199 protein-coding genes and 3 tRNA genes are annotated in these 212853 nt (G+C 65.0%); 92 read left to right on the forward strand and 110 right to left on the reverse strand.

The window, feature by feature from the left end:
- Window positions 1-449: 449 nt before the first annotated feature.
- Window positions 450-539, reverse strand: a tRNA-Ser gene (locus tag EN874_RS14120).
- A 418-nt stretch (window positions 540-957) separates the two neighbouring features.
- On the opposite strand from EN874_RS14120, the gene EN874_RS14125 reads away from it, so the two are divergent.
- The 4 genes from EN874_RS14125 to EN874_RS14140 all read left to right on the forward strand — a co-directional run bounded on the left by EN874_RS14125 (window position 958) and on the right by EN874_RS14140 (window position 3792).
- Window positions 958-1659, forward strand: coding sequence for a hypothetical protein (locus tag EN874_RS14125; RefSeq protein ID WP_127425279.1), 702 nt, complete (start codon window positions 958-960; stop codon window positions 1657-1659).
- Between the two features lie 92 nt (window positions 1660-1751).
- On the forward strand, window positions 1752-2072 hold the full coding sequence (locus EN874_RS14130) for a hypothetical protein (RefSeq protein ID WP_127425280.1): 321 nt from the start codon (window positions 1752-1754) through the stop codon (window positions 2070-2072).
- Window positions 2073-2277: 205 nt separating this feature from the next.
- Entirely contained in the window at window positions 2278-3267 is a 990-nt protein-coding gene (locus EN874_RS14135; RefSeq protein ID WP_127425281.1) for a BMP family ABC transporter substrate-binding protein, read from the forward strand.
- Between the two features lie 69 nt (window positions 3268-3336).
- Window positions 3337-3792: a GNAT family N-acetyltransferase gene (locus EN874_RS14140; RefSeq protein WP_127425282.1), complete on the forward strand. Its 456-nt coding sequence runs from the start codon at window positions 3337-3339 to the stop codon at window positions 3790-3792.
- Here the strand turns inward: EN874_RS14140 and EN874_RS14145 are convergent.
- Both EN874_RS14145 and EN874_RS14150 read right to left on the reverse strand, forming a co-directional pair.
- Window positions 3787-4197: a hypothetical protein gene (locus tag EN874_RS14145; RefSeq protein WP_127425283.1), complete on the reverse strand. Its 411-nt coding sequence runs from the start codon at window positions 4195-4197 to the stop codon at window positions 3787-3789. The two genes, EN874_RS14140 and EN874_RS14145, sit on opposite strands and share 6 nt — an antisense overlap.
- Before the next feature lie 39 nt (window positions 4198-4236).
- A complete protein-coding gene (locus tag EN874_RS14150) occupies window positions 4237-4446 on the reverse strand; it encodes a SlyX family protein (protein ID WP_127425284.1) in 210 nt (69 codons plus the stop codon).
- A 166-nt stretch (window positions 4447-4612) separates the two neighbouring features.
- Between EN874_RS14150 and EN874_RS14155 the strand changes: the two genes are divergently transcribed.
- The 6 genes from EN874_RS14155 to deoA all read left to right on the forward strand — a co-directional run bounded on the left by EN874_RS14155 (window position 4613) and on the right by deoA (window position 10839).
- Complete coding sequence (locus EN874_RS14155) at window positions 4613-6145, forward strand: ABC transporter ATP-binding protein (protein WP_127425285.1); 1533 nt, start codon at window positions 4613-4615, stop codon at window positions 6143-6145.
- Entirely contained in the window at window positions 6142-7281 is a 1140-nt protein-coding gene (locus EN874_RS14160) for an ABC transporter permease (RefSeq protein ID WP_126087719.1), read from the forward strand. Before EN874_RS14155 ends, EN874_RS14160 begins: the two co-directional genes overlap by 4 nt.
- Before the next feature lies 1 nt (window position 7282).
- Window positions 7283-8254, forward strand: a complete 972-nt coding sequence (locus EN874_RS14165) for an ABC transporter permease (RefSeq protein ID WP_127425286.1) — start codon at window positions 7283-7285, stop codon at window positions 8252-8254.
- 73 nt (window positions 8255-8327) lie between these two features.
- Window positions 8328-8720, forward strand: a complete 393-nt coding sequence (gene cdd, locus EN874_RS14170; RefSeq protein WP_127425287.1) for a cytidine deaminase — start codon at window positions 8328-8330, stop codon at window positions 8718-8720.
- The gene (locus EN874_RS14175; protein ID WP_127425288.1) at window positions 8717-9523 is read left to right on the forward strand and encodes a purine-nucleoside phosphorylase; all 807 of its coding nucleotides are present in this window, start codon (window positions 8717-8719) and stop codon (window positions 9521-9523) included. Before cdd ends, EN874_RS14175 begins: the two co-directional genes overlap by 4 nt.
- Window positions 9523-10839 (forward strand): thymidine phosphorylase, encoded by a 1317-nt coding sequence (deoA, locus tag EN874_RS14180; protein ID WP_127425289.1) that lies wholly within the window; start codon window positions 9523-9525, stop codon window positions 10837-10839. The genes EN874_RS14175 and deoA overlap by 1 nt, the downstream gene beginning before the upstream one ends.
- Before the next feature lie 8 nt (window positions 10840-10847).
- Here the strand turns inward: deoA and EN874_RS14185 are convergent, their stop codons facing one another.
- The 3 genes from EN874_RS14185 to EN874_RS14195 all read right to left on the reverse strand — a co-directional run bounded on the left by EN874_RS14185 (window position 10848) and on the right by EN874_RS14195 (window position 13279).
- Window positions 10848-11414, reverse strand: a complete 567-nt coding sequence (locus EN874_RS14185; RefSeq protein ID WP_127425290.1) for a TIGR02281 family clan AA aspartic protease — start codon at window positions 11412-11414, stop codon at window positions 10848-10850.
- A 105-nt stretch (window positions 11415-11519) separates the two neighbouring features.
- Window positions 11520-12149, reverse strand: a complete 630-nt coding sequence (gene upp / locus EN874_RS14190; protein ID WP_067002624.1) for a uracil phosphoribosyltransferase — start codon at window positions 12147-12149, stop codon at window positions 11520-11522.
- A gap of 155 nt (window positions 12150-12304) precedes the next feature.
- On the reverse strand, window positions 12305-13279 hold the full coding sequence (locus EN874_RS14195; RefSeq protein WP_127425291.1) for an adenosine deaminase: 975 nt from the start codon (window positions 13277-13279) through the stop codon (window positions 12305-12307).
- Between the two features lie 169 nt (window positions 13280-13448).
- Here EN874_RS14195 and ubiE point away from each other — a divergent pair, with 169 nt between their 5' ends.
- From ubiE to coaBC, 3 genes are all read left to right on the forward strand, one after another.
- Window positions 13449-14225, forward strand: coding sequence for a bifunctional demethylmenaquinone methyltransferase/2-methoxy-6-polyprenyl-1,4-benzoquinol methylase UbiE (gene ubiE / locus EN874_RS14200; protein WP_127425292.1), 777 nt, complete (start codon window positions 13449-13451; stop codon window positions 14223-14225).
- Window positions 14226-14268: 43 nt separating this feature from the next.
- Entirely contained in the window at window positions 14269-15843 is a 1575-nt protein-coding gene (gene ubiB, locus EN874_RS14205; RefSeq protein ID WP_127425293.1) for a 2-polyprenylphenol 6-hydroxylase, read from the forward strand.
- 73 nt (window positions 15844-15916) lie between these two features.
- Window positions 15917-17389, forward strand: coding sequence for a bifunctional phosphopantothenoylcysteine decarboxylase/phosphopantothenate--cysteine ligase CoaBC (gene coaBC, locus EN874_RS14210; protein ID WP_210235992.1), 1473 nt, complete (start codon window positions 15917-15919; stop codon window positions 17387-17389).
- Here coaBC and EN874_RS14215 read toward each other — a convergent pair.
- The 6 genes from EN874_RS14215 to EN874_RS14240 all read right to left on the reverse strand — a co-directional run bounded on the left by EN874_RS14215 (window position 17386) and on the right by EN874_RS14240 (window position 22488).
- On the reverse strand, window positions 17386-18837 hold the full coding sequence (locus tag EN874_RS14215) for an MFS transporter (protein ID WP_127425294.1): 1452 nt from the start codon (window positions 18835-18837) through the stop codon (window positions 17386-17388). The genes coaBC and EN874_RS14215 overlap by 4 nt on opposite strands.
- 233 nt (window positions 18838-19070) lie before the next feature.
- A complete protein-coding gene (locus EN874_RS14220; protein ID WP_127425295.1) occupies window positions 19071-19544 on the reverse strand; it encodes a DUF992 domain-containing protein in 474 nt (157 codons plus the stop codon).
- Window positions 19545-19804: 260 nt separating this feature from the next.
- Entirely contained in the window at window positions 19805-20656 is an 852-nt protein-coding gene (locus EN874_RS14225) for a tetratricopeptide repeat protein (RefSeq protein WP_127425296.1), read from the reverse strand.
- Window positions 20657-20788: 132 nt separating this feature from the next.
- A complete protein-coding gene (gene rpsU, locus EN874_RS14230) occupies window positions 20789-21055 on the reverse strand; it encodes a 30S ribosomal protein S21 (protein WP_027165252.1) in 267 nt (88 codons plus the stop codon).
- Window positions 21056-21232: 177 nt separating this feature from the next.
- Entirely contained in the window at window positions 21233-21619 is a 387-nt protein-coding gene (locus EN874_RS14235) for an SET domain-containing protein-lysine N-methyltransferase (protein WP_126087731.1), read from the reverse strand.
- Window positions 21620-21729: 110 nt separating this feature from the next.
- Window positions 21730-22488, reverse strand: a complete 759-nt coding sequence (locus EN874_RS14240; protein WP_127425297.1) for an SDR family oxidoreductase — start codon at window positions 22486-22488, stop codon at window positions 21730-21732.
- 265 nt (window positions 22489-22753) lie between these two features.
- Here EN874_RS14240 and EN874_RS14245 point away from each other — a divergent pair, with 265 nt between their 5' ends.
- The 6 genes from EN874_RS14245 to EN874_RS14270 all read left to right on the forward strand — a co-directional run bounded on the left by EN874_RS14245 (window position 22754) and on the right by EN874_RS14270 (window position 28726).
- The gene (locus EN874_RS14245; RefSeq protein WP_126087733.1) at window positions 22754-24007 is read left to right on the forward strand and encodes a sarcosine oxidase subunit beta; all 1254 of its coding nucleotides are present in this window, start codon (window positions 22754-22756) and stop codon (window positions 24005-24007) included.
- Window positions 24007-24429, forward strand: a complete 423-nt coding sequence (locus EN874_RS14250; RefSeq protein WP_127425298.1) for a hypothetical protein — start codon at window positions 24007-24009, stop codon at window positions 24427-24429. Before EN874_RS14245 ends, EN874_RS14250 begins: the two co-directional genes overlap by 1 nt.
- Window positions 24430-24439: 10 nt before the next feature.
- On the forward strand, window positions 24440-24736 hold the full coding sequence (locus EN874_RS14255; protein ID WP_127425299.1) for a sarcosine oxidase subunit delta: 297 nt from the start codon (window positions 24440-24442) through the stop codon (window positions 24734-24736).
- The gene (locus tag EN874_RS14260) at window positions 24733-27741 is read left to right on the forward strand and encodes a sarcosine oxidase subunit alpha (protein WP_127425300.1); all 3009 of its coding nucleotides are present in this window, start codon (window positions 24733-24735) and stop codon (window positions 27739-27741) included. The genes EN874_RS14255 and EN874_RS14260 overlap by 4 nt, the downstream gene beginning before the upstream one ends.
- The gene (locus tag EN874_RS14265) at window positions 27734-28312 is read left to right on the forward strand and encodes a sarcosine oxidase subunit gamma (RefSeq protein WP_127425301.1); all 579 of its coding nucleotides are present in this window, start codon (window positions 27734-27736) and stop codon (window positions 28310-28312) included. Before EN874_RS14260 ends, EN874_RS14265 begins: the two co-directional genes overlap by 8 nt.
- A gap of 189 nt (window positions 28313-28501) precedes the next feature.
- Entirely contained in the window at window positions 28502-28726 is a 225-nt protein-coding gene (locus EN874_RS14270; RefSeq protein ID WP_127425302.1) for a hypothetical protein, read from the forward strand.
- Between the two features lie 191 nt (window positions 28727-28917).
- Here the strand turns inward: EN874_RS14270 and EN874_RS14275 are convergent, their stop codons facing one another.
- The 6 genes from EN874_RS14275 to EN874_RS14300 all read right to left on the reverse strand — a co-directional run bounded on the left by EN874_RS14275 (window position 28918) and on the right by EN874_RS14300 (window position 33264).
- On the reverse strand, window positions 28918-29154 hold the full coding sequence (locus tag EN874_RS14275) for a DUF680 domain-containing protein (RefSeq protein ID WP_127425303.1): 237 nt from the start codon (window positions 29152-29154) through the stop codon (window positions 28918-28920).
- Between the two features lie 168 nt (window positions 29155-29322).
- Window positions 29323-29967, reverse strand: coding sequence for a TetR/AcrR family transcriptional regulator (locus EN874_RS14280; RefSeq protein ID WP_126087740.1), 645 nt, complete (start codon window positions 29965-29967; stop codon window positions 29323-29325).
- Between the two features lie 135 nt (window positions 29968-30102).
- Window positions 30103-30879, reverse strand: a complete 777-nt coding sequence (locus EN874_RS14285) for an SDR family oxidoreductase (RefSeq protein ID WP_127425304.1) — start codon at window positions 30877-30879, stop codon at window positions 30103-30105.
- A gap of 16 nt (window positions 30880-30895) precedes the next feature.
- Entirely contained in the window at window positions 30896-31933 is a 1038-nt protein-coding gene (locus EN874_RS14290) for a phosphotransferase family protein (RefSeq protein WP_127425305.1), read from the reverse strand.
- Entirely contained in the window at window positions 31930-32409 is a 480-nt protein-coding gene (locus EN874_RS14295) for a MaoC family dehydratase (protein ID WP_127425306.1), read from the reverse strand. The genes EN874_RS14290 and EN874_RS14295 overlap by 4 nt, the downstream gene beginning before the upstream one ends.
- Before the next feature lie 39 nt (window positions 32410-32448).
- Entirely contained in the window at window positions 32449-33264 is an 816-nt protein-coding gene (locus EN874_RS14300) for an SDR family oxidoreductase (protein WP_127425307.1), read from the reverse strand.
- A 113-nt stretch (window positions 33265-33377) separates the two neighbouring features.
- Here EN874_RS14300 and EN874_RS14305 point away from each other — a divergent pair, with 113 nt between their 5' ends.
- Together EN874_RS14305 and EN874_RS14310 are read left to right on the forward strand one after the other, a co-directional pair.
- Window positions 33378-34619: an acyl-CoA dehydrogenase family protein gene (locus EN874_RS14305; protein WP_127425308.1), complete on the forward strand. Its 1242-nt coding sequence runs from the start codon at window positions 33378-33380 to the stop codon at window positions 34617-34619.
- A 5-nt stretch (window positions 34620-34624) separates the two neighbouring features.
- Window positions 34625-35662, forward strand: a complete 1038-nt coding sequence (locus tag EN874_RS14310; RefSeq protein WP_127425309.1) for a zinc-binding dehydrogenase — start codon at window positions 34625-34627, stop codon at window positions 35660-35662.
- Between the two features lie 23 nt (window positions 35663-35685).
- Here EN874_RS14310 and EN874_RS14315 read toward each other — a convergent pair whose 3' ends face one another.
- Window positions 35686-36516, reverse strand: a complete 831-nt coding sequence (locus tag EN874_RS14315; protein WP_127425310.1) for a MurR/RpiR family transcriptional regulator — start codon at window positions 36514-36516, stop codon at window positions 35686-35688.
- A 145-nt stretch (window positions 36517-36661) separates the two neighbouring features.
- On the opposite strand from EN874_RS14315, the gene EN874_RS14320 reads away from it, so the two are divergent.
- The 12 genes from EN874_RS14320 (at window position 36662) to EN874_RS14375 (ending at window position 51282) form a co-directional block, all read left to right on the forward strand.
- Window positions 36662-37480, forward strand: a complete 819-nt coding sequence (locus EN874_RS14320) for an N-formylglutamate amidohydrolase (protein ID WP_127425311.1) — start codon at window positions 36662-36664, stop codon at window positions 37478-37480.
- A 19-nt stretch (window positions 37481-37499) separates the two neighbouring features.
- Entirely contained in the window at window positions 37500-39062 is a 1563-nt protein-coding gene (locus EN874_RS14325; RefSeq protein WP_127425312.1) for an amino acid permease, read from the forward strand.
- 79 nt (window positions 39063-39141) lie between these two features.
- Window positions 39142-40512, forward strand: coding sequence for a glutamine synthetase family protein (locus EN874_RS14330; RefSeq protein WP_126087749.1), 1371 nt, complete (start codon window positions 39142-39144; stop codon window positions 40510-40512).
- A 187-nt stretch (window positions 40513-40699) separates the two neighbouring features.
- Window positions 40700-42088: an aldehyde dehydrogenase family protein gene (locus tag EN874_RS14335; RefSeq protein WP_127425313.1), complete on the forward strand. Its 1389-nt coding sequence runs from the start codon at window positions 40700-40702 to the stop codon at window positions 42086-42088.
- 17 nt (window positions 42089-42105) lie between these two features.
- Entirely contained in the window at window positions 42106-43278 is a 1173-nt protein-coding gene (locus EN874_RS14340; protein ID WP_127425314.1) for an iron-containing alcohol dehydrogenase, read from the forward strand.
- 246 nt (window positions 43279-43524) lie between these two features.
- Window positions 43525-44631 (forward strand): ABC transporter substrate-binding protein, encoded by a 1107-nt coding sequence (locus tag EN874_RS14345; RefSeq protein ID WP_127425315.1) that lies wholly within the window; start codon window positions 43525-43527, stop codon window positions 44629-44631.
- 61 nt (window positions 44632-44692) lie between these two features.
- The gene (locus EN874_RS14350; RefSeq protein WP_126087753.1) at window positions 44693-45607 is read left to right on the forward strand and encodes an ABC transporter permease subunit; all 915 of its coding nucleotides are present in this window, start codon (window positions 44693-44695) and stop codon (window positions 45605-45607) included.
- Window positions 45604-46395, forward strand: coding sequence for an ABC transporter permease (locus EN874_RS14355; protein WP_127425316.1), 792 nt, complete (start codon window positions 45604-45606; stop codon window positions 46393-46395). The genes EN874_RS14350 and EN874_RS14355 overlap by 4 nt, the downstream gene beginning before the upstream one ends.
- 11 nt (window positions 46396-46406) lie before the next feature.
- Window positions 46407-47471 (forward strand): ABC transporter ATP-binding protein, encoded by a 1065-nt coding sequence (locus tag EN874_RS14360; RefSeq protein ID WP_127425317.1) that lies wholly within the window; start codon window positions 46407-46409, stop codon window positions 47469-47471.
- Between the two features lie 273 nt (window positions 47472-47744).
- The gene (locus EN874_RS14365) at window positions 47745-49298 is read left to right on the forward strand and encodes a sodium:proton antiporter (protein ID WP_127425318.1); all 1554 of its coding nucleotides are present in this window, start codon (window positions 47745-47747) and stop codon (window positions 49296-49298) included.
- Between the two features lie 213 nt (window positions 49299-49511).
- Window positions 49512-50429, forward strand: coding sequence for an endonuclease/exonuclease/phosphatase family protein (locus tag EN874_RS14370; protein WP_127425319.1), 918 nt, complete (start codon window positions 49512-49514; stop codon window positions 50427-50429).
- A 7-nt stretch (window positions 50430-50436) separates the two neighbouring features.
- Window positions 50437-51282 (forward strand): EamA family transporter, encoded by an 846-nt coding sequence (locus EN874_RS14375; RefSeq protein ID WP_127425320.1) that lies wholly within the window; start codon window positions 50437-50439, stop codon window positions 51280-51282.
- 9 nt (window positions 51283-51291) lie between these two features.
- Here EN874_RS14375 and EN874_RS14380 read toward each other — a convergent pair whose 3' ends face one another.
- The 13 genes from EN874_RS14380 to EN874_RS14440 all read right to left on the reverse strand — a co-directional run bounded on the left by EN874_RS14380 (window position 51292) and on the right by EN874_RS14440 (window position 66036).
- Window positions 51292-51606 carry a Dabb family protein gene (locus EN874_RS14380; protein WP_127425321.1) on the reverse strand — a complete coding sequence of 105 codons (315 nt, stop codon included), beginning with the start codon at window positions 51604-51606 and terminating at the stop codon, window positions 51292-51294.
- Window positions 51607-51616: 10 nt separating this feature from the next.
- Window positions 51617-53245 (reverse strand): GMC family oxidoreductase N-terminal domain-containing protein, encoded by a 1629-nt coding sequence (locus EN874_RS14385; protein ID WP_127425322.1) that lies wholly within the window; start codon window positions 53243-53245, stop codon window positions 51617-51619.
- Between the two features lie 12 nt (window positions 53246-53257).
- The gene (locus EN874_RS14390) at window positions 53258-54019 is read right to left on the reverse strand and encodes a 3-ketoacyl-ACP reductase (RefSeq protein WP_127425323.1); all 762 of its coding nucleotides are present in this window, start codon (window positions 54017-54019) and stop codon (window positions 53258-53260) included.
- Window positions 54016-55533 carry a GMC family oxidoreductase gene (locus EN874_RS14395; protein WP_127425324.1) on the reverse strand — a complete coding sequence of 506 codons (1518 nt, stop codon included), beginning with the start codon at window positions 55531-55533 and terminating at the stop codon, window positions 54016-54018. The genes EN874_RS14390 and EN874_RS14395 overlap by 4 nt, the downstream gene beginning before the upstream one ends.
- Before the next feature lie 68 nt (window positions 55534-55601).
- Window positions 55602-56717, reverse strand: a complete 1116-nt coding sequence (locus EN874_RS14400) for an ABC transporter ATP-binding protein (RefSeq protein ID WP_126087763.1) — start codon at window positions 56715-56717, stop codon at window positions 55602-55604.
- 23 nt (window positions 56718-56740) lie between these two features.
- Window positions 56741-57685, reverse strand: coding sequence for a carbohydrate ABC transporter permease (locus EN874_RS14405; RefSeq protein ID WP_127425325.1), 945 nt, complete (start codon window positions 57683-57685; stop codon window positions 56741-56743).
- Complete coding sequence (locus EN874_RS14410; protein ID WP_126087765.1) at window positions 57682-58641, reverse strand: sugar ABC transporter permease; 960 nt, start codon at window positions 58639-58641, stop codon at window positions 57682-57684. Before EN874_RS14410 ends, EN874_RS14405 begins: the two co-directional genes overlap by 4 nt.
- 129 nt (window positions 58642-58770) lie before the next feature.
- Window positions 58771-60024, reverse strand: a complete 1254-nt coding sequence (locus EN874_RS14415; RefSeq protein ID WP_127425326.1) for an ABC transporter substrate-binding protein — start codon at window positions 60022-60024, stop codon at window positions 58771-58773.
- A 58-nt stretch (window positions 60025-60082) separates the two neighbouring features.
- Window positions 60083-61594: an aldehyde dehydrogenase family protein gene (locus EN874_RS14420; RefSeq protein ID WP_127425327.1), complete on the reverse strand. Its 1512-nt coding sequence runs from the start codon at window positions 61592-61594 to the stop codon at window positions 60083-60085.
- A 9-nt stretch (window positions 61595-61603) separates the two neighbouring features.
- Window positions 61604-62380, reverse strand: a complete 777-nt coding sequence (locus EN874_RS14425; RefSeq protein ID WP_127425328.1) for an enoyl-CoA hydratase/isomerase family protein — start codon at window positions 62378-62380, stop codon at window positions 61604-61606.
- Window positions 62373-63974, reverse strand: coding sequence for an acyl CoA:acetate/3-ketoacid CoA transferase (locus tag EN874_RS14430; protein WP_127425329.1), 1602 nt, complete (start codon window positions 63972-63974; stop codon window positions 62373-62375). The genes EN874_RS14425 and EN874_RS14430 overlap by 8 nt, the downstream gene beginning before the upstream one ends.
- The gene (locus tag EN874_RS14435; RefSeq protein ID WP_127425330.1) at window positions 63971-64987 is read right to left on the reverse strand and encodes a Gfo/Idh/MocA family oxidoreductase; all 1017 of its coding nucleotides are present in this window, start codon (window positions 64985-64987) and stop codon (window positions 63971-63973) included. Before EN874_RS14435 ends, EN874_RS14430 begins: the two co-directional genes overlap by 4 nt.
- The gene (locus EN874_RS14440; protein ID WP_127425331.1) at window positions 64984-66036 is read right to left on the reverse strand and encodes a LacI family DNA-binding transcriptional regulator; all 1053 of its coding nucleotides are present in this window, start codon (window positions 66034-66036) and stop codon (window positions 64984-64986) included. The genes EN874_RS14435 and EN874_RS14440 overlap by 4 nt, the downstream gene beginning before the upstream one ends.
- A 230-nt stretch (window positions 66037-66266) precedes the next feature.
- Here EN874_RS14440 and EN874_RS14445 point away from each other — a divergent pair, with 230 nt between their 5' ends.
- The 4 genes from EN874_RS14445 (at window position 66267) to EN874_RS14460 (ending at window position 71021) form a co-directional block, all read left to right on the forward strand.
- Complete coding sequence (locus EN874_RS14445) at window positions 66267-67421, forward strand: dihydrodipicolinate synthase family protein (RefSeq protein ID WP_127425332.1); 1155 nt, start codon at window positions 66267-66269, stop codon at window positions 67419-67421.
- A 102-nt stretch (window positions 67422-67523) separates the two neighbouring features.
- Complete coding sequence (gmd, locus tag EN874_RS14450) at window positions 67524-68612, forward strand: GDP-mannose 4,6-dehydratase (RefSeq protein WP_127425333.1); 1089 nt, start codon at window positions 67524-67526, stop codon at window positions 68610-68612.
- A gap of 11 nt (window positions 68613-68623) precedes the next feature.
- Window positions 68624-69589, forward strand: a complete 966-nt coding sequence (locus tag EN874_RS14455) for a GDP-L-fucose synthase (protein ID WP_127425334.1) — start codon at window positions 68624-68626, stop codon at window positions 69587-69589.
- Window positions 69570-71021: a hypothetical protein gene (locus EN874_RS14460; RefSeq protein WP_245513561.1), complete on the forward strand. Its 1452-nt coding sequence runs from the start codon at window positions 69570-69572 to the stop codon at window positions 71019-71021. Before EN874_RS14455 ends, EN874_RS14460 begins: the two co-directional genes overlap by 20 nt.
- 31 nt (window positions 71022-71052) lie before the next feature.
- Here EN874_RS14460 and EN874_RS14465 read toward each other — a convergent pair whose 3' ends face one another.
- Entirely contained in the window at window positions 71053-73329 is a 2277-nt protein-coding gene (locus tag EN874_RS14465; protein WP_127425335.1) for an alginate lyase family protein, read from the reverse strand.
- A gap of 366 nt (window positions 73330-73695) precedes the next feature.
- On the opposite strand from EN874_RS14465, the gene EN874_RS14470 reads away from it, so the two are divergent.
- A complete protein-coding gene (locus EN874_RS14470; RefSeq protein WP_127425336.1) occupies window positions 73696-73902 on the forward strand; it encodes a hypothetical protein in 207 nt (68 codons plus the stop codon).
- Between the two features lie 121 nt (window positions 73903-74023).
- Here EN874_RS14470 and EN874_RS14475 read toward each other — a convergent pair.
- Both EN874_RS14475 and EN874_RS14480 read right to left on the reverse strand, forming a co-directional pair.
- Window positions 74024-74098 (reverse strand) — tRNA-Val (locus tag EN874_RS14475).
- A 113-nt stretch (window positions 74099-74211) separates the two neighbouring features.
- Window positions 74212-74574, reverse strand: coding sequence for a response regulator (locus EN874_RS14480; protein ID WP_006199474.1), 363 nt, complete (start codon window positions 74572-74574; stop codon window positions 74212-74214).
- 166 nt (window positions 74575-74740) lie between these two features.
- Here EN874_RS14480 and EN874_RS14485 point away from each other — a divergent pair, with 166 nt between their 5' ends.
- Window positions 74741-75682: an N-formylglutamate amidohydrolase gene (locus tag EN874_RS14485; protein WP_127425337.1), complete on the forward strand. Its 942-nt coding sequence runs from the start codon at window positions 74741-74743 to the stop codon at window positions 75680-75682.
- A gap of 139 nt (window positions 75683-75821) precedes the next feature.
- Here EN874_RS14485 and EN874_RS14490 read toward each other — a convergent pair whose 3' ends face one another.
- The gene (locus tag EN874_RS14490) at window positions 75822-76010 is read right to left on the reverse strand and encodes a hypothetical protein (protein ID WP_127425338.1); all 189 of its coding nucleotides are present in this window, start codon (window positions 76008-76010) and stop codon (window positions 75822-75824) included.
- Between EN874_RS14490 and hisN the strand changes: the two genes are divergently transcribed.
- Window positions 75988-76761: a histidinol-phosphatase gene (gene hisN / locus EN874_RS14495; protein ID WP_127425339.1), complete on the forward strand. Its 774-nt coding sequence runs from the start codon at window positions 75988-75990 to the stop codon at window positions 76759-76761. The two genes, EN874_RS14490 and hisN, sit on opposite strands and share 23 nt — an antisense overlap.
- A 21-nt stretch (window positions 76762-76782) precedes the next feature.
- Here hisN and EN874_RS14500 read toward each other — a convergent pair whose 3' ends face one another.
- Window positions 76783-77739: an alpha/beta hydrolase gene (locus tag EN874_RS14500; protein ID WP_127425340.1), complete on the reverse strand. Its 957-nt coding sequence runs from the start codon at window positions 77737-77739 to the stop codon at window positions 76783-76785.
- 479 nt (window positions 77740-78218) lie between these two features.
- On the opposite strand from EN874_RS14500, the gene EN874_RS14505 reads away from it, so the two are divergent.
- Window positions 78219-78686: an Hsp20 family protein gene (locus tag EN874_RS14505; protein ID WP_127425341.1), complete on the forward strand. Its 468-nt coding sequence runs from the start codon at window positions 78219-78221 to the stop codon at window positions 78684-78686.
- Window positions 78687-78761: 75 nt separating this feature from the next.
- On the opposite strand, the gene EN874_RS14510 is transcribed toward EN874_RS14505, so the two are convergent.
- A complete protein-coding gene (locus EN874_RS14510; RefSeq protein ID WP_127425457.1) occupies window positions 78762-79814 on the reverse strand; it encodes a low specificity L-threonine aldolase in 1053 nt (350 codons plus the stop codon).
- Window positions 79815-80307: 493 nt separating this feature from the next.
- On the opposite strand from EN874_RS14510, the gene gltB reads away from it, so the two are divergent.
- Complete coding sequence (gltB, locus tag EN874_RS14515; RefSeq protein WP_127425342.1) at window positions 80308-85029, forward strand: glutamate synthase large subunit; 4722 nt, start codon at window positions 80308-80310, stop codon at window positions 85027-85029.
- A gap of 155 nt (window positions 85030-85184) precedes the next feature.
- Complete coding sequence (locus EN874_RS14520) at window positions 85185-86639, forward strand: glutamate synthase subunit beta (RefSeq protein ID WP_127425343.1); 1455 nt, start codon at window positions 85185-85187, stop codon at window positions 86637-86639.
- Window positions 86640-86700: 61 nt separating this feature from the next.
- Here EN874_RS14520 and EN874_RS14525 read toward each other — a convergent pair whose 3' ends face one another.
- Complete coding sequence (locus EN874_RS14525; protein WP_127425344.1) at window positions 86701-87924, reverse strand: DUF459 domain-containing protein; 1224 nt, start codon at window positions 87922-87924, stop codon at window positions 86701-86703.
- A 115-nt stretch (window positions 87925-88039) separates the two neighbouring features.
- Window positions 88040-89260 carry a lytic murein transglycosylase gene (locus tag EN874_RS14530; protein WP_127425345.1) on the reverse strand — a complete coding sequence of 407 codons (1221 nt, stop codon included), beginning with the start codon at window positions 89258-89260 and terminating at the stop codon, window positions 88040-88042.
- Window positions 89261-89479: 219 nt separating this feature from the next.
- Here EN874_RS14530 and galU point away from each other — a divergent pair, with 219 nt between their 5' ends.
- A complete protein-coding gene (galU, locus tag EN874_RS14535) occupies window positions 89480-90385 on the forward strand; it encodes a UTP--glucose-1-phosphate uridylyltransferase GalU (protein ID WP_127425346.1) in 906 nt (301 codons plus the stop codon).
- Window positions 90386-90532: 147 nt separating this feature from the next.
- Here galU and EN874_RS14540 read toward each other — a convergent pair whose 3' ends face one another.
- Window positions 90533-92332 (reverse strand): outer membrane beta-barrel protein, encoded by a 1800-nt coding sequence (locus EN874_RS14540; protein ID WP_127425347.1) that lies wholly within the window; start codon window positions 92330-92332, stop codon window positions 90533-90535.
- A gap of 159 nt (window positions 92333-92491) precedes the next feature.
- Here EN874_RS14540 and EN874_RS14545 point away from each other — a divergent pair, with 159 nt between their 5' ends.
- Window positions 92492-93493 carry a KpsF/GutQ family sugar-phosphate isomerase gene (locus EN874_RS14545; RefSeq protein WP_127425458.1) on the forward strand — a complete coding sequence of 334 codons (1002 nt, stop codon included), beginning with the start codon at window positions 92492-92494 and terminating at the stop codon, window positions 93491-93493.
- Window positions 93494-93502: 9 nt separating this feature from the next.
- On the opposite strand, the gene EN874_RS14550 is transcribed toward EN874_RS14545, so the two are convergent.
- From EN874_RS14550 to EN874_RS14600, 11 genes are all read right to left on the reverse strand, one after another.
- On the reverse strand, window positions 93503-93967 hold the full coding sequence (locus EN874_RS14550; protein WP_127425348.1) for an NfeD family protein: 465 nt from the start codon (window positions 93965-93967) through the stop codon (window positions 93503-93505).
- Window positions 93968-93990: 23 nt separating this feature from the next.
- On the reverse strand, window positions 93991-94941 hold the full coding sequence (locus EN874_RS14555) for an SPFH domain-containing protein (protein WP_127425349.1): 951 nt from the start codon (window positions 94939-94941) through the stop codon (window positions 93991-93993).
- Window positions 94942-95077: 136 nt separating this feature from the next.
- Complete coding sequence (hemH, locus tag EN874_RS14560) at window positions 95078-96142, reverse strand: ferrochelatase (RefSeq protein WP_127425350.1); 1065 nt, start codon at window positions 96140-96142, stop codon at window positions 95078-95080.
- A gap of 143 nt (window positions 96143-96285) precedes the next feature.
- Complete coding sequence (locus EN874_RS14565; RefSeq protein WP_127425351.1) at window positions 96286-98364, reverse strand: bifunctional UDP-sugar hydrolase/5'-nucleotidase; 2079 nt, start codon at window positions 98362-98364, stop codon at window positions 96286-96288.
- Window positions 98365-98554: 190 nt separating this feature from the next.
- Window positions 98555-98926 carry a hypothetical protein gene (locus EN874_RS14570; RefSeq protein ID WP_127425352.1) on the reverse strand — a complete coding sequence of 124 codons (372 nt, stop codon included), beginning with the start codon at window positions 98924-98926 and terminating at the stop codon, window positions 98555-98557.
- A gap of 186 nt (window positions 98927-99112) precedes the next feature.
- On the reverse strand, window positions 99113-100558 hold the full coding sequence (locus tag EN874_RS14575; protein ID WP_127425353.1) for a homospermidine synthase: 1446 nt from the start codon (window positions 100556-100558) through the stop codon (window positions 99113-99115).
- Between the two features lie 131 nt (window positions 100559-100689).
- The gene (locus EN874_RS14580; RefSeq protein WP_127425354.1) at window positions 100690-101625 is read right to left on the reverse strand and encodes a DUF3445 domain-containing protein; all 936 of its coding nucleotides are present in this window, start codon (window positions 101623-101625) and stop codon (window positions 100690-100692) included.
- Window positions 101626-101666: 41 nt separating this feature from the next.
- Window positions 101667-102329, reverse strand: coding sequence for an aminotransferase class IV family protein (locus tag EN874_RS14585; RefSeq protein ID WP_127425355.1), 663 nt, complete (start codon window positions 102327-102329; stop codon window positions 101667-101669).
- Complete coding sequence (locus tag EN874_RS14590) at window positions 102278-103423, reverse strand: aminodeoxychorismate synthase component I (RefSeq protein WP_127425356.1); 1146 nt, start codon at window positions 103421-103423, stop codon at window positions 102278-102280. Before EN874_RS14590 ends, EN874_RS14585 begins: the two co-directional genes overlap by 52 nt.
- Window positions 103424-103581: 158 nt before the next feature.
- Window positions 103582-104259 carry a proton-conducting membrane transporter gene (locus EN874_RS14595; protein WP_127425357.1) on the reverse strand — a complete coding sequence of 226 codons (678 nt, stop codon included), beginning with the start codon at window positions 104257-104259 and terminating at the stop codon, window positions 103582-103584.
- A 361-nt stretch (window positions 104260-104620) separates the two neighbouring features.
- Window positions 104621-106459, reverse strand: coding sequence for a M3 family oligoendopeptidase (locus EN874_RS14600; RefSeq protein WP_168247485.1), 1839 nt, complete (start codon window positions 106457-106459; stop codon window positions 104621-104623).
- A gap of 144 nt (window positions 106460-106603) precedes the next feature.
- Here EN874_RS14600 and EN874_RS14605 point away from each other — a divergent pair, with 144 nt between their 5' ends.
- The 3 genes from EN874_RS14605 (at window position 106604) to EN874_RS14615 (ending at window position 110565) form a co-directional block, all read left to right on the forward strand.
- On the forward strand, window positions 106604-108163 hold the full coding sequence (locus EN874_RS14605; RefSeq protein ID WP_127425358.1) for a sigma-54 dependent transcriptional regulator: 1560 nt from the start codon (window positions 106604-106606) through the stop codon (window positions 108161-108163).
- A 378-nt stretch (window positions 108164-108541) separates the two neighbouring features.
- Window positions 108542-110389 carry a DUF882 domain-containing protein gene (locus EN874_RS14610; protein ID WP_127425359.1) on the forward strand — a complete coding sequence of 616 codons (1848 nt, stop codon included), beginning with the start codon at window positions 108542-108544 and terminating at the stop codon, window positions 110387-110389.
- A gap of 102 nt (window positions 110390-110491) precedes the next feature.
- A tRNA-Gln gene (locus tag EN874_RS14615) sits at window positions 110492-110565 on the forward strand.
- Between the two features lie 74 nt (window positions 110566-110639).
- Here EN874_RS14615 and EN874_RS14620 read toward each other — a convergent pair.
- The gene (locus EN874_RS14620) at window positions 110640-111533 is read right to left on the reverse strand and encodes an AraC family transcriptional regulator (RefSeq protein WP_127425360.1); all 894 of its coding nucleotides are present in this window, start codon (window positions 111531-111533) and stop codon (window positions 110640-110642) included.
- A 185-nt stretch (window positions 111534-111718) separates the two neighbouring features.
- Here EN874_RS14620 and EN874_RS14625 point away from each other — a divergent pair, with 185 nt between their 5' ends.
- Window positions 111719-112468, forward strand: coding sequence for an SDR family NAD(P)-dependent oxidoreductase (locus EN874_RS14625; RefSeq protein ID WP_127425361.1), 750 nt, complete (start codon window positions 111719-111721; stop codon window positions 112466-112468).
- Between the two features lie 12 nt (window positions 112469-112480).
- On the opposite strand, the gene EN874_RS14630 is transcribed toward EN874_RS14625, so the two are convergent.
- Window positions 112481-113119: a 2-dehydro-3-deoxy-phosphogluconate aldolase gene (locus tag EN874_RS14630; RefSeq protein WP_127425362.1), complete on the reverse strand. Its 639-nt coding sequence runs from the start codon at window positions 113117-113119 to the stop codon at window positions 112481-112483.
- Between the two features lie 159 nt (window positions 113120-113278).
- Here EN874_RS14630 and EN874_RS14635 point away from each other — a divergent pair, with 159 nt between their 5' ends.
- The gene (locus tag EN874_RS14635) at window positions 113279-114208 is read left to right on the forward strand and encodes a rhodanese-related sulfurtransferase (protein WP_127425363.1); all 930 of its coding nucleotides are present in this window, start codon (window positions 113279-113281) and stop codon (window positions 114206-114208) included.
- Window positions 114209-114225: 17 nt separating this feature from the next.
- On the opposite strand, the gene EN874_RS14640 is transcribed toward EN874_RS14635, so the two are convergent.
- On the reverse strand, window positions 114226-114585 hold the full coding sequence (locus tag EN874_RS14640; RefSeq protein WP_127425364.1) for a nuclear transport factor 2 family protein: 360 nt from the start codon (window positions 114583-114585) through the stop codon (window positions 114226-114228).
- Between the two features lie 186 nt (window positions 114586-114771).
- On the opposite strand from EN874_RS14640, the gene EN874_RS14645 reads away from it, so the two are divergent.
- Together EN874_RS14645 and EN874_RS14650 are read left to right on the forward strand one after the other, a co-directional pair.
- The gene (locus tag EN874_RS14645; RefSeq protein WP_127425365.1) at window positions 114772-115479 is read left to right on the forward strand and encodes a tellurite resistance TerB family protein; all 708 of its coding nucleotides are present in this window, start codon (window positions 114772-114774) and stop codon (window positions 115477-115479) included.
- Between the two features lie 268 nt (window positions 115480-115747).
- Complete coding sequence (locus EN874_RS14650) at window positions 115748-116509, forward strand: SDR family oxidoreductase (RefSeq protein ID WP_126087807.1); 762 nt, start codon at window positions 115748-115750, stop codon at window positions 116507-116509.
- A gap of 11 nt (window positions 116510-116520) precedes the next feature.
- On the opposite strand, the gene EN874_RS14655 is transcribed toward EN874_RS14650, so the two are convergent.
- Window positions 116521-117705 carry a pyridoxal phosphate-dependent aminotransferase gene (locus EN874_RS14655; protein ID WP_127425366.1) on the reverse strand — a complete coding sequence of 395 codons (1185 nt, stop codon included), beginning with the start codon at window positions 117703-117705 and terminating at the stop codon, window positions 116521-116523.
- A gap of 101 nt (window positions 117706-117806) precedes the next feature.
- On the opposite strand from EN874_RS14655, the gene EN874_RS14660 reads away from it, so the two are divergent.
- The 4 genes from EN874_RS14660 to denD all read left to right on the forward strand — a co-directional run bounded on the left by EN874_RS14660 (window position 117807) and on the right by denD (window position 120796).
- Window positions 117807-118493 (forward strand): GNAT family protein, encoded by a 687-nt coding sequence (locus EN874_RS14660; RefSeq protein WP_127425460.1) that lies wholly within the window; start codon window positions 117807-117809, stop codon window positions 118491-118493.
- Window positions 118494-118560: 67 nt separating this feature from the next.
- Entirely contained in the window at window positions 118561-119562 is a 1002-nt protein-coding gene (locus EN874_RS14665; protein ID WP_127425367.1) for a cation diffusion facilitator family transporter, read from the forward strand.
- 51 nt (window positions 119563-119613) lie between these two features.
- A complete protein-coding gene (locus EN874_RS14670) occupies window positions 119614-119820 on the forward strand; it encodes a hypothetical protein (RefSeq protein WP_126087810.1) in 207 nt (68 codons plus the stop codon).
- A 1-nt stretch (window position 119821) separates the two neighbouring features.
- Window positions 119822-120796, forward strand: a complete 975-nt coding sequence (gene denD, locus EN874_RS14675; protein ID WP_127425368.1) for a D-erythronate dehydrogenase — start codon at window positions 119822-119824, stop codon at window positions 120794-120796.
- A 140-nt stretch (window positions 120797-120936) separates the two neighbouring features.
- Here denD and EN874_RS14680 read toward each other — a convergent pair whose 3' ends face one another.
- From EN874_RS14680 to EN874_RS14695, 4 genes are all read right to left on the reverse strand, one after another.
- The gene (locus EN874_RS14680; protein ID WP_127425369.1) at window positions 120937-122133 is read right to left on the reverse strand and encodes a nickel/cobalt transporter; all 1197 of its coding nucleotides are present in this window, start codon (window positions 122131-122133) and stop codon (window positions 120937-120939) included.
- Between the two features lie 6 nt (window positions 122134-122139).
- Window positions 122140-122808, reverse strand: coding sequence for a DUF1007 family protein (locus EN874_RS14685; protein ID WP_127425370.1), 669 nt, complete (start codon window positions 122806-122808; stop codon window positions 122140-122142).
- Window positions 122809-122897: 89 nt separating this feature from the next.
- Window positions 122898-123797 (reverse strand): LysR family transcriptional regulator, encoded by a 900-nt coding sequence (locus EN874_RS14690; RefSeq protein ID WP_126087814.1) that lies wholly within the window; start codon window positions 123795-123797, stop codon window positions 122898-122900.
- Between the two features lie 2 nt (window positions 123798-123799).
- The gene (locus tag EN874_RS14695) at window positions 123800-124999 is read right to left on the reverse strand and encodes an amidase (protein WP_127425371.1); all 1200 of its coding nucleotides are present in this window, start codon (window positions 124997-124999) and stop codon (window positions 123800-123802) included.
- 540 nt (window positions 125000-125539) lie between these two features.
- Between EN874_RS14695 and odc2 the strand changes: the two genes are divergently transcribed.
- Both odc2 and EN874_RS14705 read left to right on the forward strand, forming a co-directional pair.
- Entirely contained in the window at window positions 125540-126673 is a 1134-nt protein-coding gene (odc2, locus tag EN874_RS14700; protein ID WP_127425372.1) for an ornithine/lysine decarboxylase, read from the forward strand.
- 152 nt (window positions 126674-126825) lie between these two features.
- The gene (locus EN874_RS14705; protein WP_348631727.1) at window positions 126826-127533 is read left to right on the forward strand and encodes an N-acetyltransferase; all 708 of its coding nucleotides are present in this window, start codon (window positions 126826-126828) and stop codon (window positions 127531-127533) included.
- Window positions 127534-127596: 63 nt separating this feature from the next.
- Here EN874_RS14705 and EN874_RS14710 read toward each other — a convergent pair whose 3' ends face one another.
- The 7 genes from EN874_RS14710 to flhA form a co-directional block, all read right to left on the reverse strand.
- Complete coding sequence (locus tag EN874_RS14710) at window positions 127597-127881, reverse strand: SCP2 sterol-binding domain-containing protein (RefSeq protein WP_127425373.1); 285 nt, start codon at window positions 127879-127881, stop codon at window positions 127597-127599.
- 227 nt (window positions 127882-128108) lie between these two features.
- The gene (locus EN874_RS14715) at window positions 128109-128630 is read right to left on the reverse strand and encodes a hypothetical protein (protein WP_127425374.1); all 522 of its coding nucleotides are present in this window, start codon (window positions 128628-128630) and stop codon (window positions 128109-128111) included.
- Between the two features lie 80 nt (window positions 128631-128710).
- Entirely contained in the window at window positions 128711-129133 is a 423-nt protein-coding gene (locus tag EN874_RS14720; RefSeq protein ID WP_127425375.1) for a hypothetical protein, read from the reverse strand.
- Between the two features lie 8 nt (window positions 129134-129141).
- Window positions 129142-129711: a rod-binding protein gene (locus EN874_RS14725; protein WP_245513562.1), complete on the reverse strand. Its 570-nt coding sequence runs from the start codon at window positions 129709-129711 to the stop codon at window positions 129142-129144.
- Window positions 129712-130010: 299 nt separating this feature from the next.
- The gene (locus tag EN874_RS14730; protein WP_127425376.1) at window positions 130011-130394 is read right to left on the reverse strand and encodes a hypothetical protein; all 384 of its coding nucleotides are present in this window, start codon (window positions 130392-130394) and stop codon (window positions 130011-130013) included.
- Window positions 130395-130398: 4 nt separating this feature from the next.
- Window positions 130399-131151, reverse strand: coding sequence for a flagellar biosynthetic protein FliR (gene fliR, locus EN874_RS14735; protein ID WP_126087822.1), 753 nt, complete (start codon window positions 131149-131151; stop codon window positions 130399-130401).
- Window positions 131148-133235, reverse strand: coding sequence for a flagellar biosynthesis protein FlhA (gene flhA, locus EN874_RS14740; protein ID WP_127425377.1), 2088 nt, complete (start codon window positions 133233-133235; stop codon window positions 131148-131150). The genes fliR and flhA overlap by 4 nt, the downstream gene beginning before the upstream one ends.
- Before the next feature lie 125 nt (window positions 133236-133360).
- Here flhA and EN874_RS14745 point away from each other — a divergent pair, with 125 nt between their 5' ends.
- From EN874_RS14745 to EN874_RS14785, 9 genes are all read left to right on the forward strand, one after another.
- Window positions 133361-133660 (forward strand): putative quinol monooxygenase, encoded by a 300-nt coding sequence (locus EN874_RS14745; protein ID WP_127425378.1) that lies wholly within the window; start codon window positions 133361-133363, stop codon window positions 133658-133660.
- A 177-nt stretch (window positions 133661-133837) separates the two neighbouring features.
- The gene (locus EN874_RS14750; protein ID WP_127425379.1) at window positions 133838-135619 is read left to right on the forward strand and encodes a chloride channel protein; all 1782 of its coding nucleotides are present in this window, start codon (window positions 133838-133840) and stop codon (window positions 135617-135619) included.
- Between the two features lie 168 nt (window positions 135620-135787).
- A complete protein-coding gene (locus tag EN874_RS14755) occupies window positions 135788-136456 on the forward strand; it encodes an XRE family transcriptional regulator (protein ID WP_127425380.1) in 669 nt (222 codons plus the stop codon).
- 39 nt (window positions 136457-136495) lie between these two features.
- Window positions 136496-137572 carry an extracellular solute-binding protein gene (locus tag EN874_RS14760; RefSeq protein WP_127425381.1) on the forward strand — a complete coding sequence of 359 codons (1077 nt, stop codon included), beginning with the start codon at window positions 136496-136498 and terminating at the stop codon, window positions 137570-137572.
- Window positions 137573-137594: 22 nt separating this feature from the next.
- Window positions 137595-138470 carry an ABC transporter permease gene (locus EN874_RS14765; RefSeq protein ID WP_127425382.1) on the forward strand — a complete coding sequence of 292 codons (876 nt, stop codon included), beginning with the start codon at window positions 137595-137597 and terminating at the stop codon, window positions 138468-138470.
- Window positions 138470-139267, forward strand: a complete 798-nt coding sequence (locus EN874_RS14770) for an ABC transporter permease (protein WP_127425383.1) — start codon at window positions 138470-138472, stop codon at window positions 139265-139267. The genes EN874_RS14765 and EN874_RS14770 overlap by 1 nt, the downstream gene beginning before the upstream one ends.
- Window positions 139264-140373 carry an ABC transporter ATP-binding protein gene (locus tag EN874_RS14775; RefSeq protein WP_127425384.1) on the forward strand — a complete coding sequence of 370 codons (1110 nt, stop codon included), beginning with the start codon at window positions 139264-139266 and terminating at the stop codon, window positions 140371-140373. The genes EN874_RS14770 and EN874_RS14775 overlap by 4 nt, the downstream gene beginning before the upstream one ends.
- A 33-nt stretch (window positions 140374-140406) precedes the next feature.
- The gene (locus tag EN874_RS14780; protein WP_127425385.1) at window positions 140407-141792 is read left to right on the forward strand and encodes an FAD-binding oxidoreductase; all 1386 of its coding nucleotides are present in this window, start codon (window positions 140407-140409) and stop codon (window positions 141790-141792) included.
- Between the two features lie 2 nt (window positions 141793-141794).
- Window positions 141795-142163: a cupin domain-containing protein gene (locus tag EN874_RS14785; protein WP_127425386.1), complete on the forward strand. Its 369-nt coding sequence runs from the start codon at window positions 141795-141797 to the stop codon at window positions 142161-142163.
- A 23-nt stretch (window positions 142164-142186) separates the two neighbouring features.
- Here EN874_RS14785 and EN874_RS14790 read toward each other — a convergent pair whose 3' ends face one another.
- The 32 genes from EN874_RS14790 to EN874_RS14940 form a co-directional block, all read right to left on the reverse strand.
- Window positions 142187-143830 (reverse strand): MFS transporter, encoded by a 1644-nt coding sequence (locus tag EN874_RS14790; protein WP_127425387.1) that lies wholly within the window; start codon window positions 143828-143830, stop codon window positions 142187-142189.
- 159 nt (window positions 143831-143989) lie between these two features.
- Window positions 143990-144121 carry a hypothetical protein gene (locus tag EN874_RS34835; RefSeq protein WP_281061444.1) on the reverse strand — a complete coding sequence of 44 codons (132 nt, stop codon included), beginning with the start codon at window positions 144119-144121 and terminating at the stop codon, window positions 143990-143992.
- 70 nt (window positions 144122-144191) lie between these two features.
- Complete coding sequence (fliQ, locus tag EN874_RS14795) at window positions 144192-144458, reverse strand: flagellar biosynthesis protein FliQ (RefSeq protein WP_027165133.1); 267 nt, start codon at window positions 144456-144458, stop codon at window positions 144192-144194.
- Window positions 144459-144481: 23 nt separating this feature from the next.
- On the reverse strand, window positions 144482-144889 hold the full coding sequence (gene flgD, locus EN874_RS14800) for a flagellar hook assembly protein FlgD (RefSeq protein ID WP_127425388.1): 408 nt from the start codon (window positions 144887-144889) through the stop codon (window positions 144482-144484).
- Window positions 144890-144891: 2 nt separating this feature from the next.
- Window positions 144892-145329 carry a flagellar biosynthesis repressor FlbT gene (gene flbT, locus EN874_RS14805; protein WP_127425389.1) on the reverse strand — a complete coding sequence of 146 codons (438 nt, stop codon included), beginning with the start codon at window positions 145327-145329 and terminating at the stop codon, window positions 144892-144894.
- Window positions 145326-145673 carry a flagellar biosynthesis regulator FlaF gene (gene flaF, locus EN874_RS14810; RefSeq protein ID WP_126087837.1) on the reverse strand — a complete coding sequence of 116 codons (348 nt, stop codon included), beginning with the start codon at window positions 145671-145673 and terminating at the stop codon, window positions 145326-145328. Before flaF ends, flbT begins: the two co-directional genes overlap by 4 nt.
- Window positions 145674-145704: 31 nt before the next feature.
- Window positions 145705-146754, reverse strand: a complete 1050-nt coding sequence (locus EN874_RS14815; RefSeq protein ID WP_127425390.1) for a flagellar hook-associated family protein — start codon at window positions 146752-146754, stop codon at window positions 145705-145707.
- A 3-nt stretch (window positions 146755-146757) separates the two neighbouring features.
- Window positions 146758-148212: a flagellar hook-associated protein FlgK gene (gene flgK / locus EN874_RS14820; RefSeq protein WP_127425391.1), complete on the reverse strand. Its 1455-nt coding sequence runs from the start codon at window positions 148210-148212 to the stop codon at window positions 146758-146760.
- A gap of 32 nt (window positions 148213-148244) precedes the next feature.
- Window positions 148245-149501 (reverse strand): flagellar hook protein FlgE, encoded by a 1257-nt coding sequence (locus EN874_RS14825; RefSeq protein ID WP_127425392.1) that lies wholly within the window; start codon window positions 149499-149501, stop codon window positions 148245-148247.
- A gap of 91 nt (window positions 149502-149592) precedes the next feature.
- Window positions 149593-150261, reverse strand: a complete 669-nt coding sequence (locus tag EN874_RS14830) for a response regulator transcription factor (protein ID WP_127425393.1) — start codon at window positions 150259-150261, stop codon at window positions 149593-149595.
- Between the two features lie 222 nt (window positions 150262-150483).
- A complete protein-coding gene (locus EN874_RS14835) occupies window positions 150484-151077 on the reverse strand; it encodes a transglycosylase SLT domain-containing protein (protein WP_127425394.1) in 594 nt (197 codons plus the stop codon).
- Window positions 151007-152401, reverse strand: coding sequence for a flagellar hook-length control protein FliK (locus EN874_RS14840; RefSeq protein ID WP_127425395.1), 1395 nt, complete (start codon window positions 152399-152401; stop codon window positions 151007-151009). Before EN874_RS14840 ends, EN874_RS14835 begins: the two co-directional genes overlap by 71 nt.
- Entirely contained in the window at window positions 152398-153840 is a 1443-nt protein-coding gene (locus EN874_RS14845) for a chemotaxis protein MotC (RefSeq protein WP_127425396.1), read from the reverse strand. The genes EN874_RS14840 and EN874_RS14845 overlap by 4 nt, the downstream gene beginning before the upstream one ends.
- Complete coding sequence (locus EN874_RS14850) at window positions 153837-155279, reverse strand: MotB family protein (protein ID WP_127425397.1); 1443 nt, start codon at window positions 155277-155279, stop codon at window positions 153837-153839. The genes EN874_RS14845 and EN874_RS14850 overlap by 4 nt, the downstream gene beginning before the upstream one ends.
- Entirely contained in the window at window positions 155276-155896 is a 621-nt protein-coding gene (locus tag EN874_RS14855; protein WP_127425398.1) for a hypothetical protein, read from the reverse strand. The genes EN874_RS14850 and EN874_RS14855 overlap by 4 nt, the downstream gene beginning before the upstream one ends.
- Window positions 155897-155899: 3 nt before the next feature.
- Window positions 155900-157558, reverse strand: coding sequence for a flagellar basal-body MS-ring/collar protein FliF (gene fliF / locus EN874_RS14860; RefSeq protein WP_127425399.1), 1659 nt, complete (start codon window positions 157556-157558; stop codon window positions 155900-155902).
- Between the two features lie 184 nt (window positions 157559-157742).
- Window positions 157743-158627 (reverse strand): flagellin, encoded by an 885-nt coding sequence (locus EN874_RS14865; RefSeq protein ID WP_127425400.1) that lies wholly within the window; start codon window positions 158625-158627, stop codon window positions 157743-157745.
- A 280-nt stretch (window positions 158628-158907) separates the two neighbouring features.
- On the reverse strand, window positions 158908-159792 hold the full coding sequence (locus EN874_RS14870; protein ID WP_135882215.1) for a flagellin: 885 nt from the start codon (window positions 159790-159792) through the stop codon (window positions 158908-158910).
- A gap of 231 nt (window positions 159793-160023) precedes the next feature.
- Window positions 160024-160755 (reverse strand): flagellar type III secretion system pore protein FliP, encoded by a 732-nt coding sequence (fliP, locus tag EN874_RS14875; RefSeq protein ID WP_127425401.1) that lies wholly within the window; start codon window positions 160753-160755, stop codon window positions 160024-160026.
- Window positions 160752-161246 carry a flagellar basal body-associated FliL family protein gene (locus tag EN874_RS14880; RefSeq protein WP_127425402.1) on the reverse strand — a complete coding sequence of 165 codons (495 nt, stop codon included), beginning with the start codon at window positions 161244-161246 and terminating at the stop codon, window positions 160752-160754. The genes fliP and EN874_RS14880 overlap by 4 nt, the downstream gene beginning before the upstream one ends.
- A gap of 18 nt (window positions 161247-161264) precedes the next feature.
- Window positions 161265-161969 carry a flagellar basal body L-ring protein FlgH gene (gene flgH / locus EN874_RS14885; RefSeq protein ID WP_127425403.1) on the reverse strand — a complete coding sequence of 235 codons (705 nt, stop codon included), beginning with the start codon at window positions 161967-161969 and terminating at the stop codon, window positions 161265-161267.
- On the reverse strand, window positions 161966-162535 hold the full coding sequence (locus EN874_RS14890; RefSeq protein WP_127425404.1) for a MotE family protein: 570 nt from the start codon (window positions 162533-162535) through the stop codon (window positions 161966-161968). The genes flgH and EN874_RS14890 overlap by 4 nt, the downstream gene beginning before the upstream one ends.
- Before the next feature lie 8 nt (window positions 162536-162543).
- Window positions 162544-163632, reverse strand: coding sequence for a flagellar basal body P-ring protein FlgI (locus EN874_RS14895; RefSeq protein WP_245513572.1), 1089 nt, complete (start codon window positions 163630-163632; stop codon window positions 162544-162546).
- Between the two features lie 149 nt (window positions 163633-163781).
- Window positions 163782-164312: a flagellar basal body P-ring formation chaperone FlgA gene (gene flgA, locus EN874_RS14900; protein WP_127425406.1), complete on the reverse strand. Its 531-nt coding sequence runs from the start codon at window positions 164310-164312 to the stop codon at window positions 163782-163784.
- Window positions 164313-164318: 6 nt separating this feature from the next.
- The gene (gene flgG, locus EN874_RS14905) at window positions 164319-165107 is read right to left on the reverse strand and encodes a flagellar basal-body rod protein FlgG (protein WP_126087856.1); all 789 of its coding nucleotides are present in this window, start codon (window positions 165105-165107) and stop codon (window positions 164319-164321) included.
- A 9-nt stretch (window positions 165108-165116) separates the two neighbouring features.
- Window positions 165117-165446, reverse strand: coding sequence for a flagellar hook-basal body complex protein FliE (locus EN874_RS14910; protein ID WP_127425407.1), 330 nt, complete (start codon window positions 165444-165446; stop codon window positions 165117-165119).
- Window positions 165447-165863: a flagellar basal body rod protein FlgC gene (gene flgC / locus EN874_RS14915; RefSeq protein ID WP_126087858.1), complete on the reverse strand. Its 417-nt coding sequence runs from the start codon at window positions 165861-165863 to the stop codon at window positions 165447-165449. It lies immediately after the preceding gene.
- A gap of 2 nt (window positions 165864-165865) precedes the next feature.
- The gene (flgB, locus tag EN874_RS14920; RefSeq protein WP_126087859.1) at window positions 165866-166246 is read right to left on the reverse strand and encodes a flagellar basal body rod protein FlgB; all 381 of its coding nucleotides are present in this window, start codon (window positions 166244-166246) and stop codon (window positions 165866-165868) included.
- A 78-nt stretch (window positions 166247-166324) separates the two neighbouring features.
- Window positions 166325-166987 (reverse strand): hypothetical protein, encoded by a 663-nt coding sequence (locus tag EN874_RS14925; protein WP_168247486.1) that lies wholly within the window; start codon window positions 166985-166987, stop codon window positions 166325-166327.
- Window positions 166968-168386 carry a flagellar protein export ATPase FliI gene (gene fliI / locus EN874_RS14930; protein ID WP_127425408.1) on the reverse strand — a complete coding sequence of 473 codons (1419 nt, stop codon included), beginning with the start codon at window positions 168384-168386 and terminating at the stop codon, window positions 166968-166970. Before fliI ends, EN874_RS14925 begins: the two co-directional genes overlap by 20 nt.
- A 4-nt stretch (window positions 168387-168390) precedes the next feature.
- Window positions 168391-169113 (reverse strand): flagellar basal-body rod protein FlgF, encoded by a 723-nt coding sequence (flgF, locus tag EN874_RS14935; RefSeq protein ID WP_127425409.1) that lies wholly within the window; start codon window positions 169111-169113, stop codon window positions 168391-168393.
- A gap of 7 nt (window positions 169114-169120) precedes the next feature.
- A complete protein-coding gene (locus tag EN874_RS14940) occupies window positions 169121-169897 on the reverse strand; it encodes a DUF1217 domain-containing protein (RefSeq protein WP_127425410.1) in 777 nt (258 codons plus the stop codon).
- A 144-nt stretch (window positions 169898-170041) separates the two neighbouring features.
- On the opposite strand from EN874_RS14940, the gene motA reads away from it, so the two are divergent.
- The 6 genes from motA to EN874_RS14970 are packed head-to-tail and all read left to right on the forward strand — an operon-like array spanning window position 170042 to window position 174929.
- Window positions 170042-170917: a flagellar motor stator protein MotA gene (motA, locus tag EN874_RS14945; protein ID WP_126087864.1), complete on the forward strand. Its 876-nt coding sequence runs from the start codon at window positions 170042-170044 to the stop codon at window positions 170915-170917.
- 34 nt (window positions 170918-170951) lie between these two features.
- Window positions 170952-171887, forward strand: a complete 936-nt coding sequence (locus EN874_RS14950; protein WP_127425411.1) for a FliM/FliN family flagellar motor switch protein — start codon at window positions 170952-170954, stop codon at window positions 171885-171887.
- 30 nt (window positions 171888-171917) lie between these two features.
- The gene (gene fliN / locus EN874_RS14955; RefSeq protein ID WP_127425412.1) at window positions 171918-172304 is read left to right on the forward strand and encodes a flagellar motor switch protein FliN; all 387 of its coding nucleotides are present in this window, start codon (window positions 171918-171920) and stop codon (window positions 172302-172304) included.
- A 43-nt stretch (window positions 172305-172347) separates the two neighbouring features.
- Complete coding sequence (locus tag EN874_RS14960) at window positions 172348-173364, forward strand: flagellar motor switch protein FliG (RefSeq protein ID WP_127425413.1); 1017 nt, start codon at window positions 172348-172350, stop codon at window positions 173362-173364.
- A 24-nt stretch (window positions 173365-173388) separates the two neighbouring features.
- Entirely contained in the window at window positions 173389-174471 is a 1083-nt protein-coding gene (flhB, locus tag EN874_RS14965) for a flagellar biosynthesis protein FlhB (protein WP_127425414.1), read from the forward strand.
- 20 nt (window positions 174472-174491) lie between these two features.
- Window positions 174492-174929 carry a hypothetical protein gene (locus EN874_RS14970; RefSeq protein ID WP_127425415.1) on the forward strand — a complete coding sequence of 146 codons (438 nt, stop codon included), beginning with the start codon at window positions 174492-174494 and terminating at the stop codon, window positions 174927-174929.
- 34 nt (window positions 174930-174963) lie between these two features.
- Here EN874_RS14970 and EN874_RS14975 read toward each other — a convergent pair whose 3' ends face one another.
- The 4 genes from EN874_RS14975 to EN874_RS14990 form a co-directional block, all read right to left on the reverse strand.
- On the reverse strand, window positions 174964-175734 hold the full coding sequence (locus tag EN874_RS14975; RefSeq protein ID WP_127425416.1) for a LuxR C-terminal-related transcriptional regulator: 771 nt from the start codon (window positions 175732-175734) through the stop codon (window positions 174964-174966).
- The gene (locus tag EN874_RS14980) at window positions 175731-176441 is read right to left on the reverse strand and encodes a LuxR family transcriptional regulator (RefSeq protein ID WP_127425417.1); all 711 of its coding nucleotides are present in this window, start codon (window positions 176439-176441) and stop codon (window positions 175731-175733) included. Before EN874_RS14980 ends, EN874_RS14975 begins: the two co-directional genes overlap by 4 nt.
- A gap of 437 nt (window positions 176442-176878) precedes the next feature.
- Window positions 176879-177910 carry a histone deacetylase family protein gene (locus tag EN874_RS14985; RefSeq protein WP_127425418.1) on the reverse strand — a complete coding sequence of 344 codons (1032 nt, stop codon included), beginning with the start codon at window positions 177908-177910 and terminating at the stop codon, window positions 176879-176881.
- 41 nt (window positions 177911-177951) lie between these two features.
- Window positions 177952-178605: a TetR/AcrR family transcriptional regulator gene (locus EN874_RS14990; protein WP_127425419.1), complete on the reverse strand. Its 654-nt coding sequence runs from the start codon at window positions 178603-178605 to the stop codon at window positions 177952-177954.
- A 251-nt stretch (window positions 178606-178856) separates the two neighbouring features.
- Here EN874_RS14990 and EN874_RS14995 point away from each other — a divergent pair, with 251 nt between their 5' ends.
- From EN874_RS14995 to EN874_RS15030, 8 genes are all read left to right on the forward strand, one after another.
- Window positions 178857-180518 (forward strand): amidohydrolase, encoded by a 1662-nt coding sequence (locus EN874_RS14995; protein WP_127425420.1) that lies wholly within the window; start codon window positions 178857-178859, stop codon window positions 180516-180518.
- A gap of 143 nt (window positions 180519-180661) precedes the next feature.
- Window positions 180662-181762: an ABC transporter ATP-binding protein gene (locus tag EN874_RS15000; RefSeq protein WP_127425421.1), complete on the forward strand. Its 1101-nt coding sequence runs from the start codon at window positions 180662-180664 to the stop codon at window positions 181760-181762.
- Window positions 181763-181774: 12 nt separating this feature from the next.
- Window positions 181775-182698: an ABC transporter permease gene (locus tag EN874_RS15005; RefSeq protein WP_127425422.1), complete on the forward strand. Its 924-nt coding sequence runs from the start codon at window positions 181775-181777 to the stop codon at window positions 182696-182698.
- Entirely contained in the window at window positions 182691-183494 is an 804-nt protein-coding gene (locus EN874_RS15010) for an ABC transporter permease (protein ID WP_127425423.1), read from the forward strand. Before EN874_RS15005 ends, EN874_RS15010 begins: the two co-directional genes overlap by 8 nt.
- Before the next feature lie 25 nt (window positions 183495-183519).
- Entirely contained in the window at window positions 183520-184554 is a 1035-nt protein-coding gene (locus EN874_RS15015; RefSeq protein WP_127425424.1) for an extracellular solute-binding protein, read from the forward strand.
- Window positions 184555-184791: 237 nt separating this feature from the next.
- Entirely contained in the window at window positions 184792-185988 is a 1197-nt protein-coding gene (locus tag EN874_RS15020) for a serine hydrolase (RefSeq protein WP_127425425.1), read from the forward strand.
- A gap of 29 nt (window positions 185989-186017) precedes the next feature.
- Window positions 186018-187196: a serine hydrolase gene (locus tag EN874_RS15025; RefSeq protein ID WP_127425426.1), complete on the forward strand. Its 1179-nt coding sequence runs from the start codon at window positions 186018-186020 to the stop codon at window positions 187194-187196.
- A 122-nt stretch (window positions 187197-187318) separates the two neighbouring features.
- Window positions 187319-189634 (forward strand): Tex family protein, encoded by a 2316-nt coding sequence (locus tag EN874_RS15030; protein WP_127425427.1) that lies wholly within the window; start codon window positions 187319-187321, stop codon window positions 189632-189634.
- Here the strand turns inward: EN874_RS15030 and EN874_RS15035 are convergent, their stop codons facing one another.
- Entirely contained in the window at window positions 189635-190546 is a 912-nt protein-coding gene (locus tag EN874_RS15035; protein WP_127425428.1) for a LysR family transcriptional regulator, read from the reverse strand.
- A gap of 103 nt (window positions 190547-190649) precedes the next feature.
- Here EN874_RS15035 and EN874_RS15040 point away from each other — a divergent pair, with 103 nt between their 5' ends.
- The 9 genes from EN874_RS15040 (at window position 190650) to EN874_RS15080 (ending at window position 202993) form a co-directional block, all read left to right on the forward strand.
- The gene (locus EN874_RS15040; protein WP_127425429.1) at window positions 190650-191855 is read left to right on the forward strand and encodes an acyl-CoA dehydrogenase; all 1206 of its coding nucleotides are present in this window, start codon (window positions 190650-190652) and stop codon (window positions 191853-191855) included.
- Between the two features lie 101 nt (window positions 191856-191956).
- Window positions 191957-195316: a transglutaminase family protein gene (locus EN874_RS15045; RefSeq protein WP_127425430.1), complete on the forward strand. Its 3360-nt coding sequence runs from the start codon at window positions 191957-191959 to the stop codon at window positions 195314-195316.
- A gap of 6 nt (window positions 195317-195322) precedes the next feature.
- Complete coding sequence (locus EN874_RS15050) at window positions 195323-197734, forward strand: circularly permuted type 2 ATP-grasp protein (protein ID WP_127425431.1); 2412 nt, start codon at window positions 195323-195325, stop codon at window positions 197732-197734.
- Window positions 197735-198610 (forward strand): transglutaminase family protein, encoded by an 876-nt coding sequence (locus EN874_RS15055; protein ID WP_127425432.1) that lies wholly within the window; start codon window positions 197735-197737, stop codon window positions 198608-198610.
- A 97-nt stretch (window positions 198611-198707) separates the two neighbouring features.
- Window positions 198708-199643 carry a glycosyltransferase family A protein gene (locus EN874_RS15060; RefSeq protein WP_127425433.1) on the forward strand — a complete coding sequence of 312 codons (936 nt, stop codon included), beginning with the start codon at window positions 198708-198710 and terminating at the stop codon, window positions 199641-199643.
- 88 nt (window positions 199644-199731) lie between these two features.
- Complete coding sequence (locus tag EN874_RS15065; RefSeq protein ID WP_127425434.1) at window positions 199732-200070, forward strand: hypothetical protein; 339 nt, start codon at window positions 199732-199734, stop codon at window positions 200068-200070.
- A 75-nt stretch (window positions 200071-200145) separates the two neighbouring features.
- The gene (locus tag EN874_RS15070) at window positions 200146-201267 is read left to right on the forward strand and encodes a DNA topoisomerase IB (protein ID WP_127425435.1); all 1122 of its coding nucleotides are present in this window, start codon (window positions 200146-200148) and stop codon (window positions 201265-201267) included.
- Window positions 201268-201347: 80 nt separating this feature from the next.
- Window positions 201348-201722 (forward strand): YciI family protein, encoded by a 375-nt coding sequence (locus tag EN874_RS15075; RefSeq protein ID WP_127425436.1) that lies wholly within the window; start codon window positions 201348-201350, stop codon window positions 201720-201722.
- Window positions 201719-202993, forward strand: coding sequence for an RNA polymerase sigma factor (locus EN874_RS15080; RefSeq protein WP_127425437.1), 1275 nt, complete (start codon window positions 201719-201721; stop codon window positions 202991-202993). The genes EN874_RS15075 and EN874_RS15080 overlap by 4 nt, the downstream gene beginning before the upstream one ends.
- A 60-nt stretch (window positions 202994-203053) precedes the next feature.
- Here EN874_RS15080 and EN874_RS15085 read toward each other — a convergent pair whose 3' ends face one another.
- Window positions 203054-203491, reverse strand: coding sequence for a VOC family protein (locus tag EN874_RS15085; RefSeq protein ID WP_127425438.1), 438 nt, complete (start codon window positions 203489-203491; stop codon window positions 203054-203056).
- 383 nt (window positions 203492-203874) lie between these two features.
- On the opposite strand from EN874_RS15085, the gene EN874_RS15090 reads away from it, so the two are divergent.
- Window positions 203875-205389 carry an aldehyde dehydrogenase family protein gene (locus EN874_RS15090; protein ID WP_127425439.1) on the forward strand — a complete coding sequence of 505 codons (1515 nt, stop codon included), beginning with the start codon at window positions 203875-203877 and terminating at the stop codon, window positions 205387-205389.
- A 14-nt stretch (window positions 205390-205403) separates the two neighbouring features.
- Here the strand turns inward: EN874_RS15090 and EN874_RS15095 are convergent, their stop codons facing one another.
- The gene (locus EN874_RS15095; RefSeq protein ID WP_348631728.1) at window positions 205404-206204 is read right to left on the reverse strand and encodes a hypothetical protein; all 801 of its coding nucleotides are present in this window, start codon (window positions 206202-206204) and stop codon (window positions 205404-205406) included.
- A gap of 187 nt (window positions 206205-206391) precedes the next feature.
- Window positions 206392-207258 (reverse strand): hypothetical protein, encoded by an 867-nt coding sequence (locus EN874_RS15100; protein WP_127425441.1) that lies wholly within the window; start codon window positions 207256-207258, stop codon window positions 206392-206394.
- Window positions 207259-207582: 324 nt separating this feature from the next.
- On the opposite strand from EN874_RS15100, the gene EN874_RS15105 reads away from it, so the two are divergent.
- A complete protein-coding gene (locus EN874_RS15105; protein ID WP_127425442.1) occupies window positions 207583-208416 on the forward strand; it encodes a GNAT family N-acetyltransferase in 834 nt (277 codons plus the stop codon).
- A gap of 34 nt (window positions 208417-208450) precedes the next feature.
- On the opposite strand, the gene EN874_RS15110 is transcribed toward EN874_RS15105, so the two are convergent.
- Genes EN874_RS15110 through EN874_RS15120 form a run of 3 tightly spaced genes read right to left on the reverse strand, consistent with a single transcriptional unit; the run spans window position 208451 to window position 212479 of the window.
- Window positions 208451-209554 carry an alcohol dehydrogenase family protein gene (locus tag EN874_RS15110; protein WP_127425443.1) on the reverse strand — a complete coding sequence of 368 codons (1104 nt, stop codon included), beginning with the start codon at window positions 209552-209554 and terminating at the stop codon, window positions 208451-208453.
- A gap of 22 nt (window positions 209555-209576) precedes the next feature.
- Complete coding sequence (locus tag EN874_RS15115) at window positions 209577-210956, reverse strand: aspartate aminotransferase family protein (protein WP_127425444.1); 1380 nt, start codon at window positions 210954-210956, stop codon at window positions 209577-209579.
- A 29-nt stretch (window positions 210957-210985) separates the two neighbouring features.
- Window positions 210986-212479: an NAD-dependent succinate-semialdehyde dehydrogenase gene (locus tag EN874_RS15120; protein ID WP_127425445.1), complete on the reverse strand. Its 1494-nt coding sequence runs from the start codon at window positions 212477-212479 to the stop codon at window positions 210986-210988.
- Between the last annotated feature and the right edge of the window lie 374 nt (window positions 212480-212853).

Below are 212853 nucleotides of genomic sequence, written 5' to 3' on the forward strand. Positions count from 1 at the left end.
GACACGCAAGCCGCAGGCCCGAGGCAGATAGGGACCGGCGCTTCCAGCGTGCCCTCACCGGCCTATCATACCACAGGTCACGCTTCTTGATGCTATGACTCGCGCGACGCCTCGGCGATCCTGCCGCAGCGCCACTGACGAGCGAGTCCCACCTTCCTACCGCTTGTTCGCGGCAGTTGCCTCGCAATCGGACTGTGACGGCTTCGGGTCCAATCCAGGACCTTAGCTCCATCGGTGTTTAATGTCCGCTATTGGCTTCGCGTACGCCAGAGGCGGTCGGGTCCGCGCTCGGCCCCAAACAGGACGCTGACCTGCTCGATGTTGAGCGACGCCATGGCGGACTATGCGGATTCCTGACCGTTTGTTACGCAGGCTAACGACGCTTCGACCTTGAATCCCTTCTATGAGTTAATTAACTATTTGAAATAATTGACTTATTAGAAAAATTCTGGCGGAGAGAGCGGGATTCGAACCCGCGTTACGGTTTCCCGTAAACACACTTTCCAGGCGTGCGCCTTCAACCACTCGGCCACCTCTCCGTCCTTGCATCTCGCGCTTGGCCGGTTTCGCCGCGCGGGTTGGGGAGATGCGCCTCCCTCGGGAAGTCCTCAACGGAGGATTTGGGGTGCCTTCAACCGGCGGGCGACCCTTTCCCAGCACCTCTAGCCGTCTAGGCAAAACAGGCGCGGGGCTCATCTAGTCGATCCTAACGCGAAAGCCAAGCCATAATGACTGCACAAAAGCTTTTGCCGCGCATGGCCGGAAGGTGCTTTCACCAGGGGGGTGGCTTCCGAATGATGTGCACGGGCCAGGTCGCGCCGCTTGCCGCGCTTGACTTCGGTCGCGGCCGCCTGTCGACTGCCTGAAATGTTCGTTTTCTGCGCAATTCCGGACGGAAAACCGCTGACGCACTTTTCCTGGAATTGCTTTGGGCTTTGCGAGGGGCACTGTCCTGACATGGCATCGATCGACCAGGAACCCGCGGGCCGGCCGGACAGCGGGCTTTCCTTCATCCCGGTGGCGTGGCTGATCATCGTCATGGGCCTGTCGGCCTATGGCCTGATCTCGAACTGGCGGCTGATCGGCGACTTCAACCTGCCGCAAAGCGTTTTCTTCCTGATTTATGGCGGGCTGGCCGGCAGTGTCGTCACGATCCTGTGGGGGCTTTACCTGCTCGGCCTTGCCTTCAACCGGTCGACGCGCTTTCCGCGTCACTACACCATCTGGCAGGTCGTCATCATCCTGTGGCTCATCGTGCGCCAGGCCTACACCCTTCTGGTGCCGGACTTCGTCTTCTCGGCCGAAGCGCTGGGCTTCACCGTGGCCGAGATCGCCATCGGCCTGCTCTGCATCTATCTCCTGCGGCATTGCGCCGGCTCCGAGGCCGTCTATGCCAATCCCGAGACCGAGCGCCCGCCGCTCCTGGTCTCGCTCGTTGCCGCGCTGCTCGGCATCATCCTTGGCGGAACCATCGGCGCTTGCGCGGGATTTTTCGCCGGATCGCTGATCGCCGACGCCACCCATATGAGCTGCTTCGAAGGCGCCTGCGGGTTTTTCGCCGCCTTTATCGGCCTCGCGGGCCTGATCGTCGGAGCAATCGCCGGCGGAATCTTCGCCGTCTGGCGGGTCAACCGGCGCAAACCGGCAAAAGCAGCCTAACCTCAAAATCGCGTATCGCGATTGCGTGGCGGTTGCGCACGCTCTATGTCGGTTGCGGGGCAAACGGGAGCTTTTCCCGGGGAGTGCGTTGGATGCTGCGTTTCATCTTTCGGCTGGCGGCCATGATTGCATTGTCGATTTCGGTCATCATGGCGGTGATCGACACCACGCGCTCGGTGGCGGCGTCCGCGCTCGTCATGACGCCGCTCAACGCGAGCTGGCTGGCGGTATCGCCCGACACCCGCGCGGCCTTCGAAACCTATGTGCGCGCCAAGGCCAATCCGCTGGTCTGGGACGGCGCCGTTGTCTGGGTACTCGGACAGCCGGGGTTCGCCGTGTTCGCGGTATTGGCGTTCCTGCTCTACGCCATCGGCTACCGTCGGCGCCGCCACGAATTCGCCCCGACCAACTGACGCACACGTTTCGCTCCGCTCGAAACAGTCCGCCTGGACGCTTTTTCCAACAGGTCAAAATTCCACGTGAATTTTGTTTCGGGCCGTGCCAGATTGGCCGCCAGCGGGGAGGGGCAAACACTTCCTGCCTGACGTCGCGTGCCTGCCGGAGAACCGGGCGGGAATGCGGTGCAAACGGAAAAATAACCGACAGGGTGTGGATCACATGAAACGTATCGTTCTCGGCCTCCTGGCCGCTACCGCAGTGGTTCTTCCGGCTTTCGCCGCGGATGTCCAGCCGGCCATCCTCTACGATCTCGGCGGCAAGTTCGACAAATCCTTCAACGAGGCCGCCTATCACGGCGCCGAGAAGTTCAAGGCCGAAACCGGCGTCGCTTACGTCGAATTCGAAGTCTCCAACGCCTCGCAGCGCGAGCAGGCGCTGCGCCGTTTCGCCGAGGACGGCCGCAACCCGATCGTGATGGCCGGCTTTGCCTGGGAGGATGCGCTCAAGAAGGTGGCGGCCGAATATACCGACCTCAACTTCGCCATCATCGACGATGCCGTCGACCTGCCCAATGTCCGCTCGCTGGTATTCAAGGAGAACGAAGGTTCCTACCTCGTCGGCATCCTGGCGGCGATGGCTTCGAAGTCGAAGAAGGTCGGCTTCGTCGGCGGCATGGACATCCCGCTGATCCGCAAGTTCGAATGCGGCTATGTCGGCGGCGCCAAGTCGGCCGGTGCGACAGACGTCATCCAGAACATGACCGGCGACACGCCGGCCGCCTGGAACGACCCGGCCAAGGGCGGCGAGATCGCCAAGACGCAGATCGATCAGGGCGCCGACGTGGTCTATGCCGCCGCCGGCGGCACCGGCGTCGGCGTGCTGCAGGCGGCGGCGGATGCCGGCAAGCTCGGCATCGGCGTCGATTCCAACCAGAACGGCCTGCAGCCCGGCAAGGTGCTGACCTCGATGTTGAAGCGCGTCGACGTTGCCGTCTACAACGCCTTCATGGACGGCAAGAACGGCACGTTCAAGGGCGGTGTCGAGAATCTCGGCCTCAAGGAAGGCGGCGTCGACTACGCCATGGACGACAACAACAAGGCGCTGGTGACCGACGAGATGAAGGCGGCGGTCGAAAAGGCCAAGGCCGACATCATCGCCGGCAAGGTCCAGGTGCACGACTACACCGCGGACAACAATTGCCCGTATTGATCGGCAGTTGAATCAAGGTTCATCGACCGCCGGGCCTTCGCCCGGCGGTTTCTTTTTTGGATGAACATCATGCAGCCGACAATCGAAGTCATGGCTGAAGGCGACGTCGAGGCCGTTGCAAGGCTGCGCCTCGCCGCCTTCTTCGAGGGCTCCGGCCGGACGCTCCAAGAGGATATCACCGCGCTGCGCGGATTGATCGCCGGCGACGGCTTCGAGGCGGCCTTCGTCGCCCGCTTCGGCGGCTCGCCCATCGGCAGTTGCCTGTTCGTCCGCAACGAGATCGACCCGGCGCATGATCTGACGCCTTGGCTCGCGGGACTGGTCGTTGACGAACATTACCGGGGTCGCGGTGTTGGCGCGGCGCTTTTGATGGCTGTTGAGGCCCATGCGGCGTCCGTCGGCGTGAGCAAGCTCTATCTCTACACCTGGCAGGCGCGACGCTTCTATGAAGCGCTCGGCTGGACCGCGCTCGAAGCGTTCGAGCAGGAGGGCGAGCCGATGGTGCTGATGGCGCGATCTTTATAGTGTGCCGGCGAGATAGCCCAGCGCGAACGCCGCAAGCAGCGCCATCGCGATGACAAATCCAAGCCGGCCGCCCAGGGAATGCAGGCCGACGCCATAGGGTTTGCGCTCGATCTTATTGATCACGACGGGCGGCGGCTTCGCCTCGCTCTCGCTTAATCCGGCAAGCCGCATCTGCGGCAGTTCGCCGAGGCGTTGCGCGACCAGCTTCCAGCGATTGTCCGCCGCTCCACCGGCGGACGCTCCGGTCGGATCCAGCGCACGCATGCGTTCGGCAAGCCGCAGCACCGCGTCGCGAAAGGCGGGATCGATCTGAAGGTCGCGCTCGGCACGCGCCCGCTCCCTTGCGTCCATCAGGCCGAAGACATAGTCGCCGGCCCTGGCGATCCGGTCTCCTTCACTGGCCATGACCGTTTTCCCCCATGGCTTGCTCACCCCAATGCCCGCTCACCAGTGCGGCGGCTTGGTCACCGGCACATCGGGAGCGGCCTGCTCCTCCAGCGCCAGGAACCGGTCGGTGAGGGCGGCAAGCTTGCGTTCCATGCGCTCGATCACCTTCCACTGCTCGGCGATCTGGCCGGACAGTTCCTCGATGGTCTTCTCCTGCTCGGCGGCACGGATTTCCAGCGTCGTCAGCCGATCGTCAGGCATGGTCATTCAAAACCCGATCTCTGTGAATGTGAAGCTCCCGGCCACCTTCGAAATTGACAAGCGCGCGGGGATTTGTCGAGAGTGAATGGCGTTCCGGCCAATTGGCACGGGCGGGGCATCATGCTAGGCATTTTGACCAAGCGATAAAAAAATAACGAGTGGGACAGGCTGCATGGCGCAAGCCGCAATCGAGCTCATAGGCATCAACAAGAGTTTTGGCGCCGTGCGTGCCAACCGCGACATCAACCTGGAAGTCGCGCGCGGCACCATCCACGGCATTGTCGGCGAGAACGGCGCCGGCAAGTCGACGCTGATGTCGATCCTCTACGGCTTCTACCAGGCCGACAGCGGCGAGATCCGCGTCGGCGGCAAGCCAGTGTCGATCAACACCTCCAACGACGCGATCGCGCTCGGCATCGGCATGGTGCACCAGCATTTCATGCTGGTCGACAATTTCACGGTGCTGGAAAACGTCATCCTCGGCGCCGAGAACGACGCGCTCCTGAAGAGCAGCATCGCCAAGGCGCGCTCCGAGCTCGAACGGCTGGAGCGCGAATACGGCCTCGAGGTCGATCCCGACGCCGTCATCGAGGAGTTGCCGGTCGGCCTGCAGCAGCGCGTCGAGATACTCAAGGCGCTCTATCGCGGCGCCGAGATCCTGATCCTCGACGAGCCGACCGGCGTCTTGACCCCGGCCGAGGCCGACCACCTGTTCCGCATCCTCAAGCAATTGAAGGAGCAGGGAAAAACGGTAGTGCTGATCACCCACAAGCTGCGCGAGATCATGGCCATCACCGACACCGTCTCGGTCATGCGCCAGGGCACCATGGTGGCCACCAGGGTGACGAAGGAGACCACCGTCGGCGAACTGGCCGAGCTGATGGTCGGCCGGCGCGTGCTCTTGCGGGTCGAGAAGGGCCAGTCGGAAGCCGGCGCGATAAAGCTCTCGGTCAAGAACCTGACGGTGAAGGACCAGCGCGGCGTCACCATGGTCGACAATGTCTCCTTCGACGTGCGCGGCGGCGAGATCGTCGGCATCGCCGGCGTGGCCGGCAACGGCCAGTCGGAGCTGCTCGAGGCGATCTCCGGCATAAGGCACGCCGTCTCGGGCGAGGTCATGCTGGAAGGCAAGCCGGTCGACCTGACCGGCAAGGCCGACCCGGGCGAATTGCGCGATCGCGGTCTCGCCCATGTGCCGGAGGACCGCCACCATGTCGGGCTGGTGCTCGCCTTCGAGGAGCACGAGAATTCGATTCTCGGCTATCACGACGACGAGCGCTATCTGAAGGGACCGCTCCTCAACGTCGATGCCATCATGGCCGACGCAAAGGACAAGATCGAGAAATACGACATCCGTCCCGGCAATCCGCGGCTGAAGACCGCCAATTTCTCCGGCGGCAACCAGCAGAAGATCGTGCTGGCCAGGGAGATGGAGCAGGATCCCGGCGTGCTGATCGTCGGCCAGCCGACGCGCGGCGTCGATGTCGGCGCCATCGAATTCATCCACAAACGGCTGATCGCCATGCGCGACCAGGGCAAGGCGGTGCTGGTGGTGTCGGTCGAGCTCGACGAGATCCGTTCGCTGTCGGACCGCATCCTGGTGATGTTCGCCGGCCGCATCGTCGGCGAGCGCGGGCCGGACGCGACGGAAGGCGAGCTCGGCCTGCTGATGGCCGGGGTCGAGCACCAGGAGGCCGCCGAATGAGCACGCCTTACGCCAAGCTGCCGGCCTGGGCCGACTATGGGCTGATCCCGCTGATCAATCTGTCGGTCGCCTTCATCGTCGCCGGCTTCGTCGTCATGCTGGTCGGCGAAAATCCATTCCGCGCCGCCGTCATCCTGGTCGAAGGCGCTTTCGGCAAGGGCACCGGCATCGCCTTCACCTTGTTCTACGCCACGACCTTCATCTTCACCGGGCTGTCGGTGGCGGTGGCGGCGCATTGCAGCCTGTTCAACATCGGCACCGAGGGCCAGGCTTATATCGGTGGCCTCGGCATCGCGCTCGTCTGCCTCAGCTTCGACAGCGTGCTGCCCTGGTGGGCGATCTTTCCGATGGCGATCGTCGCGGCGGCGGCGTTCGGCGCGCTCTGGGGCTTCATTCCCGCCTATCTGCAGGCCAAGCGCGGCTCGCACATCGTCATCACCACCATCATGTTCAACTTCATCGCCGCCTCGGTGATGGTCTATCTGCTGGTCGGTCCGTTGAAGCCGGCAGGATCGCAGGCGCCGCAAACGCGCAATTTCCTTGCCGGCGCGGAATTGCCGAAGCTCAACTGGATGCTCGAATTGTTCGGCGCCAAGATCCGCTCGGCGCCGCTCAACATCTGCTTCCTGCTGGCGCTGGTCATGGCGTTCCTGGTCTGGCTGCTGATCTGGCGCACCAGGCTCGGCTACGAGATGCGCACTTACGGCCACAGCCCGAAAGCCGCGCGCTATGCCGGCATTTCGGAAACCCGCATCATCCTCACTGCGATGATGATCTCGGGCGCGCTGGCCGGCATGATGGCGCTCAACCCGGTGATGGGCGACCAGCACAATGTCGCGATCGATTTCGTCTCGGGCGCCGGCTATGTCGGCATCGCGGTGGCGCTGATGGGCAGGCTGCATCCGGTCGGCATCGTTCTGGCGGCGATCCTGTTCGGCATGCTCTACCAGGGCGGCGCCGAGCTTGCCTTCGAGATGCCGGCGATCAGCCGCGACATGATCGTCATCATTCAAGGGCTGGTCATCCTCTTCGCCGGCGCGCTGGAGCACATGTTCAGGCCCTATATCCAGGCGCTGTTCGCCTCGATCAGCCCGAAATCGGTCGGCATGCAGGCGGTCAACGGGAAGGGGGCCTGAGATGGACGTCTTCAACGCGACCGTCCAGGTTCTGGATTCCACCGTCCGCCTGTCGGTGCCGCTGCTGCTTGCCTGCCTCGCCGGCCTCTATTCCGAGCGGGCCGGCATCTTCGACATCGGTCTCGAAGGCAAGATGCTGGTCGGCGCCTTCGCCGGCGCCGCGGCAGCTTCCGTCTTCCATTCCGCCTTGATCGGCCTCGGCATGGCCATCCTGATCTCGGTCGCCTTCGCCATGGTGCATGGCTTCGCTTCGATCACGCATCGCGGCAACCAGATCGTCTCCGGCGTCGCCATCAACTTCGTCGCCGCCGGCTCGACCATCATCCTCGGCCAGGCCTGGTTCCAGCAGGGTGGCCGTACGCCGGCGCTGCAGCCGGGCGAACGCTTCGAGGCGATCATCTGGCCCGGCGCCGAAGCCGTGCGCGACGTGCCGATCCTCGGGCCGATCTATGCCGAGCTGATCTCCGGCCACTCGATCCTGGTCTATTTCGCCTTCGCCATGGTGCCGTTCACCTGGTGGGCGCTGTTCCGCACCCGCTTCGGCCTCAGGATGCGCGCCGTGGGCGAGAACCCGGCCGCCGTCGACACCGCCGGCATCTCGGTCGCCTGGCTGCGCTACCGGGCGCTGATCTGCACCGGCATCCTCACCGGCGTCGCCGGCGCGTATCTCTCCATGGTGCAGAATGGCGGCTTCGTGAAGGACATGACCGCGGGCAAGGGCTATATCGCACTTGCCGCGCTGATCTTCGCCAAATGGAAGCCGGTCAACGCCATGTTCGCCTGCCTGCTGTTCGGCTTCCTCGACGCGGCGGCGATCCGGCTGCAAGGCTCGCCGCTGCCCATCATAGGCAAGGTGCCGGTGCAGTTCATGCAGGCGCTGCCCTATGTGCTCACCGTCATCCTGCTCGCCGGCTTCATCGGCAAGGCGATCCCGCCGCGCGCCGGCGGCGTGCCTTACGTGAAGGAACGCTGAGGCCTGGACTGCATAAGGGTTCGGCAGCTTCGGCAACCGGCTTCTGAACAAGATCGTGGGAGAGAAGAAGCAAATGTCGCATGATCTGTTCGAAGCGGCGAAGACGGCGATGGCCAAGGCCTATGCGCCCTATTCCAAGTTTCCTGTAGGCGCGGCGCTGCGCACCGAGGACGGGCGCGTCTTTGCCGGCGCCAATATCGAGGTGGCGTCCTATCCCGAAGGCTGGTGCGCCGAGACCACCGCGCTCGGCCACTACATCATGGGCGGCGGCGGCCAGATCACCGAGATCGCGGTGATCGCCGAGCGCATGGCGAAATGCTCGCCCTGCGGCGGCTGCCGCCAGCGGCTGGCGGAGTTCTGCCGGCCCGAGACGAAGCTTTATCTCTGCGACGATGGCGGCGTGGTCGAGACCGTCACCATGGGCGACATGCTGCCTTACGGCTTCAGGGGCGATATCTTGAAATGAAGGAAGCGCTGGATCATCTGGTCGAGAAACTGGACGGGCTGGCCCCGACCGCGGCGCTTGTTCTGGGCTCCGGCCTCGGCGGGCTGGTCGACCAGGTCGAGGATAAGAGGCGCATCTCCTATGCCGAGTTGCCGGGCTTCCCGCGCAGCGGCGTCTCCGGCCATGCCGGCGAGGTCGTTGCCGGGCATTTCGCCGGCACGCCGGTTCTGATGCTGTCCGGCCGCGCCCATTACTACGAGCACGGCAACGCCGCCGCGATGCGCCCGGCGCTGGAGGTGCTTGCCGGCATCGGCATCTCGCATCTGATCCTCACCAACGCCGCCGGCTCGGTCGACCCCGGGATGGGGCCGGGCTCGGTGATGATGATCACCGACCACATCAATTTCTCCGGCTCCAATCCGCTGATCGGCGAGCCGAGCGACCGCCGCTTCGTCGGCCTCACGGAGGCCTATGACGCCGGCCTGCGCAAGGCGATCGAGGCGGCGGCGAAGGCAACCGGCACCGCGCTTCACAAGGGCGTTTACATGTGGTTCTCGGGACCATGTTTCGAGACGCCGGCCGAGATCCGCATGGCGCGCGTCATGGGCGCCAACGCGGTCGGCATGTCGACCGTGCCGGAAGTCATCCTTGCCCGCTTCCTCGGCCTCAAGGTCGCCGCCTGCTCAGTCATCACCAACCTGGCGGCGGGCATGACCGGGGCGGAACTCTCGCACCAGGAAACCAAGGACATGGCGCCGGTCGGCGGCGCGCGGCTGGCGACGATCCTGCGGCGCGTCTTCGAGCAAGGCTTGCCGGAAAGCTGATGCTCCCCCAGGAAATCATCCGCCGCAAGCGCGACGGCCACAAGCTCTCGACGCCCGAGATTTCGGCCTTCATCGAGGGAATAACGGCCGGCACGCTCTCGGAGGGACAGATCGGCGCCTTCGCCATGGCCGTGTTCCTCAAAGGCATGAGCCGCGAGGAAGCGGTGGCGCTGACGATCGCCATGCGCGATTCCGGCGATGTGCTCGACTGGTCCGATCTGCCGGGCCCGGTCACCGACAAGCATTCGACGGGCGGCGTCGGCGACAATGTCTCGCTGATGCTGGCGCCGATCGTCGCCGCCTGCGGCGCCTATGTGCCGATGATATCCGGACGCGGCCTTGGCCATACCGGCGGCACGCTGGACAAGATGGACGCCATTCCCGGCTACACCAGCCAGCCGGATGTGGCGCGCCTGCGCAAGACGGTGCTCGAGACCGGCTTCGCCATCATCGGCCAGACCGCCGATCTGGCGCCGGCCGACCGCCGGCTCTACGCGATCCGCGACGTGACCGGCACGGTCGAGTCGGTGCCGCTGATCACGGCCTCGATCCTGTCGAAGAAGCTTGCGGCGGGCCTGGGCTCGCTGGTGCTCGACGTCAAGGTCGGCAACGGCGCCTTCATGGAGAAGTCGCGCGACGCGGTCGCGCTGGCGAACAGCCTGGTCGAGGTCGCCAACGGCGCGGGTCTCAAGGCCTCGGCGCTGGTGACCGGCATGAACGAGCCGCTCGCCTCGGCCGCCGGCAATGCGGTCGAGGTGAAGAACGCGGTCGACTTCCTGACCGGCCGGTTCCGCGACCGGCGGCTGGAGGACGTCACGCTGGCGCTCGCCGCAGAGATGCTGCAATCGGCCGGAATCGTCTCGTCCAACCAGGACGGGATCAGGCGCGCCGCCGAGACGCTGGCCGGCGGCCGCGCGGCGGCGGTCTTCGCGCGCATGGTGACGGCGCTCGGCGGCCCCGCCGACTTCGTCGAGAATGCGGAAAAATATCTTCCCAAAGCGGCGGTGGAGTTGGCGGTTCAAGCGGCCGACGACGGCTTCGTCACCGGGATCGCGACGCGCGACATCGGGCTTGCCGTCGTTGGCCTCGGCGGCGGGCGCACCCGTCCGGACGACAGGATCGATCACGCCGTCGGGCTCACCAGGCTGTTGCCGGTCGGCGCCGAGGTGCGGGCGGGCGAGGCGCTGGCGCTGGTCCACGCGCGGACCGGAGCGGACGCCGAGGCTGCCGCCGCGACGGTGCGTTCCGCTTATACGGTCGGAGCCTCGAAGCCATCCGCCGAAAAGACCGTGCTCAGGCGGATCCTGCCTCTGTAATATCGCGCCTATTGGACGAGCAGCAGGGCGCCGTTCTCGACTTCGTATTTCTGCAGCCGCTGCAGGAAGCTCATGCCGATCAGATTGGTTTGCAGCGCCCGGTCGTCGAGCACCACCGCCTGGACGTTGTCGACGGAGATCTTGCCGATCTGCAGATGGTCGACCGTGACCACCGCGGCCTTGATGGCGCCGTTAGCCGTGTTCACCTGGTGGCTGAAGTCCGACTGGTTGAGCGAGATGCCGATCCGCCGCGCCGTCGAGGTGTTGATCGCAACCAGCGTCGCGCCGGTGTCGATCATGCCGTCGATCTGGCGGCCGTTGAACTTGAAGGCCGAGGTGAAATGGCCGCGCTGGTCGGCATTGACCAGCACCTGGCGGCCGAGCGGCAGCGGCGTCGCCGGCTTGGCTGGAACCGAAGCGAGATCGACGTCCGGCTGCGCCTGCGGGATCGCCGGCTTGGCGGCAACCGCCGGTCTCAGCAGGGTTTCGACCATCTGCGGGTTCGACTGATAGACGATCGGTATCGATGCCGAGCTTCCGACAAAGACGCCAAGGAGGAGAAGCTTGCGCAGCATGGATCGGCCTTCGTGAAGGCTCGATCCTTAAGCCGACATGGTGTTTTCAGCTTTAACGCGCGCCGGAACCACGGCGTTTCGTAAACGAGCGGTTAAGAAAAGCGCTCACTTGGTCCCGTACATGCGGTCGCCGGCGTCGCCGAGACCGGGCATGATGTAGCCCTTGTCGTTCAATTGGCGGTCGATCGAGGCGGTGAAGATCGGGACATCGGGATGCGCCTTGGTGAAGCGCTCGATGCCTTCGGGCGCCGCGAGCAGGCAGAGGAAGCGGATGTTGGTGGCGCCGCGGCCTTTCAGCTTGTCGATCGCCGCGATCGCCGAATTGGCGGTCGCAAGCATCGGGTCGACGACGATCACCAGACGGTCGGCGAGGTCGCTCGGCGCCTTGAAGAAATACTCGATCGCCTCCAGCGTCTCATGGTCGCGGTAAAGGCCGATATGGGCGACGCGCGCCGCCGGCACCAGATCGAGCAGGCCTTCGAGCAGGCCGTTGCCGGCACGCAGCACCGAGGCGAAGACCAGTTTCTTACCCTCCAGCGTCGGCGCTTCCATCTCCTCGATCGGGGTCTCGATGGTGGTGGTGGTCAGCTCGAGGTTGCGGGTGACCTCATAGCCGAGAAGGAGCGAGATCTCGCGCAGCAACCGCCGGAAGCCGGCGGTCGAGGTCTCCTTCTTGCGCATGATGGTCAGCTTGTGCTGGACGAGGGGGTGGTCGACGACGGTGACGCCCTGCATGATGTGCTCCGACTGGTTCGCAGTGGGTAGTGAATAGTGACTAGTGAATAGTGAGCCGATTTGCGAGTCCCTGACTGAGGGAAAGCGTCAGCCTTCAACCGCGCGATGCGCACACGGCCAAAATCGATCACTACTGACTACTCACTATTCCCTACTCACCGCGCCTTCACGTCCAACCGGCTCAGCAGCATCGCCTTGGTCTTCCGATCGACGAAGGCCGCCTCGATGGCCGTCCTGGTGACGGCGGCAAGCGCCTTGTCGTCCATCGCGAAATGCTCGGCGGCGATGTCGTATTCGCGCTTCAGCGAAGTCCAGAAATAGGGCGGGTCGTCGGAATTGAGCGTTACCTTGCAGCCGGCCGCGCGCAACGCCGGGAAAGGGTGGTCGGCGAAACTGCCGAACACTTTGAGCGCGATGTTGGAGCCGGGACAGCATTCCAGCACCACGCCCTCGGCGGCGATGCGGCGAACGAGGTCGGGATTCTCGATGGCGCGCACGCCATGGCCGATGCGCGACGGGCGGATGTGGTCGAGCGCTGCCTTGACGCTTTCCCAGCCAATCAGCTCGCCGGCATGGATGGTGATGCCGAGGCCCGCCTCGCGCGCGATCTCGAAAGCCCGCACATAGTCCTCGAAATCGCCGATGCGCTCGTCGCCGGCGACGCCGAAGCCGGTCACCAGCGGATGGCCGCAGCGCGCCGCGAAGCGCGCGGCCTGCTCGATCGCCTCGACGCCGACATGCCGCACACCGGTGACGATCATGCGCCCCTCGATGCCGGTCCTGGCCTTGGCGCGGGCCATGCCTTCGCCGAGAGCATCCGTATAGGCCTTGGGCGAGAGACCGGCCTTCCTGGCGTGATCCGGCGAGGTGAAGATCTCGGAATAGATGGCGCCGTCGCGGGCGAGGCTGGTGAGATAGTGGTCGGTCAGGCGGGCGTAGTCCTCCTCGCTGCGAAACAGGTCTGAGGCGAAGTCGTAGGCAGCGAGGAAGGAGGTGAAATCGTGCCAGACGAAGGAGCCGTCCTGGATATAGGGCGAAGGGTCCTTGCCGTATTTGCGGGCCTGGCTGACGACAAGGTCGGGCGCCGCTGCCCCTTCGATGTGGCAGTGCAATTCTGCTTTCAAAATCATGCGGCCATCCCGTGCGGTATCTTGTTCTCGCGCCGATTCCGGGCGGAAAAATCATGCGAGACTCTTCCCGAACCCGTCTCCAAGGCGCGGCCGAAAACCGCGCTTTGGACAATAGCGCCGGCCCCATCGATCGGCTATGGTCCCGCCGGTTTTATGGCGGATCAAAATAATGTCAGTTGAGAGAACCACGGCCGCGGGCGGCATGGAAACCTCCTATGGTTTCAGGAAGGTGGGCGCGGGCGACAAGCAGTCCCTCGTCAACGACGTCTTCCACAAGGTGGCCAATCGATACGACCTCATGAACGATCTGATGTCGGGCGGGTTGCACCGGCTGTGGAAGGACGCGATGATCGCGTGGCTCAATCCTCCCAAAAAGGCGGGCTGGAAGGTGCTCGACGTCGCCGGCGGCACGGGCGACATCGCCTTCCGCATGATTGAGGCAAGCCACCGCCACGCGCATGCCACGGTGCTCGACATCAACGGCTCGATGCTCGAAGTCGGCCGTGACAGGGCCGAGAAGAAAAACCTCTCGGAAAACACCGATTTCGTCGAGGCCAATGCCGAGGCGCTGCCGTTCGAGGACGGCATTTTCGACGCCTATACGATCGCGTTCGGCATCCGCAACGTGCCGCGCATCGATGTCGCGCTGAGCGAGGCCTTTCGCGTGCTGAAGCGCGGCGGGCGCTTGCTGTGCCTCGAATTCTCCGAGGTCGACATGCCGTTGCTCGACAAGGCCTATGAGGCCTGGTCGTTCAACGCCATCCCCAAAATCGGCAAGGCGGTGACAGGCGACGGCGAACCCTATTCCTACCTGGTGGAATCGATCCGCAAATTCCCCAACCAGCAGAATTTCGCTTCCATGATCACCCGCGCGGGCTTCGATCGCGTCACTTTCCGCAACTATTCCGGCGGCATCGCGGCACTTCATTCGGGCTGGAAGCTTTGAGGCCGCAAACCTTGAAGCAGGACGCCTTGAAGCAGGGCGGGCGATGACCAGCGTCGGCGCCGCCTTCCGGCTCGCCAGGGCGGGCTGGGTGCTGGTCCGCGAGGGCGTCGTCGCGGCGCTGCCCGGCGAAGAGCTCTCCGGCATGCCGAAGCTCGGCTGGCGGCTGGCGCGCGTGCTCACCCGCCGCCGCGCCAGGCGCCACCAGCGCGGCGACCGGCTGGCGCAGGCGGTGGTGCGGCTGGGGCCATCCTACGTCAAGCTCGGTCAGTTCCTGGCGACAAGGCCCGATGTCGTCGGCAACGACATGGCGCTCGATCTCGCCCTGCTGCAGGACAAGATGCACACCTTCCCGAAAGCGGAGGCGATCGCGGCGATCGAGGCCTCGCTCGGGCGCAGGATCGGCGACCTTTATGCGAGCTTCGGCGAGCCCGTGGCCGCCGCCTCGATCGCGCAGGTGCACAGCGCCGAAGTCGTTCGTGAAGGGATAGTGTCGCGGGTGGCGGTGAAGGTGATCCGCCCCGGCGTGCGCCGCCACTTCTTCCACGACCTCGAGAGCTATTTCCTCGCCGCCCGCCTGCAGGAGAAATACATTCCCTCCTCGCGCCGCCTGCGGCCGATCGAGGTGACCCAGACGCTGGCGCAGACCACCAAGGTCGAGATGGACATGCGGCTCGAGGCGGCTGCGTTTTCCGAGCTCGCCGAAAACACCAAGGACGATCCGGGGTTCCGCGTGCCGGCGGTCGACTGGGAGCGGACCGGCCGCGACGTGATTACCATGGAGTGGATCGACGGCGTCAAGATGAACGATCTGGCCGGCCTTGCCGCCGCCGGCTACGATCTCAAGGCGATCGCCGCCAACCTCATCCAATCGTTCCTCAGGCATACGCTGCGCGACGGCTTCTTCCATGCCGACATGCATCCGGGCAATCTGTTCGTCGAGGCGAACGGCACTATCGTCGCGGTCGATCTCGGCATCGCCGGCAGGCTTGCCAGGAAAGAGCGGCGTTTCCTGGCCGAGATCCTCTATGGCTTCATCGTGCGCGACTATCACCGCGTCGCCGAGGTGCATTTCGAGGCCGGCTACGTGCCGCGCCAGCACAATGTCTCGGCCTTCGCGCAGGCAATCCGCGCCATCGGCGAGCCGATCCACGGCCAGTCGGCCGAGACCATCTCGATGGCGAAGCTGTTGACGCTGCTGTTCGAGGTCACCGAGCTTTTCGACATGGCGACGCGGCCGGAACTGATCCTGCTGCAGAAGACCATGGTGGTGGTCGAGGGCGTCGCCCGCACGCTCGATCCGGCCTTCAACATGTGGAAGACGTCGGAGCCGGTGGTCAGCGACTGGATCGCCAGCAATCTCGGCCCGCGCGGCATGCTCACCGATGCGCGCGACGCCGGCAAGGCACTGTTGGCGCTGGCCAGGCAGGCGCCGGACATTGCGGCCCGCACCGAGCGGCTGTCGCGCGAAATCGACCTGATGGCCGAACATGGCCTGCGCTTCGACGAGGCGACGGCGCGCGCCATCGGCAAGGCCGAGGCGCGCCACACCCGCTCCGGCCGCCTGGCGCTCTGGCTCATCGCGCTGACGCTGGCTTATATCGCCTGGCGGATTTTCTGACCGCCATCCGCCTTGCCGCAGCCTGATTGCATTGCTATCATTGCTAGCGACGGTTTGAGGTGGGCGCAATCAGATGGCCAGCATCACGATCCGCAACCTCGACGATGAGGTCAAGGACCTGCTGCGACAACTGGCGGCCGAAAATGGCTGCTCGATGGAGGAGCAGGCGCGGGCGATGATCCGGGCGGCGGTTGAAGGCCGGGCAGGACAGGCCGACCGCATCGACCAGATCGAGAAGACGCTGCGTGCGCTGACCGAGCCCGGCCAGCAAACAACGCCCGCCTCTGCCGAATCCAGCAGGCTGGGAACTCGCGGAACGCTTTCTGCTAAGCGCATCCTGCTCATCATCGGCGGCGGTATCGCCGCCTACAAGGCGCTCGACCTGATCCGGCGCCTGCGTGAACGCGGCGCGTCCGTTCGAGTGGTGATGACGGCCGCGGCGCAGGAATTCGTCACCGCGCTCTCGGTCGGGGCGCTTTCGGCCGACCACGTGTTCACCGAGCTGTTCGACCGCCATGACGAGCACGATGTCGGCCATATAAGGCTATCGCGCGAGGCCGACCTTCTGGTCGTGGCGCCGGCCACCGCCGACCTGATGGCGAAGCTTGCCAACGGCCATGCCAACGACCTTGCCTCGACGGTGCTTCTGGCGACCGACAAGAGGGTGCTGATGGCGCCGGCGATGAATCCGAAAATGTGGTCGCACCCGGCGACGCGCCGCAACCGGGCCACCCTGCAGAAGGACGGCGTCGCCTTCGTCGGTCCGGCAAGGGGCGAGATGGCGGAGAGCAACGAGGCCGGCGAGGGTCGCATGGCCGAGCCGCTGGAAATCGTGGCCGCGATCGAGGCGATGCTCGACGAGAACCCGAAGCCGCTCGCCGGCCGCAGGATCATCGTCACCTCGGGGCCGACGCATGAGCCGATCGACCCGGTGCGCTACATAGCCAACCGCTCGTCCGGCAAGCAGGGCCATGCGATCGCGGCCGCGCTGGCGAAGCTCGGCGCCGATGTCCGGCTGGTGTCCGGTCCGGTCAGTATCGCCGATCCGGCCGGGGTCACGACGACGCATGTCGAAACCGCGGCCGAGATGAAGGAGGCGGTCGAGCGCCTTTTGCCGGCGGATGCGGCGGTGTTCGTCGCCGCGGTCGCCGACTGGCGCGCGGCCAGTGCCGCCGGCGAGAAGATCAAGAAGGTGGCGGGCGAGGGACCGCCTTCACTCAAGATGGTCGAGAATCCCGACATTCTCGCGGGAGTCGGCCATCACATCAAGCCGCCGGGCCTCGTCGTCGGCTTCGCCGCCGAGACGCAGGACCTCATCGGCAATGCCGAGGCCAAGCTGAAGAAAAAGGGCGCCGATCTCATCGTCGCCAACGACGTCTCGCATGAGAGCGGCATCGGCCCGTCCGGCGTGATGGGCGGCGATCGCAACAGGGTGCGCATCGTTTCCAAGTCCGGCGTCGAGGAATGGCCGGAGATGGGCAAGGACGAGGTGGCGGCGCGGCTCGCCGCTTTGATCGCCGAGCGGCTGAAAACGATCGTGGTTTAGCTGGTTGCCTCCCGAGGCCGCATGGCCGGAACGGCAATCCTGAGAGCAGCGACACAGCCCAGGATGCCAAGCGGCACGAAGGCGAGGAACAGCCAGCCGGCGACGCCCGCGGCCGCCTCACGATTGAGGCCTTCCGAAAAGCCACTGGCGTTGGCGACAATGCCGGCAAGCGCTGCGCCCACCGCGTAGCCGATGCGCTGCATGGTCGGCACGGCGGCCGACGCGATCGTCTGCTCGCCTTCCCGGGCCGAGGCGACAATGACGCGCGTCAGGAACGGCCAGCAAACCCCGAAGCCGCCCCCTTGCAGCAGGGCGCAGAACAGGATCAGCGGGATCGAGCCTGCCGGTATGGTGTAGGCGAAGCCGGCAAGACCCGAGGCGATCATCAGCGCGCCGACGACGATGATCAGCCGCTCGCGTTCGAGCGGCGCGTTGGCGATCAGGATCGACAGGATCGACCAGGCGATGGATTCGGCGGCGATGATGTAGCCGGTGGTCAGGATCGGAATGCCGTGCAGCGTGGTCAGAAGCAGCGGCCCGTAGATGGTGAAGGTGCAGGTGGCGACCGAGAAGGCCGCGACCATGGTCATGCCCGAGCCAAGCGGCGAGCGCCATGAGAACAAGGGAGACGGGAAGAGGCGCGAGCGCGGCCAGAGGGCATCGATGCGGAAGAACAGGGCCAGGCCGGCCAGGCCGAGGAGGAGCAGCAGCGACGAGCGCAACAGGGCGATGTCGATGCCGGCGGCTGCGATCAGCATCACGCTGATGGCGAGACAGGCGAGCGCCGGATAGGGGAAGGGCGGCGCCGTGCGGCTGCCCGCCCGCGGCTTCGTCGCCTCGGGGGTGTTCAGCACGATGAAGCTTGCCAGCGCCATCGCCGCGCCGCCGAAGGTGAAGAACCCGAAAGCCCAGCGCCACGACAGGAACTCGGTCATGAGCGCGCCGAGCATCGGTCCGCTGAAGGCGGCGACGCCCCAGATCGCCGACATGATGCCGAAGAGCTGCGGCCAGATGGTGCTGGGAAACAGCCGCTCGACCGAGACGAAGGCCAGCGACACAAGTGCGCCGCCGCCGAGGCCCTTGACCAGACGCCCGGCGAGGAACAGCGGCATCGAGGGGGCCGTGGCGCAGATCAGCGCGCCAGTCGCGTAGAGCAGGGCGGCGACCATCGTGTTGGAGCGCAGCGCGACATAGCTGACCAGCCTGCCGGCCGCGGCGCCGGCGACAATGGCGCCAAGCTCGTAGATCGCCAGCGACCAGCCGACCAGCTGCACGCCGGCCAGCTCGCCGACCATGGCCGGCATGATGGTCGCCACCATCGTCTCGTTGGTGGCATGCAGCAGGATGCCCAGGCTGACGAAGCAGAAGCGCGCCAGGTCGCCGCTCGCCCACAGCGCCTGCCAATCCACCTTGTTTACGCCCGCCTTATTGCCGCCTGCTGCCGTCACGCCGATCTCCTGCCTTTTTCCGCAGCCTCACCCGCTTTTCGAATGAAGCGCCAGATCCAGTTCGGCTGGGCTTGTAGAACCTCAAGGGCGGTTGAGCTCAAGAGACTTTTTCAGCGCTATCGCGATTGGGCAGAGCCACGAATTCACACAGGCGGTCAGCGCCAAAAGGATGCGGCCCGGAACGAGTGTCCCGGGCCGCATCCGTTCCAATCAAAACGACTGATTGAAAGGCTTCACTTGTAGGAGTGGACGAGATCCAGCGAGGCCACCGCGACGGCCAGATTGACGCCGGTCTGCGCCTGGACGCTCAGCGGCTCCAGCATGAAGGCGCCGTTCAGGCCGCCAACCAGGAGGTTGGCGCCGCCGCCGGTCACGACGCTGGCCTCGGCGTTGACGCCGTAATAGCTGCCGGCGAGGTCGCCCGCGTCATGGCTGCGCGTGCCGGCAAGCACCGCCCAGACGAGCTGGCCCTGATGCGTCTGGCCGACATCGACGCCGAGCTTGGAGATCATGCCCGTGTAGAGCTCGGACGGACCGTGATGGTAGGGGCGGAAAACGCAGGACACGCCCTTGTTGGAGGTGATGACGTAACCGACGCCACCGTCGATGGTGCAGTCGAGCGTGCCGAGCCGGAGCGTGCCGGCGCTGACGGGGGAGGCGAGGACCGTGGTGGCCAGCGCCGCGGCACAAACAAGCTTCTTGATCATCGGGAAGGTCCCTTTCGCAAAATTCGAAAACTAGCCCCGATTTAACGGTCGAGGTGCGTGGAGCGTTCCGCCGAAAACTTGGCGCGAGAATGGCAAGCCTTGGCGCATTGCCGTTGGCGGTTAACGGATCGCTATCGGTGTCTCAATACCGCAACACTGCCACCATCGCCGGCGACGAGCAGGCGTGCGGCACCCGGAGCGCTCACATTAAACGGCTTCAGGCGTTCGGGCGACCTGCGCTGGCTGGCGCCGGCATCCCGTCAGCCGGCGTTGCCGCCGGTGCGCGACAGGCCGTCCTTGGCCGGCTGGTAGTTCGGGTCGAGGTGGATCGCTTCGCGGTAGGACTTGGCGGCCCTTGCCTTGTCGCCGCGCCGCTCGTAGATCAGCGCCTGGTTGGCCCAGGCCTCGGCATTCTTGCCGTCGAGCTTGATGGCCATGTTGAAATCGCTGAAGGCGTTGTCCTCGTCGCCCGTCGCCAGGTAGGAGAGGCCGCGGCCGTTGTAGGGCTCTGCGGCGTCCGGCGCGAGCGAGATCGCGGTCGAGAAATCCTCGATGGCGAACTTATGCTGCCCCTGGCTCTGATAGATCAGGCCGCGGTTGTGGTAGGCGCGGGCGTCGGTGGTGTCGAGCTGGATCGCCTTCTGGAAATCGTTGAAGGCATCCTGGGTGCGGCCCGCCTTGCGATAGAGATTGCCGCGGCCGATATAGGCGGCATCGTAATTGGCGTTGATCTGGATCGACTTGTTGTAGTCGGCGAGGGCTGCTTCCTGGTTGCCGAGGAAGCGCTGGATGAGCGCGCGGTTCGAATAGGCCTGGTAGAAGCTCGGGTTGAGCTGGATGGCGGTATCGAAGTCCTTCAGCGCGGCCTGGTACTGGCCGCCGCGGCCATAGGCCGAACCGCGCACATTGTAGCCCTCGGGATCCTGCGGGTTGCGCTGGATCACCGCCGACAGAGAGGAGATGTTCTCGCTTGAGCCCTGCGCCTTGTCGATGTTGTTGAACTCACCCGTCGGGGTCGTCTGGCATGCTGCAAGAGCCAGGCCCGAAAGCAGGGCCGCCGTCAGGGCGAAGCCGCGAAAAGCGGTTCTGCGCTCCACGGAAATTGCGTTCATCTTTGTCCTCACTGCCGGGGCGCCGTCAGTCCGTTCCCTCTCCGAACCGGCTCGAATGCATAAACAAAAGGGTGGCGGCGATTCCGCATCGCGCCACCCTCGGTATCCTTCGAAAAGGACGAAAAATTGGCGTTATGAGCGCGGCGAGCGCGATGCGCCGGCAGCACCAGCCGGAGCCGGGCGCGGGGTCATCGGCAGCAGGCCTTCGCGCTGAGCGCGCTTGCGGGCCAGCTTGCGGGCGCGGCGCACGGCTTCCGCCTTCTCGCGGGCGCGCTTCTCGGACGGCTTCTCGTAGTGACCGCGCATCTTCATTTCGCGGAAGATACCTTCGCGCTGCATCTTCTTCTTCAGCGCGCGAAGCGCCTGATCAACGTTGTTGTCGCGGACGAGTACCTGCACGTGCAATCCTGTCTTCGGGTTTGAAATCAACAGGCTAACGACCATAGCCGTTATGCCTCCGCGGCGGGTTGCACCGCGAATTGTGGCGGCTGATAGCAGAATCAAGCCGTCCTGTCCACCGTTGATTGCAGGAAACCGCGATCGGAAGCCGGATCGCTGGGTCTCGCCTGCTCGGGCTTAAGCCGTCGCCAGATGCAGGCGGGCGAAATCCTCAAAGAATTCGCCATAGTCGCAGGTGATTTCCTCGCCGGCGGCGATATCACGGATGGCCGTGGCGCCGCCATACTGCGAAAAATCCGTGTTCGGCCGCTCGGAATGGTTCATGAAGCGGCCATTGTCGACCTCATAGACCATGAAACCGGGCTTGTCCGGGCTCGGATAGGCGTAGCGGTCGAGCAGTTCGCGCAGATGGGGCGGCGCCGCCTCGTATTTCTCCGTCGGGATCAGCCGGTCGAAATCGGGGTCGAGCCGCCAGATCGAGGCGCCCTTCCTGATCGGCTCGGCGGCGAAAACGCCGACGCCTTCGATGGCGCTCTGGGCGACATAGGTTCTGATCAGCAGCATGGTTCCCGTCCGTGTTCGACGGGAAAACCAAAATCGTCAAATCGAACCCGAAAGCAAGGTCGTGGCGAAAGATTTCACCGGATTAGCGTGTTTCCCGTTTGCGAGACGGATCACGTCCGGTTGATCGAGACGCCACCATCGGCAAACAGCGCCGTGCCGGTCGTGAAGCTCGAGGCGTCGGAGGCAAGATAGAGCGCCGAGCGGGCGATTTCTTCCGGCCGGGCCATGCGCTTCAGCGCGTGGATGCCCTCGACGAAGGCGCGGGCCTCTGGCGTGGTGGTCGTGGCGCCAGGCGTGTCGGTGCCACCGGGCAGCAGCGCGTTGACGCGCAGTCCCTTCGGACCGTACTCGGCCGCCAGCACCTGCGTCAGCCCGATCAGGCCCGCCTTGGCCGCGGCATAGGCCGCCATGCCCGGCATGCCGGCGGTGTAGCCGACGAAGCTCGAGGTGAAGATCAGCGAGCCGCCGCCGCGCTTAAGCATTGCCGGTATCTGGTGACGGGCGGCGAGGTAGGCGCTGGTCAGGTTGGTGTCCATCGTCTCCTTCCAGCTCGCCGGCGCCATCTCGGGAATCGGCGCCATCAGGCCGACGGCGCCGGCATTGTTGAAGGCGATGTCGAGGCCGCCGAACCTCTCGACGGCGAGCTCGACCAGGACCTTCGCATGGGCTTCGTCCCTGACGTCGCCGGCAAGCGCTGCCGCCGTGCCGCCGGCCTCTTGGATTTCGCCGACGAGCGCGTCGAGCTCAGCCTGGCGACGCGCCGCGACGACGAGGCTGGCGCCCTGCTCGGCGAAAAGCCTGGCGGTGGCGTGGCCAATGCCGGAGCTGGCGCCGGTGACGATGGCGACCTTGTCGGTGAGTGCGAACATAACTCTATTATCCTTCCTCTGTGCCGGGCTTGCCGGCGGTCGGATGCTTGGTCGCAAATCGGCATTTCGGCAGCCACCCGAAAGCTGCCTTGCCGATCGGCTTGCGCGATGTCAGGCAGGCGCGCCATGCCGCCACGGCGCAAAACGGCAAGCGCCGTCGCAAACAGCGCAAGGATGGCGGCGCAGTTTCGCTAGTGATACTCCTCGCGCGCCGAGGCGGGGATGCCCGGCCGCAAATCCGCGATTTTTGGCGCGAGGCTACAACGTGAAGAAATACTCGGTATTCGCCATTGCCCGCGAGGCGATGCGCGGCCACAAGGGCTGGGAAGAGCAGTGGACCTCGCCCGAGCCGAAGAAGGAATACGACGTCATCATCGTCGGCGCCGGCGGCCATGGCCTGGCCACCGCCTACTATCTGGCGACCGAGCACGGCATCACCAATGTCGCGGTGCTGGAGAAAGGCTGGCTCGGCGGCGGCAACACCGGCCGCAACACCACCATCATCCGCTCCAACTATCTCTATGACGAGAGCGCCGGCATCTACGACCATGCGCTGAAGCTGTGGGACGGGCTCAGCCAGGAGCTCAACTACAACGTCATGTATTCGGCGCGCGGCGTCATGATGCTCGCGCACAATGTTCACGACGTCCAGGTGTTCAAGCGCCACATCCACGCCAACCGGCTCAACGGCATCGACAATGAATGGCTGACGCCGGAACAGGCGAAGGAATTCTGTCCGCCGCTCAACATCGCCAGGGAGGCGCGCTATCCGGTGATGGGCGCGGCCTTGCAGCGGCGCGGAGGCACGGCGCGCCACGACGCGGTCGCCTGGGGCTATGCGCGCGGCGCCTCGGCGCGCGGCGTGCACATCATCCAGAATTGCGAGGTCACCGGCATCAAGCGCGCGGCCAACGGCGCGATCGCCGGCGTCGAGACGACGCGCGGCTTCATCGGCGCCAAAAAGGTCGGCGTGGTTGCAGCCGGTCATTCGTCGGTGATCATGGACATGGCCGGGGTGCGCATGCCGCTCGAAAGCTATCCGCTGCAGGCGCTGGTGTCGGAGCCGGTCAAGCCGGTGGTGCCTTGCGTGATCATGTCGAACACGGTGCACGCCTATATCTCGCAGTCTGACAAGGGCGAGCTGGTCATCGGCGCCGGCACCGACCAGTATATCTCCTATTCACAGACCGGCGGCCTGCACATATTGCAGCACACGCTCGATGCCATCTGCGAGATGTTCCCGATCTTCACGCGCATGAAGATGCTGCGCTCCTGGGGCGGCATCGTCGACGTGACGCCCGACCGCTCGCCGATCCTGGCGAAGACGCCAGTCAAGGGCCTCTATGTCAATTGCGGCTGGGGCACGGGCGGCTTCAAGGCGACGCCCGGCTCGGGCAACGTCTTTGCCCACACCATCGCCAGGGACGATCCGCACCCGATCAACGCGCCCTTCACGCTCGAGCGCTTCCGCACCGGACGTCTCATCGACGAGGCGGCGGCGGCGGCGGTGGCGCACTGATGATGGCCGAGATGGCTGTCGCCATGCCGCTGGTGCTTGCCGGCGAGCAGGGGCTTTTTCACATACCCTCGCCCCGCGAGGTGCGGCTCCAGGCGATCAGCCGGGCCGATCACGAGGCGGATTGGCCGTTCTCGGTCGATGACGGCACGCTCACCTGCGTCTGGAGCGGCGGCCGCAAGGTGGTGATGTTCTTCGAGAGCCGGCCGAAGAGCCTGCCAGAGGGCGAGCCCTTTCATCCGCGCGGCGTCATCGTCACCACCGACCCGATGCAGCTCACGCTCGGCAACATGGCGAACCGCGCATTGTTCAAACCCTCGGCCAATGTCGAGGAACGCATGCGGCTCGTGACGCCCTTCGCGGCGCTCGGCCAAAGGCTTTGCGATCAACCGGCCGGCGCCCGTGTCGGCCATGGCGAATTGTAGGATCAACCAGATGCTTCTCATCCGCTGCCCCTATTGCGAGGAAGAGCGCCCGGAACTCGAGTTCCGCAATGCCGGCGAGGCGCATATCGCGCGCTCGACCAACATCGCCGGCGAGAGCGACGACGATTTCGAGAAATTCTTCTTCATCCGCTCGAACCCGAAGGGCGTCATCTATGAGCGCTGGCGGCACATCCATGGTTGCGCGCGCTTTTTCAACGCCGTGCGCGACACCGTCACCGACAGGTTCGTCATGACCTACAAGGCCGGCGAGCCGAAGCCCGCGAAGCTGCCTGGAGCCTCGAAATGAACGCCGCCTTCCGCATTCCCGGCGCCGGGCGCCTCAGCCAGGCGAAGACCGCGTCGTTCAGCTTCGACGACAAGTCCTATGCCGGCATCGAGGGCGACACGCTCGCCTCGGCGTTGCTCGCCAACGGCGTGCATCTGGTCGGCCGGTCCTTCAAGTATCACCGGCCGCGCGGTTTCCTGTCGGCCGGCGCGGAAGAGCCCAACGCGCTGGTGCAGATCGTGCGCGACGACGCGCGCAAGACGCCGAATGTGCGGGCGACCGTGCAGGAGCTCTACGACGGGCTGACGGCGCATTCGCAAAACCGCTGGCCCTCGCTCGCCTTCGACGTCGGCGCGGTCAACGACATCGCCTCGCCGCTATTTTCGGCCGGCTTCTACTACAAGACCTTCATGTGGCCGAAGTCGGCCTGGAAGAATCTCTACGAGCCGAAGATCCGCGCGGCGGCCGGCCTTGGCGTTTCGCCGGACCGGCCGGACCCCGACCACTATGCCGCGCGTTACGCGCATTGCGAGGTGCTGGTGCTGGGCGGCGGTGTCGCCGGCATTGCCTCAGCGCTTGCCGCCGCCGAAACCGGTGTCAGGGTGATCCTCGCCGACGAGCAGGCGGAGTTCGGCGGCAGCCTGCGCTTCGAAAGCGGCGCCAGAATCGACGGCGAGAACGGTTTTGCCTGGGCCCAGGCTGCGGTCGCGAGGCTCAAGGCGATGGACAATGTCCGGGTGCTGCCGCGCACCACTGCTTTCGGGTACTACGCGCAGAACTTCGTCGGGCTGGTCGAGCGGGTCAGCGATCATCTCAGATCCCCTGGCCGCGAGCTGGCGCGCGAGCGCCTGTGGCAGGTCCGCGCCGGGCGCGTCGTGCTGGCGACCGGCGCCATCGAGCGCCACATGGTGTTCGCCGACAACGACCGGCCGGGCATCATGCTCGCCTCGGCGGCGCGCACCTATCTCAACCACTATGGCGTCGCGGTCGGCAGGAATGTCGGCGTCTATACGGCGAACGACTCGGCTTACGCGGCCGCGATCGACCTGAAGAAGGCGGGCGTCAATGTCGCGGCCATCGTCGACCTGCGCGACAACCCGTCGGGGCCGGTGATCGACGAGGCGAGAGCGCTCGGCATCGAGATCAATTTCGGCCGCGCGGTGGTTCGCGCCGGCGGCAAGCTGCGCGTCTCCTCGATGACCGTGCAGCCGAAGATCGGTGGCGGCGAGCGCACCATTCCCGTCGACGCAATCCTGATGTCGGCCGGCTGGACGCCGTCGGTGCATCTTTTCTCGCAGTCGCGCGGCAAGGTCGCCTTCAACGAGGAAACGCGGCGCTTCGTGCCGGGAACCTATGCGCAGGACTGCGTCTCGGTCGGCGCCTGCAACGGAACCGACGGGCTCGACGCGACGGTCGACGAGGCCTATGCGGCGGGCGCCAAGGCGGCGAAGGAGGCCGGCGGCAAGGATTCCAGCGTCAAGGCCGGCAAGGGCGCCAAGCCGAAGGTCGATGCCGGCGAGAGCTGGTCGCGCGGCATGCTGGGCGCGGCGCCCGGCGCCGGTCCGGACACGACGGTCAAGGCCTTCGTCGATTTCCAGAACGACGTCACCGCCAAGGACATCCGCCAGGCGGTGCATGAGGGCATGCATTCGATCGAGCACGTCAAGCGCTTCACCACCAACGGCATGGCGACCGACCAGGGTAAGACCTCGAACATGCACGGCCTGGCGATCGCGGCCGAGACGCTCGGCAAGCCGATCCCGCAGGTCGGTCTCACCACGTTCCGCGCGCCCTATACGCCGGTCACCTTCGGCTCGATCGTCGGGCACGCGCGCGGCGCCTTGTTCGATCCGACCCGGCGGACGTCCACCCATGGCTGGGCCGCGGCGCACGGTGCCGTGTTCGAGGATGTCGGCCAGTGGAAGCGCGCCTGGTATTTCCCCAAGGCCGGCGAGGACATGCACGCCGCCGTCAACCGCGAATGCGTGACGGTTCGCAAGTCGGCCGGCCTGTTCGACGCTTCGACGCTCGGCAAGATCGAGGTGGTCGGGCCGGACGCGGCGAAGTTCATGGAGCTGCTCTACACCAACCCGTGGGAGAAGCTGGAGCCCGGCCGCTGCCGCTACGGCATCATGCTGCGCGAGGACGGCTTCATCTATGACGACGGCGTCGTCGGCCGGCTGGCGCCGGACCGCTTCCATGTGACGACGACCACCGGCGGCGCGCCGCGCGTCATGCACCATATGGAGGACTACCTCCAGACCGAATTCCCGCATCTCAACGTCTGGCTGACCTCGATCACCGAGCAATGGGCGGTGATCGCGGTGCAGGGGCCGAGCGCGCGGAAAATTATCGAACCCTTGGTCGAAGGCATCGACATGTCGGACGAAGCGCTGCCGCATATGTCGGTGCGCGAGGGCAAGATCTGCGGCGTGCCGACCAGGCTCTTCCGCATGTCCTTCACCGGCGAGCGCGGCTTCGAGGTCAACGTGCCGGCCGACTACGGCGAGGCCGTCTGGGAGGCGCTGTGGGCCGAAGGCCAGAAGCATGGCGCGACCGCCTACGGCACCGAAACGATGCACGTGCTGCGCGCCGAGAAGGGCTACATCATCGTCAGCCAGGACACCGACGGCACGGTGACGCCGAACGATGCCGGGCTCGACTGGGCGGTCGGCAAGAAGAAGACCGACTTCGTCGGCATCCGCGGCATGGCGCGTGCGGACCTCGTCGCCAAGGGCCGCAAGCAGCTCGTCGGCTTGAAGACGAAGGACCCGAAGGCGGTGCTGGAAGAGGGCGCGCAGATCGTCGAGGATCCGAAACAGGCGATCCCGATGAAGATGATCGGCCACGTCACCTCAAGCTACTGGTCGGAGAACTGCGGGCGCTCGATCGCGCTGGCGCTGGTCGCCGGCGGCCGCGACAAGATGGGCAAGACGCTCTACGTGCCGATGCCGAACGGCACGATCGAGGTGGAGGTCACCGGCATGGTGTTCGTCGACGAGAAGGGAGAACGCCTCAATGGCTAAGGCTGCCGCTACGACAAAAGCCGCCGAAACCTCGGCCGAGCGGCGTCCTGCGCTTGCCGGCCGCGCGCTGTCGGCACCGGACGTCAAGGTCGAGATCCTGCCGCCGGCCGAACGCATCTCGCTGCGCGCGCCGGAGGCTTCGCTCGCCGCGCTCTCCAAGGCGCTCGGCGTGACGCTGCCGGCGAAGCCGAAGAGCTCGGCCGCGAAGGGCGGACGCACCGCCTTGTGGCTCGGACCGGACGAGTGGCTGGTCATCGACGAGGCCGGCAACGACCCGCTGGCCGATTGCGCGAAGGTCTCGGCGCTGCATTCGGCGGTCGGCATCTCGCATCGCAACGTCGCCATCTCGGTCACCGGGCCGGCGGCCGCCGTGACGGTCAATTCCGGCTGCCCGCAAGACCTGTCGCTCGAAGCATTCCCGGTCGGGGCGGCGTCGCGCACCATTCTCGGCAAGTCCGAGATCGTGCTGCTGCGCACCGCGGCGGATGCGTTCCGGGTGGAGTGCTGGCGTTCCTTCTCGGACTATGTCTTTACTTTGCTGTCGGAAGCGGCAGGCGACGCGGCGAACTGATTTTCCCGCCCGCCGTTAACCGGAGGCGGCGTCGCAGGAACCATCGCCGATCCATCGCCGTTGTTTGCGACTAGAACGGTTAACTGTTTCATGGAAACGCCGGACCGCTCTATCTCTTTGTTTTCACGCAATTCCGGACGAAAACCGTTTCACACTTTTCCCGGAATTGCTCTAGCGAGGGAGAAGCCGATGCTGTCCAAATCCGCGCCGAAGTCGCCCAAGAAGACCGCGGCCGTCCGTTCGCTGGAGCGGGAGCGGCATCACGACATCGAGGATGAGGAACTCGAGGAAGGCCTCGAGGACACATTCCCGGCCAGCGATCCGGTTTCGGTTACCAGCACTTCGATTACGGGCGCGCCTGCGAAGCCGGCCAAAGCCAACAGGGCGCCGCAAAAGAAACAGCGCAAGAAATAGTACCGTTCGCTTCCGGCGTTCGGGAGCGCCGGTACAAACGAAAACGGGCGGCCAATGCCGCCCGTTTTCGTTTCCGTTTTTAGCGTCGCCTAGGCCAATTCCACAAAAAAGTGTGAGCGGTTTTCCGTCCGGAATTGCGTAAAAACAAGAAGATAGGGCGTTTCGCCGTTTCCGTGAAACGGTGAATCGCACTAGAGGCCGGGCACGAACCACGGGTTCACGTCCATGCCCAGCCGCGGGGCCTTGGTCGTCTGGGTCCTGACGGCGTCGGCCTTGTCGACCGAGCCGGTCGCGGTGCAGTCGAGTGTCACGTTGGTGTGCGTCTGGGCGCAGGCCGCAGGGATTTGCTTGGCCGGCTGGTTCGCGCCAGCGAAAGCGGCGCCCGAGAAGGCCAGCACGGCAGCGAGAGCGAGGATTGTCCGTTTCATCTTCCGTCTCCAGTCGGTTTTCGTACATGTACGATACGCCGTACATATACGGTTAACAGAAGATGAATTCAAGGGGGAATTTGTACGCGTACGACAAATTTTCTTGAACGTAGGAATTCGCCGCCGCGGATCAAGCGATCGGATGGCAAAACGGTCAAAGATGGCCGATCAGCAGTTGACGGGCGTTTCGGTGAGCGGGGGTATGTCCTGTGCCGACAACGAGGCCAGCATGAAGTCGCACATCCGCTTCACATAGGCCTGGGGATCGCCGAACGGATAGAAGGGAAAGGTGATCAGCAGCGAGATCGTACCGTGGCCGACGGTCCACAGCATGGTGGCGATGGCGCGGGGGTCGCCCTTGAGCTTGCCGGCGGCGACGCAGGCCTCGACCCTTGTGATCAGCACCTTCATCGCCGGGTTGCCCTCTTCCATGTCCTCGTAGCTGCGGCCTTCCGGCAGCTTGGTCTTCTCGGTCATGAAGACGGTGCGGTACTCATTGGGATTGCCGAGCCCGAAGGCTGCGTATTCGGTCATCACCGCCCGCAGCGCCTCGATCGGGTCATCGGAGGAATGCTCCTCGATGCGACGGGCAAGCGTCTCGAAGGCGTCCTCGGCCAGCGCGAACAGGATGTCCTGCTTGTCGGCGAAATAGGAATAGACCGACATCGGCGCGTAGCCGACCCGCTTGGCCAGCTTGCGGATGGTGAGGCCCTCGTAGCCTTCTTCCTGGACGAGCTTGTGGGCCGCGTCGACCAGTTCGGAGCGAAGCTCGGCTTTCTGCTTCTCGCGGCGTTTCTGAACGCTCAGCGGCAATGTCCGCCTGCCTTTTTGATTGGTTGCCTGACGAAGTTATATACGCTGTACGGGAACGGACAAGGGAGCGGCCTGGTTCCCCAAGGTACGCCCCAACGCATTGTTCCGACGCAATTCCGGACCGCTTTTCCGAAATCAGATCGCGCCGATGCCGCCGTCAAGCGCCAGCGCGTGGCCGGTCATGAAGGAATTGGCGGGGTCGGCGAGATAGAGGATGCCGGTCACGATCTCGTCCACTTCGCCGACGCGCTTCATCGGCACGCCGCGGGTGATATCGGCAAGCGCTTCCGCCTCCGGCGCGCCGGTGGAACGCACGAAGCCGTCGACCATTGCCGTCCTGGTGTGCGCCGGGCAGACCGCGTTAATGCGTATCCCCTTGCGGGCGTATTCGACCGCAGCCGACCGTGTCAGTCCCATCACGCCATGCTTGGCGGCGGCGTAGACCGACAGCTTCGGCGCGCCGGAGAGACCGGCGACCGAGGCGATGTTGACGATGGCGCCGCCCTTGCCGCTTTCCTTGAACTGGCGCTCCATCTGCGGGATCTGGTGCTTCATGGCGTAGAAGACGCCGAGCAGGTCGACCTCGAGCACCCGGCGCGCTTCCTGCGAGGTCACCTGCGGCAGGCGCACGAAAGCGTGCACGATGCCGGCATTGTTGACGGCAATGTCCAGTCGGCCGAATTCCTGCACCGCCAGCTTCACCAGATCCTCGGATAGCTTCTCGTCGGCGATGTTGCCGGCAAGCAGCGCGGTCTTGGCGCCAAGCGTAGCCGCGAAATCGCCGAGCGCCGCTTCGTCGAGATCGGAAAGGACCAGCCGCGCGCCCTCGGCGGCGAAGGCTTTGGCCGCGGCGCTGCCGAGGCCGCCGGTCGCACCGGTAATCAGCACCGTTGCTCCATCGAAACGACCCATGGGCAGCCCTCCTTGCTCAACCCTTACTGTCGATCAACTCCACCGCAAGCGCGGCGAGCAGCTTCACCGCCTCGCCATAGGTCTTGGCCTTCTCCGGATTGGAGGCATTGCCGTCCAGCGCGCGGCGGTAGACGCCCTGGCAGATTGCCGCCAGCCGGAAGAAGGAGAAGGCAAGGAAGAAGGTCCAGTTGCCGATGCCGTCGATGCAGCGCCGGCGGCAGTAGGCGGCGACATAGGCGGCCTCGGAAGGTAGGCCGAGAGTGGCGCGGTCGACGCCGTCAAGGCCGCGAAAGCCGGACGCGTTAGGCAGGCGCCACTGCATGCATTGATAGGCGAGGTCGGCGAAGGGATGGCCGAGCGTCGACAGCTCCCAGTCGAGCACGGCGATGACCTTCGGCTCGTCCTTGGCCAAGATCATGTTGTCCAGCCGGTAGTCGCCATGCACCAGGGAGACGCGGCCGTCATCGGCCGGCATGTGGGTCTCCAGCCAGGCGATCAGCCGGTCCATGTCGGCGATCTCTTCGGTCTCGGAAGCGCGATACTGGCTGGTCCAGCGGGCGAACTGGCGCTCGAAATAGCTGCCGGGCTTGCCGAAATCGCTTAGGCCCACGGCCTCGACATCGACGTCGTGCAGGGCGGCAAGCGTCGCATTCATGGCGTCGTAGATAGCGGCACGCTCATCATTGCCGGATGCGTCCGGCAATGAGGGATCCCAGAAGATGCGGCCGTCGAGGAACTCCATGACATAGAACATGCGGCCGATCGGGGAGCCCTCACCGGACAGATGCAGCATGCGCGGCACCGGCACGGCGGTCGGGCCAAGCGCCTGCATGACCCGGAATTCACGGTCGACCTGGTGCGCCGATTTCAGCAGCTGCCCCGGCGGCTTGGCGCGCAGCACGTAGCGGCCGCTCGCGGCGGTGAGCAGATAGGTCGGGTTCGACTGTCCGGACTTGAACTTTTCGATCGCGGAAAGCCCGGCAAAGCCCGGGATATGCGCCTCGAGGTAGGGCGCAAGCGCTCCCTGGTTTAGCGCGTTGGCGTCGCCGCTCATGCGGTCTCAGGCTGACGCTCGATCAGCGTCAGCGTCAGCCAGCGCGCCGTCAGCGCCGGCTTCTTCGATCCTTCGATCTCGATGGTGACGTCATGCGCCGTCTGCACCCATCCGGACGGCCGCACCTTGACGTCGGCCAGCACGAAGTGGGTGCGGATGCGCGAACCGGTCTTGACCGGCGCCAGGAAGCGCAGTGTGTCGAAACCATGGTTGACGCCCATCTTGGCGTTTTCGATCGGCGGCATGGTCTCGAAGGTCATGGCCGACAGCAGCGACAGCGACAGGAAGCCATGCGCGATGGTGCCGCCGAACGGCGTCTCGCGCGCGGCGCGCTCCGGATCGCAATGGATGAACTGGTGGTCGTCGGTGGCGTCGGCGAACTGGTCGATCATGCGCTGGGTGACCGTGCGCCAGGGCGACACGCCGACTTCCTTGCCGACGCTGGCCAGAAGCGTATCGAGACTGATCGGTTCCACGCTGACGTCCTCCGCACCCCCGCCCGGATAGCGAGCGCTTCATTCCTTGAACAATGTCATCCCGTGCTGCACCGACTGGCCGCCGTCGATCGGCAGGATGGCGCCGGTGACATAGCTTCCGGCACGGCTGCACAAATAGAGCGTTGCGCCGGCAATGTCATCCGCCACGCCGATACGGCCGAGCGGAACATGGTTACCGACATGTTTCGCCTGCTCCTCCGTGGCGGTGGCAAAGGCCGTCATCCGGCTCTGGAAGGGGCCGGGGGCAAAGGCGTTGACGGTAATGCGGCGGGCGGCGAATTCGATCGCCAGCGTGCGCGTCAGGTGATGCACCGCAGCCTTGGAGGCGGTGTAGGAATAGGCATCGTCGGCCAGCGGCTGGGTGCCCATCACCGAGCCAAGATTGATCACGCGGGCCGGGTCCTCGTCGCTTGCGGCGGCGTCGAGAAGCGGCAGCAGGTCGCGGGTCAGGTGGAAGACGGCGGTGACGTTGACGCCGAACACCTTGGCCCAGGCGTGATAGGGAAACTCCTCCAGCGGCGCGCCCCAGGAAATGCCGGCATTATTGACCAGGATGTGCAGCCGGTCGGTGCGCACCTTGACCTCGGCGACCAAGGCGGCGATGCCCGCCTCGCTGGACACGTCGCCGGCAAACCCTTCGGCCCGCCCGGCGCCGCCCAGCGCGTTGAGCTCGCTGGCGACGCGCAGGCAGTCTTCGCCCTTGCGCGAGGCGATCATCACGGTGGCGCCCGCCCGCACCAATCCGGTCGCGACCATGCGGCCGATGCCGGTCGCGGCGCCGGTCACCAGCGCGGTCTTGTCGGCGACCGAGAACAGCCTGTCGAGATAGCTCATCCAAATTCCTCCCACGTGGCGCGTCCCGGCCGAACCGAAGGACTCGCGTTGACAAGGCTAGCCGAAGTACGGTCATCCTTGCCACGGGTAAAGAAGCGAAAGGGCCGGAACCGATGGCGGACATGAATCTCGGCATGACCGAGCGGCTGAAGCCGATCCACCAGCGCGTGGCGGCGATGGTGCGCGACGAGATCGCGCCGCTTGGCGAGGAATTTCTGGCCGAGGTCGGCAGGAACGGCGACCGCTGGGCCTACACGGCCAGACAGACCGAAATCCTCGAAGGGCTGAAGAAGACGGCCCGGGAGCGCGGCCTGTGGAATTTCTGGCTCACCGATTCCAAGCGCGGCTACGGCCTGTCGACGGTCGAATACGCCTATCTGGCGGAGGAGATGGGCAAGGCGCATCTCGGCGCCGAGACCTTCAACTGCTCGGCGCCCGACACCGGCAACATGGAGGTGCTGGAGCGCCACGGCTCGGAGGAGCACAAGCGGGAATGGCTGGAGCCGCTGCTCGAGGGGAAGATCCGCTCTGCCTATCTGATGACCGAGCCGGACGTCGCCTCCTCGGACGCCACAAACATTTCGATGCGCTGCGAGCGGCGCGGCGACGATTACGTGCTCAACGGCGAGAAATGGTGGGCTTCGGGCGCCGGCGACCCGCGCTGCGCCATCTACATCGTCATGGTCCGGACCGGATCTGAAGAGGAGCCGCAGCATCGCCGGCATTCGATGATCCTGGTGCCTTCCGACAGCAAGGGCATCACCAAGCTGCGACCCATGCAGGTCTATGGCGATGACGACGCGCCGCATGGCCATATGCATCTGAGGTTCGAGGATGTTCGGGTGCCGGCGGCGAACCTGATCCTCGGCGAGGGCAGGGGATTCGAGATTTCGCAAGGGCGGCTGGGGCCGGGCCGCATCCATCACTGCATGCGCGCCATCGGCCAGGCCGAGATGGCGCTGGAGATGCTGTGCCAGCGTTCGGTGCGGCGCGAGGCCTTCGGCCAGCCGCTGGCCAGGCTCGGCGCCAATTTCGACATCATCGCCGAGTGCCGCATGGAGATCGAGATGGCACGGCTCCTGTGCCTCAAGGCGGCGTGGATGATCGACCAGGGCGATGCGCGCGCCGCAGCCCCGTGGATCAGCCAGATCAAGGTCGTCGCGCCGCGCGTCGCGCTCAAGGTCACCGACGAGGCGGTGCAGATGTTCGGCGCGCAGGGCATAAGCCAGGACACGCCGCTCGCCCGTTCGTGGACGCATCTGAGAACCCTGCGGCTCGCCGATGGACCGGACGCGGTGCACCGGCGGCAGGTGGCGCGCGCCGAGCTCAGGAAATACACCCAGGAAAAGGTTTGACCATCATGGCGCTTCCATCGGAAATGAAGGCCTTGCTGCTCGTCGGCGACGGCTACACCAGGACACCTTCGGCCGGCGCGCTGGAGGCGACGGAACCTTATCTCCAGCCCGGAAGCATCGCCTTGCCGACACCCGGCCCGACCCAGGCCCTGATCAAGGTCAACCTCGCCTCGATCAACCCGTCCGATATCGCTTTCATCAAAGGCCAATACGGCCAGCCGCGGGTGAAAGGCCAGCCGGCCGGCTTCGAAGGCGTCGGCATCGTCGTCGCCACCGGCAATGACCCGTATGCCAAGAGCCTGGAGGGAAAGCGCGTCGCCTTCGCCACCGGTGTGTCGAACTGGGGCGCATGGGCAGAATATGCGGTCGCCGAGGCTGCGTCCTGCATTCCGCTGCTCGACACGGTGGGCGACGAGGACGCCGCGGCGATGATCGTCAATCCGCTGACCGCGCTCGCCATGTTCGACATCGTCAAGCAGGAAGGCGATAAGGCCTTCATCATGACCGCCGGCGCCAGCCAACTCTGCAAGCTGATCATCGGCCTGGCGAAGGAGGAAGGTTTCCGGCCGATCGTCACCGTGCGCCGCGACGAGCAGATTCCTTTGCTGAAGGAACTTGGCGCCGCCCATGTGCTCAACGAGAAGGCGGCGGATTTCGAGACGGCGCTGCGCGAGGCGATAAAGGCCGAGCAGCCGCGCGTCTTCCTCGACGCTGTCACCGGCCCGCTGGCTTCCGCCATCTTCAATGCCATGCCGAAGCGTTCGCGCTGGATCGTCTATGGCCGGCTCGATGCCGAGCCGACCGTCATCCGCGAGCCAGGCCAGCTGATCTTCCAGCACAAGCGCGTCGAAGGCTTCTGGCTGGCCGAATGGATGCGGCAGTTCCGCGACCGTCTCGGTCCGGCGGTGCTGGAAGCGCAGAAGCGCTTTTCCGACGGGCGCTGGTCGACCGACGTGACGGCGGTGGTGCCGCTGGACGAGGCGATGGCCCGGCTGCCGGCCGAGTTGGCCAAGCCGAACGGGAAAGTGTTCATCAAGCCGTAGCGGCTACTCGGATTGGCGACCGCTCAGCGCAGGCTCTCCAGGTCGCGGATGCGTTTGGCGCCGGCGGCTTCGAGCTGCCTGGTGACCGCGCCGATCAGCGTTTCGGCGACGACGAAGAGGGCGGCGGACGAATCCCAGGCCGAAGGCACGGCGGTGCGCCCGGCGATCACATGGCGGGCGAAGCGGGCGATCGGCGACAGCCATTGGTCGGTGAAGAGCACGATCTGCACGCCGCGCTCATGCGCCTTCTCGGCAAAGCGGATCAGGCTCTCCTGGTAGCGCCTGATGTCGAAGATCACCAGGACGTCGCGCTTGCCCATGTCGATCAGCCGGTCGCGCCAGATGCTCTCCTGGCCGGCGAGGTGGTAGACATCAGGCTGGATGATGGCGAGGTGGGCGGCCATGTAGCGCGCCAGCGGATCGGTGAAGCGTCCGCCGATCAGGAAGGTCTTGCCGCGCCGCTCGGCAAGCCTTCCGGCGATGTCGGCCAGCTGCTTGTCGGAGAGGTGCCGGAACGTCTCGCGCATGTTGTCGAGCGTCGCCTCCAGCATCGGCGATACGGCGCCGCCGCCGGCAGGCGACGCCGGGTTGAGCGTGCGTGACGCCGGCGACTGCAGTTGCGCTGCCAGTTCATCCTGTAGCGCCGACTGGAATTCGGGATAGTTCTGGAAGCCCAATCTCGCGACGAAACGCAGGATCGTCGGCGATGAGACTCCCGCCGCAGTCGAGAACTCGGCCACCGTCTTCAACCCGGTCAGCGGATAGTTGGCAATCAGCGTCTGCGCGGCGCGGCGCTCGCCCGCGGGCATGGCGCCGATGCGGTCCGAGATCAGTTCGGCAATACTGGAAATCATGTTTTCCCCCGCCTGTTGACCCGCCGCCGCCGTTTTCCGGAATTCGCGTTTGACAAAGCCGGATAAAGTGTATGAAATCATTCACCGGGACGCAATGAGGCAAAATACGTAACATAAGATACAGCGCTCCCCAGGGGACGGCAGTATGGAGAAGGCACGGCTCGCCAGCCTTGCACCGTCGGAGACCGTGAGGGTGAGCAACCCCGGCGGCTCGAGTCCATTCGTCCTCACTTGCGACCATGCCTCGAATTTCCTGCCCGCCGAGTTCGGAACGCTCGGCCTGCCCGTCGAGGACCTTTCCCGCCACATCGCCTGGGATCCGGGCGCGCTGCCTGTCGCCAGCCGCATGGCCGATGCGCTCGACGCCACGCTGGTCGAGACCCGCATCTCGCGGCTGGTGATCGACTGCAACCGGCCGCTCGATGCGCCCGACCTCGTGCCGCCGGTCAGCGAAACGACGGCCATCCCGGGCAACACCGGTCTTTCGGAAAAGCAGCGCGCCGCGCGGATCGACCTGGCCTGGCGGCCGTTCCACGACACCATTGCCCGCCTCATCGACGAGCGGATGGCGCGCGGCCAGGAGACGCGGCTGGTGTCGGTGCATTCCTTCACGCCGGTCTACAAGGGCAAGAGCCGGCCCTGGCATATCGGCATCATCCACGACGACGACCGCAGGCTGGCGGCACCGCTGGTATCGGCGCTGCAGCGCCTTGCCGGCGTCACCGTCGGCGTCAACGAACCCTATTCGCCGGCCGACCGTGTTTATTTCACGCTGGAACGGCATGCGCGCTCGCGCGGCCTTGCCTGCGCGATGATCGAGATCCGCAACGACGAAATCTCCGGCGAAACCGGGCAGCGGAAATGGGCGGATCTGCTCACCGGCATATTTTCGAATCTGGAGCCCGAGGAGGCCAGGGGCTCCCGACAACGCGCAATGGGAAAGTCAGTTCAATCGGCCAGCTAAGAACTAAAGGGGACCAATAATGTCAGCGCAAGACTACACAGAAGTCGACAAGCACGAGGACCTGAAGGTTCTCCACGGAATGGGCTATGCCCAGGAACTGTCGCGAAGCATGAGCCGCTTCTCGAACTTCGCGATCTCATTCTCGATCATCTGCATCCTGTCGGGCGGCATCAATTCCTTCGCCCAGGCCATCTCGTCGATCGGCGGCGCCGGCGCCGGCATCGGCTGGATCGTCGGCTGCGCCGTATCCGGATTTTTCGCTCTCGCCATGGCGCAGATCGCTTCGGCGTTTCCGACAGCGGGCGGCCTCTACCACTGGTCGTCGATCCTCGGAAACCGCTTCACCGGCTGGCTGACCGCCTGGCTCAACCTGCTTGGCCTGATCACCGTGTTGGGCGCCATCAACATCGGCACCGCCTTCTTCTTCGTCGGTACGTTCGGAAGCTGGTTCGGCATGTCCGGCACCCCAGGCGAGATAGTTGGATTTGTCGCCCTCATCACTGTGATCCAGGCGATCTGCAATCACTTCGGCATCAAGCTGACCGCCATGCTGACCGACGCTTCCGGCTTCCTGATCCTTGGCGCAACGGCGGTGCTTATCGTCGCCTGCCTGGTGTTTGCCCCGGCAATCGACGTCACCAGGCTTTGGACGTTCACCAATTATTCCGGTGACGCTGGCGGCGGGGTTTTCCCGCAGTCGGATTCCTTGACCTATCTGTTCCTGCTCTGCCTGCTGCTGCCGGTCTACACCATCACCGGATATGACGCGTCGGCGCATACCTCGGAGGAAACGCTGAAGGCCGCGCATTCCGTTCCGAGAGCAATCATTTCGTCGGTGCTGTGGTCGTCGCTGATCGGCTGGGCGATGGTCTGCGCTATCACGCTGGCGATCCCTGATCTGGCGGCCGGCGCCAAGCAGGGCTGGAGCGTCTTCTTCTCGACGATGGACACGATCCTGCCGGTCTGGCTCAAGGAACTGCTCTATTTTGCCATCCTGATCTCGCAGTTCCTCTGCGGCCTTGCCACCGTGACCTCGGCGTCGCGCATGCTTTTCGCCTTCTCGCGCGACGGCGGCATGCCCGTCGGATCGGCATCGCTGGCCAAGGTCAGCCCGGCCTGGCGCACGCCGGTCCATGCGATCTGGACGGCCTCGATCCTCGAGATCATCTATGTGTTCCTTGCCCAGTTCATCTCGATCGGCGGCACCAACATCTACACCATCGTCGTCAACTCGACGCTGGTGTTCCTGTTCCTGTCTTTCACGATCCCGATTGTGCTCGGCATGCTGACTTTCGGAACCGCCAAATGGCCGAATCCTGGTCCTTGGAATCTCGGCGCCGGGCTGTTCAAGCTGTTTTGCGTGCTGTCGGTCGTCGGCATGGCAATCATCTTCTACATCGCCGTCCAGCCGCCGAACGACAAGGTGCTCTACATCACCGTCGGCTTCCTCGTGCTGACCGCTGTGCTCTGGTACGGCTTCGAGAACCGTCGCTTCCAGGGTCCGCCGATCGGCGACGAGATCGCCAAGCGCCAGGCGGCGATCAAGGCAGCCGAAGTTGCGGTTGGCGAGACCGGCAACTGACACCTCGTTCATGGCCATGGCCGGCCCCCGCGCCGGCCATGGTTCCTCTCGTTCAATCGACCACTGGAGCGCCAAAGGAATGGCCGGGAATTTCTCGTTCGATCAGTTGAAGGAAGCGGTCTCGAAGGGCGAGATCGACACCGTGCTGGCCTGCATCGTCGACATGCAGGGCCGGCTCGCCGGAAAGCGCTTCCTGGCCCAGTATTTCGTCGATTCCGCGCATGGTGAGACGCATGGCTGCAACTATCTGCTGGCCTGCGACATCGATATGGAGCCGGTGCCCGGCTACAAGGCGGCGAGCTGGTCGAAGGGCTATGGCGACTTCGTCATGAAGCCCGACCTTTCGACGCTGCGACGGATTCCCTGGCTCGAGAAGACGGCGCTGGTCATTTGCGACGTGCTCGATCATCACGATCATGAGGACCTGGCGCATTCGCCGCGCGCGATCCTGAAGAAGCAGGTCAAGCGGCTGAGTGAGCGCGGCTATATCGGCTACTTCGCCTCCGAGCTCGAATTCTACCTGTTCAACGAGACTTACGATTCCGCCCGCAAGAAGCACTGGCTGGGCCTCGACTCGGCCTCGCCCTATATCGGCGACTACCAGATCGGCATCACCACCAAGGAAGAAGGCGTCATGCGCCGACTTCGCAACGAGATGGAGGCAGCGGGCATCCCGATCGAGAATTCCAAGGGCGAGTGGGGACCCGGCCAGGAAGAAATCAATGTGCGCTATGCCGAGGCGCTCGAGATGGCCGACCGCCACGTCATCCTGAAGAACGGCGCCAAGGAGATCGCCGATTCCGAAGGCAAGGCCATCTCCTTCATGGCCAAGTACAATTACGGGCTCGCCGGCAATTCCAGCCACATCCACAATTCGCTGTGGAGCGCCGACGGCAAAACGCCGCTGTTCTTCGACAAAAATGCGGAGTGGACGCTGTCGACGCTCGGCCAGCAATGGGCGGCGGGACAGCTCAAATACGCCAAGGAGTTCACCTGGTTCCTGGCGCCCTATATCAACTCATACAAGCGCTTCCAGGCCGGGACCTTCGCGCCGACCAAGATCATGTGGAGCGAGGACAATCGCACCGCCGGCTTCCGGCTCTGCGGCGAAGGCACCAAGGGCATCCGCATGGAGTGCCGCATCGGCGGCGCCGACCTCAATCCCTATCTCGCTTTCGCGGCATTGATCGCCGCCGGCCTTGCCGGCATCGATGAGAAGCTGGAACTGCAGAAGCCCTTCGTCGGCGACGCCTATCAGGCGTCGCAACTACCGGAAATCCCGAAGACCCTGCGCGATGCCGCCGAGACGCTGGTGAACTCCACAATGCTGAAGCAGGCTTTCGGCGAAGACGTGGTCGAACACTACGTCCACACCGCCCGCTGGGAGCAGTTCGAATACGACCGCCGGATTACGGATTGGGAACTGCACCGGGGGTTCGAGCGGTACTAGGGTACTTTGGCAACGGTGCGCCGCCCCCTCACTCCCCTCTCCCCGTGAAGAACGGGAGAGAGGGGGGTGCCGGTGCCGAGCCTCTCCCTTCTCCCTGTCACTTATGCGGGGAGAAGGTGCCGGCAGGCGCATGAGGGGCGGCGCCACGCCATCTGATTTTCGATTATTGTAAAACTGCGAGGAAGAAATGACCGAAACGGTCAAACTGAAATCCCCCATCGACGGCTCGATCTATGCCGAGCGGCCGGTCGCGACCGACCAGGCGATCAACGCAGCGGTGGAGCGCGCCAAAGCCGCGCAGGAAAAGTGGGCCGAGACGCCGGTCGTCGAGCGCGGCAAATATATGCTGGCAATGCTCGAGGCTCTGGTTGCGATGACCGACGAGATCGTGCCGGAGATCGCCTGGCAGATGGGCCGTCCGGTGCGCTATGGCGGCGAGTTCGGCGGCGTCAAGGAACGCACTAATTACATGGTCGAGATCGCCGAACAGGCGCTGAAGCCGGTCATGGCCTCCAATCCGAAGGACGGTTTTCGCCGCTACGTGAAGAAGGTGCCGCTCGGCGTCGTCCTTGTGATCGCACCGTGGAACTATCCCTATCTCACAGCGGTCAACACCATCGTGCCGGCGCTGATGGCTGGAAGTGCCGTCATCCTCAAGCATGCGGCGCAGACGCTGCTGGTCGGCGAACGTTTCAGCCAAGCCTTCGACAAGGCGGGCCTGCCCAAGGACCTGTTCCAGAACCTGGTCATGAACCACGCCCAGACCGAGAAACTGCTCGGCTCCGGCAAGATCGACCATGTCAACTTCACCGGTTCGGTCGCCGGCGGCCGCGCCATCGAGAAGGCGGCGGCAGGCACTTTCATGACGCTCGGGCTCGAGCTCGGCGGCAAGGACCCGGCCTATGTTTTGCCCGACGCCAAGATGGACCATGCTGTCGCCAACCTCGTCGACGGCGCCTTCTTTAATTCCGGCCAATGCTGCTGCGGCATCGAGCGCGTCTATGTGCACGAGAAGGTCTATGACGAGTTCGTCGAAGGCTTTGTCGCCGAGACCAAGAACTATGTCGTCGGCAATCCGCTGGAGGAGGCGACCACCATGGGGCCGATGGCGCAGGCGCGCTTCGCCGACCTGATCCGCGAGCAGAAGGCCGAGGCGCTGCGCAAGGGCGCCAAGGCGCATGTCAACATGAAGGTCGAGAACGACAGAGCGGGCTCGCCCTATCTGGCGCCGGAAGTGCTGACCGACGTCGACCACCAGATGAGTGTCATGCGCGAGGAAAGTTTCGGGCCGATCGTCGGCATCGTGAAGGTGCGCAACGACGAGGAGGCGATCGCGCTGATGAACGACAGCCCCTATGGGCTGACGGCCTCGATCTGGACGCGCGACACCGAGCGCGCGATGGCGATCGGCGACCGCGTCGAAACCGGCACCGTGTTCATGAACCGCTGCGATTATCTCGATCCGGCGCTGGTCTGGACCGGCGTCAAGGACACCGGCAAGGGCGCCGCACTGTCGGCAATAGGCTACGACAACCTGACCCGGCCGAAATCCTACCACCTGCGCGAAGCCATCTGATTCTCGAAAGACGGAAAATGTCCAAGCTCATCTCCAAATGGAACTACCCCACCACCGTCCGCTTCGGCGCCGGGCGCATCAAGGAATTGCCGGACGTGCTGGCGGCGACCGGCATCAAGCGGCCGCTCTTCGTCACCGATCCGGGCCTGGCGAAGCTGCCGGTCGTCGCCTCGACGCTGAAGATCCTCGATGAGGCCAAGGTGCCCTATGGCGTGTTCTCCGAGGTGAAGCCAAACCCGGTGGACTCCAACCTCACCGCCGGTATCGCGGTTTTCAAGAAGGGCAAGCATGACGGCGTCATCGCCTTCGGCGGCGGCTCGGCGCTCGACCTCGGCAAGCTGATCGCTTTCCAGGCCGGGCAGACGCGGCCGGTGTGGGATTTCGAGGATATCGGCGACTGGTGGACGCGCGCCAATTCGGATGCGATCGCGCCGATCATCGCGGTGCCGACCACCGCCGGCACCGGCTCGGAAGTGGGGCGCGCAGGCGTCATCACCAACGAGGAAACCCACACCAAGAAGGTCATCTTCCACCCGAAGCTCCTGCCCGCGATCGTCATCGCCGACCCGGAACTCTCGGTCGGCATGCCTGCCTTCATCACCGCCGGCACCGGCATGGACGCTTTAGCCCACTGCCTCGAGGCCTATTGCGCGCCGGGCTATCATCCGATGGCCGACGGCATCGCGGTGGAAGGGATCCGGCTGGTGTTCGAGAACCTGCCCAAGGCCTTCGCCAACGGCAAGGATCTGGTCGCCCGCGCGCATATGATGAGCGCCGCCGCCATGGGCGCCGCCGCCTTCCAGAAGGGACTGGGGGCCATCCACTCGCTGTCGCACCCGATCGGCGCGCTCTACGACACCCATCACGGCATGACCAACGCGGTGTTCATGCCCTATGTGCTCGCCTTCAACCGCGAGGCGATCGATGAGCGTATCGCCCGGCTCGCCGCCTATTGCGGCATCAAGGGCGGCTTCGACGGTTTCGCCAAGGCGATCGTCAAGCTGCGCAAGGAACTCAAGGTGCCGCATGCTCTGCCAGGCCTGATCAAGGGCCTCGACATGGACAAGAAGCGCAAGGGCCTGATCGCCGACATGGCGGTGGTCGACCCGACCGCGGGCGGCAACCCGGTCAAGCTCACCAAGAAGGCTGCGCTGACGCTGCTCGAAAACGCGATCGCAGGGTCCGTATGAGAGCCGGCTTCGGATGCCGAAAAGTTGAACAAGACGATATCTAAGGAAAAAGGAGAGGGGGCAAAAGGCAAGGCAACTAACCATTAGCCGGAAAATTAAGTGCGGGCTAATTGCGACAGCCCGTTAAAAAGAGTTAACTTTTTGTGCCGCGGGGCTCGGGTTTCAAAAAGCCTTCATCTGGCTGTCACACGAAAACGGTACCCGCATCGCAGGCGCCCAACAGCGCCAGTTCAACGGAGAGAACACATGTTCAAGTTCACGGGGAAGGTGCTTTCCCTCTCGGCCGCGGCGCTCTTCGCGTCGACGATGATTTCGTCCGCGGATTCGATGGACGATCTCGTCAAGGCCGCGAAGGCTGAAGGCCAGCTGACTGTCATCGCGCTTCCGCATGACTGGTGCGGCTACGGGGCAGTGATCGACGCTTTCAAGGCTAAGTATCCAGATATCACCGTCAACGAGCTCAACCCCGATGCCGGTTCCGGCGACGAGGTCGAGGCGATCAAGGCCAACAAGGACAACAAGGGCCCGCAGGCGCCCGACGTCATCGACGTCGGTCTCTCCTTCGGCCCGACCGCCAAGAAAGACGGCCTGATCCAGGCTTACAAAGTATCGACCTGGGATTCGATCCCGGACAGCGCCAAGGATGCCGATGGCTTTTGGACCGGCGACTATTACGGCGTGCTGTCCTTCCTGGTGAACAAGGATCTTGTGAAGCAAGCTCCGGCTGACTGGGCCGACCTGCTGAAGTCGGATTACGCCAACACCGTCGCACTTGCCGGTGATCCGCGCGCCTCGAACCAGGCGATCCAAGCGGTCTACGCGGCCGGCCTGGCCGGCGGTGCTGCTGCTGGTGAAGCAGCGGGCACGGCAGGTCTCGATTTCTTCAAGAAGCTCAACGCCGCCGGCAATTTCGTTCCGGTCATCGGCAAGCCGGCGACGCTTGCCCAAGGCCAGACCCCGATCCTGGTCACCTGGGACTACAACGCGCTTGCTGGCCGCGACACGCTGAAGGGCAACCCGCCGGTCGACGTCGTCGTGCCGAAGACCGGCGTCGTCGCTGGCGTCTATGTGCAGGCGATCAGCGCTTATGCGCCGCATCCGAATGCCGCCAAGCTCTGGCTCGAGTATCTTTACTCCGACGAGGGTCAGATCGGCTGGCTGAAGGGTTACTGCCATCCGATCCGCTTCAACGACCTCGCCAAGAACGGCAAGCTCCCGGCCGACGTGATGGCCAAGCTGCCGCCGGCAGAAGCCTATGCATCGGCCGTGTTCCCGACCCTCGATGAGCAGGGCAAGGCCAAGGAGGCGATCACCAAGAATTGGGACGCCACTGTCGGCGCCAACGTGAAGTAGCAGAATGATACGACCGGGCGGCTCTGGCCGCCCGGCTCTTCTCACAGACGGTAGCCGGCGCATGACCGATCTCTCGCTTTCCGACCAGACAATTGCGGGAAAGACCGCGCCGCCCAGCGAAGCGCGCGCGTTGCGGCTGCCTACGCAATGGATCGGCGTTGCGCCCTTCTTCATCTTCGCCGTCATGTTCCTCATCCTGCCCACGCTCTACCTGATGCTGGGCGCGTTCCAGAACGAGGCTGGTGAGTTCACGCTGGAAAATCTCATCGCCCTGTCAGAGCCAAATATCGTTGCCGCCTACTGGATCTCGATCAAGGTCAGCCTGGCTTCGGCGCTTATCGGCGCATTTGCCGGCCTGGCAATCGCGATCGCCATCGTGCGCGGCGGCCTACCCAACTGGATACGGTCGGCGACACTGACCTTTTCCGGGGTAGCCTCCAATTTCGCCGGCGTCCCTCTGGCCTTTGCCTTCCTCGCCACGCTTGGCCGACTCGGTCTCGCGACGGTGATCCTGAACACCCTGTTTGGCCTCAACATCTACGCGCATGGCTTCAACATCCTTTCGTTCTGGGGCCTGACGCTGACCTATGTCTATTTCCAGATCCCATTGATGGTGGTGATCATCGTGCCGGCGATCGACGGCCTGAAGAAGGAATGGGGCGAGGCCGCCGCGACACTTGGCGCCACCACGGCGCAATACTGGCGCATGGTCGTCATTCCGGTGATCTGGCCGAGCTTCCTAGGCACCGTTATCCTGCTGTTCGCCAACGCCTTCGGGGCGATTGCCACCGCCTATGCGCTGACCGGCTCCTCGCTCAACATCGTGCCGATCCTGCTCTATGCGCAGATCCGCGGCGACGTGCTGCACAATGCGCATCTCGGCTATGCGATCGCCTTCGGCATGATCGTCATCACCGGCCTCGCCAATGTCTTCTACATCTGGTTTCGGACCCGATCCGAGAGGTGGCTGAAATGAAGACCGGACGCTTCTGGGCTTGGGTCGTCTTCACCCTTGGCGCGGCCTATTTCTTCATCCCGCTGATCGCGACGGTGGAATTCTCCATGCGCATGCGGCGCGGCGCCTATTCCTTCGACGCCTACCAAATCGTGTTGGGCGACGCGCGCTTCCAGGCGACCTTCATGTATTCGGTGATCGCCGCCATCTTCACCATCATCCTCGGCGTGCTGGTCGTGGTGCCGGCCGCCTACTGGATCCGGCTGCGCCTGCCGCAGCTCAGGCCCATCGTGGAATTCGTCACGCTGTTGCCGCTGGTCATTCCGGCCATCGTCATCGTCTTCGGCTATATCCGCATGTATGGCTCGAACTCGCCGCTGCCCTTCCTGGCGAATGACACCGCGACCAACGCCCTGCTGGTCATCGGCTACGCGACATTGGCGCTGCCCTATATGTACAGGGCAGTGGATACGGGCCTGCGCACCATCGATGTGCGCACGCTGACCGAAGCGGCACAGATCCTCGGCGCGGGCTGGTCCACGATCATCACCCGGGTCATCCTTCCCAATGTGCTGATCGCGGTTCTGTCGGGCGCCTTTCTCACCTTCGCGATCGTCATCGGCGAGTTCACGATGGCCAGCCTGCTCAACCGGCCAGCGTTCGGGCCGTACCTGCAGAATATCGGCGCCAACCGCGCCTATGAGCCGGCGGCGCTTGCCATCATCGCCTTTGCCATCACCTGGGGCTGCATGTCGCTGATCCAGATCCTGTCGCGTTTCGCGCCGAAATCGGCGAACCGCCCGAACTGAAAGTCAAAGCCATGGCCGAGCCGTTCCTCTCCATTCAGCATGTGCGAAAGTCCTTCGGCGCCACCACCGTGGTGCAGGATTTCAATCTCGACGTCGAGCCGGGAGAGTTCGTCTCTTTCCTCGGCCCGTCCGGCTGCGGCAAGACGACGGTGCTGCGCATGGTCGCCGGTTTCGAGGAGCCGTCGGCCGGCAAGATCGTCGTCAGCGGCAAGGACATCACCAGGCTGAAGCCCAACCAGCGCAATGTCGGCATGGTCTTCCAGGCCTACGCGCTGTTTCCGAACCTGACGGTGGCGCAGAACATCGGCTTCGGACTGAAGGTGGCAGGCATGCCCAAAGCCGATGCCGACAAGCGCATCGCCGAGATGCTCGACATCATCAAGCTGCCGCAGATGGCAGACCGCTATCCCTACCAGCTCTCGGGCGGCCAGCAGCAGCGCATCGCGCTGGCGCGCGCGATCGCGCCGAAGCCGAAGCTGCTCTTGCTCGACGAGCCGCTGTCGGCGCTGGACGCCAAGGTGCGCGTATCGCTGCGCGAGGAAATCCGCTCGATCCAGAAGAAGCTCGACATCACCACCATCTTCGTCACGCACGACCAGGAAGAGGCGCTGTCGATCTCCGACCGCATCGCGGTGATGTATGGCGGCAAGGCCGAGCAGGTCGGCACGCCCTTCGAGATCTACAACCGGCCGGCGACGAAGTTCGTCGCCAATTTCGTCGGCACGCTCAACGTGCTGGAGGGCAAGGTCACCGACGCCGCCTCGGGCAAGGTGCAGGTCAACGCGCAGGAAGTCTCGCTCAAGGGCAAGCTCAACGGCTCGAAGGCCGGCGACATGCTGTCCCTGGCGCTGCGCCCCGAAGCGATCTCGCTGGCGCGGCAGCCCGGTCATGACACCAGCCTGTCTGGCGAAATCGCCGAAGTGCATTTCCTCGGCTCGGTCATTCGCGTGCGCGTCGGCATCGGCGGCAACACCGTGTCGTTGGACACCTTCAACAATTCCACGACGCCGCCGCCGGTCGTCGGCCAGAAGGCGGATATCTCCTTCTCGTCGGGTGATATGCTGGTGCTGCACTAGGCTATGTCGATATTCAGGTGAGGCCGGCCTGCAAACGGCGGCTTCCTACGCTTCCGGTGCTCACGTACTTCAAGTACGCTCCGCTCCGGTTCTCGGAAACCGCCGTTTTCGGCTCGGCCTGATCTGAATCTCAACACAGCCTGCGCCAACTGGACTGAAGCTCCTCAAGCCGGTGCGATATGCGTGGCCAGCTGATATCGATGCGTTGGACAATCAACAGCATCCTGCCTCGGGGGTACTGCCAACCTTCGCGCTTCGCCGCTACGATGAGCCATGGCGCTTTTCGAGCTCACCCTTATCCTCCTTCTCACCGCCGTCGCGCTGACGGCGGTGTCGCGGTGGCTGGAGGTCCCCTATCCGTCACTGCTCGCGCTTGCCGGGGCAGGGATCGCCTTCCTGCCTGGCGCGCCGACCATCGAAATCGATCCGGAACTGGCGCTGGCGCTGTTCATTGCGCCGGTTCTTCTCGATGCCGCCTATGACACTTCGCTGCGCGACCTGAAGCGCTACCGGCTGTCGCTGGTGCTGTTGGCGCTCGGCGCCGTCGTCTTCACCACGGTGGTCGTTGCCTTCGTCGGCTGGAAGATGGCGGGCCTGCCGATCGCGGCGGCGATCGCGCTCGGCGCCATCGTCGCGCCCCCGGACGCGGTTGCGGCGAGCGCCGTGCTCGGCCAGTTCAAGGTGCCGCACCGCCTCACCGCCATCCTGCAGGGCGAGAGCCTGCTCAACGACGCCACGGCGCTGCTGATCTACCGGATCGCGGTTTCGGCCGCGATCGGCTCGGTGATGTTGAGCGACGCAGTGCCGGTAATCCTGCTGTCCACGGTCGGCAGCGTTGCCGCCGGCTATATGTTCGGCCGCATCTCGCTGCTCGCGCTCATCCGCATCGAGGATGCGGCAAGCAGCACCGTCGTGCAGTTTGCCGGAACCTTTGCCGTCTGGATCATCGCCGACAGGATCGGCCTTTCGGCCATCATCACCATCGTCGTCTATGCCATCACCATCGCGCGCACGGGGCCGCGCCGCATGTCGGCGAGACGCCGCGTCAGCACCTATTCGGTCTGGGAGTCGGCGGTGTTCGTGCTCAACGTTCTGGCTTTCGTGCTGATGGGCCTGCAGGCGCGGTCGATCGTCGGCCGGCTCTCCGGCGATGGGCAGGGCGATGCCTTCCTCTTCGCCGCGGCGGTGCTGGCCGCCGTCATCGTGGCGCGCCTGGTGTGGGTGCTGGGTTATGTCGCGATGATGCTGCGGGTCGCCCGCTTCGACAGCGAAGAGCAAAGGCGGGACGCGCCGACGTTTCGCGGCGCCGTGCTCGTCGGCTGGTGCGGCATGCGCGGGCTGGTAACGCTGGTCGCGGCCGTTGCCCTGCCTGCCGGCTTCCCCGGCCGTGATCCGATCGTGCTCGCCGCCTTCGCCGTCGTGCTCGGCACGCTGGTGCTACAGGGCATGAGCCTGAAGCCCTTGCTGCGCCGGCTCAACTTCGATCGGGATACGACGATCGACCGCGAAGTGGCGCAGGCACGCGTCGCCATCATGCAAGCCGCGCTCGATGTGCTGAGCCGCAAGACGTCGGCCGCGGCGGCGGTGGTGCGCGAGCAGTACGAGGCGCAGCGCCTGGTAGCGGAAAACCCGGAGGACGCGCAGGCGGCGACCGAATACGACCGGCTGCGTCTCTATGCCATCAACCGCCAGCGCGACCTGCTCGAGGAGTTGCGCCGCAACGGCACGATCGGCGACGAGGCCTATCACCGGCTGGAAGAAGAGATCGACTGGGCCGAGCTGGCGGCGTCGCCGGCGGGGCGCTTCCAGCCACTTACCACTTATTAGAGCGTTTCAGCGATTCATAGAATCGCCGAACCGCTCTAAGTATTTGTTTTTACGCAATCCGGACGGAAAACCGTTACACACTTTTCCAGGAATTGCTCTAGAAATGCGCCGGCCCGGCGGTCATCGACTGGACCATTCTGCGTGCCGCCACGGTCCATTGCATCGCCAACGGTGAGGCGCTACTGCCGTCACCGGAATTGAGCCGGTTAATCGATGAAGCTGGTCAGCTACAACATCCAGTACGGGTTCGGCAGCGACGGCCGCTATGACGTGGCGCGCGCGGCGCGCCTTGTCGATGGCGCCGACGTCATCGCCCTGCAGGAAGTCGAGCGGCACTGGCAGCGCAGCAATGGCGACGACCAGCCGGAGATGCTGTCGCGGCTGCTGCCTGATTATTACTGGGTCTATGGTCCGGCCTTCGATATGGACGCCAGCGAAAAGCGCGACGGCCGGGTCGCCAATCGCCGGCGGCAGTTCGGCACCATGGTGCTTTCGAAGCTGCCGATCGCCTGGTCGCGGCTGCACACGCTGCCGCTGCGGCGCACGCTGAGGCCGCTCAACACGCGCAACGCGGCGCTCGAGTGCATGATCCGCACGCCGGCGGGGCCGGTGCGGGTCTTCTCGCTGCATCTCGCCCATGTCGCGGCCGAGGAGCGGCTGGAGCAGATCGACTATCTGCTTGCCGAGCATCGCCGCGCGTCGTCCGACGGCGGCCCCTGGAGTGGCGCCGACGACGAGCCACAGCGCAACTGGAGCAACGGCGAGCCGGAGCCCGAAAGCCCTTTGGCGGCGATCTGGCTCGGCGATTTCAACATGGAGCCGGGCAGCGCCGAATACCGGCGCATTGTGGGCAGCGCGCCTTACCATCGGGGCGCCGCCTATATCGACGGATTCGTCGATGCCGCGGCCGTCGCCAGCGAGCCCGGGCCGGATTTCCATACGCATGAAAAGATCATCGAGGGCAGGTTGGCGAAACGACGGCTCGATCACTGCTTCGTCGGCGGCATGCTGGCCGGACGGGTGCGTTCGGTGAGCGCCGACATCGGCGCGGTGGCTTCCGACCATTTCCCGTTGAGGGTCGATATCGACCTGGAAACGCCTGCTATCGCTTCAGGCCTGGCCGGCAGGTGAGGCCGACATGACGCTCCTCGTCTTCCTCGCGGTGCTCTCGGCGGCTGCCATGCATGCGATCTGGAACGCGCTGGTCAAGGTGCATCTCGACCGCTTCCTGTCGATCACGCTGATGACGTTAGGCATGGGGTTCGCGGCGCTGCTGGTGCTGCCTTTCGTCGAGGTGCCGAAGGCCGAGGTCTGGCCGTTCATCCTCGCGTCGGTCTTCTTTCACATGGGCTATCGTACGTTCCTGATCGGCGCCTACAGGGCCGGCGATTTCGCCCAGACCTACCCGCTGGCGCGCGGCACGGCGCCGCTGCTGTCGGCGCTCGGCGGTATCGTTCTGGTTGGAGAGATGCCGCCGCCGCTCGCCATCTTCGGCATCGTGCTTTTGTCGGCCGGCACGCTGGTCATGTCATTTCGCGGCGGCGTGCATCTCGAACGGTTCAATCTTCGCGCGGTCGGCTTTGCCCTCGGCACCTCGATCTTCATCGCCAGCTACACGCTCTCCGACGGCAGCGGCGCGCGGCTGGCCGCCACCGCAACCAGTTATGCCGCCTGGCTGTTCGTCTGCGACGCCACGTGGGCGCTGGTGCTGTGCATCGCCTTTCGCGGACCACAGTCGCTGCCCGTGCTGGCGCGCGACTGGAAGGCAGGGCTGTTCACCGGCGTGCTCAGCGGCGCCGCCTACTGGATCGTGATGTGGGCGATGACCAAGGCGCCGATCGCGTCGGTCGCGTCGCTGCGCGAGACCTCGATCCTGTTCGCCATGCTGATCTCGGTGCTGGCGCTGGGCGAGAAGATGACCGCTTGGCGCGCCACGGCCGCGCTCGGCATTGTCGCCGGCGTGGTCGCATTGCGCTTGGGGTAATTCTCGCCGTCAGCCGCGAATATCCAAATCGACCACCACGAGCCCGTCAGTGCCACCTTCGAGCGCGGCAACCAAGCGGGCGCCGGCGCGCTGATGCGCTTCATGCACCAGATAGGCGTCACGCGCGGCGGCATCGCGGAAATCGATGGTGAAGCCATGCGTGAGGCTGCGCGCGAAGGGCTCGGGGCTGACATTGGCGCTGAAATGAACCTTGCCCATGCCGCCGATGAGCGAACGCAGCGCCTCGAGATCGGCGTGGATTGCCGCGCGCTCGGCGGCGGGGACATCGTCGCGGAAGCGGACAAAGACGCAGTGGCGGATCATCGATGTTCCTTCAAGCCGCCTGGTTGCCCTTGAACACAGCCGGCGGCAGCGGCTCGCGGCCGAGGATCAGGTCGGCGCCCTTTTCGCCGACCATGATGGTCGGCGCGTTGGTGTTGGAGGACGGGACGCGCGGCATCACCGAAGCGTCGCAGACGCGCAGGCCCTCTATGCCGCGCAGCCTGAGGTCCGGCGTCACCACGCTCATTGCGCCATGGCCCATGCGGCAGGTGCCGACCGGATGGTGGTCTGTCTTCGACGTGCGGCAGGCATAGTCGAAGAGATCGTCGTCGCTTTGCAGACCAGGGCCGGGCAGCACCTCGCGCAGCACATAGGGCTGCAGCGCCTTCTGGCGCATGATCTCGCGCGCCAGGCGCAGGCCCTTGATCGACATGTCGCGATCATAGGGATCGGACCAGTAGTTCGGATCGATCAGCGGATGATCGGCCGGGTCGGCGCTTTTCAGCCGCACCGTGCCGCGCGAGCGCGGGCGCAGGAAGGCGGAGTTCAGCGTCACGCCCGGATTCTTCAGCTTCTCGACGCCGGCTTCGATGCCGGAGCCGAGGCCGAGATGGAACTGGATGTCCGGCGAGGCGGTCGTCGGGTCGGCGTACCAGAAGCCGCCGGTTTCGAACAGGCTGGAGGCGACCGGGCCCTTCTTCAAAAGCAGATATTGCAGGCCGGCCCACATGGTGCGGTGGAGCTTGGCGTAGTTGTCATAGGTGTGGTCGCCGGTGCATTCGGCAATGACGAACAGGTCGAGATGGTCCTGCATGTTGGAGCCGACCCCGGGCAGGTCGTGGACGGGCGTCACGCCGACAGACTTCAAATGGTCGGCCGGGCCGATGCCGGACTGCAGCAGAAGCTTCGGCGAGCCGATGGCGCCGGAGGAGACGATCACCTCGCGGTTCGAGCGCAGGATCGTCTTTTGCCCACCCGGCCTGTCGACGATCTCGACGCCGATGGCGCGGCCCTTCTCGACGACCACGCGGGTGACCAGCACGTCGGTCCGGACCGCCAAGTTCTTGCGGTCGCGGATGGGCTTCAGATACGCGACCGACGCAGAGGAGCGCCGCGCATCCTTCTGGGTAAGCTGGTAGTAGCCGACGCCCTCTTGGACAGCGCCGTTGAAGTCCGGATTGAAGGGGATGCCCATCTCCTGGCCGGCGCGGAAATAGGCCTCGCAGATCGGCAGCGGCGAGATCGGGTTGGAGACGCCGAGCGGGCCCTGGTCACCGTGGAAATCATTGGCGAAGCGCTGGTTGTTCTCGGCACGCTTGAAATAGGGCAGCACGTCGCGATAGCCCCAGCCGGCGAGACCCTCCTCCTTCTCCCAGGCGTCATAGTCGCGCGCATTGCCGCGGGTGTAGATCTGGGCGTTGATCGAGGAGCCGCCGCCGACAACCTTGGCCTGCGTGTACCAGAAGACGCGGTCCTTCATGTTCTTCTGCGGCACCGTCGACCAGCCCCAGGAAGCGATGCCCTTGGTCATCTTGGCGAAGCCCGCCGGCATGTGGATCAGCGGATGCCAGTCCTTGCCGCCGGCTTCGAGGAGCAGGACGGAATTCGACGGATCCTCGCTCAGCCGGTTGGCGAGAACGCAGCCGGCCGGACCGGCGCCAACGATGATGTAGTCAGCCATGGTTCCACTCACTCACAAGCGGGGCACGGACAGCGCGCCGCCGACATCGATGACCGATCCGGTCGAAAAGCCGAACTTGCCGGAGGCCAGCGCCGCCACCACCGCGCCGATATCGGCGGCTTCGCCCCAACGTTTGGCCGGCACCAGGCCGCCATCGATCAGCGCGTCATATTTGGCGGAAACGCCTGCGGTCATGTCGGTGCGGATGATGCCTGGCCGCACCTCGAAGACGCCGATGTTTTCGGGAGCGAGCCGCAGCGCCAGGTTCTTCACCCACATCGAAAGGCCGGCCTTGGAGACGCAGTAGTCGGCGCGTTCCGGCGAAGCCATCGTCGCGCTGACCGAGGTGACGGTGATAATCGATCTGGCCGAAACGGCGGGTGTTGCAAGCATCGCCTTGGCGACGGTCTGGCTGAGGAATACCGTGCCGCGCAGGTTGATATCCAGCGCGCGATCGAAGTTCTCCGGTTTCAGCTCCAGAAGATCGCCTCGCACCACGGCGCCGACGCCGGCATTGTTGACCAGGCAGTCGATGCGGCCGAAGGCGTTGATTGTCGCATCGACCAGTTTCGAATGGCCAGCAAGATCGGCGATATCGCAGCGGGCATAGGCGAATTTCGCGCCACGCGCCGCGATGTTCTGAGCAAGGCCCTTGGCGGGCTTCTCGGCAAGGTCGCCGACGAGGATATCGAAGCCGGCATCGGCCAGCGCCTCGGCGCAGGCAAGTCCGATGCCCCGCGCGCCGCCGGTGACGATGGCCGCCGGGCGGGTCATGAGGCGAGCTCCGTCTTGCGGATGTGGTCGGCGACGCGCAGCGCCTGGGCCGCGATCGACAGCGCCGGGTTGACCGCGGCCGACGTCGGCAGGAAGCCGGCATCGACGACGAGCAAGTTCCGGTGGTCGTAGGCGCGGCAGAACGGATCGAGCGGCGAGGTTGCCGGATCGTTGCCCATCCTCACGGTGCCGCATTGGTGCGAGGGCGTGCGCTTGTCGAACGGGCGTGACAGCACGATCGGATAGCCGCAGGCGCGGAAGTTTTCGCGCATCACCTTGGTCAGGCCTTCCAGCGACTGCATGTTGGAGCGCCGCCACTGCATGACGATCTCCTTGCCGTCGACCATGATACGGCTTTCGGGATCGGGCAGGTCCTCGCACATCAGATACCAGTCGACGGCGTGACCGGCCATGAAGTCGAGCGCGAATTTCGGCGCCAGCTTCACATTGGCCCTCAGCATGTTGCCGTCGATCTTGCCGAGCAGTTGCACATTGCCCAGCGGCTTGCCGCCCTTGCCGTCCGACAGATAGTAGTCGTTGAGCATCAGCGTCTTCTGGTAGACGGCGTCGTTGCGGCGGCGCGGGTCGATCGCCAGCATCGCGCTCGAATTGTGGTTCATGAAATTGCGGCCGACCTGGTCGGAGCTGTTGGCGAGGCCCTTGCCGCCTGCCTTGCCATTGCCGGCAGAAGGCGAGCGCAGCAGGATGACGGCGGAGTTGACTGCACCGGCCGAAAGGATGACCAGCTTCGGCGACAGCGTCTTTTGCTCGCCGTTCTGGGTGTAGTGGATGGCGGCGATCGATCTTCCGTCCGGCGAGGCCTCGAGCCAGTCGACATGCGCGCCCGTCTGAAGCTTGATGTTCGCATCGCTGAGCGCCGCAGTCAGCGGCCCGGTCTGGGCGTCGACCTTGCCCAGGCCGGTATTCGGGAAAGCATCCCAACCTGTCTTGCCATCCTTCAGCCAGGCTTCGATGTCGACGCCTAGCGGCAGCGACGCCGGATGCAGGCCGAGGCTCTTCAACTCGGCACGGGCGCGAGCGATCGGCGGCTCGTCCGGCACCGGCTTGAAAGCATAGGGGATCGAGTGGAATGGCTCGGTCGGGTCCTCACCGAGCGTGCCGCGCACGCGAAAAAGCTGCTCGGCCTTCGAATACCAGGGCTCGAACTCGTCATAGGAAAACGGCCAGGCCGGCGAGACGCCGCCGTAGTGTTCGAGCTCGGAGAAATCCTCCTTGCGGTAGCGGATCAGCACCGCGCCGAAGAACTTCGAATTGCCGCCGACATAGTAGTAGTTGCCAGGGTTGAAGGCCGGGCCGCCGGCCTCGCGCCACATCTCCTTCGGCCGGTAATGCTCGTCGACGAAGATCGACCGCGTCGAGCGCGCATGCGGCGTCGCGGGCAGCGGCTCGCCGCGCTCCAGGATCAGGATCGAGGCGCCACTGCTGGCCAAGCCGGAGGCGATCGTGGCGCCGCCGATGCCGGAGCCGATGATGACGATATCCGGATTTGCCATAGTCTAAGGATCTTTGTTTTGATGCATGTCGTTGCCCCAAAACCGGAGCCACTTTTGGGCGACATGCATCAGAGAATACGCTTCTCGGTCGCCGGATCGAAGAACACCGCCTTGCTCAGGTTGAAGGCCAGGGGCGTGCTGGTGCCGGGCTGAATCCTGGCGTCCGCCCGCAGCCGCGCCACCACGCCCTTGCCGCCGAGATTGGTGACGGCGAAGGTGTCCGATCCAGCCGGCTCGACCACTTCGATATGGCAGTCGGCGGTGGCGATCTCGGATCCGTTGCGCTCGGCGCCTTCCGGATCGGTCAGCGCTTCGGGCCGCACGCCGAAGATGACCGGCTTGTCCTTGAAGGCCGCAAGGCCGGCCGGAGCGCCGGGCAGCGACAGCGTGATCGGCTGGCGCGCCTCGCGGTCGAGCACGACGGAGAGTCCGCTGCCATTGGCGCCGATCTTGGCCGGGATGAGGTTCATCGCCGGCGAGCCCATGAAGTCGGCGACGAAGACGTTGGTCGGGTTGTTGTAGATCTCGGCCGGCGTGCCGAATTGCTGCACCTCGCCGTCGCGCATCACGGCGATCTTGGTCGCCAGCGTCATCGCCTCGATCTGGTCGTGGGTGACATAGACGATCGTCGTGCCGGTGGTCGCATGCAGGCGCTTGATCTCGATGCGCATGTCGACGCGCAGCTTGGCGTCGAGGTTGGAGAGCGGCTCGTCGAACAGGAACAGCTTCGGGTCGCGCACCAGCGCCCGGCCCATGGCAACGCGCTGGCGCTGGCCGCCGGAGAGCTGGCTGGGCTTGCGCTGCAACAGGTGGCCGATCTGCAGGGTTTTGGCCACCTTGTCGATTGCCTTCTGGCGCTCGTCGGCCGGCACGCCGCGCATCTCCATGCCGAAGGCGATGTTTCCGGCCACCGTCATGTTCGGGTAGAGCGCATAGCTCTGGAACACCATGGCGATGTCGCGCTTCGAGGGATGCAGGTCGTTGATCGCCTTGCCGTCGACCCGGATCTCGCCCTCGGTGATGTTCTCCAGGCCGGCGATGGTGTTGAGCAGCGTGGACTTGCCGCAGCCGGACGGGCCGACCAGCACGAGGAAGCCGCCCTTTTCGAGCTCGACGTCGATGCCCTTCAGGATCTCGACATTCCCGAAACGCTTCTTCAGTCCGTCAATTTCCAGAAAAGCCATGGTCGTTCCTTCAGAAAATATGGTCAGCCCTTGACCGCGCCCGCCATCAGCCCGCGCACGAAATAGCGGCCGGCGACGACGTAGACGATCAGGGTGGGGAGCGCGGCGATCATCGCCGCGGCCATGTTGACGTTGTATTCGACGACACCGGTCGAGGTGTTGACGACATTATTCAGCGCCACCGTCATCGGCATTACGTCGCCGGTGCCGGCATAGGCGGAAGCGAACAGGAAGTCGTTCCAGATGTTGGTGAACTGGTAGATGACGGTGACGACGAAGATCGGCATCGAGTTCGGCAGCATGATGCGGCGGAAGATCTGGAAGAAGGAGGCGCCGTCGACCTGCGCCGCCTTCACCAGTTCGGTCGGGAAGGCCTCGTAGTAGTTGCGGAAGAACAGCGTGGTGAAGCCGAGGCCGTAGACCACGTGGACGAAGACGAGGTTCACCGTCGAGTTGCCGAGGCCGAAGTTGAACCCGGTCGCGTTCTGAAGCGTGACGCCGAAGCGGCCGATGCTGCCGAGGATCGTCGCCATCGGCAACAGCACCGACTGGAACGGGATGAAGCAGGCAAACAGCATCATGGCGAAGACCAGCGTGTGGCCGCGGAAGCGCCATTTGGTCAGCACGTAGCCGTTGAGCGCGCCGAGCAGCGTCGAGATCAGCACCGCCGGGACCACCATCTTGATGGAGTTCCAGAAGTAGCCCTTGATGCCGGCGCAGGTGAGGCCGACGCAGGTTTCGCCCCAGGCCTTGAACCACGGCGCGATGGTCGGCGCCTGCGGCAGCGCCAGCATGTTGCCGTTCTGGATCTCGTCCATGGTCTTGAACGAGGTGACCAGCATGACGAAGAGCGGCACCAGGTAGAACAGCGCGAACAGCGCCAGCAGCCCGTAGATGACGATGCGGTTGATCGTCCTGGCGCTGACGCCGCTCGAGGCCTGGCGGGCCGGTGAGGTGATGGCGCTCATCGCGGCTTCTCCCTGAGCTCGGAATAGAGGTAAGGCACGATGATCGCGGTCAGCGTCATCAGCATGATCACCGCGCTGGCGGAGCCGACCGCCATTTCGTTGCGCTTGAAAGTGAACTCATACATGAAGTTGGACGGCAGCCAGGCCGAGCCGCCCGGCCCGCCGCTGGTCAGCGCCACGACCAGGTCGTAGGACTTGATGGCGAGGTGCGCGAGCACGATGAAGGCCGAGAGGAATACCGGCCGCAAGAGCGGAATGACGATACGGCGGTAGAGCTGGAAGGTTGTCGCGCCGTCGATCTGCGCGGCCTTCATGATCTCGCCGTCGATGCCGCGCAGGCCGGCCAGGAACATCGCCATGATGAAGCCGGAGGCCTGCCAGACGCCGGCGATCACCACGGTGTAGATGACGAAATCCTTGTTCTTGATCCAGTCGAAATGGAAGCTCGTCCAGCCCCATTGGTGCAGCGTCTGCTCGAGGCCGAGGCCGGGATCGAGGAACCACTTCCAGGCGACGCCGGTGACAATGAAGGAAAGCGCCATCGGATAGAGGTAGATTGGCCTGAGCACGCCTTCGCCGCGGATCTTCTGGTCGAGCAGGATGGCCAGGAACAGGCCGAGCGCCAGGCAGATCAGGATATAGAGGAAGCCGAAAATGCCCATGTTGGTGATCGAGGTGTACCAGCTCGACGGCGGGTCGCTCTCGAAGGTCCAGCGCCACAGCCGCTGATAGGCTCGGGCGCCGGTGATGGCATAGGACGGGAAGGTCTTGGAGTTGGTGAACGACAGATAGATCGTCCACAGGATGAAGCCGTAGACGAAGACGATCGTCGCCGCGAAGCTCGGCGCCAGCACGATCTTCGGCAGCAGATCCTGCAATCGCGAGCGGACGGTCGCGCCGGGGCGGGCGTCGTGCTCCGGCGTCAGCTTCGCGGTGGTTTCGGCAACTGTGCTCATCGGCTCATCCAGTACCGGTTTGTCGCGGGACCGGCCGGCGCGAACTCACGCCAGCCTGAACAATCCCGGACCTTGCTTCGATATGGCCTTCCCCGCCTGGAGCGGGGAAGGCTCAGTTCAAGGCGCGCCTTACTTGGCGTCGTCGATCGCCTTGACCAGTTCGGTCACGGCCTCGTCCGAGGTCTTGATCTGACCGTGGACGAACTTCGACACGACGTCCTTGTAGGCGTTGGCGACGGCGGGCGGAGCGCCATAGCCCTGCGCCAGCGAGCCGAACAGCGTGCCGCCTTCATTGGCCTTCTTCAGGTCGGCGATGCCCTTCTTGCCGCAAGCGTCGAAGTCGGTGTCAGGCACGTCGGTGCGCGCCGGGACCGAGCCCTTGACGACGTTGAAGGCCGACTGGAAGCTCTTCGACAAAGTGGCAGTGGCCAGAGCGACCTGGGCGGCCTTGCGGTCGTCCGGAACGTTGAACATGCCGAACATGTCGGAGTTGTAGACCACCGTGCCGTCGGTGCCCGGGAAGCGGTAGCACAGGAAGTCGGTGCCCGGAGTCTTGTTGGCGGCGTGGAACTCGCCCTTGGCCCAGTCGCCCATGACCTGAACCAGCGCATCGCCCTTGATGACCATAGCGGTGGCGAGGTTCCAGTCGCGGCCCGAGAAGTTCGGGTCGACATAGGTGACGAGCTTGGCGAGGTTATCGAACGACTTCTTCATCGTGTCGGACTTGAGCGACTCGTCATCGAGGTCGTTCATCGCCTTCTTGTAGAACTCCGGTCCACCGGTCGACAGCACGACGGAGTCGAACATGGTGGCTTCCTGCCAGTTCTGGCCGCCGAGCGCCAGCGGGATGACGCCAGCAGCCTTGGCCTTGTCGAGCAAGGCGATGAAGTCGTCGAAGGTCTTCGGCTCGGTGCCGCCGATCTTGTCCATCACCGCCTTGTTGATCCACAGCCAGTTGACGGAGTGGACGTTGACCGGAGCCGCGACCCACTTGCCGTCATAGACGGAGAATTTTTGCAGGGCGGCCGGAACCGACTTGTCCCAGCCTTCCTTCTTGGCGGTCTCGGTCAAGTCGCCCATGACGCCGGCGGCGGCATAGTCGAGCACGGTGTAGCCGAGCATCTGCGAGGCGGTCGGATAGTTGCCGGCCGCGACCATCGCCTTCAGCGCGGTCATGGCGGCATCGCCGCCGCCGCCGGCCACCGGCACGTCCTTCCAGGCATAGCCTTCCTTGGCCAGATCCTGCTTCAGCACGTTGAGGGCGGCAGCTTCGCCGCCCGACGTCCACCAATGCAGCATCTGCACTTCCTTGACGTCCGCGGCATGCGCCGAGAACGCGAAGCTCGTCGCGAGAGCCGTTCCGATAAGCAGTTTGCGCAACATGTACTACCTCCCTTGTTGCATGCACATCACCGGCGGATGGCCGCCGGGGTCTCCCAACTCAGCCGACCCACCATCCGGTGCGCTGGCCGCGATGAAACTGGATAGTCTTTTCCTCGGTATAGTCCTCGACGGCGCGTTTGCCGAGTTCGCGCCCAAGACCGGACTGCTTGTAGCCGCCAAACGGCAGTTCGGGATAACCTTCCATGAACGTATTCACCCAAACCGTCCCCGAACGCACACTGCGCGCCACCGACATGCATGTGTCGATGCTGGCGCTCCACACACCCGCAGACAGACCATAGGGCGTGTTGTTGGCGATGTGCAATGCCTTCTCAATCGTTTCAAAAGTGAGCACGGAGAGCACCGGCCCGAACACTTCCTCGCGGGCGATGGCCATGTCCTCGGTGACGCCCCGCACGATGGTCGGATCGAGATACTGGCCGGCGTTGGAGGCGCGTTGCCCGCCGCCGCTATAGACGTTGCCGCCGTCGGTTTTCGCGGCAACAACATAGCCGGCTACCTTTGCCATGTGGTCGGCCGAGATCATGGCGCCGACCTTGGTGCGGTCGTCAAGCGGGTCGCCAACGCGAACCTTCTCGGCCAGCGCCTTGACCGCGCCGAGGAAGTCGTCGGCGATCGCCGCATGCACGATCAGCCGGCTGCCGGCATTGCAGCATTCGCCGGCGTTGAAGAAGCCGCCGAATACCGCGGCATCGGCGGCCGCTTCGAGGTCGGCGTCGGGGAAGACGATCTGGCCGTTCTTGCCGCCGAGCTCCATCGAAACCTTCTTCAGGGAATTTGAGGCGGCGGCCATGGTCATCTTGCCGACGCGGGTCGAGCCGGTGAAGGAGACCATCTCGACCAGCGGATGGCTGACCACCGGCGCGCCGACATCGGCGCCGAACCCGGCGAGGATGTTGACGACGCCGGCCGGCAGGCCGGCTTCCAGCAGGATGTCGCCGAGCACGAAGGTCGAGGCCGACGTCATCTCGCTCGGCTTCACGACGGCCGTGCAACCGGCGGCGAGCGCGAATGGCAGTTTCTGGCTGACGATCAGGAAGGGGAAATTCCACGGCGTGATGATCGAGACGACGCCGATCGGCTCGCGCAACACCACACCCAGCATGGCATCGCCGAGATTGGCGTAGCTTTCGCCGGAGAGCGTGCGGGCAAGCGAGGCGGCATAGCGCCAGATGTCGACGGCGCCGCCGATCTCGCCGCGCGCCTGGGCGATCGGCTTGCCGGATTCGAGCGCGTCGAGCCGGGCGATCTCCTCCAGCCGGGTTTCGATGAGGTCGGCCGCCTTGAGAAGCACGGTGGCGCGTTCGGATGCCTTCATGCGCGGCCAGGGGCCGGCCTCGAAGGCCTTGTGCGCGGCCTGCACCGCGGCTTCCACTTCCTCTGCACCCGCCTGGGCGTAGCGCGAAACGGCAAAACCGTGACCGGGGCTGCTGCGCTCGATGGTGCGGCCATCGCCGGCGTCGACGTGCTTGCCGTCGATCAAAAGCTTGTAGGCCTTCGGCGCCTGGGACGCCTCGGCCGGCATGGTGATGTTGAGGGGTGCGTTCATCGTGCTTCTCTAGGATCTCGAAAAGGCCGGCTTCTGCTTGGCCTTGAAGGCGCCGACGCCGGCCTTGAGGTCGCCGGTCAGCGCGATGAAGCCGCTCGCCAGCGCTTCGGTCGCGGCGGCATTCTCCTCGCCTTCGGCAACGGCGATCATCAGCTTGGCGGCCTCGGTCGCCAGCGGCCCGCGCTCGGCGATCTTTCCGCCCCAGGCCTTCGCTTCGTCGAGGGCCTTGCCGGTCTCAACGACGCGGTCGACGACGCCGAGCGCAAGCGCGTCGGCCGCCAGAAGAAGCTCGCCGCCGATGGCCATACGGCGCACCGTCTGCGCGCCAAAGCGGCGCACGGCGCGCTGCGTGCCGGACCAGCCGGGCACGACGCCGATCGAGGTTTCAGGAAAGCCGAGCTTGATCTGGGTTTCGGCGACACGGAAGTCGCAGGCGGCGGCAAGTTCCAGCCCGCCGCCGAGAGCATGGCCCGACAGCACGGCGATGGTCGGCTGCCTGAGCCGCGCCAGCCGGTCGAAGACACGATGGCCGTAGCGAACCCATTGCACCTGGAAATCGGCGGCGCTCAATTGTGCCCAGGCCTCGACATCGCCGCCGGCGCAAAAACCCTTGCCTTGGCCGCGGATCAACACGACGCGGACGTCATCCGCCGCCTCGGCCTCATCGAGCGCCGTTTCGAGCGCGCGCAGCATCGGGATGTCCAGCGCGTTGAATTTTTCCGGCCGGCGCAGCGTGACTACGCCGATGGCGCCGTCCTTTTCGAAGGTGACGAGACGTTCAGCCATGCGCGCCTCCGAGCGATGCGCCGCCGTTGAGCGACAGGCCGATCGGCCGGTCCCGATAGAGCGCATCCGGCGTCACCTTGAGGTCGTTGGCGACGGCGAGAGGGATATCGGCCTGCGCCAGCACATCGCGTTCGAGATCGATGCCGGGCGCAAGCTCCGTCACCATCAGCCCGTCCGGGGTCAGCCTCATCACGCAGCGTTCGGTGACGTAGGTGATGTCCTGGCGTTGCGCGACCGCGCGCTTGCCGGAGAAGGAGATGTGCTCGACCTCCTCGACGACCTTCTTGACCTTGCCTTCCTGGTCGATGCGAATGCCGCCATCTGCCAGCGAAAGCTTGGCGCCGGCGTTGAAAAAGCCGGAGAAGACGATCTTCTTAGCCCGCGCCGTGATGTCGACGAAGCCGCCGGCGCCGGCCGTCACATGCGGCCGCGCCGAAAGCTTCGAGACATTGACCGAGCCGTGACGGTCGATCTGCAGGAAGGACAGCAGCGAGGCGTCGAAGCCGCCGGCCTGGAAATAGATGAACTGGTGCGGCGAGGGCATGATCGCCTCGGCGTTGGAGGCGCAGCCGAACTTGAAGTCGAGCAGCGGCACGCCGCCGACGGCGCCCTGCTCGATCACCCAGGTGACCTTGCCGTGCTGGCCTTCCTCGAGAAGGATGCGCGGCACGTTGGCGGAGATGCCGAAGCCGATATTGACGGCCATGCCGTCGCGCAATTCCATGGCGACGCGGCGCGCGATCACCTTCTGGATGTTCATTTCCGCGTTGCGGAAGGTCGACAGCGGCCGGAAAATCTCGCCCGAGATCGCCGGGTCGTAAGGCGTCTGCGTGGTCTGCAACTGGTCGGGCGCCACCACGATGTGGTCGACCAGCACGCCGGGCACGCGCACGTCATGCGGCTTCAGGGTACCGTTCTCGACGACACGCTTCACCTGGGCGATGACGATGCCGCCATTGTTGCGGGCTGCGAGCGCCTGTTCCAGCCCGCCGAGATAGGCGCCTTCATGCTCGTAGGTGAGGTTGCCGCGCTCGTCGGCGGAAGTGGCGCGGATGACGGAGATATTGGGGACGATGGCACGGAAATAGAGCCATTCCTCGCCGTCGAACTGCTGCACCGAAACGATCGGCTCGCTGGCGGCCGCATTCATGGCGCAGCCCTGGTGGCGCGGATCGGCAAAAGTGTCGAGGCCGACCTTGGTCAGCACGCCCGGCCGCTTGGCGGCGGCCTCGCGGTGCATGTCGAACAGGATGCCTGACGGTACATTGTAGGCGGCGACCGAGTTGTCGCCGATCATCTGCCAGATCCGCGGCGGCTCGGCGGAGGAGGGGCCGGAGGGGTAGGAGCCGCACAGCGTGCGCTTGAGCAAGCCAGGCTTCGCCAGATGGTCGATGCCCTTGATGCCGTACATGTCGCCGGCCGCGATCGGGTGCAGCGTGGTGATCCCCTTCGGGTGACCTTCCACCTCGAAGCGCTCGCCGATCGCGGCAAGCACGGCGTCGGGGCAGCCGAGGCCGCTTGACGACGACACCGAGACGACCATGCCGTCCTTGATCAGGCTGGCGGCATGAGCCGCCGAGACGAGCTTGCTCACGCGAGGCTCCCGAGTTGTGGATCGATGGTCACGGCCTTGCCGGTTCTCGAGGATTGCAGCGCGGCCTCGGCCGATGCCAGCGACCAGATGCCGTCCTCGCCGGTGGCAGACGGCCGGCCTTCGCCACGGGTCGCGGCATGGAACTGGCGCAGCGAGCGGGTATAGAGGTCCTCGCGGTCAAAGCTCAGCTCTTCCTCGCCGTTCGAGGTGCGCAGCAGCACCGAGCCGACCGGCTTCTGCGTCATCACATTGGTGGCGATCAGCGAGCCTTCCGACCCATGCACCTCGAAGCCGGTGCCGGCGAATTTCGTCGTGAAGCCCTCATGCGATTGCGCAATGACGCCCGACTTGAAGCGCCAGACGCACATGGCACCGTCCTCCAGGCCGCCGTCGGCCATGCCGGCCGACTGTGTGAAAGCGGAGATCTCGACCGGATCGTCGCCGAGCACGAAGCGCAGCGTGTCGGCGTCATGCACGGTGATGTCGAGTACCACGCCGCCGCCGGCCTCGGGCCTGGTGATGCGCCAGCCCTGCAGATTTTCCGGCAGGTAGACGGAATGGAAGACGCGCGCCGCGACCGGCTTGCCGATGCGCCCCGAGGCGATCGCCTCGCGCATCGCCCGGTGCGCGCCGGCGTTGCGCAGATGGTGGTTGGTGCCGAACACGATGCCGGCGGCTTTCGCGGCAACAACCATCCTGCGCGCATCGGCGCTGGTGAGCGCCAGCGGCTTTTCGCACAGCACATGCTTGCCGGCCTTGATGGCGGCAAGCCCCTGTTCGAGGTGCAATTCGTTGGTCGTCGAGATGTAGACGGCGTCGATATCCGAGCCAAGCAGCGCGTCCAGCGTCGAGACGGCAGCCGGAATGCCGTTTTCCCTGGCATAGGCTTCGGCGCGCTCGGGGCTCGAGCTCATCACGGCTGCGACCTCGCCGTCGCCTTGAGCGCGGATGGCATTGATCATGAACTGTCTGGCGATCGTGCTTGCGCCGATCAGGCCCCATCTCACGCTCATGGCGCGTCCCCCATTCCTGTGCCGCGCGTCTCGCGGCTCGGGCCGCAGCTTTCCCTGACGACGAGGCTGACCGCGCCGATATGGTCCTCGGCGCGCGTCGTGCGCGACTGGATCATCTTCAGCATCACATGAGCGGCGCGCTCGCCGAGACCCGCGGTGTCGACAGCGACGCTGGTCAGCGCCGGCATGTAATGCTCCGCCTCGGCCACGTCGTCGAAGCCCACCACGGCAAAGTCCGCTCCGGCCTCCAGGCCGCGTTTGCGCAGCGCGAGCATGACGCCGAAAGCGACGGCGTCGTTGAAGCAAAGGGCCGCCGTCGGCGGCTCGGGCGCTGCAAGGGCGGTCTCCAGGCAGGCAATGCCACCCTTGCGGCTGGTCTCTCCCTCGACGATCGTCCTGTCGACGATTGGGATGCCCAGCGTTTCGCAAGCCTCCAGAAAGCCACCCAGCCTCTGCTGATAGACCACGAGGTCGGACGAGCCGCCGAAGAAGGCCAGGCGGCGATGGCCCTTGCGGATCAGATGCTCGGTGGCGATGAAAGCGCCGCGATGATTGTCCGGCGCGATGACCGGAATGCGGCTCTCGGGCAGCCGGCGCATGGTGAAGGCGATCGGCACCCCTGCGGCCTCGATGCGGCGGAAGGCGCCGGGCGTGGTGCCGCGCGCCGGCGAGACGATCAGGCCTGCGACGCCTTGCTCCATCAGCGACTTCAGCACTTCCTCCTGACGTACGGGATTTTCCGCCGTGTTGGCGATGAAGGGCACGATGCCGGCCGCCTGGAAGACACGCTCCATGCCGACCGCCAGCTCGGCGAAGAAGGGGTTGGTGAGATCGTTGATCACCATGCCGATGACGTTGGAATGCGCCTTGCGCAGATTGGCGGCGCCGCGGTTGTAGACATAGCCGACATCCTCGATCGCCTTGCGCACCTTGACCGCGGTCTCAGGCCGGATCAGCCCGCTGCCTTGCAGCACGAGCGATACCGTCGATTTGGACACGCCTGCCTCGCGGGCGATATCCAGGATCGTCGCCTTGGCTCGGCCGGCCATATCCGTGCTTTCCTCCGCATTGGCGTCAAAATCTATTGGAACGTTCTAAACTTCGCGCCCGGCCAGAGTCAATCGGGATTCGCGTGGGATTCAAAAAATTGATGGATCAGCTGAAAATGCGGGACCTTGGGGCCGGATGCGACATTGAATCGCTTCAGTCGCCGGGAATCATAAAGGTTCTTGATTTATTGGAACGTTCCATCTATAGGCTACCGCGAAGGGAGACTTGCATGGACATCATCCTGCCGGCGGAGAATGGCGAGCGTGTCGGCTACCGGCTGGTCGGCCAACCGGCAGAGGCGATCATCGGCGCGGATTTCCCGCGCGTCGCCTATGCCGCCGCCCATGTCGTCGCCGACCCTTTCGCCATGACCGAACCCTGGTCTCAGGCTGCGGTCGACTGGGACAGGACCATGGCGTTCCGCCATCATCTGTGGCGGCTCGGTTTCCGCATCGCCGAGGCGATGGACACCTCGCAGCGCGGCATGGGTTTCGACTGGGCAAGCGCGAAGGAACTGATCCGCCGCTCGATCGCCGAGGCGCGCACGGTGAAGGGCGCCGATCTCGCTTCGGGCGCCGGCACCGACCATCTGCTGCCTGCGGCGGCGAAGACGCTGGACGACGTGATCCACGCCTATGAGGAGCAGTTCGCCTTCGTCGAAGGCGAGGGCGGCAAGGCGATCATGATGGCGAGCCGCGCGCTGGCGGCAGTGGCAAAAGGGCCTGACGACTATGCCAACGTTTACGACCGCATCCTGTCGCAGGCCTCCGGCAAGGTGGTCCTGCACTGGCTGGGCGACATGTTCGATCCGGCGTTGAAAGGCTACTGGGGCAGTGACGATTTCGATGCGGCGCTGGAGACGGTCGTCGCCATCATCGAGCGGCACGCCGGCAAGGTCGAGGGCATAAAGATATCGCTCCTCGACGCCGGCAAGGAAGTGTCGCTGCGCGATCGCCTGCCTGAAGGCGTGGTGATGTTCACGGGTGACGATTTCAACTATCCGGAGCTGATCGCCGGCGACGGCAAGCGGCATTCGCACGCTCTGCTCGGCATCTTCGACGCGATCGCACCGGTTGCCAACGCCGCGCTGGTGAAGCTCGGCGAGGGCGACCGGGCCGGCTATGACGCGCTGATGGCGCCGACCGTGCCGCTGTCGCGCAAGATCTTCGAGGCGCCGACCGAATATTACAAGGCCGGCATCGTCTTCATGGCCTGGCTGAACGGCCACCAGGATCATTTCACCATGGTCGGCGGCATGCAGTCGGCACGCGGCATTTGCCACTACGCCGACATCTTTCGCCTCGCCGATCATGCTGGATTGCTGGCCAATCCCGACCTCGCCGTCGCCAGGATGAGAGCCCTCTGCGCCGTCTCAGGCGTCTGAGCCAGATCGGCCTCCAAAGGCTAAGTCTTCTCCCGCATGGGGATTTGCCTTCTGCCGGCAAATCTGCAATCGCTTGCCGGATTCATGCGGGTGGGCGGGACAATGACGGACAAAGTTGCTCTGGCAGACAAAGTCGCCCTTATTACCGGCGTGACCGGACAGGACGGCGCCTATCTGGCTCAGCTGCTGCTCGACAAGGGCTACGTCGTCCATGGCGTCAAACGCCGCTCCTCCTCGTTCAACACCGAGCGCGTCGACGATATCTATGTCGACCCGCATGAGGCGGGCGCACGGTTCTTCCTGCATTACGGCGACCTGACCGACGCGACCAACCTGATCCGCCTCGTCCAGGAGACACAGCCCGGCGAAATCTACAATCTCGGCGCCCAGAGCCATGTCCAGGTGAGTTTCGAGACCCCCGAATATACGGCCAATGCCGACGCGTTAGGCACGCTGAGGCTGCTCGAAGCGATCCGCATCCTCAGGCTCGAGAAATCGGTGCGCTTCTACCAGGCTTCGACGTCGGAGCTTTACGGCAAGGTGGCGGAAACGCCGCAGCATGAGAACACGCCGTTCCGGCCTCGCTCGCCTTACGCGGCAGCCAAGCTCTATGCCTACTGGATCACGGTGAACTATCGCCAGGCCTATGGCCTGTTCGCCGCCAACGGCATCCTGTTCAACCATGAAAGCCCGACACGCGGCGAAACCTTCGTCACCCGCAAGATCACGCGCGCCGTGGCCGCGATCCACCACGGGCTGCAGGACGCGCTCTATCTCGGCAATCTCGATGCCCGGCGCGATTGGGGCCACGCGCGCGACTATGTCGAGGGGATGTGGCGCATCCTGCAGCAGGACGCGCCGGACGATTTCGTGCTCGCGACCGGCGAGGCGCATTCGGTGCGCGAGTTCGTCGAGCTGGCCTTCGCCGAAACCGGGCGGACCATCCGCTGGCAGGGCGAGGGGGCCGACGAGGTCGGCATCGATGACGCTTCGGGCAGCGTGCTGGTGCGCGTCGATCCGCGCTATTTCCGGCCGACCGAGGTGGACGCGCTGGTCGGCGATGCCTCCAAGGCGAGAAACCGGCTGGGTTGGTCGCCCACGGTGACCTTCAGGGATCTGGTGGCCGAGATGGTGAAGGCCGACCTGGCGCGTGCCGCCGGGGGCACCTGGCGCAACGGCCATTCGACGTAGAGCAGTTCACAATGGACAAGACCTTCGACCTCAAGGGCAAGCGGGTATTCGTTGCCGGTCATCGCGGCATGGTCGGCTCGGCGCTGGTGCGCCGGCTGGCGCGCGAGGATTGCGAGGTGCTGACGGTCGCGCGCGGCGAGCTCGACCTTCTCGACCAGGCCGGGGTGCGGCGCTGGATGGGCGAGCACCGGCCAGACGCCATGGTGATGGCGGCCGCCAAGGTCGGCGGCATCCTGGCCAATGACAGCCTGCCGGTCGACTTCCTCTACGAAAACCTCGTCGTTGAAACAAACGTCATCGAAGCGGCGTTCCGCAGCGAGGTGCGGAAGCTGCTGTTCCTCGGCTCATCCTGCATCTATCCGAAACTGGCGCCGCAGCCGATTCCGGAAGATGCGCTGCTGACGGGTCCGCTGGAACCGACCAATGAATGGTACGCGGTCGCCAAGATCGCCGGCATCAAGCTTTGCCAGGCTTATCGTCGTCAGCATGGCGTCGACTATATCTCGGCGATGCCGACCAACCTCTACGGTCCGGGCGACAATTTCGACCCTGCAAGCAGCCATGTCGTGCCGGCGTTGCTGCGCAAGGCGCATGAGGCAAAGCGCGCCGGCGGCAGGACAATCGCCGTTTGGGGTTCGGGCCGGCCGATGCGCGAGTTCCTGCATGTGGACGATGCCGCCGACGCGCTGGTCTGGCTGCTGAAACACTATTCCGGCGACGGCCATGTCAATGTCGGCTCCGGCGAGGATGTCACCATTGCGGAGCTTGCCCGCACCATCGTCTCGGTCGTCGGCGCGGATGCCGAGATCACATTCGATCCGACCAAGCCGGACGGCGCGCCGCGCAAGCTGATGGATGTGTCGCGGCTGTTCGCAACCGGCTGGCGGCCGCGATATTCGCTTCGCGAGGGGCTGGAACAGACCTATCAATGGTTCCTCGAGCATGTCGGGAAAGGCGATGTCCGTCTCGGCGCCTGATCCCCTTTCGACGCTGATCGCCGCCACCCGGAACGACGGTCTGGGCGGCCGCCTGCTGGCGATGGCGAATGCCAAGACGCTGGCCGACACGTTCGGCCATCGCTTCGGCTTCACCTGGAACCGGAAGGTCGTCGCCGACAAGGCGTTCCATGTCGTCGATATCGCCGACAAGGTTTTCTCGCCCGATTTCATCGAAAGGCATTGGCTGGGCGAAAGGGTCAAGGCCTCCAAGTTCGGCATTCTCGACGCGGCCGCGCTCGGCGGGCGCAGCCTCGGCGAGGTCGCGCAAGAGAAGAAGCTGCGCGGCTGGATCTGCGACGATTTTCGCATCCTCAGTCATTTTCGCGGCGATCAGGCGCGGCTCGTCGGCCAGTCGGAGACGCTGCGCAGTTTCGATTTTTCGGCAGCGGTGAAGGGGGCCATCGATGCCGCTAATCAGAGCCGGTTCCTCCAGCCGATGGCGGCGCTTCACCTGCGCAGCGGCGACATCGTGCACGGCAAGCATCGCGCGACCCTGATCTTTGCGGGAAAGGTCATCCCCTCGACACTGGCCCCGGCGGTCATCTCGCGGCTTTCGTCGATGGGCATGGCGACGCTGCTGATCGGGCAGCACCGTCCGACGCTCGACTATCTCAAGGCTGAAACGGGCGCGGTGCTGACCAGCGATTTCGGCGCCGACGCGTTCGAGGACGAGACCCTGAAAGCCTTCTTCGAGATGGCGCTGATGGCGCGCTGCCGGCAGATCTATTCGGGAAGCAGCATCTACGCGGAGATAGCGTCGCTGATGGGCGATGTCCCGCTCATGCGCGCGGCTGCCTTGTTCGATGCGCCGCGCGCCGCCGAAATCATCCTAGATGAATTGAAGCATCGTCAGGCGGATTATCATCCGCGCGAAGCGGCCTTCGGCTATCAGGCGGCGTTCCTGGCGACGGAAGACAAGATCGCGCCGGGGCAAGCGCGCGAGGTCCTGAACAAGGCCCATGCGCTCGATCCGGAAAACGATGCCTATGCCCTGAAGATCGCCTCGGCCTGTTTTCGCGAGCGCGACTATGCTTCCGGCGAAGCTGTCCTGAAAGCCGTGATGATCCGGCAGTTTCGGGACCGTCCCAAAATCCCGCTGACGATCATGCGGCTGCTCGGCGACACGGTGTTCGGCAGATATCCGTTTGCCGGGGATTTCGAGGTCTTCCTTGCCGCGGCGGAGGCGGGCTATCCCTATGCCGCGGCATGTTCGGCCTGGATACTGCAGCAAGCGAGGGCGGATCAGAGGCAGGCGCTGGCTGTGGCGGACCGCGCCGTGAAGGCCGACCCGTCGGATAAAATCCTGAGGAAGGTCAAGCGGCGGATTTTGCAAGGCAGAAAGCCGAGCTCCGGCCTGGTCGCCAAGGCAAGATGGCGGATCGCCTGGCTGCGTGGTCTCGGCGCGGCATGATGGGGAGCGGCGCGATCAGGGAGCGGCGCGATCAGGGCCGGCGCCATATCCAGAATGGCGCGATCGCGCAATCCGGATGGAACATCAGCTTGGTTGCTTCCGCGTGCGCATCTTGAGGCGCCGTTTCTTCGACATTGTGCCGCGCCAGATCGTCCAGCAAGGGCCGGTCACGCTCCGGGTCGAAGGCCTCGCCGGGAAGCGTGGCCAGGGTATCGGCATGTGCCGCCACCCAGCGCAGCGCCTTGACCAGTCCCTGGCCGTCCTTCGTCCGGTACGCCCAGAGATCGTCGCCGACCGAAGACAGGATCCGCGCCAGCGCCGTCCATCCCTGCAAGGCAAACATGGCGTAATGCCTCGGGCGGGTGCGCGACAGTTCCTCGGGTAGCGAGCCATCGGCCGCGAGCTGGTGCGCAATCCTTTCCCGGGCATGGAGCCCCGCCTTTGCCAGCGCCCCGCCGTCACCTTGGAATGCCGCAATGGCCGCGCGCTGCAGGTCGAAGAAGACACCGTGGTTGTTGAGCCGGTGGAATTCAAATCTCGCGGCCGGCGCGGTGTCCAACCATTCACAATATGAAGAAAGCCAGGCTCTGAAGGCCTGGCTGTCCCGCTCGTCCAGCGCTCCGCTTCGCTCGATCAGCCTGACCGCGTCGAGAAAGAAGTAGAGATCCGTGAGTTCAATGATGCCATATCCCGGGCCTTCATTGTTGTCGCGCCCGTATCGCACCTGCGCATAGCGCATGTTCGGATTCATTCTCGTCGCAGGGTCCACGAACCATGTACGGATGAGCAGTGCCGCATGGCTGGCGTAGCGCATGTCCTCAAGCACGGTCGTCGCCAAGGCGAGCACGGTGGTGTCGTCGAGAACCCGTTGCAGACGTGTTCGATCGTAGGCTTCGCCGGCAGCATCATACAATGCGGTGCCGGGGGCGTGTTCGCCGTCGCGCCGGATGAAGGGAAGGCCATCCGGCTTTCGCGGATCCGGCCACCAATATGGGGCCGGCTGAAAGTAATCGTGCGGATCGCCGCTTGGGGCGCGGCCGGTCTTGTCCATGACGCTGAACGGACCGCGCAGGAGCGCTTGTTCCGCGCAGGCGCGCAGCTCTTGCTGAGCATGCACGTTTTGCTCCCGGCGCGCGGCGACGAGCATGTCCTCGTCGTAGTAGGCCAGGCGTGCGGGATCGAGCTTGCCGGCGACCGCCGTGGCGTCGCAGCGGTCGAGCATGCCGACGATCGCCTCGTCGCGTTTGAACAGTCGTGCGCGGAAACCGGCCCGGCCGATTTCCAGATGCGAACGCCCTGAATCCAGGCGCGCAACCCAGCCCGCTTTCTGGAAAAGGCCGGCATCCGCCGCAAGGCGCGGGCGCGGGATGTCCCAGGCGTCGTCGCGAAACCGATCCCATAGTCCGGGAACGCCGAGCCGCCACAGCATTTCGATCTTCGGCCGGCGCCCGTAGCCGTATTCTTCGTCGAACAGCTCGGTCGTGTCGTTCCGAAAGATGATCTGCGGCTCTTCCTGTGCCGGCGGCGTCAAAGTCTCGTCGAGCAGAAGCGCATTGTCGACGATGCGCGCCATCGGCACGACGACGTAGCGAAAATGGGGGTTCTCCTCGATCGCCGCCCTGATCTGCTGGAAAGCCGGTGGCGTCAGATAGCAATTGCCGTCCCAGGGCATCAGCCATTTGGCACGCCCGCGGGCAATCTCCAGCGCCGTGTTGCGCGCCCCGTTGTTGTTCATCACATAGAGGTTCTTGCGGCGCCGGATATGCGTTTCGTAGCGCGACGCATTCTGTCCGCCCGGTCGATTGTCGGCGTTGGAGAACCTCGATTCGTTCGCCGCCAACCCGTCGGTGTTCCAGGCAACTTGCCGATAGGCGTCGAGATCGAAGGGGATCCTGTGAAAGCTTTGACCACGGCTTTCCAATAGGCCGATGATGCGCGCCTCCTCGCCAGGATCTGTTATCCGGTTGACGATCCAGACCTTCTCGCAGTCCGGGAAGTCGCATTCATTGTCCAGGATGAACAGGGCGTTGTCGTATGACTGGCCCTTTCGGTGCCGCGGCTCCAGATCGTTGCCGATGATCCGGACAAGCACGAAGCTGTCCTTCATCTTTGAAACCGGCAAGGCCTTGTAGCCGTCGCGCGCGGTTTTGATCCGATGCCTGACGACATATCGGTATTCGAGCTTGCGCTTGACCCAGCCCAGCGCGCCGCCGAGGCTCGACAATGGCGATCTGAAATGCTTCCTCGCCCGCTTGAGTTCGAGATATAAACGCCGCCATGCCGGCCGCCTGGCCGCGCCCGCCGTCATGCCCGCCCGCCCGCAAGCGCGCAGGACTGGCAGGCCGCCGTGAGCCTCCGCTTGCCGCCGTCCATTGCCCGACCCCCCGATCGACAAATATAGATTTGGTCCTAAAGCGCGTCGCGCTGAAACGGATTCAGCGCTTTAGGCCTTTGTTGTCATGATGTCGTTTTCGCAAAACCGCTCCACACTTTTGCGCGACAGGCATTAACCCTTAACAGCCCATGCGTCACGGCTCAATTCGCGATCGCCGGCAGCAGCTGCGCATTCGAAAAAGCTTCGAATATTTGTTTGAGGTCTCTTTGAACCATTCCGCGATGAGGCGCGACCAAGCGCTGCGTCAAGAAACGAGGTTCATCAAGGAGAGAACACCTCATGTTCAATGCTTCAAGAAATGTCCTTATCGCGGCAATGGCGGTTTCGGTCCTGGCCGGCTGCAAGACGGCGACCACGAGGGACTGCGACAATCTCAAGCCGAAGGTCACCTATCACGGCAAGTGCTGCGGTATCGGCGCGCCCTGCCACGAAGGCAAGGGCGGCGGCGGCAATCCCGGTCATTCGCCCGATCCGACCCCGCAATGACTTGATGAGGGAGTAGGGCAGTAAGGGAGTAGGGCAGTAGGGCAGTAGGGGAATTCGGGTACGCAGCGGCTAGGCCCTACTGCCGACTGCCTTATTGCCCTACGTTCTTTGATTGGCTGGATGGTGGGCGTGACAAGGATTGAACTTGTGACCCCTGCAATGTCAATGCAGTGCTCTCCCGCTGAGCTACACGCCCATCCGAAGCCGCGCATACACCATTTTTGGTCCGGCGCGTCAATAGCAGGAATTGTGAAAAGAAGCTCCGTTTTGCCGCACCGGCGGACGCGTCGTCGCCCGTGCGAAAATATCTCAGGCCGCCTGAAGCATCTTCTCGACCTCGTTGACGAGGTCGCGCAGATGGAACGGCTTCGACAGCACCTTGGCGTCCTTGGGCGCCTTGGAATCCGGATTGAGCGCGACGGCCGCAAAACCGGTGATGAACATGACCTTGAGGTCGGGATCGATCTCGGTCGCGCGGCGCGCCAGCTCGATGCCGTCCATCTCCGGCATGACGATGTCGGTCAGAAGCAGCGAGAAAGGCTCCTCGCGCAGCCGCTCGTAGGCACTCGCGCCATTGTCGAAATCGCTTACCTGGTAGCCGGCCCGTTCCAGCGCCTTGACGAGGAACCGGCGCATATCGTCGTCGTCTTCCGCCAGCAGAATGCGTGCCATGTTGTCCCGTCCGAATCGCCCGCCCCGAGCCTGCCGCCGGGCAAGGCCGTTAACCATCCTGTATATGAGGAGGAGACGGTAAACATCAAGTGAACGTCAGCCTGATGCCCAACCCCTCGCCCGGCCGTTTCACGAGGGCTGAAATGCTGGACATGCCGGGCGCAAGATGGCAGTTTTGCATCATGATGCAGTGCTTCATCCTGGTTCGTTCAAATTGAAGACGGCAGCCGAGGATTTTTCGGTCGTACCACCCTTCGAAATCCGATCGGGCGCTGAGCAACGCGTCCCTTTCCTGTTCAATTCGCCGCATAGCGGTCGCCACTATCCCGAGCGCTTCCTGGCCATGGCGCGGCTCGACCGCAACGCCATACGCCGGTCGGAGGATTGCTATGTCGACGAGCTGTTCGGCGGCGCCGTCGCGCTCGGCGCGCCGATGCTGGCGGCGAATTTCCCGCGCGCCTATCTCGACGTCAACCGCGAGCCGTGGGAGCTCGATCCGCGCATGTTCGCGGAGCCGGTGCCGTCCTTCTGCAACATCCGCTCGGCCCGAGTCGCGGGCGGGCTCGGCACGGTGCCGAAGCTGGTGGGAGAGGGGCTCGACATCTATCCCGGGCGCCTGCCGCTTTCCGAAGCCGTGGGACGCATAGAGGCCGTCTACAAGCCGTATCACGAGACGCTGAAGCGGCTCTTGACCAGGACCCATGCCAGGTTCGGCTATGCCGTGCTGATCGACTGCCATTCGATGCCGGCCAGCATCCGCGTCGGCGACAGCGGCACGCGGCCGGATTTCATCATCGGCGACCGCTTCGGCATTTCCGCGACCGCGGCCTTGACCGAGACGGCGATCGGCCTGCTGACTGGCATGGGTTACGCGGTCGCGCACAACAAGCCTTATGCCGGCGGCTTCATCACCGAGCATTACGGGCGCCCGGCGCGCCACCTCCACGCGCTGCAGATCGAGGTCAATCGCGGGCTCTACATGAACGAGCGGACGTTCCAGAAGTCGGCCGGCTTCGACGCGCTAGCCGACAACCTTACGCGGTTTTCGGCGGAGCTGATGTCGATGCCCGACCATCATTTCGTCGACCTGCCGGTCGCCGCGGAATGACAGCCAAGCTGCGGTTCGCGGCTCAAAAAAAGACCGCATCGTTTTCACGACACGGTCGAAGTCTAGGGAGGAAACGCCCAAGGAGGGCATGGACAGGGTAAGCTGTCCGAGAACAAAACTATTGTGCGATGCACAAATGTCAATCGACTTCGGGGATTTTTAATTCAATATGATGTGGAAATTCCGCTTCGAAGCCCGAGGTGTGACTTTGAGGCAACAGGAACGGGGCGGCTGATCCGGCTTCACGCCCCGGCGCCGGCGGAAAACAGCGGCTGCCGATGGCTGCCGCAATGGGGAGAGTGGGTTTGGATATCAGCATCGATTTCATGCGGCGCATCGCGCGTGCCGCCGCAGCAGAAACCTTGCCGCGCTTCCGCAGCCAGGGCGCGGTCGCCAACAAGCAGGCGGAAAGCTTCGATCCGGTGACCGAGGCCGACCGCGAGGCCGAGCGGGCGATCCGGGCGCTGATAGCGGCGGAATACCCTGATCACGGCATCCTGGGCGAGGAGCATGGCAGCGAGAATATTTCGAGCCGGCATGTCTGGGTCATCGACCCGATCGACGGCACGCGCGCTTTCATTTCCGGCCTGCCGGTCTGGGGAACGCTGGTCGGGCTGACGGTCGACGGCGATGCCGTCGCCGGCCTGATGTCGCAACCCTTCACTGGCGAGTTGTTCTACGCCAATGCCTCCGGCTCGCACTACGAAGGTCCGGGCGGTCCGCGCAAACTCACGACCCGCAAGACGACGGAGCTTTCGCAGGCGACGTTGTTCACCACCACGCCGGCGCTGTTCAAGGGCGAGGCGCGCGAGCGCTACGACGCGTTCGAGAAGCAGGTGCAGCTCGCCCGCTACGGCACGGACTGCTACGCCTTCGCCATGGTGGCCGCGGGAAGCGTCGACATCGTCGCCGATCCCGGCTTGAAGCCCTACGACATCGTGGCGCTGATCCCGATCATTGAGAAGGCGGGCGGCGTCGTCACCACGTTCGACGGCGGGCCGGCGGAAAAGGGCGGCGACATACTGGCGGCGGCGACACCGGAATTGCACGCCGCGGCGATGGCGGCGCTGCGCGGCTGATTTCGCGGCATCCTGCCGTGATCAGGAAGGGTCGCCGGTTCCCGGAATGAACGCGTCGAAGGCCGCGAGCAGCTGCTCGCGGTAGAGGTCCTTCTCCTGAAGGATCTCGTGATGCGCGCCGTCGATCATCAACAGCGAGCCGACGCGCAGCCGCCGGGCATAGGATTCCACCGCCTTGGTCGACACGACCTGGTCGGCGCCGGCGGCGACGATCAGCATCGGCACCTGGATCCCTGCCATGAAATCGGGATCGCTGACCGCCTCCGCGGCTTCGGCGGCGGCCTTCAGCCAGCGGATGGTCGGACCACCGAGGCCCAGCCGCGGCCAGGCCCTGTAGATATCGGTGTTGCGCTGGTAGCGCTCGGGATCCGAGGTCACCTTGTTCACCTCGAAAGGCGTCGGCAATTTCGGTCGCGGCCCCAGGGCGGCATAGAGGCGGCCGAGGCCCAGCGCGCAGAACACCGAGCAGACGCGCCGTATGGTGCCTATCGAAACCGCCAAGTCGGGCACGGCCAGGAAGGGCGCGATCAGCACCATGCGCCGCACCCGGTTGACCATCGACGGCGAGGCTAGCAGCGCAATCACCGCTCCGGTCGAATGGGCAAGGATGTAGTAGGGGCCGCGGCAATCCGGCAGCACGATCTCCTCGAAGAACTGCTCGAGATCACGCGTGTAGTCCCGGAAGCTGCGGACATAGCCACGCTGCCGGTCGCGCAGCAGGCGGCTGGAATCGCCCTGGCCGCGCCAGTCAAGGACGGCGACGCCGAAGCCGCGGTCGGCGAGGTTGCGGATGGTCTCGAAATATTTTTCGATGCACTCGTTGCGGCCGGTAAGCAGCACCACCGTGCCCTGCAGCGGGCGGGCGACCGCGCCGAAGACGCCATAGCGGATCTTCTTGCCGTCGCGGGTGGTGAAAAAGCCGCCGCCGGCATTTTCGGGCTGCGGATTGCCCTCGGTGTGGTGGAAAAGGTCCGTCATTCGGCGCTACGTTGATTGTTCTTTGCCCGAACGGGCCAGGCGTTGCCATGGTGATAGACGGCCATGGGCCAAAAGCAAAGGCGTTGCGGGGATCTGCGCGACCTGCGGTGAACCGAAACGGGAAGGCCGGAAGTGCCTGCGGCGCACTTCCGGCCTCTGTCGATCCGGGAGGAAGGGACGTTGCACCCGGTTCGGCCTCGTCGCGGCGCGCTCTCGGGGAGGGGCCGCTTGTCTGTCATCTTGGCCAAAGCTTAGCGTCGCGTGGCTGAACGGATGCCGAAGCCTCGGTTCATCTGGCGTTCATCGGGCGGCAAGATCGAACGGAAGTTGATGGCGCGAAGTCCTTGAAATGGCCTTTTGCGCTTCCCAAATGGAGGTTGCGGCCGCCGATGTCGGGGCCGCTGGCTCACCCGGACCGCCTTTCGAGGGTTTCGCACCGGGCCATACGCAAACCATGTTGCTCAACAGGAGAACACATCATGCGTCACGTTGATTTTTCCCCGCTTTATCGTTCGACCGTCGGCTTCGACCGGCTGTTCACCATGCTCGACTCGCTCGGCCAGCCCGAGAGCGCGCAGACCTATCCGCCCTATAACATCGAGCGCACCGGCGAGAACGCCTACCGCATCTCGATGGCGGTTGCCGGCTTCTCGGAAGACGAGATCGCGATCGAGGCGCACCGCAACGTGCTGACCGTCAAGGGCGAGCGCAAGGAAGAGGGCAATGGCGAGGGTTCCGAGCTGCTCTATCGCGGCATCGCCTCGAGGGCCTTCGAGCGTCGCTTCCAGCTCGCCGACCACGTCGAGGTCGAGGGCGCCACGCTGAAGAACGGCCTCCTCTTCGTCGACCTCAAGCGCAACATCCCCGAGGAGCTCAAGCCGCGCAAGATCGCGATCAGCTCGTCTTCGGACAAGGCCAAGCAGATCGAGGCCAAGGCTGCCGCGTAACCCGCGGGCTCCATCTGGAAATACGTCTCCCTCCCGAGACGAAAGCGGCGCCGAAAGGCGCCGCTTTTTTGTCGGCTATTCGGCCAACAAGTGACCGAGACGGTCGACCTCTTCCGTCGTGGTCGCGAAGCTTGCGACGAAACGGTAGATCGCTTCGCCGTCGCCGAGATGGCCATCAAAACCCTGCGGCATGCCCCATTCGTAGAATTTGGCGCCGGCTGCTTGCAGCTTTTCAGCAATCGCGCGGTCGAGGATGGCGAACACTTCGTTGGCTTGCGGCAGCCAGGCGAGCCGGCCTGCCGGCGCATCCTCGATCGTTTCTGCCAAGTGAGCGGCCATCGCATTGGCATGGCGCGCCATCCTCAGCCACAAGTCGTCGGTGAAATAGGCTTCGAACTGAGCCGAGATGAAGCGCGCCTTGGAAAAGGTCTGCCCGGCGCGCTGGCGAAGAAGGCGCAGATCGCGGCCGACTTCCGGATTGAAGATCACCACCGCATCGGCCATCCAGCAGCCGTTCTTGGTGGCGCCGAAGGAGATGAGATCGACGCCGCTCTTCCAGGTCATCTCCGCCGGCGTGACGTCGGTCGCGGCAATCGCGTTGGCAAAGCGCGCGCCGTCCATATGCAGCGGCAGCTTATGCCTGCGGCTGACCTCGGCGATCGCCTTGACGTCGTCAACGGTGTAGAGCGTGCCGACCTCGGTCGCCTGGGTGATCGTCACAGACATCGGCTGGCCGGCGGGAGCGAGATCCTGCGAATAGCGTTTGATGACCTTGTCCAGAGCCTGGGGGTTCACGCGCCCCAACGGCCCCGGAACCGGCGCCATGCGCGCGCCGCCGGTGTAGAAACCCATCGCGCCGAATTCATCGACATTTATATGCGCTTCGGAGTGGCAAAACGCGATGCCGCCGATACGGTTCAACGCCGCCATCGACAGCGCGTTGGCCGCGGTGCCGGTGGCGACGAAGAACACCTGAACCTCGCGCTCGAAGATATCGCTGAAGCGGCGGTAGACGGCCCGGTCCAGGTCGCCGTCGCCATAGGCGGTCGCGATGCCGGCCGCGTGCCGGGAGAGGTTTACCGAAATGTCGGGATGGACGCCCGCCCAGTTGTCGGATGCAAAGAACATCGAGAGGTCCGTGTGTAATTGGCAAAAGCGGCGCGACTTGACTGCTTTGGCGTCCGATGCGCAAGGGCCAATCCTTGGCAAAGCGGTGAAGCCAGCCGGCGGCACACATGGCTGCGACCAAAGCTTACGTTTCCCAATCCTGTCACGAAATTTTGTGTCGCGGCGAGGCCGAGATTTTTGTGAATCGGTCTTGTGTAGGCCGCCAAATTCTGCCATACAAAATTTAGGACAGTAGTACTGTCTTATTTTGTCGCACAAAACAGGCTGGACTGGCGTATCATCGGTGCCATTCCGGCCATTGTCGCGAGCGGCGGGTAGACGGCTCCGCTCTGGCCTGTACGATACCGGATGCGAACCGGGCGTATGGCCGCATGGTTCGGCAAGAAATTCGCGAGACGTGCAGCAAGGATGAAGGGGAAGCATTCTCGCTTCCCAAGGCAAACCAGCGCCCCAAGCCAAAGCAGCGACAGGGTGCGGAACGGAGGACAGGACGATGACGGAACTGACGCCATCTGCGATCAACGGCCAGGCCGCGCAGACGAAAGCGGCAGCCGTCAAAACGCTGACCCGCACCGCCACCGGTCCGACCGCCCAGGGGCTCTACGATCCGCGCAACGAGCATGACGCCTGCGGCGTCGGCTTCATCGCCAACATGAAGGGCGCGAAGTCGCACCAGATCGTCGAGGACGGTCTGGCGATGCTGGAAAACCTCACCCATCGCGGCGCCGTCGGCGCCGACCCGCTGGTCGGCGACGGCGCCGGCGTGCTGGTGCAGATTCCGGACCGGTTCTTCCGCGAGGAAATGGCGGCCAAGGGCGTCGAGCTGCCGCCCGCCGGCCAGTACGGCGTCGGCCACTGGTTCATGCCGCAGGATACGGCGCTTCGAACCCATATCGAGGACATCATCGCCGAATCGGCGCAGTCCGAAGGACTGCCGCTGATCGGCTTCCGCGACGTGCCGGTCGACAACTCGTCGCTGTCTAAGGCGCCGGAGATCGTCGCGTCCGAGCCGTTCCATCGTCAGGTGTTCATCGGCCGCACGTCGGACATCACTGACGACGAGGAGTACGAGGCCAGGCTCTACCTGCTGCGCAAGGTGATCTCCGGCCGTATCTACGCCGAGAACGACAACAAGGACATCGGCGCCTATTGCGTGTCGCTGTCGGCGCGCACCATCGTCTACAAGGGCATGTTCCTGGCCTACCAGGTCGGGGCCTATTACAAGGATCTGAACGACCCGCGCTTCGAGACGGCACTGATCCTCGTCCACCAGCGCTTCTCGACCAACACCTTCCCGTCGTGGAAGCTGGCGCATCCCTATCGCATGGTCGCGCACAACGGCGAGATCAACACGGTGCGCGGCAACAACAACTGGATGGCGGCGCGCCAGGCCTCGGTCGATTCCGAGCTGTTCGGCAACAACATCTCGAAGCTCTGGCCGATCTCCTATGAAGGCCAGTCGGACACGGCGTGCTTCGACAACGCGCTCGAGTTCCTGTTCCAGGGCGGCTACAGCCTGACCCACGCCATGATGATGCTGATCCCGGAAGCATGGGCCGGCAACAAGCTCATGGATGCCGATCGCAAGGCTTTCTACGAATATCATGCCGCGTTGATGGAGCCGTGGGACGGCCCGGCGGCGGTCGTCTTCACCGACGGCCGCCAGATCGGCGCCACCCTCGACCGCAACGGCCTGCGGCCGGCGCGCTACATCGTCACCGACGACGACCGCGTCATCATGGCTTCGGAGGCCGGCGTGCTGCCGGTGCCGGAGGAAAAGATCGTGCAGAAGTGGCGGCTGCAACCCGGCCGCATGCTGTTGATCGATCTTGCCAAGGGCCGCATCATCTCCGACGAGGAGATCAAGTCGGAGATCGCGACCAGGCATCCCTACAAGACCTGGCTTGCCAACACGCAGCTCATCCTGGAAGACCTGAAGCCGGTCGAGCCGCGGGCACTGCGCAAGGACGTCAGCCTGCTCGATCGCCAGCAGGCCTTCGGCTATACCCAGGAAGACACCAAGCTCCTGATGGCGCCGATGGCCACCACCGGCCAGGAAGCGGTCGGCTCGATGGGCACCGACACGCCGATCTCGGCGATGTCGGACAAGTCGAAGCTGCTCTACACCTATTTCAAGCAGAACTTCGCCCAGGTCACCAACCCGCCGATCGACCCGATCCGCGAGGAGCTTGTAATGAGCCTGGTGTCCTTCATCGGGCCGCGGCCGAACATCTTCGACCTGATCGGCACCTCGCGCCGCAAGCGGCTCGAAGTGCGCCAACCGATCCTGACCAATGGCGATCTCGAGAAGATCCGCTCCATCGGCCACACCGAGGACCGTTTCGACACCAAGACGATCGACATCACCTACGGCTCGAATGAGAATGCGGCCGGCATGCAGGGCGCCATCGACCGGCTCTGCGAGCGGGCCGAGGCGGCGGTCGCCGGCGGCTACAACATCATCATCCTGTCCGACCGCCAGGTCGGGCCTGACCGTATCGCCATTCCCGTGCTTCTCGCCACCGCGGCGGTGCACCACCACCTGATCCGCAAGGGCCTGCGCACCGCGGTCGGGCTGGTCGTGGAATCCGGCGAGCCGCGCGAAGTGCATCACTTCTGCTGCCTCGCCGGCTACGGCGCCGAGGCGATCAATCCGTATCTCGCCTTCGACACGCTGCTCGACATGCACAAGCGCGGCGAGCTGCCGGAAGAGGTCGACGAATACGAGGTCGTCTCCCGCTACATCAAGTCGATCGGCAAGGGCATCCTCAAGGTGATGTCCAAGATGGGCATCTCGACCTACCAGTCCTATTGCGGCGCGCAGATCTTCGACGCCATCGGGCTCAAGTCGGATTTCGTCGAGAAGTATTTCACCGGCACCGCGACGCTGATCGAAGGCGTCGGGCTGGACGAGGTCGCGACCGAGACGCTCAGCCGCCACACCGACGCCTTCGGCAACGACCCGGTGCTGCGCAACAACCTCGAGGTCGGCGGCGAGTATATGTTCCGCATGCGCGGCGAGGCGCATATGTGGTCGCCCGACGCGGTCGCCACCTTGCAGCATGCCGTGCGCCAGGGCTCCTGGGACACGTTCAAGGACTATTCGGCGCAGATCGACAGCGCGACCGCGCGGGCGCAGACCATCCGTGGCCTGTTCAAGATCAGGCTTGCCGAGGAGACCGGCCGCAGCAAGGTCGCCCTCGACGACGTCATGCCGGCTGCCGAGATCGTCAAGCGCTTCTCGACCGGGGCGATGTCGTTCGGCTCGATCTCCAGGGAAGCGCACACCACCCTGGCGAAGGCGATGAACGCCATCGGCGGCAAGTCCAACACCGGCGAGGGCGGCGAAGAGGCCGACCGCTACCTGCCGCTGCCCGGCGGCGGCAAGAACCCGGAGCGCTCGGCGATCAAGCAGGTCGCCTCGGGCCGGTTCGGCGTCACGGCGGAATATCTGGTCAATTCCGACGTCATGCAGATCAAGGTGGCGCAGGGCGCCAAGCCCGGCGAGGGCGGCCAGCTGCCCGGCCACAAGGTCGACGCGACCATCGCCAAGGTCAGGCATTCGACACCCGGCGTCGGGCTGATCTCGCCGCCGCCGCATCACGACATCTATTCGATCGAGGATCTGGCGCAGCTGATCTACGATTTGAAGAACGTCAATCCGGCGGCCGACGTCTCGGTCAAGCTGGTGTCGGAGGTCGGCGTCGGCACGGTCGCGGCGGGCGTCGCAAAGGCGCGCGCCGACCACATCACCATCTCCGGTTATGACGGCGGCACCGGCGCTTCGCCGCTGACCTCGCTCAAGCATGCCGGCAGCCCGTGGGAGATGGGCCTTGCCGAAACGCATCAGACGCTGGTGCTCAACGGCTTGCGCTCCCGCGTGGCGCTGCAGGTCGACGGCGGCCTTCGCACGGGCCGCGACGTCATCATCGGCGCGCTGCTCGGCGCCGATGAGTTCGGCTTCTCGACCGCGCCGCTGATCGCGGCCGGCTGCATCATGATGCGCAAGTGCCACCTGAACACCTGCCCGGTGGGCGTGGCGACGCAGGACCCGGTGCTGCGCAAGCGCTTCAAGGGCACGCCGGAGCACGTCATCAACTTCTTCTTCTATGTCGCGGAAGAGGTGCGGGCGCTGCTTGCCGAAATGGGCTTCACCCATCTCGACCAGATCATCGGCGACACCGACCTTCTGGAAAAGCGCGACGTGATCCAGCATTGGAAGGCGCGCGGGCTCGACTTCTCGAAGATGTTCTTCAAGCCCGATGCGCCGCACGAGGCGCTGCACTGGACCGAGCGGCAGAAGCATCCGATCGACGACGTGCTCGACCGCAAGCTGATCGAGCAGGCGAAGCCGGCGCTGGAAGCCAAGCAGCCGGTGACCATCGCGCTGCCGATCCGCAACGTCGACCGCTCCGCCGGCGCGATGCTGTCGGGCGAAGTCGCCAAGCGCTTCAAGCACAAGGGGCTGCGCGAGGACACGATCAGCGTCAGGCTCACCGGCACGGCCGGGCAGTCCTTCGGCGCCTTCCTGGCGCGCGGCGTCTCGTTCGAGCTGGTCGGCGCCGGCAACGACTATGTCGGCAAGGGCCTGTCGGGCGGCCGCATCGTCATCCGCCCGCCGGAAGAGGCCAAGATCGTCGCTGCCGAATCGATCATCGTCGGCAACACCGTGCTCTACGGCGCGACCGAGGGCGAGGCCTATTTCGCCGGCGTCGCCGGCGAGCGCTTCGCGGTGCGCAACTCCGGCGTCGTTGCCGTCGTCGAGGGCGTCGGCGACCATGGCTGCGAGTACATGACCGGCGGCATCGTCGTCGTCATCGGCAAGACGGGGCGCAACTTCGCCGCCGGCATGTCGGGCGGCGTCGCCTATGTGCTGGACGAGAAGGGCGATTTCGCCGAACGCTGCAACATGGCGATGGTCGAGCTGGAGCCGGTGCCGGAAGAGGACGACCTGATGGAGAAGCTGCTCCATCACGGCGGCGACCTCGACCACAAGGGGCGTGTCGACGTCTCCGGCGACATGACCAGCCACGATGAGGAGCGGCTCTATCAGCTGATCTCGAACCATGTCCATTACACGGGCTCGGTGCGCGGCCGCGAGATCCTCGACAACTGGGCAAGCTTCCGGCCGAAATTCCGGAAAATCATGCCGGTCGAGTATCGCCGCGCGCTGATCGAGATGGAACGCATGCGCATGAGCGTGGCGGCGGAATAGGCTTCGGGCATGGCCGGGGAGAAAATGCTCCGGCCGGCATCCTCACCAACAATCCTGACCTCGGAACCAAGGTTGCCACGGCGGCCTTATGAGGTTAACGGGTGCGCCGACAAGCTAGGCTTTCGAGCGTGCCTTCGGACAGCAGGGACTGGACAATGGGCAAGGTAACAGGGTTTCTCGAAATCGACCGGCAGGTGCACAAGTACCAGCCAGCCTCGGACCGCATCCGGCATTTCCGCGAATTCACGCTGCCGATGTCGGACAAGGAGGTCGAGAAGCAGGCCGCGCGCTGCATGGATTGCGGCATCCCGTTCTGCCATGGGCCGACCGGCTGCCCGATCCACAACCAGATCCCGGACTGGAACGACCTCGTCTACAACGGCGACTGGGACAGCGCGATCCGCAACCTGCACTCGACCAACAATTTCCCGGAGTTCACCGGCCGCATCTGTCCGGCGCCCTGCGAGGAAGCCTGCACGCTGAACCTCGAGGACATTCCGGTCGCCATCAAGACGGTCGAGCAGGCGATCGCCGACAAGGCTTATGAGACCGGCCATATCCGGCCCTACCCGCCGGAGAGGAAGACCGGCAAGCGGGTCGCCGTCATCGGCTCCGGGCCGGCCGGCATGGCCGCCGCCCAGCAGCTTGGCCGCGCCGGCCATGACGTGCATGTCTATGAGCGCGAGAGCCGGCCCGGCGGGCTGATGCGCTACGGCATTCCCGACTTCAAGATCGAGAAGCATTACATCGACCGCCGCATCGAGCAGATGCAGGGCGAGGGCGTGAGCTTCCATTGCGGCGTCAATGTCGGCGTCGACAAGCCGGTTGCCGAGCTGCTCGCCGAATATGACGCGGTGCTCTATTGCGGCGGCTCGGAAACGCCACGCCCGGCCAACATCCCAGGCGACGATCTCAGCGGCGTCTACGATGCGATGCCCTATCTGGTGCAGCAGAACCGCCGCGTCGGCGGCGAGCCGATCCAGTCGGTGGCCTGGCCCTCGCATCCGATCATCGCCGGCGGCCAGCATGTGGTGGTGGTCGGCGGCGGCGACACCGCGTCCGACTGCATCGGCACCGCCTTCCGGCAGGGCGCGGTGCGCGTGACGCAGCTCGACATCCGTCCGCAGCCGCCGGAGAAGGAAGACAAGCTCGCCGTCTGGCCTTACTGGGCGACCAAGATGCGCACGTCTTCCTCGCAGGCCGAAGGGGCCGAGCGCGAATTCCAGGTGGCGACGCTCGAATTCATCGGCGAGGACGGCCAGCTGACCGGCGTCCGCTGCTGCGAAGTCGATGAGAAGCGCAAGCCGATCGCCGGCAGCGAATTCGTCATCCGTGCCGATCTCGCCTTCATCGCCATCGGCTTTGCCGGTCCGGCGCCCGACAGCGTGATGAAGGAACTCGACGGGCAGATAAAGGTCGTCACCGACAGCCGCCGCTCGCGGAATGTCGAGGCCAACGATCGCGACTACAAGACCAGTGTCGACAAGCTCTACACGGCGGGCGACGTGCGCCGCGGCCAGTCGCTGGTGGTGTGGGCGATCCGCGAGGGCCGCCAGGCGGCGCGCGCGATCGACGAGGCGCTGATGGGAACGACCGTACTGCCGCGCTGAGACCATTCGCAGGAGCGAATTCCGAAACGGTCTCCAAGCCGATGAGCTACTGGCCGATGAGCTACTGATTGACGCCGGTGGTCGTGTCAGGCGCGGCTGCTGCCGTCGTAGGCTGTGATTTCGGCGGCCAGGAGAAATCGTCGGCGCGGCCGGGCGAGGCGGTCGGCGCCTTGCCCTCGACGGTCAGCTTTTCACCCGGCAGGTTCGGATCGGCCTTGGCGGGCGGCGCGGCGCCCAGCAGTTCGGTGCCGCCGTCGAGCGCGGGGTCGCTGAGCAGCATCGGCGCGGTGCGATCGACGATGACAGGCGCCGCGGCGGGCTTCGGTGCCTCGACCGGAGCGCCGGCCGGCGCGGAAACCGTGGTGACGCTTCCGGGCGCCGCCAGTCCAAGGATCTTTGCTAGGGGCTTTTCGGTATAAAAGGCAAGCTTGCGCTTGCCGGCCTTGGTGACATTGATGCCGTCGTCGGAGCGCAGGCGCACCGGCTGACCGTTGATGTCGGGACCGGAGGCGACAAAGGCGCCGTTCTCGTCGACGAAGCCGTCCCAGACATCGACGAACTCGCCGCCGTGCGTCTGTGCGGCCGAATGATAGATGTCGTTGAAGGCCAGCATGTCCGAGTTCATCTTCGCCACCCCGAACGCCGGCATGCCGACCCACAGGAACGGCACCTTGGCATCCTGAATGGCCTTGCCCAGCGCATCGGTGCGGCGCTCGTATTCCTTGGTCCAGTTCTCGGAACGCGGCTGCTCGCGCACGTCGCTGACGCGCATCTGCTGGCGGTCGTTGGAGCCAAGCATGATCACCACGACGGACGGTTTCTCCGTGTCGATCAGCGACTTGATCTCGACCGGCCAGTTGTAGAAATCGTCGCGCACGAAGCCGGACGAGCCGTTGCTGCGTGAAACGATCCTGACTGCGGGATTGTCGGCAAAGGCGGTGTCGAGACCCTCGGCAAGCCCGCCCGCCAGGAAATCGCCGACCACCAGCACGACGCGGGCATCCGGCGTCTTCTCGACGATCGGCGTCTCCGGTTCGGCCGGCGGGCGCGGCTTGGATTTCTTCTTTGGTTTCGGCCGCGCTTTCTGGATTTCGGCCGGCGGCTCGATGCGCTCGCTGCGGCGCGGGAACAGGAGATCGCGCAGCGACCAGCCGCGGCTTTCCTCTTCCTGCGCGAAGGCCGGCGTATGGAAGCCGCTGGAGCCGGCGACGGCAAGCACGGCGATGGCCAGAACGAGGATCGGCAGACGGCGAACGATCAGCCAGATGCGCGCAACCGTAACCAATCAAGTCTCCATCCCTTGGCGCATGAGCCTGCAAAAAGCAGGGAAGTCATGCGCAAGCCGAAGCGCTACAGCATCCTTTCCGTCTTTGAAAGGATGCTTCACGCCATGGACGGCTCTATTGCTTCCGGAGCCATTTCAGCACTTCCAGGCTCGGATAGCCATCCTGGGTCAGGCCGACCTTCGCCTGGTAAGCCATGATGGCGGCCTTCGACCCTTCGCCGATCTTGCCGTCGAACTTGCCGTCATAATAGCCGTGCTCGGAAAGCCGCTTCTGCAATTCCTGCCGTTCCTCGAAGCTGAGCTTGGTGAAAGGCCGCTGCCAGTCCTGCACAAGGCCGATGCCGCCGGCGATCTCGTCGGCGAGCAGGCCGACGGCCAAAGCGTATTTGTCGGCGTTGTTGTAGGCCTTGATGACCGAAAAATTCCTGATCATCAGGAAGGCCGGTCCGCCCCTGCCGTCCGGCACCTTCAACGTCGCCTTGTCGCTCAGATTCCTGAACGGCTTGCCATTGGCCCTGGCGACGCCGAGCGCCTGCCATTGCGCCAGCGTCTTGGATCCGCCGGGCAGCTTGCCGGCCGGCAGCGTCACTTCGTAGCCCCAGGTCTTGCCGGCCTGCCAGCCGTTCTTCTTCAAAAGGTTCGCGGAGGTTGCCAGCGCATCGGGAATCGAATTCCAGATGTCGCGCCGGCCGTTGCCGTCCATGTCGACGGCGTAGCGCTGGTAGCTGGTCGGGATGAACTGCGTCTGGCCCATCGCGCCGGCCCAGGAGCCCATGAGATGGCTTTCGTCGATGTCGCCGGTCTGCAGGATCTTCAAGGCGGCGACCAACTGGGTGCGGGCATATTTCGACCGCTGCGGGTCGCCATAGGCAAGGGTTGCCAGCGAACGGATGACATTGCGCATGATGTCGTCGCGCTTGAGGGTTTCGCCATAATTCGATTCCATCGACCAGATGGCGAGAAGGATGTTGCGGTCGACGCCGAACCGTGCCTCGATGCGATCCAGCCACGGCTTCCATTTGCGCGCCATCGCCTGGCCGTTGGCAACCGACTGGTCATGCACGCGGTTGTCGAAATAGTCCCAGGCGGGAGCGGTGAATTCCGGCTGGGTGCGGGCCTTCTCCAGCACGACCGGGTCGGGCTCGATGCCCCTCATGGCCCGGTCGTAGACCGCGCCGGAAACGCCGCCCGCAACCGCGGTGGCGCGGAAGCCGGCGACCCACTGGCGGAACCCCGCATCGGCGAAAGCGGGTCCGGAAGGCATCAGCAAGGCGAGCGTGAGGCCGGCGGCCGTCACCAGTGCCGTCAGACGCCTTGCGGTGTTGCGAACGGACATCTTTTCCTCCTTCGTCAAATCAGGAAGGATCATTCAACGCCGAACCGGGTTAGTATTTAGTTTACCATAGGTGCCGCCGGGAACGAAAAGAGAGGTAGCGGCTTTTAGCCCTGCACGTTCAGCCGTTCGGTAGTTCAACATTCCGGCGTCAAAATGTTCGGAGGTATTGCGGAGCAGATCGCTGAGCGGATAATGGGCGCAAAACGGATGGGGTGGAGCATGAAGCGAGTTCGCAAGGCAGTTTTCCCGGTCGCCGGCCTCGGCACGCGGTTTCTTCCGGCCACCAAGGCCATTCCGAAGGAGATGCTGACCGTCGTCGACCGGCCGGTCATCCAATATGTGGTCGACGAGGCGCGCGACGCCGGCATCGAGCATTTCATCTTCGTGACCGGACGCAACAAGGCGGTCATCGAGGATCATTTCGACGTCCAGTTCGAGCTCTACGACACGCTGGCCCAGCGCGGCAAGGACGACCAACTCGCCGGCCTGCAGCGGCTGCAGCCGGCGCCGGGCCAGACCAGCTTCACCCGCCAGCAGGTGCCGATGGGGCTTGGCCATGCCGTGTGGTGCGCGCGCGAGCTGGTCGGCGACGAACCGTTCGCGCTGCTTTTGCCCGACATGATCATGCAGTCTGAGAAAAGCTGCATGAAGGACATGGTCGAGCTCTATGCCGAGACCGGCAACAACATCATCGCCGTGCAGGAATGCGATCCGGCCGAGGCGCACAAATACGGCATCGTCGGCCGTGGCGAGGACACCCATCACGGCTTCCGCATCACGGGCATGGTGGAGAAGCCGAAACCGGGCACGGCGCCGTCCAACCTCTTCATCAACGGGCGCTACATCCTGCAGCCGGAGATTTTCGGCATCCTCGAAAGGCAGGAGCGCGGCGCCGGCAACGAGATCCAGTTGACGGATGCGATGCTGAAGCTGGAAAAACAGCAGCCCTTCTATGGCTATCATTACATGGGGCGCACTTTCGATTGCGGCTCGCCGGAAGGCTTTGTCGAAGCCAATGTCGCCTTCGCGCTGTGGCGCAACGACATGAACGAGAGCATGGCCGGCGTTATCCGCACACTGCTGGATGAGGTGCGGCCGGCCGAACGGCGTGGGGTTCCAGGGTAGTCGCCGATGTTCAGGTGAGGCCGGCCGGCCCGCTTCGGCAGCATCGCCAAGAGCAATTCCAGGAAAAGTGTGAGCGATTTCCGTCCGGAATTGCGTAAGAACAAAGAGATAGGGCGTTTCGCCGTTTCCGTGAAACGGTGAAACGCACTAGCGCTGCACCTTCAGCCCGAGATAGACGCTGTTGGCGACATAGTCGCGACCGGGCAGGTTGCTGGTCAGCTTCTCCGTCCTCACCCGCGTGGTCAGCCCGGCGTAGCGGTTCAGCCACCAGGTCAGCCCGGCCTCGGCGCTCAGGATCAGATCGTGGCCGTCGGAGCCGGTATAATCGCGCCAATCGAGGCCAAGCGCCGAATTCGCCGTCAGGTTGGCGCGGATCTGCCGCTCGCCGGTGAGCCGGCCCGAGTAGAGGACATCGCCGCTCTCGTTTGCCGCGGTCGTGGCCTCGATCGTGGTCCTTCCGGTGAGCCCGACGATCGTGCCGCGCTCGGGCGACCATTTGAGATCGGCGTTGACGTATGGGCCGGCATTGGCCGGCAGGCGGTCGTCATCGATCGCTTCGCGCAGCCATCCGACGGAAAATTCGCCGGAAAGCTTGTCGCGCATGTCGAACTCGAGGCCGGCGCGCGCGCCGAGCCGCGTCGAGGAGCGCTCGAAGCCGTTGCTGTCGAGGCGCAGATCATAGACCCGCCGCCCGGCCTCCACCTCGGCGAAGGGCGTGATGGCCGGCGAGACCTGGTAGCCGGTGCGCAAGGTCGCGGAATAGAGCGTGGAGTCGCGATCCTTCTGCGACAGGACGGTGCCGTCCGAGAGCTCGGCGTCGCCGTAGAAATCATGCGTGACCGCGCCGGTCAGCGTGTAGCGCATCTTGCCGACGTCCTTCTCGACGCCGAGGCTGCCGTCCACGGTCTGGCGCAGCGGCTGCGAGGTGACGCCGGCGATGGCGTCCGGCGAGGAGGCCGATTCCGGCACGGCTTCGTAGCCGAGCTTGGCGATGGCGCGCAGCTCATTGTCGAGGTCGACATTGAGCCGGCCCTCGATCCGGCCCTGCGCATCGTTGATCTTCTGGCCCGACAGCGTGTTGCGGAAGATGCCGTAGCCGTTGATCAGTGCCGAATTCTCGCGCCAGTCCGAGGTGGCGGAAAAACGCAGCGCCGTTTCGGACAGGACCGCCGATGTGCCGCCGCTGCTGGCATCGGCGTTGGACGTCGCGGTAAAGCCTTGCTCCAGCGTCGGCCGGAAGACGAAAGTGCCGACCTTGATGCCAGGAGCGGCGAAGGGATCGTCTTCGGGCTTGATCTTCTGGCCCTCGATCGACCCAGTGCGCTCGGCACCGGGATCGAGCTTCTGCCGGTCGACGCTGTCGATCGTGACGGCGCGGCCGTTGGCAGTGTCTTCGTCAGAGGCCGCCGCGGCGTCTGCCTGATCGCCTGTGGCCGCGGTCCTGGCCGTGCTTTCGGTGGTCTGGCCAGGCTTCTTCCTGGCCTTTTTCTTGTCGGCCGTCTTGGCGTCGCTTTTCGCATTCGTGCCGGTTGCGGCGTCAGTTGCGCGCTGCCTGGCGGTCGAAGGCCGGCGCGGCTTGGCGGCGGTCTGATTGTCGGCGAAAGGGTCGGCGGTCGCTTCCGGCTGATCGAAGATGCTGTCGGTCGCTGCCTGGTCGTCGTCCGCGACAGCTCCAGGGCTCTCCGGCTGGTAGGGATTTGCGAGCGTCTCGTCCCCGGCCGCCTGGGTCGCCGGAACCGCCTGATCCGGCGATCCTTGCCGCAATTGCCTCGCCTTGCGCTGCTGGTCGGCCAGGATTGCCGATTCGGAGACTTCGCCGCGCAGGTCGGCTTCCTGCGCGAGCACCGGCGCCGGACGCAGCACGGCAAAAGTGCTAGCCGTCAGCAGAAGCGCTGCGACGGCAATGCCCTTCCGACCCGTTTTCGTATCTGGCTCGCCCCCGGACATCGTCACCACTGCTCGCGCGGCGCAGGCGCGCCATACTTACCGGACCGTAAATGCGGATGGTTAACGGAGGGTTGAAACGGGCCGGCCCGGCGGCGCGCGCCGCACGCGAAACGGGAATCCGTTGGACAGGCGGGCGACATGGCGCTAATTGCATCTGCCATGCATGCGGGGTCCCCAGAAAGAAAGCAGCCGGATAGGCAGGCTGCGATCGAATCGGCGCTGAGAACCGTGGCGACGGAGCAGGCCGGTGTCGCGGCGCTCGCCACCGCGCTCGACAATGGCTTGGCCGAGCCGTTCGCGACCGCCATCGATCTCATTTCGCGGATCGAGGGGCGCGTCATCGTCACTGGTGTCGGCAAGAGCGGCCATATCGGCTCCAAGATCGCGGCGACGCTCGCCTCGACCGGCACGCCCGCGTTCTTCGTCCATCCTGCCGAGGCCAATCACGGCGATCTCGGCATGATCGCCAGGGACGATGCCATCATCGCCATGTCCTGGTCGGGCGAGAGCAAGGAACTGATGGGCATCGTTGCCTATTCCAGGCGCTTTTCGATCCCGCTGATCGCCATCACCTCCGGTGAGAATTCGGCGCTGGCGCGCGCCGCCGATGTCGTGCTGCTCCTGCCAGTCGTGCCGGAGGCCTGTCCGCACGGACTGGCGCCGACGACATCGGCGCTGCTGCAACTGGTCATGGGCGATGCGCTGGCGATCGCGCTGCTCGAGGCGCGCGGCTTCACGCCGGATCACTTCCGCACCTTCCATCCCGGCGGCCAGCTCGGCGCCAATCTGATGCAGGTCTCCGAGATCATGCGGGTGGGCGATCAGATTCCAACCGCGCTTGTCGGAACGAAGATGCCGGAAGCGGTCATGACGCTATCCAACAAGAAGGTTGGCTGCGTCTGCATCGTCGATACGAAAGGCGAACTGGTGGGGATCATCACGGACGGCGATGTCGCGCGTAATTTGCATCGCAACCTGGCCAACATAGCCGTGGAAGATATCATGACGAGAACGCCAAAGACGGTCGACCCGCAGACCCTGGCCGGTACCGCCATCGCCTTTCTCAACGAGCACAATATCGGAGCACTGGTCGTGACCGAGAACAAGATGCCTGTAGGCGTGGTTCACTTCCACGACCTGCTTCGCATCGGCGCAGCCTGAAGAAGAAGCTCAGATCGCCTCCACCGTCAGCTCCAGATCGGTATCGGCGGCGCCCGTGACACGCACCTGCGTGCCGGCCGGCAGGTCCGGACCAGAGACGCGCCACAGCGTATCCCCCAGCCTGATGCGGCCGCGGCCGTTCTGGATCGGCTCGGAGAGCGTCGCCGTGCGGCCGACCATCTGCGCGCCGCGGCGGTTGAGCAGCGGCTGGTCGATCGTGCCGTGGCGCGCGACCGACAGCCTTCTGCCGATGAAGGCCGAGACGACCGAGAGCAAGAGGAAGGCCAGCACCTGGACCTGCCAGGTCCAAAAGGCCGCGTCCCAGATCAGCAGCGATATCGCGCCGATGATGAGGGCGGCAATGCCGATCCACAGCATGAACACGCCAGGCGCCACGACTTCCATCACCAGGAGCACGAAACCGAGGACCATCCAGTTCCACGGACCGAGTTCCGAAACGATGCGGTCGATCATCGACGGTCTCCCACAGGGTCACATCAGTTGTCGCTCGGCCGCACCACCGGCGGGCGAGAGCCCTGCCGCTGGGTGCCGGAGGGGCCATCGCCCTTGAAGACTTCGCGGGCGATCTCGCCGATGCCGCCCAGCGAGCCGATCAGCGATGAGGCTTCGAACGGCATCAGCACGATCTTGTTGTTGCTGGACGAGCCGATCCTGGCCAGCGCCTCGGTGTATTTCTGGGCGACGAAGTAGTTGATCGCCTGCACGTCGCCCTTGGCGATGGCTTCCGACACCACCTGCGTCGCCTTGGCCTCGGCTTCGGCCGAGCGCTCGCGTGCCTCGGCGTCGCGGAACGCGGCTTCCCTGCGGCCTTCGGCCTCAAGGATCTGCGATTGCTTCAGGCCCTCGGCGGCGAGGATCTGGGCGCGCTTGTCGCGTTCGGCCATCATCTGGCGGCCCATCGATTCCACAAGATTGGCCGGGGGGTTGATGTCCTTGATCTCGACGCGCGTGATCTTGATGCCCCACGGATGCGCCGCCTCGTCGACGACGCGCAGCAAGCGCTCGTTGATCGCGTCGCGGTTCGAAAGCAGTTCGTCGAGATCCATCGAACCCATGACGGTGCGGATGTTGGTCATGGTGAGGTTGAGGATGGCGTTCTGCAGACCGGAAACCTGGTAGGCTGCCTGCGCCGCATTGAGAATCTGGAAGAAGGCGATCCCGTCTACACCGACTATGGCGTTGTCGCGGGTGATGATTTCCTGGCTCGGGACATCGAGCACCTGCTCCATCATGTTCATCTTGGCGCCGATGCGCTCGAAGATCGGGTTGATGATGTTGAGGCCAGGCGTCAGCGTCTTGGTGTACCGCCCGAAACGCTCCACCGTGTAATTGTAACCTTGCGGCACCGTCCTGATGCCTTTGAAAAGAAGGATGATGACCAGAAGGACAAGAACAATGATGGCAATGTCGAAACCGCTGAAGCCCATTTCGTTTCTCCCTCAAAAGGCGGCGACCTCACGAAATCACTTAAGTGTGTTTCCGCAGCGTTACAATCAGGTGATCGTGAATATTGGTTAGCGGAGGCTTTTGCGCAGCGGTTTCATGGCCTGTCGGTGAAGCCGGTCACACCCAGCCGGCAAGCTCGCGCCGCGCCAGCGCCTCGATCACCGCCATGCCCTCGGCGCTGTCGTTGAGGCAAGGAATGTGGGCGAAGTTCCTGCCGCCGGCATGGTGGAAGGTCTCGGCGGCTTCGCGGCCGATCTCGTCCAGCGTCTCGATGCAGTCGGCGGAAAAACCCGGATTGACGACCGCGATCGACTTGACGCCGTCTTTCGCCAGCTTCTCGACGGTGACGTCGGTGTAGGGCTGGAGCCATTCCTGCGCGCCGAAGCGCGACTGGAAGGTGGTGATGAGCTTCTTCTCGTCCCAGCCTAGTCTTGCCCTGAGCAGCCGTGTCGTTTCCAGGCAATGCTCCTGGTAGGGGTCGCCCTTGTCGGAGTAAGGTTTTGGAATGCCGTGGTAGGAGGTGATGACCACCTCCGGCTCGAAGTCGAGCGTCGCCAGATTTTGCTCGATCGAACGGGCGAGCGCCTCGATATAGACGGGCTCGTCGTAATAGGGCGGCACGCTGCGGATCGCCGGCGCATGCCTGATCTGCATCAGCGCGCGGAACAACTGGTCGTTGGCGGTCGCTGTCGTCGTCGCCGAATATTGCGGATAGAGCGGAAAGGTGAGGATGCGCTCGCAACCTTGCTCGGCCAGCCGGCGGGCGACGGCCGCCGTCGAGGGATTGCCGTAGCGCATCGCCCAGTCGACGACGACGTTCGGCAGATCGCCAAGCGCGCCGGTGAGCTTTTCCGCCTGGGAGCGCGTGAAAGTGCGCAGCGGCGATTCGTCCTTCTCCCGGTTCCAGATCCTGGCATAGTTGGCGCCGGACTTTTTCGGCCGCGTGGTGAGAACCAGTCCGTAGAGGATCGGGTACCAGATCACTTTGTTGAGCTCGATGACGCGCGGATCGGAGAGGAATTCCCTCAGATAGCGCCACATCGGTTTGAAGCCGGTGCCGTCGGGCGTGCCGAGATTGATCAGCATGATGCCGATCTTGCCCGCCTTCACCGGCGCGGCATCGGCGGACAGCGGACCGACGGCCTTTGCGGTCTTGGCATCGGCAGGGTTGGCAGGCGTCATAAACAGTCTCCGGTAGCGCCGCGAAACTAGCGATGCCCTGCCGGTTTTCAATGCTGCGTCTGGCCGCACCTTATCGCGTTTGGGCCAGAAAACGGAACACCCGCCCGGTTTCCCGGACGGGTGCCAAGAATTCCGGTAAGAACCTACTTCGCGGCCGGAGGAATGGTCAGCGTCCCGCCGAGCGGCAGGCGGCGCGGCTTGTAGTCCTTGTTGGCCTCGGAGATCAGCTTCCATTTGGTGCCGTCGCCATAGTTCTTCTTGGCCAGGTCCCAGTAAGTGTCGCCGGCGGCGATCACATGACTGGTCTCCGGGCTGGTGCCGGCCGGCTTGGCCTCGGCGGGCGCTGTCTCGGCCGGCTTGGCCGGTTCAGACGCGGGGGCACTGGTCGCGGGGGCGGCCTCGGCAGGTTTCGCCTCCGACGTTGCCGGTGCCGTCTCGGCCGGAACGGTCGGCGGCGTGCCGGCGATATCGCCGGAATTGGACGGCAAAGCCGGCATTGCTGACTCGGCGGCCGCGGGCGCCGACTCGGCCGGTTTGGCGGGCTCGGCCGCCGGCGCGGTTGCTGCAGGGGCGGTCTCGGCGGGCTTTGCCGGTCCCGCCGCCGCCACCGTCGCGCCAACGTCGGTGATGCGCCCGTCGAGCTTCGGCGTGTAGGGCCGGTGCGCGCCGAGATAGTCGGCCACCACCTGCTCAAGGCCCGGGCCGTAGTCATAGGCGTCGGTCGCCTTTTCGGCGAAGACCTTGTAGCCGTCGCCACCCTGGCGGACGTAGTTGTTGGTGGCGACGAGATATTGCTTGTCCGGGTTGATCGGAGCCCAGGCGCCGTTCTCCATCACCTCGACCGATTTGACGCGGCCGGCATTGGGCGCGACCGACTTGTCGAAGGCGTATTTCAGGCCGGCCACCTGCGGGAAGCGGCCGGCGCCGTCCTCGATCTGGCTGAGGCCGTTTTCGAGACCGGCGACCAGATCCTTGCCGGAGATCTTGAACGTCGCCAGCGTGTTCTGGAACGGCAGCACCGTCAGCACCTCGCCCATGGTCACGGTGCCCTGGTCGATGGAGGCGCGCAGGCCGCCGCCGTTCGAGATGACGATCTCGACGCCCTGGCCCTTGACGCGGTCGAGGATCGCGTCGGAGACGAGATTGCCCATCTCGCATTCGCGGGCGCGGCAATTCTCGCGGCTGCCGTCGATTGCCATGGTGGTCTCGGCGACCTCCTTGTTCTTGAGCGCCTCGATCGGCGCGCCGAGCTCCTTGATGCGGGCGAGCACGGCCGGATCGGGGGTGATCGACTTGTCGAGAAAGATCGGATCGCCGCTCGCTTGCTTGACGACGCCGTTGTCGTCGAACACCACCTTGAACTCGCCGAGATATTTCGAATAGGACGCCGCCTGCACGACGGGCACCTTGTAGCCGTCCGGGTTGTCGACCATCGTCGGATAGGGGCCTGCCGCCTTCGGGTCGGTGTTCGACAAAAGCGTGTGGCTGTGGCCGCCCACCACTACGTCGACGCCGGGGATTTTCGCGATGACATCGCGCTCGCGGTTGTAGCCGATATGGGTTACCGCGATGATCTTGTTGATGCCTTGTCCCTTCAGCTTCTCGACCTCGGCGGTGATCGACTTGACGTCGTCCGCGATGGCGATGTTGGGGCCGGGCGAGGCGAGTTCCGGCGTGTCGTTGGTAACGGCGCCGACGATGCCGATCTTCTGGCCGCCGACCTCGACGACGATCGACGGCTTGATCTTGCCCTTTGCGCCGGACTTGTCGTTGGGCAGGACATTGGCGCTGACGACGGGGAATTGCGCCTTGTCGAGGTAAGGCACAAGTGCTGTCTCGCCGTCGTCGAATTCATGATTGCCGAGCGTCACCGCATCCGGCTTGATCTGATTGAGGAATTCCTCCTCAGCCGCGCCCTTGTAGGTGATGTAGAACAGCGATCCCTGGAAGCTGTCGCCGGCGTTGAGCAGCAGCACGTTCTGGCCTTCGAGCTTCTTGCGCTCCTGCGCGATCGCGGTGACCAGCCGCCCGGCGCCGCCGATGCATTCGCCCTTGGTCTCTTCCTCGGCTGAACAGGTCGACTCGTACTTGTTGTTGCCTTCGATGCGGCTGTGCCAGTCGTTGAAATGCAGGATGTTCAGCGTGTAGTCGGCAAAGGAGGCTCCGGCCGACAGGCCAATCATCGAGGCGGACAGGGCTAGAACGGCGGCAGTCTTCTTCATCTTCGTCTCCCGGATAAGCTGGCCTGAAGTGCTTAATGCCCTCGCTTGACTGGAAAATAACAGTCAGCTTCGGATCATGTTCACATCGCGTTTTGGTCGATGCAAGCGGAATCGGGAGGAGGTTTGCCGGCGCAAGAAAGGACCGCGGCTCGCGCCGCCGTCCTTTGCAAGATGGTGTATCCGCTTGTGCTCAGGCCCGGCGGGTCAGCACGAAATTCTGGCCGCTGGCGCTGGTGCAGTTGAGCTGGCTGGTCGAGACCATCAGGCAGTTGAAGCTGACCGGCGTCTGCCGGATCAGCGAGGTGCCGTGGATCTCGACCGAGGTCGGGCCGGTCATGGTGTAGCTGCCTTCGGACAGCTTCTGGCCGGTATCGGTCGCGACAGTGGCGAAGCTGCCGGCCGCGAAGGTCGACAGGCCGGTGCCCTTGGCGTCGATCCAGTTGCCCTCGACGCCCTTGGGAGCCGCTGCGATCGGCTCGGAAGGACCGGTGGTGGTGCAGGCGGCAGCGGCCAGAAGGCTTGCCGCGGCGCCTGCCGAAAGCAATTTGCGCGCAATGGTCATCTGAAAAATCCTCTCCTCTCGCGTCGGCCCGAAAATCGGTCCGATTTTCGGAAGCCCGATGCGTCCATTCGAAGTGCTAGAGCGTACCTTATGCGTCCGACCGGACGCACGTCGCTCCAGGCCGCCCGTCTTCAATCGCCCGATTTCCGGGCGATTGCAAGGTGGAGAGAGATACCGGCAGAGCCGCTATCGCACCAGGATGTTGCGGAACTGCCACGGGTCGTCCCTGTCCATATCCTCGGGGAAAAGGCCAGGGCGATTGTCCAGCGGCGTCCAGTCGGTGTAGTAGCCCCTGACCGGCCCAAGATAGGGAAGCTGCACTTCCAGGCAGCGCCTGAAATCCATCTCGTCGGCCTCGACGATGCCGGCCATCGGATTTTCCAGCGCCCAGACCATGCCGGCCAGCACTGCCGAAGTGACCTGCAGGCCGGTGGCGTTCTGGTAGGGCGCCAGCTTGCGCGCCTCGGCCAGCGACAGCTGCGAACCGTACCAGTAGGCGTTCTTGTCGTGGCCGTAGAGCAGCACGCCGAGCTCGTCGACGCCGTCGACCAGCTCGTTCTCGTCGAGCACGTGATGCACGGGCTGCGCCTTGCCGGCGGCGCCGAACATCTCGTGCAGCGACAGCACGGCGTCGTTGCTGGGATGGTAGGCATAGTGGCAGGTCGGGCGGTAGTTCACCTTGCCCTTCTTGCCGCGCACGGTGAAGAAATCGGCGATCGAGATCGCCTCGTTGTGAGTGACCAGGAAGCCGTATTGCGGGCCGGGCGTCGGGCACCAGGAGCGCACGCGCGTGTTGGCGCCGGGCTGTTCCAGGTAGATCGCCGCCTGCGAGCCCTGCTTGTGCTCTCTGCCGTTCTTCGGCATCCAGTTCTCATGCGTGCCCCAGCCGAGCTCGGCCGGCTGCAGGCCCTCCGAGATGAAGCCCTCTACCGACCAGGTGTTCCAGAACACGTCCATCGGCTTCGGCTTCTTGGTGCGCTGGGTATCGCGCTCGGCGATGTGGATGCCCTTGACGCCGGCCTTCTTCATCAGCTTCGCCCAGCCCTCGCGGTCGTGCTCTGCCGGCACGACAAACTCAAGCCCGAGATCGGTGGCGAGGTTGACCAGCGCCTGCTTGACGAACCACGAGACCATGCCGGGATTGGCGCCGCAGCAGGAGATCGCCGTGGTGCCGCCGGGGGCCTTCTCCTTCTCGAGGCGCACGCTCTCGCGCAGCGCATAGTTGGTGCGCGAGGCATTGTCGGCCGTTTCGTCGAAGTAGAAGCCGAGCCACGGCTCGACCACGGTGTCGATATAGAGCACGCCGAGCTTGCGGCAGAGGCTCATCAATTCGAGCGAGGAGGTGTCGACCGACAGGTTGACGCACATGCCCTGGCCGCTGCCATTGGTCAGAAGCGGGGTCAGCAGCTTCTTGTAGTTCTTCTTGGTCACCGCGTCCTGGACGAAGGTGATGCCGCGCTCGTCGAGCAGCTTGCGGTCGGTGTCGCGCGGGTCGATGACCGCCATGCGCGACTTGTCGAACTTGAAATGGCGTTCGATCAGCGGCAGCGTTCCCCGCCCGATCGAGCCGAAGCCGATCATCACGACAGGGCCGGTGATTTCACCGTAAACGGGCCAGTTTTCATTCGCCATTTTTTCGGACACTCCTAAAAACACAGGGAAAGCCCGGCGTTTCCGCCGGGCAGCCAAGCGCTACACCACAGATCATTGTCATAAACCAGCGAAAAGAGGCAACCACCGGCTGAGCCGGCTTGGCGGCTTGGTTAAGCCGCCCTGGCCATGCCGTGGAGGAAGGCGACCAGCCGGTCGCGGTCGGCAGTCAGGCCCTTGTAGTCGAGCTGCGCCTGGTCGAGCGCGTTGAGCTGTTCGGCGAAAGAGCCCGCAAGCGTCGCCCTGTCAGGGTGCCGGACGAGCACGGCCAGCGGATCGAGATGGATGCGGATGGTGAAGAGGATGTCGCGCGAGACCGGCAGCTTGCGCAATGTCTGGCGCTCGACCCTCATGAAGGCGTGGGCGTTGATATCGCCATCCGGAAAGCGCGTCGGGCGGTTGGTGGCGCGGTCGATGCGCTCCCCGTTGGAAAGCGGATGATAGAGCGCGTCGTCCGCCTGGATCGACCAGTTGAAGCGTTCGACCGCCTGGCCCTGCAGGCCGTCGAACATGCGGTTGATGAGGTCCGCCGGTCGCGTGCCTGGGCCGAAGCCCGGCACCGGCGCGTGGATCTGTTGCAGCGGCTTGCCGAATTTTTCCCGGAGCGACCAGGACGAAGGAAAACACAGCGATCCAGCGGCGAGCCGCCAGCCGTCATCGCCGCGGCGCATCAGGATCAGGTCCTCCTGGACGAGCAGCGAGGCCTTTACGAGCGGCGCCTCGGTGAGGGCAGGGGCCAATGTGTCGACCGCCCCTTCGAAGCCGGTCACCTCGATATCCGGGCCGTTGCGGCGATGGGTGCCGGGATGCTTTGCCGCCAGATGCGCGACGAGCAGTTCCATCGCTTCGCGCTGCGCGTCGCCGGTGCCGTCTTCCTCGACGAAGACCTTTTCGGGAATCTCCGCGTAGAGCCGCTGCTTCTCGGCGAGATGCGGCAAAAGGAATTCGTCGGTCTCGATCCAGCGATCGAACTCGAGCGGCTTCAGCCCGATGGTGAAGAGTTTGGAGGACCCGTCATAGGGCGTATGGGTCGGTTGGCGAATGGTCATGCCTGCCTGGGTGCTGTCCAGTTTGATGTCTTCAGCCTCGATCAGCCGAGTTGCGCCGGGATCAGCCCGCGCAGCGAATTGCCGACGAAGATCGCCTTCGCGGACTTCAGATCGTCGAAGGTGTAGATCGCTTCCACGGCGCGGCCTTCGTCCAGAAGCGTGCCGCGCAATATCCCAGGCAGCAGGCCGCAATCAAGTCTCGGCGTGGCCAGCACGCCGTCGCCGAAGTCGGCGAAGAGGTTGGTGATGGTGCCTTCGCAGAGCTCGCCTCGCTCATTGGCGAGCAGCACCTCGTCGGCGCGGGTGGCGAGGTATTCGGCACGCGCCCGCTGGTAGGTGTCGCGGCGGCTGGTCTTGTGGCGCAAAAGCGTGTCGCCGGAATCGAGCCGGACGCGCGCCAGCTGCAGCCGCCACACCTTGCCGGCGGGCAGCGGTTCGTAGGGCTGCGCGGATGCTGTCGCCTCCCCATTGCGCTGCAAGGCGAGGCGGGTGCGCATGGCGATCCGCTGGTCGCCGACCGCGCCCGTCAGCGCCTCGCCGACCCGTTGCGGGTCGCAGGCAAAGCCGAGCTCCGCCGCCGAAGCGTAAAGCCGCGCAAGGTGGCGGTCGAAGCGCAGGAAGCCCGCGCCGGGTTCCCAGCGCATGGTCTCGATCAGCTCGAAGTCGGCACGGTTCCCGTCGCGAATCGCGCTTTCAGAAGACACTCCCGGTACTCCTCATCGTCTGTCGAATCGAAGACGACGCCGCCGCCGACATTGTAGACGGCCTCGCCATCGGCGAAGAGCGAGATCGTGCGGATCGCCACCGAGAACCTCATGGTGCCGCCGGGCGCGATCCAGCCAATGGCGCCGCAATAGACGTCGCGCGGCACGCCCTCCAGATCGTGCAGGATCTCCATGGCGCGGATTTTTGGCGCACCGGTGATCGAGCCGCAAGGGAAGAGCGCTGCAAAGACCTTGCGGATGCCGATATCCGGCAGGAGTTTCGCCCGCACCCGGCTCACCATCTGGTGCACCGTCGGGTAGGTCTCGATGCGGAACAGCTCCGGCACCTCCAGCGTGCCGACCTCGCTGATCAGCGAGATGTCGTTGCGCAGGAGGTCGACGATCATGCGGTTCTCGGCCTGGTTCTTCTCGTCGTTGCGCAGGAACGCCTTCAGCCGCGCATCCTCGGCTTTGGTCGCGCCGCGCGGCGCCGTGCCCTTCATCGGGTGCGTCTCGATCATGCCGTCCGCATCGATCTCGAAGAAGAGTTCCGGCGAGCGCGACAGCACCACCGGATCGCCGAGCCCGATCAGCGCGCCGTATTTCACCGGCTGGCGCCCGGTCAACGCGTCGAAGGCGGCAAGCGGATCGCCGGACCACTGGGCATGGACCGGAAAGGTCAGGTTGCCCTGGTAGCAGTCGCCCTTGCGAATATGGTCGTGGAGACGTGCGAAGCGGACGGCATAGTCCTCGGCGGACCATCCTGCCCTGGCGTCGAAGATCGGGCCGTTGCTGGCGGGACCTGAATTTTTTGGCACGGCCTGCTCGAGCGGCGCGTCGAAAACGCCGAGACAGATCAGCGGCGCGCGGCGGCCTTCGGGCAGCAACGGCACCAGCTTCGGCTCGAGCAGATAGCCGGCCTCGTAGGAGAAATAGCCGGCCAGCCATCCGCCGGCGTCGGATACGGCTTGAGCTGCTTCGATCGCTGGCGCGAACTCATCGGCGCTGCGCGCGACGATGATCTCGCGTGGCCTGTCGAAGACGAGCTGCCTGCCGGTCTCGTCGTTGCGGAAGATGGCGGAAGGCAGTGACATAGGCCTCGGGTGCGGTCAATTAAGCCGATCGCTCTATATGGGGGCCGGGACAGGCGCAATCGAGGGAACGGCGTCGGGCGGCGCAAAGGCGTCTGGCCCAAGAGGAAGGCGGCGTCCGCAACGGGCGCCGCCCTGCATTGGCCATTATCGATGCGGGATCAGGTGTTGCTTGAGGTTCCAGCCGTCGGGAACTGGCGGGCGAATTCGGCATCGTTGCCCGAGGCCAGCAATTTCGCCTGCTCGATCCATTTCTCGCGCGCGATGCGACCGTCGAAATTGAGCACCTCCTCGATGCGCTTGACGTCGGCATCGGTCCAGGCGGCGATCTGGGCGTAGGTCGTGACGCCCTGACCCTTGAGCAGCTTTTCGTTGACCGGGCCGATGCCGATCAGGCGGCGCAGATTGTCCGCCTTGGCAGTCGCCTTGCCCGATGCAGGCGCCGCCTTCTTTGCCGCCGCCTTGGCGGCTGCCGTCCTTGCGGCCGGCTTGGGCGCGGCGGTTGACCTGGCTGCCGGTTTTGCGGCGGCGGGCTTTGCCGCCGCCTTGGAAGGCGCGGACTTTGCCTTTGCCGCCGTCGACATCAGCGGCGCCGGCGCAGGCGCTGAGGCCTTGTCGGTGCCGGTCTTAGCCGTCGGCGCATCACGCAGCCGGGCCTCGAGGTCGGCTCGGGCGCGGCCGCAGGCATCGAGGTCGCTGCGCGCTTTGTCCCGTTCGCTGCGCGTGCGATCGAGGTCGCCGCGCAGGCTGTCGACCTCGCCGCGCAGGCGGCCCCAGAGGAACCAGCCAGCCAAGACACCCACGACGAACGCCAACAGCATGTAGAAGAAAGTGCTCATTTCCCTCTCCAGTCCGATCGGGCGGCCGAGGCCACTGGTGGCGAGCTTGCCGCAAGGATCGTCACTTGTTCCGCGATCGGCGGAACAGCCGCTTCAATCGAGCTGCCGGCGCTTGGCTCTCCTCCGGCTATGGCCGACGGCCGCCATCGCATCCGCCGAAGCGCCGCGAAGGCCGTCTCTGGCCTTGGCGATGCGTCCGGCTGAGCTTGAGGCCGGACGCTATCATATGGCCTGCGGAAAGCTAATTGAAAAATGCCGCGGAGAGTTGTTGGAGAACAGCTATTTAGGACAAGAATAGAGCTGTCCCCAAATATGCGTTCCGGCTAAATTATTCTGGTCTATGTCGCCAGGCGAAACGCCGTCATTTGTCGAGCGCTTCCAGCTCATCGATCAGGGCCCCGATCACGCCAAGGCCGATCTGCCAGAAGGCGGGATCGGTGGCGTCGAGGCCGAAGGGCGCCAAGAGCTCGGAGTGATGCTTGGTGCCGCCGGCGCGCAGCATTTCGAAATACTTGTCCTGAAAGCCGCGCTCGGCATTCTGGTAGACGGCATAGAGCGAGTTCACCAGGCAATCGCCGAAGGCATAGGCGTAGACGTAGAAGGGCGAATGGATGAAATGCGGAATGTAGGTCCAGAAGACCTCGTAGCCGTCGCGCAGCTTGATCGCCGGCCCCAGGCTCTCGGCCTGCACCTCCAGCCAGAACTGGCCGAGCCGGTCGGAGGTCAGCTCGCCGTTCTTGCGCTCGGCATGCACCTTGCGCTCGAACTCGTAGAAGGCGATCTGGCGCACGACGGTGTTGATCATGTCCTCGACCTTCTGGGCGAGCATCGCCTTGCGCTCGCGCTTGTCGGAGGTCTGGTCGAGCAGCGAGCGGAAGGTCAGCATCTCGCCGAAGACCGAGGCCGTCTCGGCCAAAGTCAGCGGGGTGGAGGCCATCAGCGCGCCCTGGCCGGCGGCCAGCACCTGGTGGACGCCGTGGCCGAGCTCATGCGCCAGCGTCATCACATCGCGCGGCTTGCCCATGTAGTTGAGCAGCACGTAAGGGTGGGCCGAAGGCACCGTCGGGTGGGCGAAGGCGCCGGGCGACTTGCCTGGCCGCACAGGCGCATCGATCCATTTGCGGTCGAAGAAAGTCCGCGCGATTTCCGCCATCTCCGGCGAAAAGCGCCGATAGGCCGACAGCACCGTGTCCCTGGCGTCGTCCCAGCGGATCACCGCCTGCGGCGTCTCGGGCAGCGGGGCGTTGCGGTCCCAGTGGTTCATCACCTCCATGCCGAGCCAGCGCGCCTTCATCTGGTAATAGCGGTGCGACAGCCGCGGATAGGCCTCGCGCACGGCGGCCGCCAAGGCATCGACCACGCCGCGCTCGACGCGGTTGGCAAGATGGCGTGAATCGGCAATGTCCTCGAAGCCGCGCCAGCGGTCGGAAATTTCCTTGTCCTTGGCCAGCGTGTTGGTGATGAGCGTGAAGGTCCTGAGGTTCTTGCGGAAGGTCGCGGCGAGCGCCTCGGAGGCGCGGCGTCGCACGTCGCCATCGGAGTCCTGCAGCCGGTTCAGCGCCGGCTCCAGCGTCAGCTCGTCGCCGTCGACGTCGAAGCGCAGGTCGGTCATCGTCTCGTCGAACAGGCGGTTCCAGGCGCCGCGTCCGGTGACCGACTTTTCGTGGAACAACTGCTCGACCCGATCCTCGAGCTGGTAGGGCTTGTCCTTCCTGAGGTCGAGCACCCACGGTCTGTAGTGGGCGAAGGCGGCGTCGGCCGCAAGCGCGGCTTCGATCACCGCATCGTCGATCAGGTTGAGCTCCAGCGCGAAGAACAGAAGATGCGCGCTGGCATCGGTCATCTTCTCCTGGACGTCGCCGTAGAGCTTGGCGCGCTGCGGATCGGCGGTGTTGCCGGCATAGACAAGCCCGGCATAGGAGACGATGCGGCCGATCAGTTCCTCCAGCGCCTCGTAGGCCTCCAGCGCCTCGCCGAGCCGGCCGGCGGCGCCGCGCTCGGCCTCGGCGGTCAAAGTGCCCTTCCAGCGGGCCTCGAAGGCAATGGCGTCGCTTGCCGCCAGCGCAATGTCGCGCTTCAGCTCCGGCGCTTCCATGCCGAAGTAGAGATCTGCGAGATTCCACTCCGGCAGATCGCCAAGCTCCGCCGCGCCCTGGCCGGACGCTGGCGCCGCAAGCCGCCGACCAAACATCATGCGCATCAACAATACCTTCTTTGAATCAACGGGAAAGGAGAAGCCGGTCAAATCCTAAGGAATTCGTTCACCGGGTTTTTTGAAACCTTATTTAGAACCCTGTGCCAAGATGATCCATGGGGATTTATCGGGCGGATAATTCAAACAGTCATGACAGGTTCCATTCTCATAGTCGATGACGATCCCGTGCAGCGCAGGCTGCTCGAGGCGGCGGTGACGAAATTCGGCCACAGCGCCATCGTCACCGACGGCGGCGCGGCGGGCCTCGACGTGCTCGACGGGCCGAACGCGCGCGACGTCTCGGTCGTCATCCTCGACCTCGTCATGCCGGGGCTCGACGGCATCGGCGTCCTGAAAGCGATGCGCGAGCGCGCCATCAACCTGCCGGTCATCGTGCAGACCGCGCAGGGCGGCATCGAGACCGTCGTCTCGGCCATGCGCCACGGCGCTTTCGATTTCGTCGTCAAGCCGGCCTCGCCCGACCGGCTGCAGACCTCGATTTCCAACGCCTTGAAGGTCGAGGCGGTCGAGGACGAGATGAAGCGCACGTCGCGACGGCGCGGCGGTCATCTCACCTTCAAGGACCTGATCACCCGCAGCCCGGCGATGGACCGGGTGATCCGCCTCGGGCAGAAGGCCGCGGCCTCCAACATCCCGATCCTGATCGAAGGCGAGTCGGGCGTCGGCAAGGAATTGGTGGCGCGCGCCATCCAGGGCAGCGGCGACCGCCGCTCGAAACCCTTCGTCACCGTCAATTGCGGCGCCATCCCCGACAATCTCGTCGAATCGATCCTGTTCGGCCATGAGAAGGGCTCGTTCACCGGCGCCACAGACAAGCACACCGGCAAATTCGTCGAGGCGCATTCGGGCACGCTGTTCCTGGACGAGATCGGCGACCTGCCGCTCGACGTCCAGGTCAAGCTGCTGCGCGCCGTGCAGGAGGGCGAGGTCGACCCTGTCGGCGGCCGTTCGACCGTCAAGGTCGACATCCGGCTGATCTCGGCGACGCACCGCAACCTTCTGCAGCAGGTCAAGGACGGCAAGTTCCGCGAGGACCTGTTCTACCGGCTGAACGTCTATCCGATCTTCGTGCCGCCGCTGCGCGACCGGCGCGAGGATATCCCCTTCCTGGTCAGGCATTTCATGGAAAAAGTGGCGCCGGCCGATCCGCGCCACCGTCTCGCAGGCATATCGGCCAAGGCGCTGGCGATGCTGCAGGCCTATGACTGGCCGGGCAACATCCGCCAGCTCGAAAATGCGGTGTTCAGGGCGTCCGTGCTTGCCGAAGGCGAATTGCTGAGCGAAGAGGAATTCCCGCAAATCCGCGCGCAGGTCGAGGGCACCGTGAAGCTGGATGGCGAGCCCGTGTCGCCCGTTGCGACAGACTCGGCCGTTGCGACAGACACGGATGAGCCGCAGGCGGGCGAACAGGCGGCATCCGGCGGAGCCGCGGCACCTTTGCACGAGGCCGAGGCTCCGGCGCGGCTCCAGCCCCGCTTCGGCACGCTGAGAGCCCTGGACGAGCGCGGCAATGTGAGGGCGCTGGCGGATGTCGAGCTCGAGATGATCAAGCTCGCGATCGACCACTATAATGGGCAGATGAGCGAGGTGGCGCGCCGCCTCGGCATCGGACGCTCGACGCTCTACCGCAAGTTGAAGGAATATGGCATTGACCCCGAAGCGGGCCGTCTCGACCGGCTCGCCTCCTGAGACGCAAGCCCCAGCCCAGCCTGCCCGTTTAATACTTGAGTCAAATCGTCGCTTATCGGTCGGGAAGGCGCTGTTTATCAGCGGCTTGGCTGCCGGCGATCACGCATTAAGGCGAACGGTAACAGATCGTGTTTCGGTTTAAGCCGAATTCTCGATCTAAACCAGTGATTTACCACGAAGCGCGGTGCATCATTTTTGACGGGATATCGCCACGGTGTTACCGCATTTCGGCTTCAATAAGCGATGATTAACCATTAGGATCGATATTCGGATGTGAGAACCACGCATCCGTTTGGGCAAATCCGGGGACAACGGCAGCCTGCAAGGCCTTTTGATTTGAACCAAGTCGAACGACACACAAACGGGCGGCATTTTCACATGAGCGTCTGGCCGAGGTGGCTGACGTTTGTGATTTTGGCCGTCGGGTTCCTCTCGGCAGCCGTCTCCGGCGCGAAGGCCGAAATCCGTTCGCTGAAACTCTATCACCTGCACACGCACGAAAAGGCCGAGATCGTCTACAAGCGCAATGGCCGCTACGATCCGGAAGGCCTACGCAAGATCAACATCATCCTGCGCGACTGGCGCCGCAACGAGCCGACCAAGATGGATCCGCGTCTGCTCGACCTGGTGTGGGAAGCCTATCGGCAAAGCGGCGCGACCGACTATATACAGGTCGTCTGCGGTTATCGCTCGCCGTCGACCAATGCGATGCTGCGCAGCCGTAGCCGCGGTGTCGCCGAGAAAAGCCAGCACATGCTCGGCAAGGCGATGGACTTCTACATTCCCGGCGTGCCGCTGAAGAAGCTGCGCAACATCGGCCTCAAGATGCAGGGCGGCGGCGTCGGCTACTATCCAACTTCCGGTTCTCCGTTCGTCCACATGGATGTCGGCAATGTGCGTCACTGGCCCGGCATCAGCCGCCAGGAACTGGTCAGCCTTTTCCCGAACGGCAAGACGCTGCACGTGCCGAGCGACGGCCGGCCGCTGCCGGGCTATGAGCAGGCACTGGCCGCCTACAAGGCGCGCAAGGGCGCCGGCACTCCGAATATCGAGCTGGCGAGCGCCGGCGGATCGACCAAGCGGTCCGGCGGGCTGCTTGCCGCCTGGTTCGGCGGCGGCGACGACGAGGCCGACGACAGCGCCGATGTCGCGAGCGCCCAACCCGCGCCCCAGCCGAAAGCTGTGAAGCAGGTGGCGGCGCCCAAGAGCAGCAATCTGCCGGGCATCGCGATCGTCTCGCCGCAGGACGCCAAGCGCGCCAACATCCCGCAGATCGCGGAGGACAGCACCGACGATTCGCAGCCGCAGCAGGACACGCCTGAGACCATCATCGCCGCGCTGCCGCCGAAGGAGGTTCCGCTGCCCGCCTTCGCGCCGAGGCCGAAGGCCGATGTCGGCCAGCAGACACCTGAAAACGTGCCGTTCGCCGTGGCGGACGCCTCGGCGACGGCCGAGCAGGCGGTGGCGACGGCGCATGCCCCGGCCGACGTGCCGTTCGGCATGGCCGATGCCGCCGGCGCGGCGCAAGCCGCGGCCGATCCCGCGCAGGTGGCGGTCAACAACATCCCGCTGCCGACCTGGCGTCCCGACCGCTCGACGCCGGCCGAACTCGCGTCCAAGGACAAGAGCGTGCTGCTGGCGCTGGCGGAGACCGCCTCGCAGGACAAGAGCGCGACCGACGCCTTCTCGGTGCTGCCGACCGCGCGTCCCGACGCCGGCAAGCCGGATGAGATCAAGGCCGTGCTCGAACAGGCCAGCGCGACCAGCGCGGCCGGCGCGAGCGGGGCCGAATACGAGGTCGCTTCGCTGTCAGAGCCGGAGCCGCGCTCGGCATTCAACGATCCGTCGGGGCTCGATGCGGCCTCGCCGCGTCAAGCCATCGCCGCCCGTCCGGCCGGCACCGACCCGGCGCAGGCGATCGGGGCCGGCGTGAAGACGACGCGCAAGGAGGCCAGGGCTTCCGCCAGCGACCTGCGGCCTGGACCGAAGGCGATGGTGGTGGCGACGCCGCCACAGGCAGCGCGCTGGGCGCTCGGCAGCGGCGAGAACATCGCCGCCGTTTCCGACCCGACGACGGCGCCGCGCTATGCGTACAACATCGTGCATACGCCGCCGAGCGAGGTCTACACGGCCGGATTCCAGACCGATCCCCAGGTGCCGGACGCCAGCCGGTTTACCGGCAACGCGGTGAAGTTCCTTTCGGTCGCCCGCTTCCAGACGAAATAACGAGCCCGCCAGTACCGCAAAAAGCCGCGTTGGAAACCAGCGCGGCTTTTGCTTTTGTCCACGAGGGGGTATTTGACGGCCCAGGTTACGTGCTTCCTCTCTTCCCGCTTCGTCTAATGGTAGGACAGCGCCCTTTGAAGGCGTGAATCGTGGTTCGAATCCATGAGCGGGAACCAGTCGGCGGCCGTGGGTTCCAACCCGTTACCTGGTCGGCATAAGCTGGCTGGGTTCCTCATTCGCTCGAGGCGGTTCAGTCGACTTCCAGCGCAGCCGCTTCGCCCCTCGCCAACAGCCGCGCGGCGTCGCGCGCGGGGGGCAAGCCGAACTGGCGCGCATATTCCCGGCTGAACTGGGAAGCGCTTTCGTAGCCGACGGCAAAGGCGACACGCGCGGCGTTGCCAGGCTGCGCGATCAGCAGGTGGCGGGCCTCCAGCAGCCGGACCTGCTTCTGGTACTGGATCGGGCTCATGGCTGTCGCCGCCTTGAAATGGCGGTGAAACGCAGCGTTGCTCATATGGGCTAGCGCGGCCAGCTCCGTCACTTCGATCGGCTCGTTGTAATGCGCGCGTATCCATTGGGTGGCGCGGCGGATCTGTGACAGGCGTCCGTCGGCGCGCGCGAGCTGGCGCAGCTTTTCGCCTTGCGGACCCTGCAGGAGCCGGAACGCTATCTCCCGCTCGAGCATGGGCGCCAGCACCGGGATCTCGGCTGGCCTGTCGAGCAGCCGCAGCATCCGGCGCCATGCATCGAGCAGCTCGCCATCGGCTGGATAGGTCGCGAAGCCGTCGCCGCCGGCAGCCGGCTGGTGGTCGATGAGCAAAGTGGCAATCACTTCGATATCGAGGCCGAAGGCGATGGCCATGTAGGGATGGGCCGCACTTGCCTCGATCAGCTGGCTGGTGGCAGGTGTCTCGACCGCATAGACGAAACAGCTGCCGGCACTGTAGCGAAGCGTGCGGTCGCCGATCAGCACCGATTTCGCGCCCTGCAGCACGAACAAGGCCGTCGGCTGGCACAGCTCGGGCAGCGGCGGCGTCGGAACCTCGCTGCGGCCGATGGTGATGCGAGGCACATCCGTCCTCGTCCGCCGCCCGCGCGCATGGCGGCCGGCGATCGCAATCAATTCCCGCAGTGCTTCATTCATCGTTGCAGCATTGCCGATCGGCGCGAGCCACGCAAACGTAAGCGCGCACAGGTGACGCGTAGGCGCGCACAGGCGACGCGCAAGCGCGCACTTTACTGAGAGGATTAGGCAAGAGGACGCGAGTTTCCGGCGCGCGAAACCTGCCTTTCCACGTCATCTCTGGGCTCTGCAGAGGAGACATGGATATGACGACACAGAGGAACGCGCTGGTGACCGGCGCAAACAAGGGCATAGGTCTCGAGACCGCGCGGCGGCTGGCGGCTCTGGGGTTCAAGGTCTGGCTCGGCGCCCGCGATGCCGAGCGCGGCGCGGCCGCGGCGGAGGCGCTGCGCGGCGAAGGGTTCGATGTCGAGTGGCTCGAGCTCGATGTCGCAAGCGACGAGAGCGTCGCGGCTGCTACCAAGACCCTCGCCGCGCGAGCACCTGGTCTCGATGTCCTGGTCAACAATGCCGGCATCGCGCCCGGCTATGTCGAGGCGCTTGGCCCGGACGGCAGCTACGAGCGGCCTCCGAGCCAGGAAGACATCGCGGACATCAAGGCCACCTATGATGTCAACGTCTTTGGCCCGGTTCGCGTCACCCAGGCGTTCCTGCCGCTGCTGCTGGCATCATCCGGTGCCCGCGTCGTCATGGTGAGCAGCAATCTCGGATCGCTCGCGCGCGCGGCCGGCAACAGCCAGTCGCCCAATGTCATGGGCTATGGCAGCTCCAAGACGGCGCTCAACGCCATCACTGTGGCCTTCGCCAGGGAACTCGCGCCGATGGGCATCACGGTCAACGCAGCTGCTCCCGGCTACACGGCGACGGATCTCAACGGGCACAAAGGGCACCGCACGGTGCAGCAGGCGGCCGAGATCGTCGTGCGCCTGGCGACCCTCGATGCCGGAGGGCCGACCGGCGGCTATTTCGACGAGAACGGTCCGCTGCCTTGGTGAGCAGAGGATCAATTACTTCCTGAGCTTGCTCGCCTCACGCGCGAGCGCTTCGATCTCGTCCCATTTGCCGGCCTTGATGAGATCGTCGGGCGCGACCCACGAGCCTCCGACGCAGATGACGTTGGGCAGGCTGAGATAGTCGGTGGCATTCTTGGCCGTGATGCCGCCGGTCGGGCAGAATTTCACGTCGGCGAGCGGCGAGGCAAAGGCTTTCAGCGAAGCGATGCCTCCGGACTGCTCGGCCGGGAAGAATTTCAGGAAGCGCAAGCCGGCTTCGCGCGCCGCCATGATCTCGCCGGGGGTGATGGCGCCGGGCAGCAGCGGCACTGGGCTGTCCTTCGCCGCGTCCAGAAGCTGGCTGGAGATGCCGGGGCTGACGATGAATTTCGAGCCGGCGGCGGCCGCCTCGTCGAATTGCTTCGCATCGAGAATGGTGCCGGCGCCTACAACCGCGTCCTCGACCTCGGCCGCGACGCGGCGGATCGCCTCCAGAGCGTCGGCGGTGCGCAGCGTGATCTCGATTGCCCTCAGGCCGCCGCGCGACAGCGCGCGGGCAAGCGGCACGGCGTCGGTGACGTTGGCGATCTTGAGCACCGGAATGACCGGCTGGCCATCGAGGAGCGACAGGAGCTTTTCGGTCTTGCTGGTCATTGGCTTGTCTCTCCGTTCCGGTCCATTTCAACCGATTAGCAGAAGGGGTATCCCAAGTCCACGAAGCCAGGCGTGTCGCGATGTCACGCAGCGGGTCGCGTTACCCCCCGAGTCTCCCCTGCCTTGAAACCGCTTTCACCACGGTCTAGTGGCATGACCATGACAACAGGCAGAGAAATTCAGCCAGTCCGCGTCGCCGCGCTCTACAAATTCGCGCGGCTCGATGGGTACGAGGCCCTGCGTGCGCCGCTCGCCGCGTTTTGCTGCGGACGCGGCATCAAGGGCACGCTGCTTCTGGCGCATGAAGGCGTCAACGGCACGGTGGCCGGCAGCGAGGAAGCGATCACCGCGCTGATCGACCACCTCCAGGCGATCGAGGGGCTTACCGGCCTGGAGGTGAAATACAGCAACGCCGCCGACATGCCGTTCCATCGCATGAAGGTGCGGCTGAAGCGCGAGATCGTCACCATGGGCGTCGACGACCTCGATCCGGCGACCAGCGCAGGCACCTATGTCGCGCCGGCCGACTGGAATGCGCTGATCTCTGGCGCCGATACGCTGGTGATCGACACGCGCAACGCCTACGAAGTGTCGATCGGCAGCTTCAAGGGCGCGGTCGATCCGAAAACCGCCAGCTTTCGCGAGTTTCCGGCCTGGGTCGAAGAGCACAAGGATGAACTCGAAGGCCGCAAGGTGGCGATGTTCTGCACCGGCGGCATTCGCTGCGAGAAGGCGACGGCATACGTCAAGTCGCTGGGCTTCAAGAACGTGTTCCATCTCAAGGGCGGCATCCTGAAATATCTCGAGGACGTGCCGGCTGAGGAGACCCTGTGGCAGGGCGAATGCTTCGTCTTCGACGAACGGGTATCGGTGTCGCATGGGCTGGCCGAAGGGGAAGCCGAGCTGTGCCGCGCCTGCCGGCATCCGCTCACCGTCGAGGACCGGCTGTCACCGAAATACACAGTCGGTGTCTCGTGCCCGCATTGCTTCGAGGTGCGCTCCGACGAAGACCGCGCCCGCTACGCGGAGCGTCATCGCCAGGTGGAACTGGCGCAGGCGCGGGGCAACCGGCGCCACATCGGAAGCTGAGGCGTATCGCTGGAGCCTCAGGTCACCGAATAGCGATCGATGACCCAGAGCCAGGTTCCATCGGCCTGCCGGCGGGCGACCTCGCTCGTTACGCTGCCGTCGGGCAGTTTCGTCGAGGTGAGCGCCAGATCGCCGTTGACGAGGGCTGGGCGCTGCTCGCCGCGGTGGAATTTGCGTCCCTCAGCCAAGCCTTTCTCGAAGAGCGCGCGGATCGCCTCGCGGCCGCGGGTAAATTCGCCTGCACCGCTGTCGACGACCGCGTCTTGCTCGAAAAGCGCCAGCATGCCTTCGATATCGCCGGCCCATTGCCGCTCGATCAGCATGCGCTCGAGATCCTGGGGATCGTGCGCCGGCTCGCGACTGGCTGCATCCGACATTCAAATCGCTCCTGCGGAAACCTGCCCGCGATCTTAACCCAAGCGCCGGCAGCTTTCGACACATCGGCTTCCGGCATCGGGCCAAAAGCGCTCGTCCGTCATTGTAATGTCAGCACGCGGGGCCTACGTCATGCCGGTCCGAAACCCGCCCGGGCGAATTCGGCTGGGCCAATTCTGGAGGCATTGATGCTCGACCCCAAGAAGCTGCTAGACGACCTTCTCGGCTCGCAAATTCCCGGCACGGGATCGACCGTTCGCGACAAGGCGGGGCAGGCGGTGCAAATGGCGAAGGACAATCCGCTCGCCGCCGGCGCGCTGGCCGCGGTGCTGCTCGGCACCGGTACCGGACGGCAGGTGACGGGCGCCGCCATCAAGCTCGGCGGTCTGGCGGCGATCGGCGGCCTCGCCTACAAGGCCTACCAGAACTACAAGAACGGCAACGCGCCGGCGCAGACGCCGGCCGTGGGCGAGCCGGAACTGCTGCCGCCGCCGGCCGACACGGCCTTCGATCCTTCCCAGGCGCCGCAAGGCGAGGCCGAATTCACCCTGACGCTGGTGCGGGCGATGATCTCGGCTGCCAAGGCGGACGGCCATGTCGATGACGAGGAGCGGCAGAAGATAGCCGACAAGCTCAAGCTTGCCGGCATCGGCGCGGAAGCGGAAAAGTTCCTGATGGCCGAGCTCGAGCGTCCGCTCGATCTCGACGCGCTGATCGCGGGCGCCAAGACCGATGCGCAGAAGCTCGAGCTCTACACCGCCTCGCGCCTGACCATCGATCCCGATACCCGCACCGAGCGCGGCTATCTCGACCTGCTCGCCGGCCGCCTCGGCCTGCCGGACGCGCTGGTCGACCATGTCGAGGCGACCGTCTCGGCGGCCAAGGCACCGGCTTGACCCACGCCCGATCCGCACTAGCGAATCGGGTTGGTAAACGCGCCTGTGGCATCCTGCCGATCGTTAATCTTTCGTTAACCCAGCAAGCGCATCATTCTAGCAGTCGGACCGGCTTATCCTCCTCCCAAGCGCGGTTCAGATGAGGGGCGGTCGCCAATGACCGCCCTTTTTGTCGGCCCGCTCTTTTTGTCGGCAACAGCCGCTTGCCACGACCCCGATCATTTGCGATGCCACGTCTTCTTCCAGCAGCGACCGGGGAGGGACGACGATGACCGCCATGCAAGAGAAAACCGCTATCGTTACCGGCGCCGGCACCGGCATCGGCAAGAGCGTCGCCACGACGCTGCTCAAGGCTGGCTGGAACACCGTCTTTTGCGGCCGGCGCAAGAAGGTGCTGGAAGAGGCGATAGCCGAAGCCGGGAAGACGAGCGCCAAGGCGCTTGGCGTTGCCTGCGACATCAGCAAGCCGGGCGAGGTCGACGACATGTTCGAGACGGTGGTGGAGGCGTTCGGGCGCGTCGACCTGCTCTTCAACAATGCCGGCATGGGCTACAAGTCGACGCTGATCGACGAGATCCCGGTCGAGGTGTGGAACGATGTCGTGGGCGTCAACCTCACCGGCTCGTTCCTGTGCGCCCGCGCCGCCTTCGGCGTCATGCGCCGGCAAAAGCCGATGGGCGGCCGCATCATCAACAACGGCTCGGTGTCGGCCTATGCGCCACGTCCGGGCTCGGTGCCCTATACGGCGACCAAGCATGCCATCACCGGCTTGACCAGGACGCTGGCGCTCGACGGCCGGCCCTTCGACATCGCCTGCGGCCAGATCGATATCGGCAACGCGCTGACCGAGATGGCGCAGCCGATGACGGTCGGCGTGCCGCAGGCCAATGGCTCGATCGCCGCCGAAGCGGTGATGGATGTGCAGCGCGTCGCCGACGCGGTGCTCCACATGGCGAGCCTGCCGCTCGACGCCAATGTCCTGTTCATGACCGTGATGGCCACGAAGATGCCGTTCGTCGGCCGCGGGTGAGGGCTGAAGTTCTACTTCTTCAAGAACACCTCGATGCGCTCCAGCGCGCGCAGGATGTTCTCCTCGGAATTGGCGTAGGAAAGCCGGATATAGCCTTCGCCGAGGACGCCGAAGTCGGGACCGCCGATAAGCGCCACGCCGGCGTCCTCCAACAGCGCGGAAGCAAGTTTCTTGGCCTTCCAACCGGTCTTCGACACGTTGGGGAAGGCATAGAAGGCGCCCTTCGGCGTGATGCAGGAAATGCCGGGGAGCGCATTGAGGCCCTCGACGACGATCTTCCTCCGGTTGTCGAAGGCCCGCATCATCTTTTCGACATCGTCCTGCGGGCCGTCTATCGCCGCGATGCCGGCATACTGGCTCGGCGCATTGACGCAGGACCAGCAATTCACAGCCAGCTTGCGCACCTTGTCGTAGAGGTGAGCGCCTTTTTCGCCGTTCGGCCAGACCGACCAGCCCATGCGCCAGCCGGTCATCGCCCAGGTCTTCGACCAGCCGTTGAGCACGATCAGCCGGTCGCGGATCTCCGGGAAGTTGAGCAGCGAGCAATGCCTCTCGCCGTCATAGGTCATGACGTCGTAGATCTCGTCGGACAGGATCGCGACCTCAGGGTGCTTTTCCAGGCCCTTGACCAGCTTCTCGATCTCGGCGCGCGGCGTGACTCCGCCGGTCGGGTTGGCCGGCGAGTTGAGGATCAGGAGCCTTGTCTTCGGCGTTATCAGCGCCAGCGTCTCTTCCGCCGAGAAGGCAAAGCCGTTCTCCTCGCGGATCGGCACCGGAATTGGATCCGCGCCGGTGAACTCGATCATCGAGCGATAGATCGGAAAGCCCGGGTCCGGATAAAGGATTTCCGCGCCCGGTTCGCCGAACATCAGGATCGCGGCGAACATGGTCGGCTTGCCGCCGGGCAGGATCATCACGTTTTCGGGCGACACCTCGACGCCGGTGGTGGTCAGCGTGCGGCGCACCACCGCCTCGCGTGTGGCGAGCAGCCCGTTGGCCGGCGTATAGCCATGATGGCCGTCGCGCAGCGCCTTGATCGCCGCCTCGACGATGTGCTGCGGCGTCTTGAAGTCGGGCTGGCCGATGCCGAGATTGATGATGTCGCGGCCTTGATGGGCAAGCGCGGTGGCTCGCGCCAGCACCGCAAACGCATTTTCCTCGCCGAGGCGGTCGAAGGCCGCGATCGTGTGGAGCATTTTTCCCGTCCCTGTGGTTCTTTCTGTTGGCGAGCGTTTTTGTGAGCGTCCGTCGAGAAAAGTCAAACGGATTGGAGTTCCCCGTGTCAGAAAATATTGGGGTGTCGGAAAGTCTCAAAGAGTGGCGGCCGCGCCCGCGTCCGGAACGCAAGGCGCTCGAAGGCCGCACCGTCAGGCTCGAACCGTTGAGCGCGGCGAAGCATGGCGACGGGCTCTATGAGGCGTCGTCGGTGTCGGATGCCGGCGGCCGCTTCGCCTGGCTGCCGGACTATCCGCCGAAAACCCGCGCCGCTTTCCAGCCATGGCTGGACAAGGTTGAGGCGAGCGAGGATCCGCTATTCTTCGCCGTCATCGACAAGGCGAGCGGCAAGGTTGCGGGACGCCAGACATTGATGCGCATCGATGCCGCCAACGGCGTCATCGAGATCGGCAACATCTATTGGGGGCCGCTGATCTCGCGCAAGCCGCAGGCGACCGAGGCGCAGTTCCTGTTCACGAAATATGCCTTCGACGAACTCGGCTATCGCCGCTACGAATGGAAATGCAACAACCGCAACGAGCCGTCGAAACGCGCCGCGACGCGCTTCGGCTTCAAGTTCGAAGGCATTTTCCGTCAGCACCTTGTGGTAAAAGGCGAAAACCGCGATACGGCATGGTATTCGATCATCGACAAGGAGTGGCCGGCCTTGCGCAGGGCCTATGAGGCCTGGCTCGATCCGGCGAATTTCGATGGCGAAGGCCGCCAGAAGCGGCGGCTCGAGGATTTCCGCGCCGAGTTCGGCGCGTAGACCATGTTCCCGAAAGGTGGGATACCGCTTTTTGGGCACGATCATGGTGGGTAACAGGAGTTCCGCGATGGCGCACGGCTCACATGACCACGACTTGCACGCGGCGGGTCATAGCCACAGCCATGGCGCCGGCCATGTGCATGGGTCGACCGACAAGAAACGGGTGCTGATCGCCGCCTGCCTGACCGGCGGCTTCATGGTTGCGGAGGCGCTCGGCGGCCTGTTCACCGGCTCGCTGGCGCTGCTCGCGGACGCCGGCCACATGCTCGCCGATTCGATCGCGCTCAGCCTCGCCTGGTATGCCTTTCATCTCGCAGGTCGTCCAGCCACCGGCCGTCTCACCTACGGTTTCGCGCGCGTGAAGACGCTGGTCGCCTACACCAACGGCATCGCCATTTTCGTCATCGCGCTGTGGATCGTCTACGAGGCCTGGGGGCGGCTGATGCACCCGGAGCCGGTGCTGGGCGGCCCGATGCTTGTCGTGGCGGTGGCAGGCCTCATGGTGAACGTCGCCTCCTTCTTCGTGCTGCATGGCGGCGACCGCGAGAGCCTCAACATGCGCGGCGCGATCCTGCATGTGCTGGGCGACCTGCTGGGCTCAGCCGCGGCCATCGCCGCTGCCATCATAATCCTGGCGACTGGCTGGACGCCGATCGATCCAATCCTTTCCGTGCTCGTCTCGCTTCTCATCCTGTCAACGGCGTGGTCGCTGATGCGCGAGGCCGCCCATGTGCTGCTCGAAGGCGTGCCGGCAAGCCTCGACCGCGACCTGATCGCCAAGGATCTGGAAGCCGCGGTCAAGGGCGTGCGCGAGGTGCATCACATGCATGTCTGGTCGCTTGACGGCACCAGCAACATGGCGACGCTGCATGCCTGCCTGAATGACGGCGTCGATCCGCATATGGCGGTGAGCGCCATCAAGAAGCGGCTTGCTTCCGAGCACGGCATCGCCCACGCAACCGTCGAGCCCGAGTTCGGACTCTGCGCCGACAGCCATGACGAGCACGAGCACCATCACGATCTCGACCATGCGCATGACGCGCCTCGCGATCGCCGTCACTATCACTGATGCGTGGCTGACGATGAACTTCAACGGCCGAGAGTCACGGAGCGCCCGCTGATGGATCGCGAGACGCGCAATGCGGCGATCGCCGCGGCCTGGATACTGCTGCTGTTCGGCCTCGCCGCCTATTTCCTGCCCACCATAATGCTGGCCGTCGGCAAGGTCTCGACGATCCTGGCGGCTATCATCGCCGCGATCTTCATGGTGGGATTGTTCGTCGTTCTGTGGCTGCGCGGGCGCAGCCAGCGCAAGAAAGGTCTCTAGGATGAGAATTCTGATTACCGGTGCCGCCGGCATGGTGGGCCGCAAGCTGGTCGCGCGTCTGGCCAAGGATGGCGCCCTGCGCGAGCGGAAGATAACTGCGCTCGATCTGCACGACATCGTGCCGCCGCAGCCGCCGGCGCTTGCAGGCGTCGAAGTCTCGATCCACACCGGCGACCTTTCCGCGCCCGGCGCAGCGGCCACGCTCATCGCTTCCCGCCCGGACGTAATCTTCCACCTCGCCGGCATCGTCTCGGGCGAGGCCGAAGCCAATTTCGATCTCGGCTACCGCGTCAATCTCGACGGCACGCGCGCGCTGCTCGACGCCGTGCGGCTGGCGGGCTTTGCGCCGCGCCTCGTCTTCACCTCGTCGATCGCCGTGTTCGGGGCACCGTTCCCCGATGTCATCCCGGACGAGTTCCACCCGACACCGCTCACCTCCTATGGCACGCAGAAGCTGATCGGCGAGGCGCTGCTCGCCGACTATACGCGGCGGGGTTTCTTCGACGGCGTCGGCATCCGGCTGCCCACCATCTGCGTGCGGCCAGGCAAGCCTAACAAGGCGGCATCGAGCTTCTTCTCCGGCATCATCCGCGAGCCGCTCAGCGGCCAGGAGGCTATACTGCCGGTGCCGCGTTCGGTGCTGCACACGCATGCCAGCCCGCGCTCCGCAGTCAATTTCCTGATCCATGCTGCGGAAATCGACGGCGATAAGGTCGGGCCACGCCGCAACCTCACCATGCCGGGCGTCGCCGTCACCGTCGGCGAGCAGATCGAAGCGCTCGAGCGCATCGCCGGAGCCGAGGTGGCCAAACGGATCCGCGAGCAGCCCGACGAAACTGTCTGGGCGATCGTCAAGGGCTGGCCGACGCGGTTCGAGGCAAGACGCGCGAGGGAACTGGGCTTCGTCGCCGAAAGTAACTTCGACGAGATCATCCGCGCCCATATCGAGGACGAGCTGGGCGGAAAGGTGCATTGATATTCAGGTGATGCCGGCCCGGCTAGAGCGGTTCAGCTTTTCACAGAATCGCTGATCCGCTCTAAGCGTTTGTTTTTGCGCAATTCCGAGCGGAAAACCGCTACGCACTTTTCCTGGAATTGCTCTAGCCAGCCCTAAAATCAGACGCCGCCCGTCAGGCTGGCCGACAAAAGCAGAAGCCCGACCAGGAAGATGAAGGCCGCGCCGCCGATCTCGACGATCGAGTGGATGCGGTTGCCGATGCGGCCGTCGCCGGCGAAATAGACCGCCCAGTTCTTGGCTGTCACCGCGATCGTCGCCAGCGCCGACACGGTGATCGCGGTGCCGATCGACATCGCCAGCACCGACAGCAGGCCGCCGAGCCAAAGCCCGTTGAGCAGCGCGAAGCTCAAGACGATCAGCGCGCCGGAGCAGGGCCGGATGCCGACGGCGGCCACCGCCGACCAGGCGGTCTTCCAGTCGAAGCGGTCGCCTGAAAGCAGCGCCGGATCCGGCGCGTGCGAATGGCCGCAGGTCTCGCAGACTTCGCCCGGACCATGGTGATGATGCCCAGCGTGATCATGGTCGTGCGCCGCGTGGTCGTGATGGTGGTGATCGTGCGCGCTGTGATCGTGTGCCTCGTGGCTGTGCGCATGCGCCGCATGGTCGTGATGCGCGTGCAATGCCTGGGAATGCGTGTCAGCATGCGAGTGTCCTGCATGCGAATGCCCGTCATGCGAATGCCTGCCATGCGAATGGCCGGCATGGGCGGCCGAAAGACTGTAGGCCGGGCCGGCGCCGAACAGCCGCAGGATGGCCGGACCCGCCTTGCGCCAGAGCAGCCAGGCGCCGAAGAGGGTCACCAGCACAAAGCTCGAGATTTCGAGGAACCATGCCGCGTCGGTCATCGACACCGCGGTGCCGCGCAGCACGAAATAGGCAAGCACCATGACGACGACCGCGGTGAGACCCTGCAGTAGCGCCGAGACGAAGGACAGCATGATGCCGCGCTTCAGCGCCACCTCGTTGGCGACCATATAGGAGGAGATCACCGCTTTGCCGTGGCCGGGGCCGGCGGCGTGAAAGATGCCATAGGCAAAGGAGAGGCCGACCAGCAGCCAGAGCTTGCTGCCATCCTGGCGCATCGCCTTCATCGCGGCTGCCAGCGAATGGTAGAATTCCTGCTGGCGAAGGTTGATCCACATCAGGATATGGGCGAACGGGCCGGAGGCAGTCGGGACCATGCCGTCATTGGTGCCGATGCCGAGCGAGCTCTGGGCATGGGCGACGTTGGGCAGATGGGTGATCACCAGGGTGGCGGCCGCAAGGCCGAGCGCCAAGCGCAGCGACTGTTTCATCACCGGTTATCCTTCTGGCGGACAATTCAGTTCGAGCTTGGTGGCGAAGATCTTGCTCATGTCGGTGCCTGTCGGATCGTTGAAGAAGGCTTCCGTCAGGGTCTTCTGGTTTTCCTTGATCGCTTCGTCCGGATCGGGACGGACCACCTTCTTGGTGCAGTTCGAGGGCAGGCCCTCGACGGTGAGGTTGGCGTCGTCGGTGAAATCGATCGCCGTGTAGAAGGTCGGATCGTAGACGCCGATGTCGATCTTGCCGGCGAGCTTGATCGGCGTCTTCGGTTCGGACTCGAACAGGATGATCAACTGGTCGTTGTCGAAATTGGCCATCAGATGCGGCGGCGGGACCATGGGCACATCCTTGCCGTCCTGCGTGACCAGCTGGAAGTAGTTGAACTCGGCCAGCGAGGAATGGACGGTGTCGGCCACTTCCTTGAGTTCGTTGTCGTCAAGCTTCAGATCGGAGTTCTTGTCGAACTCCATCATCACCGTACTCGAAAAAAGATCGTCGAAACGCCACAGATGGCGCAGCGCTTTCACACTTTGGTGATCCGGGGAGAGGATCACGTCGAGGCGGGCTTCGGCGAAGACATGCGGATGCACCTCAGCCGGCTCGATCCCCGCAAATGTCGCCGCAAGGGCCGAAGCCAGCATGGTTGCTTGCCGTTTCAAATGCATTCTGGGCCGCGATTCCATCGACGTCGAAAGTGGACCCCCGAGAGTTGTCAGAAAGGGGGCGAAATTGGGACCGCCAGCCTCCCGGCGGGTCAGGCGGTATCGCGCGTCCTGAACCACTGCACCAGGAAATCGACGAAGACGCGGACCTTGGCGGGCAGATAGCGGCGGTGCGGATAGACGGCGAAGATGCCGGTACCCGATAGGATGCGATCGTTGAGCGCGGTAACCAACTTGCCGGAAGCGATATCGGGTGCAGCTATGAAATCCGGCAGCATGGCGAAGCCGAGGCCGGAGACAGCAGCAGCTCGCGCCACGATCGGGCTGTTGACCTCGATCGGGCCGGAGACGGCGACGCTCATGGACTCCTCGCCCTCACCCCTGAAGCGCCAATTGGCCAGCGAGCGGCCGTTGGTGTCGACCAGGCACGGCATGTTGGCGAGATCCTGCGGACGCGTCGGCATGCCGTGCTTGGCAATCAGGTCCGGCGACGCGCAGAGCTTGACCGAAAATGGTCCCAGGCGCCTGGCGATCAGCGACGAGTTCTCAAGCCGCGAGATGCGCACTGCGAGGTCGAAACCCTCCTCGACCAGGTCGACGAAGCGGTCATCGAGATGGATGTCGAGCACAATGTCAGGATGCTGCCTGGCGAAGTCGATAAGCGACTGTCCGATCGGCGCATCGGCGAAGGTGCGCGCCGCCGAGAGCTTGATCCGGCCGCGCACGTCGCCGGACGATTCGCGCACGGCATCGGCCAGGCTGTCGACCTCGCGCACGATCTCGGAGGCGCGTTGGTAATAGGTGTGGCCGGCTTCGGTCAGCGAGAACTGCCTGGTCGTGCGGTTCAACAGCAGCGCGCCGAGCTCGTCCTCCAGCTCGCGCACATATTTCGACAGCAGCGCCTTCGAGCGGCCGATCTTGCGCGCGGCGGCCGAAAAGCCTTCGGCCTCGACCACGTCGATAAAGGCGCGCATACGGGTCAAAGTGTCCATGATCAGACCTTTCGTGCCGCGTCGAGAATCTTGCGGCCGAGCCGTATCAAAGCGACGTCGCTGCCGGAAGGGCCAAGCAGCGACAGGCCGAAGGGCGCGCCGTCGACGGAACCGAGCGGCAAGGTGATCTGCGGGAAACCCGACAGGCCGGCCAGGCACAAAAGATGCAGCGCCCTTTCGCGATAGGCCTGGAATTGCTCCGGCGTGCTCGCGGCGAGCGGCGCCGCGCCGGGAACGGTCGGCAGAACGAGGAAGCCGTTGTTGCCGAGCAAAGCGCCAAGCTCGGAACGGAAGGCCTGCCGGCGTTCCCGCTCGATGGCAACCGTGCCGGCATCGATCGTACGGCCGAAGCCGAAACGCTCGTCGACACCTGGACCGAGGCCATGGTTGCCTGCCGAGATCCAGCTGCCATGCACCTGCCAGGCCTCAAAGGCCTGCAGCCGGCGGAAGCACCAGTAGAGGTCGTCCGGGAAGGAGGCGAAGGCGTATTCGGTCTCGGTCGGCGCGCCGACGACGCCGGCAGCCAATGCCTTCATCCGGGCATATTCGGCGGCTTCGGCCGGCCCGGAGACGAAGGCATCGAGCCAGCGGATCGACAGCGGGCGGTCGAGCGGATGCTGATGAGGATCGCGGCCCAGCAAAAGCTTGCCGACCGCCGCGTAGGTCTCGATGTCGTCGGCGAACCAGCCGAAGGTGTCGAAGCTCGGCGCGAGCTTCATCGCGCCCTCGAGCGAGATGCGGCCGTGGCTGGTGCGCAGCCCGATCAGGCCGCAGAAGCTCGCCGGCGCCCGGATCGAGCCGCCGGTGTCGGAACCAATGGCGATGTCGGCAAGTCCGCCGGCGACCGCCGCAGCCGAGCCGGAGGAAGAGCCGCCGGTCACGCGGTCGGGTGCGGCCGCGTTCACCGGAAACGCGAAATGCGAATTCTGGCCGAACAGCGAGAAGGCGAGCTCGTCGGTCTGCGTCTTGCCGACGAATCGCGCGCCGGCGTCGAGGATCATCTGCACGGCCTCGGCCGTCTGCGAGGCGGCGTGAGCCTCTTCGAACTTGCGCGGGTTGCCGCAGCCGGTGCGATAGCCGGCGACGTCGTAAATGTCCTTGACGGCCAGGCGCAGGCTGGCAAGCGGGCCCAATTGCGCATTGGCCACGGGCATTTGGCGCAGATCGAGGAAGGCGTTCAGAGGGCCGTGGGTGCCTGGCATCGTTCGATTTCCGGATACGGTCCACAAACATTGTTCGATGCCGGAACTTTTACAACCGGCGCTTACGATTTTTATTGATTGTGAAACCCTTCGCTCTTATATCGCGCTTGCCCAAAGTCGCACGTGCCTGTGGGTGTCCGCCGATCCTCGAATGGTGAGGGCAATCGGTAAGGTAACTGGAGCCAACCCCTCCAGTCGGTCAGTGGCCAACCACAAGACCGAGGACACCTTGAAGCAACGACGGTGCGGGCCTTTCTGGTGTCTGCCGGTCGTCCAAAGACCGGGGTTACTGAAGAGGCACACCTTCATTGCCTGTAGTGCGGACGGGGTTCTCCCATCCAAGCCAAGGCAGACAAAGCGAACCGAGGCCGGGCAAGGCCAGGTTCACCGCCGCGAGACGGCGATTCATGGTTCCGGGGTCTCCACCGGCTGGTTCCATGGATTTTCCGTCCCGCCTTTGTCCACCGCGAGTTCGCGAGGCTGAGCGCCCGCGTTCCGCAGCCTTTGTGCGCGCCGAAAGGCGCAGATGGAGAGACCTCGATGGCCACCCAGCGCATCCTTGACTTCCTCGCCACCCGACGTCCGAATGGTCCCTGCCTCGTCGTCGACCTCGATGTCGTGCGCGACAATTTCCGCGCCTTCGAGAAGGCGCTGCCCGATTCCAAGATCTACTATGCGGTGAAAGCAAACCCGGCGGCGGAAATCCTGCGCCTGCTTGCTGCGATGGGCTCGTCCTTCGACACCGCATCCGTTGCCGAAGTCGAGATGGCGATGGACGCCGGTGCGCCGGCCGACCGCATTTCCTTCGGCAACACCATCAAGAAGGAGCGCGACATTGCGCGCGCCTACCAGCTCGGCATCCGCCTCTATGCGGTGGACTGCGTCGAGGAGGTCGAAAAGATCGCCCGCGCCGCTCCCGGCTCGCGCGTGTTCTGCCGCGTGCTCACCGACGGCGAGGGCGCCGAATGGCCGCTGTCGCGCAAGTTCGGCTGCGTGCCGGCGATGGCCGTCGACGTGCTGCGTCATGCCAAGGGCCTTGGCCTCGATGCCTATGGCGTGTCGTTCCATGTCGGCTCGCAGCAGACGGACCTCACGGCCTGGGACCGCGCGCTGGGCGATGCCAAGAAGGTGTTCGCGACGCTCGCCGAGGAAGGCATCGTCTTGAAGATGGTCAACATGGGCGGTGGCTTCCCGACCCGCTACCTGAAGGACGTGCCGGCGGCGCAGGCCTATGGCCAGTCGATCTTCTCGGCCCTGCGCAAGCATTTCGGCAACGCGCTGCCCGAGACGATCATCGAGCCGGGCCGCGGCATGGTCGGCAATGCCGGCGTCATCAAGTCGGAAGTCGTGCTGATCTCGAAGAAGGCCGACAACGACAACGTGCGCTGGGTGTTCCTCGACATCGGGAAGTTCGGCGGCCTCGCCGAGACCATGGACGAGGCGATCCGTTACCCGCTCGTCACCCGGCATGACGGCTCGGAGACCGCGCCCTGCGTGCTCGCCGGACCGACCTGCGATTCGGCCGACGTGCTCTACGAGAAGACGCCTTATCCGCTGCCCCTGTCGCTGACCATCGGCGACGAGGTGCTGATCGAAGGCACCGGAGCCTACACGACCACCTACTCGGCGGTCGCCTTCAACGGCTTCGAACCGCTGCGATCCTATGTGATCTGAGCGGGGCATCCTTGGCGCATTTTCGGACGGCGAACCGGTTTCCACTTCGCCTGAAAATGCGCTGAGGACCGCTCAGATCATCCCAGGTGGGCGCCTGTCGCCCGCCCGGGCTCGCTTGTGGAACAGACCTCCGCTCGTGAAGGATCGCGGATATGGAATACCTGATCAAATCGGCCCTTGCGGCCACCGAAATTGCCCCCTCGTCCGGACCGTCGGGTGAGCGTTTCTCCGCGGGGGAGAAGGCTCCGATGGCGGCGCTGGCGCCCTCCCTTGCCCACCGGGCAGAGGCTGGCTCGCGCGGCGCTCCGGACGAGGGGGCCGCCCTGGCGCCGGCCTTCGTCATCCTTGCCGAAAGCGCGGCCGACATGCAGGCGCGCGAAGCGCTGCTCGACCGGGCGATGGGGCCGAAGCGCAGGAAGAAGTCGTCCGAGAAGCTGCGGCGCGGTCGCCGGCCTTCGGAAGGCCTGGCCTTTGTCGCGCGCGATCCGTCGGGCGCGGTCGTCGGCACGGTGCGGCTGTGGGACGTGATGCTGGGCGAGGGCGGTCCGGCTGCACTGCTGCTCGGGCCGCTTGCGGTCGAACCGAGATTGAAGAGCGGCGGCATCGGCACGGCGCTGATGCGGCATGCCATCGCCGAAGCCTCGAGGCTTGGCCATAGCGCGATCCTGCTCGTCGGCGATGCGCCTTATTACGGGCGGTTCGGCTTTGCAGCCGACCGCACCGGATCGCTCGCCATGCCCGGCCCCTATGAGCGGCACCGGCTGCTGGCCCTGGAGCTGAAGGAGGGTGTACTCGACGGCGCCAAGGGCACGATCAAGGCCGCCGGTCGGAGGGTCAAGGCGCTGGACTTCGTCGCCTGACGCCTGCGGTTCGACAAACAAGCAACGCCGCCCATCTGGCGGCGTTGTGTTTTTTGCGAAGGATCAGCCGAGCAACTGGCTGAGCGCCATGGCGACCGTCATGTCGCCCTCGACCTTCAGCTTGCCGGCCATGAAGGCCATGGTCGGGTTGAGATCGCCGGCGATCAGCGAGTCGAGATCGTCGAGCGAGAGCTTGATCGTGCAGTCGGTCGGCGCATCGGTTGTCGAGACCGTCGCGCCGTCGATGACGACGACGCCGTCGCTGCCGGTGTCGAACTTGACCGAATGCTCGAAGCCCGCACCTGCCACGCGCGACCTGATCCTGTCGGCAATCTCCTGAACGCCCATGGCGGTTCTCCTCGTTTGGTTGCGTTTGACGCGCACCGGCCTTGGCCGCTGGGCGAGGCGCCGCGTCGCACTGGAGCGCCGCGACAGCCACAGGCGCATATAGCTTCGGGTTGACGTTTACGTCAACGTGGTCGCCATGCGGCATGGTGGCAACCATGCCGCGTTCGCATCAATTGGCAAACGAGCGAGACGAGGCATCCAACCTGGTGGAGGCACCGGTGACGCGATCAATGCTGCTTGAAGGCCTTGGTCATTTCCTGGGCCGTCTCGCCGGCATTCTTGCGGCGGCGGATCGCGTTGTCGCGGATTTCGTCCTTGGACAGGAAATTGACCTGGTCGATCAGCACGTCATGCACCAGCTCGACGCCGACGCGGGCGTTGACGGTGTCACGGATAGCCTTGCGGAAAGCATCGAGATCGATCGTCTCCTTCTTGGTGAAATCGATCTGCGGATTCGAATAGAGGTAGGAATAGACCTGGTCGGTGATGATCGCCGGCGCCGGGATCGACAGCTTCTTCATCTGGTCCGGTTCCACCGTGTAGACAAGCTTGGTGAGAAAATACCCGTCGATCTTGGCATCGCGGACGAGCGGCACCGAAATGATGTCGGTCTTGACGTAGTCGAGACCGCCCAGCATCGGCTTCGGCGGCTCGCCGACGCCGCGTTCGCCCGCCGCCTGGAAGGAATAGAACACCGCGCCGAGCGTTGCGGCGCAGATCCAAAGCGCTGCGGCGATGAACTTGATCATGCGTTATCTGACTGTTCGAGCATGATCTTGTCCGGAAAACCGGCTTCCACTTCTCACTGACGCGGACGTGCGGTTCGGGATCATGCTCGGGCGTATCCGAACTCGCCGGCCGAATAGGTGCCGTCGGCGTCGGCGCGCTGGATGGCGTTCTTCAAGAGTGTGGCGACCTCGTTGACGGCGTTGAGATGAGCAAGGATAGCGGCTTCGTTCTTCGCCAGCTTCTGGCGCAGCCGCGCCAACCCTTCGCGATGCTGCTCGAGGAACTCGATCTCGTTGGCACCCTTCAGGGCGCGGGTCAGTTCGTAGAGATAGCGGCTCTTGCGGGCATTCGAGGCCTTGAGATCGTAGCCGGTTCCGCTGCGGATGCCAGCCGTTTCCTCGTCCACCGCCTCCTCGATGCGGCCGATGATGGCGGCGAGGTTGCCGGGCCGCGCAGGCGCGGCCGGCGCTTCGGTGGCGATGGTCCGTGCAGGCAGATTCGAGAGGTCCGTGTGGTCGGCCATGTAGGTCCCTAGATTTTGATGTCTGTCTTTATGGTTGTGTCGTCACCGGTCATCGACCGGGCAGCCTTGCGCTCAAGCTCCTCGATCATCGAGGTCGAAAGCCTGGTCTGCTGGTCGATCTCGGCTTTCTCCGGTCCGCCCCCGACAGGTCCGACCGGCACCTTGCGCTTGCCGTCCATATAGTGGTCGGCAAGCATTGATTTCGCGATGCCGATGCCGCCATGCGCGGCCATGACATCGGCCACCTTTTCAGCCAGCTGCGACTTCCACATGTCGCCGGCCAGCCCCTTGCCATAAACGCCTTCGGTGTCCTTGGGCATCATGTTCTGGATGAAAGTTGTCAGCACCATCGCTTCGAAGCGCTGGAATTTTTTCGCCGGATTTGCCGCTTCGGCTTTGTCCGCCGCGGCGCGCGAGAGCACCGAGCCGGCATCGACGGAGGCGGTCTGGTCGATCGAAAAGGCCCCTGCGGTGCCGCCGGCGCGCCTCGCGAGCGCTGCTCGAGCGGCCTCGACATCGGCCGGCTCGGCTGCGCGGGCGACGTCCATCACGATGTCGCTGGGGGGTGAAATCGCCAAGAAAGCACTGCCTTTTCGCCGGGTTTTGTTAGTTGCACAATGACTCAACAAGCTTGTGGCAGGCTTGCGGGGAGGCGGAATGCAGGTTGCAGTGCGATCCCGGGTGGCGGGCGGGCCGGCCGCCTGGGAGTGGCATGTCACCCCGTGGCGGCCGACTATGCATCAATGGCCCCAGATCCCCTGGCCATAGCCCGCAGGGGAACGGCAGGCGTTGGGAGCGGATCGGGGCCGCCAAGCCGGTCGGCGCGACCGCGACCGGCAGCTGACGCTTACAGCTTCGCCGCGCGGCGGACGCGCCGCTACTCCTGTTCCCGCTTCTGGGCGATGAGGTCCAGTCGCTCGCGGTCGGAGCGCTCGCGCTCGTCGCGCCGGCGGACATCCTTATAGGCTCGCTCGACCATGTTGGTGCGCGCGGTCGCGGTGGCAACCAGCGCCGCTTCCTGCCGGGCGCTTTCAAGGCTCTGTTTCTGGCGGTCGAGCGCGTTGGCGATGCGGCGATGGTAGAGTTCCGGGAACAGGCCGGCCAGCGAGCTGCCGGCGTCGAAATGCTCGACGAGTTCCTTTGCTTCCGATTCGGCCGCCGCGGCCGCGGAGAGGAAGCCGGCATGGCGGGTTTCGTGAAGCGCCTTCAATTGCTCCTGTACCTTGACCAGCTTCTTCAGGCGATCCCTGCGCGAGGTCATCGGGCTACCTCGCCAGCGTCAGGTCGACAAAGCCGTCGACGAACAGTGACAGCAAGGTGCCGATGGCGAAATAGAAGATGATCAGGCCACCCGCGATGACGAAGGGCAGCGAGATGAAATAGACCGGGATCTGCGGCGTCAGCTTGTTGACGAAGCCGATCGTCAGATTGACCAGGATGGCATAGGCGACGAAGGGGCTGCCCAGACGGATGACCAGGAAGAAGGCGTCCGACACCGTGTCGGTGACGTCGACAAGCGCTGCCTGCGGGTTGAAGAACACGTTGACCGGGGCGACCGTGTAGGAGGCGACCAGCGCCCGCACGATCTCGTGATCGAAGTCGAAGACGAAAAGCAGGAGCAGCGCCGAGAACGAGATGATCGCGGCAAGCGCTGCCTGCGGCTCTGGCTCCTCGATCGCCGGCCCGCCCGAGCCGCCATAGCCGATCAGCATGGCGATGGCCGAACCCATGAAGCGCAGCGCCTCCATGTAGAGCCTGGTCATAGCGCCGATCAGCCCGCCGACCAGAAGCTCGGAGACGATCATCGGCGCCAGCACCTGCGGGCGCGGGTCGACATAGGGGTAGATGCGGTCCCACAGGAAGGCGAGCAAACCGCCGGTGGCGGCGACCGACACGAACAGCCTGACCTGAATCGGCACGCGGGCGCTCGACAGGCCCGGCATCAGCATGAAGCAGGCGCCGATGCGGCAGAAGGCGAGGAAGGCGGCGATGACGACGCCTTGCGAAAGCGCGTTCACGAGATCGTTCCGAGCACCTTGATCTCGACGCCTTTGGCGATCTCGACATGGCTGAGTACCGGCAGCGTGGTGAACAACCGCTCGATGATCATGCGCACATAGGGCCGCGCGTCCGGCGCGGTGACGAGCACGAAGCGCTCGCCGGCCTCGAGATGCTTGCGGATCGCCTTGGTGGCGTCCTGGCCGAACTCCTCGAGCTGGCGCGGATCGATGTCGAACTCGCGCACCTCGCCCTTGGCATCGCGCTTGAGGCTCTGGTGGAAGGCGAGGTCCCAGCGGTTGCCGAGCCGCAGCACCTTGAGCATTCCACCTTCGGAGAGATCGCCGCAGATCTGCTGCGCCATGCGGATGCGGACATGCTCGACGATCTGCTCGGTGCGGCGCACATGCGGCGCGATCTCGGCGATGGCCTCGATGATCAGGTGCAGGTTGCGGATCGAGACGCGCTCGGCAAGCAGGAGCTTCAGCACCGCCTGCAAGCCCGGATAGGAGATGTGCGAGGTGCAGATCTCGTCGGCGAGCTTGCGGTATTCGGGGTCCAGCCGCTCGAGCAGCGCCTTCATGTCCTTGTAAGAGAGAAGCTGCGGCAGGTTGTTGCGGATGACCTCGGAGAGGTGGGTGAGCAGCACCGACATGTTGTCGGCGAAGGTGTAGTTCTCGCGCTTGAGGTCCTCGGCGAAGGTTTCCAGCACCGAATAGGCGCGCATGCCGAAGGCCGGCTCGCGGATCTCCTCGCCGGGGATGTCGGGCATGCCGCGCGTGCCGAGCAGCACCATCACCTCACCGACGCGCATCTGGTATTCGGCGACGACCGTGCCGTGGACCTTGATCTGGTAGCTCTTCGGCGGGATGGCGAAGTCGTCGGCCACGCGCACCTCCGGCACCACGAAACCGTATTGCTGGGCGAATTTCTTGCGCATCTTCGACATGCGGAACACCAGCTCCTGGTGCGCCACCAGCAGGCGGGTCGAAAGCTGCTTGCCGATCAGGAGCTCGATCTCGGCGGTGGCCAAGGACGCCTTGACGGAGTTCTTCTCCTCTTCGGCCTTGTTCGCCTTTTCCTGGTTCTTCAAAGCTTCCGCCGCGGCCAGCGCGCGGTTGTGGCGCAGCGGAATGATGTAGCCGAGGCCGGCCATGGCGCCGGCGAGAGCAAAGAACGGAAAAAGCGGCAGCCCGGGCATCAGGCCGAGGATGACCAGCAGCGAGCCGGCGACGTAGAGCGCACGCGGATGGGCGCCGAGCTGGCCGAACACCGCCTGGTTGGCGGAACCTCGGGTGCCGCCCTTGGAGACGAGCATGCCGGCGGCGAGCGAGACGATGAGGGCCGGGATCTGGGTGACGAGGCCGTCGCCGACCGACAGCTTGATGAAGACGTCGGCAGCCTGGCTGAGGCCCATGCCGTGGCGCAGATAGCCGATGGCGATGCCGCCGACGATGTTGATGGCGGTGATGATAAGGCCGGCGATGGCGTCGCCGCGAACGAATTTCGAGGCGCCGTCCATGGAGCCGAAGAAGGAGGATTCTTCCTCCAGCTCGCGGCGGCGGAGCTGCGCCGTCTTCTCGTCAATCATGCCGGCGGACAGGTCGGCGTCGATCGACATCTGCTTGCCGGGGATGGCGTCGAGGGTGAAGCGCGCGCCGACTTCGGCGATGCGGGTTGCGCCCTTGGTGATGACGATGAAGTTCACCACGATCAGGATCATGAAGACGATCAGGCCGATGACGAAGTCGCTCGACATCACCAGCTTCGAGAAGCCCGAGATGACATAGCCGGCCGCATGCGTGCCTTCATTGCCATGCGAGAGGATCATGCGCGTGGTGGCGATGTTGAGCGACAGCCGCAGCATCGTGGCGATCAGCAGCACGGTCGGGAAGGAAGAGAAATCAAGGGGCCGCTGGATCCACAGCGCCACCATCAGGATCAGCACCGAGAGCGCGATCGAGAAGGCAAGGCCGATATCGATGAGGAAGGCCGGGATCGGCAGGAACAGCACCGCCAGGATGACGACGATGCCCAGCGCGAAGAAGACGTCGCGGCCGTTCTTGGCCACCAGGCCGGACGGGATTGTTTCGCTGATCGCCATGTCGTCCTCGAATCCAGATTTTGCCCAGCGCGAAGGCAGGCCCTCGACCGTAATCGGCCAAGCTTGCGCGAGGGTGGGAGAGGGGCTACGGGGGCACTGCCCCTGTTTGGCGAAAGGAACACCGCATGCTCCTGATCATCGGCACGGTTCGGCTGCCGCCCGACAAACTGGAGGAGGCCCGGCCGGCTATGCAGCGGATGATCTCAGCCAGCCGCGCCGAACCCGGCTGCGTCGAATATTCCTACGCGCGGGATGTGCTGGACGCCGGGCTCATCCATGTGACCGAGGTGTGGAGCGACAGGGCCGCGCTCACCGCGCATTTCAAGTCGGCGCACATCTCTGAATGGCGCGCTAGCTGGGCGACGCTCGGCATCGGAGATCGCAAGCTTACGCTCTACGAAGCTGGCGACGGCACACCAACCTGACTGGGCGAATTGGCGGGTTTTTAACGACACGCCACTTCAAATCATCGCTGATGTCTCGCCGGCCGACGCAGCGCCAAAATGGCGCCACATGCGGTCGGCATTGCGGTTGCCACGCTATGCCGCCGGGCGTATCAGGCACGGCAGCATCCATCCTCCGCATACCGGCGAGCCGCACCGTTGCCTGCCAGAAACGAACCGCAAGTCTACGCCCGCCGGCTTCGGGCGGTGCTGATCAATTCGATCCCCGTGCTCGAGGCGCGCGGCATCGTCATCGTGCTGATGGCGGGTGTGGTCGGCATGATCGCCGGCGCGCTGGTCACCGGCATGAGCGGGTTTGTGCAAGGCATGCACTTCCTGCTCTTCGACGTGCAGCCGGGCGGGCGACTTTCGGCGATGTTTTCGCTGGCCAATCCGGTGCAGGCGATGTTTCCGGCCATCGGCGGCCTGCTGCTCGGCCTTTCGGTGATCTGGCTGAGAAAGCGGAAGTTCCGAACGCCGGTCGACCCGATCGAGGCCAATGCGCTCTACGGTGGGCGCATGTCGCTTACCGATACGTTCATCATCGTCGGCCAGACCATGATCTCCAGCGGCTTCGGTGCCTCGGTCGGGCTGGAAGCCGGCTACACGCAGATCGGTTCCGGCATCGCCTCGCGACTGGCCCGCGCCTTCCGGCTGCGCCGCAACGACGTCCGCATCCTGGTCGGCTGCGGTGCCGCCGGCGCCATCGCGGCCGCCTTCGACGCGCCGCTGACGGGCGCCTTCTACGGCTTCGAGCTGGTCATCGGCATCTACTCGGTGGCCAATGTCGCGCCGGTGATGGCGGCGGCGATCGCGGCCTCGCTGACTGCGGAAGTGTTCGGCGGCGTGCCGTTTCCGCTGGAACTTTCCGGCCTGCCGACGCTGACCGCAAGCGAGTACGTGCCGTTCCTGCTGCTGGGACTCCTCGGCGGGGCGGCGTCGATTGCGATCATGCATCTGGTGAGCATTATCGAGCGCGTCTTCGTGCGGCTGGCGATCGACGCTTCGGTCAGGCCCTTCATCGGCGGCATCGTTGTCGGGCTGCTGGGGCTGGTCACGCCGCAGGTGCTCTCCAGCGGGCATGGAGCATTGCACCGCGAGTTCGCGATGAACTACGGGCTTCCTGTCGTGGCCAGCGTCTTCGTGCTGAAGCTCGCCGCCTCGGCGATCTCGCTCGGGTCCGGTTTCCGCGGCGGCCTGTTCTTTGCCTCGCTGTTCCTGGGCGCGCTGCTCGGCAAGGTCTTTGCCGGCGTCATGGCGCTGACCGCGCCATCGACAGGCGTCGATCCGGCGGTCGCCGCCGTCGTCGGCATGAGCTCGCTTGCTGTCGGTGTCGTCGGCGGTCCGCTGACGATGACTTTTCTGGCGCTGGAATCCACCCGCGACCTGACGCTCACCGGCGTGGTGCTGGCGGCATCGATCATGTCGGCGATCCTGGTGCGCGAGACCTTCGGCTACTCCTTCTCGACCTGGCGCTTCCATCTGCGCGGCGAGACAATCCGCAGCGCCCACGATGTCGGCTGGATGCGCAGCCTGAATGTCGGCTCGATGATGCGCAAGGACGTCCGCACCATTGACGCCTCGATCACGCTGGCCGAATTCCGCAAGGAGGTCCCGCTCGGGTCCGCGCAGCGCGTCATCGCCGTCGAGCAGGGCCAGCATTATGTCGGCGTGCTGCTCGTTGCCGAGCTGCACAGCGACCTCTCCGACGGCGAGACCCCGGTGCAAGCGCTCGCCCTGTTCAAGGATGCGGTGCTGGTTCCGTCGATGAACGTCCAAACCGCCGCCGAGACTTTCCAGCGCGCTGGCGCTGAAGAGCTGGCGGTCGTGGAGGATTTCGACGATCGCATTGTCCTCGGCCTGCTAACCGAAAGCCACCTGATGCGGCGTTATGCCGAGGAGCTCGACAAAGCGCGGCGGGATCTCTCCGGCGAGGGGTAGCGGGACTTTCTCCCCGCGTACCTTGTCGATCCGCCGCCGCGCCTTTCTCCTGCAGACATACCCTCCAGCTTGCAAGCCTGGCCCAAATGCTGGAGAGGGCCTGGCGCCACGCGATGCTTGTCATTCGTACAGTGGCACTGTACAAAGTGTTAAGTGGAGGAAAACGGAATGCCCAAGGCTTCCGACAACGGTGAGGCTCAGGCGGCGAACGGCGCCAGCTCGGCCGCGGCCAATGCGCAACAGGTACTGGGCGCGCGTCTCAAGAGCCTTCGTCTCGCGCGCAGGCTATCCTTGCGCGACCTCGCCGAGGCGACCGGCACGAGCGCCAGCTTCATCAGCCAGCTCGAGCGCGGCCTGACCGGCGCCAGTACCGCTTCGCTCAACCAGATGGCCTCGGCACTCGGGGTCAGCGTCGCGCTGTTGTTCGCGGAGAGCGCGGCTCAAAATCATCACGGCGCGCTCCGGCGCAGCGAGCGGCCAAGCCTTCCGCCCAGCGACGGTTGCCGCAAGATGCTGCTGTCGCGCCCGCCGTTGAGCGACATGGAAGTCTATGTCGGCGAGTTCGATATCGGCGGCTCGACCGGCACCGCACTCTACACGCATGGCGACGCGCACGAGATGCTCGTCGTCCTTCGCGGCATCGTCGAGGTCTCGCTCGGCGACGCACGCCATGTCCTCGAAGAGGGCGACAGCATCGAATACGCGACATCGACACCGCATCGCAGCGAGAACATCGGCAGCGGCCGGGCCGAGGTGATGTGGATCATCGCGCCGCCGACCTCGGCGCGCGCCGAGCTCGATCAATACAAGGCCTGGAAACCGCTCGCGGCCAGGTAGTGCGATTCAAACGCGGGCCTCAATGGGAGAGTTCAAGTTATGCTGAAGTCGAAATTCGCAGGTCTTGGCACCGCTCTGGCGCTCAGTGTTCTGACAACCGCCGCCTTCGCGCAGGACAAGCCTGTCGCGGGTGAGGTGAAGGAAGGCTCGCTCAAGGGCAAGACCCTGACCTTCGTCTCCTATGGCGGCATCTACCAGGACGGCCAGGCGGCGGCGCTGAAGGAGTTCGTCGACAAGTCCGGCGTCAAGCTGCTCAATGACGGCCCGACCGAGATCGCCAAGCTGCAGGCCCAGGTCGAATCCGGCAACGTCACCTGGGACGTGGTCGATACTGGCGATCTGCCGCCTTACGTCCATTGCGGCAAGCTGTTCCAGAAGCTCGATCTTTCGAAGCTCGATGTCTCGAAAATTCCCGAGGGCCAGGTCGGCGAGTGCTCGGTGCCGGCGATGAACTACGGCGTCGTGCTGATGTACAACAAGGAGAAGTACAAGGATAACCCGCCCAAGAGCTGGGCCGACTTCTTCGACACCGAAAAGTTCCCGGGCGTGCGCGGCCTCGACGGTTCCGGCGATCCGACCGGCGGCCTGCTCGAGCAGGCCCTGAAAGTGGCGGGCGGCGATCCGAAGGCGATGACGGCCGGCGATATCGACAAGGCCATGGACGTGATCCGCAAGCTCGGCCCCGACACGATCTATTGGAAGACCGGTGCTGAATCGCAGCAGCTCGCCGAGTCCGGCGAAGCTGACATGCTGATGATGTGGACCGGCCGCGCCATGACGGCGGTCAAGAACGGCGCAAAGTATGCACCCGCCTGGCAGGACTGGCTGGTGGTGATGGACCAGATGACAATCCCCGTCGGAGTCAAGGACACGGATGCCGCCTATGCGCTGCTCAACGCCTATCTCGGCAAGCAGTCGCAGGAGATCCTGGCGCAGCAGACCTCTTACACGCCGATCAACAACGATGCGCAGCCCAAGGTCGACGCCTCCGTCGCGGCCTTCCTGACCAACACGCCCGAGCGCCAGAAGCAGGGCTACAAGCAGAACATCAAGTTCTGGGTCGAGAACTTCCCGCTGGCGCAGGAGAAGTGGTCCGCGCTGATGGCCGGCAACTGACGGGCTGAGGGAGGCAAAGCCGGTGAGCGCGCTCGAGCCGACGACCACCCAACCCGCCGCCGAAGGGCGGCCGGGACTGGGATGGCGGCCGTTCGCGCTCACGCTGCCTGCGCTCGTCCTGTTGGCGGCGGTGATCGGCTATCCGCTGCTCACCATCATGCTGCGCAGCCTGTCGGAACCTGAATGGGGCGTGCAGAACTATGCCTGGTTCTTCGGTACCCCGGTCAATCTCGCGGTGCTGCAGCGCACCTTCATCATCTCGGCATGGGTTACGCTGGTCTGCGTTATCTGCGCTTATCCCTACGCCTACCTCATGACCGCGGTCGGACCGCGCGTCAGGCTTGTGCTGGTGCTTTGCGTGCTGATCCCGTTCTGGGTGAGCGGCGTGGTCCGTACCCTGTCCTGGGTGATCCTGCTGCAGGATTCCGGCGTCATCAATTCGCTGCTGCGGTCGGCCGGCTTTTCTGGCATCCGGCTGATCCGCACCCAGACGGGCGTGGTGATCGGCATGGCGCAGGTGCTTCTGCCGTTCATGATCCTGCCGCTCTATTCGGTGATGAAGGGGATCGACCTGAGGCTGATGCAGGCGGCGCGCAGCCTCGGCGCCCGGCCGTCCCGCGCCTTCTTCACCGTCTACCTGCCGCTGTCGCTGCCGGGCGTCTATGCCGGCGCGATCATCGTCTTCATCCTGGCGCTCGGCTTCTACATCACGCCGGCGCTGCTCGGCGGGCCGCGCTCGACCATGCTGTCGACCTTGGTGCAGACGCAGGTGCTCAGCCTGCTGCAATGGGGACGCGGCGGCGCCATGGGCGTGGTGCTGCTGGTCGCGACCTTCCTGCTCTTGGCGCTTGCAGCGCCGGTGATGCGCTCAAGGCACCGGGAGGCGGGGCGACGCTGATGGAGATGAAGCCGCTCACCCGCGTTGTCCTCGGCCTCGTCTGCCTGCTGGTGGCGATTTGGCTGGTGGCGCCGACGCTCGTCGTCGTGCCGATGTCCTTCAACGCCAACAAATCGCTCGCCTTTCCGCCACAAGGCTTTTCCTGGCAGTGGTACCAGAATTTCGCCACCAATCCGGAATGGTCGACCAGCTTTCTCAACTCGCTGAAGGTCGCTTCGATCGTGGCGGTGCTGGCGACGGTGCTCGGCACACTCGCCGCCTTCGGGCTCGACCGCATGAAGGCGCGGCCGGCCAATGTGTTGCGGATGCTGATGCTGACGCCGATGGTGGTGCCGGGCGTGGTTTTGGCCATCGGCATCTATGCCGTCTATCTCGACGCCCAGCTCGTGGGAACGCTTGCTGGCTTCGTGCTGGCCCACACCATCCTGGCGCTGCCCTTCGTGCTGATCGCCGTCTCGGCCAATCTCGAAGTCTTTGACAAGCGCCTGGAGACGGCGGCGGCCAGCCTCGGCGCCGGCGCGCTCACCGCGTTCCGGACCGTCACGCTGCCGCTGATCCTGCCCGGCATCCTGTCGGGCCTGCTCTTCGCCTTCGCGACGTCATTCGACGAGATCATCGTCTCGCTATTCATCACCAACCCCTATCTCAAGACGCTGCCGGTGCAGATCTTTTCCTCGATCACGCGCGATGCCGACCCGACGGTCGCGGCCGTCGGCACGATCCTGTTGTGCGCCACCACGATCCTGATCGGCGGCGGCATGCTTCTCCTTGGCCGCGAGCGGAAGGGACGCTTATGAACCCGAGACCGGACAATCGCGGCGCGGCGATCGACCTCGAATCCGTCACCAAAGCCTATGGCGCATTCAAGGCGCTGGACGGCGTGTCGCTCAGGATCGAGCCCGGCGAGTTCATGACGCTGCTTGGGTCGAGCGGCTCGGGCAAGACGACGACGCTCAATGTGATCGCCGGCTTCACGGATGTGTCGAGCGGCAAGCTGCTGGTCGGCGGCAACAGTGTCGTCGGCGTGCCGGCGCACAAGCGCAATATCGGCGTCGTCTTCCAACACTATGCGCTGTTCCCGCATATGACCGTCGGCCGCAACGTCGCCTATCCGTTGACGCTGCGCGGCATAGGGCAGGACGAGCGAAAGGCGCGCGTGGCCAAGGCACTCGACATGGTCAAGATGGGCGATTTCGCGCATCGCTATCCGAGCGAATTGTCGGGCGGCCAGCAGCAGCGCGTGGCGCTGGCGCGTGCCATCGTGTTCGATCCGCCGCTGCTCTTGATGGACGAGCCGCTCGGCGCGCTCGACAAGAAGCTGCGCGAGTGGCTGCAGCTCGAGATCAAGCGCATCCACCGCGAGCTCGGCACCACTTTTGTCTATGTCACGCACGACCAAGAAGAGGCCCTAGTGCTGTCGGACCGGATCGCCGTGTTCAATCGCGGGCGAATCGAGCAGGTCGGCACCGGCAGGCAGCTGTATGACGAACCGGCGACGTTGTTCGTCGGCCGCTTCATCGGCGACTCCACCGTGCTGCGCGGCGAGGCGAGAAGTGACGGCACCAGCACGGCGCTCAGCATCGCCGGCGAGACGGTCACCACGCCGCGCCGGCTCGCGGGTGAGGCCGGCCCGGTGATGCTGCTGCGGCCGGAAAAGCTTGCCATTCGAAAGCCAGGCGAGCCCGTCGGCAAGAACCGCCTGTCGGGAACGATCGCCGAGGCGATCTATCTCGGCTCCGGATCGAAATATGAAGTGAAGCTGGGCGACGGTTCGATGGCGATCGTGCGCTCGCCGCTGACCGGCGAGAGCTTCGGCCTCGGCGAAAAGGTGGAGCTCTGTTTCGACGGAGCCGACGCCAAGCTTCTGGCTGACGACAGCACGGCCGAGACGATGCTCACCTGATCCCTCAATCCTGGCCTCTTCCGGAATCATCCCATGCAAGTCAAGCGCAACGGCGACATCTCGTTCTGGTATGCGGATCTGGGCGCGGTTCCGGCGCCGCGCCCACCCCTGCCCGGCGACATCGAAGTGGATGTCGCGATCGTTGGCGCCGGCTACACGGGGCTTTGGACCGCCTACTATCTGAAGAAGGCGAAACCCTCGCTCCGCATCGCGCTCATCGAACGCGAGTTCGCCGGCTTCGGCGCCTCGGGCCGCAATGGCGGCTGGCTGTCGGGCGGCTTCGGCTGGTCGCGCGAGAAGTATCTTAAGACCTCGACCCGGCAGGGCGTGACCGCCATGCAGAAGGCGATGGCCGGCTGCGTGGACGAGGTGATCCGGGTGGCGACGGCGGAAGGCATCGACGCCGATATCCGCCGCGTCGACAATTTGTCGGTGGCCACCAATCCGGCGCAGCTCGAACGCGTGCGCGAAGAATGCGAGACCATCCGCTCCTGGGATGCCGAACCCGGCCGCGTGGAACTGCTGGACGCAGCCGCGACGCGCGCCCGCATCAACATCAAGGATGTCATGGGCAGCTTCGTCGTTCATGGCCAGGCGCGGGTGCAGCCTGCCAAGCTGGTGCGCGGACTGGCCGCCGCGGTCGAGCGGCTCGGCGTGCCAATCTACGAGAAGACCACGGTGACTTCCATTGCCAAGGGCGTCGTGACCACCGACCGTGGCACGGTGAGGGCCGAAACCATCATCCGCGCCACCGAAGGGTTTACCGCCGGCATTCCCGGTGAAGAACGGACCTGGCTGGCGCTCAACAGCGCGCAGATCGTCACCGAACCGCTGTCCGAAAAACTCTGGCGCGAAATCGGCTGGGAAGGGCATGAACTGCTCGGCAATGCCGCGCATGCCTATTGCTATGCGCAGCGCACGCGCGAAGGGCGCATCACCATGGGCGGACGCGGCGTTCCCTACCGCTACGGCTCGCGCACCGACGTCAACGGCCGGACGCAGCAGGCGACGATCGACCAGCTGCACACGATCCTGACGATGCTTTTGCCGCAGACGGCGGGGTGCCGCATCGACCATGCCTGGTGCGGCGTACTCGGCGTGCCCCGCGACTGGTGCACGACGGTCGGCCTTGACCCCAGGACCCGCATCGGCTGGGCCGGCGGCTATGTCGGGCTCGGCGTCTCGAGCTCCAACCTTTCGGGCCGCACGCTTGCCGACCTGATCCTCGGCAACGAGACGGATCTTACGCGACTGCCCTGGGTCAACCGCAAGGTCCGGCCCTGGGAGCCGGAACCCTTCCGCTGGCTCGGCGTCCACTCGATGTACCAGCTCTACCGCATCGCCGACCAGCGCGAGGCGGCGGGGCTCGCGCACACCTCGAAGCTTGCCGCCTTGGCCGACAGCATTACCGGCCACTGACTATGGAGCCCGACTTGATCGACCTTTCGACTTTCCACGACCTCGCCAAGGCCGATATCGGCGCGTTCTCGCCCAAACCGACCTCCGTCGAAGGAGACCAGGTCGAGGCGGCGCGCTCGCTGTTCCAGTCGCCGGACGGCACGATCGATCTCGGCATCTGGGAATGCACGCCCGGCCGCTTCACCGCCGACCGTTCAGGCTCGTCGGAAATCTGTCACATCATTTCCGGCCGCGCCGAAGTGAGCCGCGCCGACGGCGAGATGCGCGAGCTCGGCCCGGGCGACCTTCTCGTCCTGCCACGGGGATGGAAGGGCGAATGGCTGATCCGCGAGACGACGCGCAAGCTTTATATGATCCAGAGCGCCGGCTGATCTTCCGAGCCAAAGACCCCGGGTCAGTGATCGATCGGCCCTTTGGGTGAGACAAGCGTCGTTCCGGCGGTCGTCGGGCGCTCGATCATGCGGCGCACGCGCGGCGGATTCTCGCCGCTGTGCAGCGCGCGGATGCGTTCGCCGACCACGGCGTCGGCATGGGTGGCGCGCCTGTTGTGGCGGATGTACTCGACCCAGGTCGGCGTGTGGTAGTGCTCGATCCAGATGCCGGGATTTTCGAGGTCGCGCGCGAGCGTCCAGTTGCGGGCGCCGTCGCGGCGGCGGATGCGGCCGCGTTCGGCCATGGTGGCGAGGAATTCCGCCTCGTCCTCCTCGCGGATGACGTATTCGATCATAATGGCGATCGGGCCGCTGCGCGGCTTGAGGTCAAGCGCCAGCATCGGCTCCTTGAACCGGTTGAGCGGATCGAGGTTGAGCGTCGTCTGTTGCGGCAGCGGCAGGAAGAAGCCGATGGCGCCGCCCGCCAGCATGGCGACGGCGGCCGCCGTCAACGCCGTCTCCGCGCCATGGGCGTCGGCGACGACACCCCAGATCCAACTGCCCAGCGCAATGCCGCCGAAGGTCGCCGTCTGGTAGATCGAGAGCACGCGGCCGACCACCCAGCGTGGCGTCGACATTTGCACCGTGACGTTGAAGTGGGAGAGCGCGATGACCCAACAGGCGCCGCCGATGAGCAGGCCCGCCGATGTCTGCCAGGCACTGTGGCTGACGGCGGCATTGAAGGCGCAAAGCGCAAAGCCCGCGAAGGCGGCGCGAACCATCGTTTCGCTGGAGAGCAATTGCCTCAGCCGCACGCTGATCAGCGCGCCGCCGACCGCGCCGATGCCGAAGGCGCCGAGCATGATGCCGTAGGTCAGCGCGTCGCCTTTGACGACGTCGCGCGCCACCAGCGGCAGCAGCGCCAGCACGGCGCCGGCGCTGAAGCCGAAAGCCGAGCCTCTCGCCAGCACCTTACCGATGTTCGGCGACATGGCGACGTAGCGCAAGCCGGCGCCCATCGCCGCGCCCAGCGACTCGCGCGGCAGGGTCTGCACCGGCACATCCGGCTTCCAGCGGGCGAGCACGACGATCAGGCCGATATAGCTGACGGCGTTGGCGGCGAAGGCCGCCGCCGCGCCCGCGGCGGCAACGATCACGCCGCCGATCGCCGGGCCGACGCTGCGCGTGATGTTGAAGCCCATCGAGTTGAGCGCGACCGCCGCCGGCACCTTGGCGCGCGGCACCATGTCGCCGACGGAAGCTTGCCATGACGGGCTGTTCAGCGCCGTGCCGCTGTCGATCAGGAAGGTGAAGGCAAGCAGCGTCCACGGCGTCATCCAGCCGAACCATGTGAACAGGGTGAGCAGCGCCGAGACGACCAGCATGAAGGTCTGCGCCACCAGCATGACCTTGCGGCGGTTGAAGCTGTCGGCGATGGCGCCGGCAATGAGCGCGAACAGCATGATCGGCAAGGTGGTCGAGGCCTGGACCAGCGCCACCTGGTAGGACGACGTGGCGATGGTCGTCATCATCCAGGCGGCGCCGACGCCCTGAATCAGGCCGCCGAAATTCGACACCAGGCTGGCCGACCAGACGGCGCGGAAGATGCCGTGCCGAAACGGCGCCAGCGCCGAGACCCGCTCGCTTTCCGGCTCGTCGTCGATCATGGTCGCTGTCCCGCCTTCATTCAGTCTTGCGTTCGCCCCGCGCCAGGGTCGCGCCGGCGCACCCTCAAAGGATCGCGGTCCAACAACAGGAAGGCAAAGGCGAAAATGCGTCGGCGAAGCTTTAGGCCAAGCATCTTGCCGGTGTGGACCAAATCTTCGTTACTTCGCGCCTCTGATCTCGGCGTGCAGCGCCTCGGCGAGGTTCCCTGTCGTCTCGCCACCCATATAGAGCCTCAACAGCATCTCCATGCCGACAAGGCGCAATCTCGACGGCTCCACGCCCTGCGCCATGTCGATAAGGTCGTCAGACGAGCAACGGAACCGCTGCATCCAAGCGGCAGGGGCGCCCGCGGCCGAGGGATCAGAAGCCGTGCTCGATGCGCTCGAAGATGACGTTGGTGAAGGCCGAGATCTGGCTGCCGATGAACGGGCCGGTCAGCGCCACCACCAGCATGATGGCGACGATCTTGGGCACGAAGGTGAGCGTAATTTCCTGGATCTGGGTCAGCGCCTGGATGAGCGCGATGCCGATGCCGACGGCCATCGCCACCAGCACGACCGGCGCGGAGGCGGTGAGCACCGTCCACACCGCGTATTGGACGATATCGAGGGCGTCGGCCTCGTTCATGGGCGGATCGCTTGCGAACCCGGCTAGGCGGCCGGCTTGATCGAGACGCCCGCGCCGACGGGGACCTCGGTGCCGTCCTTGAGCACTGCAATCAGGCCGCTGCTGGCGAGCTTCACGGAAGCCACGATCCCCGTGGTCTTGCCGTCGGCCGAGGTGATCGAACGGCCGATCAGCGCATCGGCCTGCGACAGCGCGGAGGACTGCATGATCTGGTCGAGCTTGGTGTTGGACTGGACCGACTGCTCGACCTGCGAGAAGGTCGCGAGCTGCGCGACATATTGCGTCGAATCCATCGGCTTGGTCGGATCCTGGTTCTTCATCTCGGCGATCAGAAGTTTCAGGAACGACTGGTAGTCGACCGCCGTCTTCGAGGTCTGCTGGCTGGCCTGGTTGGCGCCAACAGGGATCGTCGTTGTCATGTCCACGGTCATCTTTATGCTCCCATAGCCAGCGCGGGCGGCGCTTCCGGAATGTCGTCATTGCCGCCCAGCGCCTGGCGCTCGAGCGGGTAGAGCGCGCGGATCGCCTTCAGCGCCTCGTAGATGTGATCCTCGCCGACCATGCGGTCGATCTGCTTCAGCGCGCTGCAGATCTGCTGGTTGTCGAAGCTGGCAATCAGCATCGGCAGCGAGCGGCGGAACATGTCGCGCGCCTCGGAGGCGCCCGACGGGTTCACCAGCATGATCTGCACGATGAAGTAGAGCTGCCTGAGGGGCGTCGAGGCCTGCTCGGCCTGGATGACGTGGCTCTCGAGCAGGAACTGGACGTCGTTCATCAGTTCGATGCTGACCTTGCGGTCGACGCGGATGACGGCGCCGTTGATATAGATCTTCTCATTAGGCTTCAGCGAGATCTTCAGCGTGTTGGTCATTGGATGCCATCTCGGATGATCTGGGAGACCTCGATCAATCCTTCGAAATTGTTGGTGCGGCCCTGCCGGATGTCCTCCGTTTCGCGCAGCAGCCACAGGCCGATCGAGATCAGGTTGGCGCGCAGCTCCTTGGGCAGCGCATTGTCGCTGGAGCCGAGATCCTCGACGAAGGTGGTCCAGATGCGGCTGGTGAAGTGCAGCGCCTCGACCGCCTCCATCGACTCCGGCCCGACGGCGGCTGCCGCGGACAACATGTCGATCGAGCGGGTCAGCAACTGCCGCTCCCGGTCCTTGGCGTCGGCAACGGAGTCGGTCTGGATGTCGGCGTAGGAGAATTGATACATCGTCGGAGCTCTGGCGTTCCGGTTTATGTGTTCAGGTGAGATAGTTCAGCAGGCTGAGCTGCTGTAGTCGCGCGGTCAAGGCGAAGGACGTTTCGATATGCTGCGTCAGGTCGGCGACGCGGGTGGCGGCCTCCGAGGGGTCGACGCCCTCGAGGTCGATGATATGCTTCTCGAACAGATCGACCTGGGTCTTCATCCGATCGCTGGCGTCGGACACGCGCTTCTGGGCGAGGCCGGCCTCGGATTGCACCTGGACGATGCCGCCGATGGCCTCGCCGACCAGCTTTTGCGCGCGGCTGACGATCGTGTTCTGCCCCTGCTGGCTGATGTTGCCGGCGAAGAGGGTGCTGACCATGGCGGCCGCCATGGCGAGCTTGCGGATGCCCTGCTCGTTGGCGCTGACAGAGGTCTGCGTGGTCTCGCTCAGTGAGATACGGCTGGTGATCTGCTCGTCGGTGGCGCTTGACCAGTTGGTCTGCCAGCCTGAGCCCAGGAATTGCGGCTCGACAGCGGTGGTGATGAAGCCGTCCATCTGGGCGGCGGTGATGTTGGCGGCCGCCGGGTCGCTCTGGGTGAAGCCGAAATAGCTGGTGAAGGCGGCGTCGAACGCGGCCTTGGCGGGGGAGCCGGCAGCGCTGAAATCATCGATCGGCTTGACGTCGGTGTTGGTGCCGGCAAACAGATATTCGCCGTTGACGCTGGTGTTCAGGATACCCGTCATCTGCTGCAGCGCCGTGGCGCCGGCGGTTTGGGTGATGCTGGTCGAGGAGTCGCCCGACACGGCGCTGGTCAGCGCCGTCAGGAGATCCTGCGCGACATCGGAGAGCTGGCCCAGTGAATCCTGCGTCGATGTCAGGCGCGCGGCGACCAGCGAGTTCGAATCGACAATACCGTTCAGCCGGTCGAGATCGCGCTGGAAGGTGACGGCCTGCGTCGTGCGGCCGCCTAGCGCCAGGCCGACATCCGCCACCTTGCCGGTCTGGGATTCCTTCGTCGCCTTGACGAGGTCGGCCTGCATGCGCATCTGCTGGTAGCGGAGCGCGTTGGAGATGGCGGCTGAGGAGACGGCTGTCGCTTTCATGGCTTATCCCACCGCGCTCAACAAGGCGTCCAGCATGTCGTCGACGGTCTTCATCATGCGCGCGGACGCCTGATAGGTGTGCTCGAGGTCGAGCAGCAGGGACATTTCCTGGTCGACATTGACGCCGGTATCGTTCGACAGCGCTTCGGCGGTGCGCGTGGCCAGCGCCTCCTTGGTGTCGGCGTTGGTCGATGCCTGCTGGCGCACGCCCTCGAACCAGCCGATGGCGTTGGCCGCGTAGTCCGCGACGCCGGAGTTGACCGCGAGGCCGGCGGACGTATCGAAGGCCATCGGCTGATCCAGCCTGTTGCCGTAGGCGATCAGCAGATCCGAGTAGGAGGCGCCGCCGCTGGCGTTGGAGATATAGGCCGCGCCGTTGGCGCCGCCGTCACGGAGCAGCGCCGGGCTGCCGCCGGCGCCCGGATCGAATGCTGCGTTGACGCTGATCGAGCCGGCGAGGCCGTTGACCAGGGTGCCGGCAGCCGGAATAGCCGGCGCGCCGGACCAGGTGAACAGGCCCGCCCTGTCGGGCTGCGAAGGCGCTGTCTCGGCGAATGCCGTGACAAGGCCGCGGGCGATCTCGTCGAGCTGGCTCTGCATGGTCGCGGCGACGTCGTCGCGCAGCTTCAGCATGCCGGCAAGCTTGCCGTCGGCGCTGGTGTTGCCGCCGGTGCCTGCCGAAAGCGGCACATTGTCGATGTAGATCGTGTTGCCGGGCGTGCCGGCGGTGTAGCCGGCCGAGGGCGTGAAGGTCACCGAGCGCGGCACCGTCTCGAACAGCGTCGTGCCGTCCTTGGTGGTGATGACCATGTCGTTGTCGCCGCGCGTGAAGGTCGAGACCGGGACATATTCGGCGATCTTCTTCAGAAGCGCGTCGCGCTGGTCGAGCGCGTCGGACACATCGGTGCCGGAGCGCGTGCCGGCGATGACGGCCTTGTTGGCGTCCTGGAACTGGCTGAGCAGCGAGTTGAGGTCGTCGACCGCGGTGGCGATCTGGCCGTCGGTCTGGGTACGGAAATCCTGGATCGCCCTGGTGCCGTCGTTCAGCGAGCTCACCACCTGCTTGGCCGCGTCGATGACGCTGGCGCCGAGATTCTGGTTCGACGGCGTGGTGGCGTAGAGCTGCAGCGCCTGCTGCAGATTGGCGATCGCGGTCGACGGAGACGACGCATTGTCGACCCCGTTGACCGAGAGGTCGAGCTGATCCATGCCGCTGTAAAGCGCGCTCTGGCCGCTCCATGCCGACAGCGCCGAAAGGTTCTGCCGGAACAGAAGCTCGTTGGCGGCGCGCTGGATCTCCACCGATCGCGCGCCGGGCGCCGTGCTGGTGACGACGGCGATGCGGCGGGCATAGTCCGGGCTGGACGCGTCGGCCACATTGCGCGACACCACGCTGGTTTGCTTGGATGTGGCCAGGAGCGCCGATTGGGCGATGCTTAATGCGGTGGAAAGCGACATGCGGGTCTTTCACGGGCTGGCGCCCGATGGGGTTATCTCTTCAGGTTGACCAGGACATCCATCAGGTCGGAACCGGTCTGGAAGACTTTCGAATTGGCGGTGTAGCTGCGCTGCGCCGCAATCATGTTGGTCAGTTCCTCGGCGATATCGACGTTGGAATTTTCGAGCGCGCCCGAGACGACCGAGCCAAGCTTTCCTTCGTTGGCAAAGCCGATGCGAACGGCGCCGGAGTCCGCGCTCTGCACATAGACGTTGCCCGGCATGGCGGTGAGGTTGTCGGGGCTCTGAACATCGGCCAGCGGGATCTTGTAGAGCGGCTTGGTGGAGCCGTCCTCGTACTGGGCGTAGATGACGCCGTCCTGGCTGATCTGGATCTTTTCGATCGTGCTCGGCGCATTGCCGTTGACCTTGGCGTCGGAGACCGTGAAGCCGGTTCCGAGCTGAGTCAGCTTGGAGAGATCGAGGTTGAGGGTCGAGCCGTTCGGCACCGTGAAGGAGATGCCGGTGGTCGCGCCGGTGAGCTTGCCGGTGGTGGTGTCGAAGGTGAGATTGGCCGTGCCCAGCGCGCCGCCCGTATAGGGGAAGGAGGTGCCGGGGGTCGCTTTCGACTGGTCGAAGACCGAGACCTGCCACGTGCCGGAGCCGGTGTTGGTGAAATAGACGTCGAGCAGCACCTTGTTGCCGAGATTGTCATAGGCGACCAGCGAGGACTTCGAGGTGTATTCGGCGGTCGCGCTGTTCGTGGAAGGCAGGCTGCCGGCTGCGACCGGGGTTGCGCCCGCCGGCAGGTTGCTGGTGAAATTGCCCTCGGTGCTCGGCGTCGCCGTCATCTCCTGGTCGGAGATCTGCACCGGCACCAGGCCTTCGAAGCCGTTGGCGGTGGCGGCCGGATCGCCGTTGGCGTAGCTGTAGGCCATGAGCTGATAGCCGGCGGCATTGACCAGGCGCCCCTGCGCGTCCGGAACGAAAGCGCCGGCGCGGGTGAGATAGGGCGTGCCGCTCGGGTCCTGCACGACGAAGAAGCCGTCGCCGTTGACGGCGAGGTCCGACACCGACGTGGTGTATTGCAGGACGCCTTGCGAGCTGATGGCCGAGCGGATCGTCGTCGTGACGCCGCCCGAATTATAGGCGCCGCCGGTGGTCGGCATGATGAGCGTCGAGAATTCGGCGGAGGAGCGCTTGTAGCCGGTGGTGTCGGAATTCGCGATGTTGTCGGCCACCGTGGACAAGCGGTTGGCCTGCGCGTTCATACCGGAGACGCCGGTCCGCATCATTCCGTAGAGGCTCATCGATACATCTCCTCGGTGCCCTTCTGAGAGGCCACAAAACTAAGCCTCGTGTCTTGCGCGAGGCTGGCGCGGGCTTTGCCGGCAGGAGCCATCAGAACACCAGCCGGTAGCCGAGGAACCTCTTGGAATCGATTGGATCGTGACCGAGCTTCTCGCGCAGTTTCTTGCGCAGCTTCGAGATGTGGCTCTCCACCACGTTCTCCTCGACCTCTTCGTCGAAGATGCCGTAGATGGCGTTGAACACCTGCGTCTTGGTCACACGCCGGCCGCGATTGCTGGCCAGATATTCCAGGATGCGCCGCTCGCGGCGCGGCAGCGGCAGCGGCTCGCCGTTTATCTCCGGATCGCGACCGTCCATGAAGATGCGCATCGAGCCGACTTCGGTATAGGCGGCCTCTTCGTGGGCGCGGCGGCGGATGGCGGTTATGCGGGCGAGAATCTCGCGGATGTGCACGGGCTTGCGGACGACGTCGTCGACGCCGCTTTCGAAAAGCCGCAGCGTGTGTTCCAGCGAGTGCTGTTCGCTGAGCGCGATCACCGGCGCGCCGGTGCGATCGCGGATCTGGCGCGGCGAGATGGCGCCCTCGCGGCAGTCGCCGATGAGGAAGGCCCTGACCGATCTGAGGTCGGTGTCGGCGGCGGAGCTCACCCACTCGCCGAACTCGCCCGGCGCGAAGCCCGCGGTGGCGACTCCCTCGCGATCGAAAAGTGAGCTATAGCCCTCAGTTACGAGCTCTCGCTCATCAACGATCACGATCATCGGCCCGCCCTCCGAATCATCTCATTTGCCCCGTGCGGAAAGCGGTACCCGGTGCGGTGAATCCTGAAAAACCGTCATTTCTTGTAGCTATTTTCTTGGGAGTTTTTTTGGGAGCCGTAATAAAGCCGGTTGCGAAGGTGTATTGGCGGCAGCCGATCGAGGACGATACTGGAGCCGCCGACCATCGGCGGTGGCCGGCCCATGGGGCTGTTGCAAAGACAACTATTGGTTGCAGAAAGCGCTGGCGTTCGGCGTCCATTTGCCGAAGCCGGTGGCGACCATGTTGGCAATGACGCGGCAGACATAGACCTTCTGCGCCGGGTCGTTGTCGGGGCCGGCATGATAGCGGGCGACGGCCATCGACCAGGTCATATGGCGGGCATGGAGACTCGCCAGGAAGCGCGCCGCATAGTCGACGTTCTGGTGTGGGTCGAGCATGTCCTCGACGCTGCGGAACCGCGCGCCGTGATAGCGATGATTGATCTGCATGCAGCCGAGATCGATCAGCGTCTTGCCCTCGTGGCGGGCGTTCTCAAACGTCGCCAGCGCTTCCCCGCGGCTGCGCGGGAAAACGGCTTTTCCTTCTATATTCAAAGCGTTGGGCTGAAGGCTGCCTTTCTTTCCCGTCTCGGTCAGCCCGACTGCATACAGGATTCCCGTCGGCACGCCATAGCGATCGGCGGCGCGCAGGATCTCCGGCTCGCAGGGGTTGGAGGCGGCGCTCGCGGCGCCTGCCGCAGCCAGGCTAGATATAGATATCGTCGCCAGCGCGCTCGCGAAGAGGCGGAGCAGCGCGGCCGAATTCCTGTGCGCCATTGCCGTCGTTCCTTCCCGGTTGCCGGTCGCCGCTGGCGCCGTTGCCGCCCGAATTCCCCGGCTGGAACGAAGGCTGGTCGCGGCCCGTCGACATCGGCATCGCGCTCGCATCGGCGCGGCCGGCTGAGTGAGCCGCTATCGACGGTTGCATAATGGTGACATGATCGACATCGAAGCCGAGACCGCGGAGCGACTTGACGATGGCGTCGCTGTCGGCGCTCAGACGGCGGAATGCCTCATGCGTTTCCGGCTTCATCTCAATCGAAAGTTGCTCTCCGGAAAGACGCAGGCTGGCAACAACCATGCCGAGCTCCGCCGGGTGGAGCTCGATCTTCAGGACATGTGTCGGAACGGCAACAGAATTGGCGGTTTGCGAGGCGATCGACGCGCTCGCGAAGGCCTGCTGAACGCCACTGTCCGAGGCGATCGCCTCGAGCAGCGCCGATGCTGTCTGGCCGATGGGATTTTGCGCCGGCGCCGGGAAGCTCTGCTGGCTGACCACGTCCATGCGTCCGGAGGACGGCCTGGCCTGATTGATCGATGCGATCGATTGCGCCGTCTGCGCGGTTTTCTGGGCGGCCGCCGGACGCCAGCTTTGCGGCGCTGCGGCGTCGGTCTCGATGCCGGGTGTTGCGGGCAGGACGTCGTCCTTGCGGACCAACGTGTCCCCGCCCGGACCGGCGCCGGCCGGCTTTTGTCCGAAATCGGGCCCGGGCTCCTCCGTCGCCATCGTAGCGCGGCTGGACCGCGGCAACGGCTCGCCGCCTTCGGAAGCGTCAGCCAATGCGCGCTTGCCCTGACGGATCGTCAGTTGTGAAGCGGCGGACTGGCCGATGGAGGGCTGGGTGCCCGCCTCTCCCTCGGCGGATCCGTCGCGACCGCCATTTGCCGCCGTTGCGAAATGGCGGATGTCGCCCAGCGCCATCAGCAGGGGCAGGCCGTCCTGGAGCGCGGCGGCATCGGACGATTGCGCCGGCGTGTCGGCATCGTCGGTTGCCTTCCCGTGACCGGTGTCGGCGTTGTGCCTGGCGGCTTTTCCGGCTGCCAGCTTTTGCGTCGCGGTCTTGTTCTGCTGGTCGGCGTGCACTTCGGGCGAACCGGCGAGCGCGCGCCGCGCCGGATTCGCATCGGAAGACGCAGGCTCGACAGGGCGCTTACCCTGGCGGGCCGACCTTTCGGCGCCATGCACCATCTCGCCGAAATTCGAGCCTTTTCCCTTCCCGTCGGCAGCATGCTGACGCGACTGGGTGTGAGTGGAGCCGAGTCCCGGCATGGCCTGGCTGACGCTGTTCATTTGGGCGCTGTTCATTTGGGCGCTGGTCATTTGGGAGCGGCTCCGAGCAATTGGTCGATCTGGTCGAGCTGGCGGCGCGCGTTCATCATCGCGGCGTCGGTGGGATCGTGTGGATCAAGGCTTGCTGCGGCTGGCGGCGCCGACGCGGGCAGCACTGGCGGCGTTTCGGGCTGCGCCGGAGCGGAGGCAGGCGCTTCGGCGGTGGCCTGTGCCGTCGCCGGCGGGCTCGGCGACGCAGGAGCCGCTGGCTGGACGTCCGCCGCCGGCTTGGCCGCGGCCGCGACAGCCGGCTGCTCGGACGCAGCGCCCTCCACCGGCGGCAGGGCTTCGGAGCCGGCCTGGCTGGCAGGCTCGGCCCCAGCCAGCGGTTTCGCCGTATCGCCCTTCGCGGGATCTGCGGCCTGGCTCTCGTCCTTGGCGGTCGCCGGCACCGGAGCGACAACCTCGCCGGCAACGGCTTGCGCCGCATCGAGCAAGGCGCGGTCGCTTTCCGAAAGCTTGCCGCGATCGATCTTGCCGAGCCTGGTCCGCACATCGTCGATCGTGGCCGACGTCACCGTGGAGAGGCTCGAATAGAGTACGGCGCGCGGGTCGTCCTGATTGCCTTTGCCGTTGCGGCCCTGCTCGGCCCGTGCCGAGGCGAAGGCGGAAAGGTCCGCCAGCCCGTCGATCGCGGCGCGGCGGGCGATGCGCAGATAGATCACCTTCTCGCGCTCCGGGTCCATCATCGAGGTGATGTCGGCGAGCTTGTCCTGGCTGATCGACATGTGCAGCGCGATCACGCCGGAGACGAAGGAGTCGGCGAACTGGCTGGCATAGGGCGAATAGAGGTAACCCGCGACATATTGCGTCGAGGCGTGCGCGAAGCGCGCGGCGTCGCCTTGCGTCACCGCGAGGCCGACGGAACGGCGAAGCGCTGCCTCCTCGACCAGCGTGCCGGGGCTGAGCAGGCGGGCCTCGTCCAGCAAGGTCAGCGCCGTTGCGGGCTCATCGGTCGCGAGCAGCGAGCCCTTGACCAGGGCCAGGAAGGCGCCGAGGTCGGCGGGCACGCTCATCGGGTCGATCGGCTTCAGGATTTCAATCGCGGCGGCCGGCCTGCCGTTCAGGTAGGCGACGACCCCCTTGGCTATTGCCAGGCTCTGCGGGTCGGTCGTCGCGCGCGACGCCGCCGCCGCGACGGTGACAGGGTTGCCGCCGCTCATGCCGTAGACGAGCAGGGCGCGAAAATTCTTCGGGTCCTTGAAATCCTCGGCATCGGCTGCACGAAGCCTGGCGTCGGTCATTTCGAGGAGCTTGGCCTGCATCGGCAGCGCCGCATGATCGCCGCCGGCGATGCGGTCCTGGATCAGCTGCAGCGAACGCACCAACTGGTAGGGCTGCAAGCCGTCCTGAGCGAAAGCCGCGTCCGGCGATCCTGCGGCGAGCAGCAGCAGCCCGACTGCGCGCCCGATGGCGATCCGGCCCCTCATCCGCCGGTCGCCATCAGGATTTCGATGCGGCGGTTCGCGGCGGCCAGCGGATCGGACGGGATCTTGGGCTGGCGGTCGGCGAAGCCGGCGACCTCGGTGATGCGGCTTTCGTCGACGCCGCCGCGCACCAGCATGTAATAGGCGGAGTGGGCGCGAGCGGTGGACAGCCGCCAGTTGTCGTAAGTGTCGCTGCGGAACGGCCGCGCGTCGGTATGGCCGCCGATGGTGATAGCGCCCTTCTTCTCGTTGATGATGCGGCCGATCTTCTCCATCGCCAGCACCAGCTCGCGGCGCGGCACGGCCGAGCCGATCTCGAACATGCCGAAGTCGAGCTGATCGGTGATCGAGATGACGACGCCCTTGTCGGTGGCCTCGACGGAGACGCCGTCGGCCAGCTTCTCACCCGGTGCGAAGGCCTTGGCCAGTTCCTGCTTGATTTCGGCGGCGGCTTTCAGGGCGGCGCTGCTCGGGGCTTTTTCTCCCTTGTCGGAAGCTTGCTCCGGCTCCGCATTTGCCGTCTGGGCTTTTGTCGTCAGGGCCTTTGCCGCTTGGGCTCCCGCGGTTTCCGGCTTCGCGGTGTCGGTCGCGGCGGCCTGGGCTTCAGCCTTTTCAGCCTGGGCTTTCTCGCCCTTGGTCTCCTTGTTTTCGGCTTTTCCGATTTTCGTGTCGACCGATCCGGCCTTGGCGCCGGGTTTCTCCGGTGTCGCCAGCGGCTCGAGCGGCGCATCCAACTGCGGCGGCGCCGGCGGAACGGCCTTGACCTTCTGCACTTCGGCTTCGGCGACCTTCTCGCCGGGCTTGGCCGGATCGCCTTCGATCTTCCTGCGTTCGGCGCTGGCTTCGGCGCCGGGCGTCGCCACCTGCTGCGACCAGAAATCCGGCGCGAATGGATCGCGATAGGATTCGCCTCCGGAGGCGCCGGTCGCCGGACCGGCATTCTGAGCGCCGCCTTCACCCTTGGCGCTGACATTCTGCATCACGCCGGTGTCGGTGGCGATCTCCGACAGCACGGCGTAGGGATCGGCAAACAGATGCTCGTCGGAGAGGTCCGACTTCTGCGAGGCCTGCTTGGTCTGCCTTCGGTCGGAGGAGCCGGCGCCGCCCTTGCCGTTCTCGCCGGCCTTGCTGGCGCCATCCTGCGGATTGTCGGCGGTGAGACCAACCTTGCTTGGGCCGTCGCCAAGATCTTCCAGGCCCTTGCGGCTGGAATTGCGATCGATCAGCTCGACCGGATTGAAGTAGCTGGCGACGGCCGCCTTGGTCTGCTCGTTGGCGGCGTTGATCAGCCACATGACGAGAAAGAAGCACATCATGGCGGTCATGAAGTCGGCAAAGGCGATCTTCCAGACGCCGCCGTGATGGCCGTCGTCATGGCCGTCGTGATTGCGCTTGACGATGATGATCTCGTGCCTGGCCTCGCCGTGGTCGATGGCGCTCATGACAGGACCTCCGACAGGGAAGCCGACCATTCGGCGATGCGCGTCTCGAACACCGTTTCATCGATGGTCACGGTCAGGTCGAAGCCGGGGGCCTCGGTGAAATCGAGATTGGCCGCGCGGTCGCCAAGCGCTGCCTTCAGCGGCTCGAACAGCGACAGCGGCCCGCGCACGCCGATGCGCACGGCTTCGCTATCGGCAATCGCCGCGTTGATGGTGCGGGCAAGGGCGTCGAGCGAACGGTTCTGCAGATCGTCGCTGACGATGCCGCCGATGATGCGGGCAATCGTGACGCCGGTGAGCTCGGCAACGCGTTCCTCCAGGGCGTCGATGCGCGTCTTGACCGTTGCGCCGAGATCGCCGCCGAAGCTTTCCAGGAACGCTTTCGCCGCATCGTCATTGGCCTGGCGTTCGGCCTCGAGCGCCGCCGCGTGGGCGGCCGTGAGGCGCGCTTCGAGCGCGGCTTCCGCATCGGCCACCGCCTCGGCGATCAGCGCGCCGATGTCGGCCTGCGGCGGGTCCGGCTTGCGCTCGATGTCCGGCGCCGCCGGCGCCTGGCCGGCGCGCGGGGCGCGCGACCCGAAATCAGGCAGAAGATCGAAAAGGGCTCCCGAGGCCATGGCTTAACCCGCGGCTTCCGGGGCGGCCGCCCATTTGCGCAGGATCTGGGCGGTGCGTTCCTCATTGAGGTCGACCATGCGAGCCAGCCGCTCCTGCGGCGCCGGCCTGATCTTCTGGCGCAGGTCGTCGAGCGGGGTGGCGCCCGGGCGCGCGCCCGGCAGGGCGCCGACCGGCGCGTCGGCGGCGATGGCGGCCACCGGCGCGTCGGGCGTCGGCAGCGAGCGCTGGACATCGTCGAAGCTCGGGCCGGCGACGGCAGCCGGCTTGGCCGATACGGTGAGCGCGGTCGCCATCGGCCGCAGGCCGAAGAAGGCGACCAGGAACACGACGACGATGAATGCGCCAGCGTTGATGAGCGTGCCCGTATAGGTGCCGATCGAGGCGAGGATGCCCGGCTGGTCGACCGGCTCGCCGTCCAGCCCGTCGATGAACTCGACCGCCGAGACGTCGATGATGTCGCCGCGCTTGTCGTCGAAGCCGGTGGCGGAGGCCACCATCTTCTGGATGTCTGCAACGCGCTTGGCGATCTGCTCGGGCGTGGCGTCCTTGCCGAGGATGGTCTTGAGCCGATCCTGGTTGACGACGACGGCGATCGACATCTTGGTCACCGAATAGCCGTTGGAGACGGTGGCGATCTTCTTGGAGTTTATCTCGTAGTTGGTGATCTCCTCCTTGCGGTCGTTCTGCGAGGAGGACTGCGGCCCTTCGGTGTTGGTCGTCTGCGTCTCGGGCAGGTTCTGCTCGACGCTGGTCGGGGTCGAGGCCTGCTTCTGGTTGCTGGCCTCGTTGGTGCGCACGGACTGCACCGAACGCTCGACGCGGGATTCGGGATCGAAGATCGTCTCCTCGGTCTGGCGGGTGTCGGTGTTGACGTCGGCCTTGACGCTGGCGCGGAAATTGTCGGGACCGAGGTAGGGCGTCAGCGCCCGGCGGATGTTGTCGGCGATCTGCGCCTCGACCGTCTGCTCGACGCCGAGCGTGCGGGCAGCGCTGGTGTTGGAAGTGTCGTCGCCGGCGGCGAGGAGATTGCCGTTGGAATCGAGCACGGTGACCTTGTCGGCCGACAGGCCGGGAACCGCGGCGGCGACGAGGTGGCGGATCGACTGCGCGCTCTTCTCGGCATCGACGCCGGCATAGCGGATGACCACCGAAGCCGAGGGCTGCTGCTCGTCGCGGCGGAAATTGGCGCGCTCGGACATGACGATGTGGACGCGCGCCGCCTTGACGCCGGCGATCGACTGGATGGTGCGCGCGATCTCGCCTTCCAGAGCGCGCACGCGGGTGATCTGCTGCATGAAGGAGGTCAGGCCGAGCGAGCCGACATTGTCGAACAGCTCGTAGCCGGCGTTGGCGCTGGTCGGCAGGCCCTTCTCCGCGAGCAGCATGCGCGCCTGCGCCGTGGTGCCGGCCGGCACCAGCACCGAGGTTCCGTCGGCGCCGACATCGAAGCCGATGCCGGCCTCGCCCAGCACCAGGCCGATCTGGTTCACGTCGTTGCGGTCTAGCCCGACATAGAGTGTCTCGTAGGCCGGACGGTTGAGATAGACCGAGGCGACGCCGATGACGGCCATGACCAGCGCGGCGATGCAGCCCATGAGAGCAAGACGCCTGACGCCGAATCCGCGGAGGTTCGCGATGAGGCTCTGGATCTGTTCCGGCACGATTCAACCGCTCCCAGCATGACTGTCCGCCGGAAGACTAGACCGCGAAGCTTGTGCGAGGATTATAGGGGCGAGCCGCCAGGGATTGCGCGAGACCCGAACTGCGTGGCAGCGGTCTGCCACACAAGCCAAAAGGCCGCGTCGAGGACGCGGCCTTGCGATGGGGGCTGCCTCAGCCGGACCGTCAGCTCTTGAACAGGGCCAGGATCGACTGCGAGTTGCCGTTGGCGATCGACAGCGCCTGGATGCCGAGCTGCTGCTGCACCTGGAGGGCCTGCAGGCGGGTCGATTCCTTGTTCATGTCGGCGTCGACCAGGGCGCCGACGCCCTTGTCGATCGAGTCCGACAGGTTCGACAGGAAGCTCTTCTGGGTGTCGATGCGCGACTTGGCGGCGCCGAGATAGGCCGCGCCGGTAGCGAGCTTGGCAAGCGCGGTTTCAACGGCGTCGAGCGCGGTGTCGATGTTGGCGTCGGAAACAGCAGCGGCGCTCGGGTCGAAGAAGGTCGCGGCGAGCAGGCCGCCGACGATGCCGCCGGTGCCGGCCACGTCCAGGACCTGCGTGTCGGTGGCTTTCACGTCGATGGTGTCGATCGAGACGGTCGTGCCGGTGCGGTTGTAGGAGGCGACGACATGCAGATCGGAAGCGGCGGTGCCGTCATTCTGCAGCAGGTTCGAACCGGCATAGCTGGCATTGGTGACCGACGACTTGATCTGGTCCTGGATGGCCTTGATTTCGGTGGCGATCTTCTGCTGGTTGTCCTGGCTGGCGCCGCGGGCGGTGACCAGCTTGGCCTTGATCGCATCGACCTGATCCTTGATCTGGGTGATGGCGGTGTAGGCGGTATCGACCTTGCCGGCGCCGAGGCCGAGCGCGTCCTGGACGGCCGAGAGCGCCTGGTTGTCGGACCGCATCGAGGTGGCGATCGACCAATAGGCGGCGTTGTCGGAAGCGGTGGCGACGCGATAGCCGGTCGAGATGCGGCCCTGCGTGGTTTCAAGCGCCTTGTTGGTGGCGTTGAGGCTCTGCAGCGCGGTCAGCGCGGCGGCGTTGGTCATGATACTTGCCAAGATACACCCCTTCTCAAAGCAGGCATGCCTCGTGGCACGCCGGTCAACTCTCTGGCGGGGGGCGTCATGCCTGTCGACCGTCGGTCGGCCCGTCATAGCGATTGGTTAACCATAACTAGCCCGTCACAGTTAATGGCGCGTTAAGAGCCTGCCTTGAAACCGCAATGCGGTAGTATTTCTTAAGGGAAGGGGCGCGCCTCGGAGGGCAGCGGCGTCACAATGAAAATCGGGCCGCGCTGATGGCGCGGCCCGATCCGTATGCCTGAAGTTCGTTGGGCGATCAGCCGCGGAAGAGCGACAGGATCGACTGCGAGTTGCCGTTGGCGATCGAGAGCGCCTGGATGCCCAGCTGCTGCTGGACCTGGAGGGCCTGCAGGCGGGTCGATTCCTTGTTCATGTCGGCGTCGACCAGGGCGCCGACGCCCTTGTCGATCGAGTCCGACAGGTTCGACAGGAAGCTCTTTTGGGTGTCGATGCGCGACTTGGCGGCGCCGAGCGAGGCGGCGCCGGTGGACAGCTTGCCGAGCGCCGTTTCAACGGTGCCGAGCGCGGTGTCGATTGCCGTATCGGCGACAGCGGCGGTGCTCGGGTCGAAGAAGGTCGCGGCGAGCAGGCCGCCGACGATGCCGCCCGTGCCTGCGGTGTCGAGAACCTGCGTGTCGGCAGCCGTCACCTTGATGGTGTCGATGGTGACGGTCGCGCCGGTGCGGTTGTAGGAAGCAACGATGTTCAGGTCGGAAGCGGCCGTGCCGTCGTTCTGCAGCAGGTTCGAGCCGGCGAAGTTGGCGTTGGTGACCGACGACTTGATCTGGTCCTGGATGGCCTTGATTTCGGTCGCGATCTTCTGCTGGTCTTCCTGGCTGGCGCCGCGGGCAGTGACCAGCTTGGACTTGATCAGGTCGACCTGGTCCTTGACGTCGTTGATGGCGGTGTAGGCGGTGTCGACCTTGCCGGCGCCGAGGCCGAGCGAGTCCTGAACGGCCGAGAGCGCCTTGTTGTCGGACTTCATCGACGTGGCGATCGACCAGTAGGCGGCGTTGTCGGAAGCGGTGGCGACGCGGTAACCGGTGGAAATGCGGGACTGGGTGATCTCGAGCTGCTTGTTGGTGTTGTTCAAGCTCTGCAGCGCGGTCAGCGCCGCGGAATTGGTCATGATACTGGCCATGGTACTCGTACCTTGTTTTTACACGGATTTTTTTGACATACCGGCCTGTCCGGTATGACGGTGCGGCATCATGCCAATGATCGCTGAGACCCGATCACCCGCCATCTGGGGCGGACTATGCGGGCAACTTCCTACCAAACGGCTAAACTGGACGGTTAACCGAAAATATATTGCTCGGAATTGGAGCGATGCATTGCCGCGTCGCCGGCCAGGTGGTCAGGTGCCAGGCTCTCAGGTAAAGGACCGCACCAGGCTGCCGACCAGAAGGTTCCAGCCGTCGATCAGCACGAAAAACATGATCTTGAACGGCAGGGAAACCACCGTCGGCGGCAGCATCATCATGCCCATCGCCATGGTGACGGTGGCGACGATGAGGTCGATCACCAGGAACGGCAGCACGATGAGAAAACCGATCTCGAAGCCGCGCCTGATCTCCGAGATCATGAAGGCGGGCACCAGAATGCGCAGGTCGACGGTGTCGCGCGAGACGGTCTGGCCGCGCTCGCGGGCGAGATCGGCAAAGAGGTCGAAATCCTTGTCGCGCACATTGTGCAGCATGAAGCTGCGGAACGGATCCGAGATCTTTTCGAAGGCTTCGGCCTGGGTGATCTGATTGTCCATCAGCGGCTTGACGCCAGTGTTCCAGGCCTGGTCGAAGGTCGGCGCCATGACATAGAAGGTCATGAACAGCGACAGCGAGATCAGAATCAGGTTGGCGGGCGTCGACTGCAGGCCGATGCCGGCGCGCAGGATCGAGAAGGCGATGACGAAGCGGGTGAAGCTCGTCACCATGATCAAGAGGCCCGGGGCCACCGAAAGCACGGTGAGCAGGCCGAACATCTGGATGAGGTAGCCGACGGTGGTGCCGTCGGCCTTGCCGATGCCGCCGAGATCCAACTGCTGGGCCGCGGCGACAGAGGTGGTGACGACGATCAGCGCCGTGGCGATGAGGAACTTTCTCATTCGAGCAGCATCGTCCTGATGAGAACCTGTTTGGCATGGCCGCCGCTGCGCAGCGCCGCTCGCTCGTCGAGATCGGCCTTGAGATGCTGGTAGCCGCTGGCGCCTTCGATCTGATGCATCTTCAGCGTGCGCACATATGCGAGCAGGTCCTGATGGATCTGCTCCGTCATTTCCGGCGGCTGCGGCGCGTCGTAGAGCACCGATGCCTCCAGCCTTATCCAGACTTCGCTCGGCGAGGCGATGTTGGTGGTGATCGGCGCGAGCTGAACCACGGCAGGTCCGGCCACCGGCTTGCCGGCGTCCGCGGGCTTCTCCGGGCTGCCGGCATTCTCCGGCGCGGCAGGAACCGGCGCCGGCGCCTCTCCCTGCTTGAGATAGCCGCCGGAAACCCAGCCCATGCCGACGGCCGCGCCCGTCATGACAAGGAGCGCGGCGAGCTGGATCACCAGGGAGGGTCCCTTCTTGGGCTGTGCCTGCTCGACATTTGCCATGGACAGCGGTCTCCCGGCCTAGAAAGGAAGAACCTGGTCAAGGATCTGCTGACCGTAGGCCGGCTGCTGGACCTCCATTACACGGCCGCGGCCGCCATAGGAGATGCGTGCCTCGGCGATACGCTCGTAGGGGATCGTATTTTCGGCGCCGATGTCGGAGGGACGCACCATGCCGGCGATGGTGAGGACCCGAAGCTCGTAGTTGACGCGCACTTCCTGCGAGCCGCTGATCATCAGATTGCCGTTGGGCAGCACCTCGGTGACGACGGCGGCGACATTGAGCTCCAGGTTCTCCGAGCGCTTGATCTCGCCGTCGGCGTTGGTCTCGGTGCTGGAGCTCAAGCCGGCATCGCCCTTGCCGCTGGTGCTTTTGCCGTCCCAGCCGAGCGTGACGTCGTAGCCGAGCTTGCGCGCGGCGGTGCGGCTGCGGTCGTTCTGGTTCTTGAAATTGGCCTTGTCGTTGAGCTTGATGTTGACGGTCAGGATGTCGCCTTCCTGCAGCGCTCGCGGATCGGTGAAGAGCCTGCTCTGGCGGTCGTCCCACAGCGAGAATTTCTTCACCGGCGCGGCCGGCGGCTCCGGATAGCTGTAGGGGGCTCCGCCGCCATTGCCGATGCCGGAGCCGACCGGCGAGAGCGCGGGCTCCCGGCCGACCTCCCTGAGATCGGTGCCGCAGCCGGACAGCGCCGTCGCCGCGACAAGGACGAGTAATTTCAACTTCATGACGGATCAACCCTTCGCGCCGCGCTGGCCATGATGCCGGTGAGCGTCGCCGCCGCCTTCTGGTCCATTTCGTTGAGGATGACGCCGGCCTTGCGGGCATCGAGCTTCATCAGGATGGCCGCCGCGAGCTCGGCATTGACCATCGCCAGGCGTTCGGCCGCGGCGTCGGGCTTCATGCCGGCATAGATCTTGACCACGCTGTCCTCGGCGCGCGCCAGGAACACCTCGCGGCGCTTCAGCCATTGCTCATACTCGGCCCGCTTGTCCTCCAGCGCCTTCATGCGCTGGTCGATGCCGGCCTGAAGCTGCTTCAGCTCCTCGGCCTGCAAGGCGTAGCGGCGGTCGCGCGCGGCGTCCGCGATGTTGGAGCAGAAGCGCTGGATCTCGCTTTCGTCCGGCGCCTTTTCGCGCGAGAGCTGGGTCGGCTGGGCCGGCGCCTGTCCGCCGGGCAGCACCTGGCGCACTTCTTCCGCGCGGCCGGCCGTGCCGCCCGCCAGCGCGATGATCGCGGCTGCGGCGAGAGGGCCGAGCCGACGATGCAGTCTTGAGGCGAAAAGCTCGATCATCGGCGTGCCTATTGGAGAACCAGGTCGGCCTGCAGGGCGCCGGCCGACTTGATGCCCTGCAGGATGGCGATGATGCCGTCGGGCTTCACGCCCAGACGATTGAGACCGGAGACAAGCGTTTCGAGGTCCGGACCGTCGAGCACGGCGACGCGGGCGTCCGGTCGCGAGGCCTCGATGGCGGTAAAGGGCTCGACCGCGGTCTGGCCCCTGGAGAAGGGCTCCGGCTGAACCACTTTCGGCGCTTCGGTGATGCGCACGGTGAGCGTGCCGTGGCTGATCGCGACGCGCGAGATCCTGACGTTGTTGCCGATGACGATGGTGCCGGTGCGTTCGTCGATGACGACGCGGGCAGGCGCATCGGACTCGACGACCAGATTTTCGATCTCCGCATAGAAGCGTGCGGCCGATACGTTCTTCGGCCGCCTGATCTGCACGGTGCGGGCATCGCGCTCGGCCGCGACGCGCACGCCGAAGCGCTGCGAAGTGTAATCGTTGACGGCGTCGGCGATGCGGATGGCAGTCGAGAAATCGGGATTGCGCAATTGCAGCGTCAGCACGCCCTGGTCGTCGAACTCGGCGGGCACCGAGCGCTCGACGATGGCGCCATTCGGCACGCGGCCGGCGGTGGGCACGCCTTGCGTCAGCTCCTCGGCCTGGCCCTTGGCGGTGAAGCCGCCGACGATCACCGAGCCTTGCCCGACCGCGTAGATCTCGCCGTCCGCGGCCTTGAGCGGCGTCATCACCAGCGTGCCGCCGGCAAGCGAGGTGGCGTCACCCATCGAGGAGACGTCGATGTCGATGCGGGCGCCCGACTGGACGAAGGGCGGCATGTTGGCGGTGACGATGACCGCGGCGACGTTCTTGGCGCGCGCGCTGCCGCCTTCGGTGGCGATGCCGAGATTTTCCAGCATGGCGCGGATCGACTGTTCGGTGAAGGGCGAGTTGCGCAGGCTGTCGCCGGTTCCGGCCAGGCCGATGACCAGGCCGTAGCCGACGAGCTGGTTGTCGCGCGCGCTCTGCAGCTGGGCGATGTCCTTGATGCGAGCGGCGACCTGGCCGGGCGGCAGCGTGCTCGGCCCCGTCGAAACGCGGAACATGCGCGTGGTGGTGGCCGGATCGTATTCGGGGTCGTCGTAGACGCCGCCATTTTTCTGCGCAAGCTCGCGCTTGGCCTTGGGCGTGAGCCCGTCGGCCAGCGCGGGCTGAAGGCCGATGGCGGCGCTCAGCAGAAGGGCGAAAGCGCGCATCACGATGCGCCGACCTTGATGGTGCCGTCGGCCATGACGATGCCGGAAATGATCTTGCCGCTGTCGATGTTGCGGACCTTGATGAGGTCGCCGGCAGCGCCCGGCTGCAGGGTGACGCCGGCTGCCGAGATGGTCAGCGCGCCGGCGGTGAAATAGACCTGCACGGTAGCGCCCTGTTCGACCAGCCATGCATCGCGGATGGCGGCCGCCGGAATGTAGCGGCCGGGCAGCAGCGTGCGCTTGGCGACCTTGCCCTGCAGTTCTTCGGAACGCGTCGCCATGCCGTCCGGCTTGTGCTTGCCTGGAACCAGCGTCACCTGCTTCAGCGCGACGAGCTCGATCGCCTCGCCGGGATAGATAACCCGGTTGGGGATCAGCACCGCCTCGGCGACCGCCTGGCTGGCGGCGATCTGGCTGGCCGACTGCGTCTGGTTGGCCGATTCCTGCGCAAGCGCCGGCATGCCGCCAGCCGCCAGCGCAAGGGCCAGCACGACGCGGCGGAAAGCAGGGCAGGAGGCCGGCATAGCCATCGTCGGTTACCTGATGTTCTTGGAGACCACCGAGGCCATGTCGTCGGCGGCCTGGATGACCTTGGAATTCATTTCATACGCGCGCTGCGCCGAGATCAGCTCGGTGATTTCCTTGACCGGATCGACGTTGGAGGACTCCAGATAGCCTTGCTCGATGGTGGCGAAGCCGGGATCGCCGGGAACGCCGACATTGGCCGGACCGGAGGCGGCCGTCTCCTGGAACAGATTGTCGCCGAGCGGCGCCAGGCCCGCCTCGTTGGCGAAGTTCGCGATCTGCAGCTGGCCGAGAAGCTGGAGGTCGGTCTGGCCGTCGATACGGGCAAAGACCTGGCCGGTCTTGTTGACGATAACCTCGACCGCGTCTGTCGGCACGGTGATCGCCGGAACGACGTTGGCGCCGTCGACGGTGACCAGCTGTCCGGTGGCATTGGTGTTGAAGGCGCCGGCGCGGGAATAGAGCGTGCTGCCGTCGGCGCCCTCGATCTGGAACCAGCCGCGGCCGGTCAGCGCCAGGTCGAAGCTGTTGCCGGTGCTTGTCAGCTCGCCCTGCGTGTGGACGTTGCGTACGGCCGTCGTCTTGACGCCGAGACCGATCGAGACACCCTCGGGCACCAGCGAGGTGTTCGAGCGGTTGGGCACCCCTTGAGTGCGGTCGACCTGATAGAGCAGGTCCGAGAATTCGGCCCGCGCCCGCTTGTAGCCGGTGGTGTTGATGTTGGCGATGTTGTTGGCGATGACTTCCAGATTGGTCTGCTGGGCATTCATGCCGGTCGCGGCGATGGCAAGGGCTTTCATGACGCTGTCCTAGATATTCATGCGACTGATTTCGAGGTAGGCCGAGACAACCTTGTCGCGGATGGCGATGGTCGTCTGCAGCGCCTGCTGGGCGCTCATCACCGCATCGACCACCTGGCGCGTGTCGGCATCGCCCTTGAGCGCCTGGATCGACATCTGCTCGGCGTTCTGCAGCGTGTTGACGGTCTTCGTCGCAGCCTGGCTCAGGGCCTCCGCGAAGCTGCCGCCGACGCTTTCGCTTGCCTGTGTCCCGACACCGCCCTGAAGCAGGCCGGGCGAGGCGGCCTCCGCGCCGTCGATTGCCGGTTTGAATTGTAGTGCCCCGATACCGCCGATCATTTACTGGTTCCTCATCAGGTCGATGGTCATGGAAATCAGATCGCGAGCCTGCTTGATGACCTGCAGGTTGGCCTCGTAGGAGCGGTTCGCCTCGCTCATGTCCGCCATCTCGACCAGCACGTTGACGTTGGGCATCTTCACGTAGCCTTTGTCGTCGGCGGCCTCGTTGCCGGGCTGGAACTCGATCGGGAAGTCAGAGGGGTCGCGCTCGATCGAGCTCACCTCGACCAGCGACCCGCCGGAGGCGCGGTCGAGCTCGGACTGGAAGGTGATCGTCTTGCGGCGATAGGGGTCGGCGCCCGGCGTGTTGCCCGTCGACTGCGCGTTGGCGAGGTTCTCCGACACCACGCGCAGTCGCTCCGACTGGGCGCCGAGGCCGGATGCCGCGACTTTGAGGGCTGCGGTCAGCGCGTCCATGGTCAGCTCTTCACCACCATCGTCATCATCGAATGGAAGGCTTTGACGATCGCCGTGTTGATCTCGAAGGAGCGTCGCACTTCACCGGCCTTCATCAACTCGTCCTCGAGCACCACCGTGTTCTTCGACGGCATGATCGAGCCGGTCGATTCCTCCGGCTTGACGTTGAAGCCGGCATTGGTCGCCTCCGCGCCGAGATGGCCGGCCTCGGTGGCCTTCAACGCCACCGCGGTCCGGTCGAGAACCTTTTCGAACGGTTCGACGTCGTTTGCCGTGTAGCCCGGCGTGTTGGCGTTGGCGATGTTGGAGGCGATCGCCGACTGGCGCACGGCCAGCCATTGCGACTGCCGGGTGGCGAGGTCAAAGAGGTTGACGGGTTCCATGGGACTCTCCGGGCGAGTACGCACAAGACTAGGCCGCCAGTCTTGCGCGGACCTTGCGCGGGACGAGCCCGCGGCCGGTCACCTGGAAAGCTCGATCACCTTGTCGGCGTCCGTCACGATGACCCATTTGCCGCCGCGTTGCTCGATCGAGGCGACGCGGCTGGAATCGGGCAGGACCGAGCCGCGCTGGACGATCCACAAGCCGGTATCGTCCTCGATCATGGCGCGGCCGTTGGCGATATGCACCATCTTGAATTCCGATGCGGCAGGAAAGGGCTGTTCGTCGGGCGCCGGCGCGGGCGCCGGGTCGTCCCGCACCGTTCCGGTGGCAAGCAGGTCGATATCGGTATTGGGAACGTCCTTGGCCGTCAGCGGTCCACCGTGTTCGGCCGCAACCCCGCCGCCCGCGCGTCCGGAATTGCTGCCGCTGCCCCCGAACTTGATCGTCTGCACGCCGAACTGCTCCTGGTTGAAGAAGATGTACCAGGGAAACAGCGCGCAGATCAGGCCGAGCGTGATGCCGAGCGCGGCGACGACGAAATCGCTGCGCCGGTCCGCTTTCCTGTTGGCCAGGCGCGGGAATTCGGCCCGCGGCGGCTGCGGCCACTCCACCTTCTTCGGGAACAAGCCGTTGATAGCCAAGTCGCGGCTGGCGTCGGCCTCCTCGGCGGCCTTGGCCTCGGCGATCATCTCGCGCAGTATGCGCTCGGTCTGCTGCAGCTCAGTCTCCCTGATCGCCATTCTGCTTCCCCTTGAGGTGGCGGGCGAGGTCGGCGAACGGATCGGCCGATGCGTGGTCCTTCGGCGACTGCGCGAGCGCCTCGTAGATCAGCGGCACCTGACGCACGGCGATATCGAGCTCGGCGTCGGCGCCGCCCTGGTAGGCGCCGAGCAGGCGGATGTCGCGCGTGTCCTCGAAGCGCGCGATCATGGACTTCAGCCTGGTCACCAGCATGCGCTGCTCCGCGCTCCAGGCCTTGTCGGCGAGACGCGAGATCGATGACAGCGGGTTGACCGGCGGGTAGCGGCCCTGCTCGGCGATCGCGCGGTCGAGAACGACATGACCGTCGAGGATACCGCGCACCGAATCGGCCACCGGATCGTTATGGTCGTCGCCGTCGACCAGCACAGAGATGATTGCGGTGATCGAACCCCGACCTTGGACGCCGGGGCCCTCGGCGCCCGGTCCGGCTCTTTCGAGCAGCTTCGGCAGGTCGGTGAAGACCGATGCCGGGTAGCCGCGCGCGACCGGCGGCTCGCCGGTCCCCGTCGCCACTTCGCGCAGCGCGTGGGCAAAGCGAGTGATCGAATCCAGCACCAGCAGCACGCGATGGCCCTGGTCGCGGAAATGCTCCGCCACGCGCATGGCGGTGTCGGGCGCGCGCCGGCGCATCATGGCGCTCTCGTCGCTGGTGGCGACGACGGCGACGGTCTTGGCCATGCTGTCGGCGCCGATCGTGTCTTCGAGGAACTCGCGCACCTCGCGGCCGCGTTCGCCGATCAGCGCCACGACCACGGTGTCGAAGGCCTCGGCGCCGGTGAGCATGGCAAGCAGCGTCGACTTGCCGACGCCGGAACCGGCGAAGATGCCGAGCCGCTGGCCGAGGCAGAGCGGTGTGAAGATGTCGATCACGCGCACCCCGGTGAGGAAGCCGGTGCCGACCCGCTGGCGGGACATGGCGCCGGGCGTCAGAGTGCCCGCGCCGTCGGCCGCATCCGGCCTGATCAGCGGCGGACCGCCGTCGATGACGCGGGTCAAGGCGTCAATGGCGCGCCCGCGCCAGGAAACATGGGGCGCGACGCCAAGCGGACCGCGCCGGAACACGGCGTCGCCGATGCCGGCATCGGCGCTGCGCTCGAACGGCGCTACCACGACCTCGTCGCGGCCTATTCGCACGATCTCGCCGCGGCGCGTGCCCGACTTGCCGCGCTGCTCGACGATGTCGCCGAGCCTTGCGATGCCGGAGAGGCCGCGCACCTTATAGTGGGTAGGCGAGATCTCGACGACGCGGCCGCCGCAGCTCAGCAATGTTTCCGGATTGTCGAACCGCCGCCAGACACGTTCGAGCGCGGCGAGCCGATCCGTTGGGGAATAGGCGAGCCTTTCGGGCGCGCGGAGCAGGGACGAGCCGGTCGCCATGCCGCTACTTCGAGCCGAGCGTCTTGATCGCGTCGTCGGTGGACGAAGCGCTCTGCCGGATCAGCGCCGCCGTGTTCTCGAAGGCGCGCTGCACCTGGATCAGCCGGGTCATCTCCAGCACCGGATTGACGTTGGATTCTTCCAGGAAGCCTTGCGCGACGCCGACATCGGAGCGGTCGGTGACCGGTTCGGGGGTTCGCGCGGGAACGATGCCCGAATTGCCGTAACGGACAAAATTTTCGCCCGGATCGAAATCATAGAGGCCGATGGCGCCGACAAGCTGGTCGTTCTGCCTGAGCGAGCCGTCGGCGCCGGCCTTGGGCGGGCCGTTGCGCGGATCGAGCTGGATCGGCGCGCCGCCGCTGTCCAGCACAGGATAGCCTTCGGTCGACATCAGCTCGCCGTTCTCGTTCATGGAGAAACGGCCGTCGCGGGTCATCACCGTGCCGGCCGGTGTCTCGATGGCGAACCAGGCGTCGCCCTGGATTGCGAAGTCGAAAGGATTGCCGGTCTCGGTCATCGAGCCGTGCGCGGTGGAAAGATAGGTCTTGCCGGAGGATGCGAAGGAGACCGACTTCGGCCCGGTGCCGGAGACCACGTCCTCGAATTTCACGCCGGTGGCGCGAAAGCCGATGGTCGAGGCGTTGGCGACATTGTCGGCAATGGTGTCGAGACGACGCTCGAGCGCGACCTGCGAGGAGAGGGCGACGTAGAGACTGTCCTGCATGATGCTCTCAGAACTTCAGCTTCTGCATGGCCATCATCAGATCGGTCGAGATGCCGACCGTGGTCGGTTGCGCGAAGAGCACGCTGACCGAGGTCACGGCGCTGGAGGTCGGGTTGTTGATCTCCCACAGGCTGGTGAAGCGGGTCAGGAACTTGTTCAGCTTGTCGGGGTCCTTGAAGTCGGCGATATCGAGCTTTTGCTCGAACATCTGCGCCTGCTTGTCGATGTCGGCGGAAGCGATGGAGTCGGGCAGGCCGAGCGCGGTGCGGACCACGCTCGAAAGCGCCGTGTCGGCGAGCACGTCGTACCAGTTGTTGATGTCGGGCGCCTTGCGCTGGAAGTAAAGCGCCAGCCGCACGCCCTGATTGGTTTCGCCGGCGTTCTCCTCCAGCGTCTGGCGCATGTATTTGTCGACCGCGCCTTGCTGGGCGGAGGGAAAGAGGGTGGCGGTCGAGCCATAGGCGGCAAAGTTGAAAGCCTTGACGAAGTCGGCGTAGCGCTTGTCGCTGAGCTTGTTGGCGAAGCTGTCCTCGTCGGCCACGCCTTCCTTGAGCGCCTTGACCATGAAGGCCTTGGCATAGGCCATGTCCTGCAGCCCGTACGCCTTCATGGCGTAGTTGAAGAGCCGCGTGTTGTTGACGAAATCGTCGATGGTTTTGACGTTGCCGATATTGGCCAGGTAGTAGTCGGTCTCGCGCTTCACGACCGGCTGCGACTCGACCTGGTCGATTGCCTTGGGGATGTCCCTGGCGATGAGCTGGTAGCTCGTATAGGTGTTCAGCATATGCGCCTCCGGCCGAAGCTGTCCGAGGACGATAGCGAAGCTTCCTTGTGCGAAGCTGAATCGGTTTTGCGCATCGCGATTCAAGCCTCACACAAGGCACGAGGACTATCCCTGATCCCGACGTGACATGCGGAAGGACCTGTCGTGGGTATTCTGATCGGACTTGTGGTGACGCTTGGCTGCGTTCTCGGCGGCTTCATGGCCATGGGCGGCCATCTGCATGTGCTGATGCAGCCGTGGGAAGCGGTGGTCATCTGCGGCGCGGCGCTCGGCACCTTCCTCGTCGCCAACCCGATGAAGACGGTCAAGGACACCGGCAAGGGCATTCTCGAGGCGTTCAAGCAGGCGGTGCCGAAGGAGCGCGACTATCTCGAGACGCTGGGCGTCCTGCACAGCCTGATGCGCGAGCTGCGCTCGAAGTCGCGCAGCGAGGTCGAGGCGCATATCGACAATCCGGAAGAGTCGGCGATCTTCCAGGCCTTTCCCACTGTCCTGAAGAATCACGATCTGACGCATTTCATCTGCGACTATTGCCGCATCATCATCATCGGCAACGCCCGCTCACACGAGATCGAGGCGCTGATGGACGAAGAGATCCAGACGATCCGCACCGACAAGCTGAAGGCCTATCACGCGATGGTCGCCGTCGGCGACGGCCTGCCGGCGCTCGGCATCGTCGCGGCCGTGCTCGGCGTGGTGAAGGCGATGGGCGCGCTTGACCAGTCGCCGGAGATCCTCGGCGGGCTGATTGGCGCGGCACTCGTCGGAACCTTTCTCGGCATCTTCCTGTCCTATGCCGTGGTCGGTCCGGTCGCCACCAAGATCAAGACGGTGCGCGAGAAGAAGAACCGCCTCTACATCATCGTCAAGCAGACGCTGCTCGCCTACATGAACGGCGCCTTGCCGCAGGTCGCGATCGAGTTTGGCCGCAAGACGATCTCCTCCTATGAGCGCCCGACGATCGATGCCGTCGAGCAGAGCACGATGAACACGGGCACCGCCGAGAAGAAGGCGGCCTGAGCATGCAGAACCTAAGCCAGGGCAGCTCGCCGTCATGATCAGTCCGGGCAGTCCGTCGCAAACCCGGGCCCTCATCATCGAGCGTCTCGTCGGCGACAGCGGCGAGGCCGCGCAGGTGATCGGCGTCGGCCGCGGCATGGCCGAACGCTCGCTGCCGCTGCTGCAGAAAGCCCTTTCAGGGGAGCTTGGCGCGCCGGTCACCGTCGACCTGCAAGCCGTGGAAGTGGGCCGTGTCCCCGATGCGCGCATGCGCGCCGGCGAGACCTTCGCCTTGACGATCATTTCGTCGCCGACCTCCGCGGATGCCATGACGCTGGTCATGGACGCGCCGGCGATCGCGGTCATGGTCTCGGCGCTGTTCGGCGGAGACCCGGACCAGCCGGTGGCGCCGATCGAGCGCGAGCTGTCGCAGATCGAGATCGACGTCGCGACCACCGTCTTCCAGGAGGTTGCGGTGGCGCTCAACGGATCGGGCAGGCGTTCGCTCGAGCTGCGCCTGCCGATCACCAAGACGATGTCCGGCAACGAGGCAAGACGGCGGGTGTTGCGCGACGGCGCGGCGGTTCGCATCGTCTACGGCATCTCGACGCCGACCGATACCGGCACGGTGACGGTGATGATCCCGCAGCGCATTCTGTTGGCGACGCGCGGCGCCACCGCAAATACGGGCGAAGACGGAACGACGGAATTCGACTGGCGGGCCCGCTTCTCGGAAGAAGTCATGCGCTCGGCCGTGCGGCTCGAGGCCACCATGCCGCTCGCCCGACTGACGCTTGGCGATCTCGCCGCCTTCCAGCCCGGCCAGGTGATCGAGTTCGAGGAAGGCGCGCAGCTGCAGGCCAAGCTCAGCGCGCGCGACAAGACGCTGTTTGTCTGCGAGTTCGGCAAGCTCGGACAGAATTACACGGTCCGCATCCGGCATCCCCACGATGGCGGGCAGGACTTCATCGACGGGCTCATGCCGGGCTGAGGCCTGGCTTGAGATTATTGGAGACGACGCATGGCAAAGACCAAGGTGGAAGCCGAACCCGAAGCCGACCAGCCGGACGAGCAGCTCGACCGCGCCATCGAGGAGTTGCGCGGCGTGCTCCGGGAAGAGGAAAACCGACCGGACGCCGCCCTCCAGGCCGGCGCTAACTCCAGCATCATCATGACGATCCCGGTCGATGTGCAGATCATCCTCGGCAGCACCGAAATGCCGGTGTCGGAGCTGATGGCGCTGCAGAAAGGCTCGACCGTGGCGCTCAACCGCCGCATCGGCGAGCCGGTCGACGTGGTGGTCAACGGCCGCCGAATCGCGCGCGGCGAGATCACCGTGCTGGAACACGACCCATCGCGCTTCGGCATCAGGCTTACCGAGATCACAGCCGCGACGAAGAGCGCCTGAGGATGGGCAGCGACAGCATGCACCCGAAGCGGAGCCAGGCCCGATGACGTCGTTGACGCTAACGCGCCCGCAAAAGGCCGCCGCGATACTGGTGGCGATGGGCAAGCCTTCGGCCAGCCGGCTGCTCAAATTCTTCAAGCAGGAAGAGCTGAAGGCGCTGATCGAGGGCGCGCGCCTGCTGCGCACCATCCCGCAAGCCGACCTGGAGCGCATCGTCGGGGAATTCGAGGCCGAGTTCACCGAAGGCGCCGGCCTGCTCGATTCGGCCGACCGCATGGATACGATCCTCAACGAATCCCTGTCGCCCGAGGAAATGAGCGCCATCATGGGCGAGAAGAAATTCGAGCCCGCCCCCGAGGGACCGCCGCCGATCTGGCCGGATCTCGAAAAGCTCGAGCCGACGCGCCTCGGCACCTTCCTCGCCGGTGAACATCCGCAGACGTCCGCCATGGTGCTGTCGAAGCTAGCGCCGCAGACTGCCGCCAACGTGCTGCTGACGATGGAAAAGCCGTTACGCAGCCAGATCGTCAAGCGCATGGTGACGATGGCCACCATTCCGGACGCGGCAGCCAGGATCGTCGAGAGCCAGTTGCGCGCCAGCGTGCTTTCGCAAAAAACGACCAGGGATACGTCGGCCGGCCAGGAGCGCGTCGCCGGCGTGCTCAACGAAATGGCCAAGCCCGAGCTCGACGAGCTCATGCAGGACCTGGAAGAGGCCGGCACACCGGACCTTGCCGGCGTCAGGTCGCGGCTGTTTGCCTTCGACGACATGCCGCTGCTCACCCAGAAGGCGCGCGTGCTTCTGTTCGACGGGCTGTCGACCGAGCTCGTCACGCTGGCATTGCGCGGGGCACCTGCGGAGCTTACCGAATCGGTGCTGTCGGCGATCGGCGCACGCTCGCGCCGCATGATCGAATCCGAGCTCGCACAGGGATCGGAAGGCATCGCGCTGGCGGACATCATGGCGGCGCGCAAGACGATCGCCGTGGCGACCATCCGCCTTTCGCGGCAGGGAGCGTTCGAACTTCCCTCGACGCAGACCGCCGCCGAAGCCGCCTGACGATAATGATCCGGTCAAGGTACCATGGCTGAGGCGGTCGACAAGGATTCCAAAACCGAGGAAGCCACAGAAAAGAAGATTCGCGACACGATCGAGCAGGGCAAGCTGCCCCATTCGCGCGAGACGGCGATCTTTGCTTCCTTCCTGGCCATACTGGTGTTCGCCGTCTTCTACGCCAAGGACGCCATCGTCAATCTCGGCATGTTCCTGGCCATGTTCCTGGAAAAGCCGGAAGCCTGGCCGATGGATACCGAGACCGACGTCATCGAGCTCTACAAGACCGTGCTTTTCGAAATCGGCCGCGCCGTCGTCAGCCTGCTGGTGCTCCTGGTGGTTGCCGGCGTCGGTGCCTCGGTGTTCCAGAACATCCCGCAAATCGTCGGCGAGCGGATCAGGCCGCAACTGTCGCGCATTTCGATCGCCAAGGGCTGGAACCGCCTGTTCGGCCTGCAGGGCTTCGTCGAATTCGGCAAGTCGCTGGCCAAGCTTGCCTTGGCCATCGCCGTGCTTACCTTCACGCTTTCGGAGGATCACCGCAGGCTGCTCGCCGGCATGATCACCAATCCGATGTCGTTCGGCATGGTCATCCGCGGCATCTTCGTCGACATACTGGTGGCGATCGTCTTCGTCATGGGGCTGATCGCGGTCGCCGACATCGTCTGGTCGCGCTTCCACTGGCGGCGCGACCTGCGCATGACCAAGCAGGAAGTGAAGGACGAGATGAAGCAGTCGGAAGGCGATCCGATCGTGAAGTCTCGCCTGCGCTCGCTGGCGCGCGACCGGGCGCGGCGGCGCATGATGACGGCGGTGCCGCGCGCGACGCTCATCATCGCCAATCCGACGCACTATTCCATCGCGCTGAAATATGTTCGCGAGGAGGACTCCGCCCCGCTGGTGCTCGCCAAGGGCCAGGATCTGGTGGCGCTGAAGATCCGCGAGATCGCCAGGGAGCACAACATCCCGATCTTCGAGGACGTGGCGCTTGCCCGCTCCATGTACAAGCAAGTTTCGGTTGATAGCGTGATCCCGTCGCAATTCTACCAGGCCGTCGCCGAGCTGGTGCGGATCGTCTACTCGAAGAAGGCCGAGCGAAAAGTAACCCAATGAACGGACGCTGCTTGTAATCCATGAACCGGCAACCACACGCCAATTCACGCGAGCAGATCGTCGCCGGCGCCATCCAGGAGGTGGTGGGCGAGCTGCGGCTCATCGAGGTCGCCGACTACATCGCCTTCATCCGGCTGGAGCATTTCGCCTGCCTGTCGGACCTGGTGGACTCGGCCGCGGAGCTCTACTTCCAGCCGGGCACGCTGCGGCTCGGTCACGGCGGCGAAGCGCAAGTCGACTGGAGCGGCAGCCCGCGCATCGTGCTGGATCTCGAGCTTCGGCCGCGCGGCGTCACCGTCTATTTTCAGCTGACGCTGACCGGGCAGGGGTCATCCGTGGTCGTCAACTACGTGTCGTTCGAGAAGCCGGGCGAGACGCCGGAGCACAACACCGCCCTGCTCGAGGACGCCATCGACCAGGCGCGCATCCGCAGGACCGAGCCGCTCGCCTATCCCTGACGTCAAATTCGGGAGTGGATTTGGCCTGAGCCAATTACTCGATCAGGCCAAGACGCAGCGCCTTGGCCACCGCCTGGTTGCGGTTGACGGCGTTGAGCTTCTGCGTCGACTGGGTGAGATACTGGTTGGCGGTGTGCACCGACAGTTTCAGCAGTTTCGCGATCTCTTCGCTGGTGTTGCCGTTGGCGGTCAGCTTCAGGCATTCGAGCTCACGCTTGGAGATGGCGCGCGTCCTGCCGGTTTCGCTCGGGCGAATCCGGGCGACCGCCGCGAACAGCGCAAAGCAGCGCGCGTGGATTTCACAAAGCGTGTCGTCCGACAGCGCGATATCCGGTCCCAGGAAGACCACCAGCCCGCACTGACCGCGATCGGCATGCACCGGAAAGGCGATGCCGTTGGTGCCGGGCGCGAGCGGAGCGGCCGGTTCGGACCATGCCAGGCTCGCCAGCGTTTGCCGCGAGCCGGCCATGTCGTCATCGGCCCACCAGCGCGGCGTCGTCGAGATGCGGCTGTGGCGCACCATCTCCTCGCCGCTGGCGCCAGAGATGAATTTGGTCGTGACGGCGGTCGACGGATAGTCGGAATCGAAGCAGGCGACCAGGCGCGCGCGCTCCAGCGAAGGGCTGACGAAGAACAGCCCGAAACCGGAAGCGTTGATGTCGACGGCGATCCAGCGGCATCGACGCACGGCGTCCGGAATGGTCACCGTGTGATGCGTCTCCGATCCGAGCGAGAAGGCGCCGAACGGATTGCGCTGGTCGTTGAAAAGGGCGGCCGCGGCTTCTCTGATCTGTGCGTGCTTCAAATGATGCCGCTCCTGATCGCGGTCGCAATCGCCATCGCGCGGTTGCTGGCCGCGAATTTCTGGATGGCATGGGTGATGTAGCTGTTGACGGTGTTCGACGAGACGCCAAGGATAAGGGACACCTCGTCCGTGGTCTTGCCTTCCGACACCCAGAACAGGCATTCGCGCTCGCGGTCCGACAGCGGGTCCTGCATGGATGCCGCGGCGATCAGTTGCGGGATGCTGGACAGCGCGTAGCAGCATTTGAGCTGTGCCCTCATCAGGGCGGTGAGATCGATCTTGCGGGGCTCGGCGGCGGAAAACAGCACGAACAGGCGCTGGCGGCCGACATTGAGCCTGAGCGAATAGATTTCAGCATGGCCGAGCACGTCGAGCAGCCGGGCTTCCTCGCCGCTCAGCAGCGCGCCGGCGTCCGGCGCGTGGGCCGCGACCAATGGCTTGGGGCGCACGCCGGGTGCGGCCGTCAGCGGTCCGAGCGCAAGATTGGCGATCAGCCTTTTGCCGATCAGCTCGATGGCATCGAAAATCCAGTTCGACGACACGATGCGCGCGTCGTTGCGGTCCTGGTCGTGCACGATGGCGACAAGCATGTAGCTGTCGGCGCCGATATCGGCGGCAAGCTGCATGAAGAAGCTGGTGAGATCGCCGCGCGACGCCAGGCGCGAGCCTGAAGCGTCGGATTGAAGAAGCGCGGCGGGACTGCTCATCTTGATATTCTGGCCGGAATCGATCCCTGTGCCCGGTGCTGGCAAAGCCAACGGCCGGACCCGAAACGCGTCACGTTCACGAAGACACACTCGAGGGCGCGCACAGCGCCCAACCGAGCCGAATCCTTTCAGGGAACGCGAAGCCGTCCGCGTCTGGTGCCGGCCGGATGCCGGAACTTGAGACTTTGGGTGGTCGCCGCGCCCCCCAATGGACCGGCTGATTCGGGTCTAATCTACCCGCAGATGAATCCGACATCAAACGCGATTTGACAAAATCGAATCTGGTGGACTCGCGTTGCGACTCAGACGCTGCAACTCGCGTTATGTGGGGGCAAGTTCAGGGTCGGATTGAGCCGATCGTTTTCGCGTCTGGGTCGCTGGAAAACACGCACCCGGCTGCTGCTCCGAGAGCGTTGTCGTTTCGACCGGACGGCCGCTCAGCGGTCCTCGAATCCCGTGAGCACCCCGACGGCGTTGATGCCGATCTCTTCCACCGCGTAGCCGCCTTCCATGACGAACAGCGTCGGCAAGCCGAGCCTGGCGATCCGGCGGCCGATCCTGGGGTAATCCTCGCTCTTCAGCTTGAACTGGCTGATCGGATCCTTCTCGAAGGTGTCGACGCCGAGCGAGACAATGACGACTTCGGGCGCGTAGGCGGCAAGCCTGGCACAGGCGTCCTCCAGCGAAGCGTTCCAGCGGTCCCAGTCGGTGCCGAAGGGCATCGGATAGTTGACGTTGAAGCCTTCGCCTTCGCCCTCGCCGCGCTCGTCGGCATGGCCGAGGAAGAAGGGGTATTCGACCATCGGGTCGCCATGCAGGTTGAGCACCTGGACGTCGCTGCGGCGATAGAAGATCTCCTGCGTGCCGTTGCCGTGATGATAGTCGACGTCGAGGATCGAGACACGGCTCGCGCCCTGGTCGCGGAACCATTGCGCGACGACGGCGGCGTTGTTGATGAAGCAGTAGCCGCCCATGAACGCGGCGCCCGCGTGATGGCCGGGCGGCCGGCAGAGCGCAAAGGCAGTCCGCTCGCCGCCCTTGACCAGGGCTGCCGCCGTCAGCGCGACGTCATAGGAGGACTTGATCGCCGCCCAGGTGCCTTCGACGAAGGTGGCGCCGGCATCGAAGGAATAATAGCCGAGCAGGGCGTCGATGCGCTTCGGCGGCACGTCGCCGCGCAATCCGCGCGTCGGCCAGGTGAAGCCCATGGCCGAGCCCTCGAAGCCGGCAGCGACCCATTCCGGCCACACGGTCGGCAGGAAATCGATGTAGCGCGCGTCATGCACGCGCTTGGCGGCGGCAAGGTCATGCTCGACCGGTCCGATGATTGGGCCAAGCTTCTCGCTTTCCAGCCTTGCCTTGATGAACTCAGCCCGCGACGGCTTCTCGAAACCCGGCACGATCGCCGAAGTGACCAGTTCCATCTGGCCCGAATGACCGGCGTGGAGCGGCGAAAAGACAGTCTTCATAAGAATTCCCCTGGAGTGCAAAATCAGTTGGAAATGCGAGATCAATCGAGATTGAGATAGGGGTTCACAAGAGCGAGCCACATGGCTTCCACATCGTCCTCGATGAGGTCGAACGTCTTGCGATCTCTCTTCAGGCCGACAAGCCTGCAGGCGTGCCCGACCTCCATCATCACCAGGCCCAGCCGCTTGGCGGTCTTTTCTTCCAGGGCCGGATTCACATGCTGCAGCCAGGCTGCATAGAGGGCGATGATCTCCTTGTCGTATTCGTCCTGGATCGGCCTCAGATTGGCGTTGCCGGATATCGCCTCGATCACCGGCATCAGGGTAGCGTTGTCGAGATAGATCCTGGACGTGTCGACGAAGAGTTTGCGCACCTCCCGACGAAACTCCTCGCGGTTCGTGGGCGGCGGGACTTTGATGCGCTTCGCGATGACCTCGGGAAAAGACGACAGCCAGCGCCGGGCCAGGTCCAGAAGAATGGCTTCCTTGTTGGGAAAGTACTGATAGACCGAGCCGACCGAGAGGCCCGCACGTTGCGCGATGGCGAGCGTCGTCGGCGTCCTGGTTCCCTGCTCCCGCGTCAGGATCAGCGCCGCGTCGAGAATCCTGTCGACCACCTTGCTTGACCGTTGTTGCCGCGGCTGCTTGCGCGGTTCGAGCGCTATCCTGGTCTTGCGGTCGAGACTGCGCTTCACGTTCCGATGCCCTCGTTCACCGCCCGGCCTCAACACAGGCGCGGGTGCTTTCCACTATACATTGCAAGTTCCGGCTGTTGACAAACGCGAATAAACAGTCGCATTCTTTATCCACGCTGTCTTCCACGATAACAAGGGGAATTTCGAAGACGGCGCATCGGCATCGACTCTCGTCCCACGGCGCCGCTCCAGTGGAGCGGCAGCTCGCAGGACCTGGCGTTGTCGGTCCCTCAGCAAAATGTGGAGTCGCGATGTCGGTTGGCGGTGCGGATCTGATAGTCGTCAACGGCCGTGTACTGACCATGGACGACGACAATCCCGCCGCCGAGGCTATAGCCGTCAAGAACGGCGCCATCATCGCCATTGGCGGCCGCGCTTCCGTCGAAGAGCTCAAAGGCCCTGCCACCCAGGTCATCGATGCCCAGGGCGGCTCCGTCCTGCCGGGCTTCATCGAGGCGCATATGCACCTCTTCGGCGGCGCGGCCGAGCTCGACAACCTGCATCTGGCGGGCGTGCATGGCTTCGACGCGCTGCGCGACGCGATCCAGACTTTCGCCGCCGACCGTCCGAATACAAGGCTGCTGATCGGCGCCGGCGTCGACTACGCGATCCTGCCCGAGCCGGTGACGCGCCACGATCTCGACCGCATCATCCCCGACCGGCCCTTCGCCATGTCGGCCTCCGATCACCACACGATGTGGGCAAACACCAAGGCGCTCGAAGAGGCCGGTCTGCTCCATGGCAAGCGGGTGGGGCCGGGCAACGAAGTCGTCATGGGCGCGGACGGACTTGCCGCCGGCGAGTTGCGCGAGAGCGAAGCGTTCGGGCCGGTCCTCGACCATTTCGGCGCAAACCGGACGCGGCTTGGTCTCGAAGGGGCAGAGCCCGACCCTTATCCGTCCGCCGCCGAACTTGCCGCCGACCGCGACCTCATGCATCGCGGGCTCGAGTGGTGCGCAAAGCACGGCATCACCTCGATCCAGAACATGGACGGCAACCTCTATCAGCTCGAGCTGCTCGCTGGGCTGGAAGAAGAAGGGCGGCTGCTGTGCCGCACCAAGATCCCGTTCCACTTCAAGAATTTCATGAAGCTGGACATGCTGGAAAAAGCCTCGCGCATGGCGGCCGCCTACAATTCCGAGTGGCTGTCGTCCGGCATGGTCAAGGTCTTCTATGACGGCGTGCTGGATTCCTGGACCGCGGTGATGGTCGACGACTATGCCGATCGTCCAGGCTGGCGCGGCGAACCGCTTTTTTCGCCCGAGCATTTCGCCGAAGTGGCGGTCGAGGCCGACCGGCGCGGCCTGCAGATCGCCGTGCACTCGATCGGCGACGGCGCCGTGCGGGCGGTGCTCGACGGCTATCAGGCGGCGCTGAAGAAGAATGGCCGGCGCGACAGCCGGCACCGCGTCGAGCACATCGAGGTCACCACGCCGTCCGACGTGCCAAGGTTTGCCGAGCTTGGCGTGCTCGCCTCGATGCAGCCGCCGCACCCGCCGGGGGCGATGAATTTCCCGCTGGAACCGACGATCTCGCGCATCGGTCGCGACAAGTGGCCGCTGAGCTATGCCTGGCGCACGTTGAAGAATGCCGGCGCGCGCGTTGTCTTCGCCTCCGACTGGCCGGTTTCGCCGGTAGACCCGATCCTGGGCATCCAGGCGGCGGTGATGCGCAAGCCTTGGGCAGAGGGCCTGCCGGATCAGAGCTTCTCGCTGCATGAATCGATTGCCGGCTACACGGTCGAGGGCGCCCATGCCGAGTTCATGGAGCATCGCAAGGGCCGCCTGAAACCCGGATACCTGGCCGACATCGTCGTCTTGTCGGCCGATATCGAGGCGACGGCGCCGGAAGCGCTGCACACCGTGCGGCCGGTGACCACGATTTGCGGCGGAAAGGTCACTTACCAAGCCTGAGGATGGCCAGGCCTGAGGATGGCATGGGGATTGCTTTTAAAAGTCGAGTTACTGCTCCGCAGTTGCCAAGCCGACTGGCTTGTGGTGACAATCAAACAGGAACGCACCTGCCGCCAAGAGCAGGCTCTCTTAATGGGGTAATCGTGCCGGAACAACCGGGCAAGAACGCGATCGAAGTTCGTGGCGTACGCAAGGTATTTGGAACCGGCGAAAACCAGGTAGCCGCTCTCGACACTGTGTCGGTGTCGATCCGCGAGAACGAGTTTTTCACCCTGCTCGGCCCGTCCGGATGCGGAAAGACGACGTTGCTGAGATTGATAGCCGGCTTCGATTTTCCAAGCGCCGGCGAAATCCTGCTGCACGGCCAGGACATCGCGCCGCTGCCGCCCTTCAAGCGCCCGGTCAACACCGTCTTCCAGAGCTATGCGCTGTTCCCGCACATGACGGTGGCGCAGAACATCGGCTTCGGGCTGGAAATGCTCGGCAGGCCGAAAGCAGAGATCGAGGCGCGCGTCGCTCAGATGCTGAAGCTGGTCAAGATGGAGGCGCTCAAGGCGCGCCGCACCAGCCAGATCTCCGGCGGCCAGCAGCAGCGCGTGGCGCTGGCCCGGGCGCTGGCGCCGCAGCCGAAGGTGCTGCTGCTCGACGAGCCGCTCTCGGCGCTCGACTACAAGCTGCGCAAGGAGATGCAGATCGAACTGAAGCGTCTGCAGCACGAGACCGGCATCACCTTCATCTTCGTCACCCACGACCAGGAGGAAGCGCTGACCATGTCCGACCGCATCGCCGTGATGTCGGCCGGCAAGATCCTGCAGGTCGGCACGCCGCGCGACATCTACGACCGACCGGCCGAGCGCTTCGTCGCCGACTTCATCGGCGAAAGCAATTTCCTCAAGGGCGAGGTGAAAAGCGTGGCGGATGGGCGCGCCACAGTCACGCTCTCGTCGGGTACGGAAATTCCGGCATCGCTGCCGGAAGCCTTTACGCCGTCGGGTGGCGTCACGCTCGTGGTGCGGCCGGAACACGCCCAGCTCGGTCCGGTGGAAGCCAACGCTTCGCTCAGCGGCACGGTCGAGAACATTGTGTATCTCGGCACCGATACGCATTTCCATCTCAAGCTCGACGATGGCAGCGCCTTCATCGTGCGGCGGCAGAACAGCCGCGGTGGCGGGGAAGCGCTTGCGGCGGGCAGCCGCGCGGGTGTCGTGATCAGCGAGAACGCCGCTCAGGTGCTGAAGGACTAAAGGACTTCGATAATGGCCAGCGCCGAAGAAATCGCCCGCGCCGCCGACGTTAGGGACATACGCGACCGCTGGTTGCTCTCGGCGCCGGCGCTGGTCATCATCCTTCTGGCCGCCATCGGCCCACTTTTCGTGATGTTGGCCTATTCCTTCATGCTGAAGGGTGACTACGGCGACGTGCAGTTCGGCATCTTCTCGCTGGACGGATGGACGTCGGTCTTGTTCCAGCGTGACATCTTCGACGACACGCTGGGCTTGGCCGATGCGCACCTGACCATCTTCTGGCGTTCGATCAGCCTATCCTTCTACACCACCGTGCTGACGCTGCTCTTCGGCTTCCCCACGGCCTATTTCATCGCCACCCGACCGCCGAAGACACGCGAGGTCTGGGTTTTCCTCGTCACCATTCCGTTCTGGACGAACCTGCTGATCCGTACCTTCGCCATGCAACAGGTGATCCGCAACGAAGGACTGGTCAACACGGCGCTTATGGCGCTCGGCATTATCAAGCAACCGATGCAGATCATGAATACCGACACTGCCATCCTGCTTGGCATGATCTATATCTACCTGCCGCTGATGGTCCTGCCGCTCTACGCTTCGATGGAGAAGCTCGACTTCCGGCTGGTAGAGGCCGGATATGATCTCTACGCCGGTCGCTGGCAGGTTCTGCGCCGCATCATATTCCCGCTCATCAAGCCAGGCGTCATCGCCGGCTCGATCCTGGTCTTCATCCCCTCGCTCGGCGCCTATGTCATTCCCCGGGTGCTGGGCGGCGGCAAGAACATGATGCTCGGCAACCTGATCGAACTGCAGTTCAGCGCGGGCCGCAACTGGCCTCTGGGCGCGGCGATCTCGATCACGCTGATGGCGGTGGTGATGATCGCGCTGCTGTTCTACGTGCGCAACGCTTCCCGGTCGGAGGGCGTCCATGGCTAAGCGTTCGTTCGACATACAGGCGCAGCCCGGCTTCGGCCTTATCGCGCTTATCACCTTCGCCGCGCTCTACCTGCCGATCGCCGCGCTCGTCGCCTATTCGTTCAACGCGGCGGATTCGTTGTCGCGCTGGGACGGCTTCTCGCTGCGCTGGTTCATTTCGGCCTGGCACAATTCGGCCGTGCAGGATGCCTCCGTCCGATCGCTCGTGCTGGCGGTCTCGGCGGCCGCGCTGTCGACGATCGTTGCGACCATGGCCGCGCTGGCGACGACCCGCACGCGGCCTTATCCCGGCCTGACCTTCAAATACGCCTTCATAAACCAGCCGCTGATGGTGCCGGAAATCGTCACCGGGGTAGCGCTGCTGATCGTGTTCTCGCGCATCAAGGTCTGGACCGGCTATTCAGGACTCGGCTACCTGATCGCCGCGCATACCGCCTTCTGCATCCCGTTCGCGTACCTGCCAATCCGGGCGCGGCTGGAGAACATGGACCTGACGCTGGAGCGCGCCGCCGCCGACCTATACGCCACGCCTTGGAAAGCCTTCCGTTTCGTGACGCTGCCGCTCTTAAGGCCCGCCATAATCGCCGGCTTCATGCTGGCCTTCGTCATTTCGCTCGACGATGTCGTGATCACCGAATTCGTCAAGTCGGGCGGGCAGGATACGCTGCCCACCTACATGCTCGGCCAGTTGCGGCGCGAAACGAGTCCGGAAATCAATGCCATCGCCACGGTATTCCTGGCGCTGTCGGTGGTGCTCGTGACCATCTTCTACTTCGTTAATCGTCGCAAACCATGACCAGCCATTGCCAAGGAGAACAGCAATGAAATGGAAGACAACGGCCGCCACGGCGGCATTCGGATTATTTGCCTTTGTGAGCAGTGCGTATGCCGACGGCGAACTCAACATCTTCAATTGGGGTGACTACACCAGCCCCGAGATGATCAAGAAGTTCGAAGACACATACAAGGTCAAGGTAACGGTCACCGACTACGATTCCAACGACACTGCGCTCGCCAAGGTGCGCGCCGGCGGTCACGGCTTCGACATCGTGGTGCCTTCGGCCAATTACGTGCCGATCTGGGTGAAGGAAGGGCTTCTGCTCGAGGCTCGGCCCGACCAGATGGAAAACTTCAAGAATGTCGATGAGCGCTGGGTGAATGTTCCTTGGGATCCGGGCCGTCACTATACGGTTCCGTGGCAGTGGGGTCTGACCGGTATCGGCGTCAACACCAAGGTCTATGGCGGCGACATCAACACCTCGGCCATCTTCCTCGACCCGCCGAAGGAATTGGTGGGCAAGATCAACGTCGCGCCGGAAATGAACGACGTGATGTTCGCCGCCATCAAGTATCTGGGCGGCAAATGGTGCACTGACGACAAGGAGCTGCTCAAGAAAGTGCGCGACAAGCTGGTCGAGGCCAAGCCAAAATGGCTGGCCATGGACTACAGCGTGACCGAGAAGCTGCCGGCCGGCGACTATTCGGGCGTCTACTACTGGAACGGCGCCATCATGCGCTCGCGCATAAAGAATCCGGACATCAAGTTCGGCTATCCGAAGGAGGGCTTCCCCTTCTTCATGGATAGTGTCGCCATCCTGAAAGACGCGAAGAACGTCGAGAACGCAAAGCTGTTCATGAACTTCATCATGGATCCCCAGAACGCCGCCATGATCTCCGCCTTCGCCAAATATGCGAATGGCATCAAGGGTTCGAAGGCGTTCATGCCCGACGATATGAAGGATGCGCCCGAACTGGTGGTGCCGCCAGAGTTCGAGAAGGTGGGCGAGTTCATGACCCCTTGCTCGCCCGAGGTGCAGCAAATCTACACGCGCATCTGGACGGATCTTCAGAAGTAACGGCGCTCTTGCTTCTTCCCGGTTGCGGGAGAGGCGGAGCCAGACAAGCGTCAGATATGGGGCGGCGCTGAATTCGCAGCGTTCGCGCCGCCCCTGAACTGCCTGCTGGCGCTGCCCTTCGCCATGTCTTCGGGCGTTCTTCACCCGAAAACCCATTTGGGCTTCTCGTCCGCCGTGCTGATGTCCTCTCCTGGTCAACGGAGTGCAGCAGCACATGGGGCGGCAAGGAAAGTTCTCATGCAGTCCTATCGCAATTCCGAGGCGCGGCCGCCGATCATGCAGGGCTCGCCGCCCAAGCTGGCGCTGCCGAAGCTCGATTGGGATCGGCCGCCGTGGAATCGCTGGGCCTTTCAGCACGTCCGCGAATTCCTGCCGACCGTCGAGGTCTGGCGCGGCCACGGTCATCGCCGCCGTCTCGACCGCGCCGATGTCGATTTCGACGGCCTGGCAGTGGCGGACAGCGAAGGCCGTCCGACGACGCTCGCCGGGCTGCTCGACGAAACCTATACGGACGGCTTCCTGGTGCTGAAGAACGGCAGGGTCGCCTATGAGCGCTATTTCAACGGCATGGACGAGCGCTCGCTGCATCTGTCGCAGTCGATGGCGAAGTCGGTCACTGGATCGGTGTTCGGCATCCTGGTCGGACGCGGTCTGATCGACCCGGCCAGGCTGGTGACCGACTACCTTCCGGAGCTCGCCGAAACCGCCTTGGCTGGCGCCACCGTGCAGCACGTGCTCGACATGACGACGGGGGTGCGCTTCTCCGAGGAGTACACCGATCGCTATTCCGAAATCGGCCAGGTCGATGTCGCCAGCGGCTGGAAACCGATCCCGCCGGGCAGCGATCCCGACTTCCAGTGGCCGTCGCATCTGTTCGAGCTGATCCTGCGGCTGAAGGACAACGTGCGCGAACATGGCGAGGCCTTTGAATACCGCTCGATCGAGACCGACGTGCTCGCCTTCATCATGGAGCGGGTGAGCGGCAAGCGGCTGGCACAACTGATTTCGGAAGAACTCTGGCAGAAGCTCGGCGCCGACGAGAGCGCCTGCTTCACCGTCGACAGCGCCGGCTATGCGCTGGCCGATGGCGGCTTCAACGCGACGCTGCGCGACTATGGCCGTTTCGGCCAGCTGATCCTCGACAATGGCGGCGGCGTAATCCCGGCCGAGTGGATCGAGGCGACGCGCAGCGGCAGGCACGGTCCCGACTTCAACCCCAGTCTGCCGGAGGGCAGCTACCGCAACCAGTTCTGGATCGAGGACCGGCACTCGCGCGCGCTGATGTGCCGGGGCGTATTCGGGCAGCTGATCCACATCGACTGGGAAAACAGGATGGTCGTGGTGAAGCTTTCGACCTATCCGGATTTCACCAACATCGACTATTCGGTGGCGACGCTGAAGGCCGTGCACGCCATCGCCGCCGCGTTGACCTGAGCTGCAGACAAGACACCGGGAGAGAGATCGTGACCGGCAAGACCGTGTTCGAGGCGAGATATGGCTTTGCCCGCAAGGATGTGCGGCTGGACAATTGGCGTCTGAGGCCATTCAGCCAATGGTCGTTCCAGAATGTCGGCGAATTGGTGCCGAGCGTGCACGTTGCGGCCGCGCCAGGTGGCGAGGAACAGGCGAAAGCTCTGGGCGGGTTGCTCGGCGAGAAGGTTACACTCGCTGGCGGGCCCGAAACCGTCGAGGCCTTCCTCAAGCGTTCCGACACCGACGGGCTGGCGATCATGAAGGCTGGCCGGCCGGTCGGCGACTGGTCGGCGCCGCATATGCCGTTCGGCCAGCGCCACATCATCTTCTCGATCAGCAAGTCGGTGACTGCCATTCTTGCCGGCATCCTGGAAGGCGGTGGCGTGTTCGACGCGGAAGCGCCGGTGACTGAGTACATTCCCGAGGCCGAGGGCTCGGCCTATGGCGACGCCAGCGTGCGCAATGTGCTCGACATGACGGTCAGCCTCGACTTCGAGGAAGCCTATCTCGACCCGCACAGCGCCTTCGCCCGGTACCGCCGCGCGACGCTGTGGAACCCCGGCGGCGGCTCGGAAAGCCTTGCGGCGTTCCTGCTGACGCTGCAGCATCTCGCCGAGCCGCACGGGCAGACCTATCGCTACCGCTCCCCCAACTCGGACATGCTCGGCATCCTGCTGGAGCGGGCATCCGGCAAGCGCGTCGGCGAGCTTTTGAGCGAAAAACTGTGGCTGCCGCTGGGTGCCGCGAGCGAGATGTCGGTGACGGTCGACATGGAAGGCACGGCGCGCACAGCCGGCGGCATGTCGATGACGTCACGCGACCTTGCCCGCATCGGCGAGATGATGCGGCAGGGTGGGGCGGCCAACGGCCGTCAAATCGTGCCGGAGGGCTGGGTGCGCGATACGGTTGCCGCCGGCGGCAGCTATGAGGCCTGGCAGCGCGGCACCATGGCGTTCCTTTTCCCGAAGGGGCGCTACCGCAACAAATGGTACCAGATGGGCACAGGCAGCGGCGCCTTCTGCGGGATCGGCATCCACGGCCAATGGCTCTACGTCAATCCGAAGACGGAAGTGGTCATCGCCAAGATGTCGTCGCAGCCGGAACCCGTCGACGACCGGCTCGACGTCGAGTTGGTGGCATTTTTTGAGGCGGTGGGCGGGATGGTCTGAGCCGCTCCGGCGCTCGGTTCCATCGTTGTTTCCTGTGGACCTTCGTGCCCGCGTGAACGCGCGGCGGTTGGCGGAGCGAGCATCCCGGCCTATCGTCGCCGCTCTTTTCGACAGGGACCAGCATGGCATCGGACATCAAGCGCATCGCAGCAATCATCGCGGCCGAGATCGGTTCGCGGCCGGAGCAGGCCGCGGCGGCCATCGGTCTGCTGGACGAGGGCGCGACGGTGCCATTCGTGGCCCGCTACCGCAAGGAAGTCACCGGCGGACTGGACGACACGCAGCTGCGCGACCTTGCCGAAAGGCTTGCCTATCTGCGCGAGCTCGACGCGCGCCGCGAGACGATCCTCGGCTCGATCCGCGAACAGGGCAAGCTGACCGAGGAGCTCGAGGCCAAGATCGTGGCGGCCGCCACCAAGGCCGAGCTGGAAGACATCTATCTGCCTTACAAGCCGAAGCGCCGCACCAAGGCCGAGATCGCCAGGGAGCGCGGGCTTGGACCTCTGGCCGAGGCGATCCTTGCCGACCGTTCGGCGGTGCCGGCAGAGCTGGCGCTCGCCTATGTCACCGAAGAGGTGCCGGACGCCAAGGCGGCGCTCGAAGGCGCACGCGACATCCTGTCGGAGCAGTTCGCCGAGAACGCCGATCTGGTCGGCAAGCTGCGCGCCTACATGAAGGAACGCGCCTTCCTGCGCGCCAAGGTGGCCGACGGCAAGCAGGAAGCCGGCGCGAAATTCTCCGACTATTTCGACCATGTCGAGCGTTGGGCCGGCGTGCCCAGCCACCGCGCCTTGGCCATGCTGCGCGGCCGCAACGAAGAGGTGCTGTCGCTCGACATCGAGGTCGATGCCGACGACCAATCGCCGGTGAAGCCGGTCGAGCGCATGATCGCCAATGCCTATGCGATCGGCGGCGATCTGCCCGGTGACAAATGGCTGATGGAGGTCGCCGGCTGGACCTGGCGGATCAAGCTGTCGCTGCACCTGACGCTCGATCTGATGCGCGACCTGCGCGAGCGCGCCGAGGAGGAGGCGATCCACGTCTTCGCGCGCAACCTCAAGGATTTGCTGCTCGCCGCGCCCGCCGGCTCGCGGCCGACGATGGGGCTCGATCCGGGCATCCGCACCGGCGTCAAGGTGGCGGTGGTCGATGGCACCGGCAAGCTGGTGGCGACGACGACCGTCTATCCGTTTCCGCCCAGGAACGATGTGCGCGGAACGCAGGCCGAGCTCGCCGCGCTTATCCGCCAGCACAAGGTGGAGCTGATCTCGATCGGCAACGGCACAGGCAGCCGCGAGACCGAGAAGCTGGTCGCCGACATGTTGTCGGACCTGCCGGCAGGTTCCGGGCCGAAGCCGCTCAAGGTGATCGTCAGCGAGGCGGGCGCCTCGGTCTATTCGGCTTCGGCCACGGCGGCGGCAGAGTTCCCGAGCCTGGATGTATCGCTGCGCGGCGCGGTGTCGATCGCCAGGCGCCTGCAGGATCCGCTCGCCGAGCTGGTCAAGATCGAGCCGAAGTCGATCGGCGTCGGCCAGTACCAGCACGATGTCGATCAGTACCGGCTCGGCCGTTCGCTGGAAGCCGTGGTGGAAGACGCGGTCAATGCCGTCGGCGTCGATCTCAACACGGCGTCGGCGCCGCTTTTGGCGCGTGTGTCGGGGCTGGGGCCGTCGCTCGCCGAGGCGGTTGTTGCGCATCGCGATGCCAGCGGTCCTTTCTCCACCCGGCGCGACTTGCTCAAGGTTGCGCGGCTCGGGCCGCGCGCGTTCGAGCAATGCGCCGGCTTCCTGCGCATCCCGAACGGCGCCGAGCCGTTCGATGCCTCCTCGGTGCACCCGGAAGCCTATGGCGTGGCGAAGAAGATCGTGGCCGCCTGCGGCCGCGACGTGCACTCGCTGATGGGCGACAGCGCCGCGCTGAAGGCGCTCGACCCGCGCGTCTTCGTCGACGAGCGCTTCGGGCTGCCGACGGTGCGCGACATCATCGCCGAGCTGGAGAAACCCGGCCGCGATCCGCGCCCCGGCTTCAAGACGGCGACCTTTGCCGAAGGCATCGACGACATCAAGGACCTCAAGCCCGGCATGCTGCTCGAAGGCACCGTCACCAATGTCGCGGCCTTCGGCGCCTTCGTCGACATCGGCGTGCACCAGGACGGGCTGGTGCATGTCTCGCAACTTGCCGACCGCTTCATCAAGGACGCGCATGAGGTGGTGAAGGCCGGCGACGTGGTGAAGGTGCGGGTCGTCGATGTCGACATCAAGCGCAACCGCATTGGGCTCTCGATGCGCAAGGACGGCGACGGCGGCGCCTCGCGCGGCGGCCAGCGCGACCAGGGCGGCAAGCCTGCGCCGCGCTCGCCGGCGCCGCAGCGCCAGCCGGAACGGCCGGCGCAGGGCGCTTTCGGCGCGGCGCTCGCCGAGGCGATGAAGCGCAAGTAGCTACCACGCCAGAACGGCCGGCTCCTTCCCGGCCTGGCCCAGCAGCCAGTCGCGAAAGCTGGCGACCGGCGGGTGGCCGCGTTTGTCATGCGGGACAACGAGGTAATAGGCGCTGCGGCTCCGCATCGGTTGGCCCGGCGCCGGCACGAGCTGGCCGCGCTGCAATTCTCCGGCAATCAGGACTTCCGGCAAGAGCGCCACGCCGAGCCCGGCCATGCAGGCTTGGGCGACGGTGCCGAACTGCTCGAACTGCATGCCGGGGCCGGTCGGCGCGCTGAGACCCTGCTCTTCGAACCATTCGCCCCATGCGCCGGGGCGCGTCGCCATGTGCAGCAGCGGCAGGCGGCTGATATCGGCCGGCGTGGCGATGTCGCGGCTGGCCAGAAACTCAGGTGAAACCACCGGCATGACGGTCTCGCGCATCAAAAGCGTGCAATCCGCGTCCGGCCAGTCGGGCATGCCGTGGTGGATGGCGGCGTCGAGCCGCTCGCGGGCGAAGTCGAAGCGGCCGATGCGGGTGGCGAAGTTGATGGTGATGTCCGGGTGACGGGCGACGAAATCCGGGATCAGCGGCATCAGCCAGCGCGTGCCGAAAGTCGGCAGGATGGCAAGGTTGAGGACGCCACTATGCCGATTGCTCATCAATCCGAGGGCGGCATCGCGCAACTGGCCGAGCGCCGAGCGCACGGCTTCGGCGTAGGTTTCGCCGGTGGCCGACAGTCTGACATTGCGGCTGTCGCGCTCGAAAAGCCGACGGCCGAACTGGTCCTCCAAGAGGCCGATTTGGCGGCTGACCGCGCCTTGGGTGAGGTCGAGTTCACGGGCGGCGGCGGTGAAAGAACCAAGGCGGGCCACCGCCTCAAAAGCTGCAAGAGCCGCGGTGTTGGGTAATAGGCGACGCTGAACGTTCATGATCCATTACTAAACCTCATCGATCGGTGATGCAATTTCGTTTGATTTTTTCCAAGCGCAGGCGGATAAGCCCGCCATCCAAGATTTTCGTTGGGAGAGAGCCATGGCCGCCGACAAGAACGCGTTCATCTGGGAAGACCCTTTCCTGATCGAGAACCAGCTTTCCGAAGACGAGCGCATGGTGCGCGATGGCGCAGCCGCCTTTGCCACCGACAAGCTCGCGCCGCGCATCGAGGAGGCTTATCTTGAGGAAAAGACCGACGCCGGCATTTTTCGTGAGATGGGCGAGGCCGGCCTGCTCGGCATCACCATTCCGGAGGAATATGGCGGGCTCGGCGCCAATTACGTGACCTACGGGCTGGTCGCGCGGGAAGTTGAGCGCATCGATTCCGGCTACCGCTCGATGATGAGCGTGCAGTCGTCGCTGGTCATGTACCCGATCCATGCCTATGGCTCGGAAGAGCAGCGCAAGAAGTATCTGCCGAAGCTTGCCTCCGGCGAATGGATCGGCTGCTTCGGCCTCACCGAACCGGATGCAGGCTCCGACCCGGGCGGCATGAAGACGCGGGCCGAGAAGACCGCCAACGGCTACCGGCTTTCCGGCTCCAAGATGTGGATCTCCAACGCGCCGATCGCCGACGTCTTCGTCGTCTGGGCGAAGTTATCTGACAAGAATGGGGGCGCACACGACAACCAGATCCGCGGCTTCGTGCTGGAAAAGGGCATGAAGGGGCTTTCGGCACCGAAGATCGGCGGAAAACTCAGCCTCCGCGCGTCGATCACCGGCGAGGTGGTGATGGAGGGCGTCGAGGTCGGCGAGGAGGCGCTGCTGCCCAACGTCTCGGGCCTCAAGGGTCCGTTCGGCTGCCTCAACCGGGCGCGCTACGGCATCTCCTGGGGCGCCATGGGGGCGGCCGAGGATTGCTGGCACCGGGCGCGGCAGTATGGCCTCGACCGCAAGCAGTTCGGCAAGCCGCTTGCCGGCACGCAGCTCTTCCAGAAGAAGCTCGCCGACATGCAGACCGAGATCGCGCTCGGCCTGCAGGGCTCGCTGCGCGTCGGCCGGCTGATGGACGAAGGCAAGATGGCGCCGGAGATGATCTCGATCGTCAAGCGCAACAATTGCGGCAAGGCGCTCGACATCGCCCGACAGGCCCGCGACATGCATGGCGGCAACGGCATCCAGATCGGCTATCACGTGATGCGCCACGCGCAGAACCTGGAAACGGTGAACACCTATGAGGGCACGCATGACGTGCATGCGCTGATCCTCGGAAGGGCGCAGACCGGTATCCAGGCGTTTTTCTAAGCAACGCTGCTTAAATTAGGTGCAGCGCAACATCTCTGCTTGGAGAATGCCCAGGACTTGTGTCAGGGTTCGGCGACTGAAACGCCGAACCCCGGGGCACCATGGCAATTCTGGCAGCCGTCCACCACCTGACCCACTACAAATATGACCGGCCGGTCATACTCGGCCCCCAGGTGATCAGGCTGCAGCCGGCGCCGCATTCGCGCACCAAGGTGCTCAGCCATTCGCTGAAGGTCGAGCCGAAGACCCATTTCGTCAACCTGCAGCAGGACCCTTACGGCAACTTCCTTGCCCGTTTCGTTTTCCCGGAGCCGGTAACGGAACTTAAGATCGAGGTCGATCTCGTTGCCGACATGACGGTCTACAATCCGTTCGACTTCTTCGTCGAGGAGGCGGCGGAGAAGTTCCCGTTCGAGTACCCGGAAGAAATACGGGAAGACCTCGCCATCTACCGAACGCCGGAGCCGGCCGGACCGCTGCTGTCGAAATTCCTGGAAAGCATAGACCGCAGCCAGACGAATACCGTCAATTTCCTGGTCGGCCTCAACGCGCGGCTGCAGCGCGAGATCGCCTACATCGTGCGCATGGAGACCGGCGTCTATTCGCCGGAGGAGACGCTTGCGGCGGCCAAGGGCTCGTGCCGGGATTCGAGCTGGCTCTTGGTGCAGATACTGCGCAATCTCGGCATCGCCGCGCGCTTCGTCTCCGGCTATCTGATCCAGCTCAAGCCCGATCTCATCTCGCTCGACGGACCGCCCGGAACCGCCGTCGACTTCACCGACCTGCACGCCTGGTGCGAGGTCTATATTCCGGGCGCCGGCTGGATCGGCTTCGATCCGACCTCCGGCCTGCTCACCGGCGAAAGCCATGTGCCGCTGGCGGCGACGCCGCATTTCCGCAATGCCGCGCCGATCTCCGGCATGGCAAGCTTCGCCAATGTCGATTTCGGCTTCGACATGCGGGTCGACCGCATCGCCGAGCATCCGCGCATCACCAAGCCGTTCTCGGACGAGAGCTGGAAGGCGCTCGACGCGTTGGGCAACAAGGTCGATGCGGTCCTGCGCGAGCAGGATGTCCGTCTTACGATGGGCGGCGAGCCGACCTTCGTGTCGATCGACGATTTCGAGTCCGCCGAATGGAACACGGCAGCCGTCGGTCCGACCAAGCGCGACAAGGCGGATGAGCTGATCCGCCGGCTGCGCGAGCGCTTCGCGCCGGGCGGCTTTCTCCACTACGGCCAAGGCAAATGGTATCCGGGCGAGAGCCTGCCGCGCTGGACCTTCTCACTCTACTGGCGCACCGACGGCGAGCCGGTCTGGCGCGATCCATCGCTGATCGCGCGGGAGAAGAGCAGCGTCCCGGTTGGCCCCGAAGAGGCCGAAAGCCTGCTCACGGCGATTGCCGGCGAGCTCGGCATCGAGACGTCGATGGTCAGCGAGGCCTATGAGGATCCGGCCGAATGGCTGCTCAAGGAGGGCAAGCTGCCCGACAATGTCGACCCGTCCAACTCGAAGCTGGAGGATCCCGAAGAACGCAGCCGCATGGCGCGCGTCTTCGAGCGCGGGCTGACCAGGCCATCGGGCTATGTGCTGCCGGTGCAGCGCTGGAACAGCCAGGCCGCGGGCCAGCGCTGGCGCTCGGAGAAGTGGAAGACGCGGCGCGGGCGCCTGTTCCTTGTCCCAGGCGACTCTCCGGTCGGCTACCGCTTGCCGCTCGGCACGCTGCCTTACGTGCCGCCGGCGCAATTCCCTTACATCGTGCCGGTCGACCCGTCGGTGCCGCGTGGTCCGCTGCCGGCGCGCGAAGCCATGTTGCCGGGTGCCGCCCCGCCACAGCTCGAAGGCACCGACGAAATGGCGCGCCGTCAGCAGACGGTGTCCTTCACGGCGGCGACTGGCCAGCAGGATCGCGTCGAGCAGGAGATCACGGAGATCGGCGGCGCGGTGCGGACGGCGCTCACCGTCGAGCCGCGCGACGGCCGGCTCTGTGTGTTCATGCCGCCGGTCGAGGCGCTGGAGGACTATCTCGAGCTGGTGGCGGCGGCCGAGAACGCGGCGAAGGCGATCGGCCTGCCGGTGCATATCGAGGGCTACGGCCCGCCGCATGATCCGCGCCTCAACGTCATCCGGGTCGCGCCCGATCCCGGCGTCATCGAGGTGAACATCCACCCGGCCGCCAATTGGCAGGAATGCGTCGCCACGACCACGGCGATCTACGAGGAAGCCCGGCAGTCGCGGCTCGGCACCGACAAGTTCATGATCGACGGCCGGCATACCGGCACCGGCGGCGGCAACCATGTCGTGGTCGGCGGCGCGACGCCGAACGACAGCCCGTTCCTGCGCCGGCCGGACCTGTTGAAGAGCCTGGTGCTGCAATGGCAGCGGCACCCGTCGCTGTCCTATCTGTTCTCCGGCCTGTTCATCGGCCCGACCAGCCAGGCGCCGCGCTTCGACGAGGCGCGCCATGATTCGCTCTATGAGCTCGAAATCGCCATGGCGCAGGTGCCGCACCCGGACAAGGGCAAGGCGCCCTTGCCGTGGCTGGTCGATCGGCTGTTCCGCAATCTTTTGACCGACGTGACCGGCAACACGCATCGCTCGGAGATCTGCATCGACAAACTGTTCTCGCCGGACGGCCCGACCGGCCGGCTGGGCCTGGTCGAGTTCCGCGGCTTCGAGATGCCGCCCAATGCGCGCATGAGCCTGGCGCAGCAGCTTCTGGTGCGCGCCATCATCGCCCGCGCGTGGAAGAATCCGCTCGACGGCCGCTTCGTGCGCTGGGGCACTTCACTCCACGACCGCTTCATGCTGCCGCACTATGTCTGGGCGGATTTCCTCGACGTGCTGGAGGACCTGAAGCTCAACGGCTTCGAGTTCCGTCCCGAGTGGTTCGCCGCGCAGCTCGAATTCCGCTTCCCGTTTTGCGGCGAGGTCAGCCATGGCGGCGTCAAGCTGGAGCTGAGGCAGGCGCTGGAGCCCTGGCATGTGATGGGCGAGCAGGGCGCCATCGGCGGCACGGTCCGCTTCGTCGATTCCTCGGTCGAGCGGCTGCAGGTGAGGACCGAGGGGCTGAACCCGGAGCGCCATGCCATCGTCTGCAACGGCCGCATCGTGCCGATGAAGGTGACTGACATCAGCGAGGTCGCAGTGGCGGGCGTGCGCTTCAAGGCCTGGCAGCCGGCGTCGGGACTGCATCCGGCGCTGCCCGTCAACACGCCACTGGTCTTCGACATCTACGACCGCTGGTCGGGCCGCTCGATCGGCGGCTGCGTCTACCATGTCGCGCATCCGGGCGGCCGCAATTACGATACCTTCCCGGTCAACGGCAACGAGGCCGAAGCGCGGCGGCTCGCGCGCTTCGAGCCGCGCGGTCATACGCCGGGCGGCTATGCGCTGCGCGACGAAGAAGGCTCTGAAGACTTCCCGATGACCCTTGACCTGAGGCGGCCGGCGAGACTCTGATCGACCATGGCAAAGGGGAATCAGAGACGGGCGGGCGGCAGGCCGCGGGCGCAGGGCCTGCTGGAGCACTACCGGCCGATCGACGGCGTCGTCGACGAGATGGTCGACGCGTCAGGCAATCCGCGCCCGGCCTGGCGGTCCTTCATCGAAGCTCTGGACGAATTGGGGGCCGAGACGCTCGGACAGCGCTTTGCCCGCGCCGACCAGTATCTGCGCGACGCCGGCGTCTACTACCGCGTCTACGACAAGGCCGGCGCCAACGAACGCGAATGGCCGCTGGCGCATGTCCCGCTGCTGATAGACGAAAAGGAATGGGCCGAGATCAGCGTCGGCCTTGTCCAGCGCGCCGACCTGTTCGAGGCGATCCTGGCCGATGTCTACGGGCCGAACCGGCTGATCGAGACCGGCATCCTGCCGGCCGGGCTGATCGCGGCCAGTCCGGAATATCTGCGCCCGGTCGTCGGGATCCGGCCGGCCAGCGGTCATTTCCTGCATATGGTCGCCTTCGAGCTCGGCCGCGGCCCGGACGGCCGCTGGTGGGTGCTGGGCGACCGCACGCAGGCGCCGTCGGGCGCCGGCTTCGCGCTGGAGAACCGCGTCGCCACCACGCGCGCGCTTTCCGACATCTATGGCGAAATGCATGTGCACCGCCTTGCCGGCTTCTTCCGCCGTTTCCGCGATGCGCTGAACCGCATGGCGAAGGACTCGGGCGGCCGCGTCGCTATCCTGACGCCGGGGCCGCTCAACGAGACCTATTACGAGCACGCCTATATCGCCCGCTACCTCGGCATCATGCTGCTCGAGGGCGAGGACCTGACCGTGTCCGGCGGCCGGCTGATGGTGCGCACCGTTTCGGGCCTGATGCCGATCGGCGTCCTATGGCGGCGGCTCGATGCGGCCTTTGCCGATCCGCTCGAGCTCAACCCTGACTCGCAGATCGGCACGCCGGGACTGGTCGAGGCGATCCGACGCGGCACTGTCTCGGCCGTCAACGCCCTGGGCTCGGGCCTAGCTGAAACGCGGGCGCTGCTTTCCTTCCTGCCGCGGATCGCGCGGGAGTTGCATGGCGAGGAGCTCACGCTGCCGAATATCGCCACCTGGTGGTGCGGGCAGGAGGCCGAGCGCGACCATGTGCTGGCCAATGTCGACCGCATGGTGGTTGGCCCGGCGCTGTCGACGCGGCTCGCCTTCGAGGACGATGGCGCGACCAGGCTCGGTTTGGCGCTTTCGGCCGGCGAGCGGGCGGAGCTGATCGCGCGGATCGAAGCCGACGGCGCCGGCTATGTCGGCCAGGAAGCGGTGACGCTCTCGACCACTCCGGTCTTTGTCGGCGGCCGGCTTGAGCCGCGGCCCGCCAGCCTGCGTGTCTATCTGGCGCGAACACAGGAAGGTTGGACCGTAATGCCCGGCGGCTTCGCCCGCGTCGGCTTCTCGCTCGATCCGACGGCGATCGCCATGCAGCGCGGCGGCCAGGCGGCGGATGTCTGGGTGGTCAGCGACCGGCCGGTCGAGCGCGAGACGCTGCTGCCGCAGGAGCATGACAGCTTCACCCGCACTATGCCGGGCAGCCTGCCGAGCCGCGCGGCGGAGAACCTGACATGGCTCGGCCGCTATATCGAGCGCTCCGAAGACACGGTGCGCGTGCTGCGCGCCTATCACGTCAGGCTGGCCGAGACGTCCGATCCCGAGATGCCGCTGCTTGCCGACATCCGGGACTATCTCGAACCGTTCGGCATCGAGATCGAAACGGCGATCCCGCTGGGACTGATCGGCATGCTGGACAGCGCCGTCTACAGCGCCGGCCAGATCCGCGATCGCTTCTCGCCGGACGGCTGGCTGGCGCTGAAGGATCTGTCGAAGACCATCCACAAATTCGCCGGCACCGTGGCGCCCGGCGACGACGCGACGCGGGCAATGACGGTCATGCTGCGCAAGCTCGCCGGCTTCTCGGGCCTGCTGCACGAGAACATGTACCGCTTCACCGGCTGGCGTTTCCTGGAGATCGGCCGGCGGTTGGAGCGCGGCATCCAGATCTCCCGCACGCTGGCGCGGCTGACCGGAAACGGCGCTCCGGACGGCGCGCTCGATATGATGCTGGAAATCGGCGACAGCGTCATGACCCACCGCCGGCAATATCCGGTGCAGGCCGGACGGCGCACGGTGATCGACCTGCTCGCGCTCGATCCGCTCAACCCGCGCTCGATCCTGTTCCAACTCGAGCGGCTCAGGGCCGAGATCGGCATGCTGCCTTCGGTCGGCGGCGAGGGGCATATGTCGCCCGCGGCGAAAGAAATCCTGCAGCTCAACACGGCGATCGCCGTGATGGAGCCCCAGGGCATGACCGCGAAAGTGCTTGACGATCTCGCCAACCAGATCGGCGATCTCTACAACAGTCTCGCCAAGGCCTATTTCGGTTAGATGCTTTACGACATCCGGCTCCATCTGCATTACGACTATGCCGCCGCCGCCGGCGGCGGCAGGCACCAGGTGCGCGTGCTGCCGCAGACGATCCCCGGCGTGCAGCGGGTCATCGCCGCCTCGCTGTCGTTCCAGCCGATGCCGGCCGAGCGGGCGGATTTTTCCGACTTCTTCGGCAACAACGTCACTTCGATCGCCTTCCGCGAAGCGCATGAGGAGCTCGACATCAGAATGAGCGCGCGGGTCTCGGTGTCGCGGCCGGAACCCGGCCTCGATGTCTCGCCCGACATCCACGGCTTGAGGGGGGAACTCGACGCGGTGCGTTCGCTGTCGCCCGACGCGCCGCATCATTTCCTCGCCGCCAGCGATTACGCCGGGATCGATACGGCAATCACCGCCTATGCGCGGGAAAGCCTCGCCGGTTCGGCGGTCGCCACGGCGGCCGATCTCTGCAACCGCATCCACCGCGATTTCACCTATGACGGCAAGGCAACCACCGTGCAGACGCGCGCCGGCGATGCGTTCGCGCTGAAACGCGGGGTTTGCCAGGATTTTTCCCATATCATGATCGCCGGGCTGCGTGGGCTCGGCATCCCCGCCGGCTATGTCAGCGGCTTCCTGCGCACGATCCCGCCCAAGGGCAAGCCGAGGCTCGAAGGCGCCGACGCCATGCATGCCTGGGTGAAAGCCTGGTGCGGGCGCGATGCCGGCTGGCAGGAATTCGACCCGACCAACGGCATGCGCGCGAGCAATGACCACATCACGGTCGGATACGGCCGCGACTATTCCGACGTGGCGCCGATCGTCGGCGTCCTGAAGACCACCGGCGGCCAGGTCGGCGAGCAAGCGGTCGACGTCATCCCGGTTGCTGCCTGAAGGCCGTCGCGCGAGCTGCTTCTCAAATCGCGATCCGGCCGCGATCTTGCCGCCGGGGTGTGTGCCTGGCGGCCCGGCACTGGGTGGAGTTCAATAGTTGACAGCGGTCAGCGTGATTGTGCCTGCATATAATGCGTCGGCAACCATTGCCGACACATTGGCAACGTTGCGCTCGGAGGCCGAGACCATCGGCGAAGTGATACTGGTCGACGATTCCTCGACGGACAATACGGCGGCGGTGGCCGCGGATGCAGCCTCGCGGCTGGCCCTGCCGCTCCGGGTCGTCCAGTCGGGCTGTCGGGACGCAGGCGGCTCCCGCAATCTTGCGCTGACCGAGGCACGCTTTCCCTGGATTTATATGATCGACGCCGACGATCTGCATCTCGAGGGCGGGCTGCGGACGCTGTTGTCCAAGACCAGGGCCAGGTCGGGCGTGGATATGGTGGTCGGCGCCTACCGCCGGCGGACCGACGGTCAGGACCGGCAGTTCAAAACACCGGCCGGCTATATGGCTGCCGGACTCGCCAATGCCTCCGCCTATCTGGAAGGCAGGATCCGATCGATTGCCGTCGGCAGTGCGCTGGTGTCGCGGCATGCGGTCGGCGACACGCGGTTCCCGACCGGGCTTGCCTATGACGAGGACACGCTGTTCTGGGCGCGGGTGATGAGCAAGGCATCGCTCGAGATCGTGACACGGCCCATCATGATCTACTTCGTGTCGTCGGAACGCTCGGATGACCGCTTTGCGACAAAGCCTGCGCGACGCTTCCTCGAATGGCGACTGGCGCTGCGCGAACTCGCCGACTGCGGCATTCCGAAATCGTCGTTGAAGGCGAGGGAAGGGATTGTGGCGCTCAAGATCGCACGCGTCCACTACGCGCGCGGCGATCTCGAAACGGCAGCACGGTTCTTGACGGTCGCCGAAGCCGCCCCCAAGGTTACCACCGACATCTGGCGCTGCATGCGCTATCGGCTGAAAATCGCGGTGCGACGCCGGTTCCCAACCCATCGCATCCAGTTGCAACGCGCCTGATGGCCGACCCAGGCGCATCGCCTGGGGATTCCGTTGCCGGGAGATGTACACACCGGCCAGCCGTGTCGACGGGCCCTGGGGCCGGAAAATGCAGCACCGGCTTTTCCGCGCCTATCACCCGGATCGATTTCGGTCGATTGATCTACACGGCGCCTGGTTTCCCGAAGATCTGGGCTTCAAGCTCCGGGATAGCGGCCTCAACCTTTATCATTTGAAGATGATCGAGCCAAAACGGCGCGCGGCGCGGCGCGATCTCTACAATCATCTCGATCCGGATCGCCGCCTGCAGCAGGTCGGCTACGATCATCTGGCGGATGAGACGGGGGCGGTTCTGGAGGCGATACCACCCGGGCGGGACTATTTTCCCGCCCATACCGACGATGGTGGGCTCTGGATGGCCAACGTGTCCGCCGACCGGCAAGGCTGAAGGGCGCTCTTCCGGGACGGTGGAACCAGCCGGCTGCCGCGAGGCTTATCTGAGGACCAGTTCCGTGGAGCCGTCATGCTGCAACGAGCACAATCGTCCCGCGACCGCCTGGCGGGCGGTGAGGAAATGCAAGGAAACGGCGCTCAAGTTTCGGCCGAGCGCGCCTCGCTCCGCTATGTCAGCGACGCCGATCCGGGCATCCGGCGCCTGAGGAAAGGCAAGGGATTTTCCTACCTTGGCCCGAACGGGAGCGCAGTCAGCGCGGCCACGATGGACCGCATCAAGGCGATCGTCATTCCGCCGGCGTGGGCGGACGTATGGATTTCGCCCGATCCGGACGGCCATATCCAGGCGACGGGCCGGGATCAGCGCGGGCGCAAGCAGTACTGCTATCATCCGCAATGGACCGAGGAGCGGGACGGCGTCAAATATTCCAGTCTTGTTGCCTTTGCCGAGGCATTGCCCGATCTCCGGCGTCAGGTAGATGCCGACCTGCGCCGGCACGGCCTGCCGATGGAACGCGTGGTCGCCGCGATCGTATGGCTGCTCGACAACACCATGATCCGTGTCGGCAATGCCGCCTATGCCCGGGACAACAGGAGTTTCGGGCTGACCACGCTGCGCGACCGCCACGTCGATATCGAGGGATCGAGACTGCGCTTCGCCTTCAAGGGCAAGTCCGGCAAGGAATGGAAGCTGAAGCTGGTCGACCGCCGCATAGCCAAAGTCGTGCGCGGCGCGCAGGACCTGCCTGGCCAGACGCTGTTCCAGTATCTCGATGAAGGAGGCGCTCGCCGGCCGGTGCGCTCCGAGGACATCAACCGCTACATCCGCGAGGCGTCCGGCCCTGAGTTCAGCTCAAAGCATTTCCGCACTTGGGGCGGCACCATCCATGCGGCATCGCTGCTTGCGCAGACCGAATTGCCCGAAAGTGCTGCCCAGCGGAAGCGGGTGATGAACGGCATGGTCGACAAGGTTGCTGAACGGCTGGGCAATACGCGAGCCGTCTGCCGCCGGTGCTACATCCACCCGCTCGTCTTCGAGGCGTGGACCGAAGGGAAGCTGCTCGATGAAATGGCGAAAGCCAACGGGCGAAAGCGTCTCATACCGGGCCTCGACGAGAAAGAGACGCTGGTGTTGAGGTGGCTCAAGGCGCAGGGGTCCGATGAGCAGCAAGGGAGCAGGGTAAACCTGTGATCGCCCCGTCGATTTTTTTATCGACCTGGTGTCGGGAAGGGTCCTACTGTCTCGTCCTTTGATACGGAAAGGACGAGACCATGCTTTACGCCATCCTCTGCTACGCCTCTGAAGACGTCGTCTGCTCCTGGAGCAAGGAACAGGACAATGAGGTCATGGCAAAGCTTCTCGACGTCCAGGACAAATACGCCAAGGCAGGCCGGCTCGGCCCGGTGGCGCGTCTCCTGCCGACCACCGCCGCGACGACGCTGCGAAAGGTCAAGGGCGAAGCGATCGTTCTCGACGGCCCGTTCGCCGAGACCAAGGAGCAGTTCCTCGGCTTCTACACGCTCGAATGCCGCGACCTTGACGAGGCCGTCGAGTTCGCTCGCGAGCTCTCCGAGGTCAATCCGAGCGGCGGCTCCTACGAGATCAGGCCGATCTCCATCTTCAATCCGACCAAGGTTCCCGCATGACCGACCTTGCCTGGATCAGCAACGCGATCAGCACCGCCCGTCCACAGGCGATGGGCGCGCTGCTGCGCTATTTCCGCGACCTCGACGCCGCGGAAGAAGCTTTCCAGGATGCATGTCTCAGGGCGCTGAAGAATTGGCCGAAGAACGGCCCGCCACGCGATCCGGCGGCCTGGCTGATCTTCGTCGGCCGCAACAGCGGCATCGACGCGGTGCGCAAGCGCGCCAAGCAGGCGCCGATGCCGGAAGAGGACCAGATTTCCGATCTCGAGGATGCCGAAGGCGATATGGCCGAGCGGCTCGACGGCGCGCACTACCGCGACGACATCCTGCGGCTGCTGTTCATCTGCTGCCATCCCGACCTGCCGGCGACGCAGCAGATCGCGGTGGCGCTGCGCATCGTCTCCGGCCTCACCGTCAAGCAGATCGCGCGCGCCTTCCTCGTCGGCGAAAGCGCCATGGAGCAGCGCATCACCCGCGCCAAGGCGCGCATTGCGGACGCCGGCGTGCCGTTCGAGACGCCGGGCGCGGTCGAGCGCTCGGAGCGGCTCGCGGCGGTCGCGGCGATGATCTACCTCATCTTCAACGAGGGCTACTCGACCAATGGCGGCGAGGCGCCGGCCCGCGCCCCGCTTTGCGAGGAAGCGATCCGGCTCGCCAGGCTGCTGCTCAGGCTGTTCCAGCAGGAACCCGAGATCATGGGGCTGACCGCCCTGCTTCTGTTGCAGCATGCGCGCGCGCCGGCACGCTTCGACGAGAATGGCGAAATCGTGCTGCTCGAGGACCAGGACCGGTCGCTCTGGAGCCGCAAGATGATCGACGAGGGGCTGGCCCTGGTCGACAAGGCGCTGCGTCATCGCAAGCCCGGACCCTACCAGGTGCAGGCGGCGATCGCGGCACTGCATGCGCGGGCGGCGACGCCCAAGGACACGGACTGGACCGAGATCGATCTCCTCTACGGCCTGCTCGAGCAGATGCAGCCGTCGCCGGTGGTGACGCTGAACCGCGCCGTCGCGGCGAGCAAGGTGCGCGGTCCGGAGGCGGCGCTCGCCATGATCGAGCCGCTGGAAGACCGGCTGGCGGGCTATTTCCACTTCTTCGGCCTGAAGGGCGGCCTGCTGATGCAGCTTGGCCGCGGCGAGGAGGCGCGCGTGGCCTTCGACCGCGCGATCGCGCTTGCCAACACCGCCGCCGAGGCCGCCCATATCCGCATGCATATCGATCGGCTAATCAAGGAGAGCACCGAGACGTCGTCGATTCAGAAGGTGCGCTGAGGCGTACCGAGCGGCGCATGCTGACATTGGCCGCGCTTCGTCATTGTCTTAGTATTGCGCTCACCCGAGTTCTTGGGCGAGTCCGATGAGAAGTCCCTCAGGTCCGCGGATGTAGCAGAGCCGATATGCGTCCTTATACTGGACGACTTCGCCGACGAGCTGCGCGCCGCGCTGGAGGAGCCTTTCAAGCGTCTCGTCGAGATCGTTCACGGCGAACATGACGCGAAGGTAGCCCAGAGCGTTCACCGGGGCGTCGCGGTGATCCGCGACGACAGGCGGCGCGAGGAAACGGGAGAGCTCGAGCCGGCCGTGGCCGTCCGGCGTGCGCATCATGGCAATCTCGACGCGCTGGTCGCCCAGTCCAGTGACGCGTCCGGCCCACTCTCCTTCGATCGTGGCCCGTCCTTCGAGCTCTAGGCCGAGCTCACGAAAGAAATCGATCGTCTCTTCGAGGTCATCGACGACGATTCCTACGTTATCCATCCGTTTGAGCGCCATGTGCCCAGCCTACAAAGTGCCGTCTGGTCGAGCAAGGGACCCTTTGCCCAACGCCTAGCGCAATTCCAGGAAAAGTGTGAGCGGTTTTTCGTCCGGAATTACGTAAAAACAAGGAGATAGGGCGTTTCGCCGTTTCCATGAAACGCACTAAGGCTACGCCCGGCGCAAGCCGGTGCTGCGCTGGCATTCTCCGGTCAGCCCGGTTTGGTCGCTTCGTGCCTGCTGGCCCAATTTTGCGTACCGGGCTTGGACCATGCCGGGGTGGCGATTTTTCCCTGAAACGAGTAATGCCACGCCATCAAAAGCGCCTGGGCGTGTCGCATGGCAGGGCCAAAGGCTTCCACCCGCGCCATATCAACGGCGGGATCTGAAAGGGATAAAAAATGACGATAGCGAAGGAAACGGCCTCACTTCTGGAGAAACTGGGTGTCGCCAAGGACGCGCTTTCCGGCGGCGACCTCATCGTGCGCAGCCCGGTGACGGGCGAAGAGATCGCGGCGCTGAAGTCGATCTCGGCCGCCGACGCGGGCAAGGCCATCGATGCCGCCCACAAGGCCTTCCAGGCATGGCGGCTGGTGCCGGGCCCGAAGCGCGGCGAGCTGGTGCGCCTGCTCGGCGAGGAACTGCGCGCGCACAAGGCGGAACTCGGCCGACTGGTGTCGATCGAGGTCGGCAAGATCCCGTCGGAGGGCCTCGGCGAAGTGCAGGAGATGATCGACATCTGCGACTTCGCGGTCGGCCTTTCCCGCCAGCTCTACGGCCTGACCATCGCCACCGAGCGCCCTGGGCACCGCATGATGGAGACCTGGCATCCGCTCGGCGTCGTCGGCGTCATCTCGGCCTTCAACTTCCCCGTCGCGGTGTGGTCGTGGAACGCGGCGCTCGCCTTCGTTTGCGGCGACGCGGTGGTGTGGAAGCCGTCGGAAAAGACGCCGCTGACAGCGCTTGCCTGCGAGGCGATCTTCAAGCGCGCCGCCAAGCGTTTTGGCGCCGAGGTGCCGGAAGGCCTGCTTCAGGTGCTGATCGGCGACCGCGCCGTCGGCGAGGTGCTGGTCGACCATCCGAAAGTGCCGCTGGTTTCGGCCACTGGTTCGACCCGCATGGGCCGCGAGGTCGGCCCTCGCCTTGCCAAGCGCTTCGCCCGCGCGGTGCTGGAACTCGGCGGCAACAATGCCGGCATCGTGGCGCCCACCGCCGATCTCGACATGGCGCTGCGCGCCATCGCCTTCGGCGCCATGGGCACCGCCGGCCAGCGCTGCACGACGCTGCGGCGCCTGTTCGTGCATGACAGCGTCTACGACGCGTTGCTGCCGCGCCTGAAGAAGGCCTATCAGAGCGTTTCCGTCGGCAATCCGCTGGAGACGTCGGCGCTGGTCGGACCGCTGATCGACAAGGCCGCCTTCGACAACATGCAGAAGGCGCTGAAGGAAGCCGAGGCGCACGGCGGCAAAGTGACCGGCGGCACGCGGGTCGAGAACGGCCACCCCGGCGCCTATTACGTGCATCCAGCACTGGTCGAGATGCCCGCCCAGGTCTCGCCGGTGACGGAAGAGACCTTCGCGCCGATCCTCTATGTGATGAAATATTCCGATTTCGACGAGGCGCTCGACCTGCACAATGCGGTGGGCGCCGGCCTGTCGTCGTCGATCTTCACGCGTGACCTGCAGGAATCCGAGCGTTTCCTCGGCGTCGACGGCTCGGACTGCGGCATCGCCAACGTCAATATCGGCACCTCGGGCGCCGAGATCGGCGGGGCGTTCGGCGGCGAAAAGGAAACCGGCGGCGGCCGCGAGAGCGGCTCGGATGCCTGGAAGGCCTATATGCGCCGCGCCACCAACACTGTGAACTTCTCCAAAGCGCTCCCCTTGGCGCAAGGCGTGTCGTTCGACATCGACTGAGATATGCCAGCGGTTCAGCCTGGAGAAGCTGAACCGCTGGCCACGTTCTTCACGCAAGCGGCGAAGGCTGCGTCTATGATGGCGAGCTTGACCGCCTGCGCCGTCGCATACTCGCCGTAGAACTCGTCCGACACCCACATCACCGAATGGCCGAGCCAGCCGACGCTACCGAGCGCCTCGGCGTCGCGCAACTTGCGCGCCAGGTGGGTGCGCGACAGTTTCAGCCATCTGGCGAAATCGCCGATCGAGAGGATGCCGGTCGGGATACGTTCCCGGCCGACATTCTCGAGTTCGACGCCGGCGATCAGCCAGTCCATGACGACGCCGCCATTGTTGAGCCAGGTGAAGAGCGAGAACGTCCGTTCCGGCTCGCGCACCGGCACGGAGGAGACCAGTCCGTCCGCGATCAGCGGCTGCAACTGTGCCAGCATTTGCGGGCGTGCCTGGAATGTCGCCAGCCGATCCGCGCCGTCGAGATCGTCAAGCGTCTTGAGATGCATCAGAACCCAGCCTGTCAGCTCCGCCAATGCCGCAGCCGTCGGTTGCAAGGGGCGAATGCGGGCGTCGTCACCGCCAGGCGCATCCACGATGAACTTGTAGTGCTGCATTTCCTTGATGAAGGCGTGCGTGGTGTTGCGGCTGGCCACCGAATGTTGAAGGGTGACGTCGACGAAATGCGCGGCCGTCAGGTCCTTTCGATAGTCGCTGGGATCTCTGCGGAAATGCAGGGCAAGCCCGATATGGGCCATCAGCCAGCGCTGCTGGGTGGCAAACACCGAGGATGCCCGCGGGTTCCCTTGATAGGCCTGCAACATCGCCCGCGCCTGCGCCTGGATGCAGGCAGGCAGCGCAGGGTGGCCCGCTTGTCTTCGAACGTCAGCGCCATTCCCCCCAGAACCCGCCAAGTATCGCAATGTCCGATGCCGATAACAGTTTCGGCAGGCGCCCGCCAGTGCAACCGCCGGTTTTTGCGGGATGAGCCTTTAAGGCAGGCTCCGGCGCTCAGCCTTCGCCTGCGCCGGAAAAGCACGCCTCGAAGGCTGCGTCGACGACAGCGAGCTTGGCAGCCTGCACGGCCATGTATTCGTCGAAGAACTGCCGCGAGACCCACATGACAGAATGTCCGCGCTGGCCGACCCAGCCGATGCTGCCGAGCACCTCGGCGTCATGGAGCTTGCGCGCCAGATGCGTGCGCGAGAGCTTCAGCCAATGGGCGAATTCGCCGATCGAAATGACGCTGGTCGGAATCTTCTCGAGGTTGGCGTCGTCCGGGTCGATGCCCGACATCAGCCAATCCATGACGATGCCGCCATTGTTCAGCCAGATGAACAACGAGAAGGTTTGCTCGGGTTCCCGCACCGGACCGGACGCGAGCAGCCCGTCGCAGATCAAGGGCTGCAGCTTTGCCAGCATATCGGGGCGCGTGAGGAAGGTTGCCAGCCGGTTCCCGCCGTCGACCTGATCAAGCGTCCGCAAATGGGCATGGATCCAGCCGGTGAAGGTCTCGATGGTGGCCGCGGTCACCCGCAACGGGTGGGCGCGGCCATCGCCGCTCGTCGAAAGATATTCGGCGATGTTGTAGTGCAGCATTTCCTTGACAAACGCCTCGGCGGTGTTGCGGCTGGCGACCGAATTGCGGCGCACGACCTCGATGAAACGCGCCACCGTCATTTCGGTGCGGCGGTCATTGGGGTCGCGCCTGAAATGCAATGCGAGCCCGACATGGCCGAGCAGCCAGCGCTGCTGGGTGGCAAAGACGGCGGCAAGGCGCGGGCTGGTTTCGTAGATATGGATGAGCGCGCGCGACTGTTCCTGGACACCACGGAGTGCTGCCGGATGACTGGCGATCTCTTCGGCGCTCAGCGGCATTTCCTGCGGCACTCCATTCGATTCCAGGCAAAGGCAGATGCAGATTTATAGCCTTCGCCGATTGTGTCCAGTTGCCCTTTGGAACAACGGAGGATTGCTCGGCGCGTCCCTCGCTAACTCTTTGCTTCGGTTTGAAAAATCACTCTAGGCGCAAGCCTGGTCAGAACGCTGCGATCGTCAGACCTTTGCTCCGTCATCCGGCTGACGCGCGCCGCGTTAGTCCTTCACCACCTTGCCAGCCCGCCTGGGAAAGACGCCCTTTGCAAGCCGCGGGCCACGACCTATCGTGGCAACCTGAAATCCAGGCCGCAGCCGAGTGAGACAATGCCGAGAACGATCCGGACGCTGACCGCCAGCGAAGTGGAAACGCTCATCGACTGGGCCGCGGCGGAAGGCTGGAATCCGGGTATCGGCGATGCGCCCGCTCTGCGGGCCGCCGATCCGGAAGGGTTCATCGGCGCCTTTGTCGGCGGCGAGATGATGGCCGGCATTTCGGCTGTCGCCTATGGCGCGGGTTTCGGCTTCATCGGCCTCTATATCTGCCGGCCCGACCGGCGTGGCGAAGGCCATGGCAAAGCGGTCTGGGACGCCGGCATGGCCCGGCTCGGCGAGCGGATCATCGGCCTCGACGGCGTGCCCGAGCAAAGGACCAACTACCAGCGCAAGGGGTTCGTGCCTGCCTATGAGACCGTCCGCTTCAGCGGAGGAGCTGTCCGCCTGGCCGGCGGCGGCGACATCCTGCCTGCGACGGCCGCCGGCTCCGCCGAAATCCTCGCCTACGACCGCCAGTGCTTCCCGGCGCCGCGCGAAGCCTTCCTGCGGGAATGGCTGCAGCCGCCGCGGATCGCGCTCATGTCCGCCGGTTCGGCCGGCATTGCCGGCTATGGCGCAGCACGCCGATGCCGCGAGGGATTCAAGATCGGCCCGCTGTTCGCAGATGGGATGGACACAGCCTTGGCGCTGGTGGCGACGCTGTCGGACAGGACAGCGGGCGAAGTGCTGCACATCGATGTGCCGGCCACCCAGGTCGGCTTCACGGCCATGCTTCAGGCCGCCGGCATGGTTGCGGGCTTCACGACGACCCGCATGTACAAGGGCGGCAAGCCGGGCAACGCGCCGACCAAGGTCTTCGGCATCACCACGCTGGAGCTGGGGTGATCGCCGGAACGCAGAGCCTCGACATTCGACCGTCTCATCCGCCGGCGTTCGCCACCGCGTCCGGCACCACCACGAGCTTGCCGACGAAATCCTTGGCCATGAAGTCCGCCTGGGCGCGGTGGAAGTCGGACAGTTTGTAGACGCCACCGACCAACGGCCTGATCTTCTTCTCCTCGATGTAGCGCACGATGCGGCGGAAATCGCCCCTGGTGCCCTGGCTCGAGCCGTGCAGCTGAAGCTGCTTCAGATACATGGTGCGCAGATCGAGCTGCACGACCGGGCCGGCGATGGCGCCTGCCGTGGTGTAGCGGCCTTCGGGCCGCAGGACGCGCAGCAGGTCGTTGAAGATGGCGCCGCCGACAAGGTCGGCGACCACGTCGATTGGTTTTCCGCCTGTCGCTTCGTTCACCGCGGCCGGCAGGTCAGCCACGCCGCGCGTGATCACCTTCTCGGCGCCGATATCGAGCACAGCCTGCTCCTTGCCCTTGCCGACGAGCGCATAGGGAATGGCGCCGCGCGCCCGCGCCAGCTGCATGATTCCGGAGCCGACGCCGCCGGAGGCGCCGGTGACCAGCACCCGCTCGCCGGCCTTCAGCGCGGCGCGTTCCAGCATCTGCTCGCCGGTGAGGTAGGCACAGCAGAAGGTGGCGAGCTCGACATCGCCCAAGTCTGTGTCGACGACATGCGCGTTCGCGGCCGGCAGCGCCTGGTACTCGGCGTATCCGCCGTCGCGGCCGTGGCCCATATAGTCGATGTCGGCAAGCGAATCGTCGTCGCGGTTGTAGATGGAGAAGTCGACCATCACGCGCTCGCCGATGCGGCTTGCCGGCACGCCGTCACCGACGGCGACGATGGTGCCCACCGTGTCGGTGCCCTGGATGCGCGGAAAGGTCAGCGTGTTGCCCTGCCGGCGCCAGGTCGACACCGCGGCCGCGTCCTCCTCCGTGCCGTAGGCGCCTTGGCGCACCCAGACGTCGGTGTTGTTCATGCCGCAGGCGCTGACCTTGACCAGCACTTCGCTGGCGGCGGGCGAGGGCACCTCCACGTCGGTGCGATAGACGAGCTTTTCCAGTCCGCCATGGCCGGTGAGCTGCACGGCGGCCATCGTTGCTGGAACGGTTCCGGTCATGGCATTCATGTCGCTTCTCAGATGTCGCTTCTCAGATACTGGCAAACACGCTGTTCACCGCGTCGGCGGTCTTGGCGACGATCATGTCGGCCTCCTCGCGCGTCAGGCAGAGCGGCGGCGCGAAGCCGAGGATATCGCCCTGCGGCATGGCGCGGCCAAGAACGCCATGGGCGGCAAGCGCCGTCGCGATTTGTGGCCCGACCTTCAGGGCCGGATCGAAGAAGACGCGATCATCGCGATCCTTGACGAATTCGACCGCGGCCAGCATGCCGTCGCCGCGCACCTCGCCGACATGCTTATGGCCACCGACGGCCTTGGCGAGCTCGGCGCGGAAGTAGGCGCCGGTCTCGCCGGCATTCCGCACCAGATCCATCTCGTCGATCAGTTCGAGATTGGCGACGCCCGCGGCAACGCAGATCGGGTGCGCCGAATAGGTCCAGCCATGGCCGAGCGAACCCAGCTTGTCGGAGCCCTTGACCAGCACCTGCCAGACCTTATCGGAAACGATGACGCCGGAAAGCGGCGCATAGGCCGAGGTCAGCCCCTTGGCGATGGTGATCAGGTCCGGCTTGATGCCGTAGTGGTCGGAGCCGAACATGGTGCCGAGACGGCCGAAGCCGGTGACCACCTCGTCGGCGACTAAAAGCACGTCGTATTTGTTCAGCACGGCCTGGATCTTTTCCCAATAGCCGGCCGGCGGCGGCACGATGCCCCCGGTGCCGAGGATCGGCTCGCCGATGAAGGCCGCGACCGTATCCGGGCCTTCGGCGACAATCATCTCCTCGAGCTTGTCGGCGCAATATTGCGAGAACTGCTCCTCGCTCATCGAGCGGTCGACGCGGCGGAAATAGTAGGGCGCCTCGGTGTGCAGGATCGGCGCGCGCGGCAGGTCGAAGGCGTTGTGGAAGAGCTCCAGCCCGGTCAGCGATCCCGTCATCACGCCCGAGCCGTGATAGCCGCGCCAGCGCGAGATGATCTTCTTCTTCTCGGGACGGCCGAGAACGTTGTTGTAGTACCAGATCAGCTTGATGTTGGTCTCGTTGGCATCGGAGCCGGAGAGGCCGAAATAGACTCGGCTCATGCCCTTCGGGGCGCGGTCGATGATCATCTTGGCAAGCCGGATCGAGGCCTCGGTGCCGTGGCCGACATAGGCATGGTAGTAGGCGAGGTTCTTCGCCTGCTCAGCGATGGCATCGGCGATCTTCTGGCGTCCGTAGCCAACATTGACGCAATAGAGGCCGGCGAAGGCATCGATGCTCTTCCTGCCGGTGTTGTCCCAGATGGTGACGCCGTCGCCGCCGGCCATGATGCGGGCCGGCGAATCACCGCGCGCATGCGTGCCCATATGCGTCGAGGGATGGAAGAAGTGGTCGCGATCCCAGGCCGAGAGTTCGTTGGATTGTTCGAGCATCTTTTTACTCCTGAAAATTCCGGGATGGCTTACGCGACATCCAGGCAAAGGTACTTGAGATCGGTGAAGGCTTCGAGGCCGTGGCGCGAGCCTTCGCGGCCGATGCCGGACTGCTTGACGCCGCCGAACGGGATCGGCGCGCCGGTGATCTTGACCCGGTTGATGGCGACCATGCCGTAGTCCAGCGCGCGGCCCATGCGCGCCTGTCGGGCGCCGCTTTCGGTCACGACATAGGCGACGAGGCCATATTCTGTGGCATTGGCGCGGGCGACGACCTCCGCTTCGTCGTCGAACGACGTCACGGCGGCGACCGGGCCGAAGGTTTCCTCATGGATGATCAGCGCGTCGTCCGTCACATCGACGAGAAGCGTCGGCTGGAAGAACAGCGGCCCGGCCGCGTGACGCTTGCCGCCGGTCAGGCAGCGCGCGCCGCGGGCGAGCGCGTCGGCGACCTGCTCCTCCACCTTCGTGACCGCGCGCTCATGCATCAGCGGTCCGATATCGGCGTTGCCGGTGAGCCCGTTGCCGGTGCGCAGTCGCTCGATGCGGCGGGCGAAAGCAGCGCAGAACCGTTCGTAGATCGACCGCTGCACATAGATGCGGTTGGCGGCAAGGCAGTCCTGGCCGGAGGTGGCGAATTTGGCGTCGAGCGCGATCGTCACCGCCTTGTCTATATCGGCATCGTCGAAGACGATCAGCGGCGCATGGCCGCCGAGCTCCATGACCAGCCGCTTCATCGTCGCAGCACTCTGCGCGGCGATCAGCCTGCCGACTTCGGTCGAGCCGGTGAAGCTCATGGCCCGCACGCGCGCATCAGCGCACATCGTGCCGACGATCGTGCGGGCATCGCCGGTGACGACGTTGAAGACGCCGGCCGGCAGGCCGGCGCGCTCACCGAGCTCGGCCAGCGCCAGGGCCGACAGCGGCGTCTCGGAGGACGGATGCGCCACGACGGTGCAGCCGGCGGCAAGGGCCGCGGCCGCCTTGCGGGTGAGCATGGCCGATGGAAAATTCCACGGGGTGACGACGCCGACGACGCCGAGCGGCTCGCGGCGCACGCTCATCTCGGCATTGGGTAGATGGCTGGTGACGCTTTCGGCGTTGAGACGCTTTGCTTCCTCGGCATACCACTCGACGAAGGAAGCGGCGTAGTCGATCTCGCCCAGCGACTCCTTCAGCGGCTTGCCCTGTTCCAGCGTCATCAGCAGCGCCAGGTCGTCGTTGGCGGCGACGATCAGGTCGAACCATTTTCGCAAAATTTTGGAACGCTCCTGCGGCAGGGCCGAGCGCCAGGCAGGCAGGGCGCGGGAAGCCGCGTCGATCGCCTCGGTCGTCTGCCTGGCATCGAGCGCGGCGACGAAGGCCACGGTGGAGCCGGTGGCCGGGTCGGTCACTTCGAAGCTCGCGGCCGAATGGCCGGCCGTCCAGTGACCGCCGACATAGCCGAGATCGCGCAGCAGCCGGCGATCGGCAAGACGGTCGAGTGCTTCGTGACGGTGCGGGCGTGCAAAATGCGCGGACATCGATCAGGTCTCCCGGTGCCGAGGCGATGCGGAGAGATTAGCCGCACGGTCGAGACAGAGAGGCTGTCTCGGCAGCCGTAGGTAGAGAGATTGTCTTTATTTTGCCGGGAGAGCAGGTCGATCTCTCTAGCTTGCCGGCTGGCGGGTGCCACCAAATGGTGAAAATTGGCTGAGCCTCCACAACTTCGTCATCCTAGGGCGTAGCAGTCGCGGAGCGACGTCGCGGAGACCCTAGGTGTTTGATCCCGGCATTTGATGGTGCATTGTTTTCCCAAGAATGGAAGGATGCACTATGGGCCAGGTTCTTCACGGCAGCGCCACAACGACAGAGGCGATCCGTCGAACAATACAGAATAGTCAAGAGAGCCTGAGAA

Source organism: Mesorhizobium sp. M1D.F.Ca.ET.231.01.1.1 (assembly GCF_003999155.2).
In the GTDB taxonomy this organism is placed as follows: Bacteria; Pseudomonadota; Alphaproteobacteria; order Rhizobiales; family Rhizobiaceae; genus Mesorhizobium.

Coding starts and splice junctions, on each gene's coding strand:
- EN874_RS14125 (WP_127425279.1), top strand. CDS start 958: ATGGCATCGATCGACCAGGAACCCGCGGGCCGGCCGGACAGCGGGCTT.
- EN874_RS14130 (WP_127425280.1), top strand. CDS start 1,752: ATGCTGCGTTTCATCTTTCGGCTGGCGGCCATGATTGCATTGTCGATT.
- EN874_RS14135 (WP_127425281.1), top strand. CDS start 2,278: ATGAAACGTATCGTTCTCGGCCTCCTGGCCGCTACCGCAGTGGTTCTT.
- EN874_RS14140 (WP_127425282.1), top strand. CDS start 3,337: ATGCAGCCGACAATCGAAGTCATGGCTGAAGGCGACGTCGAGGCCGTT.
- EN874_RS14145 (WP_127425283.1), bottom strand. CDS start 4,197: ATGGCCAGTGAAGGAGACCGGATCGCCAGGGCCGGCGACTATGTCTTC.
- EN874_RS14150 (WP_127425284.1), bottom strand. CDS start 4,446: ATGACCATGCCTGACGATCGGCTGACGACGCTGGAAATCCGTGCCGCC.
- EN874_RS14155 (WP_127425285.1), top strand. CDS start 4,613: ATGGCGCAAGCCGCAATCGAGCTCATAGGCATCAACAAGAGTTTTGGC.
- EN874_RS14160 (WP_126087719.1), top strand. CDS start 6,142: ATGAGCACGCCTTACGCCAAGCTGCCGGCCTGGGCCGACTATGGGCTG.
- EN874_RS14165 (WP_127425286.1), top strand. CDS start 7,283: ATGGACGTCTTCAACGCGACCGTCCAGGTTCTGGATTCCACCGTCCGC.
- cdd (WP_127425287.1), top strand. CDS start 8,328: ATGTCGCATGATCTGTTCGAAGCGGCGAAGACGGCGATGGCCAAGGCC.
- EN874_RS14175 (WP_127425288.1), top strand. CDS start 8,717: ATGAAGGAAGCGCTGGATCATCTGGTCGAGAAACTGGACGGGCTGGCC.
- deoA (WP_127425289.1), top strand. CDS start 9,523: ATGCTCCCCCAGGAAATCATCCGCCGCAAGCGCGACGGCCACAAGCTC.
- EN874_RS14185 (WP_127425290.1), bottom strand. CDS start 11,414: ATGCTGCGCAAGCTTCTCCTCCTTGGCGTCTTTGTCGGAAGCTCGGCA.
- upp (WP_067002624.1), bottom strand. CDS start 12,149: ATGCAGGGCGTCACCGTCGTCGACCACCCCCTCGTCCAGCACAAGCTG.
- EN874_RS14195 (WP_127425291.1), bottom strand. CDS start 13,279: ATGATTTTGAAAGCAGAATTGCACTGCCACATCGAAGGGGCAGCGGCG.
- ubiE (WP_127425292.1), top strand. CDS start 13,449: ATGTCAGTTGAGAGAACCACGGCCGCGGGCGGCATGGAAACCTCCTAT.
- ubiB (WP_127425293.1), top strand. CDS start 14,269: ATGACCAGCGTCGGCGCCGCCTTCCGGCTCGCCAGGGCGGGCTGGGTG.
- coaBC (WP_210235992.1), top strand. CDS start 15,917: ATGGCCAGCATCACGATCCGCAACCTCGACGATGAGGTCAAGGACCTG.
- EN874_RS14220 (WP_127425295.1), bottom strand. CDS start 19,544: ATGATCAAGAAGCTTGTTTGTGCCGCGGCGCTGGCCACCACGGTCCTC.
- EN874_RS14225 (WP_127425296.1), bottom strand. CDS start 20,656: ATGAACGCAATTTCCGTGGAGCGCAGAACCGCTTTTCGCGGCTTCGCC.
- EN874_RS14235 (WP_126087731.1), bottom strand. CDS start 21,619: ATGCTGCTGATCAGAACCTATGTCGCCCAGAGCGCCATCGAAGGCGTC.
- EN874_RS14240 (WP_127425297.1), bottom strand. CDS start 22,488: ATGTTCGCACTCACCGACAAGGTCGCCATCGTCACCGGCGCCAGCTCC.
- EN874_RS14250 (WP_127425298.1), top strand. CDS start 24,007: ATGATGGCCGAGATGGCTGTCGCCATGCCGCTGGTGCTTGCCGGCGAG.
- EN874_RS14255 (WP_127425299.1), top strand. CDS start 24,440: ATGCTTCTCATCCGCTGCCCCTATTGCGAGGAAGAGCGCCCGGAACTC.
- EN874_RS14260 (WP_127425300.1), top strand. CDS start 24,733: ATGAACGCCGCCTTCCGCATTCCCGGCGCCGGGCGCCTCAGCCAGGCG.
- EN874_RS14265 (WP_127425301.1), top strand. CDS start 27,734: ATGGCTAAGGCTGCCGCTACGACAAAAGCCGCCGAAACCTCGGCCGAG.
- EN874_RS14270 (WP_127425302.1), top strand. CDS start 28,502: ATGCTGTCCAAATCCGCGCCGAAGTCGCCCAAGAAGACCGCGGCCGTC.
- EN874_RS14275 (WP_127425303.1), bottom strand. CDS start 29,154: ATGAAACGGACAATCCTCGCTCTCGCTGCCGTGCTGGCCTTCTCGGGC.
- EN874_RS14285 (WP_127425304.1), bottom strand. CDS start 30,879: ATGGGTCGTTTCGATGGAGCAACGGTGCTGATTACCGGTGCGACCGGC.
- EN874_RS14290 (WP_127425305.1), bottom strand. CDS start 31,933: ATGAGCGGCGACGCCAACGCGCTAAACCAGGGAGCGCTTGCGCCCTAC.
- EN874_RS14300 (WP_127425307.1), bottom strand. CDS start 33,264: ATGAGCTATCTCGACAGGCTGTTCTCGGTCGCCGACAAGACCGCGCTG.
- EN874_RS14305 (WP_127425308.1), top strand. CDS start 33,378: ATGGCGGACATGAATCTCGGCATGACCGAGCGGCTGAAGCCGATCCAC.
- EN874_RS14310 (WP_127425309.1), top strand. CDS start 34,625: ATGGCGCTTCCATCGGAAATGAAGGCCTTGCTGCTCGTCGGCGACGGC.
- EN874_RS14315 (WP_127425310.1), bottom strand. CDS start 36,516: ATGATTTCCAGTATTGCCGAACTGATCTCGGACCGCATCGGCGCCATG.
- EN874_RS14320 (WP_127425311.1), top strand. CDS start 36,662: ATGGAGAAGGCACGGCTCGCCAGCCTTGCACCGTCGGAGACCGTGAGG.
- EN874_RS14325 (WP_127425312.1), top strand. CDS start 37,500: ATGTCAGCGCAAGACTACACAGAAGTCGACAAGCACGAGGACCTGAAG.
- EN874_RS14330 (WP_126087749.1), top strand. CDS start 39,142: ATGGCCGGGAATTTCTCGTTCGATCAGTTGAAGGAAGCGGTCTCGAAG.
- EN874_RS14335 (WP_127425313.1), top strand. CDS start 40,700: ATGACCGAAACGGTCAAACTGAAATCCCCCATCGACGGCTCGATCTAT.
- EN874_RS14340 (WP_127425314.1), top strand. CDS start 42,106: ATGTCCAAGCTCATCTCCAAATGGAACTACCCCACCACCGTCCGCTTC.
- EN874_RS14345 (WP_127425315.1), top strand. CDS start 43,525: ATGTTCAAGTTCACGGGGAAGGTGCTTTCCCTCTCGGCCGCGGCGCTC.
- EN874_RS14350 (WP_126087753.1), top strand. CDS start 44,693: ATGACCGATCTCTCGCTTTCCGACCAGACAATTGCGGGAAAGACCGCG.
- EN874_RS14355 (WP_127425316.1), top strand. CDS start 45,604: ATGAAGACCGGACGCTTCTGGGCTTGGGTCGTCTTCACCCTTGGCGCG.
- EN874_RS14360 (WP_127425317.1), top strand. CDS start 46,407: ATGGCCGAGCCGTTCCTCTCCATTCAGCATGTGCGAAAGTCCTTCGGC.
- EN874_RS14365 (WP_127425318.1), top strand. CDS start 47,745: ATGGCGCTTTTCGAGCTCACCCTTATCCTCCTTCTCACCGCCGTCGCG.
- EN874_RS14370 (WP_127425319.1), top strand. CDS start 49,512: ATGAAGCTGGTCAGCTACAACATCCAGTACGGGTTCGGCAGCGACGGC.
- EN874_RS14375 (WP_127425320.1), top strand. CDS start 50,437: ATGACGCTCCTCGTCTTCCTCGCGGTGCTCTCGGCGGCTGCCATGCAT.
- EN874_RS14380 (WP_127425321.1), bottom strand. CDS start 51,606: ATGATCCGCCACTGCGTCTTTGTCCGCTTCCGCGACGATGTCCCCGCC.
- EN874_RS14385 (WP_127425322.1), bottom strand. CDS start 53,245: ATGGCTGACTACATCATCGTTGGCGCCGGTCCGGCCGGCTGCGTTCTC.
- EN874_RS14390 (WP_127425323.1), bottom strand. CDS start 54,019: ATGACCCGCCCGGCGGCCATCGTCACCGGCGGCGCGCGGGGCATCGGA.
- EN874_RS14395 (WP_127425324.1), bottom strand. CDS start 55,533: ATGGCAAATCCGGATATCGTCATCATCGGCTCCGGCATCGGCGGCGCC.
- EN874_RS14400 (WP_126087763.1), bottom strand. CDS start 56,717: ATGGCTTTTCTGGAAATTGACGGACTGAAGAAGCGTTTCGGGAATGTC.
- EN874_RS14405 (WP_127425325.1), bottom strand. CDS start 57,685: ATGAGCGCCATCACCTCACCGGCCCGCCAGGCCTCGAGCGGCGTCAGC.
- EN874_RS14410 (WP_126087765.1), bottom strand. CDS start 58,641: ATGAGCACAGTTGCCGAAACCACCGCGAAGCTGACGCCGGAGCACGAC.
- EN874_RS14415 (WP_127425326.1), bottom strand. CDS start 60,024: ATGTTGCGCAAACTGCTTATCGGAACGGCTCTCGCGACGAGCTTCGCG.
- EN874_RS14420 (WP_127425327.1), bottom strand. CDS start 61,594: ATGAACGCACCCCTCAACATCACCATGCCGGCCGAGGCGTCCCAGGCG.
- EN874_RS14425 (WP_127425328.1), bottom strand. CDS start 62,380: ATGGCTGAACGTCTCGTCACCTTCGAAAAGGACGGCGCCATCGGCGTA.
- EN874_RS14435 (WP_127425330.1), bottom strand. CDS start 64,987: ATGAGCGTGAGATGGGGCCTGATCGGCGCAAGCACGATCGCCAGACAG.
- EN874_RS14440 (WP_127425331.1), bottom strand. CDS start 66,036: ATGGCCGGCCGAGCCAAGGCGACGATCCTGGATATCGCCCGCGAGGCA.
- EN874_RS14445 (WP_127425332.1), top strand. CDS start 66,267: ATGGACATCATCCTGCCGGCGGAGAATGGCGAGCGTGTCGGCTACCGG.
- gmd (WP_127425333.1), top strand. CDS start 67,524: ATGACGGACAAAGTTGCTCTGGCAGACAAAGTCGCCCTTATTACCGGC.
- EN874_RS14455 (WP_127425334.1), top strand. CDS start 68,624: ATGGACAAGACCTTCGACCTCAAGGGCAAGCGGGTATTCGTTGCCGGT.
- EN874_RS14460 (WP_245513561.1), top strand. CDS start 69,570: ATGTCCGTCTCGGCGCCTGATCCCCTTTCGACGCTGATCGCCGCCACC.
- EN874_RS14465 (WP_127425335.1), bottom strand. CDS start 73,329: ATGACGGCGGGCGCGGCCAGGCGGCCGGCATGGCGGCGTTTATATCTC.
- EN874_RS14470 (WP_127425336.1), top strand. CDS start 73,696: ATGTTCAATGCTTCAAGAAATGTCCTTATCGCGGCAATGGCGGTTTCG.
- EN874_RS14480 (WP_006199474.1), bottom strand. CDS start 74,574: ATGGCACGCATTCTGCTGGCGGAAGACGACGACGATATGCGCCGGTTC.
- EN874_RS14485 (WP_127425337.1), top strand. CDS start 74,741: ATGGCAGTTTTGCATCATGATGCAGTGCTTCATCCTGGTTCGTTCAAA.
- EN874_RS14490 (WP_127425338.1), bottom strand. CDS start 76,010: ATGAAATCGATGCTGATATCCAAACCCACTCTCCCCATTGCGGCAGCC.
- EN874_RS14500 (WP_127425340.1), bottom strand. CDS start 77,739: ATGACGGACCTTTTCCACCACACCGAGGGCAATCCGCAGCCCGAAAAT.
- EN874_RS14505 (WP_127425341.1), top strand. CDS start 78,219: ATGCGTCACGTTGATTTTTCCCCGCTTTATCGTTCGACCGTCGGCTTC.
- EN874_RS14510 (WP_127425457.1), bottom strand. CDS start 79,814: ATGTTCTTTGCATCCGACAACTGGGCGGGCGTCCATCCCGACATTTCG.
- gltB (WP_127425342.1), top strand. CDS start 80,308: ATGACGGAACTGACGCCATCTGCGATCAACGGCCAGGCCGCGCAGACG.
- EN874_RS14520 (WP_127425343.1), top strand. CDS start 85,185: ATGGGCAAGGTAACAGGGTTTCTCGAAATCGACCGGCAGGTGCACAAG.
- EN874_RS14530 (WP_127425345.1), bottom strand. CDS start 89,260: ATGTCCGTTCGCAACACCGCAAGGCGTCTGACGGCACTGGTGACGGCC.
- galU (WP_127425346.1), top strand. CDS start 89,480: ATGAAGCGAGTTCGCAAGGCAGTTTTCCCGGTCGCCGGCCTCGGCACG.
- EN874_RS14540 (WP_127425347.1), bottom strand. CDS start 92,332: ATGTCCGGGGGCGAGCCAGATACGAAAACGGGTCGGAAGGGCATTGCC.
- EN874_RS14545 (WP_127425458.1), top strand. CDS start 92,492: ATGCATGCGGGGTCCCCAGAAAGAAAGCAGCCGGATAGGCAGGCTGCG.
- EN874_RS14550 (WP_127425348.1), bottom strand. CDS start 93,967: ATGATCGACCGCATCGTTTCGGAACTCGGTCCGTGGAACTGGATGGTC.
- EN874_RS14555 (WP_127425349.1), bottom strand. CDS start 94,941: ATGGGCTTCAGCGGTTTCGACATTGCCATCATTGTTCTTGTCCTTCTG.
- hemH (WP_127425350.1), bottom strand. CDS start 96,142: ATGACGCCTGCCAACCCTGCCGATGCCAAGACCGCAAAGGCCGTCGGT.
- EN874_RS14565 (WP_127425351.1), bottom strand. CDS start 98,364: ATGAAGAAGACTGCCGCCGTTCTAGCCCTGTCCGCCTCGATGATTGGC.
- EN874_RS14570 (WP_127425352.1), bottom strand. CDS start 98,926: ATGACCATTGCGCGCAAATTGCTTTCGGCAGGCGCCGCGGCAAGCCTT.
- EN874_RS14575 (WP_127425353.1), bottom strand. CDS start 100,558: ATGGCGAATGAAAACTGGCCCGTTTACGGTGAAATCACCGGCCCTGTC.
- EN874_RS14580 (WP_127425354.1), bottom strand. CDS start 101,625: ATGACCATTCGCCAACCGACCCATACGCCCTATGACGGGTCCTCCAAA.
- EN874_RS14590 (WP_127425356.1), bottom strand. CDS start 103,423: ATGTCACTGCCTTCCGCCATCTTCCGCAACGACGAGACCGGCAGGCAG.
- EN874_RS14595 (WP_127425357.1), bottom strand. CDS start 104,259: ATGAGCACTTTCTTCTACATGCTGTTGGCGTTCGTCGTGGGTGTCTTG.
- EN874_RS14600 (WP_168247485.1), bottom strand. CDS start 106,459: ATGCGCATGATGTTTGGTCGGCGGCTTGCGGCGCCAGCGTCCGGCCAG.
- EN874_RS14605 (WP_127425358.1), top strand. CDS start 106,604: ATGACAGGTTCCATTCTCATAGTCGATGACGATCCCGTGCAGCGCAGG.
- EN874_RS14610 (WP_127425359.1), top strand. CDS start 108,542: ATGAGCGTCTGGCCGAGGTGGCTGACGTTTGTGATTTTGGCCGTCGGG.
- EN874_RS14620 (WP_127425360.1), bottom strand. CDS start 111,533: ATGAATGAAGCACTGCGGGAATTGATTGCGATCGCCGGCCGCCATGCG.
- EN874_RS14625 (WP_127425361.1), top strand. CDS start 111,719: ATGACGACACAGAGGAACGCGCTGGTGACCGGCGCAAACAAGGGCATA.
- EN874_RS14630 (WP_127425362.1), bottom strand. CDS start 113,119: ATGACCAGCAAGACCGAAAAGCTCCTGTCGCTCCTCGATGGCCAGCCG.
- EN874_RS14635 (WP_127425363.1), top strand. CDS start 113,279: ATGACAACAGGCAGAGAAATTCAGCCAGTCCGCGTCGCCGCGCTCTAC.
- EN874_RS14640 (WP_127425364.1), bottom strand. CDS start 114,585: ATGTCGGATGCAGCCAGTCGCGAGCCGGCGCACGATCCCCAGGATCTC.
- EN874_RS14645 (WP_127425365.1), top strand. CDS start 114,772: ATGCTCGACCCCAAGAAGCTGCTAGACGACCTTCTCGGCTCGCAAATT.
- EN874_RS14650 (WP_126087807.1), top strand. CDS start 115,748: ATGACCGCCATGCAAGAGAAAACCGCTATCGTTACCGGCGCCGGCACC.
- EN874_RS14655 (WP_127425366.1), bottom strand. CDS start 117,705: ATGCTCCACACGATCGCGGCCTTCGACCGCCTCGGCGAGGAAAATGCG.
- EN874_RS14665 (WP_127425367.1), top strand. CDS start 118,561: ATGGCGCACGGCTCACATGACCACGACTTGCACGCGGCGGGTCATAGC.
- EN874_RS14670 (WP_126087810.1), top strand. CDS start 119,614: ATGGATCGCGAGACGCGCAATGCGGCGATCGCCGCGGCCTGGATACTG.
- denD (WP_127425368.1), top strand. CDS start 119,822: ATGAGAATTCTGATTACCGGTGCCGCCGGCATGGTGGGCCGCAAGCTG.
- EN874_RS14680 (WP_127425369.1), bottom strand. CDS start 122,133: ATGAAACAGTCGCTGCGCTTGGCGCTCGGCCTTGCGGCCGCCACCCTG.
- EN874_RS14685 (WP_127425370.1), bottom strand. CDS start 122,808: ATGCATTTGAAACGGCAAGCAACCATGCTGGCTTCGGCCCTTGCGGCG.
- EN874_RS14690 (WP_126087814.1), bottom strand. CDS start 123,797: ATGGACACTTTGACCCGTATGCGCGCCTTTATCGACGTGGTCGAGGCC.
- EN874_RS14695 (WP_127425371.1), bottom strand. CDS start 124,999: ATGCCAGGCACCCACGGCCCTCTGAACGCCTTCCTCGATCTGCGCCAA.
- odc2 (WP_127425372.1), top strand. CDS start 125,540: ATGGCCACCCAGCGCATCCTTGACTTCCTCGCCACCCGACGTCCGAAT.
- EN874_RS14705 (WP_348631727.1), top strand. CDS start 126,826: ATGGAATACCTGATCAAATCGGCCCTTGCGGCCACCGAAATTGCCCCC.
- EN874_RS14710 (WP_127425373.1), bottom strand. CDS start 127,881: ATGGGCGTTCAGGAGATTGCCGACAGGATCAGGTCGCGCGTGGCAGGT.
- EN874_RS14715 (WP_127425374.1), bottom strand. CDS start 128,630: ATGATCAAGTTCATCGCCGCAGCGCTTTGGATCTGCGCCGCAACGCTC.
- EN874_RS14720 (WP_127425375.1), bottom strand. CDS start 129,133: ATGGCCGACCACACGGACCTCTCGAATCTGCCTGCACGGACCATCGCC.
- EN874_RS14730 (WP_127425376.1), bottom strand. CDS start 130,394: ATGACCTCGCGCAGGGATCGCCTGAAGAAGCTGGTCAAGGTACAGGAG.
- flhA (WP_127425377.1), bottom strand. CDS start 133,235: ATGGCGATCAGCGAAACAATCCCGTCCGGCCTGGTGGCCAAGAACGGC.
- EN874_RS14745 (WP_127425378.1), top strand. CDS start 133,361: ATGCTCCTGATCATCGGCACGGTTCGGCTGCCGCCCGACAAACTGGAG.
- EN874_RS14755 (WP_127425380.1), top strand. CDS start 135,788: ATGCCCAAGGCTTCCGACAACGGTGAGGCTCAGGCGGCGAACGGCGCC.
- EN874_RS14760 (WP_127425381.1), top strand. CDS start 136,496: ATGCTGAAGTCGAAATTCGCAGGTCTTGGCACCGCTCTGGCGCTCAGT.
- EN874_RS14770 (WP_127425383.1), top strand. CDS start 138,470: ATGGAGATGAAGCCGCTCACCCGCGTTGTCCTCGGCCTCGTCTGCCTG.
- EN874_RS14775 (WP_127425384.1), top strand. CDS start 139,264: ATGAACCCGAGACCGGACAATCGCGGCGCGGCGATCGACCTCGAATCC.
- EN874_RS14780 (WP_127425385.1), top strand. CDS start 140,407: ATGCAAGTCAAGCGCAACGGCGACATCTCGTTCTGGTATGCGGATCTG.
- EN874_RS14785 (WP_127425386.1), top strand. CDS start 141,795: ATGGAGCCCGACTTGATCGACCTTTCGACTTTCCACGACCTCGCCAAG.
- EN874_RS14790 (WP_127425387.1), bottom strand. CDS start 143,830: ATGATCGACGACGAGCCGGAAAGCGAGCGGGTCTCGGCGCTGGCGCCG.
- EN874_RS34835 (WP_281061444.1), bottom strand. CDS start 144,121: ATGGCGCAGGGCGTGGAGCCGTCGAGATTGCGCCTTGTCGGCATGGAG.
- fliQ (WP_027165133.1), bottom strand. CDS start 144,458: ATGAACGAGGCCGACGCCCTCGATATCGTCCAATACGCGGTGTGGACG.
- flgD (WP_127425388.1), bottom strand. CDS start 144,889: ATGACCGTGGACATGACAACGACGATCCCTGTTGGCGCCAACCAGGCC.
- flbT (WP_127425389.1), bottom strand. CDS start 145,329: ATGACCAACACGCTGAAGATCTCGCTGAAGCCTAATGAGAAGATCTAT.
- flaF (WP_126087837.1), bottom strand. CDS start 145,673: ATGTATCAATTCTCCTACGCCGACATCCAGACCGACTCCGTTGCCGAC.
- EN874_RS14815 (WP_127425390.1), bottom strand. CDS start 146,754: ATGAAAGCGACAGCCGTCTCCTCAGCCGCCATCTCCAACGCGCTCCGC.
- flgK (WP_127425391.1), bottom strand. CDS start 148,212: ATGTCGCTTTCCACCGCATTAAGCATCGCCCAATCGGCGCTCCTGGCC.
- EN874_RS14825 (WP_127425392.1), bottom strand. CDS start 149,501: ATGAGCCTCTACGGAATGATGCGGACCGGCGTCTCCGGTATGAACGCG.
- EN874_RS14830 (WP_127425393.1), bottom strand. CDS start 150,261: ATGATCGTGATCGTTGATGAGCGAGAGCTCGTAACTGAGGGCTATAGC.
- EN874_RS14835 (WP_127425394.1), bottom strand. CDS start 151,077: ATGGCGCACAGGAATTCGGCCGCGCTGCTCCGCCTCTTCGCGAGCGCG.
- EN874_RS14840 (WP_127425395.1), bottom strand. CDS start 152,401: ATGACCAGCGCCCAAATGAACAGCGCCCAAATGAACAGCGTCAGCCAG.
- EN874_RS14845 (WP_127425396.1), bottom strand. CDS start 153,840: ATGAGGGGCCGGATCGCCATCGGGCGCGCAGTCGGGCTGCTGCTGCTC.
- EN874_RS14850 (WP_127425397.1), bottom strand. CDS start 155,279: ATGAGCGCCATCGACCACGGCGAGGCCAGGCACGAGATCATCATCGTC.
- EN874_RS14855 (WP_127425398.1), bottom strand. CDS start 155,896: ATGGCCTCGGGAGCCCTTTTCGATCTTCTGCCTGATTTCGGGTCGCGC.
- EN874_RS14870 (WP_135882215.1), bottom strand. CDS start 159,792: ATGGCCAGTATCATGACCAATTCCGCGGCGCTGACCGCGCTGCAGAGC.
- fliP (WP_127425401.1), bottom strand. CDS start 160,755: ATGAGAAAGTTCCTCATCGCCACGGCGCTGATCGTCGTCACCACCTCT.
- EN874_RS14880 (WP_127425402.1), bottom strand. CDS start 161,246: ATGGCAAATGTCGAGCAGGCACAGCCCAAGAAGGGACCCTCCCTGGTG.
- flgH (WP_127425403.1), bottom strand. CDS start 161,969: ATGAAGTTGAAATTACTCGTCCTTGTCGCGGCGACGGCGCTGTCCGGC.
- EN874_RS14890 (WP_127425404.1), bottom strand. CDS start 162,535: ATGATCGAGCTTTTCGCCTCAAGACTGCATCGTCGGCTCGGCCCTCTC.
- EN874_RS14895 (WP_245513572.1), bottom strand. CDS start 163,632: ATGTTCCGCGTTTCGACGGGGCCGAGCACGCTGCCGCCCGGCCAGGTC.
- flgA (WP_127425406.1), bottom strand. CDS start 164,312: ATGGCTATGCCGGCCTCCTGCCCTGCTTTCCGCCGCGTCGTGCTGGCC.
- flgG (WP_126087856.1), bottom strand. CDS start 165,107: ATGAAAGCCCTTGCCATCGCCGCGACCGGCATGAATGCCCAGCAGACC.
- EN874_RS14910 (WP_127425407.1), bottom strand. CDS start 165,446: ATGATCGGCGGTATCGGGGCACTACAATTCAAACCGGCAATCGACGGC.
- flgC (WP_126087858.1), bottom strand. CDS start 165,863: ATGGACGCGCTGACCGCAGCCCTCAAAGTCGCGGCATCCGGCCTCGGC.
- flgB (WP_126087859.1), bottom strand. CDS start 166,246: ATGGAACCCGTCAACCTCTTTGACCTCGCCACCCGGCAGTCGCAATGG.
- EN874_RS14925 (WP_168247486.1), bottom strand. CDS start 166,987: ATGGCGATCAGGGAGACTGAGCTGCAGCAGACCGAGCGCATACTGCGC.
- fliI (WP_127425408.1), bottom strand. CDS start 168,386: ATGGCGACCGGCTCGTCCCTGCTCCGCGCGCCCGAAAGGCTCGCCTAT.
- flgF (WP_127425409.1), bottom strand. CDS start 169,113: ATGCAGGACAGTCTCTACGTCGCCCTCTCCTCGCAGGTCGCGCTCGAG.
- EN874_RS14940 (WP_127425410.1), bottom strand. CDS start 169,897: ATGCTGAACACCTATACGAGCTACCAGCTCATCGCCAGGGACATCCCC.
- EN874_RS14950 (WP_127425411.1), top strand. CDS start 170,952: ATGATCAGTCCGGGCAGTCCGTCGCAAACCCGGGCCCTCATCATCGAG.
- fliN (WP_127425412.1), top strand. CDS start 171,918: ATGGCAAAGACCAAGGTGGAAGCCGAACCCGAAGCCGACCAGCCGGAC.
- EN874_RS14960 (WP_127425413.1), top strand. CDS start 172,348: ATGACGTCGTTGACGCTAACGCGCCCGCAAAAGGCCGCCGCGATACTG.
- flhB (WP_127425414.1), top strand. CDS start 173,389: ATGGCTGAGGCGGTCGACAAGGATTCCAAAACCGAGGAAGCCACAGAA.
- EN874_RS14970 (WP_127425415.1), top strand. CDS start 174,492: ATGAACCGGCAACCACACGCCAATTCACGCGAGCAGATCGTCGCCGGC.
- EN874_RS14980 (WP_127425417.1), bottom strand. CDS start 176,441: ATGAGCAGTCCCGCCGCGCTTCTTCAATCCGACGCTTCAGGCTCGCGC.
- EN874_RS14985 (WP_127425418.1), bottom strand. CDS start 177,910: ATGAAGACTGTCTTTTCGCCGCTCCACGCCGGTCATTCGGGCCAGATG.
- EN874_RS14995 (WP_127425420.1), top strand. CDS start 178,857: ATGTCGGTTGGCGGTGCGGATCTGATAGTCGTCAACGGCCGTGTACTG.
- EN874_RS15005 (WP_127425422.1), top strand. CDS start 181,775: ATGGCCAGCGCCGAAGAAATCGCCCGCGCCGCCGACGTTAGGGACATA.
- EN874_RS15010 (WP_127425423.1), top strand. CDS start 182,691: ATGGCTAAGCGTTCGTTCGACATACAGGCGCAGCCCGGCTTCGGCCTT.
- EN874_RS15015 (WP_127425424.1), top strand. CDS start 183,520: ATGAAATGGAAGACAACGGCCGCCACGGCGGCATTCGGATTATTTGCC.
- EN874_RS15020 (WP_127425425.1), top strand. CDS start 184,792: ATGCAGTCCTATCGCAATTCCGAGGCGCGGCCGCCGATCATGCAGGGC.
- EN874_RS15030 (WP_127425427.1), top strand. CDS start 187,319: ATGGCATCGGACATCAAGCGCATCGCAGCAATCATCGCGGCCGAGATC.
- EN874_RS15035 (WP_127425428.1), bottom strand. CDS start 190,546: ATGAACGTTCAGCGTCGCCTATTACCCAACACCGCGGCTCTTGCAGCT.
- EN874_RS15040 (WP_127425429.1), top strand. CDS start 190,650: ATGGCCGCCGACAAGAACGCGTTCATCTGGGAAGACCCTTTCCTGATC.
- EN874_RS15045 (WP_127425430.1), top strand. CDS start 191,957: ATGGCAATTCTGGCAGCCGTCCACCACCTGACCCACTACAAATATGAC.
- EN874_RS15050 (WP_127425431.1), top strand. CDS start 195,323: ATGGCAAAGGGGAATCAGAGACGGGCGGGCGGCAGGCCGCGGGCGCAG.
- EN874_RS15055 (WP_127425432.1), top strand. CDS start 197,735: ATGCTTTACGACATCCGGCTCCATCTGCATTACGACTATGCCGCCGCC.
- EN874_RS15065 (WP_127425434.1), top strand. CDS start 199,732: ATGCAGCACCGGCTTTTCCGCGCCTATCACCCGGATCGATTTCGGTCG.
- EN874_RS15070 (WP_127425435.1), top strand. CDS start 200,146: ATGCTGCAACGAGCACAATCGTCCCGCGACCGCCTGGCGGGCGGTGAG.
- EN874_RS15075 (WP_127425436.1), top strand. CDS start 201,348: ATGCTTTACGCCATCCTCTGCTACGCCTCTGAAGACGTCGTCTGCTCC.
- EN874_RS15080 (WP_127425437.1), top strand. CDS start 201,719: ATGACCGACCTTGCCTGGATCAGCAACGCGATCAGCACCGCCCGTCCA.
- EN874_RS15085 (WP_127425438.1), bottom strand. CDS start 203,491: ATGGCGCTCAAACGGATGGATAACGTAGGAATCGTCGTCGATGACCTC.
- EN874_RS15090 (WP_127425439.1), top strand. CDS start 203,875: ATGACGATAGCGAAGGAAACGGCCTCACTTCTGGAGAAACTGGGTGTC.
- EN874_RS15095 (WP_348631728.1), bottom strand. CDS start 206,204: ATGTTGCAGGCCTATCAAGGGAACCCGCGGGCATCCTCGGTGTTTGCC.
- EN874_RS15100 (WP_127425441.1), bottom strand. CDS start 207,258: ATGCCGCTGAGCGCCGAAGAGATCGCCAGTCATCCGGCAGCACTCCGT.
- EN874_RS15105 (WP_127425442.1), top strand. CDS start 207,583: ATGCCGAGAACGATCCGGACGCTGACCGCCAGCGAAGTGGAAACGCTC.
- EN874_RS15110 (WP_127425443.1), bottom strand. CDS start 209,554: ATGAATGCCATGACCGGAACCGTTCCAGCAACGATGGCCGCCGTGCAG.
- EN874_RS15115 (WP_127425444.1), bottom strand. CDS start 210,956: ATGCTCGAACAATCCAACGAACTCTCGGCCTGGGATCGCGACCACTTC.
- EN874_RS15120 (WP_127425445.1), bottom strand. CDS start 212,479: ATGTCCGCGCATTTTGCACGCCCGCACCGTCACGAAGCACTCGACCGT.